Origin of the sequence: Pseudoalteromonas umbrosa, assembly GCF_030125375.1 — a bacterium.
Taxonomy (GTDB): domain Bacteria; phylum Pseudomonadota; class Gammaproteobacteria; order Enterobacterales; family Alteromonadaceae; genus Pseudoalteromonas; species Pseudoalteromonas umbrosa.
Window position 1 is genome coordinate 286,239 of sequence record NZ_JASJUU010000004.1, and the last position, 230,686, is coordinate 516,924.

General features: G+C 42.2%; 156 protein-coding genes (2 of these 156 only partly in view). 98 read left to right on the plus strand and 58 right to left on the minus strand.

All coding sequences use genetic code 11. The features are described 5' to 3' along the window. Positions 1–74, plus strand: the 3' end of a protein-coding gene (asnA, locus tag QNM16_RS16185) for an aspartate--ammonia ligase (RefSeq protein ID WP_284021473.1). The gene continues 922 nt to the left of window position 1, outside the view; 74 of the gene's 996 nt are visible here — the last part of the coding sequence; the start codon falls outside the window, past its left edge; the stop codon is at positions 72–74. A 26-nt stretch (positions 75–100) separates the two neighbouring features. On the opposite strand, the gene QNM16_RS16190 is transcribed toward asnA, so the two are convergent. The 8 genes from QNM16_RS16190 to QNM16_RS26470 all read right to left on the minus strand — a co-directional run bounded on the left by QNM16_RS16190 (position 101) and on the right by QNM16_RS26470 (position 9,662). Further along, the gene (locus tag QNM16_RS16190; protein WP_284021474.1) at positions 101–1,711 is read right to left on the minus strand and encodes a DUF342 domain-containing protein; all 1,611 of its coding nucleotides are present in this window, start codon (positions 1,709–1,711) and stop codon (positions 101–103) included. Positions 1,712–2,079: 368 nt separating this feature from the next. Continuing rightward, the gene (locus tag QNM16_RS16195) at positions 2,080–2,472 is read right to left on the minus strand and encodes a RidA family protein (protein ID WP_039611920.1); all 393 of its coding nucleotides are present in this window, start codon (positions 2,470–2,472) and stop codon (positions 2,080–2,082) included. 10 nt (positions 2,473–2,482) lie between these two features. Continuing rightward, positions 2,483–4,585, minus strand: a complete 2,103-nt coding sequence (gene spoT / locus QNM16_RS16200; protein ID WP_237136983.1) for a bifunctional GTP diphosphokinase/guanosine-3',5'-bis pyrophosphate 3'-pyrophosphohydrolase — start codon at positions 4,583–4,585, stop codon at positions 2,483–2,485. 181 nt (positions 4,586–4,766) lie between these two features. Further along, the gene (gene rpoZ, locus QNM16_RS16205; RefSeq protein ID WP_063361048.1) at positions 4,767–5,042 is read right to left on the minus strand and encodes a DNA-directed RNA polymerase subunit omega; all 276 of its coding nucleotides are present in this window, start codon (positions 5,040–5,042) and stop codon (positions 4,767–4,769) included. Positions 5,043–5,164: 122 nt separating this feature from the next. Next, complete coding sequence (gmk, locus tag QNM16_RS16210) at positions 5,165–5,788, minus strand: guanylate kinase (RefSeq protein ID WP_284021475.1); 624 nt, start codon at positions 5,786–5,788, stop codon at positions 5,165–5,167. 97 nt (positions 5,789–5,885) lie between these two features. Continuing rightward, positions 5,886–7,898 carry a methyl-accepting chemotaxis protein gene (locus tag QNM16_RS16215; RefSeq protein ID WP_284021476.1) on the minus strand — a complete coding sequence of 671 codons (2,013 nt, stop codon included), beginning with the start codon at positions 7,896–7,898 and terminating at the stop codon, positions 5,886–5,888. Positions 7,899–8,504: 606 nt separating this feature from the next. After that, positions 8,505–8,825, minus strand: coding sequence for a hypothetical protein (locus QNM16_RS16220; protein WP_284021477.1), 321 nt, complete (start codon positions 8,823–8,825; stop codon positions 8,505–8,507). Positions 8,826–9,467: 642 nt separating this feature from the next. After that, positions 9,468–9,662 (minus strand): DUF1963 domain-containing protein, encoded by a 195-nt coding sequence (locus tag QNM16_RS26470; RefSeq protein WP_369291500.1) that lies wholly within the window; start codon positions 9,660–9,662, stop codon positions 9,468–9,470. A gap of 355 nt (positions 9,663–10,017) precedes the next feature. Between QNM16_RS26470 and QNM16_RS16225 the strand changes: the two genes are divergently transcribed. Beyond that, on the plus strand, positions 10,018–12,027 hold the full coding sequence (locus QNM16_RS16225; protein ID WP_284021478.1) for a hypothetical protein: 2,010 nt from the start codon (positions 10,018–10,020) through the stop codon (positions 12,025–12,027). A gap of 542 nt (positions 12,028–12,569) precedes the next feature. Here QNM16_RS16225 and QNM16_RS16230 read toward each other — a convergent pair. Continuing rightward, on the minus strand, positions 12,570–13,430 hold the full coding sequence (locus QNM16_RS16230; protein ID WP_284021479.1) for a YicC/YloC family endoribonuclease: 861 nt from the start codon (positions 13,428–13,430) through the stop codon (positions 12,570–12,572). 153 nt (positions 13,431–13,583) lie between these two features. On the opposite strand from QNM16_RS16230, the gene rph reads away from it, so the two are divergent. The 8 genes from rph (at position 13,584) to trmB (ending at position 20,791) form a co-directional block, all read left to right on the plus strand. Beyond that, positions 13,584–14,297 (plus strand): ribonuclease PH, encoded by a 714-nt coding sequence (gene rph, locus QNM16_RS16235; protein ID WP_023399777.1) that lies wholly within the window; start codon positions 13,584–13,586, stop codon positions 14,295–14,297. Between the two features lie 14 nt (positions 14,298–14,311). Further along, entirely contained in the window at positions 14,312–14,956 is a 645-nt protein-coding gene (gene pyrE / locus QNM16_RS16240) for an orotate phosphoribosyltransferase (RefSeq protein ID WP_046354198.1), read from the plus strand. 146 nt (positions 14,957–15,102) lie between these two features. Beyond that, complete coding sequence (gene mpl, locus QNM16_RS16245) at positions 15,103–16,452, plus strand: UDP-N-acetylmuramate:L-alanyl-gamma-D-glutamyl-meso-diaminopimelate ligase (RefSeq protein ID WP_284021480.1); 1,350 nt, start codon at positions 15,103–15,105, stop codon at positions 16,450–16,452. A gap of 4 nt (positions 16,453–16,456) precedes the next feature. Continuing rightward, positions 16,457–17,074 (plus strand): flavin prenyltransferase UbiX, encoded by a 618-nt coding sequence (locus QNM16_RS16250; RefSeq protein ID WP_284021481.1) that lies wholly within the window; start codon positions 16,457–16,459, stop codon positions 17,072–17,074. 42 nt (positions 17,075–17,116) lie between these two features. After that, positions 17,117–18,037, plus strand: a complete 921-nt coding sequence (locus tag QNM16_RS16255; protein ID WP_284021482.1) for an ABC transporter ATP-binding protein — start codon at positions 17,117–17,119, stop codon at positions 18,035–18,037. 2 nt (positions 18,038–18,039) lie between these two features. Next, on the plus strand, positions 18,040–18,807 hold the full coding sequence (locus QNM16_RS16260; RefSeq protein WP_237137058.1) for an ABC transporter permease: 768 nt from the start codon (positions 18,040–18,042) through the stop codon (positions 18,805–18,807). Positions 18,808–19,108: 301 nt separating this feature from the next. Then, positions 19,109–19,909: a hypothetical protein gene (locus QNM16_RS16265; RefSeq protein WP_284021483.1), complete on the plus strand. Its 801-nt coding sequence runs from the start codon at positions 19,109–19,111 to the stop codon at positions 19,907–19,909. Positions 19,910–20,116: 207 nt separating this feature from the next. Further along, entirely contained in the window at positions 20,117–20,791 is a 675-nt protein-coding gene (gene trmB, locus QNM16_RS16270) for a tRNA (guanine(46)-N(7))-methyltransferase TrmB (RefSeq protein ID WP_284021484.1), read from the plus strand. Between the two features lie 26 nt (positions 20,792–20,817). Here the strand turns inward: trmB and QNM16_RS16275 are convergent, their stop codons facing one another. Beyond that, entirely contained in the window at positions 20,818–22,707 is a 1,890-nt protein-coding gene (locus QNM16_RS16275; protein ID WP_284021485.1) for a GGDEF domain-containing protein, read from the minus strand. Between the two features lie 295 nt (positions 22,708–23,002). On the opposite strand from QNM16_RS16275, the gene panP reads away from it, so the two are divergent. Continuing rightward, positions 23,003–24,634, plus strand: a complete 1,632-nt coding sequence (panP, locus tag QNM16_RS16280; protein ID WP_284021486.1) for a pyridoxal-dependent aspartate 1-decarboxylase PanP — start codon at positions 23,003–23,005, stop codon at positions 24,632–24,634. Between the two features lie 352 nt (positions 24,635–24,986). Beyond that, entirely contained in the window at positions 24,987–26,072 is a 1,086-nt protein-coding gene (locus QNM16_RS16285; protein WP_284021487.1) for a sensor domain-containing diguanylate cyclase, read from the plus strand. Between the two features lie 5 nt (positions 26,073–26,077). On the opposite strand, the gene QNM16_RS16290 is transcribed toward QNM16_RS16285, so the two are convergent. Next, positions 26,078–29,497: a PAS domain-containing hybrid sensor histidine kinase/response regulator gene (locus QNM16_RS16290; protein WP_284021488.1), complete on the minus strand. Its 3,420-nt coding sequence runs from the start codon at positions 29,495–29,497 to the stop codon at positions 26,078–26,080. A 400-nt stretch (positions 29,498–29,897) separates the two neighbouring features. Here QNM16_RS16290 and QNM16_RS16295 point away from each other — a divergent pair, with 400 nt between their 5' ends. From QNM16_RS16295 to QNM16_RS16340, 10 genes are all read left to right on the plus strand, one after another. Next, positions 29,898–30,161, plus strand: a complete 264-nt coding sequence (locus tag QNM16_RS16295; RefSeq protein WP_039611905.1) for a DUF4212 domain-containing protein — start codon at positions 29,898–29,900, stop codon at positions 30,159–30,161. Between the two features lie 11 nt (positions 30,162–30,172). Further along, positions 30,173–31,897: a sodium:solute symporter family protein gene (locus QNM16_RS16300; RefSeq protein WP_284021489.1), complete on the plus strand. Its 1,725-nt coding sequence runs from the start codon at positions 30,173–30,175 to the stop codon at positions 31,895–31,897. Between the two features lie 63 nt (positions 31,898–31,960). After that, a complete protein-coding gene (locus tag QNM16_RS16305) occupies positions 31,961–33,808 on the plus strand; it encodes a DUF294 nucleotidyltransferase-like domain-containing protein (protein ID WP_284021490.1) in 1,848 nt (615 codons plus the stop codon). A 4-nt stretch (positions 33,809–33,812) separates the two neighbouring features. After that, entirely contained in the window at positions 33,813–34,430 is a 618-nt protein-coding gene (locus QNM16_RS16310) for a 3'-5' exonuclease (RefSeq protein ID WP_284021491.1), read from the plus strand. A gap of 162 nt (positions 34,431–34,592) precedes the next feature. Next, positions 34,593–35,606: an erythrose-4-phosphate dehydrogenase gene (epd, locus tag QNM16_RS16315; RefSeq protein WP_284021492.1), complete on the plus strand. Its 1,014-nt coding sequence runs from the start codon at positions 34,593–34,595 to the stop codon at positions 35,604–35,606. A gap of 30 nt (positions 35,607–35,636) precedes the next feature. After that, the gene (locus QNM16_RS16320; protein WP_237137019.1) at positions 35,637–36,815 is read left to right on the plus strand and encodes a phosphoglycerate kinase; all 1,179 of its coding nucleotides are present in this window, start codon (positions 35,637–35,639) and stop codon (positions 36,813–36,815) included. A gap of 150 nt (positions 36,816–36,965) precedes the next feature. Then, the gene (gene fba, locus QNM16_RS16325; protein ID WP_063361031.1) at positions 36,966–38,030 is read left to right on the plus strand and encodes a class II fructose-bisphosphate aldolase; all 1,065 of its coding nucleotides are present in this window, start codon (positions 36,966–36,968) and stop codon (positions 38,028–38,030) included. Positions 38,031–38,646: 616 nt separating this feature from the next. Then, entirely contained in the window at positions 38,647–39,336 is a 690-nt protein-coding gene (phoB, locus tag QNM16_RS16330) for a phosphate regulon transcriptional regulator PhoB (protein ID WP_023399796.1), read from the plus strand. A gap of 61 nt (positions 39,337–39,397) precedes the next feature. Beyond that, a complete protein-coding gene (gene phoR, locus QNM16_RS16335; protein WP_284021493.1) occupies positions 39,398–40,726 on the plus strand; it encodes a phosphate regulon sensor histidine kinase PhoR in 1,329 nt (442 codons plus the stop codon). A gap of 78 nt (positions 40,727–40,804) precedes the next feature. Next, complete coding sequence (locus QNM16_RS16340) at positions 40,805–41,773, plus strand: PstS family phosphate ABC transporter substrate-binding protein (protein WP_063361029.1); 969 nt, start codon at positions 40,805–40,807, stop codon at positions 41,771–41,773. A gap of 84 nt (positions 41,774–41,857) precedes the next feature. Here the strand turns inward: QNM16_RS16340 and QNM16_RS16345 are convergent, their stop codons facing one another. The 8 genes from QNM16_RS16345 to sfsA form a co-directional block, all read right to left on the minus strand. Further along, positions 41,858–42,094, minus strand: a complete 237-nt coding sequence (locus QNM16_RS16345; RefSeq protein ID WP_284021494.1) for a hypothetical protein — start codon at positions 42,092–42,094, stop codon at positions 41,858–41,860. A 188-nt stretch (positions 42,095–42,282) separates the two neighbouring features. Beyond that, on the minus strand, positions 42,283–43,131 hold the full coding sequence (gene panC, locus QNM16_RS16350; protein ID WP_284021495.1) for a pantoate--beta-alanine ligase: 849 nt from the start codon (positions 43,129–43,131) through the stop codon (positions 42,283–42,285). Then, complete coding sequence (panB, locus tag QNM16_RS16355) at positions 43,131–43,925, minus strand: 3-methyl-2-oxobutanoate hydroxymethyltransferase (protein ID WP_284021496.1); 795 nt, start codon at positions 43,923–43,925, stop codon at positions 43,131–43,133. Before panB ends, panC begins: the two co-directional genes overlap by 1 nt. Further along, a complete protein-coding gene (folK, locus tag QNM16_RS16360; protein WP_284021497.1) occupies positions 43,926–44,432 on the minus strand; it encodes a 2-amino-4-hydroxy-6-hydroxymethyldihydropteridine diphosphokinase in 507 nt (168 codons plus the stop codon). Further along, positions 44,429–45,778 carry a polynucleotide adenylyltransferase PcnB gene (gene pcnB, locus QNM16_RS16365; protein WP_284021635.1) on the minus strand — a complete coding sequence of 450 codons (1,350 nt, stop codon included), beginning with the start codon at positions 45,776–45,778 and terminating at the stop codon, positions 44,429–44,431. The genes folK and pcnB overlap by 4 nt, the downstream gene beginning before the upstream one ends. A 359-nt stretch (positions 45,779–46,137) precedes the next feature. Next, positions 46,138–47,103, minus strand: a complete 966-nt coding sequence (gene gluQRS, locus QNM16_RS16370) for a tRNA glutamyl-Q(34) synthetase GluQRS (protein ID WP_284021498.1) — start codon at positions 47,101–47,103, stop codon at positions 46,138–46,140. A gap of 45 nt (positions 47,104–47,148) precedes the next feature. After that, positions 47,149–47,592: an RNA polymerase-binding protein DksA gene (dksA, locus tag QNM16_RS16375; protein ID WP_039611892.1), complete on the minus strand. Its 444-nt coding sequence runs from the start codon at positions 47,590–47,592 to the stop codon at positions 47,149–47,151. Between the two features lie 164 nt (positions 47,593–47,756). Next, a complete protein-coding gene (gene sfsA, locus QNM16_RS16380; RefSeq protein WP_284021499.1) occupies positions 47,757–48,464 on the minus strand; it encodes a DNA/RNA nuclease SfsA in 708 nt (235 codons plus the stop codon). Positions 48,465–48,546: 82 nt separating this feature from the next. Here sfsA and pepB point away from each other — a divergent pair, with 82 nt between their 5' ends. Next, positions 48,547–49,842 carry an aminopeptidase PepB gene (gene pepB, locus QNM16_RS16385; RefSeq protein ID WP_063361022.1) on the plus strand — a complete coding sequence of 432 codons (1,296 nt, stop codon included), beginning with the start codon at positions 48,547–48,549 and terminating at the stop codon, positions 49,840–49,842. Between the two features lie 48 nt (positions 49,843–49,890). Here the strand turns inward: pepB and QNM16_RS16390 are convergent, their stop codons facing one another. From QNM16_RS16390 to gpmM, 5 genes are all read right to left on the minus strand, one after another. Further along, a complete protein-coding gene (locus QNM16_RS16390; protein ID WP_284021500.1) occupies positions 49,891–50,310 on the minus strand; it encodes a CBS domain-containing protein in 420 nt (139 codons plus the stop codon). Positions 50,311–50,408: 98 nt separating this feature from the next. Next, positions 50,409–51,170, minus strand: coding sequence for a divergent polysaccharide deacetylase family protein (locus QNM16_RS16395; RefSeq protein WP_284021501.1), 762 nt, complete (start codon positions 51,168–51,170; stop codon positions 50,409–50,411). Between the two features lie 109 nt (positions 51,171–51,279). Further along, complete coding sequence (locus QNM16_RS16400) at positions 51,280–52,503, minus strand: S41 family peptidase (protein ID WP_284021502.1); 1,224 nt, start codon at positions 52,501–52,503, stop codon at positions 51,280–51,282. Between the two features lie 38 nt (positions 52,504–52,541). Then, the gene (locus QNM16_RS16405) at positions 52,542–53,687 is read right to left on the minus strand and encodes a murein hydrolase activator EnvC family protein (RefSeq protein WP_284021503.1); all 1,146 of its coding nucleotides are present in this window, start codon (positions 53,685–53,687) and stop codon (positions 52,542–52,544) included. A gap of 2 nt (positions 53,688–53,689) precedes the next feature. After that, complete coding sequence (gene gpmM / locus QNM16_RS16410; RefSeq protein WP_284021504.1) at positions 53,690–55,234, minus strand: 2,3-bisphosphoglycerate-independent phosphoglycerate mutase; 1,545 nt, start codon at positions 55,232–55,234, stop codon at positions 53,690–53,692. A gap of 288 nt (positions 55,235–55,522) precedes the next feature. Between gpmM and QNM16_RS16415 the strand changes: the two genes are divergently transcribed. From QNM16_RS16415 to gpsA, 4 genes are all read left to right on the plus strand, one after another. Beyond that, positions 55,523–55,954, plus strand: coding sequence for a rhodanese-like domain-containing protein (locus tag QNM16_RS16415; protein WP_237137034.1), 432 nt, complete (start codon positions 55,523–55,525; stop codon positions 55,952–55,954). A 13-nt stretch (positions 55,955–55,967) separates the two neighbouring features. Further along, the gene (gene grxC, locus QNM16_RS16420; RefSeq protein WP_284021505.1) at positions 55,968–56,225 is read left to right on the plus strand and encodes a glutaredoxin 3; all 258 of its coding nucleotides are present in this window, start codon (positions 55,968–55,970) and stop codon (positions 56,223–56,225) included. A gap of 75 nt (positions 56,226–56,300) precedes the next feature. Continuing rightward, positions 56,301–56,783 (plus strand): protein-export chaperone SecB, encoded by a 483-nt coding sequence (gene secB, locus QNM16_RS16425; RefSeq protein WP_063361015.1) that lies wholly within the window; start codon positions 56,301–56,303, stop codon positions 56,781–56,783. Between the two features lie 3 nt (positions 56,784–56,786). After that, entirely contained in the window at positions 56,787–57,794 is a 1,008-nt protein-coding gene (gpsA, locus tag QNM16_RS16430; protein WP_284021506.1) for an NAD(P)H-dependent glycerol-3-phosphate dehydrogenase, read from the plus strand. Positions 57,795–57,847: 53 nt separating this feature from the next. Here gpsA and QNM16_RS16435 read toward each other — a convergent pair whose 3' ends face one another. Next, on the minus strand, positions 57,848–59,011 hold the full coding sequence (locus tag QNM16_RS16435; RefSeq protein WP_284021507.1) for a DcaP family trimeric outer membrane transporter: 1,164 nt from the start codon (positions 59,009–59,011) through the stop codon (positions 57,848–57,850). A 367-nt stretch (positions 59,012–59,378) separates the two neighbouring features. Between QNM16_RS16435 and acs the strand changes: the two genes are divergently transcribed. Then, a complete protein-coding gene (acs, locus tag QNM16_RS16440) occupies positions 59,379–61,319 on the plus strand; it encodes an acetate--CoA ligase (RefSeq protein ID WP_284021508.1) in 1,941 nt (646 codons plus the stop codon). A 92-nt stretch (positions 61,320–61,411) separates the two neighbouring features. Next, positions 61,412–62,065, plus strand: coding sequence for a response regulator transcription factor (locus QNM16_RS16445; RefSeq protein WP_284021509.1), 654 nt, complete (start codon positions 61,412–61,414; stop codon positions 62,063–62,065). Between the two features lie 35 nt (positions 62,066–62,100). Here the strand turns inward: QNM16_RS16445 and purU are convergent, their stop codons facing one another. The 4 genes from purU to QNM16_RS16465 all read right to left on the minus strand — a co-directional run bounded on the left by purU (position 62,101) and on the right by QNM16_RS16465 (position 65,416). Then, complete coding sequence (gene purU, locus QNM16_RS16450) at positions 62,101–62,931, minus strand: formyltetrahydrofolate deformylase (protein WP_284021510.1); 831 nt, start codon at positions 62,929–62,931, stop codon at positions 62,101–62,103. A 146-nt stretch (positions 62,932–63,077) separates the two neighbouring features. Beyond that, the gene (locus QNM16_RS16455) at positions 63,078–63,671 is read right to left on the minus strand and encodes a Crp/Fnr family transcriptional regulator (RefSeq protein WP_284021511.1); all 594 of its coding nucleotides are present in this window, start codon (positions 63,669–63,671) and stop codon (positions 63,078–63,080) included. A gap of 37 nt (positions 63,672–63,708) precedes the next feature. Next, positions 63,709–64,575 (minus strand): DMT family transporter, encoded by an 867-nt coding sequence (locus QNM16_RS16460; RefSeq protein WP_284021512.1) that lies wholly within the window; start codon positions 64,573–64,575, stop codon positions 63,709–63,711. Positions 64,576–64,597: 22 nt separating this feature from the next. Next, complete coding sequence (locus tag QNM16_RS16465; protein ID WP_284021513.1) at positions 64,598–65,416, minus strand: arylamine N-acetyltransferase family protein; 819 nt, start codon at positions 65,414–65,416, stop codon at positions 64,598–64,600. A 185-nt stretch (positions 65,417–65,601) separates the two neighbouring features. Here QNM16_RS16465 and QNM16_RS16470 point away from each other — a divergent pair, with 185 nt between their 5' ends. Then, the gene (locus QNM16_RS16470) at positions 65,602–66,243 is read left to right on the plus strand and encodes an NAD(P)-dependent oxidoreductase (protein WP_284021514.1); all 642 of its coding nucleotides are present in this window, start codon (positions 65,602–65,604) and stop codon (positions 66,241–66,243) included. A gap of 171 nt (positions 66,244–66,414) precedes the next feature. After that, positions 66,415–66,900 carry a MarR family winged helix-turn-helix transcriptional regulator gene (locus tag QNM16_RS16475; RefSeq protein ID WP_284021515.1) on the plus strand — a complete coding sequence of 162 codons (486 nt, stop codon included), beginning with the start codon at positions 66,415–66,417 and terminating at the stop codon, positions 66,898–66,900. Positions 66,901–66,905: 5 nt separating this feature from the next. On the opposite strand, the gene QNM16_RS16480 is transcribed toward QNM16_RS16475, so the two are convergent. From QNM16_RS16480 to QNM16_RS16490, 3 genes are all read right to left on the minus strand, one after another. After that, positions 66,906–68,858, minus strand: coding sequence for a BCCT family transporter (locus QNM16_RS16480; protein ID WP_284021516.1), 1,953 nt, complete (start codon positions 68,856–68,858; stop codon positions 66,906–66,908). A gap of 416 nt (positions 68,859–69,274) precedes the next feature. Continuing rightward, positions 69,275–70,123: a substrate-binding periplasmic protein gene (locus QNM16_RS16485; protein ID WP_284021517.1), complete on the minus strand. Its 849-nt coding sequence runs from the start codon at positions 70,121–70,123 to the stop codon at positions 69,275–69,277. A 305-nt stretch (positions 70,124–70,428) separates the two neighbouring features. Continuing rightward, positions 70,429–70,911 (minus strand): rhodanese-like domain-containing protein, encoded by a 483-nt coding sequence (locus QNM16_RS16490; RefSeq protein ID WP_284021518.1) that lies wholly within the window; start codon positions 70,909–70,911, stop codon positions 70,429–70,431. 91 nt (positions 70,912–71,002) lie between these two features. Between QNM16_RS16490 and QNM16_RS16495 the strand changes: the two genes are divergently transcribed. Then, positions 71,003–71,860, plus strand: coding sequence for a LysR family transcriptional regulator (locus QNM16_RS16495; RefSeq protein WP_284021519.1), 858 nt, complete (start codon positions 71,003–71,005; stop codon positions 71,858–71,860). A 59-nt stretch (positions 71,861–71,919) separates the two neighbouring features. On the opposite strand, the gene gorA is transcribed toward QNM16_RS16495, so the two are convergent. Beyond that, a complete protein-coding gene (gene gorA / locus QNM16_RS16500; RefSeq protein ID WP_237138493.1) occupies positions 71,920–73,278 on the minus strand; it encodes a glutathione-disulfide reductase in 1,359 nt (452 codons plus the stop codon). A 152-nt stretch (positions 73,279–73,430) separates the two neighbouring features. Here gorA and prlC point away from each other — a divergent pair, with 152 nt between their 5' ends. The 4 genes from prlC to QNM16_RS16520 all read left to right on the plus strand — a co-directional run bounded on the left by prlC (position 73,431) and on the right by QNM16_RS16520 (position 79,702). Further along, positions 73,431–75,476, plus strand: a complete 2,046-nt coding sequence (prlC, locus tag QNM16_RS16505) for an oligopeptidase A (RefSeq protein ID WP_284021520.1) — start codon at positions 73,431–73,433, stop codon at positions 75,474–75,476. A 122-nt stretch (positions 75,477–75,598) separates the two neighbouring features. Beyond that, positions 75,599–76,753, plus strand: coding sequence for a response regulator (locus QNM16_RS16510; RefSeq protein WP_284021521.1), 1,155 nt, complete (start codon positions 75,599–75,601; stop codon positions 76,751–76,753). Between the two features lie 86 nt (positions 76,754–76,839). Then, positions 76,840–77,607, plus strand: a complete 768-nt coding sequence (locus QNM16_RS16515) for a class I SAM-dependent methyltransferase (RefSeq protein WP_284021522.1) — start codon at positions 76,840–76,842, stop codon at positions 77,605–77,607. Between the two features lie 166 nt (positions 77,608–77,773). Further along, positions 77,774–79,702, plus strand: coding sequence for a methyl-accepting chemotaxis protein (locus tag QNM16_RS16520; protein ID WP_284021523.1), 1,929 nt, complete (start codon positions 77,774–77,776; stop codon positions 79,700–79,702). Positions 79,703–79,834: 132 nt separating this feature from the next. Here QNM16_RS16520 and QNM16_RS16525 read toward each other — a convergent pair whose 3' ends face one another. Then, positions 79,835–81,970, minus strand: a complete 2,136-nt coding sequence (locus QNM16_RS16525) for a S8 family peptidase (RefSeq protein WP_284021524.1) — start codon at positions 81,968–81,970, stop codon at positions 79,835–79,837. A 366-nt stretch (positions 81,971–82,336) separates the two neighbouring features. On the opposite strand from QNM16_RS16525, the gene QNM16_RS16530 reads away from it, so the two are divergent. Further along, entirely contained in the window at positions 82,337–83,524 is a 1,188-nt protein-coding gene (locus tag QNM16_RS16530; protein ID WP_284021525.1) for a BaiN/RdsA family NAD(P)/FAD-dependent oxidoreductase, read from the plus strand. Between the two features lie 695 nt (positions 83,525–84,219). Continuing rightward, positions 84,220–85,188 carry a WD40 repeat domain-containing protein gene (locus QNM16_RS16535; protein WP_284021526.1) on the plus strand — a complete coding sequence of 323 codons (969 nt, stop codon included), beginning with the start codon at positions 84,220–84,222 and terminating at the stop codon, positions 85,186–85,188. 241 nt (positions 85,189–85,429) lie between these two features. On the opposite strand, the gene QNM16_RS16540 is transcribed toward QNM16_RS16535, so the two are convergent. The 10 genes from QNM16_RS16540 to QNM16_RS16585 all read right to left on the minus strand — a co-directional run bounded on the left by QNM16_RS16540 (position 85,430) and on the right by QNM16_RS16585 (position 95,399). Next, a complete protein-coding gene (locus QNM16_RS16540) occupies positions 85,430–87,148 on the minus strand; it encodes an alkaline phosphatase D family protein (protein WP_284021527.1) in 1,719 nt (572 codons plus the stop codon). A gap of 315 nt (positions 87,149–87,463) precedes the next feature. Beyond that, on the minus strand, positions 87,464–87,871 hold the full coding sequence (locus QNM16_RS16545; protein ID WP_284021528.1) for an ExbD/TolR family protein: 408 nt from the start codon (positions 87,869–87,871) through the stop codon (positions 87,464–87,466). Between the two features lies 1 nt (position 87,872). Further along, positions 87,873–88,559 carry a MotA/TolQ/ExbB proton channel family protein gene (locus QNM16_RS16550; RefSeq protein WP_284021529.1) on the minus strand — a complete coding sequence of 229 codons (687 nt, stop codon included), beginning with the start codon at positions 88,557–88,559 and terminating at the stop codon, positions 87,873–87,875. Continuing rightward, entirely contained in the window at positions 88,559–89,170 is a 612-nt protein-coding gene (locus QNM16_RS16555) for an energy transducer TonB (protein WP_284021530.1), read from the minus strand. Before QNM16_RS16555 ends, QNM16_RS16550 begins: the two co-directional genes overlap by 1 nt. Before the next feature lie 115 nt (positions 89,171–89,285). Continuing rightward, a complete protein-coding gene (locus QNM16_RS16560; protein WP_284021531.1) occupies positions 89,286–90,815 on the minus strand; it encodes a PepSY-associated TM helix domain-containing protein in 1,530 nt (509 codons plus the stop codon). 10 nt (positions 90,816–90,825) lie between these two features. Next, a complete protein-coding gene (locus QNM16_RS16565) occupies positions 90,826–91,077 on the minus strand; it encodes a hypothetical protein (RefSeq protein WP_284021532.1) in 252 nt (83 codons plus the stop codon). Continuing rightward, complete coding sequence (locus QNM16_RS16570) at positions 91,067–91,402, minus strand: hypothetical protein (protein ID WP_284021533.1); 336 nt, start codon at positions 91,400–91,402, stop codon at positions 91,067–91,069. The genes QNM16_RS16565 and QNM16_RS16570 overlap by 11 nt, the downstream gene beginning before the upstream one ends. A gap of 39 nt (positions 91,403–91,441) precedes the next feature. Then, positions 91,442–93,883, minus strand: coding sequence for a TonB-dependent siderophore receptor (locus QNM16_RS16575; protein WP_284021534.1), 2,442 nt, complete (start codon positions 93,881–93,883; stop codon positions 91,442–91,444). Positions 93,884–93,990: 107 nt separating this feature from the next. Beyond that, on the minus strand, positions 93,991–94,908 hold the full coding sequence (locus tag QNM16_RS16580) for a DUF4880 domain-containing protein (RefSeq protein ID WP_284021535.1): 918 nt from the start codon (positions 94,906–94,908) through the stop codon (positions 93,991–93,993). Further along, positions 94,908–95,399, minus strand: a complete 492-nt coding sequence (locus QNM16_RS16585) for a sigma-70 family RNA polymerase sigma factor (protein ID WP_284021536.1) — start codon at positions 95,397–95,399, stop codon at positions 94,908–94,910. Before QNM16_RS16585 ends, QNM16_RS16580 begins: the two co-directional genes overlap by 1 nt. A 273-nt stretch (positions 95,400–95,672) precedes the next feature. On the opposite strand from QNM16_RS16585, the gene QNM16_RS16590 reads away from it, so the two are divergent. The 3 genes from QNM16_RS16590 (at position 95,673) to QNM16_RS16600 (ending at position 98,723) form a co-directional block, all read left to right on the plus strand. Beyond that, a complete protein-coding gene (locus QNM16_RS16590; RefSeq protein WP_284021537.1) occupies positions 95,673–96,755 on the plus strand; it encodes a hypothetical protein in 1,083 nt (360 codons plus the stop codon). Between the two features lie 692 nt (positions 96,756–97,447). Next, on the plus strand, positions 97,448–97,627 hold the full coding sequence (locus tag QNM16_RS16595; RefSeq protein WP_284021538.1) for a hypothetical protein: 180 nt from the start codon (positions 97,448–97,450) through the stop codon (positions 97,625–97,627). 454 nt (positions 97,628–98,081) lie between these two features. Further along, positions 98,082–98,723 carry a YitT family protein gene (locus QNM16_RS16600; protein ID WP_284021539.1) on the plus strand — a complete coding sequence of 214 codons (642 nt, stop codon included), beginning with the start codon at positions 98,082–98,084 and terminating at the stop codon, positions 98,721–98,723. A gap of 135 nt (positions 98,724–98,858) precedes the next feature. Here the strand turns inward: QNM16_RS16600 and QNM16_RS16605 are convergent, their stop codons facing one another. Beyond that, the gene (locus tag QNM16_RS16605; protein WP_284021540.1) at positions 98,859–100,208 is read right to left on the minus strand and encodes a hypothetical protein; all 1,350 of its coding nucleotides are present in this window, start codon (positions 100,206–100,208) and stop codon (positions 98,859–98,861) included. A 751-nt stretch (positions 100,209–100,959) separates the two neighbouring features. Here QNM16_RS16605 and dpgA point away from each other — a divergent pair. The 25 genes from dpgA to QNM16_RS16730 all read left to right on the plus strand — a co-directional run bounded on the left by dpgA (position 100,960) and on the right by QNM16_RS16730 (position 181,003). Beyond that, on the plus strand, positions 100,960–102,063 hold the full coding sequence (gene dpgA / locus QNM16_RS16610) for a 3,5-dihydroxyphenylacetyl-CoA synthase DpgA (protein WP_284021541.1): 1,104 nt from the start codon (positions 100,960–100,962) through the stop codon (positions 102,061–102,063). A 17-nt stretch (positions 102,064–102,080) separates the two neighbouring features. After that, complete coding sequence (locus tag QNM16_RS16615) at positions 102,081–102,776, plus strand: enoyl-CoA hydratase-related protein (protein ID WP_284021542.1); 696 nt, start codon at positions 102,081–102,083, stop codon at positions 102,774–102,776. A gap of 18 nt (positions 102,777–102,794) precedes the next feature. Beyond that, the gene (locus QNM16_RS16620; RefSeq protein ID WP_284021543.1) at positions 102,795–104,066 is read left to right on the plus strand and encodes an enoyl-CoA hydratase/isomerase family protein; all 1,272 of its coding nucleotides are present in this window, start codon (positions 102,795–102,797) and stop codon (positions 104,064–104,066) included. An 11-nt stretch (positions 104,067–104,077) separates the two neighbouring features. Next, positions 104,078–104,884, plus strand: coding sequence for an enoyl-CoA hydratase-related protein (locus QNM16_RS16625; RefSeq protein WP_284021544.1), 807 nt, complete (start codon positions 104,078–104,080; stop codon positions 104,882–104,884). A 120-nt stretch (positions 104,885–105,004) separates the two neighbouring features. Then, positions 105,005–107,326, plus strand: a complete 2,322-nt coding sequence (locus QNM16_RS16630; RefSeq protein WP_284021545.1) for a penicillin acylase family protein — start codon at positions 105,005–105,007, stop codon at positions 107,324–107,326. Next, positions 107,326–109,068: a cyclic peptide export ABC transporter gene (locus QNM16_RS16635; RefSeq protein ID WP_284021546.1), complete on the plus strand. Its 1,743-nt coding sequence runs from the start codon at positions 107,326–107,328 to the stop codon at positions 109,066–109,068. Before QNM16_RS16630 ends, QNM16_RS16635 begins: the two co-directional genes overlap by 1 nt. Beyond that, positions 109,068–109,775, plus strand: a complete 708-nt coding sequence (locus tag QNM16_RS16640) for an ABC transporter ATP-binding protein (protein ID WP_284021547.1) — start codon at positions 109,068–109,070, stop codon at positions 109,773–109,775. The genes QNM16_RS16635 and QNM16_RS16640 overlap by 1 nt, the downstream gene beginning before the upstream one ends. Beyond that, positions 109,772–112,213, plus strand: a complete 2,442-nt coding sequence (locus QNM16_RS16645; protein ID WP_284021548.1) for an ABC transporter permease — start codon at positions 109,772–109,774, stop codon at positions 112,211–112,213. Before QNM16_RS16640 ends, QNM16_RS16645 begins: the two co-directional genes overlap by 4 nt. Before the next feature lie 50 nt (positions 112,214–112,263). Next, positions 112,264–121,728, plus strand: a complete 9,465-nt coding sequence (locus tag QNM16_RS16650) for a non-ribosomal peptide synthetase (RefSeq protein WP_284021549.1) — start codon at positions 112,264–112,266, stop codon at positions 121,726–121,728. Then, entirely contained in the window at positions 121,706–127,186 is a 5,481-nt protein-coding gene (locus QNM16_RS16655; RefSeq protein ID WP_284021550.1) for a type I polyketide synthase, read from the plus strand. The genes QNM16_RS16650 and QNM16_RS16655 overlap by 23 nt, the downstream gene beginning before the upstream one ends. A 13-nt stretch (positions 127,187–127,199) precedes the next feature. Beyond that, a complete protein-coding gene (locus tag QNM16_RS16660) occupies positions 127,200–130,484 on the plus strand; it encodes a type I polyketide synthase (protein WP_284021551.1) in 3,285 nt (1,094 codons plus the stop codon). A gap of 80 nt (positions 130,485–130,564) precedes the next feature. Continuing rightward, positions 130,565–137,176 (plus strand): non-ribosomal peptide synthetase, encoded by a 6,612-nt coding sequence (locus QNM16_RS16665; RefSeq protein ID WP_284021552.1) that lies wholly within the window; start codon positions 130,565–130,567, stop codon positions 137,174–137,176. Next, complete coding sequence (locus QNM16_RS16670; RefSeq protein WP_284021553.1) at positions 137,173–140,544, plus strand: non-ribosomal peptide synthetase; 3,372 nt, start codon at positions 137,173–137,175, stop codon at positions 140,542–140,544. Before QNM16_RS16665 ends, QNM16_RS16670 begins: the two co-directional genes overlap by 4 nt. Beyond that, a complete protein-coding gene (locus tag QNM16_RS16675) occupies positions 140,541–160,706 on the plus strand; it encodes a non-ribosomal peptide synthase/polyketide synthase (protein WP_284021554.1) in 20,166 nt (6,721 codons plus the stop codon). Before QNM16_RS16670 ends, QNM16_RS16675 begins: the two co-directional genes overlap by 4 nt. Before the next feature lie 82 nt (positions 160,707–160,788). Then, a complete protein-coding gene (locus QNM16_RS16680) occupies positions 160,789–162,144 on the plus strand; it encodes a hypothetical protein (RefSeq protein ID WP_284021555.1) in 1,356 nt (451 codons plus the stop codon). Positions 162,145–162,157: 13 nt separating this feature from the next. Beyond that, a complete protein-coding gene (locus QNM16_RS16685; RefSeq protein WP_284021556.1) occupies positions 162,158–167,938 on the plus strand; it encodes a non-ribosomal peptide synthetase in 5,781 nt (1,926 codons plus the stop codon). 31 nt (positions 167,939–167,969) lie between these two features. Continuing rightward, the gene (locus QNM16_RS16690; RefSeq protein WP_284021557.1) at positions 167,970–169,190 is read left to right on the plus strand and encodes an aminotransferase-like domain-containing protein; all 1,221 of its coding nucleotides are present in this window, start codon (positions 167,970–167,972) and stop codon (positions 169,188–169,190) included. 12 nt (positions 169,191–169,202) lie between these two features. After that, a complete protein-coding gene (locus tag QNM16_RS16695; protein ID WP_284021558.1) occupies positions 169,203–170,453 on the plus strand; it encodes an efflux RND transporter periplasmic adaptor subunit in 1,251 nt (416 codons plus the stop codon). A 44-nt stretch (positions 170,454–170,497) separates the two neighbouring features. Then, positions 170,498–171,415, plus strand: coding sequence for a TauD/TfdA family dioxygenase (locus QNM16_RS16700; protein ID WP_284021559.1), 918 nt, complete (start codon positions 170,498–170,500; stop codon positions 171,413–171,415). A gap of 317 nt (positions 171,416–171,732) precedes the next feature. Next, positions 171,733–173,538 carry a carbamoyltransferase family protein gene (locus tag QNM16_RS16705; RefSeq protein WP_284021560.1) on the plus strand — a complete coding sequence of 602 codons (1,806 nt, stop codon included), beginning with the start codon at positions 171,733–171,735 and terminating at the stop codon, positions 173,536–173,538. A gap of 11 nt (positions 173,539–173,549) precedes the next feature. Continuing rightward, entirely contained in the window at positions 173,550–175,607 is a 2,058-nt protein-coding gene (locus tag QNM16_RS16710; protein WP_284021561.1) for a hypothetical protein, read from the plus strand. 132 nt (positions 175,608–175,739) lie between these two features. After that, positions 175,740–176,663, plus strand: coding sequence for a glycosyltransferase family 8 protein (locus tag QNM16_RS16715; protein ID WP_284021562.1), 924 nt, complete (start codon positions 175,740–175,742; stop codon positions 176,661–176,663). 251 nt (positions 176,664–176,914) lie between these two features. After that, on the plus strand, positions 176,915–177,424 hold the full coding sequence (locus tag QNM16_RS16720; protein ID WP_284021563.1) for a P-loop NTPase family protein: 510 nt from the start codon (positions 176,915–176,917) through the stop codon (positions 177,422–177,424). Positions 177,425–177,623: 199 nt separating this feature from the next. Then, complete coding sequence (locus QNM16_RS16725) at positions 177,624–178,649, plus strand: cytochrome-c peroxidase (RefSeq protein WP_284021564.1); 1,026 nt, start codon at positions 177,624–177,626, stop codon at positions 178,647–178,649. Between the two features lie 20 nt (positions 178,650–178,669). Continuing rightward, positions 178,670–181,003, plus strand: a complete 2,334-nt coding sequence (locus QNM16_RS16730) for a response regulator (RefSeq protein WP_284021565.1) — start codon at positions 178,670–178,672, stop codon at positions 181,001–181,003. A 44-nt stretch (positions 181,004–181,047) separates the two neighbouring features. Here the strand turns inward: QNM16_RS16730 and QNM16_RS16735 are convergent, their stop codons facing one another. Next, on the minus strand, positions 181,048–181,923 hold the full coding sequence (locus QNM16_RS16735) for an SDR family oxidoreductase (RefSeq protein ID WP_284021566.1): 876 nt from the start codon (positions 181,921–181,923) through the stop codon (positions 181,048–181,050). Between the two features lie 291 nt (positions 181,924–182,214). Further along, positions 182,215–183,060 carry a type 1 glutamine amidotransferase domain-containing protein gene (locus tag QNM16_RS16740; RefSeq protein WP_284021567.1) on the minus strand — a complete coding sequence of 282 codons (846 nt, stop codon included), beginning with the start codon at positions 183,058–183,060 and terminating at the stop codon, positions 182,215–182,217. Positions 183,061–183,183: 123 nt separating this feature from the next. Here QNM16_RS16740 and QNM16_RS16745 point away from each other — a divergent pair, with 123 nt between their 5' ends. The 5 genes from QNM16_RS16745 (at position 183,184) to QNM16_RS16765 (ending at position 189,573) form a co-directional block, all read left to right on the plus strand. Beyond that, positions 183,184–184,089 (plus strand): LysR family transcriptional regulator, encoded by a 906-nt coding sequence (locus QNM16_RS16745; protein ID WP_284021568.1) that lies wholly within the window; start codon positions 183,184–183,186, stop codon positions 184,087–184,089. A 101-nt stretch (positions 184,090–184,190) separates the two neighbouring features. Beyond that, on the plus strand, positions 184,191–184,748 hold the full coding sequence (locus QNM16_RS16750; RefSeq protein WP_284021569.1) for a hypothetical protein: 558 nt from the start codon (positions 184,191–184,193) through the stop codon (positions 184,746–184,748). A 238-nt stretch (positions 184,749–184,986) separates the two neighbouring features. Then, complete coding sequence (locus tag QNM16_RS16755; protein WP_284021570.1) at positions 184,987–187,404, plus strand: ATP-binding protein; 2,418 nt, start codon at positions 184,987–184,989, stop codon at positions 187,402–187,404. Positions 187,405–187,511: 107 nt separating this feature from the next. Next, on the plus strand, positions 187,512–188,699 hold the full coding sequence (locus QNM16_RS16760; protein WP_284021571.1) for an RNA polymerase sigma factor: 1,188 nt from the start codon (positions 187,512–187,514) through the stop codon (positions 188,697–188,699). A gap of 259 nt (positions 188,700–188,958) precedes the next feature. Then, complete coding sequence (locus QNM16_RS16765) at positions 188,959–189,573, plus strand: flavin reductase family protein (RefSeq protein WP_284021572.1); 615 nt, start codon at positions 188,959–188,961, stop codon at positions 189,571–189,573. Positions 189,574–189,620: 47 nt separating this feature from the next. Here the strand turns inward: QNM16_RS16765 and QNM16_RS16770 are convergent, their stop codons facing one another. After that, the gene (locus QNM16_RS16770; protein WP_284021636.1) at positions 189,621–192,122 is read right to left on the minus strand and encodes a S8 family serine peptidase; all 2,502 of its coding nucleotides are present in this window, start codon (positions 192,120–192,122) and stop codon (positions 189,621–189,623) included. Positions 192,123–192,844: 722 nt separating this feature from the next. On the opposite strand from QNM16_RS16770, the gene QNM16_RS16775 reads away from it, so the two are divergent. From QNM16_RS16775 to QNM16_RS16790, 4 genes are read left to right on the plus strand one after another with little or no spacing between them, the layout of a single operon-like run. Further along, complete coding sequence (locus tag QNM16_RS16775) at positions 192,845–194,377, plus strand: curlin (RefSeq protein WP_284021573.1); 1,533 nt, start codon at positions 192,845–192,847, stop codon at positions 194,375–194,377. Between the two features lie 31 nt (positions 194,378–194,408). Then, positions 194,409–194,807 (plus strand): CsgE family curli-type amyloid fiber assembly protein, encoded by a 399-nt coding sequence (locus QNM16_RS16780; protein ID WP_284021574.1) that lies wholly within the window; start codon positions 194,409–194,411, stop codon positions 194,805–194,807. Next, a complete protein-coding gene (locus QNM16_RS16785) occupies positions 194,801–195,223 on the plus strand; it encodes a curli assembly protein CsgF (protein WP_284021575.1) in 423 nt (140 codons plus the stop codon). Before QNM16_RS16780 ends, QNM16_RS16785 begins: the two co-directional genes overlap by 7 nt. Continuing rightward, positions 195,223–196,053 carry a CsgG/HfaB family protein gene (locus QNM16_RS16790; RefSeq protein WP_284021576.1) on the plus strand — a complete coding sequence of 277 codons (831 nt, stop codon included), beginning with the start codon at positions 195,223–195,225 and terminating at the stop codon, positions 196,051–196,053. The genes QNM16_RS16785 and QNM16_RS16790 overlap by 1 nt, the downstream gene beginning before the upstream one ends. Here the strand turns inward: QNM16_RS16790 and QNM16_RS16795 are convergent. The 4 genes from QNM16_RS16795 to trhP all read right to left on the minus strand — a co-directional run bounded on the left by QNM16_RS16795 (position 196,019) and on the right by trhP (position 199,935). Continuing rightward, the gene (locus QNM16_RS16795) at positions 196,019–196,735 is read right to left on the minus strand and encodes a helix-turn-helix transcriptional regulator (protein WP_284021577.1); all 717 of its coding nucleotides are present in this window, start codon (positions 196,733–196,735) and stop codon (positions 196,019–196,021) included. The two genes, QNM16_RS16790 and QNM16_RS16795, sit on opposite strands and share 35 nt — an antisense overlap. Positions 196,736–196,960: 225 nt before the next feature. Continuing rightward, positions 196,961–198,112: a M23 family metallopeptidase gene (locus tag QNM16_RS16800; RefSeq protein ID WP_284021578.1), complete on the minus strand. Its 1,152-nt coding sequence runs from the start codon at positions 198,110–198,112 to the stop codon at positions 196,961–196,963. 204 nt (positions 198,113–198,316) lie between these two features. After that, positions 198,317–198,574, minus strand: a complete 258-nt coding sequence (locus tag QNM16_RS16805; protein ID WP_046356970.1) for a YfhL family 4Fe-4S dicluster ferredoxin — start codon at positions 198,572–198,574, stop codon at positions 198,317–198,319. Between the two features lie 2 nt (positions 198,575–198,576). Further along, positions 198,577–199,935, minus strand: a complete 1,359-nt coding sequence (gene trhP, locus QNM16_RS16810) for a prephenate-dependent tRNA uridine(34) hydroxylase TrhP (RefSeq protein WP_284021579.1) — start codon at positions 199,933–199,935, stop codon at positions 198,577–198,579. 216 nt (positions 199,936–200,151) lie between these two features. Here trhP and ndk point away from each other — a divergent pair, with 216 nt between their 5' ends. From ndk to QNM16_RS16860, 10 genes are all read left to right on the plus strand, one after another. Continuing rightward, positions 200,152–200,583, plus strand: a complete 432-nt coding sequence (gene ndk / locus QNM16_RS16815) for a nucleoside-diphosphate kinase (protein ID WP_023399882.1) — start codon at positions 200,152–200,154, stop codon at positions 200,581–200,583. Between the two features lie 190 nt (positions 200,584–200,773). Then, positions 200,774–201,904, plus strand: a complete 1,131-nt coding sequence (gene rlmN, locus QNM16_RS16820) for a dual-specificity RNA methyltransferase RlmN (protein WP_284021580.1) — start codon at positions 200,774–200,776, stop codon at positions 201,902–201,904. A gap of 67 nt (positions 201,905–201,971) precedes the next feature. Beyond that, positions 201,972–203,660 carry a type IV pilus biogenesis/stability protein PilW gene (pilW, locus tag QNM16_RS16825; RefSeq protein ID WP_284021581.1) on the plus strand — a complete coding sequence of 563 codons (1,689 nt, stop codon included), beginning with the start codon at positions 201,972–201,974 and terminating at the stop codon, positions 203,658–203,660. Beyond that, positions 203,657–204,655, plus strand: a complete 999-nt coding sequence (locus QNM16_RS16830) for a RodZ domain-containing protein (RefSeq protein ID WP_284021582.1) — start codon at positions 203,657–203,659, stop codon at positions 204,653–204,655. Before pilW ends, QNM16_RS16830 begins: the two co-directional genes overlap by 4 nt. Before the next feature lie 5 nt (positions 204,656–204,660). Then, positions 204,661–205,782 (plus strand): flavodoxin-dependent (E)-4-hydroxy-3-methylbut-2-enyl-diphosphate synthase, encoded by a 1,122-nt coding sequence (ispG, locus tag QNM16_RS16835; protein ID WP_039611838.1) that lies wholly within the window; start codon positions 204,661–204,663, stop codon positions 205,780–205,782. Positions 205,783–205,925: 143 nt separating this feature from the next. Then, a complete protein-coding gene (gene hisS, locus QNM16_RS16840; protein WP_284021583.1) occupies positions 205,926–207,203 on the plus strand; it encodes a histidine--tRNA ligase in 1,278 nt (425 codons plus the stop codon). Positions 207,204–207,212: 9 nt separating this feature from the next. Continuing rightward, complete coding sequence (locus tag QNM16_RS16845) at positions 207,213–207,827, plus strand: YfgM family protein (RefSeq protein ID WP_284021584.1); 615 nt, start codon at positions 207,213–207,215, stop codon at positions 207,825–207,827. Positions 207,828–207,836: 9 nt separating this feature from the next. Then, positions 207,837–209,012, plus strand: coding sequence for an outer membrane protein assembly factor BamB (gene bamB / locus QNM16_RS16850; protein ID WP_284021585.1), 1,176 nt, complete (start codon positions 207,837–207,839; stop codon positions 209,010–209,012). Between the two features lie 73 nt (positions 209,013–209,085). After that, positions 209,086–210,558 (plus strand): ribosome biogenesis GTPase Der, encoded by a 1,473-nt coding sequence (gene der, locus QNM16_RS16855; protein WP_284021586.1) that lies wholly within the window; start codon positions 209,086–209,088, stop codon positions 210,556–210,558. A gap of 182 nt (positions 210,559–210,740) precedes the next feature. Then, positions 210,741–211,130 (plus strand): VOC family protein, encoded by a 390-nt coding sequence (locus QNM16_RS16860; RefSeq protein ID WP_063360957.1) that lies wholly within the window; start codon positions 210,741–210,743, stop codon positions 211,128–211,130. Here the strand turns inward: QNM16_RS16860 and QNM16_RS16865 are convergent. The 4 genes from QNM16_RS16865 to QNM16_RS16880 form a co-directional block, all read right to left on the minus strand. After that, positions 211,107–211,457, minus strand: coding sequence for a DUF2750 domain-containing protein (locus tag QNM16_RS16865; protein WP_284021587.1), 351 nt, complete (start codon positions 211,455–211,457; stop codon positions 211,107–211,109). The two genes, QNM16_RS16860 and QNM16_RS16865, sit on opposite strands and share 24 nt — an antisense overlap. Before the next feature lie 19 nt (positions 211,458–211,476). Then, on the minus strand, positions 211,477–212,055 hold the full coding sequence (locus tag QNM16_RS16870; RefSeq protein ID WP_284021588.1) for a glutathione S-transferase family protein: 579 nt from the start codon (positions 212,053–212,055) through the stop codon (positions 211,477–211,479). 139 nt (positions 212,056–212,194) lie between these two features. Beyond that, the gene (locus QNM16_RS16875) at positions 212,195–212,476 is read right to left on the minus strand and encodes a peptidylprolyl isomerase (protein ID WP_063360954.1); all 282 of its coding nucleotides are present in this window, start codon (positions 212,474–212,476) and stop codon (positions 212,195–212,197) included. Between the two features lie 71 nt (positions 212,477–212,547). Further along, positions 212,548–213,081 (minus strand): glutathione peroxidase, encoded by a 534-nt coding sequence (locus QNM16_RS16880; RefSeq protein ID WP_284021589.1) that lies wholly within the window; start codon positions 213,079–213,081, stop codon positions 212,548–212,550. A 308-nt stretch (positions 213,082–213,389) separates the two neighbouring features. Between QNM16_RS16880 and QNM16_RS16885 the strand changes: the two genes are divergently transcribed. Together QNM16_RS16885 and QNM16_RS16890 are read left to right on the plus strand one after the other, a co-directional pair. After that, positions 213,390–215,342: an ATP-binding protein gene (locus QNM16_RS16885; protein ID WP_284021590.1), complete on the plus strand. Its 1,953-nt coding sequence runs from the start codon at positions 213,390–213,392 to the stop codon at positions 215,340–215,342. Between the two features lie 56 nt (positions 215,343–215,398). Beyond that, the gene (locus tag QNM16_RS16890) at positions 215,399–216,532 is read left to right on the plus strand and encodes a response regulator (protein ID WP_284021591.1); all 1,134 of its coding nucleotides are present in this window, start codon (positions 215,399–215,401) and stop codon (positions 216,530–216,532) included. A gap of 17 nt (positions 216,533–216,549) precedes the next feature. Here the strand turns inward: QNM16_RS16890 and queG are convergent, their stop codons facing one another. Further along, positions 216,550–217,686, minus strand: a complete 1,137-nt coding sequence (queG, locus tag QNM16_RS16895; protein ID WP_417710117.1) for a tRNA epoxyqueuosine(34) reductase QueG — start codon at positions 217,684–217,686, stop codon at positions 216,550–216,552. Between the two features lie 3 nt (positions 217,687–217,689). On the opposite strand from queG, the gene QNM16_RS16900 reads away from it, so the two are divergent. From QNM16_RS16900 to QNM16_RS16950, 11 genes are all read left to right on the plus strand, one after another. Continuing rightward, complete coding sequence (locus QNM16_RS16900) at positions 217,690–219,177, plus strand: NAD(P)H-hydrate dehydratase (protein WP_284021592.1); 1,488 nt, start codon at positions 217,690–217,692, stop codon at positions 219,175–219,177. Then, entirely contained in the window at positions 219,174–219,650 is a 477-nt protein-coding gene (gene tsaE / locus QNM16_RS16905) for a tRNA (adenosine(37)-N6)-threonylcarbamoyltransferase complex ATPase subunit type 1 TsaE (protein WP_284021593.1), read from the plus strand. The genes QNM16_RS16900 and tsaE overlap by 4 nt, the downstream gene beginning before the upstream one ends. Continuing rightward, positions 219,643–220,983 (plus strand): N-acetylmuramoyl-L-alanine amidase, encoded by a 1,341-nt coding sequence (locus QNM16_RS16910; protein ID WP_284021594.1) that lies wholly within the window; start codon positions 219,643–219,645, stop codon positions 220,981–220,983. The genes tsaE and QNM16_RS16910 overlap by 8 nt, the downstream gene beginning before the upstream one ends. 3 nt (positions 220,984–220,986) lie before the next feature. Next, positions 220,987–222,909, plus strand: coding sequence for a DNA mismatch repair endonuclease MutL (gene mutL, locus QNM16_RS16915; RefSeq protein WP_284021595.1), 1,923 nt, complete (start codon positions 220,987–220,989; stop codon positions 222,907–222,909). A 1-nt stretch (position 222,910) separates the two neighbouring features. Next, on the plus strand, positions 222,911–223,828 hold the full coding sequence (miaA, locus tag QNM16_RS16920) for a tRNA (adenosine(37)-N6)-dimethylallyltransferase MiaA (protein ID WP_284021596.1): 918 nt from the start codon (positions 222,911–222,913) through the stop codon (positions 223,826–223,828). Between the two features lie 77 nt (positions 223,829–223,905). Then, on the plus strand, positions 223,906–224,169 hold the full coding sequence (hfq, locus tag QNM16_RS16925; RefSeq protein WP_284021597.1) for an RNA chaperone Hfq: 264 nt from the start codon (positions 223,906–223,908) through the stop codon (positions 224,167–224,169). A 21-nt stretch (positions 224,170–224,190) separates the two neighbouring features. Next, positions 224,191–225,480, plus strand: a complete 1,290-nt coding sequence (gene hflX / locus QNM16_RS16930; protein WP_237138443.1) for a ribosome rescue GTPase HflX — start codon at positions 224,191–224,193, stop codon at positions 225,478–225,480. A 91-nt stretch (positions 225,481–225,571) separates the two neighbouring features. Then, positions 225,572–226,735, plus strand: coding sequence for an FtsH protease activity modulator HflK (gene hflK, locus QNM16_RS16935; protein ID WP_284021598.1), 1,164 nt, complete (start codon positions 225,572–225,574; stop codon positions 226,733–226,735). 3 nt (positions 226,736–226,738) lie between these two features. Then, positions 226,739–227,617: a protease modulator HflC gene (hflC, locus tag QNM16_RS16940; RefSeq protein WP_284021599.1), complete on the plus strand. Its 879-nt coding sequence runs from the start codon at positions 226,739–226,741 to the stop codon at positions 227,615–227,617. A 185-nt stretch (positions 227,618–227,802) separates the two neighbouring features. Then, the gene (locus QNM16_RS16945; RefSeq protein ID WP_046357992.1) at positions 227,803–229,119 is read left to right on the plus strand and encodes an adenylosuccinate synthase; all 1,317 of its coding nucleotides are present in this window, start codon (positions 227,803–227,805) and stop codon (positions 229,117–229,119) included. Between the two features lie 118 nt (positions 229,120–229,237). Then, positions 229,238–229,861, plus strand: a complete 624-nt coding sequence (locus tag QNM16_RS16950; protein WP_284021600.1) for a tetratricopeptide repeat protein — start codon at positions 229,238–229,240, stop codon at positions 229,859–229,861. A gap of 9 nt (positions 229,862–229,870) precedes the next feature. On the opposite strand, the gene QNM16_RS16955 is transcribed toward QNM16_RS16950, so the two are convergent. After that, on the minus strand, positions 229,871–230,686 hold the 3' end of the coding sequence (locus tag QNM16_RS16955) for a cation:proton antiporter (protein WP_063360941.1). Its footprint extends 1,041 nt past the window's final position; 816 of the gene's 1,857 nt are visible here — the last part of the coding sequence; its start codon lies beyond the right edge, outside the window — the gene reads right to left on this strand; it ends in the stop codon at positions 229,871–229,873.

A 230,686-nucleotide genomic window follows, 5' to 3' on the forward strand; every position in this document is an offset into this window, starting at 1 on the left:
AGCAGCACATTGCGCAAGTTCAGGTAGGTGTATGGCCAGAAGCGCTTAAGCAAGATATTGAAGGCGTACTTTAATTGACTTAAGAGGGGAGGGCTCCCCTCTAAATTTTAAATTCTATCTCTATTTGCCCATCTGCCAATTTTGCTGTGCAAGGTGGGTAACTCCGGTTGGTGGTATAGGTTTTGTCAAAAATATGAATTTCAACACCGGAATGTAGTGCAGACGTTGCTTGTAGCTGTGTACCTTCAAGTAATTCATGAAGCGTATGATCCAACTCACTGAGTTTATTTTCAAGTGCTTCAGCTTGCTGACAATAATGGATTTGCGTGGCACTGATTTTGGCCATGAGCATTTTCTTTTTTTCGATATCTTTGAGTTGTTCGGCTTTTTCGACTGCTTTTTGTAAATTTTCTAATTGCTCGTCTGTGTCGCCTAAGTCGCGTATACATTGGTCGGTTTTATTGGTAATTTCGACGCCTGAATTGGCAAGGTATACGGACATAGTCGCCCCAGAAGGACTACCTATTTCGCCCGCTGTGACAGATTGCGCATCAAATACGGTTCCGCCAATTAATTTACCCCGAGGATTGTCTTCTAAGCCAACGCGAATTGTTCTGAGTGCCTTGATATCACAGTGGTTTGCTTGTTTTTGAATATAGATATTACGGGCTTCTAAATAAGTGTATTGGCCGTGGACTATATTGATATTTCCTTTGGCAATGAGTTTGCAGGTTAAACTTTGATCATTATCGCTGTGATCAAGGTGACCAATGACGCCGCCGCGTACTTCTATATTTCCTTCGCTGATAATTTCACCGGACTCGACTGTGCCCATGATAGTAATGTCACCACTGGCTTTGACTTTCATGCCAGGTTCGACGTTATGGGTGACAATCACGCTGCCGCTAAATTCTATATGGCCAGATTTCACATTCACATCTGCAATGGTAAATATGTCGTCGACTCGCATACCGTTTTGAATCTCTGACGGGCAGCCTGCAATAGTTGAAATCAGCTCGAGTGGATTGGTTGGTGAGATTTCCGTGCCTTCACCCGCAACTAGTTGAAATGATTCACCAGGCACAGGGGTAATGCTATCCCCTGTTACTGTGAAACCTTCTTTGCCAGGAGTGGCGGGGCGCTGAGTAATGAGTAGTGTCCCAGGAGAGACACTTGAGAGCGCGCCAAAGTCGCGCATGTCTACAGTACCGTCCTCTCTTAATTTTGGCTGCTTTAAACGCTCTTTTAGTGTTAAAACGTGTGATATTAGCTTGGCTGGTAGGCCATTTTCAGGAGGACGACCTTGGGCAATAATACCGCTATGCTCGGTACCAGGAGGCGCGTCAAATTGCTTTGCGAGTAGCTTTTCTAAAAAAGCTTGCTTGTACCCTCTACAAACCCCAGCTTTAACAATTATTTTTTTAGCTTGCTCTAGGCTGATAAGGCTACCGCCTTGTGCCGTTGTAATGGTGGCAGAGGCTTGCATTTTGTCTTCGGAAATTGAAATTTTTAACTGCGCGTGCTTTTGCTTTGCGACTAGCAGCTGCTGCTCTGATACCTCACTTTGAAAGTAAGCAGCTATTGAATCATGATCGACTTCACAATCGGCATAGGGAGAACACTCAAGCGCCTCGACAATGAACGCCTGACTGGGGGGGGTTGCAGAAGCAACGTCCATTAAAATTTGGCCATTTTTAGTGACTTTAAACACAGACTATTCCTTATAGACCGAGCGGCTCAAAACTGAGCTCACACTTAAACTTACCCTTTGCGCTGTGATTGCAGCGCATGTGCGCTTATTAGCAATGAATTAGTTAGTATTAGTATGACAATCAAAAATTCAATAAATTCCGAGCGTCCATTTTATGTCATCATTTCTTATGATTAGGCTGACTCAAAGCATTTTATTTTTGCCGTTCGTGTTATCAGCTTGCTTAATTAATATTATGTAGTCAAGCTGTTAAGATCAAAGTTGATGGGCTATTTTTAGAAGATTTTTCAATGTATGGCGTTATGTAAGTTGTACGCAAATGAAAAAGGCCTACTAGGTTAGGCCTTTTATTGAGTGATAAGTCACCGTTAATTCATTGATGGTAACTCCATAATACCGTCAATTTCAATTTGTACATTTTTTGGCAACTCTTTCACACCAATAGCTGCACGGGCAGGGTAAGGTGTTTTGAAGTACTGGCTCATAATTTCATTCACTGTGGCAAAATTGCTTAAATCCGTCATGAAAATATTCACTTTCACCATATCTTGCAACTGTCCGCCTGCCGCTTCACATACTGCGGTTAAGTTTTTAAACACTTGATGTGTTTGCTCTGCAAAATCTTCAGAGATAACTTCCATTGTATTTGGCACCAGCGGGATCTGGCCCGATAGGTATACAGCAGTACCTACTTTGATTGCTTGGTTGTATGTACCGATCGCAGCAGGTGCTTGATCGGTTGAAATAATTGCTTTATTCATAATAACTTCCTTAGCGCTTTCTATATACACGCTGCACATCAGGCATAACGCGGATCTTGCGCATAATATTGGCGACGTGAATTCTATCTTTTACTGTCACGCCCAAATCAATAATATATAAATTACTCTCTTTTTCTTCTGTGGCTATCTCAACAATATTAGCTTGTGCACTGGCAACCACATTGGTTAATTTGGCAAGCGCACCTTGGTGGTTGATGATCTCTACTCTCAGTGCTGCAATGTATTCTTTCTCGGGATTGTCTTCCCATTTTACAACGCAGTACTTCGCACGTTCACCTTCCCAGCCTTTGATATTTCGGCATTCTTGTCTGTGCACCATCAAGCCTTTACCTTGACTGACATAGGCTGCAATTGCATCACCTGGCACAGGTCGGCAACACTTAGCGTAAGTCACCAGCATACCTTCAGTACCAATAATCGCAGCTTTGGCTTGTTTGGCAAGGCTTTCGAGTCCGTCATCAGCCTGAAGTAAACGTTTGGCAATTAATACACTCATGATATTGCCATTACCTATTTCCACAAGTAGCTCTAGTAGTGTATTGAGATTATGCTCTTCTAAAACACGTTCAATCTGCTCGGTTGGAATGTCATCGAGTTTTTGCTCACCCAGTGCTGAGTCAAGCAAGCGTCTGCCTAATTGAATAGACTCTTCTTGGTGCTGGCTCTTGAGGTAATTGCGAACGCCTAAACGCGCTTTACCGGTCACAATAAAGTTAAGCCAAGTTGCATTTGGGTGTGCCCCAGAACTGGTGATAACTTCAACGGTTTGCCCAGTATCTAATGCTTTACTTAATGGATATGGTTTACGGTTTACCCTTGCTCCGACGCAAGTGTTACCCACATCGGTATGTACAGCATAGGCAAAATCAACAGCCGTTGCGCCCATGGGTAGCTCAACAATGCGACCATCAGGAGTAAATACATAGATTTCTTCTGGGAAAAGTTCTGTTTTTACGTTTTCAACAAACTCAAAAGAAGAGCCTGCACTTTGTTGCAGTTCAAGTAAGCTCTGCATCCATTGGCGTGCACGTTGCTGCGCAGTATGACCTGCACTGTCACCTGACTTTTTATACATCCAATGTGCAGCAACCCCTTTGTCTGCCATATGGTCCATGTCATGTGTTCTAATTTGAATTTCGACAGGGATACCGTGCGGGCCGACTAGAGAGGTGTGCAATGACTGGTAACCATTGGTTTTAGGGACTGCGATGTAGTCTTTAAAGCGTGTTTCAATTGGCTTATATAGGTTATGCGCAACGCCAAGGACTCGGTAACAGGTATCGATATTATCGACATTAATGCGAAACGCATAGATATCCATGACTTCATTGAATAACAGCTCTTTATTAAGCATTTTTTTATAAATACTATATAAGTGCTTTTCACGCCCCTTAACGGAAGCGGTGATGCCGCTTTCTTCTAAGCGAGACTCTATCTCGGTTTGAATATTACTGATCACTTCTTTGCGGTTACCACGTGCTTTGGCGACTTCTGACTTAAGTGCGCGGTGACGCATTGGGTAGAGCGCTTGAAAACCCAAGTCCTCTAGCTCATTTTTGATATCATGTATACCTAAGCGATTGGCAATTGGCGCGAATATTTCAAGCGTTTCTCTTGCAATTCTGCGGCGTTTTTCAGGTCTTAAAAACCCTAACGTGCGCATATTATGTGTTCTATCCGCAAGCTTGATAAGAATGACGCGAATATCCTGTGTCATTGCCATGATCATTTTGCGATAGTTTTCAGCTTGAAATTCTTTTTTGTCTTTAAAATCGAGCTTATCTAATTTACTTACACCCGCAACAAGTTCGGCAACGGTCTCGCCAAAGATTTCAGCCAGATCCGCCTGACTAAAATCAGTATCTTCAATGACGTCATGCATTAATGCAGCCATGAGGGTCTCATGGTCTAACTTCATGCTGGCAAGTATCTGCGTCACTTCAACAGGGTGAGTGATATAAGGTTCACCACTTGAGCGCGTTTGCCCTTCGTGCGCTTCACGCGCAACAACATAGGCTTTTTGCACCAATTCCACATCTTCAGGTGCTAGGTACTCTGAGATTTTTTTCTTGAGGCCTTCAAATAGATACATTCACACTCCAATGTTCCAGTGAAGTTAATAGATAGTTATTATTGAATATACGATGAATTGGCTCGGAAGCCAACGCAAAGGCGTGATGCTTTTGCAAATAATGAAAAAAAACGCCAGCTTTGAGCTGGCGTTATATCAAACTTTACTTAGACAGGGCATTTAAAGCCGTCTAGAAGTTTATTTAGCGGTTACCACCAACAATAGCTGCAACTGCTGCAAGCTCTGCTGCTTCTTGGTTCTGCTGCTCTTCACGGTCGATTACGTCAAGAGAGTCTGTTGTTACAAGACCTTCTTCGATTTCACGTAGCGCGATAACGGTTGGCTTGTCATTTTCAGCCTCAACCATAGGGTCTTTGCCACCAACAGAAATCTGACGAGCGCGACGCGCTGCAACAAGGATTAAATCGAAACGGTTACCAATTTTATCTACTGCATCTTCTACAGTTACGCGAGCCATCGAAGCACTCCAAAAAATTATACATTTAGCAAAGGGCTAGTTTACTTCAATCAGCCGTGTTCGCCAAGCGAATGGTTAAAATTTATCGCGATTATGTCAGTCTCATCCAAGATTTAATGTGTTTAATCAGCGAGTAGATCTGCGATAAGCGCTTTGTGACGAGCTTGCTGCGCTTTGGTTTGCAGTCTCGCTGCGACAACAATGTGCTCTAATTCACAAAGCGCAGTATCAAAATTATCATTCACTATGACGTAATCAAATTCATCGTAATGGCTACTTTCTGACTTGGCTTCAGCCATTCTTGCTGCAATCACTTCTTGTGAGTCTTGACCACGGTTATTTAGGCGCTGCTCTAATTCGCTTTGCGAAGGCGGTAATATGAACACGGTTTTGACTTCAGGCATTAACGCTCGGACTTGCCTTGCTCCTTGCCAGTCTATATCTAAAAAGACATCGATGCCTTTGTTTAACTGATCTTCGATCGCTTGCTTTGACGTACCGTAGTAATTTTCAAAGACTTGCGCCCATTCAAAAAAATCGCCTTTATCGATCAGTGCTTTGAATTCATCAACGGAAACAAAGTGATAATGCTCACCATTGTTTTCACCAGGTCGTGGTGAACGTGTAGTATGTGATACTGAAACTTTAATATTGGCTTGTTTGTCCAATAAAGCTTTGATCAAGCTTGATTTACCAGCACCAGAAGGTGCAGATAAGATAAACAAGTTACCGCGAGTCATTGTCATAGTGAAACCTTTGTGTACGCAAAAGGGAGTATGTGCGCTTCTTACTCCCGTAAAAAGCGCTATTTTAAATCTTTGTGCGTCTACTTACCAGTTTTGGCTAGCCACGTAATCTAAATCGACTCACTAACACGGCCAGTTCCTCGGCTTGTTTGTTCAGCTCCTGCGCTGAATGTGCAGCGACTTGTGTATCTTGTAAAGAACTTTGGCTCGATTGTTCGATTTGTGAAATATCTCTGGCCATTTCACTGGCTACAACTGATTGCTCCTCAGTGGCGGTGGCAATTGATTGGATCATCGACGCGATTTCACTGGCACCGGTGACTATTCCTTCAAGTTGTGTACCCGCATCTTCAGCCATAGATACGCTATGATTAACTTGCGATACGCTGTTTTCCATGGATTTAACTGCATGTTCCGTTTGAGATTGAATTGACTGTACTGTACTAACAACTTCTTCGGTTGCTTTGGATGTGCGTTCAGCAAGCGTTCTTACTTCATCTGCAACCACGGCAAAACCACGCCCTTGCTCACCTGCTCGTGCAGCCTCAATTGCGGCGTTAAGCGCCAATAAGTTGGTTTGTTCAGCAATACTGCCAATCACCCCAATAACATTGCCAATCTGGCTGCTTAGTTCGCCAAGGTGTGTGACGTTTTCAGCGGTATCCTGTACCTCATTTGAAGCAGATTTAATTTTATCTACTGTAGCCGTCACTGTAGAGCCGCCCTCTGATGCAAGGCTGCGTGCGCCATCTGCGTGACTTGCGGCAACTTGGCTTTGTGATGCTACCTCTGACACTGTTGCACTCATTTGCTCTATGGCTGTGGCGACCTGTGTGGATTGGTCGGCCGACGCTTGGCTGCGAGAGGCAATTTGATTGTTTGTCTCAGCGATATCATCACTGGATGTTTTAACATCATTCACCACATTGCTGATAGCTTGTAGTAGAGAGTTGAGAGAGTTTGACATCTTATTAGTGGCTTCTGCGAGGCTGTCAATTTCATCTTTACCTTCATGAGTTAGTAACGGTCTTGAGATGTCTCCTTCACTAATGCCCTCGGCAATGGTGAGTACTTGACTTAAACGAGTCACAATCGAGCGACTGATCACAAATGCGACCGCGATAGCGATAATGGCAGCTACTAGGGTGATGAGAATAATAATCACAAGTGTGGTATTAAGCCCTTCAACTAATAAATCTAGTGCTTTAGTCGCATCATCTTTTTCCTCTTCACTAGAGACTTCAAGAATTTCGGACAGTTCTACCATTTGGTTTGCGGTAAGTTCTGCCAGCTTTTTCTGAGCCTTGGCATAGGCTGTTGAATCATAGGAGCGGAAAATTTCTTTTGCCTCACTTTGAATAGTTGCAAACATCTCTTCAATACGAGCAATATCTCGCAGTTCATTAGGTTTTTGCTCAAGTGGTTTTAACAGGTTTAAATAATGTCTGAAGCTTTGTGCATCGTCATTAAAATCCGCTTCCGCAGCTGGGGCACCTGTGGTGTGAGAAATGATAGCAGCGATCATGTCGCCACCTTCGTCGACCAATTCTAAATAATATCTAACACCAGGCAAGTCGTCGTTGAGAGATTCTTGTAAGTCGGATGATTTAAGTGCATCGTTAAATTCCTGTTCTTTCAACGAATCTAACAAGTCTTCCAGCGGTTGGCCCATTTCGGTGTCTAATTTATCAACGCGCAATTTTACTCGCTCGTACGCGCGTGGGTCATACTTGGCAAAAATTTCGTTGTTTACATCGCGGTGGAATTTCTCTGCCAGCTCCATGATACGTGCCATTTTGTCTCTGTCAGACTGCTTTGCAGATTCATAGCCGTAAAGCTCTTTTTGAGTGGATTTAAATCGCTCGAATAACTGATTAAATTGTCCAACCTTACTGACATCACCGTTAAGGTATTCAAGCGCGATATTATTGAGCTGATACTCTAAATGAAGTAGTCGGTTATATAAAATCATACCGGGTAGGTCATCACCTTTAACTTCAAAAGCTCTTGCTGTCTCAGTGGAGACTTTAAACCAAACAACGGTACTGGAAAAAACCATCAGTGCGATGAGGCAACCAAAGGATAAATAAAGCTTTTTACTCAAGTTCATATTGTTACCCAAGAAAGTTGTGTACTCCGATTCCCTGGAATATCAAATTTGCCTTTTCAAATTATTAATTAAGGATAAGAAAATTGCGAATTTATGAATTAATTTCCTGATTGTTTGTTATATCGACATAAAAAGGTTCATAAAAGCGTACTCTCGGTGAAGGATGCTATTTTTTACTTGTTTAAAAAGTAAACTTAGCTTTCTCACTTTTGATATAAAAGGTGTGATGCTTGTTATTGTGAATTAGGCTTGACGATGCGCAGCGAACTAACCTTCGCGGTTTGTCACCCTAGGGTGCCTAGAATGGAATATAACTAATGTGATACATACACAAGTCGCATAGGTGTTGATCTGTGGTAGCACTGCTGTGACAACAGCTAATATTTTGCTATATCGATATTTGTGCGCGACGAAGTAGTTTATTTCAAGGAGAACAAAATCTTGCACAAAAAAAGCTACGGATATGAGGTGTGGCTCACTATTTCTATCATATTTTGAGCCCTGTCAATTGGGGTAATGATTACTCTTCCCCCACACTCCTGTTTGTATAACTCTTAATCGGATACCGTACTCAACCGCTTTTTGTATGTACTGCTCTAGTTTATATTACGAAAAAAACTGATAAGTACCGCGAATAGAGGACCCCGCATCTGGGAGCCGGTTTCCTTCAGAGTCTATTGCACTATGTCTTGTATACGTTAAGCGCAGTTTGGACCCTGCTCTCAAAGTGGCTGCTTTCATAACTAATTGCGAGCCATCATCAAACTCAAATAGTAGCTCAATTCCTGCAAGTGGGTCATAGAATAAACCGTCAAAAATAGAAATAATTTGAGTTGACCAGTATGTTAGAGAGTCGTTTTGCTTAGCCCAATCATCGAACCTATCCCTACTGCTGCAATTTTGGGCCAACTCCCAAGCTAGGTACACGCGTTTTCTTGGCTAGGTGCATATAAGACTGAGCGCGTTTTGCCTTCTTATTAAATTGCTTTTTAAATATTGTTCAAGTAGCTAAATTTTGCAATTGGATGTGGTTGAATAAACCCATGATTTAAAAGCACTTTTATGAACTTTTTTATCTGTTGAGTAGTTTATATAATGTATAGGCTGATAGCTGTAAAGCTCTAAATATTAAGTGTTTTTTACTCGAGTATTTAAGCTTTGTCAGCTGTAAGTTTTTTCAATTTAAATATTTTATATGTGCTTTGGGTGAGAACGCATTAAACGACAGGCTATTTTGAATTTAAATTGAGCTACTAGACAGGCTGCGTGACAGGTTCATGCATGTATTTTGGTTTGTATTTGTATAAAAAAGTCCAGCAATGCTGGGTGCTTGTCAATAATTTGAATTTACCTAATTATTAATCAATGCTTTGGGGCTAACGATAGGTTTTTTTCTCTTATGTTATTGAAATTATGTGGTAATTAGCTTTGGTGCCATGGTGAGGTTAAGGCTTTATGCACTAAAACATCCGCCACTTGGAATAATAATAACCTTATATAATTTTTAAGAATATAAGCTCATGGAAGCGAAGGTTACAAACGACCAAGTTATTAAGCCGCAGCATTTAACTACAGTCCCAGTTGTACCACACTCGTGAAAACCCCAGCGCCACTCCACATGATATTAAAGTCATTATCAAATTTGGAATCCAACTGGAATAGTATTATCCATTCCTCTAGCTTAACATCGTAACGTTGATCTTGTGGAGTAAAATTAGCATATCTACCTATTTTATTGTTACTTGGATCTAAGTTATCAAACATATGATCTGCAGGGGCGGGTACTTCCTTTGAAAATTCAAAAAGCAAGGATTACTCAACCATAACGAGCAATTAAGTTAAGTGTATTGGATTATTATCGTAATCAGTTAAAGTAAGAACATTAAAATACATTGGACTTTAAAGGTTATTAATCAATGTCTGTACATTTGGTTATTCATAAAAAATGGAGAGATCTGAAATAGTCCTGGTTATTAATAGCGTGCATTAATCATTTCTTTATTTAAGGGTAAGAAAAATATACTCTGTTATGAAACATCGCACAGCATGTACAATCAAGTTGCATACCAGTGTATTTATACTGGAAAGGTTTTTAACCTGGTAATTAAAATAGTTGAAAATGAAGTTATCTTGTGAAATAGAAGGGCCTTTTAGCCACCTCATCCGAAAGTACATCCCTGCTGATGAATATTGGGAGTTATGTAAAATACAGCGGAAATTATCACTCTGTGAAGAAGAGCTGTCTGAAAAAAGTAATGATGAAATCAAAAGACGCATTAAGAATTTAGAAGAATATGAACAATTAGGATTTGTTTACATCGGTGAGAAAAAATGGCTAAAAGACTATCTTAGTAATCATTCGCAGTTTTCATACTCGACCTATTCTGACTGGGTTCTAGCTGTATTTAATAACTATGTTCTATTTAAACCATTTAAGTGGGGAATGTATGAAGATGAAAACGGCCGTACTAGTGATGAGTACCGGAATATTTGGTGCGGTAAAATCATAGAGGGAAGCGTCATTTCAATATTTAAGGAGCTAACAACCGCCAAGGCTATGGAAAAGGATTTAGGTCGATTTTTTGATTATGATATTGAAGTTTTTGGTTGTACAAAAGCACCAAATAAAAAAGCGATTACTTATGCGTATGAGTTTTTGCATGATTTTCCATATTACCTAGAACAAGCGCAAGATATATTAACTGATAAGCAATATGACATATACATAGACGGAATTTCCCTTATTGATCCTGATAACCATACTAATTGTGATTTAATGTATAGTACGGATTACGCCGACGGTATTAATATTGAATTCAGCGAAAGACAAAGGAAGAAATTTAGAAATTCGCATGGTCAAAAAGCAGATAAAATTAAAGATATTATAAAAAATACACTTGACCCATATAACTATCCGAAACTAGCTGCTTTATTGGATTCTTGCACCACTGATAATATATTTGGAAAATTATTATTTGGCTATTTACCATTGTTTTCTGATGAAGACTTTAAAACACTGGTTCAAAATATATGGCGAGAAAAAGACTGTATATATAAAGGAGCTGAACAATCTGCTTTAATGCTTGAAGTGAAATCTTTCGCCACCCTAGAGAAGGAAATCATTCAATGTAATCAATGTGATGAACGCTTTGCTACAGATATAGCCTTCGAGTGGGGTAATATTGTTAATTATCCAACCTACAAAGTGGGTGATCATATTTGTTGGGGTGACATCAATAAGGGAGAAAAATACTTTGATGAGTTATTTGTTGTGGGTCGCTCATTATCTCGTTGTAAAAACTGTAATAATTATGCTCCTGAGACACTTATTCACATTAAAGCAAACAAAATAATTGAGCTAGCAGGTGACAAGATAAGGTCATTACCTTATGGCACTATCGGAGAACCGTTTATTACAAGCGATATGATACCTGTTGAAGATTACGAAAATCGTTTGTTTAAAGACATGGTCAGTCAGGCATACTTAAGTAAGAAAAATACGGAAGCTGTTCCTACCCACAGTGTCTGGCGTACTATTCAGACAATGGTTAGAAAGTCACCCTTTAGCGATCCAAAGTGTAACCTAAGTGATATGGACAGGATCTTACAGGCACCATTCTCACGTTATTCAGAATGGGTAAACCTTAGAAGGTTATTTTTCTTGGAGCGCCATTGTTGGGATAAGAAAACCTATCAACGAATGGCTAATTATCTAAATCTTCATTATTACACTAAAAATCAATATGATGAAATTGATCATCAGACCCCTATTAAATCTTGCTGCATATTGAAGGGTGTAAATATAGACAATAAAAAAATGGATTATGTGTTTTATTGGGGAAACCTGTTGAATTTCCCTGAATATCAACTTGGTGAGAAAATTCAGTGGAGTGAGTATTCGGTTGGTGAGCAAGAGTTGACCGATGTGCATTTAATAGGCCACCCTTTGCAACCGACTTCAAATGAAACTCAAGTCATTTCAATCAGACTGGTAGATGGTACATTAGTATCCGTTGAACCCCATAAGTGGAGTAATATTTATCAAATTGAACGAGATAGTCGTATTGCTTATTTAGGTCCGGATTGGGATCCTTATCTTACATGGGATGACGTGTATTTAATGAAATAGTCATAATTTCAATGCTATTCAAAGCGAGGTACATAATTATCTCGTTTTCCAAAAATCTCCATTTTTAGAACGCCACTTATAAAATGTACTTTGACCATGCTATGTTTCCGGCACGGGCACGTCTGATTCAGCTTCTTTGCTCATGCCGACTATCTGTGTTTCGGTGAACTTACTTTTTCGCAACATAAAACTTCCTTCTTATATTGGTAGAAATTCTACTTATGAACTGTTTCAGTTTATGGGGGGTTACAGTTATATCGAAAATGAAAGCTCGCATAGCCTGATTTAATAATGAGTAGGTAAAGCCCTTCATCATCAGAAATACCGTTGATAACAGTACCCGACTGGAGCAATTTTTTATTTTAGTTTCGCTTAATATCCTTTAATCCTTTGATGTTGAAGTGAATGAGAGTTGGTTTTGGTGGTACCAATTCAGTACCAGTGGCAGTACCAATTAGGTGAAAATTTATGGGATTGTATGGGACTAACGAAGTCCCACATCCTATAAGGCTTTGTGGGACTTAGTGATACCTTATGGTTTCCTACTCAATATTCTGGATTTGTTCGCGCATTTGCTCAATCAGAACTTTAAGTTCTACTGCTGCATTAGTGATCTCAGCATTGATAGATTTTGAAGCAAGTGTATTCGACTCACGGTTAAACTCTTGCATCATAAAGTCTAAACGACGGCCGCATGCGCCACCTTTTTTCAAGATTTTATGCGTCTCTTTGACGTGAGATTTTAAGCGGTCTAGCTCTTCTGCAACATCTTGCTTTTGTGCAAGGTAAATCAGCTCTTGCTCTAAGCGTGACTCATCGATGTCTGTTTGCAGCTCCTCTAGTTTTTGTGAGAGCTTGTCACGCTGCCATTTAGTCACTTCTGGCATGTGGCCTTCAACAACAGCGACTTGTTCAAGAATACTGTCTAGACGCGTGGTGATCATGCTCTCAAGGTTTGCACCTTCAGAGGCTCTTGCCGCTTTAAAGTCTTGTACGACTTCGTCAAAACCGGCAAGTAATGCACTGTTTACTTCATCTAAATCGACTTCTTCAGCTTCCATAACGCCTGGCCAGCGTAAGATTTCAGTCGGGTTGATATCTCCACCGCTGATAGATTGCACCCATTTAGCGTTTTCTAAGATTTGTTTGGCTAGGGTTTCGTTAATAGACAGCTGACCAACGTGTGCTGGGTTTGCTGCAAATTTTAAATAGACTTCCACTTTGCCTCGCTGCAGTTGCTTGCGAAGGCGTTCACGTACTACTGGCTCTAATGCCCTGAATTGCTCCGGCGCGCGGATAAATGTTTCGAGATAACGTTGATTGACTGAGCGGATCTCCCAAACCCCAGTGCCCCAATCGCCTTTTACCTCTTTTCGAGCGTAGGCGGTCATACTATGGATCATATAAAGTTCCTATTTAATTAAGTTTGCGTGGCCATTATAGCCTAAGAAAAACGCTGCTCGATAGGTAAAGCTAAGATTTCTTTTGGTATTGCGTGGCATAGCGCAAAGGATCCCTTTATAATATTGCGAAACTTTGATGATAGGGGAACGTGGATGCGTCCAAGCGAAAGAACTGCAAATCAGATTAGACCTGTAACATTTACCCGTAACTATACAATGCATGCTGAAGGCTCAGTGCTTGTAGAGTTTGGCAATACAAAAGTGCTGTGTACAGCTACTGTGGAAGCGGGCGTACCGCGTTTTATGAAAGGACAAGGTAAAGGTTGGATCACTGCAGAGTATGGCATGCTTCCTCGCTCTACTCACACTCGTAATGGCCGCGAAGCTGCAAAAGGCAAGCAAGGTGGTCGTACGATGGAAATTCAACGTCTTATCGCACGCGCTTTACGTGCTGCGGTTGACCTATCGGCACTAGGTGAAAACACCATTACAATTGATTGCGACGTGTTGCAAGCAGACGGTGGTACACGTACAGCATCAATCAGTGGTGCATGTGTGGCATTGGTTGACGCACTGACGCACATGCGTGCTAAAGGCATGATCAATGCAAACCCACTTAAGTTCATGATTGCCGCAATTTCTGTAGGTGTATACAACGGTGAAGCAATCAGTGACCTAGAGTACCTTGAAGACTCAGAAGCCGAAACTGACATGAACGTAATTATGACAGAAACCGGTAAGCTGATTGAAGTTCAAGGCACTGCTGAAGGCGAACCTTTCTCATTCGAAGAGCTTGATGAGTTGTTGGCACTCGCTAAGCATTCAATTCGCGAGATCATCGATATTCAAAAACAAGCATTAGCGTAAACAGTAGGTGAGTTATGAAACAGTATCAAAAAGATTTTATTGAATTTGCGCTGGAAAAGCAGGTGCTAAAGTTTGGTGAGTTTACGCTTAAATCAGGTCGTACTAGCCCTTACTTCTTTAATGCTGGCTTATTTAATACGGGTCGTGACCTTGCGCGTTTAGGTCGTTTTTATGCTGCAGCACTAGAAGATGCGGGCATTGCTTATGATGTGCTATTTGGCCCAGCCTATAAAGGCATTCCAATTGCGACAACAACTGCGGTTGCACTGGCTGATCACCATGACAAAGACGTACCTTACTGCTTTAATCGTAAAGAGAAAAAGCAGCACGGTGAAGGCGGAAACCTAGTTGGTTCAGAGCTTAAAGGCCGTATTATGTTGGTTGATGATGTGATAACAGCAGGTACTGCGATCCGTGAGTCGATGGAAATTATCAAGGCGAATGAAGCAGACTTAGCTGGTGTATTGATTGCCCTTGACCGTCAGGAAAAAGGTAAAGGTGAGCTTTCTGCAATTCAAGAAGTAGAGCGCGACTTTGGCACAGAAGTGGTGTCGATTGTTAAGCTTGCTGATCTAATTACTTACCTAGAGCAACAAGGTAGCGCGTCTGAGCATCTAGCGGCAGTTAAAGCGTACCGTGACCAATACGGTGTTGCTTAAGTTGTAACTAAATTGAGTACTTACTAAAAATACCAGCCAACAGGCTGGTATTTTTTTGTCTGTGCAAAAGTGTTTTGCGTACAAAGTCAGCCTAGGCTCATTGGAGTATGTTACTCTAGGGGCAATTTTCATAACTAGCTGAACTTATGCATATTCATATTCTTGGGATCTGCGGCACCTTTATGGGGGGCATTGCCGCCATCGCACAATCTTTGGGCCATAAAGTCACGGGCTCAGACCAAAACGTTTATCCGCCAATGAGTACCCAACTTGAGTCTTTGGGTATTGAATTAACGCAAGGTTATGACCCCGCTCAGTTAGAGCCAAGGCCGGATGTGGTTGTGATAGGCAATGCAATGAGTCGCGGCAACCCCTGTGTAGAGTATGTGTTAGAGAAAGGCCTGCCGTATACATCTGGACCTGAGTGGTTAAAACAGCATGTATTGCAAGATGCTTGGGTACTCGCTGTTGCTGGCACACATGGCAAAACCACCACAGCCAGTATGCTAGCTTGGTTGCTAGAATATGCAGGTCTTAAACCTGGCTTTTTAATCGGTGGGATTGTGCAAAATTTTGGTTTATCCGCTCGGATTACCGATACGCCATTCTTTGTTATCGAAGCCGATGAATATGACACCGCATTTTTTGATAAGCGCAGCAAGTTTGTGCACTATTTACCACGTACGTTAATTCTGAATAACCTTGAGTTTGATCATGCAGACATTTTTGCTGATCTAAATGCCATCCAGACCCAATTCCACCATTTAATCAGAACCTTGCCTGGGCAGGGGAAAGCGATTTATCCAGCACAAGATAGTGCAATAAATGAGGTGTTAGAGCGTGGTTTTTGGAGTCAAAAAGAATCGCTTGATGGGGATTGGTCGTATCAATTAATCGCGCCAGACGGCAGCCGCTTTAACGTGCTGTTGCAGGGCGAAGAAGTTGGTGAGGTAAACTGGTCTGCCATTGGTGAGCACAATGTGAAAAACGCCATTATGGCGATTGCTGCCGCGCGTCATGTCGGGATCCCAGTTGAGGTAAGCATTGAAGCACTGCAAACTTTCAAGTCGCCAAAACGTCGTATGGAACTCAAAGCCGAAATTGGTGGTGTGAGTGTATATGATGATTTTGCACATCATCCAACCGCGATTGAAACGACGCTTGCTGGGCTTCGTGCAAAGGTGGGCAGTGATGAAATCATTGCTATTTTGGAGCCGCGCTCAAATACCATGAAAATGGGTGTGCACCAAGATACGTTAATGAATGCGCTTGGCGCCGCTGATGAGGCCTTAGTCTATGAGCCACAAGGTCTTTCATGGTCATTAAAAGAAGCGGCACACAAAGCGGGTCGCCAATGTTTTGCGAGTACAGATGATATTATTAAGTACGTGATTTCGCAGGCCAAACCAAATCAGCATATTTTAATTATGAGTAACGGTGGTTTTAATGGCATTCATGATGCCCTAACTGCTGAACTTAAAAAGGTAATGTCATAAACCTATGTCACAATTTAAAGATCCAATTACGTTAGCATTTAGCGGCGCATCGGGTGCGCCATATGGCCTACGTTTATTAGAAGTTTTGGTCGCACTGGATTATCAAGTCTTTGTGCTTATCTCTAGCGCCGCGCGTGTGGTACTGGATACTGAGTCCAACGTTAAACTCTCTGGCAATGAAGCCAAAGCCACTGAACAGCTCAGTGCACTATGCAACGCCAAAGAAGGTCAAATTCAAGTCTTTGGGAAAGACAATTGGTTTAGTCCTGTTGCATCTGGTTCTGCCGCACCAAAGAAAATGGTGGTGTGTCCGTGTAGCGCAGGAAGTGTCTCAGCGATTGCACTGGGTGCATCAGATAACTTACTTGAGCGTGCAGCGGATGTGGTGATCAAAGAGCGTGGACAGTTAATATTGGTGCCACGAGAGACGCCATTTAGCCCAATCCATTTGGAAAATATGCTCAAGTTGAGTCAATTGGGCGTCACTATTATGCCTGCTGCGCCGGGGTTTTATCATCAACCGCAATCAATCGAAGATTTGGTTGATTTTATGGTGGCACGGATTTTAGACCATCTAAACATTGAACATAATCTGGCAAAACGCTGGGGATATGGCGAATAAATTGTTTGAAAACACATTATGGGGATTGGGGATCCGAAATACATGACAACTGCATTAAGTATAAAAGGCTTAAAAAAAGTCTATAAAAACGGTGTTGAAGCCGTTAAAGGGATAGATTTAGAGGTGCAAGAAGGAGATTTCTTTGCACTGCTTGGTCCCAATGGGGCGGGCAAATCGACAACGATAGGGGTTATTGCTTCTTTAGTGAATAAAACCCAAGGCGAGGTTAGTGTTTTTGGCCATTCGATTGATACTGCATTAGAAGATGCGAAATCTGAGCTAGGTCTAGTCCCTCAGGAATTCAACTTTAGCCAGTTCGAAACGCTGAATCAAATTTTGGTGAATCAAGCGGGCTACTATGGCGTACCTCGCCAAGTTGCACATCAGCGCGCCGAGAAATACCTCAAGCAGCTAGGACTGTTTGATAAAAAAGACAAGCAAGCACGCACCTTATCTGGTGGTATGAAACGCCGCTTAATGATCGCTCGTGCACTGATGCATGAACCAAAGCTATTGATATTGGATGAGCCTACGGCTGGTGTAGATATAGAGCTAAGACGCTCGATGTGGGATTTCTTGCGTGAAATTAACAGCCAAGGTGTCACCATTATATTAACAACTCACTATTTAGAAGAGGCTGAGTTATTGTGTCGTAATATCGCCATTATCGATAAAGGGGTGATTGTCGAGCACACCACAATAAAAGCCTTATTAGCAAAGCTGGACAAAGAAACCTTTATTTTAGACTTACAAGCTCCCATCAAGCCTGTATCGCTGTCAGGGTACCAGTTTACCTTGATTGATGATCACACGCTTGAAGTCGAAGTGGAGAAGTCACAAGGGCTTAACGGTGTCTTTGCGCAATTGAGCGAGCAGGGCAATACAGTGTTAAGTATGCGTAATAAAGCGAATCGCTTAGAGGAGCTATTTGTGGGGTTATTAGAGCAGGGGCGTAAGCAATGAGCATATTAAAATACCGTGTTGCACTGAAAAGTATTTGGATTAAAGAGTGCATACGCTTTTTGCGTATTTGGGTGCAAACCTTAGTACCGCCAGCCATTACGATGACGCTTTACTTTATTATTTTTGGTAGTTTGATTGGGTCTCGCATTGGTGAAATGGGCGGCTTTGGCTATATGGAGTTTATTGTGCCGGGTCTTATCATGATGTCGGTGATCACCAACTCCTACTCAAATGTGGCCTCTAGCTTTTATTCAACAAAGTTTCAAAAGAGCATTGAAGAGCTATTGGTTGCGCCCGTGCCTAACTATGTAATTGTACTCGGTTACATGGGGGGCGGTATGGCTCGTGGCATGCTGGTTGGCTTAATTGTAAGCTTGGTTAGTTTGTTCTTTGTGGATATTCAAATTCATAATATCGCAGTGATTGTGGCTACGGTGGTGCTCACCTCTGCTGTGTTTGCACTTGGCGGTTTGATCAACGCCGTGTATGCAAACAGCTTTGATGATATCAGTATTATTCCGACCTTTGTGTTAACGCCGTTAACGTATCTGGGGGGGGTATTTTATTCGATTCAGTTGCTCCCTGAGTTTTGGCAAGGCGTATCGCAAATCAACCCAATCATCTATATGGTTAACGCGTTCAGGTATGGTTTCTTAGGTGTATCGGACGTCAATATCTATGTTGCATTTGGGGTGCTCATTGGTTTTATTTCTGTGCTATTTACGATTGCACTGACACTGATTAAGCGTGGTGTTGGATTAAGGCATTAATAAACCATATAAAAGATGTCACACGCTTCTGGCTTGTTGCAGCAAGCCAGAACTCTAAACAACTATGTAACAAGCCTGCCTTTTCGTATCGTAAAATTTTCTACTTGCATTGATAAAACTCTACTTACAAATTGCTTCATTTTATGGGGAAGTTGACCCTGTCCAGCCATTTTATAGTGGCTTGCGTGTAATGTTATTTTGGTTTACATTTTTGTTTCAGTTTGTGTGCGTTTTTATTTACATTTTGTGTTGTTTTTGTGTGTGGATTACATACAACATATTTATTTAAAAGGAAATTATAATGATTAGATTCTATTTTATTTTGTTGATAGTGGTTTTTTCTTTACCATCCGTTGCTGCATCTAAAGTTGGCCGCTTATTTTTCGTCTCCCAAGGGCAAGAAGTTGAAATTCGAAAAACTGGTATTAGAACCAATGTTGATTCACTCACATTTTATCGTCAATGTCTTTATAATGAAAATTGCACTTTTAGCGCTAATGATCGTGAAAAGATAGTCGAAGATTTTGTAATAGCTGTTATGTACAACCGCTTATATACATATAAGATTGAGCAGTATGATCCTTGTAAGGAATTAAACTGCACTCCTCATTCGATCGATCCTGATATTTTAAATGACGATAATAACTCTGAAGAGTATATTGATCCTGAAGGTATCAGTCGAAGAGAGTCGCCTGCGTCAACCCAAAGCAGATCTACGGACACAGTTGTTGATGCAGCATTGGCTCAAGTGGGTTCGAGTTCAGTATTGGCAGTTAGAGATCAGCTTTTAAAAAATAGCAAGCAAAAGCGACTATCAATACATACATTTTTCTTTGAAAAACAAGATTTTCAGCATAAACCTTTGATGATGTGTACACTTGAACAAGGTGGTCAATGTCAAGTTAATAGAAATGTAACGGTCACTAACTTTAATGATGGAAGCATTGGTATTGATTATCCCTATGATGGTTCTCCAGGTGCTGCTAGATTATCATTGAGTATTTCAGAAGCTATGAGTGAATGGGATTATGAGTGTACCATAGCGAGCACTGGCACATTTCCAAATATGACTATGCAACGTGTGTGCTTTTATCGACCTTAAGCTGGTTTGCTCTCTTTGTAGCGTTTCTTCTAGAAGCTACGCTGCGCTTGTGAATTTTCACAGCGTGGTTTTGGATAAAGATACGAACAGATAGCAGAGCGTAAGCTCTGCTTTTCCCTTCTTCTTGGGGATTTTATTCACCCCCCTATTTACTTTGGCCCTCAAGCTTTTAAAATTGCCCCATTCAAATGCAATATGATGAGTAACATGGCTGACGCAAACTCTCGAAGTATCACGACAAATCAGACTGGATTACATGAAAAGCTCGATGAAATTGTTCAAAAACACTTAAGCGCAGAGTTCAAAAAGCCCATTGCTGAGCACACCTTAAGGGCATTTAATGAGGTCAATGAAAAAGTACAGGCTTTTTCAGGTCCTATTATTCTAGATTCATGCTGTGGTGTGGGTGAGAGTACGGCAAACTTGGCTAAGCGTCATTCAGATGCCTTGGTTATTGGGATTGATAAATCATCGCATCGCCTTGATAAACATGATGTTGAGTACAAGCAAGATGAGCACGGTCAGTATATATTAGTGCAAGCTGATTTAAATGATTTCTGGCGCTTGGCTTACGAAGCAAATTGGCAGCCTAGCCACCATTATTTGCTGTATCCAAACCCATGGCCAAAAGCCAAGCATATTCAAAGGCGTTGGCATGGTGCCGCTGTTTTCCCTTTTATTGTCAAACTTGGCGGTGTACTGGAAGTGAGAAGTAACTGGTCTATTTACGTTGAGGAATTCGCTAGAGCACTGCAGCTTGCGGGTGTTAAAAGCGATGCTGAGGCGTATGAAAGTGAGCAGGCAATTACGCCCTTTGAGCGCAAGTACTGGGCCAGTGGTCAATCCAGTACTCGCTTAGTAGTTGATTTAAACCAAACTTAGCTATTTAATCGGTGAGGCCGCAATAGCTAGGCCTCATTGAGTTGCACTCGGGCAGTTCCTTCTTTAATGTGCGGTGCCGCTGCGCCAATGAATTCCCCCTCAAAAAGCGTAATATGTGTACCAGCTAATTGATTTAATTGCGCTTGGTTTTTTATTCCAGAAACAATTAATGAGATCTGGCTGTTTTTACATTGCTCGCCGATATGCTTCACCAGCCCTTTAACTTGAGGGTTATCTGCCAGCTGTTCAATCAGCTTTTCGTCCAGTTTTACTGCATTAATAGACATTTTAAGTATGCGACTAATAGTGAGCAGGCCACTATTGCGTGAGTTCACTAATATGTTGACACCCTTAGCACGCAATATACTGATGATTGCCGTCATATCGTTAAATTGGCTAATAAGCGCCTGTTCGTCCAATTCAAAAGTGATTAAATTAGGTTGCGGGTAGCGGTTAATTGCCTGAGTAATACATTCCATCATTTGCGGATCCCGCAAGTCTTGTGGAGTCAAAGCTAAACTCCAAGCAATATTGGTTTTTCGAAATTGTGCCACACATAACTCAAGCATTTGCTTGGTTAATTGCGAGTTAAGCCGCGAGTGCTTGATAACTTCCCCAAAGGCTTGAGACTTTAATATGACTCCTTGCTCTGTCAGTACTCTTGGCGCACAGTGGTACTGAACAATCTGCTGATCATTAATGTTAGCTCTAGGGGTAAAATAAGGAATGATCCTATGCTGGTCAAAAGCACTTTGCACCGTTTTCGCAATAGCTAAATTAGACTCTTGCAGTAACTTGGTTTTCTGTGTTTGCTGCCCATAAATATAGGTAGTTTGATGCAATTGCTGGGCTTGTCTACATGCGATGAAGGCATTTTCGAGCAACAGACCTTTATTACCACGTGCTATACCTGCTTTAAGTTGAATATATAGCATGGGATCATTGAGAATAGGTCTTGAAAATGGAAACTCAGAAATTAAATTATTTAAATAGTGCTCACCATTTGGCGTATCACAAAGTAACACCAGTTTTGAGGTGGCCAAGCGATATACCTTAAAAGGAGTGGTTAGGTTTTGGAAGTAACGCATCACATTTTGAATGACTTTATCACCGACACCTGCGCCATAAAAGCTGATGATTTCTTCAAGTTCACAAATAGAGATAATTGCGAGGCTCAGGTGCGACCTTTTCGCATTGCCTAAGTCTTGCTCAAGCGCTAAACGGTTTGCAAACCCCGTACGGGCATCGGTTGTAAGGGTGCGACGGTAAACAAGCATATACGTGCCAGCCACAAGTAAAGCAATGCAGAAGAAAAAGCTTGCTGACAGAGCTGCTTGAGTTACATTTTCTTGCAGCTGACTTTCTATATGTGAAATCGTAATGTCTGCGCCTGTGAGGTAAATCTGCCCATTGGGGGTAATATGAGGCACGAATATGGTTTTAAAATGCCCCCATTTATCAGAGGAGATCTCAAAGACTTCAGTGGTTGATAAAAAGGCCCCTTTATTACTTGTGGTGGCTTCTTCATAGATATCTTTGAATTGGGTGATATGACCTTTGGCAACATCATCGACTGTATAGCTGGAGGCTGTGAAACGCACATGGGGTGAGTCGTAAACCATTGAGTAGATGTACTCTACGCCAATAGATTGCGCAAGCTTTGTCAATTGTTCGCTGTGTGCTTTGTATTCGGAAAGTGATAAACCTGCCAAGTTGTCGTGGTAGCTTGAGCCGACAAATAAATTAGCGCTATGTGCCGCGATACGTAACTTTTCATCTATTTCGCTCATGATTGTCGCTTTACTACTTTGATAGGTGTAGTAAACGTATCCGACAAGAGAGGTGACAAAGATAATAAAGCCTATGAGTACCCAAGTTAAAGAAAGGGTACGATGAGCAAAGTTCCATTTAGTCATTGCAGTTCCAGTTGCGTGTAGCGTTAAATAATATTACAAATTTTATATCTTTGGTTTAAAGTTTACAAAGTTTTTAGCAGATTGCGCGCATTTTTTGTACCTGAAAACTTTCATTTTGTTTATTTATGGAGAAAATATCGGGCAAGTTTATTTTTTTACACCGCATTTAAAGACTTTCCGGCAACTTTAAAGTAGAGTTAGTGATTTCGTAATAAATTAGTAAGGTGGATGTGCCTGTCAGGCGTGATATCAGCGCAAGCGCACTTATCTACTCTATTTGTGATTGGGAATAACAATGGGTCCAAAGCGTTGTGCAGTCGCTTCTGAAGAAAGCTTGATGCGAATCTTTACCGTACCGGAAGCCCCTGGCTCTACACTCAGTAAAATAGAACAAGAAATCTCACATAATCTTGCAGGCTTTCTGAATGAGAATATTGCTGCAATTGAAAAGCCCCTGCATGAGATAGAGAAAGACTTTCAGTCTGCGGCTATTCCTGAAGAGCCGACTTTTGTGTCTGATTATGCTCAAGATATTATGGAGCAATTGGTTGCACACTCAGTGCATACTGCGTCACCAAGCTTTATTGGTCATATGACATCGGCCTTGCCTCACTTTTTGCTGCCTTTATCCAAGTTAATGGTCGGTTTGAACCAAAATTTGGTTAAGATTGAAACGTCTAAGGCATTCACCCCCCTTGAACGTCAAGTTTTAGGTATGATGCACCACCTAACGTATGGTCAAGATGAAGCATTTTATGAAAAGTGGATGCACAGTGCTAAGAATGCGCTTGGTGCGTTTTGCTCAGGCGGAACGATTGCCAATATTACCGCATTGTGGATTGCGCGAAATCGCTTATTGAAACCAGACGGGGAATTTAAAGGGATTTCGTCGCAAGGCATGTTTGCTGCTATGATGCACTATGGCTATAAAGGCCTTGCGGTACTCGTATCTGAGCGTGGCCATTACTCTCTTGGTAAAGCTGCTGATGTTCTAGGCATTGGCCGCGATAATTTCATTGCTATTCGCACCAACCAAAATAATAAAGTGGATATGAATGCCATGCGTGAACAAGCTCTCGAGCTTGAGGCGCAAGGGATCAAGGTGATGGCCATTGTTGGCGTTGCGGGCACAACTGAGACCGGTAGTATAGATCCATTGCATGAGATGGCCGCGTTATGTGAAGAGCTAGACTGTCATTTTCATGTAGATGCTGCGTGGGGAGGTGCAACATTACTGTCCAACACCTACAGACATTTATTGTCGGGCATTGAAAAAGCTGATTCAGTCACTATTGATGCACATAAGCAAATGTATGTGCCAATGGGAGCAGGTATCGTGCTGTTTAAAGACCCTGCGGCGACAGATGTGATTGAACACCATGCCGAATATATTTTACGTAAAGGATCGAAAGATTTAGGCAGTCATACACTTGAAGGTAGTCGACCAGGTATGGCGATGCTTGTTCATGCGTGCTTGCAGGTAATTGGTCGCAAAGGGTATGAAATGCTTATCGATCAGAGCATAGAAAAAGCCCATTATTTTGCTAACTTGATTGCTAAGCAAGATGATTTTGAGCTGATTTCTCAACCTGAACTTTGTTTACTGACATATCGTTATGTACCAAAGGAAGTTAAACAAGCATTACTTGAGGTCGATGAACAGGAAAAACTGGATATTTATGCGGCGCTGAATCGCCTTACGGCAAGTATGCAAAAACGCCAACGTGAAACTGGCCGGTCATTTGTATCTCGAACAAGATTGACACCAGAGCAGTACGGAAATCAGCCGACAGTGGTATTTCGTGTTGTCTTGGCAAATCCATTAACGTCCTATCAAATGCTCAATGAGATTTTAGAAGAGCAAAGGGAAATGGCTCAGCATGACCCTATTTTAAAAAAATATTTGAGTAAATACTTAAACAAATAAAAAGGAGCCTGCAGGCTCCTTTTTATTTGACAATGATAAATACGCCTCAATTTATATATAAAACAAATGGTTTGGGCTGGATGGTGAAAGATCAAATGCAATTTAGAAACACATTTTTTGATTCAAAATATTTTATCTTGATGTGAGTACCTTAATTAGGATAAATACAGTGCTTTTTTCTCTTATCGGCGTATTATTAGTTGAGGTAGCCAATAGTTTTCTTCCAACAGATTGTGTTTTGTTGATCTGAAAACAGTGATTTTAGGTTCAAGAGTACAGGCTACGCATTATTACATGTGACCATTATTAAGGGTTACAGAGTGTATAAACTAGATGTATTTGGGTGAAAACTTTGGCTGTAGATGTGAAAGAGTATGAAGGTGATATGTCTAACAATAGACATAATGAACTAACACATGTCACGCAGAGACTCAGAAGAGTCTTATCAAAAGAGGTTGATGTATCTGTTGGCCACCAACAATTTTTGTCGGATATTTTGCTTGAAGCGAAAGAGCTATTAAATGTTAGCCGCGTATCTGTGTGGTTATTCGATGATGCCGCTAAGCCAAGCAAGTTAATTAACTACGCCAATACAGATTGGGATGGGTTGATTACTGGGCCTTTACCTGAGCTTGCAGTGCAAGACTACCCTAATTATTTTCGCGCCATTATTAATGGCGAGACAATTTCCGCAAATGATGCGATGACAGATGCGAGAACCAGTGAATTTACGGATGGTTATTTAATACCACAGCAGATCTGCGCTTTACTGGATGCCGCGATTTTTCAAAATGGTTTGGCCATTGGGGTGGTATGCTGTGAAGGGCGTTTTGAACCCAGAAATTGGTTGCAATGGGAGGTAGTTGCGACTGAGCTTATCGCTGATTGTTGCAGTCGTAGGCTATTGGTGCATGAGTTATGGCAAATGCAGCAGCGCTTAACGGAGATGGCGTTTCAGGATGTGTTAACGGGGCTCAATAACCGTCGCTATGTAATGGATTATGCTAAGAGTGAAATGAGCCGTCATCAGCGCGCAGATAGGCCCCTAAGCTTGTTAATGATTGACCTAGATAGATTTAAGTTGATCAACGATAAGTACGGTCATGATGGTGGCGATGAAGTGTTAAAGCAATTTGCTCAGTGTTGTAATTCTTTGGTGCGCACGGAGGATTGCGTGTGCCGATTAGGTGGTGAGGAGTTTATTATTTTGCTACCTGAGACAGAAGTGGCGCAGGCAATGAGTGTGGCACAGCGGCTTAAAGAAAAAGCCGCAGCGTTAGAGGTTCAGTATGAAGGTGATATCATTCATTTTACGGTCAGTATCGGTGTCGCCAGCGTCAACCTAAATATGCCTTTTAGCCAATCTCTTAAAGCAGCAGATCAAGCTGTTTATCAAGCGAAAGCAGCCGGACGAAACCAGATAAAACTCGCACTGTAATTTGATCATTGAGAATGATTCAGCAGTGCTTTGAGTTTGGCTGGTTTTAATGGTTTAGTTAGATAATGTATTTGCTTGGCTTTAACTTGAGCCTTTAAAGTTTGATCTCGCACTGCGGTTATGAGCACTGCGGGAATATCATGTTGCCAAATTTCTCTTAGGGTCTCTATTAACGTGACCCCATCACATTTAGCACCAAGCTGATAATCCACCAGTAATACATCGGGTGCTTTGTGGCTTTGCGCATAAGCGAGTACTTCATTGACTTGTGCAAACAGAGTGTGTTGCAGTTGCCATTTATTTAATAGACTGGACATCGCAGCCAAATTATTAGGGTCATCATCAATTGCAATAACAGAGAGCTGTCTTTTGCTCTTAGACGGCCTCACTTCGCTGTCGGCTTGTACGTGTTGTTGTTCGCCCAATGGCACCTCAATACAAAAGCGACTGCCTGAAGATAATTTTGAGTGCATTGATAGAGGAATGCTCATTAAATCACAAAGGCGCTTTACAACGCCCAAACCCAGCCCGACGCCTCGGTTATCACCGGATTCAATACGATAAAAATCAGTAAATATTTTTTCTTGTTCAAGTTGCGAGATCCCAGGGCCAGTATCCCACACTTCAATACGCAAGCCATGTGCGCGTTTGCGACAGGCAATAAGCACAGTACCTGAATCCGTGTATTTAACTGCATTGGATACCAGATTTTGTATTACACGGCGCAAATAAGTAATGTCGCTATGTACAATATGCTCAGTGTTTCGCACTCTTAGCTTGAGCCCTTTGTCTTGACAGATAATGGCGTATTCATTGACCAAAGGTTTAATAATATCATTGAGGTTAAAGTGCTTCGGTGTGGGCTGCATGGCACCTTGTTCTAGCTTAGCGATATCGAGTAACGAGGACATGAGGTGGACTGTTGAGTCCAAGCTATCACCCAGTTTATTGAGGTTACTCTTTTGCGTATCAGGGATCTGCTGCTCATCAATGGCGCCAAGGTATAACCTCGCAGCATTCAGCGGTTGTAGGATGTCGTGACTGGCGAGGGCTAAAAATCGCGTTTTACTGTCATTTGCGCGTTCGGCCTCTTTTTTTGCACTAACAAGATCTTGCTCTATTTTTTCTCGAGTTGCGATTTGGGCTTTTAAATCTTGGTTTATTGCACGTATTTCAAGTGTTCTGGCTTCAATGCGATTTTCCAAGTCCATATTGATCTCTTCAAGGGCATTTTGCGTGGCCATGTGCATAGTGATATCCGAGAAACTGGTAACAAAGCCACCGCCAGGCAGTGGGTTACCGGTCATTTCAAAAACCTGCCCATTTTCTCTGTGCCGTATATAGTGATGGGGCGTGCCATTTTTGAGGTGCTGCACACGCTTTTCAACTAGCTTTTCTAATGCGCCAGGCCCACATTCACCACGCTGTGCGTTGTAGCGGATAATCTCTTCAATATCTTGACCTACTTGCAGGTAACCTTGAGGGTATTCAAACATTTCATGGTAACGCTTGTTCCAAGCAACAAGCTTTAGGTCTTTATCTACAACTGAGATGCCATGACTGAGGTTTTCCAATGACGTAAATAAAAGGTTCTGGTTAAATTGTAGCGCTTGTGTTGTTTCATCAAAAAAGGTGACAACTTCTTCAAACGCCATTTGCTTGCCAGAGGATACAGCGTGGATCAAGGCTTGGGCTGAAGACGCGCCAAGCACACCAGTTAATGCACGCTCACAAAAGCTAATGAAATCAGGCGTTGGCGACGCGTTATTTTCATCAATGTCTTCATTGAGGGCATAGTGTCCGAGTAACTGCTGACTGCGCTGAATACCCAAAAAAGTTTGCAATAAAACTTTGAAGTCATAGACGGTGGCTTTGACTTCTTTATTTAGTTTTTTAGCTAAAGCCGCTTGCTCTTTGGGTCTCACAAATGCAGTAGCTTGCAGTTTATCGATGAGACGCTCATGGGCCCCTAAAGAAAAGCTAATGTAACAGCTGATATTGGCAAGCAATGCGAGTAAGGTGCCTCGTGTGACTATGGTTTGCTGGGTCTGATAATCCAATAACTCGGGTGATGAGATAATGGGCAGTAATAAAAACAGTGCCCAGCAAATGAGTCCTGCGAGTAGTCCTGCATATACGCCATAGGCATGGCCTTTGCGCCAATACAATCCTCCGACAATGGCTGGCAGTAATTGGGTGACTAAAGAAAAGGCAACTAGTCCCATACTGGCGAGCGCTGCGCCATGCCCGAACCATTGCTGATACAAATAAGCGAGTAATAAAATTGCACCAATAATAAAGCGTCGAACAAGCAGTATTTGTGACTTGTAGTTATTGGTTAATAAGCTTTTTTTAAAGCGCCTTTTCAGCAGTAAAGGCAGCACAATATCGTTAGAAAGCATGGTACTTAGTGTCAACGTTGCGACAACAATCATGGCCGTAGCCGCTGAGAGGCCGCCAATAAATACGAACGTAGACATCACTGGGTAGTCGATGCTGAGCGGTAGGCCTAAAACAAAGCTGTCTGCGGCTATCCCTTGACCAATACCCGGGTGTATTGCGGCGCTTGCGATGGGAATAATCATCAAAGCAATTAACATTAAATATAGCGGAAACGCCCATCTTGCGGTGTTTAAATGGTTACTGTTCTGGTTATCTACAACAGTGACGTGAAACTGTCTGGGAAGGCAAATGATGGCAGCTGCTGCCATTAGCGTTTGGCCAATAAAGTTAAAGTTAGCGAAATCAAAGTCGCGCCAGTGCGCCCAAATTGAGTGAGTATCGCTTTGCGAAAAAAGTGCTTGGATTGAAATGTATGCAACGGCGATGAGGGCAAGTAGTTTAATGACAGACTCAAATGCAACCGCTAACATGAGCCCTGAGCGGTATTCTGTAACATCAACCTTTCGTGCGCCGAAAAAGATAGCAAACAGTGCCATCATTAAGGTGCCGATCAATGCCAATATCGCGCCTGAGACTTCATCATTTTGACGCAGCAGTTCGAAGCTGTTGGCCAACGCTTTGAGTTGCAGTGCAATGTAAGGAATAGTTGCAAGCAAGGCGATGAGTGTGACCATGACCGCAGTCATTTGCCTTTTGCCGTAACGGGCACTGATAAAGTCTGAAATCGTGGTGATATTTTGCTTTTTACTGACCAATATCAGTTTACGTAAAAAGCCGTGACCAAATAAAAACAGTAGCGCAGGCCCTAGCAAAATGGGGAAGAAGTGCCAGCTACTGGCAGCTGCGGTACCAACTGAACCGTAGTATGTCCATGATGTACAATAAATCCCCAGTGCAAGCGCATAGACAAAGGGGTGATGGCTTATCTTTTGTGCCAAAGGTGTGTGTTTATCACCCCAATTAGCCAGCCAAAATAGTAGGCCAATATAACCCAGGGCAACTAAAATAAGCGCAGCTGTCATCGTCGGTCCTAATTGATGTTATTGATTGTATTATTAAATTCGATGATTGGTTTGAGCCCTCATCTTATCTGGCTTACCCAGAATATGCCAGTGAGTTAGTCTATAAATATAATACGCTGATTATTATGAAGAATTGGTAATTTATTGTGCTAATTAGACTAATGTCTTATACCGTATGAAGTGTTAATAATTTGCATGGTATAACATGCAAATATTTTTTAAAGTATTGATTTTAAAGTCTATTAAATATATTCAAGTTGTTTTAATTTGCAGTTTACGTAAACGTCATCTTGTGTTTACGACTAAGGTCTCAATTCAATCTAGACAAGCCGTTGCTACAGTCAAAAGGTCAATTAATACCAACGCATATACACATTATGCGTTAAACGGGGAGTTAATCATGGCCTTTAAAAGTGAAGAACAAGCAAAAGCATATTGGTCAGAAAATCTAGCCTTGATGTTTAAGCTACTAGTAATTTGGTTTGTGGTGTCATTTGGATGTGGCATTTTATTTGTCGATGTACTGAACGAAGTACGTTTTTTTGGGTTTAAATTGGGCTTTTGGTTTTCACAACAAGGTGCAATTTATACATTTGTTGCTTTGATTTTTGTCTACGTATCAAAAATGGATGCGCTCGATAAAAAATACGGCGTAGATGAGTAAGGAGCAGCATAATGGATGTTCAATCGTTTACATTTTTAATCGTAGGGCTGAGCTTTGCGTTATATATCGGTATCGCCATTTGGGCGCGTGCTGGATCAACTAATGAGTTCTATGTTGCGGGTGGCGGTGTGCCTCCAGTGGCAAATGGGATGGCAACCGCAGCGGATTGGATGAGTGCTGCGTCGTTTATTTCTATGGCGGGTATTATTTCTTTTGCGGGATATGATGGCGGTGTTTACCTAATGGGGTGGACTGGTGGTTATGTATTGCTAGCACTGTGTCTGGCACCATATTTACGTAAGTTTGGTAAATTTACCGTACCTGATTTCATTGGGGATAGATATTACTCACAGGTCGCACGGGTTGTGGCTATTTTGTGTGCCATCTTTATTTGCTTCACCTACATTGCAGGGCAGATGCGTGGTGTTGGCGTCGTTTTCTCTCGTTTCCTAGAGGTTGATATTGAAACGGGTGTTTATATCGGTATGGTTATTGTTTTCTTCTACGCCGTGCTAGGTGGTATGAAAGGGATCACTTACACACAAGTAGCACAGTACTGTGTGTTAGTGTTTGCTTACTTAGTGCCGGCTATCTTTATTTCTATGATGATGACAGGCCATTTATTGCCTCAAACTGGGTTTGGTGCAACGCTTGCTGATGGCTCAAATACCTATTTACTCGATAAACTCGATGGGCTCAGTACCGAGCTGGGATTTGCCCAGTACACCGAGGGGTCCAAGAGTATGATTGATGTGTTTGCAATTACAGCTGCATTGATGGTGGGTACTGCGGGTTTACCCCATGTTATCGTGCGCTTCTTCACTGTACCAAAAGTAAAAGATACGCGTATTTCTGCGGCGTGGACATTGGTATTTATCGCCATTGTTTATACAACAGCGCCTGCCGTTGCTTCGTTTGCACGAGTAAACATGATAGATACGATTAATGGTAAAGATGGCAGTGGCACAGCATATGCCGAAGCGCCGCAGTGGGTGAAGAATTGGGAAAGAACAGGCCTTATCACATTTAATGATAAAAACGGTGATGGCAAAATGTTCTACTCTGCAGGCAAAATTGACGACCCTGCAAGTACAAACGAGGTTAAAATTGATAGAGATATCATGGTATTGGCAAACCCAGAAATTGCAGACTTACCTGCTTGGGTCATTGCTCTGGTTGCCGCAGGTGGTATTGCAGCTGCACTGTCGACAACCGCAGGACTATTGCTGGTTATCTCGACATCGGTGTCGCATGATTTACTCAAGCGTACGCTCAAACCGGACATCAGCGACAAGCAAGAGCTTATGGCAGCAAGGCTCGCTGCGATGGTGGCCATTGGGATCTCGGCCTACTTTGGCATAAACCCGCCGGGATTTGTGGCATCGGTAGTGGCGTTTGCCTTTGGCTTAGCAGCAGCGAGTTTCTTCCCTGCCATTATTATGGGGATTTTCTCTAAGCGCATGAACAAAGAAGGGGCTATCGCCGGTATGATCTCAGGTATTGGCTTTACCGCGGCGTACATTATTTACTTTAAATTTGTGAGCCCTGAGTTGAATGCCCCTGCAAATTGGCTATTTGGTATCTCACCTGAAGGCATAGGTATTATCGGTATGTTGGTTAACTTTGGTGTTGCCGCGGTTGTGATGAAACTCACCGCTGAAACGCCAGATGAGGTGAAGCGCATGGTGGATGGGATCCGTAATCCAAAAGGCTCTGGTGAAGCACACGCGCACTAAAACGTTGAAGATGAATAATAGCCCAGCTCTTGCTGGGCTATTATTTTTTTGAGGCTATTAAAAATGACACATACTCACTCAGCAGTCACCGATGTACTGGATTTTGTGACGCAGCAACTGCCGTTTAGCACGTTGCCTGCATCTTGTGCACACTTCTTTGTGAATCATGCAAAGGTTGTGTATATCACTTCGTTAAATCAGGCTGAATTACTGAGCTCTGAACAAAAGTATTTATATCTTGTGCGCTCAGGCGTGTTTGATTTAGTTGATAATTCAGGGGAAGTAGTCACGAGATTAGGAGAAGGCGACTACTTTGGTTACCCGTCATTACTCACTGGGGAAGATATTCAAAACCATCTAGAAGTACAAACTGGTGGGCTTATTTTTTTACTGCCGCAGGAAGACTTTGATTTTTTACGACGAGAATATCCACAGTTTGAGCAGCACTTTGTGCGTGCGCATAAAAAGCGCTTACTGTCTAGTCACTATAAAGAGCGGGGAAGAGGGTGGTCAGAGCGAAAAATATCGACGTTAATGTGCAGAACTGCTGTGACTATAGAACCAAAAGCGAGTGTTGTAGAAGCGGCTAAAACTATGCACAAAGCGGGTGTGTCTTCAGTGATCATCACTAAAAACGGGCAGTTGTCAGGGATAGTGACAGATAGAGATTTACGTAATCGTGTTTTGGCGGCTGAGCTTGATCCACGCGCGTCCGTGACAAAAGTGATGACCCGCGATCCTAAGTTTATTTTTGAGAATAATCGCGCGTTTGCTGCTTTACACTTAATGCTTAAACACAATATCCATCATTTACCTGTGCTCAATGAAGAACGCATGCCTTTAGGCATGGTGACCAGTACCGACTTGTTACGTCAACAAAAGCATGACCCGGTACAATTAATTGGGCAAATATACAAAGCGAATAGTCATCAAGAAGTTGTTCATTTGGCGAAGGAGATCCCAGCTTTACTGAGAGGATTCTCTAATACAGTTGAAGATATTTCGTTTATTGGGACACTGCTCAGTGGCTTAACTGATGCAATGACGAGTCGCTTAACTGAATTGTTTATCAAACAGCAAGGTGAGCCGCCGTGCCGTTTTTGTTGGATATGTTTTGGTTCTCAAGCTCGAGAAGAGCAAACGTTACACTCAGATCAAGATAATGGCTTGATTGTCTCAAATTCTATTTTGCCGCATCAAAGGTCATATTTTGCAAAATTGGGTGAGTTTGTTACTGGGCATCTCGTTAGCTGTGGGGTAAAAGCGTGTCCTGGCGGCATTATGGCCAGTAATGAGCCGTGTCGAGGTACTGTTAATGAGTGGCTGATACGTTTTGAGCAATGGTGTCAGACCCCGACACCTCAAGCGATGCTCAATAGTAAAATCTTTTTTGATAGGCGCTTTATTTTTGGTGAGCAATCCCTGTATGAAGCTTTAAATGCTGAGCTGAATAATATACAAAAGCAAGACATCTTTTTTGCAGCCATGGCGACTGACATCAGTACCAATAGTGTGCCGATGGGGTTATTTCAACAATTTAAGCTGCAGCGAGATAAAAGAAAACATGGTTACTTGGATCTAAAAACGCGTGGTGTAGCGATTGTGAACGACCTTGTTCGTATTTATGCGCTCAAATGCGGTTTAACAAAAGCCAATACGCAAGCGCGTTTAGAGGGACTGAAAGCATTTTCAATTTTAAGCAAAGAAGATATTTATAACTTACAAGATTGCTGGCGATTTTTGACTCAACTGCGCTTTAAAATACAGATTGAGGATTTAGATTTACCACCAAATTGTATTAACCCAGAGCACTTAAGCTCTTTAGAGCGCCATCAGTTAAAAGAAGCATTTCACCTAATCAAGCAAGCGCAGCAAGCATGCGTATTTAAATTTGCTCGAGGTAGCTTGTAAACATATGAAATGGTTGTTGCCAAGTTTCATGAGAAAAGAGCATGAACCGCTTTGGTTGGAAAGTGAGCTAGTCGTTGTCGATTTAGAACTGACCGGATTAGATCCTAATCGGCATGAGATTGTCTCTGTTGCTTGGGTGGAAATAAATCGAGGCCAGATAGCGTTGCAGAGTGCGCAATGCCGGTTAAACAAAGAGGTAAAAGACCTTGAACAAAGCCCAATTTATCACGGAATATCAGAACCTGAAATCGAAGAAAAAGGTGAGAGTCTTGAGCGAATACTCATTTCTTTAGCGCGTGTATTAAATACCAAAACATTGGTGTGCCACAATGCGTTTCTCGATTGGGGGTTTTTGCAAAAACACTTTATTCAATATGATATCTCTGTACAACCTAAGTACATCATAGATACTTTAAAGTTGGAAAAAAAACGCCTGCTCCGAGCTCAGGAGGCGTTAAGGCAAGAGCAGTTAACTCTGCCTGCGTGCCGAGCGCGATATGGCTTGCCAACTTATCAAAATCACAATGCGTTAAGCGATGCACTGGCAACTGCAGAGCTTTTGTTGGCTCAAGTCGGTCATTTAGATACTCAAAAGTCTATCAAGCTGCGAAATTTAGTATAAAGTAAGGTAGTTCACGTTCTTTTTTTGGCAATTTACCTCATATAAAGAAAAATTTTTGCATATCACTTACACATTTGTTCAAGGTCGATTACAATAGCGCCATCTTTACAAAGGAGTCTAGGTTACTTCTTTATCGCATGTAGAAAATGGGTCTTCTAATTAATGACAATCAAACTGGCAATCAATGGTTTTGGTCGCATAGGTCGCAATATTGTCCGAGCCCTCTTTGAGTCTGGGCGCCACAATGAATTTCAAATAGTTGCTATTAACGAGTTGGCAGATCCTGAAGGGATCGCGCATTTAATGAAGTACGACACCTCGCATGGTCGCTTTGCATTTCCAGTCAATCTCAACAAACCCTATTTAGAAGTTGCCGGACAACAAATTCAAATCTTTAATGAACAAGACCCAAGTCATTTACCATGGCATGCCTTAGATATTGATGTTGTTTTAGAATGTACTGGTGTTTACCACTCTAGACAGCATGCGACAGCGCATATCGCCGCAGGCGCTAAAAAAGTGCTGTTTTCTCACCCTGCTGATGCAGATGTAGACGAAACCATTGTTTACGGCATTAATGACGATAATTTAAAAGCAGCACATACCATAGTCTCAAATGGGTCGTGTACAACAAACTGTATTGTTCCTGTCATTAAAGTATTAGATGATGCTTTTGGTATCGAGTCTGGTGCAATAACAACCATTCATGCATCAATGCATGACCAGCAAGTAATAGATGCATACCATAAAGACTTAAGACGTACTCGCGCTGCAAGTCAGTCGATTATTCCGGTAGATACAAAGTTGGCGCGTGGTATTGAGCGCATATTACCTAAATTTCATGGGCGCTTTGAAGCAATCGCCGTCAGAGTTCCTACAATTAATGTGACCGCAATGGACCTAAGTGTCTCTTTGCAAAGTGATGTCACGTTAGAACAAGTTAATCAGGTATTGGAGAAGGCTGCCAGTGGCAGACTACAAGGGATTTTAGATTACACCGAAGAACCCTTAGTATCGGTGGATTTTAATCACGACTCTCACTCCAGTATTATTGATGGCACCCAAACCCGAGTGAGCCATAAACGCTTGGTGAAGGTGTTAGTTTGGTGTGATAACGAGTGGGGGTTTGCAAACCGTATGCTCGACACCGCAATGGCAATGATTAAAGCCTCTTAATTTTAGTATCGTTCTTTTAAGGAGATGTCCATGTCAGTCATCAAGATGGCGGATTTAGATTTAAACGGCAAACGCGTACTTATTCGTGAAGATTTGAACGTGCCAGTGAAAGACGCAAAAGTGACGTCTGACGCGCGTATCAAAGCATCTTTGCCTACCATTAAATTAGCCCTAGAAAAAGGCGCTAAAGTAATGGTGATGTCACACCTAGGTCGCCCAACGGAAGGGGAATACGATGCTCAGTATTCACTTCAGCCGGTTGTTGATTACCTAAATGAAGTACTTGAACAAAATGTAAGACTCGTTACTGATTATCTTGATGGTGTTGAAGTTGCTGATAACGAAGTGGTTGTTTTTGAAAATGTACGCTTTAATAAAGGTGAGAAGAAAAACGACGAGGCACTTTCTAAACAGCTTGCAGCTCTTTGTGATATTTACGTAATGGATGCGTTTGGTACTGCACACCGTGCTCAAGCATCAACACATGGCGTAGGTCAATTTGCAGATGTTGCTTGTGCAGGACCTTTATTGGCGGCTGAATTAGATGCTTTGGGTAAGGCATTAGATAACCCTGCTCGTCCATTGGTTGCGATTGTTGGTGGCTCTAAGGTATCAACTAAATTAACGGTACTGGATTCACTGTCAACGGTTGTTGATCAGTTAGTTACAGGTGGCGGTATCGCCAATACATTTATTGCGGCATCTGGTAACCCTGTAGGTAAGTCTTTGTATGAAGAAGAGTTAATTCCTGAAGCTCAAAAGCTCAGTGCTGCAGCGAAAGCAAATAATGGTGAAATCCCAGTGCCATCAGATGTGGTCGTTGGTAAAGAGTTCTCAGAAACAGCTGTTGCAGTGATTAAAGATGCTTCTGAAGTTGAAAGCGATGACATGATTTTTGACATTGGTCCTAACACGGCGAATGAATTAGCTAAAATCATCGAGCAAGCTGGTACTGTTGTTTGGAACGGCCCAGTTGGCGTTTTTGAGTTCGATCAATTTGGTAATGGCACAGAAGCCATTGCACATGCGATTGCCAAGTCTAAAGCGTTTTCAATTGCTGGTGGTGGTGACACATTAGCTGCGATTGATAAATATGGCGTTGGCGATGAGATATCGTATATCTCAACTGGTGGTGGTGCTTTCCTTGAATTTTTGGAAGGTAAAAAGTTACCAGCAGTTGATATGCTAGAGCAAAGAGCAAAAGCATAAAAATTTAAGGGGGCCTGTTTGGCCTCCAACTATTAACTTAAACACTCTCTCACTCTTTGTTTAGGTTAATAGCGGTTGTGATGCAACCAAACTAAATCTACCCCGTTCAAATAGATAGCCAAGTGCTATCAAAAATTGGAGAAAAGCAATATGGCTTTAATCAGTATGCGTCAACTTCTCGATCATGCGGCTGAGAATGGATACGGCGTTCCTGCCTTTAACGTGAATAACCAAGAGCAAATGCGTGCGATAATGGAAGCGGCTGACAGAACAAATAGCCCAGTTATCGTACAAGGCTCTGCGGGCGCTAGAAGCTATGCCGGTGCCCCATTTATTCGCCATATGATTTTAGCTGCTGTTGAAGAATGGCCACATATTCCAGTTGTTATGCACCAAGATCACGGTACATCTCCTGCGGTATGTCAGCGTTCAATTCAATTAGGTTTTTCATCAGTAATGATGGATGGCTCTTTGCTTGATGATGGTAAAACACCATCATCTTATGAGTACAACGTAGATGTTACACGTCGCACAGTTGAAATGGCGCACGCGTGTGGTGTATCAGTAGAAGGCGAGCTAGGTGTACTAGGCTCTTTGGAAACTGGTGAAGCAGGTGAAGAAGATGGCATTGGCGCGGTTGGTAAACTTACCCAAGACCAGCTACTGACTGATCCAGAAGAAGCTGCTGACTTTGTTAAGAAAACGGGTGTTGATGCCTTAGCAATTGCATGTGGTACATCGCACGGTGCATATAAATTTACACGTCCACCTACAGGTGACATTCTTGCGATTAACCGCATTAAAGAGATCCATGCGCGCATTCCTAACACGCACTTAGTTATGCATGGCTCTTCATCTGTTCCACAAGAGTGGCTTGCCGTTATTAACGAGTTTGGTGGTGAAATCCCAGAAACATACGGTGTGCCAGTTGAGCAAATCGTTGAAGGGATCAAACACGGTGTACGTAAAGTGAACATTGATACAGATTTACGTCTAGCCGCTACTGGCGCAATTCGTCGTCACCTTGCACATAACCCTGCAAACTTTGATCCTCGTAAGTACCTAGCTGAAGCGACTAAAGCAATGACAGAGATCTGTGTTGCACGTTATGAAGCCTTTGGCACAGCAGGTCAAGCATCTAATATTAAACCAATTTCTTTAGATGACATGCATGTTAAATACCTTTCAGGTGAACTTGCCCCTCAGGTTAAGTAATTCACGTAATTACACTTAAGAAAAGCCCCATTAGGGGCTTTTTTTTCGCATTGAATACATGTCTTATGGCGTGCAGTTGTGTTTGAGCTGCTTGATCAGTGAGTGGGATCGTTATTTTACTAACCCTGAAGCGATCAGATCATTAATTTACTAACGATCTACAGTTGGGATCGAATTATTACTAACTCGGACTGTCTCGGATCTAAGTTTTGCCTGTGCTTTAACAGGCTTTGTGTTGTCACTGAATAAAAGATCAATAACTTAGCATTACCTAATATCTGAACTTAGCACTTCAGTACGTATAGATCTGATCCCGAAAGGATCTGCTAGGTAAGAAAGTGATCTCAAGTTAATGGACTTAGGAAAATAATGATCCTTGTAAAATTACACGATCTTAATAATTTTTTAATCTAAATTTTTATTGCAAAAAAAACACCTTTATTCGATGCTAACTCACGCTAATTGCAGATAAAATAGGAACAAATTGTATCTAACTTATTGAAACTATGTTCCTGATAAATGCATTTACGTTATATTATCAGGTAAACTTTCATAAAACTGTCATACTTAGTCATAATAATGAAACCGACTTCGGTAACGTAAGAGATAAATGGGAATGTCACGTAGAGTACTAGTAGTTGATGACGAAGCACCAATCAGAGAAATGTTGGTGTTTGTGTTAGAACAGAATGGCTTTCAAGCAATTGAAGCGGAAGACTATGATTCAGCGATTGCAGCCATGGTAGAGCCATACCCAGATATGGTGCTCCTAGATTGGATGTTACCTGGCGGTAGCGGTATCCAAATTGCGAAAAAATTTAAGCAAAGTGAGTATACTCGTCAGATCCCTATCATCATGTTAACAGCACGTGGTGAGGAGGAAGACAAAGTTAAAGGATTAGAAGTAGGTGCAGATGACTACGTGACTAAGCCTTTTTCTCCAAAGGAGCTTATGGCGAGAATTAAGGCGGTAATGCGTCGCGTATCTCCTACATCGCTTGAAGAGGCGATAGAGGTACACGGCTTAAGGCTGGATCCAATTTCACACCGTGTTACCTCTGCTGGTAACGAATTAGAAATGGGACCAACTGAGTTTAGATTGTTACACTTCTTTATGACCCATCCAGAGCGTGTTTATAGCCGTGAACAGTTGCTCGATCACGTTTGGGGCACTAATGTGTATGTTGAAGACCGTACGGTTGATGTACATATTCGTCGCCTAAGAAAAGCAATTGCGCCTCTTGGCCATGACAGATTAGTTCAGACTGTTCGTGGTGCGGGTTATCGCTTTTCTAGTAAAGTATAAAGCATTAATTTATGCGCTGTGGTAGCGTTATCCTAGCGCTTAATCTTTAGGATCATTTTATATGTATAGAGTGATTGATAAACAGGCGTTATTAAAACGCCTGTTTTTGTATTTTCTGCCGCTTACCCTGATAGGTATTCTGCTTGGTGCGCCTTTTGTGATGTTATTTCTGGGCGCAACAGTGCTGTTGTTCTGGCATTTTAAACAGCTGTATAAGTTAAGTGATTGGTTGATCAATCAACGCAGCTTTAACCCACCTGAAGGATCTGGTGCGTGGGAGCAAATTTTCGAAGGGATCTATCACCTTCAGCATCGCAATCGTAAAAAGCGCAATGAACTTGCTGCTTTGATCCGTCGCTTTCGTGAAGGTGCTGAGGCAGTGCCTGATGCTGTGATCGTGATGCAGCAGGATCTCAGTATTATTTGGTGTAACCAGTTAGCGCTTAAGATCTTAGGGCTGCAATGGCCGACGGATCATGGCCAGCGTTTGGATAACTTGATCCGTGATCCCAAGTTTGTGAAGTATATGCAAGATCATGATTTCACCGATCCGTTGGAGTTAGAAAGCGGCCACAACGATGAGCGAGTGTTAGAATTTCGAGTTATGCCCTACGCTGAGCAGCTGATGATGGTTGTGCGTGACATTTCAAGACTTAAAAAACTTGAGCAAATGCGCAAAGACTTCGTTGCCAACGTTTCACATGAACTTCGCACACCTTTGACTGTGGTCACGGGCTATCTAGAAATGATGGAAGGTGACAATATGCCACCGCCTGCGATGTGGCAAAAAGCACATTTAACCATGATTGAGCAGTGTAAACGCATGGACAGCTTAGTGAATCAGCTCCTTTCTCTATCTCGCATTGAAGGTGATAGAGATCAGGGTAATGATAAAGCTGTTAACGTACCTGGTATGTTGCAGTTGATCCAGACTGAAGCACTGTCTCTGAATCAAGATAAACATCATGACATTGATTTTGATATAGATGAGACTTTAGACATCAAAGGGAGTATTGATGAGTTGCGAAGTGCTTTTTCAAACCTCGTATTCAATGCCATTCACTATACTAAACCGAATGGCAAAATTGTCGTTCGATGGTATTTAGAAGGGGAGTGTCCAGCATTTGCCGTGACGGATAATGGGGATGGCATTGCACCAGAACATATTAATCGTTTGACGGAGCGCTTTTACCGAGTGGATAAGGCGAGAAGTCGGAAAACTGGGGGCTCAGGTCTTGGTCTTGCGATCACAAAACATGTACTGAGCCGTCATGATTCTCATCTAGATATTACCAGTACCGTGGGAGAGGGCTCATGTTTTTCATTCTCTTTTCCAAAAGAAAAACGCATTTTTATGACAGTGTCTGAAAGTCATAAAAGTGTCATTTAAGAGTAATTTTATTGTAATTAACTGAGCGCACAATGAGCATCAGGTAATCAAATGGGACGAACAATCGGAGTGACCCCAATGAAATTTAAAAGCTTAGTTGCCGCAATGGGTGTGGCTGTGACAACATTGGTATCAACGCAAGTATCAGCGCTTGATAAAAACCTACAAGAGTACAACAAGACCAGCGGTATCTCAGGTAACTTTTCATCTGTGGGTTCAGATACGCTAGCGAATATGATGACGTTTTGGGCTGAAGAATATAAGCGTATTTACCCTAACGTAAACATTCAAATTCAAGCGGCTGGTTCTTCTACTGCACCGCCAGCTTTAACAGAAGCGACTGCAAACTTCGGCCCAATGAGCCGCAAGATGAAATCAAAAGAAGTTGAAGCTTTTGAAAAGCGCTATGGTTACAAGCCGACAGAAGTACGCGTAGCAATTGATGCGCTGGCTGTTTTTGTCCATAAAGATAACCCGATTAAAGGTCTACGTATTGACCAAGTGGATTCAATTTTCTCTTCAACACGTAAGTGTGGTGGTGATAAGCAAGTTGACCGTTGGAGCGATGTAGGTCTAAATGGTCCTTGGGCTGCAAAAGATATCCAATTATACGGTCGTAACTCAGTATCTGGTACATATGGCTATTTTAAGAAAAAAGCACTGTGTAAAGGCGACTTCAGAAATAACGTAAACGAGCAGCCAGGTTCTGCGTCAGTTGTACAGTCTATTTCTTCATCTGTAAACGCAATCGGTTATTCAGGTATCGGTTATAAAACGTCTGGTGTTCGTACTGTTCCACTTTCGAAGAAAGGCGATAACTTCGTAGATGCAACACTAGAGAACGTGGCAACTGGTAAGTACCCACTTTCACGTTTCCTATATGTTTATGTGAACAAGCACCCAAATAAACCACTTTCTCCAATCGAAGCTGAGTTCTTGAAGATGGTATTATCTAAAGAAGGTCAAAAGATTGTAGAAAAAGACGGTTATGTGCCGCTAACAAGTAAAATGGCAAACCGTGAACTTAAGAAGTTAGGTCTTCTATAAGTACCAAACATAAGTAAAAAGCCGCTCAATGAGCGGCTTTTTTTGTGGGAAAGTTTCAATATAATTTTAATCGCTAAACTGTTCTCAATAGTGTTGCGTTCGTATTTTTTTCAGCTCTTCCGCTTGCGCTTTACAGGCGTTGTATTTTTCAACACATTCACCATTACATATTTGTCTTGTCATGGTTTGCTCAGTCGAGCTCATCGAGCAATTTTGCTCACATTGAAAATTTTGTTGGGCACATTGATTGAGCTCTGGTGAGTTTTGTTGATTGCTACAAGCAACCAAACCGAGCAATAAAAGGGGCAGCGCAAATCTCATAATAGGTCCTATTATTCAACTGATAGAGAGTATGGGATGTTATTTTAATCTTTGAATACACATTAAATTTAGCATATTTTCAGAAAGTGCAGTGCGTTATATCGTTACAAAGGTATTTGAGTGGAAAGAGAGTATGTGAAATATAGAGAAAGCATAAACGCCCATTAAGGGCGTTTATAATAGACGTATTACTTACCGACTTGGATATTGTCTATCAGCCTAACGCTGCCTAAAAACGCGGCAGCTAAGATGACAAAGTCTTCGTCGCTTGATGTTGCAGGTTGTAATGTGTATCTATGTGCAATTGAGAAATAGTCAGGCTTCAGACCTGCGTCCTCAAGTGCTAAATTAGCATTGGCCTCAAGCGTTTTGAAATCTCGCTCGCCAGACTCAAGCTGCTTTGCTGATTGCAGTAATACTTGGTAGAGGATTTTGGCAACGTCTTTTTCTTGCTCTGATAGATAGCCGTTACGTGAGCTCATTGCTAATCCTGAGACTTCTCTTTGAGTCGGTACACCAATGATTTCAATTGGCATAGATAAATCATGGACCATGGTTTTGATGACTTGAAGTTGCTGGTAGTCTTTTTCACCAAAGCAGGCAAAGTCAGGTTGTACTAAGTTAAATAGCTTAGTAACAACCGTGGCAACACCACGGAAATGACCGCTGCGACTACCGCCACAATAACCTTCAGATACTCCTGGTACATCCACAAAGCTTTGTGTTGCTAGTCCATTTGGGTAAATCGTTTCCACACTTGGGGTAAAAACGATATCAGTACCCAGTTCAGCAAGCCCTTGCTTATCTTGAACCAGAGTGCGAGGGTAGCTATCTAAGTCTTCATTTTTACCAAATTGCATCGGGTTAACAAAAATGCTGACAACAACTTTGTCGGCCAGTGTTTTTGCTTTTTCAACGAGTGAAAAGTGCCCCTGATGCAAGTTGCCCATTGTGGGCACAAATGCGATGCTCAGGCCTTGCTGACGCCAAGCTTTAATCTGGCTGCGTAATGACTTTATTTCGGTAATAGATTGCATTAGTTAAACTCGTGATCTTTGCCTGGGAACGCACCTATTTTGACGTCGTCGCAAAACTTTTTAACAGCGTCTGGCATGTTACCCGTTTCGGCTAAGAAGTTTTTAGAAAATTTAGGAATATAGCCTGCAGAAATGCCGACTAAATCGTGCATAACTAAGATTTGACCATCTACTTCTTTCCCTGCACCAATGCCAATAACAGGAATGTTAACGGCCTCTGTAATACGCTTGGCAAGACTGGATGGAATACATTCGATGACCAGCATTTGTGCGCCAGCTGCTTCTAACGCTTGTGCATCTGCAATCATCTGTAATGCTTGCTCTTCCTCGCGCCCTTGTATTTTAAAGCCACCGAATACATGTACAGATTGTGGTGTGAGACCTAAATGACCACAAACAGGTATGCCCTGTTGAGTAAGTAGTTTAATTGACTCTACTAGCCACGTACCGCCTTCTAACTTGACCATATTTGCGCCGCTGCGCATTAAAGTCGCTGCATTTTCACAAGCTTGTGCCGGATTGGAGTAACTCATAAATGGCATATCAGCAATCACAAATAGTTCTTTGGCACCTGCTCTGACACTGCGCGTATGATAGGCAATATCAGCTGTTGTGACTGCTAGTGTGTCATCACCGCCTTGGAGTACCATGCCAAGTGAATCACCGACTAAAACAACATCAACGCCATTATCGTAAAAAAGCTTCGCAAAGCTGGCATCGTAAGCTGTTAACGCTGTGATTTTTTCACCTTGTTGCTTTTTCTTAGCCAAGGTTGAAACCGAAACTTTAGCCATTTAAAGGGTCTCCTTTATTTCTTTTTTAGGTAGAGTGGTTAGGCCATTTTTTGGTAAATTCTCAGCAACTTGCTTGAGTACTTGACCATTTGGGAGTACCAGTTGAGGGGCTAACTCTAACAGTGGGAATACGACAAACTCTCTATCGCACAGGCCATAATGTGGCACAGTTAGGCGCTCGGTAGAGATGGTTTCATCGTTAAACAATAAAATATCCAAGTCTAAAGTTCTTGGTCCCCATCGTTCATCTTTACGCACTCTACCCTGACGTAGTTCAATATCTTGCAATTGGTCTAGCACAGCTTCTGGTGCTAATAGAGTTTCAAATCTAGCAACTGCATTCACATAATCAGGTTGATCTTGCGGGCCCATTGGTTTTGAGCCGTAAAAGCTAGACACAACCAGCTCGTTAAAAGCTGGATGTGTATTCAAGGCATTCACTGCCTTAACGAGTTGTGCTTGGGGATCAACTAAATTCGCCCCAAGCCCGATATAAACTATATTCATGAATCTTGTTTTGGTTTTCTGCGAGGTTTATTACGGTATCTACGCTTTGGACGATCTTTTTGGCCAAGGTTTTTAACCATGTCCTTTTGCCCACTCACATCTTGTTTGAGATATTCAGTCCACCAATCTGCAAGTTGTTGCTGGTCGGATTCACCGCTTTCAACACGCAATAATAAGAAATCGTATGATGCTTTAAATTTAGGCTGTAGGCTCAATCTATACGCGCGTTGGCCACTACGTCTGTCTAAACGCTGCTGAATATGCCAAATATCTCTGGCGCCCAATGTGAAACGTTTTGGTACGGCAACTCTTTGTGCATTTTCACTTAAGACCTGACTAATCGCTTGCATAAACGCGTCATATTCAGTGACACCTTGTTGCTCTAACAATGCAGCTCGTTTACGCAGTGGGAACCAAAGCAAGGCGGCATAGATGAAAGCTGGAGTGACCTTTTTGTTATTGTTGATACGCGCGTCTGTATTGGCAAACATTTGCTGTACAAAGCGTCTTTCAAAATCACTCTCATCCTGCTCTAGGATCTCTTCAAGGGTTGGGAAAAGTTGCTTGAATAAACCTAACTCTCTTAGCATGAGAAAGTTTGCTTCAGCTTTACCACCTAAGAATAACTTAAGGGTTTCTTCAAATAGCCTTGCTGGCGGAATATTACCAAGCAAAGGTGCGAGTTCAGAGATGGGGTTAAGTGTTGCTGGTGCTATTTCCATATCAAGCTTTGTTGCAAAGCGCACTGCGCGTAGCATTCTGACTGGATCTTCACGATAGCGAGTTTCAGGATCGCCGATTAGCTCAATGCGTCTTGCTTTAATTGCTTCAATACCGCCAGCAAAATCACGTACACCAAAGTCATTAACTGAATAGTATAGGGCATTAATTGAAAAGTCTCGACGCTGCGCATCTTCTTCAATGGTGCCATAAACGTTGTCGCGCAGTAGCTGCCCCTGTTCACTTGCTTTACTGGTTGGGTCATCGCTATCACTTGATTGGTGATGACCACGCATGGTTGCGACTTCAATGACTTCGCGGCCAAATACAATGTGTGCGAGTCTAAAGCGTCTTCCAATCAGTCGACAGTTCCTGAATAGGCGTTTAACTTCCTCTGGTGTTGCATTTGTAACAACATCAAAGTCTTTTGGCTCAATGCCTAACAAAATATCCCGAATACAACCACCGACAAGGTATGCGTCATAGCCACCATCTTTTAATCGATATAACACTTTGATTGCATTGGGGCTAAATTGTTTGCGAGAGATATTATGCTCACTGCGAGGAATGATCTGAGGTGTTGCTTTGGCCTCTACAGTCCTGCTAGTTTGCTTGGTACCAACAATTTGCCTACACAATTTGAATATTTTAGAAATAATAACCACTCTCCTAACTACTTTGAGTCCCCACCCGTAGCATCATATTTACCTGATAGTTTTATCTCGCACATCGCTTTATTTTTTCTAAAGTGTAGGCGATTTAATAAGGCTCGCTATCATATACTCAAACGCCTTGAAATTGAAGTTTCAGACATGAATTAGCGATTAAATTTTCAACCAAATCGGTGAAGATGAAATATTAATTGGTTCATAGGGTTTATTTTCTTCATAGCAACAACCATTCGTGATTTATTGTGACTGATTCACATTCTAAATTATGGAAAACGTCTTTGAGTTAGGTGATAGCTATCGGCGCTATGAAAATGTTACAACGGGTTAAATTGATACTCCAATGGAGAGCGTTGCTGAACTTGGATTTCTCTGTTTGGGGGCAGGATGTTACGCTTATAAGTCGAGATTGCCCATTGGAGCATATCTGCAATATCATCGATTTGATTGAGTACTTTAAGTTCGTAACCTAAAAACGACAGTGCGGCTTTAAGGGCGGGTAGTGGCATTTTATTATCGATTGCCGGTGCATGGTTTTGTTTAGAAAGTTTAAAACCGGGCTCAGCAACCGCCAATGGTACATGTAAATAGCTAGGTGGTGTTGCGTTGAGTTGGTTGAATAAACTTAACTGCCTTGCCGTTGGCTCAAGCAAGTCGGCTCCGCGTACAACATGGCTAATTTTTTGTTCTATATCATCGACCACAACAACCAATTGATATGCGTAAAGACCATCACGGCGCTTCACAATATAGTCTTCTAGAGCGATGAGTTCAGGTATAGAAACACGACCTTGCAGCGCATCTTCAAATTGGTATACCGGAAAGTTCTGTTTTAACCGCAGTGCATTGTTCTCAAATTGGTTTTGTGAGACACGGCAATGGTTATCATAAAATCCGCCACGTTGTTTAATTTGCTTTCGGGTACAGGTACATGCATACACATCTGAAGTGGACATTAAGTCGGTTAAGATATCTTGATAAAGAGAGTGTCTTTGGCTTTGATAAACTACTTCTTCATCCCAATACAATCCGTAGGCTTCAAGTGTGGCAAGAATATCATCAGCTGCACCTCTAACAACGCGAGGTGTATCAATGTCTTCCATTCTGACTAACCATTTTCCGTGGTTCGCTTTGGCATCGATATAACTCGCTAAGGCAGCGATTAATGAACCAAAATGAAGTGCGCCGGAAGGTGAGGGGGCAAAGCGTCCTCGATAATCTGAAGACGTACCCAGAGCGAAAAGGTGATTCTGCTCTGGGTCTTTTTTCTGTGGGGTCTGCATAACTGCTGAGTTTAATCTATCTAACTTACAGATTAATTACTCGGCTTAACCTCTACCTTGCTGTTTTTCTTTTATCTCAGCAAGTGTTTTACAATCCACACATAGATCTGCAGTTGGACGAGCCTCTAAACGACGGATGCCAATCTCAATACCGCAAGAGTTACAGAAACCAAAATCATCTTCTTCAATCAGCTGTAACGTTTTTTCAATTTTCTTGATCAGCTTGCGCTCACGGTCACGTGTACGCAATTCAAGAGAAAATTCTTCTTCTTGCGCTGCACGGTCAACGGGATCAGGGAAATTTGCCGCTTCATCTTGCATGTGAGTCATGGTGCGGTCTACTTCGTTACGAAGGTCATTACGCCATGCTTCTAATATTTTTTTAAAATGAGCTAGCTGTGCCTCGCCCATGTATTCTTCGCCCGGCTTTTCTTGGTAAGGTTCTAAACCGGCCTGAGCCAATAACCCTAGTTTTTTTTGGTCTGGCATAGCATTCTCCTAAATCCTTAATAAACAACCCCAGCTAACGCCGGCGGCTATAAATAGCAAAATCTTCAACCCTTAGCAAACACTTTTTGCATTGCCTCTGTTTGTAAGCAAGCCGTTGGGGTGATGTTTTTAACGGCTGATATATGTGGGTAAAGATTTTTTTTTCAAGTATTGAGTACAGATACTTGTTTAATTACTTTAACCTCAGCTGGGGTGATTTGTGCTTTATATGCATATATTTCAACCCCTTCGCTTTTCGCTTCTGCCAATAATTGGGCATATTTTTTATCTATATGCGCCGCCGCTTGGACAGATTCGATCCCATCGTGCATAACTATAAATAATAGCACGGCACGCAGGCCTTGTTTTTTTATATGGATCAACTCTCTAAGGTGCTTTTGACCGCGAACTGTTTGTGCATCAGGGAAGTAACCTTGACCTTGTTCTAATAAAGTCACAGATTTAACTTCGACGTAGCAATCAGGTTTGCCATCGCTTGAGAGTAAAATATCGATACGGCTATTTTCATGGCCATACTTTATTTCACTTTTTATCTCGTCATAACCGGCAAGTTCTTCAATACGATTTTCTTCTATAGCTTCATAAGCTACCTTATTTGCAACCCCAGTGTTGACGCAGATAAGATGACCTAGATTATTCTCAGTTAACTCCAATGAATGAGGGTACTTACGCTTTTTGTTGTCGCTAGTAGAGTAATAGGCCTTGAAGCCGCTATCTGCACATCCTGTCATTTTACCTGTGTTTGCACAGTGCACTGTGAACTCTTCATTGTCATTGGTACGTAGGTCGACCAAAAACCGTTTATATCGCTTGATCAGCGTGGCACTTTGGAGTTGAGATGAAAATTTCATTGTTTAGTCGCATTCGTTTTGGGGCTATGGGTCTGCTAGTGTACACTGACAAGCAACAACAAGCGTAAGAGTGAAAACCTATATGTCTGATAAATTTATTGTTCGCTTAAGTGAACAAGCGCCTGCAACACATTGGGGCAATAATGCATCACTGTCATTTGACGAGCAGGGTGCAATTATTCATTTAGCTGAGCAAGAGACACTAAAGCATATTCAAAAAGCGGCTCGTAGCCTAGCACAACAGGGGATCCCTGCGGTAGCGTTAAGTGGTGAGGCATGGTGCACTGAGTCTCAGTGGGCGTTTTATCAGGGCTTTGTGAGTCCAAAACAGCTTGATCCGGTTACTTTTGCTGAAAACGCACAGTCAGATTTAAAAGAATTACAAGCACTAAAGCAAGCGGCGACTTGGATGCGCCAAATGATCAATGGTACTGCTGAAGATATTTATCCTGAGAGTCTTGCTGGCAAAGCAGCTGAATTTATTCAATCTTTGGCACCTGAGCATGTCAGCTATCAAATCATTAAAGGTGATGCGCTATTAGAGCATCAGTGGATTGGTATCCATGAAGTAGGTCGTGGTAGCGAACGCGCGCCAGTACTACTTGAATTAGATTTTAACCCTACGGGTGATGAAGATGCGCCTGTGAGCGCAGCGCTTGTGGGTAAAGGGATCACATTCGATTCAGGCGGTTACTCAATCAAGCCGAGCGAAGGCATGTTGACGATGAAGTGTGACATGGGTGGCGCAGCGACAGTGACTGCGGGCCTTGCGTTGGCAATCGAGCGTGGTATAGATAAACGTATTAAGTTGTTCTTGTGCTGTGCAGAAAACTTAATCTCAGGCCATGCATATAAGCTAGGTGACATCTTAACTTATAAAAATGGCACAACAGTTGAGATTGTGAACACAGATGCGGAAGGTCGTTTAGTACTTGCTGATGGCTTAATGGCTGCTGGTGAAACGGGTGCGCCATTGATCATTGATGCGGCAACACTCACTGGTGCGGCGCTAATGGCTGTTGGTCAAGAGTACAATGCGCTGTTTGGCCTAGACAAAGAGTTGGTTGGTGAAGTGCAGCAATTTGCTAGTGAAGAATTTGAGGCTGCATGGCCATTACCATTAGAAAAGTGGCACCAAAATAACTGCCCTTCAGCGTATGCTGATACTGCAAACAGCCGTGCACAAAAAGGCGGTGGTTACGGCGGCGCATCTAATGCTGCTGGTTTCTTATCGCGTTTTGTGCCGAATGAAGGCCAAGGTTGGGTTCACATTGACCTTGCGGCAAGCTTTCAAAACAATGCCGGTGCACAGTGGGCATCTGGCGCAACGACTATGGGTATGCGAACAGTCGCACGTACCTTGATTGCAAAAGCTTAATGCTTCGTTAAAAGCCTCTAGATAGAGGCTTTTTTACTTGGTTTGAAATTAAGAGAGCAGTGCTGCGGCAAGGCGTACAAAGTCAGAAGAGGTTAAAATCCCCAAAAGCTTTTTGTGTTCATCAACCACAGGCATACAGCCATGGCGATTTTCGACAAAATAGGTCACGACCTCATGTAGACTTTGCGAGGGCGTTACACTGACAAAATCTTCTGCCATTACTTCACTGACCTTTTCTTGTTTTTCTTTTCGTTCTAGCGCTAAGTTGCCGTAGGTCGATAAAATGTTCATGACTTTGGCAATCATGATCTTTTGCGTCAACATACCAACTAAGTGGCCGTCGTCATCAATGACTGGGATATGTCTAATATTCTTTTCTCGCATCAAATTGTGTGCATCATGCAGGGTATGCGTAGATTTTACTGCTAATGGATCTGGCGTCATTAATTGTTCAACAGTGTGCAGCATAGTTTTTTCCTATCAGTAAAGCTTACTTTTAGGTATAACTGATAATAGCGTTGTTTTCCTGCGTTTAGATCAAGAAAGTGGTCATCATATCAACGAACCTATGGCGTTAAGTTATTTGGTTTTTGCAGTGTAGCCAGTCGAATGGATTTATTTTCTACGAGCGTTGATAGGGGGACTAGCTCAAACCCTTGTACTTGCAAATCTTGTAGTGCGCGATTTAAAAACTGATGTGTTTGTGGGTAAGGATGGGCAATGCCTATTGCATACCCTTGTTCTGTTGCGATGGTTTTAAGCTGATTAAGTTGTATAGCTAATTGTGAATGATCGAGCTCATTGTCTAAAAATACGTGCCTTGCGACATTATCAACACCGTAGAGGTTAGCTGCAGTCTGCGCCTGACTATAGGGGGTCGTGCGGCTATCTAAAAAGTACAGATCACGCTTTTTCAGTACTTCCATAGTCCATTTCATGGCTTCTGCGTGTTGAGTCAGTGCCGATCCCATGTGGTTGTTAACGCCTTTTACGTGGGGGAGGCTAGATAGCGCATGCCCCAGCGTCTTTTGCAATTGCCACTTTTGCATATCCAGTGTTAAACCGCCAGGGCCTAGGGCTTTATTATCTAAAGACTGCATTGGAATGTGCAGAATAAGTTCTTTCTTTTTTAATGCGGCTTGATAGGCAAAATGTTGAGAAAATGGCGTGTGGGGGAGCAGAGCATAAGTCACTTGACCTGGCAAGTTGAGTAACTCCAAGTCTCTTTGGTGATTTCCAATATCATCAATGACAATAGCGATTTGCTTAGCATTGCAGGCAAATGCACACAGCCAAAGAGCTGTAATAGCAAGTTGTTTTAAGCGCACAAGTTAAATCACAGTTTTTGTTATGTTTTATTTTGGTCGTTTATTTAACGACGCTCTTATCACCTAAATTAGCATGATTTTTATACTGATAAAAGCGTCATTATCATCTTTAATTTACTGTAGGTTGCTGTTTTACCACTAGTTGACGTGCAGCATGCCAGTGTTTTTCAAGGCGAGTAAATAAGTCTTTATTCGCTTTGTCGTTGCTCATTATAGCTGTTTTATTGAGGCTCGATAGGGCGTTTTTACTATATTCTACATCCGGCTTTATCCCCGTCCCCTCAATAGATTGCCCTGAAGGCGTATAATAGCGAGCTGTTGTTAATTTAAGTGCGCTTGTGCCGTTGCCTATCGGGATCAAAGACTGTACAGAGCCTTTACCAAATGAGCCTTGTCCGAGGATCAGTGCGCGCTTATTATCTTGCAGTGCACCGGCTAAAATCTCAGCAGCTGAGGCCGATTGCTTGTTGATCAATACCAAAATGGGTGCACCATTTAAAATGTCGCCTTGAACTGCATAAAACTTCTGATTAGCATCAAAAAAGCGCCCTTTGGTGGTGACAATGACACCGCTTTGCAAAAATAAATCCGAAATCGCAACAGCACTATTGAGCGTCCCTCCAGGATTGTCTCTCAAGTCGATTACCAAGCCTTTTAAAGACAGCCCACTGTGTGCAAACAGCATATTGATGTGTCTAGCTACGTCATGATAGCTATGGTTATTAAACGAGGAAATAGAAATGTAGCCTATATCCCCTTTGAGCAGCTTACTAGTGACGCTTTCAAGCGTGATTTCTTGACGTCTCAATGCCAGTGTCACATGTGCTTCCTCTCGCTCAATGGTAATGTGAATAATAGATAGTTTGGCTTCTCTTAATAGTTTGGACACTTCTGAGATGCTTTTATTTGTGACGTCATGTGTATTGACCGCAACCAGCTTATCTCCACCTTCAATGCCCGCTTGCTCAGCTGGCGAGCCCGGTAACGTATCAACAATGACAATTCGATTTTCCACTTCTTCAACTTCAATGCCAATACCGGTGTAACGGCCATTGGTGGCACTGAACAAAGTTTCCAATTCGTGTTCATTTAGATATTTGGAGTAGGGGTCTAGCTGCTCAAATAATTCATTGAAATTGTGTTGCTTTATGTGAGATGTAGGCACTTCTTCAACATAATATGTTTGGATGTGATAAAGAATCTCTTCCATGTGTGCATGGCTAATTTGCTTTGCCTGCACCGAGGAAAATAAAAGGGTAAAAAATAATGCGCATAGGTAGATGTGCGCGCGTTTTAGGTTATCGGGCGGGGAAATTGAGACAATGTATTTCATATGCTGCTCCTAGTGACGGGGCAGCATAGGTTATTCATTTAACTTGATCTGCACCATTTAACTGGATTCACAGCGCTTCCTTTATGCCGTATTTCGAAGTATAGCCCAGGATTTTGCTGTCCGCCGCTTTGTCCCACTAATGCGATGGCATCCCCAGGGTTTACATGGTCGCCAACATCTTTTAAAAGGGTTTGCGCGTGTCCGTATAAGCTCATAAACCCTTTGCCATGGTCAAGGACAATGACCCAACCAAAACCGTTTAGCCAATCCGCATAAACTACATGACCTGGCGCAACGCTGTTGACTTCAGTGCCTGTTTTACCGGCAATCATAACGCCTTTCCAATTCATACCTACGTGTTTACGTTGGCCAAACCGTTTTTTGATTTTGCCTTGTAGTGGCCATGACAATTTTCCTTTTAGACGTTGCAGACCGTCTAATTTGGCAATGAATACCTCCTCTGAAGGTGCTTGTACTTCAGCGAGGGCTTCTAAGGTGGTTTTTAAGGTGGTTTCGTTTTCTTCTAAGTAAGCGATGGCTGACTGGGTTTTAAGCAGTTTATTATTCAGCTTGCCTAAATGTGTTTGACGCTGCTTTTGCGCAAGTTGTAAATCATTTTGCCTGATCTGTTGTTGCTCGAGGAGTGCAATAAGTTGTTGCTGCGACTTGACCAGCGCTTGCTGATTTTCTTCTAGCTCAACAAAGACCATTTTTAGATCTTCTAACTGATTGATCCGTGCTTTATTAAAGTAGTCGTAGTAGCTAATGGTGCGCTCGAGTGCTGCGGTTTTCTGTTGGTTGAGCAGCATTTTAGAATAGTCATGGCTGCCAGTGACGTAGGCACTTTTTAGCTGCGCAGCAAGCAGCTTTTGTAACTTATTTTTGCGGCGATTAAGCTGTGAACCTTCTTGTTCTAGAGCGTACTGCTGTTGTTTGTTTTCGCTGATCCCTTGTTGTGTCAGCGTCAACGCTTTTGCACTACGGGCAATTTCAAGTTCAAAGGATTGCAAGCGCTGTTTGAGTGCACTAAAAGACGCTTGTTGTTTTTTATAAGCTGCTTGGCTCTTTTTTAATTCTGCCTGAACCGCAGCTAAATCAGCTTTGGTTTGTGATTCATTGGCCTCGGCATGGGCCGAGAACAATGAAATCACAAAAACTAAGCTGGCGAGTTTACCTCTTACCATACTTATTTTAAGCGCATAATTGGCGAACCAGTCATTTCTGCTGGTTGCTCTAGACCCATGAGATGCAGCATGGTTGGTGCTACGTCGCTCAGTGTCTTATTGGCTTGTGGCTCAGCATCACGACCGACATATATAAATGGCACCGGTTCGCTGGTATGTGCAGTATGTGCCTGCCCTGTGCTTGGGTCTTGCATTTGCTCAGCATTACCGTGGTCAGCTGTGATAAGTGCTTCGCCACCATGCTCTTTCAGTGCTTCAACAACACGACCGATACAGTCATCGACTGCTTCACACGCTTTAACCGCAGCGTCAAATACACCAGAGTGGCCGACCATGTCGCCGTTTGGATAGTTACAGATAATGGCATCATACTCGCCGCCTTGAATGGCATCGATAAGCTTATCTGTCAGCATTTCTGAGTTCATTTCAGGCTGTAAGTCGTATGTTGCTACTTGCGGAGAAGGAATGAGTTCGCGCTTTTCGCCTTTAAATAAGTCTTCACGACCGCCACTAAAGAAAAATGTAACGTGTGCGTACTTTTCTGTTTCTGAAATACGAAGCTGTGTTTTGTTGTGTTTTGCAAGCCATTCGCCAAGTACATTGTTTAACTTCTCAGGGGCAAATGCGATAGGGGCGTTGATGTCAGCTGCGTATTCCGTCATCATGACAAAGCTGCTAAGTGCAGGGGCTTTTTTCTTCTCAAAGCCTGCAAAATCAGCATCGACAAATGCACGTGTCATTTGTCTTGCGCGGTCTGCCCTGAAGTTTAAAAATAGAATTGCATCACCGTCATTGATCTGAGCTGCTTGAAGCCCCTCAGGCGTGATACTTGTTGCTTTGACAAACTCATCATTTTCATCGCGTTGATATGCCGCATCTAATGCTTCTATACCGTCTGTAAACGTATATTCTGCTTCACCAGACACCATAAGATTGTAGGCCTGCTCAACACGCTCCCAGCGATTATCTCGGTCCATAGCGTAGTAGCGACCAACAATTGACGCTAAGCGGCCCGTGCCAAGACGAGCAAAAAGCGCTTCAATACGCTCGATAGATGCTTTTGCGCTGCGTGGTGGCGTATCACGACCATCTAAAAATGCGTGGAAATAAATGTCTTTGGCACCGCGTTGTGCGGCAAGCTCAATACTGGCGACAATGTGGTCTTCATGACTGTGAACACCACCTGGACTTAGCAGACCCATTAAGTGCACCGCTTTACCCTGTGCAACTGCATCATCAATGCTTTTAACTAAGGTTGGATTATGGGTAAACTCACCATCATCAATGGCTTTGGTGATACGAGTAAAGTCTTGATATACGATTCTTCCTGCACCCAGGTTGACATGACCTACTTCAGAGTTACCCATTTGGCCGTCAGGCAAACCGACATCTAGACCAGACCCTGAAATTAGCGTTGTTGGCTGAGATTGCCATAGCGAATCAAGAACAGGTGTATTAGCCGCGAGGATTGCATTGCTTTGTGTTTCTTCTCTATATCCCCAGCCATCTAAAATGATAAGTACCAGTGGTTTTTTCTTCGTAGTCATTTGGGCTCCTGAAAAATGCACGATAGATGGCGCATAGAATACCTTGTTTAGCTCGAAAATTCAGCCCTAAGCTGGTGATTTATGTTCAAGATTGATTAATCTAATGGTAACACCTTTCATATAAAGCTTGCTGTGAATAGAGATTGTGGATGTTTGTTATCAGAGGCTTAAAAAGAGAATTTAAAGATACCTTCCTTACAGTGTATGACAATAGGTTTGTACCAAGAGACGTAAAAACGTATACTCGCTGCACTGTAAGTTTTATCTGCTAATTAAGTGGCAAGGTTCATGGAACAATATATAACTTTTTTCACCAATCACCCTGTATTAAGCATTATCTGGGTCGTCCTAGCAATCATGTTGGTACACAGCTGGTATAAAAGCCTATTTTCATCAATTCGTCAGATCAACCCTCAGCAATTGACTATGTTGATCAACCGCGAAGATGCCCAAGTACTCGATATGCGTGGCAAAAAAGAGTTCACGGCTGGTAGGATCGCGGGTGCTGAGATGATGAATGTCGACAAAGCAAAACAAAATGACTTTGGTGGACTTGAAAAGTACAAAACAACGCCCATTATACTTGTGTGTAATACAGGTATGACTGCCAACAACATTGCTGAAAGAATGAAGCAACAGGGCTATGAAAAGCTACATGTACTTTCTGGTGGTATGAGCTCATGGCAAAGTGCAGGATTACCAACGACAACTGGCAAGTAATTGGAGTGAAAAAATGAGTAACAATGTAGTTATCTACACTAAAGATTATTGTCCGTTTTGTCATCGTGCGAAGGCGCTATTAGATAGCAAAGGCGTCACATATACAGAATATGATATTGCTGTACAGCCTGAACTTCGTGATGAGATGATCGAAAAAGCCAATGGCGGACATACCGTGCCACAAATTTTTATCAATGAGCAGCACATTGGTGGTTGTGATGATATGATGGCACTCGAAGCTCAAGGCAAGCTAAGCCAGCTATTGGCTTAGTCGAGCGAAATAAAAAAATTTCCAGCACTTAGAGATATTTTAAGTGTTGTTTAACAAAAATTTATAGGAATAATAATGACTGAACAAAATCAAAACGCGGCAGCAGAACAACAAGAAGGCCCACAATTCAATATTCAGCGTATCTACACTAAAGATGTATCTTTTGAGACGCCAAATTCTCCTGCTATTTTCCAAAAAGAGTGGACACCTGAAGTTAAGCTAGATATGGACACGCGTTCAGCTAAGTTAGACGAAGGTGTATTTGAAGTTGTTCTTGCATTAACAGTGACTGCGACGATTGGTGAAGAAACTGCATTCCTATGTGAAATTCAACAAGCGGGTATCTTCTCTGTTGGCGAACTAGAAGAGCTACAACTTGCTCACATGCTAGGTGCTTTCTGCCCTAACATCCTTTTCCCTTATGCTCGTGAAGCTGTTGCAAGCTTAGTTAACCGTGGTACTTTCCCACAGCTTAACCTTGCACCAGTTAACTTTGACGCACTTTTTGCTCAGTATATGCAACAACGTGCAGCACAAGAGCAAACAGCTGACGCATAATTTATGAATACATCACAGTCTGCTGTGACCGTATTAGGGGCGGGGTCTTATGGCACCGCCCTTGCTATTTGTTTTGCTCGAAACGGTCACCGAGTAACTTTATGGGGACGCACGCAAGCTGATATAGAACAATTGGCTGTAGAGCGTCAAAACCAACGCTACCTTCCCGATATTGAGTTTCCTGCGTCTTTGACGTTAGAGAGTGATCTGGCACGTGCAGTTCAAGCAAGCAAAATTGTTTTAGTTGTCGTTCCAAGTCATGCGTTTGCTCAAACTCTAAAGCAAATTCAACCTCATCTCCAAAATGGTGCACAGGTTGCATGGGCGACTAAGGGCTTAGAGCCAGATACAGGTAGATTATTAGAAGAAGTTGCCAAAGAAGTTCTTGGTGAAGCTGTGCCTTTGGCTGTATTGTCTGGACCAACTTTTGCGAAAGAAATGGCTGCTGGCTTGCCTACTGCGATTTCTGTTTCAGCAAGAGACGAAGGGCTTCGCACAGAGCTAGCAAGCTTATTGCATTGTAGTCGTTCGTTTAGGGTCTACAGCAATGATGACTTTATCGGTATTCAGCTCGGTGGTGCAGTCAAGAATGTGATTGCCATAGGTGCTGGCATGTCAGATGGCTTTGGCTTTGGGGCTAACACGCGGACCATGCTAATTACGCGAGGCTTGGCCGAGTTATGTCGTTTAGGATGTGCACTTGGTGCAAAGACGGAAACTTTTATGGGTATGGCAGGACTAGGCGACTTAATCCTCACGTGTACCGACAATCAGTCTAGAAATAGGCGGTTTGGTTTGGCACTAGGGCAAGGAAAAAGTGTTGATGATGCAATGAGCAGCATTGGCCAAGTCGTTGAAGGTTATCGCAATACCAAAGAAGTTTTTTTATTGGCTAAACGCAGCGGTATTGAAATGCCGATCACAGAGCAAATCTATCAAGTGCTCTATGAGCAAAAAGATGTAAAAGAAGCTGCCATGGCACTGTTAGGCCGAGAGCAAAAGTCAGAATAAGACATAAAAAAACCACCATTTGGTGGTTTTTTTGTTTTGCCTTTCAGGGAGACTTAAAAGGCGTATTTAACTGAAAATTGTAGTCTGTCTAAATCCCCTTCAGCACCGCTATGAACTTCTCTGTTGGCCATTTTGTATTCCGCGCCAAAAGTGAGCTTTTTCACTGGTGAATATAAAATGTTGGCACTGTAGCTGGTAGTCATATCAGTAGGATCGCCAGTAATATTCAGCAAACTTGCATCATTATCGGCACTAAAGTAAGAATATAAAAATGTTGAGCGCCACTGCGAATTCCAATAGTGCTGATATGCAATGAAGCCAGAGGTAGAGTCTATTGCATGCAAATCAGTGCCATCATACACAGCGCCATGTGCCACATTTAAGCCGACGTAGCGACCTAAGCCTTGGCCGTGAGTTAACATGAACTTTAGGTTGTTTTTACCAAAGTTTACTCGGCCCGACGCACTTACTCCGAATGAGCTCTCAGACTCGTCAGCAGCACCTGTTTTATAGGTTAGCTGCCTTGCTAGAGCGGCAACGGTAAAGTGCCCCCAGTCTGCTTTATAGTTGTAGCGAGCGGTAAAATCTGGCATTTGGGCATCGTCAGTGACTTCACGAACACCGCCGGTGGTGGTTACTGTACTTTCAGGGTTTTCTGCTGAGAATGACCAGTTACCGACGGTATATTTTGCCATCGCTTGACGTACGAATACAGTGCCTTCTGCAGGCCCAACAAAGTCAAGTGTTTCAGGTAATGCGCTCACGTTTTGGAAGTTTGACCAGGCTTGGCCAAACAGCCAGCCTTTGTAAGTCACAAAAGCCTGCCTGATACGCGGTGAATATGAGTTACTTACTCGCTCATTGCCACCCACAGATGCGATGAAATCCAATTCAATTTTGGTTTTGATGGTACTGCCATCGTCTAGCTTTGTTGCTGTGCCAAAGTTAAATCTAGATTGGCGTGCGTGCATATCAAATACGGCATCCTCGCCTGTGCTAGGTGTGACCGGTGTCGTACCAGGCACGTAAAAGTCCCTACCTATATGCTGAGAGCCTAGTGTACCATCTGAAAAGTCACTCCAAATGGCATCCAATTTGATGTAACCACCGTAGCTGACATCTGTATTTTCGAGGTTTGCAGCCATAGCTTGGCTACAGAGTAGGCTTGACACTGCAACCGCAGCAAGTTTCATGTTCATATTAATTTTAGTTGTCATAAGGTTGTTCCTATAATACTGCCTGTTCGTTGCAATGCAGAGAATTATTTCTCATCCACTTTTTCTGATGGCTGTTATTTACTCAATTACCCATTGGTCTATGAGACTAAGGTTGAATAGCTCACATCTTTTCAAAAAATACGTGTGGCAATAATTGATTACACTTCTTTTTATCTTGTCATAACTGTCCTTCTGGTCTTACTGAGTGAGAGACAGTATGCTGATGCTCGTTAATTTATAGTTAAATATTCCTGGTTTGGATAAACTTAAAGCAACAATTACAACTAAGGTCTAATACTTAATCGTTTGCTTGTAAGTGATCCTTGAGTGAAGCCGTTATAGGCAAGTAATTAATATGGAGATGAGTATGTCACAGAGCATTTATCCGGTACCTGAAGCGATCAAGCAGGCTGCACTTGTAGATAATGAACAATATCAAGCACTGTATCAGCAGTCTATTGACAACCCTGAAGAGTTTTGGGCTGAGCATGGTAAACGCCTAGACTGGTTCACACCTTATAATAAAGTTAAAAACACATCTTTTGAAAAAGGCCATATCAGTATTAAGTGGTTCGAAGATGGTGTGTTGAATGCCTCATATAATTGTATCGACCGCCACTTAGAAAAAAATGCCAATAAGGTCGCAATGTTCTGGGAAGGTGATAACCCAGAGCACAGTGAAAACATTACTTTTCAAACGTTACATGATGAAGTTGCTAAATTAGCGAATGGTCTGAAAAAGCTAGGTGTTGAAAAAGGCGATCGAGTCGCTATTTATATGCCAATGACACCACAAGCTATTTATGCCATGCAAGCATGCGCGCGCATAGGTGCAATTCATTCTGTGATATTTGGTGGCTTCTCCCCATCGGCAATTGCGGATCGTATTAAAGACTCAGGTGCAAAGGTTGTGATCACATCAGACGAAGGTCGTCGCGGTGGCAATGCTGTGCCATTGAAAGCCAATGTGGATGAAGCCGTATCACAAGAGTCGGTCACGACCATTGAACATGTTATTGTGCATCAGCTAACGGGTGGTGAGGTTGAGTGGAATTCACATGACGTTTGGTGGCATGAGCTGGTTGCGGATGTGCCGGCCGAGTGCGCGCCTGAGCCGATGAATGCAGAAGATCCGCTTTTCATTTTGTATACATCAGGTTCAACAGGTCAGCCAAAAGGCGTTGTACATACTACAGGCGGTTACCTTGTCTATGCATCCATGACACATGAGTATGTATTTGACCTACAAGAGGATGACGTTTTCTGGTGTACTGCTGATGTAGGTTGGATCACAGGTCACAGTTACATGGCTTATGGTCCTTTGGTTAATGGATGCACACAAGTTATTTTTGAAGGTGTACCAACTTATCCAACTTCTGGCCGTATTGGAGAAGTTGTTGATAAACACCAAGTTACAATTCTTTATACTGCACCAACCGCCATTCGTGCCCTGATGGCAAAAGGCGATGAGCCTACAGCCAGTTCTGAACGCACAAGTTTAAGAATTATGGGATCTGTGGGTGAACCAATCAACCCTGAGGCATGGGCTTGGTACTACGAGCAAATAGGTAATAGCGCGTGTCCGATTGTAGATACTTGGTGGCAAACCGAAACCGGTGGCATCATGATCACACCATTGCCTGGTGCAACAAATATGAAGCCTGGCTCTGCGACACGTCCATTTTTCGGTATTGCACCGGCATTATTTGATGCTGAAGGTAATACACTTGAAGGGGCAACAGAAGGCAATTTAGTTATATTAGATAGCTGGCCATCTCAAGCTCGCACCGTGTATGGCGACCATGAGCGTTTTGAGCAAACTTACTTTTCAGCTTACCCTGGTGTTTACTTCACAGGAGACGGCTGTCGTCGTGATGAAGATGGCTATTACTGGATCACAGGCCGGGTTGATGACGTATTGAATGTATCAGGACACAGACTAGGTACGGCTGAAATTGAAAGCGCGTTAGTTGCTCACGAAGCCGTTGCTGAGGCAGCAGTAGTGGGTTATCCGCATGATATTAAAGGTCAGGGCATTTATGTTTATGTCACACCAAATGAAGGCGTGGTTGTCACTGATGACCTAACAAAAGAAGTGAGAAGTTGGGTACGTAAAGAATTAAGCCCAATTGCATCACCTGATATGATTCAATGGTCACCAGACTTACCAAAAACGCGTTCAGGTAAAATTATGCGTCGTATTTTACGTAAAATTGCGGCAAATGAGTATCAACAGCTCGGCGATACGTCGACACTTGCAGACCCAACTGTAGTTGATGAATTAATTGAAAATCGTTTAAACCGTTAATTGAGCGTTAAAAACTTGAAATTTAGCGAATTCTAAACGTACTATATCGGCTGTCTTTATACTAAAGACAGCCGATTTTTTAGGAGCTATGCATGAATCAGTTTTTAATTGCGGATGATCACCCCCTGTTTAGAGAAGCGTTAAAGGGGGCTTTGCAAAATCAGTTTGAAGGCCTTGAAGTTATCGAATCAGAAAACTTTGAGCAAACATTACAGCGGTTGTCTCAGTATGATGACTTAGATTTACTACTTCTCGACTTACATATGCCAGGTAATGGTGATTTATATGGCCTTATTAGAATACGAGAAGACCATCCAGCCCTGCCTATTGTTGTGGTTTCAGGCAGTGAAGATTTGAATGTCATCTCTAAAGTTATGGGCTACGGCGCAATGGGCTTCATACCTAAGGCATCTTCCTCGCAAGATATTGTTAGTGCTTTACAGCAAGTCTTAGAGGGCGAGAGTTGGCTCCCCGCTGATATCAAGGAACAAATCCAAGACCTTGATGGAGAAGATAGAGAGTTGGCGCAACAAATTGCTTCACTTACTCCACAGCAATATAAAGTTTTACAGTACTTGCATGAAGGGTTACTAAACAAGCAAATCGCGTACGAGCTGAATATTTCAGAAGCCACGGTAAAAGCACATATTACCGCTATATTTCGTAAGCTCGGCGTGTATAACCGCACTCAAGCAGTATTAATCGCTTCCAAGTTACAATTAGAACCAATCGAGGCGGCAAAGTAGCACTAAGCTACTTTTTCACCTTATTAGCGATGTGGTTATTTAAAGACAACGGTTTTGTTACCATTGATAAAGAGCTTGTGCTCTGAAGCCAGCTGTAGCGCTTTACAAAAAACAGTTTTTTCAATATCTCTGCCTATTTTGGCCATTGCCTCTGCTGTATCAGCGTGGGTCACTTGGGTGACATCCTGCACGATGATGGGCCCTTCATCTAATTCATTATTGACGAAATGGGCTGTTGCCCCAATGATTTTCACGCCGCGTTCAAATGCTTGATGATAAGGCTTAGCACCGATGAATGCGGGTAAAAATGAGTGGTGAATGTTGATGATCTTGTCTTCAAATCGAGCAACAAATTCAGGGCTTAAAATGCGCATGTATTTTGCCAAGCCAACTAAGTCTGGGTTGTAACTTTCAATTAAGTCGCCTACCTGTTTATCATGCTCTGAGCGGCTTAAACCTTCATGAGACAAGCAGTGAAAAGGCACATCAAATGCGTTTGCTAGAGGCTCTAAAGTCGGGTAGTTAGCAATAACGGCTTGCACTTCAATGTTGAGCGCATTTTCAAATTGCTTGAGTAACACACCACCTAAGCAATGTGCTTCTTTGGTGGCGAGTAATACCACTTTGACTTTTGTCGGGCTGTGTAATTTTACTTGAGCATCATCAGGCAAATTAGCTTGGAGCTGCGAAATAAACTGCTCGGTCGGCGTACCGGTTAATTCGGTTCGCATAAAAAAGCGCTTACCTTCTCTGTCTACAAACTCGTTATTACGAACAATATTTAAATGATGTTCGTGGCATAGGCTGGTTATTTTAGCTATCAGCCCGATATCGTCACTACATTGTGTTGTTAATATAAAACTCATGGTCCTCATTCCATTTGTATGGTGGTTTATCAGGTTACCTCAATGGAAAGAAATTGTATTGTGCTAGATGAATTATTTATTCAATGATGAGTAAATTTCACACTAAAAATAATTACATGAGTTTTAGTTTTCTCTAATTTCAACGTTTACAATGGTAACTTCCTGCGAATACGGCTGAGCGCTATGGGGGTAATCCCAATGTGTGAAGCGACCATTTTGAGTGGTACGCGCTCACTGAGTTCAGGGTTTCGGTCAATAAAGTTTAAATATCTTTGCTCTGCACTGTGATGAACAAAAGCATATTCTCGCTCTTCTTTTTTAATAAATAGGTTTTCCAGCAGTTGCGTATAAGCCTCTAAAAATCCTGGGTGTGCTTTCATGGTGTGAAAGAAAGTATGCCACTCAAATTCAAGACAGATCACGTCATCTAAAGCTTCAATACTAAATAATGCGGGCGTATTTTGTGTCATAGCGCGAGTAGAACCTGCGATACAAGGTGCGCTTGCAAAAGCTTGAGTAAACTCTTTCCCTTCAGAAGAGACGTTAAAGTAGCGTACATCTCCTTGAGTGATAAAAAATAAGTTGGGTGCGGGGCTACCTTGGCTCATCAGTAAGGCATTTTTAGGATAGTGTTTGAGTTTGCCTTGTAAGCCATACTTTTGAAAATCTTCTGCGCAAAGTGGTCTTCCATCTGTGCTGAAAAAAGAGACGAAATCTGCGAGCTTGTGTTGTATGTTCAAACGACATTCCTTGATGATACGACTTTATAGGAACATGTTAGGGTGCACGTGTTATCAAGTAAAGTGCAAAAAATGCAACTAATACAGCGGGTATGCTAAGTATAAACTGGGACAATCCGCCTTGAAAAAAGAGCACAAACGCGGGCACTAAATAGGTCATGGCTAAAAAAGCATTTGGGCTTACCTTTTTTAATAAGTGTTGCTGCAAAAAGAAAGTGCCCAGTGTCGTAAACAAGGTTAAGTAGATGAGCCATATCCAAAATGTGTGGCTCTGCCAAACTAAATGTGCAAGGTCACCATAAAACAGCATTATGGGGAAAAGCAGCAGGCTACCAAGGAGTGCAATATAAAATGTGCTGGTCAGGGCTGATTGTTTGGTTGCCCATTTTTTTATCAAAAGTACGTGTATTGCGAGACAAAAACAGGCAGCTAAAAATATAGAGTCTCCATATTGCCAATTGCTTAGATCCTGCAGGTTATTCTGTCCATTGATGAGCATCCAGATAGCGCTGGCGGTGCCAATCAAAAAACCGAGTAATTGGCTTGTGCAGGTTTTAATACCCATAAACATAAAACTCAAAAGCACACTGATGAGTGGCAGTAAGGTATAGATGACCGCCGTTTTTTCTGCGGTAATGGTTTTTAAAGATTCAAATAAGCCGACAAAAAACAGCACTAAAAACCCACTGATCAGAGCATACTGTCCGATTTGCTTTGCGGTTAGTTTGACGTTGCAGGAGCGCCAAATAAGCGGCGCGAGGCAAAGGCTTGTCAGGATAAAGCGCAGGCAAGTCGCTGCAATCGGACTGGCGTAAGGCAGTACTTTGCCAGACACCACAAACGACGAAGAAAGTAAGCCGACCCACATAAGTAGGAGTATGGACTGAGCGAGTGTGTGATTCATAATTTCCACCTCGGTAAAGGGATCAGCTTAGGTGTGCAGGTTTTGCAAACTTGCTAAACAAATAGGCGGATATTGCTTCATCAATATTGAGCGAAAACACGCCCGTAAGTAGCTGGTGGAGCTGCTCGGTGCTATCAATTTCAGTGATGTCAGTGTGGCTGGCGGTAATATGATGATATTCACAATTTCTTAGCGAGTGTGTTTCATCAAGTGTTTTTTTACTGACAACCAAGTTGTTTACAAAAGCAGCATTGGGGTGCTTGTGAGAATAAAAGTGACTAAGTTCACAGTCTGCTTCGCTATAGCGGTTAAGATCAAAAGTGTAGAGTGTGAAATATTCCCCATTCTTTAATACATCAAAACAGTACTCTTGGGCTTTATTTTGACTGATGCGATAGGTCATGTGCCCTTGTTGCTGTGGTACATCTAACACCAGCTTAAGCGGGAATGCCGCACCTTGCGGTCCAAAGCCAACATCGAGTAAATACTGTGTACCTTGATATGTGACGAGCGTTGCTCTGTGAGTTCTTGGTACTTCTACATCTCGGTTGTATACCACTTTGGCGAGCAGCAGTTTTACCTCAAAGCCTAAATTTTTCAGGACATGAAACACCAGCTTGTTATGTTCAAAACAATAACCACCAAATTGCTTTTGGATGATTTTAGTGAACAGATGGTCTACCTCCAAAGGCAAGGGTTGTTTTAACACTGCTGATACACTGTTGAATGTATGTTTGGCAACATGGCGGCTTTGTAGCTGCGCTAAAAAATCCGCGTTAAGTGGATGCTCTGTAAGCGCTAAATCAGCCAAATAGTCGTTTACGATTTGCATGTCAATCATGGTGTTTATTCCTTGTTTTCATTGAGTGCCCAGCTTAATCGTGAACGGATAGGTTGTAATGAACCTAGGTTTATTCATTTGAAATTTTTATTTTTTGCAGAAATAAACCTAGGTTAATTCCTATGATTGAAAATGCTTTTAAAGTGGAGGTGTTTCTTAAGCATACAAATTGGAAGGAGAAGTACATGCGTATCACAGTATTTGGGGCCACAGGTAATATAGGTCAGGCGGTAGTCAGTGAGGCAATTGCACGTGGACATCAAGTGACAGCAGTAACGCGAGACCTGCGTAAAGTGTCCAAGCTACCAGCTGACGCATATGCTCAAGTGGGTGATGTGAATGACATACAAGATGTGATCCGCTTGAGTAAAGAGCAAGATTTGGTGATCAGTGCAACGAGGCCAACGGCGGGGCAGGAAAAGCAACTTGTCGATATTGCTGAGTCACTGCTGACAGGTTTACGTGAAACTCGCACTCGTTTATTACTCGTTGGCGGTGCGGCTTGCTTGACTGTTCCCAACTCGAACGGTGCCTTGGTTTTAAACGATACTTCGCTGGTCCCCCCTGCATGGAAAGACATCGCTCAAGCCTGTTTTGAGCAATATCAACATTGTGAAACACATGAGAATCAAAATTGGAGTTATGCTAGCCCTTCGGCATTGATTGGTGCAGGCGCTCGTACTGAGCAGTTTAGAGTCAGCGAAGGCGAGTTATTGGTTGATGAGACGGGTAAGTCACATATTTCATGGCAAGACTTTGCAATTGCGCTAATAAATGAAGCTGAGTCGGCAACGTATGTAGGGAAAGTCTTTACGGCGGGTTATTAACTTAGCCACCGGCCGTTATCTTTAAATGCAGGTATTCTATATTAACTTGGCTTGAATATTGTCGCGCGTTTGTTGCCTTTGGCCTATTGATACTTATTGTGATTTCTTGTGGTTCACAGTCACTGAAGCGATTATACTGGCCAAATTGGTATTGTTCGGTAGCGCTAATAAATGGAAAAGTACGAAGAACTATTAGTCTCAATTAGAAAGGTGATCCGCGCCATTGACTTGCATTCAAAGCAACTTAATAAGTCGTCGGGTTTGACTGGCCCACAGCTGTTGATAATGCAGGAAATTGCGCGCGTAAAAGGCGTCACGGCGAGCCAAATTGCGAAGCATGTTAATTTAAGTGCCGCGACGGTGACCAACATACTTGATCGTTTGGAGAGCCGTGGTTTGGTAGAGCGGGTGCGCAGCGCACAAGATAAACGTCGCGTGAGTCTGTTTTTGTCTTCACAAGGAAAGAATTTATTAATTGATGCACCGCAGCCATTGCAAGAGCACTTTATACAAAACTTTTGTGAGTTAGAGGAATGGGAGCAATCTTTGTTACTTTCGTCTATGCAGCGGATCGCCACCATGATGGATGCAAATGAACTCGATGCGGCACCGGTGCTTGAGATAGCACCGATGAACCAAACTGAATCCGGAAAGTAGCTGTGCTACTCGCGTAGCACATTTAAGAAGTGAAGGTGCTTTTGATATTGCGCTAAGACATCGCTGATGATGGCATTTTCAGACCACCCCATGATGTCATAGTTTTGACCGCCTTCACTGAGGTACACTTCGGCGCGATAATACGAGTCACTGTCTGTGACATCACTTTGCGTAAAATCTGGTTGCAGAGCTTCACTTTTATACACACCATAAATGAAGTCGTGCTCGTCACCGTGGTGAACGGTGAGAATAACAGCTGCGTTATTGATTTTGACTTCAGCCTCGACTTGGTTGCTTTCAAATTCAGCCTTGATTTTTTTCAGCGCAGGCTTCACTTCTTTTAAAATAAATTTATCAACCTTACCTTTAGCTGGCGTTGCGATTAGCAGCGCGAGGCTTTCTTGCCACGTTTGCTCATCATTGACTTGGTTGTCAAACGTCATGGGCATGGTGTGTGTACTGCGTTTGGCATCGTCAATACGCAGTGCGCGAATGAGGCCGTAACAGGCGACGAGCAGCACCACTGAGAATGGCAGAGCACTGACGATGGTCAGTGTTTGCAGTGCATCAAGTCCTCCAGCTAAGCTCAGAGCAGCTGCGACAACCCCGACTCCAATCGACCAAAATAATCTTTGCCAAAGTGGAGTATTATTGCTGCCGTTTGAGCAGAGCATGTCGATAACCATGGCACCTGAGTCACAAGAGGTGACAAAAAACACCACAATCATGATGATAGATAGGCCGATTAAAAACTCTGATAGAGGGAAGTTTTCTAGAAATACAAACAGGGCAACGGCAGAGTTTTTGCTGACCATATCTGAGATCCCCGTCATGTCTTGCTCAAATATCATTGCCAGTGCCGAGTTACCAAAAATGGTCATCCACAATAAGGTGAATGCGGTCGGAATACAGGTAACGCCAATGACAAACTCTCGAATAGTACGGCCCTTTGATATACGTGCAATAAAGAGGCCTACAAAAGGAGCCCAAGCAAGCCACCAACCCCAATAAAAAATGGTCCAGCCGCCAATCCAATCTTTTTTCTCATACGCGAATAAGTTGAACGTGGTAGACACAATATCCGATAAATAATCACCGACATTTTGTACATATGCTTGCAGCAAAAATACACTTGGGCCAATAAAGAAGATCAGGGCTAACAGTACTACAGCAAGTATCATATTGGTCTGTGATAAAATCTTGATGCCTTTATCTAACCCCGTCGCTACGGAGATTGATGCCAGTGCTGTAATGGTGATCATAATGAAGACTTGATTTTGCACCGAGACATCAAAAGAGAACAAGTAGGCTAGTCCAGAGTTGACCTGCGCTGCGCCCAAGCCTAAAGAAGTAGCGACACCAAAGACAGTGCCGACAACGGCAAAAACATCCACAGCGTGGCCCATCCAGCCATGAATTCTGTCACCAATAATCGGGTAAAGCGCTGAGCGCAATGTCAGTGGTAATTTGTGTCGATAACTAAAATAAGCCAAAATCATCGCCACAATGGCGTAAATGGCCCATGCGTGGAAACCCCAGTGAAAAAAGGTGATCCGCATGGCTTCTTTAATGGCCTCAACTGAGTCTGTGTCTGCGGACGGAGGCGAGACAAAATGCATCACGGGCTCTGCGACACCGAAAAACATCAAACCTATTCCCATACCTGCGGCAAATAACATGGCCAGCCAAGTCGAAAAACTATAATCGGGGTCCGAGTGGTCGGGTCCTAATTTAATCTCGCCAAAACGTGACATGCTTAAATACACGACTAAGCCTAATATGATGGCGACGGTTAAGACATAAAACCAGCTGCCATTTTGGGTGATGGCTGATTGAGTAACAGAAAAGAGTGATGATGCGACGGAAGGGCTGATCACGGCAAAAATCACCAACGCCAATACAATTGCTGACGCGCTGTAAAAAACGGGGAGATTAAGTGAAGTGTTGTCTTTTTTCATAGTGAAACTCTATTTATTAGACTACAAATTATTTTGCTTGGCTAAAAATGAAAAGAAATAGGTAACTCATAAGCCAGCATCTATCTGGGACTTGAGTTGTTTGTTGATAGGCAATAACAGCGATGCTTCGCAAGTATTCATATATTCCTCATTGCCTGTTTTGCTGATAGAAACTCATATTGTTAGAGTTCTAATAGTTAGTATTGTAACTTTTTGGGAGTGATAATTAAAGTCGTGTAACAAGATGCTTTGGTTAGGTTTGTAAAAGTTATTTATTTTCATTACCTTAATTTAAACTTTGAATTTTTTTATGCGTATTAAATATATATAAATATTTTTTATTTTACTTTTGGTAGTGCACTTTATTTTAGTTGTAATTAATTTAGGGCCAATTTGATGCAATTGAACCATGGGCGTTACTGGCTGTGATTATCCAGCGCACCTCGCAACATGAGTTCGAGTTCTTGTGTATAAAAAGGAACGTATTTTTGAATATAGGTAAGCCTAAGGCCTTGCGAGTCCAATTCATCGAGTGCAGATTGCCATTTGTTGACAATTGTATCTGGCGTTTGCGCAGAAAAAGCCATATACACGCCATGCGGGGATAGCTGAATAGACATGGGGGTTAAGGCATCGAGTGAGTAGCCAGAAGAAGCGAGTATTTCCCGGGTATTCATCAGTGAAATAATTGTGCAATCAAAGCGGCTTCTGGGTTGGAGAAGTAATTGAATAGCTTCAAGTTGGCTGTCCGTTTCATGATATGGGATCTGATATTTTTTGTATATCTCTGTGTCCGCGACTTTGCGTTGTGATACACAGGTTGCTTGATGACGGCGAATGTCTCCCAGTTGCTTAAATTCTCTTTTATCGCTTGAGCGTTTGTATAAAACAGAACCGTCATATAAAAAAGGCCCCACCCATTTAAAGGCGGGGAGCCGTTCAGTCGTCTTTGCGACGATAAGATGCGCTCTATGGTAAAAGGTGACTTTACCAGAAGGTGACATAACTCTTTTTGGAGGTTGCTTTAATATGTTTAACCCTCGGGCAAAGGAGCTGACTTGCACAGGTTGGTAATGAGACAGGCGACTAGCCATTTGGTTGTAGATGTCTGCGACAAAACCTGAGGTGACTTTGCCATTTTCAATATAGACAAAAGGCTCAAGTGGATGCATTGACACAATCAGCTTGTGCTCCACTGTGTTGGCATACAAGGTGTGGCTGAGGATGCCCAAGAGTAAAAAGAAGAATGACCTAGCTTGCTTCATAGCCGCTCATATAACTTTGATGACAATTTGAGTATTGTGGTCAGTTTTATATTTGTCTATTTAAAGCCAATTTTAAGTGCGGATTTAATCGCCCCAAGACATGGGTGCTCAAAAACATTGCAAAACTGAGCATGTTGAGCGTTCATTTGCTTGTGATTTGCACATGTTGAGGTGTTTTTATTCTGATGTTCGGGCAGAGGATATTTTTATTAGCTGATATAAAAACCGTGTTGCATCACAGGACTTTCAGCGGTACTTGTTTAATTTGAGAGTGATAGAGCTTGTTTGTAACAAGCTCTATGCAGTTACTGTTGTGGGTCGCTTAAGTGCCTATTAACTGGGTAGCGCTCAAAGTCTTCCCAGTAGTGAATTCCACCTATCATTTCTTTGACTTTATAGCCTAGCTTAGCCAGCTTATAACCCGCCTTGGTCGCGCCATTGCAACCGGGGCCCCAACAGTACACAACAAACAAGGTATCGGCTGCAAAGTCAGCCATGCGTTCGGCGGTAATTTCATTGTTGGGTATGTTTATTGCGGTGATTGCATGGCTCTTGGCAAAAGCGTGTGCAGAGCGAGTATCTACGAGCACAAAGTTCTGCGTCCCTTGCTTGATATCGGCATACACATCGCTGCAATCCGTTTCACAGTCTAACTTTACACTAAAGTGTGCCTGCGCCGCGCTTGGTTCTGCGGTATTGTTTATTTGAATATTTGCCATCGGTATTTGTCCTGTTTGGTTGATGTTGTAACAGCTTACAAAGGGCTTTGCACTGGGTAAATTCATCATTTCTGAACGCGATGTTCACACATTGTGAATAGGTCTTGGTGACAGCCTGTTGTATATTTGTGGTCCAGATTCAAATAAGGTGAGTGAGCGCATGGAGTTTTACCATTTAAGGTCATTTGTAGTGGTTGCTGAGACGGGCAATTTAACCAAGGCGGCAAAACAGTTGTTTACTACACCACCTGCAGTCAGTGCCCATATTCGCGCATTAGAAGATGAGCTGAAAACCACATTATTTGAGCGCACCAGCAAAGGGATGCGATTGACCCCAAAAGGCGAGCAGTTGCGCTTGCAAGCGCAAAAAACCTTAGATAGTGCCACAGACATGGTGAATCTGGCGGTAGAAAATGCAGATCAAGTTATAGGCACCTTTAAACTGGGATTAAACCGAGATGCAAGTACATTGCGTATTGCAGAGTTGGTCAAAGCGCTCGTTCACCGCTGTCCGGGTATTGAGCTTGAGTTGCATGCGCTGAACACAGGGCAAATCCTTGAAAAGGTAAGCCGTGGTGAATTGGATGGCGGATTTGTTTATGGTGATATTTCGCCTGATCTATTTCATACTGAGTTAGCTTTGCAGCCCATTACCACGATAGTGCCAACCTCATTTGATATTACCGCGATTCAGAGCATTTACGAGCTTGCTGAGCTACCTTGGATAACCGTCGGTGAGCAGTGCCCGTTCGATACGGCACTGCAAAAACGGATTACTCAGTCTATTAAATCACAGGTGAAAAGTGCGGATAACACCTCTCGTGCGAGCTTGGTTGAACAGGGTGTTGGCGCCAGCTTTGTTGAACTGGAAGTGGCACAAGCCATGGTTACAGCCAAGCAAGCACAGCGACTCACCTTGTTGGATTTTGAGATACCTCTGAGTTTGGTAGCTAAAAAATCAGGGCTAACTAACCCAGTAGTTAAAACAGTATTGAAGGAGTTGGAAGTACTTTGGTAGGTGATGGTATCTTCTGAGCTTAAAAGCCAACTGAGCGTTTCAGTTGGCTTTTAACTATATTACCTCATCGTCACAAACTCTTCTGAGCCTGTTGGGTGGATAGCGACAACAGAATCGAAGTCTGCTTTAGTTGCACCCATCTTCATTGCTACACCAAAACCTTGGATCATCTCATCAACGGCAAAGCCAATGCCGTGTAAGCCAACGATTTTCTCTTCAGGGCCTGCACATACCAGCTTCATGCGACATGGCTGACGGTGTTGCGTCACCGCAGTATACATGGCTGCAAATGTCGAATTGTATACCTTGATGTTGTCTTCACCGTATTGCGCTTTGGCTTCAGGTTCTGTTAAACCTATGGTGCCAATCGGTGGGTGACTGAATACTACAGTAGGAACTAGGTTGTAATCCATTTTCGCGTTAGGTAGCTCTGGGTTGAATAGGCGTTCAGCCAGCATACGGCCCGCTTTAACTGCAACAGGTGTCAGCTCGATACCACCTTCCATGATATCGCCAAGTGCGTAAATACCTGGTACTGAGGTATTTTGCCACTCATCAACCTTCACAAAACCTCTTTCAGTAACATCCACATCAGTTGCTGCAAGGTTGATTTTATCTGTCACAGGCTCGCGACCAATCGCCCAAATCACTTGGTCAACAGTGTGTGATTCACCATTTTCAAGGTGTAGAGTTACTGAACCATCAGCCTCTTTCACGAGCTCTTTAGGCGTTGAGTTAGTGTGTAATGTTGGGCCTTCTTTTTCCATGACTTCAGTGAGCGTTTCAACCACCATAGGGTCAAAGTTGCGCAGTGGGGCATGTTTACGCACAAATAAGTGGGTTTCTGTACCTAGGCTGTGCAGCACACCAGCAAGCTCTACAGCAATGTAACCTGCGCCAATGACGGCAACACGGCGTGGCTGCTCGTTTAATTCAAAAAAGCCATTTGAGTCTATTCCGTGCTCGGCACCTGGAATATTTGGAATGCTTGGACGACCGCCCACTGCAATACAGATATGATCTGCGGTGTACTGTTCGCCATTTACTTCGATGGTTTTATTATCGATGAACTTGGCAAAGCCGTTGATCACAGTCACGCCATTGCTGGCAAGATATTTGTTGTAACCTTGGTGAATACGGCCAATATAAGCCTCACGGCTTTCAACTAATTTGGCCCAATTGAAGTTTTTTAGCTCAACGTCAAAGCCGTAATCTGGTGCATAAAGTTTGATGGCTTCAGCAACTTGTGCGCCGTGCCACATTACTTTTTTAGGCACACAGCCAACGTTCACACAGGTGCCTCCCATGTGTTTTGCTTCGACAAGGGCGACTTTTGCGCCACGCATTGCCGCTCGGTTTGCTGATGCGATACCACCGCTACCACCGCCAATGGCAATGTAGTCAAAATGTTGAGCCATAATGTTTCCTCTTCTGAATTCGCTGAACTAGTCTTAGTATGACAGCTTTTATACGCCATAACTTTCAACTAGATTAGTAAGTTTTACTTGTATTTGCGCTATTAGCCCTTATTTCAAGTTTATTCAGGAAATAAAAAATTAAGAGAGACACTATGAGCAACCCATTAATTGGCCTTGAAGGATTACCGCCATTTTCAAAAATAAAGCCTGAGCATGTTGTTCCTGCGTTAAAAGCAGCTATTGAGCACAGTCGTAAAACCATAGATACAGTACTAGAGCAGACGCAATTTACTTGGCAAAATTTTGTTGAACCTCTTGAGGAAGCCGATGATAAGTTGTCTAAAATGTGGTCGCCAGTGTCTCATATGCACTCAGTGGTTAATAATGAAGAGTTAAGAAAAGCGTATGATGAGTGCTTGCCATTAATTTCAGAGTACTCTACATATGCAGGTCAGCATCAAGGGTTGTACCAAGCGTACCTTTCAATTGAGCAAAGTGACGACTTTGAAAACTTAAGTACAGCACAACAAAAAACCATTAAAAATGCGTTAAGAGACTTTAAGTTATCAGGTATTGCATTAAATGAAGATGGGCAAAAACGTTATGGAGAGATAAGCGCAAGGCTTTCGGAGTTGGCTGCCAAATTTGGTAATAATGTGATGGATGCCACCCAAGCATGGCATTTACATGTTACTAATGAGGCTGATTTAGGTGGATTACCAGAGTCGGCATTGGCGCTTGCAGCACATACTGCACAAGCAAAAGAACTTGAAGGCTGGGTATTTACGTTAGACATTCCTTCTTACTTACCGATTATGACGTATGCAGACAATCGTGATTTGCGAGAGCAAATGTACAGAGCTTATGTTACGCGTGCATCAGATCAAGGCCCAAATGGTGGAGAGTTTGATAACTCAGAGCTGATGAGCGAAGAGTTAGCACTACGTCACGAATTGGCCGTGTTGTTAGGTTTTGATAGCTATGCGGATAAATCGCTGGCAACCAAAATGGCTGAAACACCTACACAAGTTTTTGACTTTTTGAATGATTTGGCGAAAAAGTCAAAGCCTCAAGCGCAGCAAGAAGTAGATGAATTGAGAGCATTCGCTAAAGATGAGCATCAAGTCGAGCAGTTAGAAGCGTGGGATTATGGCTATTACGGTGAAAAACTAAAGCAAGCTAAATATGCTATTTCAGATGAATTATTGCGTCCATATTTCCCTGCGGATCGCGTGTTAAGTGGTTTATTTGAAACAGTGAACCGCCTGTTTGGAATTAAAGTTACTGAAGTCACTGAGTTTGACAGTTATCACGAAGATGTACGCTTTTTCGCTATTCATGACCGCAGTGGCGTGCTGCGTGGTCACTTTTATTTAGATTTATATGCGCGTGAACATAAACGTGGTGGCGCTTGGATGGACGATTGCATGGGCCGCCGAACATTGTCAGATGGTACATTGCAAACACCAGTTGCTTACCTTGTATGTAACTTTAATAAAGCAGTGGGAGATAAGCCTGCACTGTTTACTCACAACGAAGTAACCACCTTATTCCATGAGTTTGGTCATGGTATTCACCACATGCTGACGCAAATCGATGCGCCTGCTGTTGCGGGTATTAATGGTGTTGCATGGGATGCGGTTGAGCTACCTAGTCAATTTTTAGAAAATTGGTGTTATGAAGAAGAGGCGCTGAGCTTCATATCTGGGCACTACGAAAGTGGTGAGCCATTACCAAAAGAGTTATTAGATAAATTATTGGCTGCTAAAAATTATCAGTCGGCAATGCAAATGCTCAGGCAGATTGAGTTTTCACTGTTTGATTTCCACATTCATGCGGATTATCAGCAAGGTGAAGCGTGCCAGATCCAAGCAAGATTAGATAAAGTCAGAGAGCAGGTGGCAATTATTAAAGCGCCAGACTTTAATCGTTTCCAGCATGGCTTTAGTCATATCTTTGCGGGTGGTTATTGCGCAGGTTACTACTCGTATAAATGGGCAGAGGTACTTTCAGCAGATGCCTATTCTCGCTTCGAAGAAGAAGGGATTTTCAATGCGCAAACAGGTAAAGACTTTATGGAAAACATCCTAGAAATGGGCGGTTCAGAAGAGCCTATGGTGTTATTCCAACGCTTTAGAGGTCGTACGCCACAAGTTGATGCATTGTTGCGTCACAGTGGTATTGGCAAAGCCGCATAAGCGTATATTGCAATCTCCACATGAACAAAGCGTCCGAAAGGGCGCTTTGTTGTTTTTGCACTCGCAAAATAAACAGTTCCGTCTATGCTTTGGTAAAGACCTGATCTTGTAGGGAAAGCCATATGACAAATTTAGTGCTTGCCATTGACGATGACAAGCTCATTCACCATGTTATCGAGCAGTCATTATCGCAAAGCTGTAAATTGATCCACGCTAAAAATGGCGAGCAAGGCTTAAGGTTAGCAATTAAATATCAACCCGATATTATTTTGCTCGACGTTGAAATGCCGGGCATGTCCGGTTTTGAAGTGTGTGAGCGCTTAAAAGCGGGAGACCACACTGCTGATATTCCAGTGATGTTCTTATCTTCCAAATCCGATATTAGCGAACGTATGCGCGGGTATAATGCGGGTGCGGCTGATTACATTGTAAAGCCATTTGAAGGGTCTGAATTATTGGCGCGGATCAAAGTCTTGGATGATTACCGCCGTCAATCAGTGGCGCTTAAGCAAGACATGCAAAGGGCACAAATTACCGCAGAAATTGCCATGACAGATTCTGGAGATATGGGTCGCATAATGCGCTATGTCGGCCAGTCTTACCATGCCCATGATTTAACCACTTTGTCTGAGTACTTTTTAGAGTTTTTTACGCCGCTCAATTTAGAGGTTGCGCTGGCTTTTTGGTACCACAATCAGGCGGTGTTCTTTTCCCAAGAGGGTGCAATACAGCCGATAGAGCAAGAACTGTTAGAAACCAACAAAGAGGGCAGCCGGTTTGTTGATTTTGGTCGGCGCACTATTATCAATTATCCCAAAGTATCCTTATTAATTAAAAACATGCCTACCGATGATCCTGCGCTGTATGGTCGCTTTAAGGATTTGCTGCCCCATATTCTCGAGGCTACCAATGCCAAAATAAAAGATATGGAAGTGAGCGAAGTTGCATTAAATAAGGTTGAGGAAATTGGCTTGGCATTTGCGCAATTGAGTGAACAGCTAGGTGGCATTGGAGAGGTTTATGGCGCGAAGGTCGCTGAATTTGATCAGTTTGTTAAAAATGAAGCAGTTATGGCTGGACTGGATGAATCACACAAGGTGTCTCTTGAGCGTTTGAGTGAGCACTTTCTCTTTGTAAATGATGAGTTCTCAATTATTCGTTACAAGCTGGGTGAAATCACCCAAGTACGCCAAGAGCTTATCCAAAGCCTAAACCAAATGGCCAAGCCTTGGGGTGAAGATGAAGTGCCCGCACAGACGGACATTGAATTGTTTTAGTCGATGCGACACAACCGCGTCGATTGGATTCTTTTTTTATCAATTAAACGATATAATCTGCAGGCTTAGACGACAGGAGCTTGCAGTTGTATATTCACACGCCATTTGAAGAAAACCGTTCTTATTTAGATGAGATCACAAAACGCTTTGAGTTAGATAAACATAAAGCGCTCGACGAGGACTTTCGTTTGATCTATGACGAAGCGGGGCTGGCGCTATTTAAAAAAGATGAGCCAAAACTTGGTGCTATTCGTGTTGATTTTGTTACCGGTGCCAGCGCCCATAGACGCAAGTTTGGTGGTGGGAAAGGGCAAGCTATTGCTAAAGCGGTTGGACTAAATAAAGGGGTTACACCTGTGGTATTGGATGCCACCGCTGGTCTTGGGCGTGATGCATTTGTATTGGCGTCTTTAGGCTGTAAAGTATTAATGCATGAGAGGCACCCTGTGGTCGCAGCGCTTTTATATGACGGTTTGCAGCGCGCTTATCAAGATGCCGAAATTGGCCGCTGGATGCAAGATAATATGCACATCGTATTTGGCTCAAGCCACGCACTACTTGAACAGGCGGTGCATGATGAGTCGAGCCGCCCTGATGTGGTGTATTTAGATCCCATGTTTCCGCACCGTGAAAAGTCCGCACAAGTGAAAAAAGAAATGCGCGTGTTTCAATCCTTGGTCGGTGCAGATAATGACGCTGACGCCTTACTGCCTTTTGCGACTCAATTGGCGACCAAGCGAGTTGTGGTAAAACGCCCAGATTACGCACCTTTTTTAAATTCACAAACACCCAGCATGCAAATTACCACTAAGAAGAACCGCTTTGATGTCTATGTCAACGCGGCAATGAAGTAAACATCTGCACGCAGACTTTTACCTTGTCGCGAGTTTGTACACAAAAAGCATACTAAAAAAGTATGCTTTTATCTGAGATTGCTCATTTGGCAAACAACTTACATCAAAATGTCATAAAAGGTTAATACTCTGAGCCCGAAATTCACTTTTTGGGATTGTAGTACATATGCGTGTTTCATCTTTCACTCGGCTGCTGGCGGTGTTGTTAGCCATTGCCAGTATCATTCTTGCGGCGACCTTATTGTGGGCAAGTCAGGTCTTTAGTAAGTTAGATCAGCAAGATAGCGCATATACTCAGCTTAAAAATACGGTTTTAATTGATTTAGCAGGTACGGTTGAAGATTACCTCAGCTCAGGTGATAGTCTGTATCTAAATCAGGCTAGTGAGCAGATCAATATCATCAAAAATAAGCATTTAGCAACCATGTCTAGTGATGTCATGCAGGATATGGAAAAGCAACTTGATGCATTAAATGGCGATATTCAGGGCAAGTACCGTGCGCTTGGTAAGCTATCGGGCAATGAATTGGCACTACTTGATAATGCTCTTCGGCAAATGGCGGGGTCTGCCTCCTCATTGATGAATTATGTTGCGCAGGCGCAAGGCCATGTCTTGAGTGAACGTTATTATACATTGGCGTCCGATTACTATTTTGAAACCACCAATTTAAGTATTTATACCTACCAACTGGTGTTGCACTATGACCAAGCAACACAGCAAAGTTTGCACAAATCATTGAGTAGACTACAAACCCTTTCATCGCAAATTGATAGGCTAGATGACTTAGGTGTGATGACTGAAGTGGATGAGGATGAGCTTTTTTTAGGGGAAGAGCCTGAAGATTTAGCGCAAGAGATTAAGTCCGAATTGAGTAGCTGGCCAAATCGCTTTAGCCGTGACTTAGAAAATACATTACGTCAGGCGCAGCAACGCCAAGCTGGAATTACGGCACTGCGTGGCGATATTAAGCAATTATCATCACTGATGTTAGATGCAGGCGCGCAATTAAAACGCCGTCAGATAGAGTTAAAGTCTCAAGTATTTACTATCTTTGGCGCTGCCATTGGCTTGCTTGTGTTGTTAGCTGGCGGCGTGTATTGGGTCCAATTTAGTCAAGTGCTGACACCGCTGCGTAACTTACGAGATGGCTTTGCCTTTTTAATTGAGAGCAATGAGCTGAAACAGATTAAGTGCAAGCGAGCCAATACTGAAGTCGGTGAAATTGCGCAGTACTTTAACCAATTGATTGAAAGGCAGCGGGTAGAAGCACAAGAGCGCGAACAAATGCTGCAAGTGATCAATGACTTTATGCAGGATATGAATCAAAACTTAGCCAGCATTAGTCAGCAGTCAGAGCATACTTATGAACAGGTCGCGCATAATCAGCATCAGCTAGATGAGATTAAGTCTATTGGCTTTGAAGCCAGTAATATCAATCAGCAAGTGGCTGATAACGCGAGTGATACATTTAATGCGATGACACAAAGTGTCGGCTTTGCTGAGTCGATGCTCAAGGCCAGCTCAAGTACTCAAAGCCGTGTTGACCAAGGGTTGGTGAGTCTTAATGAATTACTGGTTGGAGTCGAAGATGTGGGTAAGGTGATAGAGATGATCCACACCATTGCTGAGCAGACTAACTTATTAGCACTGAACGCGGCCATTGAGTCTGCGCGTGCTGGTGAGCACGGTCGAGGCTTTGCGGTAGTGGCTGATGAAGTGAGAAAGCTTGCTCGTCAAACTCAGGACTCGCTCACAGACATCAATGCACAACTTAACATCTTAAGTGATAATTCTAGCAAGGTATCAAACCAGATCAGTGCGTTAGCCCAAGAGGCGCAGCAGCAAACTGAACATGCACAAGAGTTAAAGCGTAACTCAGAAGGCGTTGCAGAGCGTGCACAAGGTGCCAGCCAAGTAGCTGCAGATGCGATGGCTCTGAGCAATCAACAAACTGATTTGGTAGATAGTTTTAGCAGTTCTATGGCCACCATGAAAGCGCAAGTGAGTGGGTCAAACCAACAGATCAGCGATATTCAACAGCGCTTAGAGCAGCAAATGGCACAGATTAGAGCAAGCTTAGGCTTGCAGTCATGAGTATTGATTAACGTGAGAGTAAGCAAAAAGCCAAACGTATGTTTGGCTTTTTTATTATCTGAATATATCTGACGCGGGATAGAAAAAGCCGGAGTGACTCCGGCTTTATATTTTTACATTGTGTGCTTTAAATTATTTGTACTGTGCGTCTAGTGTCACGCCAGAGAAAGTACGGTATGCACGTAGACCAATGTGCCAAACACCAGCTGCTGGGTTAGTGATGGTACATGTTTCTGCGTTACCACCTTCATATGGACGACACTGGTAAGTAGACGTCGAAGGTGCGCTACCTGGATTTACATAAAGGTCAGCATCACCTGAACCACCTGAGATTTTAACCGTTAGGCTCGACATGCCAGCAGGGACAGTCACTTGGTGACGGCTCCAGTTGCCTGTTGATGCAGATAGGTTTGTCTCAGTGATACCACCAGGTTGTGTACCTGTGCTTTCTGCGTTTGCAACAAGGCTCACACCGCTATACGCAGAATAACCGCGCATCATCACGTGATATGTGCCAGAAGCGTTATCGATAGTACAAACTTCGTTGTTACCGCCTTCATATGGGCGACAGTCATAAGTCGTAGTAGTTGGCTTAGCACCTGCTCTTACGTACAGGTCAGCGTCACCCGTACCACCACTCATTGTGAAGGTTACTTTGCTCGCGCCAGCAGGCGTTTCAAATGTGAAGAAGGCTTCAGCATCTTTTGCACCACTTAGGCCAGTTTTTGCTTCACCATCAACTAATACATTGTCACCTGGGTTTGTATTGTCGTTGCCAAGTGCCATATCAACTGCCGCGTTTGCGTCAACGATACCTGTACCACAGTTAGTACATGTTGCAGGGAAGCTACGTGTTGTATTTTTAAGAATTGTTTCGATTTCGTCAGGCGTTGCAGTAGGTTTTGCTTGCTTGATAAGCGCTGCAATACCCGCAACATGTGGCGCTGCCATCGACGTACCTTGTGAGTAGCTATAGCTATCGTTCACAGGTGTGTTGCTACCTGAGTTGTAAGTAGAAAGAATGCCTTCAGGATCGTTGGCGAAGCTTTGTGCGCCACCAGGTGCAGCAACGTCAATTGAAGAACCATAGTTTGAGTAGTATGCACGGCCACCGTCACGACCAACAGACGCAACGTTAACGATACCAGCACAGTTACCTGGGTTGTAGTTGTTTGCATTGTCGTTGTCGTTACCCGCAGCGATAACAATCACAGAGCCGTTTGCACGTGCTTGGTTAATCGCATTTTGTGTGGTAGAGCTACATGCACCGCTGCCACCTAAACTCATGTTGATAACATCAGCTGGGTTTGCATTTGCAGGTACGCCTGCGACTGAGCCACCTGATGCCCAGATGATACCGTCAGCGATATCAGATGTTAAACCACCACATTTACCAAGTACACGTACTGGTACAACTTTAGAATCATAAGCAACACCGGCAACACCTTCACCATTGTTAGTTACCGCAGCAACAGTACCTGCAACGTGTGTACCGTGCCAGCTTGAATTACGTGCGCTGTGAGTATAACCACACTCGTTGGCTGTAACTGCATCACCTGGATCGCGTGCATCGCTGTCGCGACCACCGCCATCGTTGGCAACTGATAGGTTAGAGATCATGTCGTAACCTGGTAGGATATTTGCGTTTAAGTCAGCGTGCGGACGGTAACCTGTATCTAGTACCGCAACTACCACACCACTACCTGTTGCTTTGTCCCAAGCGGCTGGTGCATTAATACCACCTGCTGCTTCAAAGTAATGCCACTGTGAGCTGTAGCTTGGATCGTTTGGTGCAGCAAATGGCTGTAGCATTTGGTCAACTTCGATGTGTTCAACGTTGCCTGATGCAATCATGTCTTGCATGAATTTTTGAGTTTCAGCAGCGTTAAGCTTCTTGTCTGCACGCATTACGTGGTGGTTTGAAAGCGCCATCGGACGAACGTACTGCGCTTTAGCTGCTGCACGTTTGCTGTTGAAGCCTTTTACAAAACTGCGAGCACGTGTATTCATCATGGCAGGAGACATATCGGCACTTGAAAGTGACATGATGTCATTGCTGTTGTTGTTTTTATATTTAATGATGAATTGTGTACCGAAACCGCTTTGTGATTCTAATTTTTGCGCGATTTGGGCTTGGCTTGGCAGTGTTGGTGCCAATAACTCTACTTGCGTGTTAACACCTTCTGGCATTGCCATTACTGCGTTTGCTGAAAGTAATCCTGTCACAGCCATTGATATTGCTGCTAATTTAAAATTTCCTGTTGTCATTTTTTTACCCTTGTTTTACTTGTTGTTTTTCTTGGCAACCTCTCTGCGCCAAGAGGTTAACAAACGTAAATTCATTGTGCTTTTTGTGAAAGTATTGTTTTGTTATTTACACTATTCATTTAGTTATAAGGGGATGGATAAAAGGCTTTATTATTTCATTATCATTATGTTTTTATTAAACTTTATCAAAATATTCCTGGTTAAAGAATAAACTATTTTTCAATGTAAAAAAATGTAAATGATTTATCTCATATTCTAAAAAGTGATAGAAATATGCTTTTTTGGTTGTGTTTTGAACTATAAACTCCCCCTCAAGCTTAAAAAAAGTTATAATTGCGGCATAAGTTTTTCGTTTCAGAGTATACAATGTTGCAATTTGACGTGGTGATCATCGGCGCAGGTGCCGCTGGATTAATGTGTGCGGCGCAATCTGGTTACAGAGGCCGAAAGGTCGCTATTGTTGATATGGGTAAAAAAGTGGGAAGAAAAATTCTCATTAGTGGCGGTGGTCGTTGCAATTTTACCAATGAAAATGCCAGCCCAGAAAACTATCTATGTGCCAATCCTCACTTTGTAAAATCCAGTTTAAGCCGTTATAGCCAGCATGATTTTATTGAGCTGGTGGACCGTCATGGTTTAAATTATCACCACAAAACACTTGGGCAACTATTCTGTGATAACAGCGCGCAGGACATCGTTGATATTTTGATGACTGAATGTGAGTGGGCCGGCGTTGAAGTCTTTTTACGTAATGAAGTGCTCAATGTGGAACGTGACGAGCAAGGCTTATATATAGTTACTACTTCAGAGCATACATTTAGTTGTACTTCTTTAGTTGTTGCGTCAGGCGGTCTAACCATGCCAAAGCTGGGGGCAACACCAATCGGTTACAAAATTGCAGAGCAGTTTGGTTTAAATTTACTGCCAACAACCGCAGCACTAGTACCTTTTACCTTGCACGACCACGATAAAGCGCGCTTTGAAGGCTTGTCTGGGATCAGTGTCGATAGCTTAGTGACCAGTGATGATGGCACGCAGTTTAGAGAAAATATCTTGTTTACTCACCGCGGTCTATCGGGCCCTGCAATTTTACAGATATCCTCGTTTTGGCGAGCTGGGCAGGCGGTCAGTATCAACTTATTACCAGATACAAACGTTGCTGAGCTACTGCACGATTGGCGTCAAAACCAAGGCCAAAAGTCTGTTAAAAACCTGCTTGGACAACTGCTACCAAAACGCTTTGTTGATGCGTTAATTAACGATAACAGCGTACCGGATAAACCTGCTAACCAACTAACCCATGGTGAGATTGATACCATCGCCGCGACATTAACTGCTTGGCAAATAAAGCCCAATGGCACTGAAGGCTACCGCACCGCAGAGGTGACCTTAGGTGGTGTCGATAGTGACGAACTAAGCTCTAAAACTTTTGAAGCGAAAAAAGCCAAAGGCCTTTACTTTATCGGTGAAGTTACCGAAGTTACCGGCTGGCTCGGCGGCTATAATTTCCAATACGCATGGTCTAGCGGCTGGGCATGTGGGCAGGTGTGCTAGTTTTGTGTTGAGACAATAAAGTTTGTAACAAAGGGGTGATCGCTTCACCCCTTTATTGTATCTGCACATAGGTGCAAAATATACGTTGCGAAGCAAGGTTACTTTTGCGCAAGGTGAAATAAGCAACTTACACACATATTAAAAAGTTCTGATTAGCTCATTCATGTGCCTGCATGCCTTGGCCCGCATCAATGCCAGTACATGACTCATCAATTGCTTATTTTCAGGCGTCATAGAAAGGGAAGTAATGTTGTCTGAAAAGCTTTCATATCAAAGAGCCTGCTCTCGTTATTCTGACTAAGGTCAGGTCCCATTATGCAGAGGTGCTAGGTTTGTTTGCAATCTGCCCCTCGTCATTCTGACGAAAGTCAGAAACCATTTTGCAGCGCTGTCAGTTTGAGCAATGACTTTTGTACAAGGTGAAATGAGCAACTCAAACACATATTAAAAAGCATTGAGAACATACCTCTCGTTGAAAAACGCAATATCACCATGCAAAATGCGGGACCTGACTCCATTTGTTTCTAATTTGGAATCTTGGGTTGGCGAATTTATGGGCGTGGACGACGATTCAAAGCAAATTATCCAATCAGATAATTTGTTGGATTATGCCAAGAGTAATATCTGCAGTTGTGAACGTTTATTCGGAAACAAGATTATTGGCCTTAGCGCCTAATATTGAAAGGAATATAAAAATGAAAAAAATATCCGCTATTGCCTGCTCGTTACTATTAACGGGCTGTTTTTGGGGCTCTCACTTTGAAGCGCCAGCAAGCTCTCAAAAGCAACATGGCTCAGGGTTAGTGCAATCATCTGATCTCTCTCATGACGGTGCTTTGTCTATTATTGCAAGGCAAAATGAAGTTTGCCTATGGAGTAACCTCTCAGATAAAAAAGTATTTCCCTGTATCGCTGAGGGCAATATTGAGTTGTCAGGAATAGCCGAAAACGCCAGTGTGTTTTATATATCCAACAGGCTGTCTGTCAGCCTATTTTCGACAAACTCTGGCAAGCCGTTAGGCGCATGGTCAAGTGGTGAAAATATTATTAGAGATATTGCGATATCTAATGACGGTGAAACTTTACTGTTAGGGTATAGAAGCGGAAAAACGGAAGTGATAAATGTCAGAACTAATAGCCGAGCGCTATACAAGTTACACGACTTAGATGTAAACACCGTGGCGCTTTCTGCTGATGGGCGCACAGCAATGACAGGCTCCAGTGACAAATTCGCTAAACTGTGGGATGTACAAACAGGCAAAGAATTACAGTCTTATAAATTCTCTACCAGAGTCAACCATGTTTCTCTAAACGCTGACGCAACTAAGGCGTTTGTACTGGACTCTGTGGATGCTCGTCAGTTTATTGATTTAAAAGCACATGAGTTAAGCTCGTCCTTATCTACATTTGGCAACTTCATAGAATTTAATCAGTCGGTATTTATTAACAATGATCAGTGGTTACTCACCGCTTCTCCAAACCAAAAAGTGCAGATCTGGCGTGTTGCAGATGGGGATTTAATTGCAAAGTTTATGGCGAATAAAGTCGATGGTCGAAATCGAGCTTCAGTATTAAGCATCGCGGTGAATGAGTCTAAGCAAGTTATCATCAGTGAAACCAATGATGGCGTTGTGGAAACTTGGCCAATAAACACGCTGCTTTAAGTTCAAATACGGCAGTTACAACAGCATCGCATTGTAACTGCTTCGATTTATTAGAGTTCTGTTCATACAAAACTATGCGCTAACACAGCCTTCGTTATACTGAATTTTTTGGCTCAAAGTATCCCTTATTGCACATGGCATTATCTGGCTACTTGAGCTTCGTATAGGTTATGAGAGTGCAGTTTAATACAGGCACTTTCGACAATGCGATTGCTCAGCAAGACATGCTGAAAAGCCACCATCACATAATCCTTATCTCTTCCCTCTGCAACTCATCATCATTGGGCTTGCCATAATAGACGTTGGCGATAATCGACAAGGCATTGCTTTGCTCTTTTATATCGACCACTAAAAAGTTATTTTTACCTGCCATTTCAAATATGTTTTCTATCTCGATATGGGTTGAGCGATACATCTTTTTACTGCTATCGATGGCAACAGCTGCCATTTTTGGTGGTGGCTTGCGAGAGATGGCACTGGAGGTGATGTTCATCACTTTGGCTTTGGGGAAGGTCGAAGATGAGATCTTGAAGGCTGATGCGCAGTGCACATCACCGCTTAAAAAGGTGATGGGGACTTGATGGGCATGGGATAGCTCAAACACATGATCTAACATGATATTGCGCTCTTTGATGTTGGTGTCATTGCCCCATTCATCAATGGCATCGTCCATAGCACCAAAAATCTTTAACAGTAGGTCCATGTTATTCATCACCGCGTCATTCCAATGCACGACGGGGACGGCAGTGACAATAAAGATGGCTTTCACACCGCTGGCTGCCGTGTCGCTAAGCCACTGTGTAAAGCGTATTATTTGCTCAGGGCCCAATAAACGCGCGCCGTCTGCTTGATTTTCCACATCATGATGCGAGCGTGTATCAAGCACATAAACACCGATAGGACCTTTTATAAATCCGTAGTCCCATTGCTGCTGGTTATCTTCGATATCATAATGTCTGGTCGACACATTTGTATCTGGATTATGCAAATGCTGATAATCCAAATAAGCTCTCTTGGCGGCTTGGTACGCCAAGCGCGCGATGGTCGCGTTTATATGGTCATCATCGTATCCCCAAAAGAGACTGAGTTTATCTATTCGCTGTGCTTTTGTGAGGGAGCCCCAGCCGTCCATGATTTCATGGTCGTCCCACATCATGTATTGAGGGTAAGTGCGATATACCGATTGCTGCGAGCCGAAGTTCCAATAAATTCGATAATAGATGCGATAAAGCTTAGTTAAATAGTCTATAACGCCTTCTTTGTTGAGTGTGCCTTGTTCCGTATAGACGTCATATAACGCGTTTTTGTGGCGACTTAGCCAATCCCATAAATCTTCAATGTCAGTTTGAGCCGGTTTGCACTTTGATTGCGCTCTTTTGCCATGGGTATCACAGTAGACTTGATCGCCGCCGCCGATTACAAAGCGGGTGTTCCTTTCTGTAAGTGCTTCGCATAGATCTGGCCATAAGCCATCTGTAATCGACTTCTGTCCAAAGGGGTCGTGACAGCTATAAAACCCAAAACTAAAGTCACGCCAATTAGACCCTTGCTGATCCGTGTAGAAGGTGTGCTCGATACGGTAGCCCTTTTCAATTTTTCTCGGCAGTGTCTGGTGTGTATCGCCATAGGCAAATAAAAAGTAATGATAGCAGGTGTCTGGACTTAGCTGTTCTAGTGTGACACAGGCACAATTGTCATATTTTTCTTCTGTATCAACTGGGTACTTTATGATGCCTGCAGCACTGAAGCAGGCATCATCAGGGTGAGAGCTAAATTCGTTAAGGCGGGTTTTGATTGTGTCTATGTGGGCTGCTTCAACGAGTACGATACACCATTGTCCTGGCGTGAAGGTGCGTAGCCAAATTTTGGCTGTGGAGTCTGTGGTATGCCCAACAATACACATAGAGTTGAGCTTGGGTAGAGAGGACTCATATTGATTGGGGTCGGGTAATCTTGTCATGTCTACTCCTTGGGCGGCTGGATGAATTAAACATTATCCATGTGGACGGTATGGTTTAACGTCTGTGATAGTCAAAAGTATAGTGCGGTTTTCAACAGGTATTGGGGTTTCGCTAGTTAAGTAGTGCAGATTGGCTGCGCTTGGCACAGCGCATATACGAGCGCATAACTTGGCAGTAATAGGTAGTAATATCTTTTTGGTCAGGCTCAAGGATATAGTGGATGCATACCGATGTGATGGCATTGAGATGTGACTTAGAATAGGTGTACAGCTTTCTTAAGAAGCCAATAGGTAAGCAGTGTGGTTGCTGCCTGCCTATTTTTTTTGTTCCTCTTGCTTTGCAAAACTGACTTTATCTATATTTAACTCGTTTAGCAGTGACATTAAACCATGCACATCCTGATATTGGGTTTTACTGCCAACATTTAAATGCACACTTAAATCGCTCTGTTCGGCTTGTTCGGTTAAATAATGTCTCACTTGAGCTTGGTTACGCACTTGGCCATCTAGTAGCCATATACCCTTGTCATTAATTGAAAGGGTGAGCTGTGCAGATTGCATGGCTTGAGTTTGACCATTGCTGACATTGACATTAAGTGCTTTGGTGAGCAGAGGGGAGGTGATTAGAACAATAACCAATAATACCAACATGACATCAATCAAAGGCAGCATATTGGGCTCTTTAATGCTGGGAGCATGTGCATCTTGCTGATTAAAATCCATATTAAGATCCCGATAAATGTGCAGGCGAGTGGCCAGTTAATAGGTAATTATGCCACTGTTGGGCAAAATAATTGAGGTCAGTTTGTAGTTGCTCATATTGCTTGGCGAAAAAGTTATAAAACAACACAGCTGGAATGGCAACAGCGATGCCCACACCAGTAATAATTAGTGCCTCAGCAATGGCTGGTGCAAGGGCTGTCAGTGTTGCCATTGTTTGCTCGCCAATGACGTTCAGAGATAAGTGAATGCCCCAAACTGTGCCTAGTAAACCGATAAAGGGCGCGCAGGCGGCGGTGGTAGCAAGTAAGTTCAAGCCATGTTTAGGTAAGGCGCGCTTACTGTATAACGTTAATTGACTGGCGAGAAAGTCAGGCAGCGGTAGTTGTTCACTTGGGGCGTCTAGATATTGCTGCTTTGCTAAGTTGCCTACTTTTGCAATGTGGTAATACAGACCAAAGCGTTTGAAAAGTTTAGGGCTTTGCGATACATGGGCTTGTCGAAAAGCGGCTAATGTTTCTTGCTTATGCCACAGTTGCTTTGCATGACTTTGCTGACGCTTGATACATAGTAAAGACCAAAACAAATGAAGTGCTCGGCTCCAAGTCAGACATGACATGACTAAAAGCAGTAAAAAAATGGCAAGAATGATTGGGTCAAACTGGCTGAGATATATAAGTATGTTTGTCATTACGGGTTGGACTCGATGGTTTTATTGTTATGTATATGGGCTTTTTCAATTTCAAAAATAATACGTTGCTGATACCAGTGTGAAATCGCTTCTTCATTGAGTAATGTGGGATAAAAAGACCAATCTACAATGGCGTTTTTCGCAGCCAAATCTAGGGTGTCAAAACCACTACTTTTAACTATGCGTGGAGATTCCACACCACCAAGGGCATTGACCAAAAACTTTACGGTAACGACACCTTGTTGACCTGCGGCTTTTGCATCTTCTGGGTACACTGGCTGTGGGACGTTAATTGGCCTAGCAAGTTGCTTGTGCTGTGCAGGTGTTGACTTTGCATTGATATCTTTTTGTTTAGCTGCTTCTTTGTTGTGAGTGCTTACTATTGATTCTGTGTCTGTATCTTCAACCTGTGTGGCGTGCTGTTGTGTATTTTTGTGTGCAAAGTCACTTTGCTGTGGTGTGTTTACAGCTGGTGGCGGTAATTCTGCCAGCGTCATTGTTAGGTGATTAGGTGTTATAGAAGTTGCTTCTTCTTTATCATCAGTTAAAAACCCGAGTACAAGTGCATGCAAGGCCACAACCAATATCAACAAAACAAAAAATCGCATCATCTAATCATAGTTATTTGGTTTAAATCATGCTTATGGTATTGAATTGTTTAATACTAATCAATAATTAGCCCGCCGAGCAACATGGTACATTGACGGCGAGCTAGGCATTAAGATGTTACTTTGTGGTGCCTTTGTTGTAGTGCCTTGCTATTAATAGGCATAGTATTGCCATCGCAGTTAGCGTGCTATTGACCCACCATATCGCTTTGTCGGCCAGTAATAGTGGTTGTATGGCCAACATGCCGTTGAATAGATCATAGGCGGGTGCAAATAAAAAGAGTAAAGAGGCCATTATTAACTGCTGGACCATGACTTTCCTCGGCGCGTTTTTAACAAACGCATGGAGCATGGTAAAAAGCCAACTGAGGTGAAACACCGGCACAAGTATGTTTTGCATCGCAAAGTGCTCAGACAAAAATCGCGTTACAACAAAGCACATGGCGACTGAGATGAGTATGCCGCTAGAGAGGGCTATGGTCATTGCACTGACAAAGCGCAAACCTACTTTACTTTGTTGGCGGTTTTTTGCCCGCTTTTCTAACCAGATCAGGTTGCCTGTTAAAATCAAATAACAGCACGCGAGGCCCATTAAAAACATTAAAAAGCGCATGAGATCTCCACCAAACGTCCCGTAATGTAGCGCTTCAAATGTTGCCGCACTGGCCAGCGCTGGATTATGCTTGATGATGTCGCCACTCAGTTGTGTAAAGTCATCTAACGCAAAGCGCAGTCTGTGGTACTCATGTAATGAACCGGGTTGGCGCAAAATCACTTCAACGTGAGCGGCTTTATCTGCCATACCATATGAAAATAGATAGGTGAGCTGATGCGTTGGGTAGCGCTTTTTAATGTGTGATAACAAGGCATCATATTGTTGCATAGGCAGTGTTAGGCCACTGGGTGTATGTTGTATTTCATCCGGTTTGCCAAGTGCTTTATCCAGTTCGATAAAGTTGCCATTAAATGCTGCAAACCCAAAGCCGGCTTGAAATATTAAGGCAAGATTGAAATAGACGCCGGTTAGTGCATACATAAAGGTATAAGGAAATGCGGTAACTCCAATCAAGATATGACCATCGAGGTATTTATCTTTGGCTTTGTGAATCCGATATTGATAGTAATGACTGATGATTTTTTTTAGGTGGATGAGCAACCCTGTCAGTAATACCACAAAAAAGATCAGAGTAATTATCCCGACCAGTTCAAAGCCAATTTTTGGAATATATAAGTGGTAGTGCATGCGATAAAGCATGTCGGCAAGAAAAAACTGATTGCGATCGAGGTCGAGTAAACGTCCATCATCGGCGGCAAAGCTATAGTTTACATATTGTCGTTTACCGTCTTGTGTAGCGAGAAAAAATACCGTGTAAAACGGTTTATTTTCGCTGGGTAAATCAATGCTGACTCGGTCATTGAAGCGAATGTCATAGCCAAGTCCTTGCAACTTATCAATGACGTGACTGACGGGGATTTGCTCTGTGGGCAAGGCTTTATGAAAGTTATGAAATCGGTCCCATTGATGAATTTCAGCGCGATAAAAGGATAGGCTGCCACAGACAAATATAATCATGAGGGCACCTGAGATGATCAAGCCAAGCCAAGTGTGCGCATGGGTGAGGTTTTTTAAAGTATCTTTAGAAAACATGAAGAAACCATTAAGTGAAAAAGGCTGTTAGATAAATGAGCATTGCGGGCGCAATGCAATACAAGCCGCGAAGCCATGCAGCTTTGGAGCTGCTTGCGCCATAGCAATATGTCATGATGCATGCCCAGCCAGTTAACCCAACAGTCATGAAAAAAGCAGCAGAAATGGCGCTTAAGTCACTATAAAAGTGGACCAAGCTACTAGGGAGTAAAGTGATGGTTATTAAACCGCAGATGAAGCCCGCAAATGTTTTATGCCACATATAAGCCTCCAAAAACAAAGTGCAATGCGATGGCAATCATCACTACAACAACCAGACTTGGCCAAACAGCGTGATTAAAGTGGTGAATTAAAAAAACCGGTGCCGCGAGGGCAAACATACTTAATAGTAGGGTATAAGTAAGTGCGGCACCGATTGTCATACCTATTTGCACAAAGCCCCACACAGCAAGCTGGCAAAGGATCAGTGCAAATAGGTGTAGCAATAGGCGTCCAGATAAGGGGCGTGATAGCCATCGTTGTCGTGTGCTTGTTGCGTAGTAAAGTACGCCACACAGCCATAAACTGGGCAGTAAATAATACATCATGATAGTCACGTATTGGCGGCTTTCGCCGCCTTATTGTTATTAGAATTTATAGTTGGCGTTGATGACCCAAGTACGTGGGGAGCCCGCTTTTTTAGGCACAAACCCGTATGTATCGTAGTAATACTCATCTAGTAGGTTGCGTACATGTACCTTCACATCAAGTTGTTCGGTAACTTGATAACCAAGGTGAGCTGAAATAAGGGTTTCGCCTTGCTTAGTATCAGCCAGTGAACCACGTCGAGTCCCAGCGGGTAGTCCAAGGTCAACACCACGAGGTGCTAATACGTTGACTGTGGTGTCATCGTTCCACTGTAGGCCAAGGCCTGCTCGCCAATCATGGTATTGATAGATTGTGTTTAACTTCAGTAACTTACGTGGAGCTTCTTTGTTGACGTCTTCACCCTGTTGATCTTCTAGAGAAAACTCACTGTAACTGGCGTTAAGTTGCCAGTTTTCGGTGATGTTTCCTGCTATTTCAAGTTCAAAGCCTGCAGAGTTCGCTCCGTCTACTTGACGGTATCTGATGGGGGTAGAGTTTGCGTATTCAGGAATGGCTTCAGCGACGTTTTTCAGTAAAGTATCAAATGCGGCAAAGTTGATATTAAATTTATCGTCAAAGAGTGCCAGCTTTAATCCAAGCTCAATATTTTGACCTGTTATGGCTTCAATTGGATCTAGGTTACCATCAACCAAGCCAGGTTGTGGCTTGTATGTATCAGTGTAACTTGCATAGATGTTTAAAATGTCGAGTGGGCTGTATACCAGACCTAAATATTTACTATCACCCTCATCAGAAGACGAAGAGGCCGAGTGACCTTGCCAAGAAGTATAGTTTTGATTGTTTTGTTTGAATTTATAAAACTTAATACCAGCAATCACATTGATCTGATCATGCACATTAATGTTAGTACTCAGGGCTAATGTTTCTTCATCGACGGCTTCTAGTCTGTCTATGATTTTTTGATTGATGTTTGGCGCTTTTATTCCTTGAGCAGGATTTGAGTCGAACAGGCTTGCCATTGGATAAAAAGCACGACGACCTTCTGGTGTTTCCTCCTCGTACGTTAAATTTGTATATTCTGTTTCGTTATTTAAGTAAGTAATGTTGATCTGGTGCTCGCGGTCAAACAATTCAACTCGGCCAATTGCACTGGCTGTTATGGTCGTTACTTCACCCTCGTCAGCAAACAGTGAGTCAATTCCAAATAGGCCAAGTCCTGTTTTAGGATCTGCTGATGATGCGAAATAGGTGAAAATGGACTCTAAATCATTGGTACCGTGATAAATTGCACCATTGAGCTGCCAATCAAGGTTGAGTTGGTGGGAGATTTTAAAAGTGTACCCTGTATGCTCTCTATTTTGAAACGCATTTGGCGAGGCGAGGTTGGTTGACGCAGGCAACTCTATACGGCTGCCATCATTATAAAAAATAGGCACTCCCCAATGCACGCCATGGTGATCAAGCTTTTGGTGATGAAGTGTCAGAGCAGCTTCAGTTTGCTCTTGTGCGCCAAAGTAGCCGTGAAACTGAGTGTAGAAAACCTGCTTTTGAGTGTTTTCTCGATCTACATAGGTATCACCATCTTCAAATACTAAGACAACGCGTGCTGCATATTTACCATCTTCGGTTAATGCACTGCTGGCATCAAGCTCTGCGCGTTTGTGGTTGAAGCTACCAAGCTCGGCGGAGACATTAAGTAAACGTTCGCGTGTTGGTTTTTTAGAGATAAGGTTTACGGTTGCTGATGGCTCACCTGCACCCGCCATTAAGCCAGCCGCACCACGAAGTACTTCGACTGAGTCATAAACGGCACTGTCCAAGCGAAACTCTTGGCCTCGAGAAAAACCAGCAGGCATACCGTCTTTTACATATTCATTGACGTAAAAGCCACGAGAAGAGAAAAGCGTATTGTCAGAAGCACCATATTTATAACGATAAACGCCTGCACTATTATTGAGTACATCTTCAATATTATCTAACCCATAATATTCGATAAAATTAGCATCTAAGACTGAGATTGACTGAGGGGTTTCTCTAACCGACAAATCTAGTCCTGTTGGAGAGGAGCTACGCTCAATTGGCTGACCCAATATCTCTATAGTCTCGATGGCTTTCACATGCATATCTGGTAATTGTGCAACAGACTCTCCAGCATTGGCATCATAGATGACATAGCCAGTCTCTGTTTTTGCAAAGCTAAGCCCAGTGCCAGTCAATAGTTTAGTGATAGCTTGCTGCACGCTTAAGCTGCCTGATACTTGACTACTTCTAAGGTCTTTACTCAGCGTACCGTTGACTGAAATTGAGGTACCAGTTTGTTCACCTAAGTCTGATATGGCTTGATCAAGAGAGCTAATCGGTAAATCTAACGTGTATACTTGGTTATTTGCCATGGAATACATTGGAGAGGCGAGTAGTGCGCCTGAGAGGCTAGCAGCTAGTAAGCTAAATTTGAACGACTTTATGGGCTGAGCAAGCATGATTTTCCTTAGTTTAAAATAATGTGTCACTCTCTATGCCCCTTGAGCAGCCTAAATCTGCCAATTTTTTTCAAATTATTTTTAATTTTTTCTCATGACTTTGATTTTTATGATTTTTTATTAATTACTTGCCAAATGTTCGGGACGCCATTGAGTGTCAGTTCAGGGAAAGTACTCAGTATTTGCGACAGGATTTGTTTGGGGTCTGTCAGCGAAAAAGTGCCGCTAATAGGTAATTGGGCAGCAGCTGGGGCAACTCTGATGTTGCCGTGTAAGTAACGAGAAAGTTCGGCAATGAATTGCTTAAGCGGCATTTGAGACACACTGAGCATCCCTTTGGTCCAACTTGTCATGTGCCTTGGTGTTTCAATAATTTGTACACCGCTTTGGTCGGCAATGAGGGTATGATTTTTATTTACGGTGTAATGTTTTCCATTGGCAACAATATCAAAATGCTGATTCAGAGCGCTAAAACGCATTTGCTTGGCTTCATCAAATAGAACGAACTCATCACCAGAGTTAGCATTAAAGTAGCAGTGGGGGCTAGAGACGATCATAGCCATTTGGCACACAATATGCGCTTCACCATATTTGAGCCAAAGCCTGTTCGCATCTAAATTTACGGCGCTGTGCGTATTTAGGGTTACTCTGGCTTGCGCTAAGTGCGTTAACTGTAGTTGTTCACCAACTTGAGCGTGATGGTCTGCTAAATGTGCGCTGATCCCTAGCTCTTTTTGATAACGCCAAGCTAGCCAACTGGATATAGAGAATGCAGCGATAGACTTCAACATATCACGGCGGCTTTTATTTGCTTTGGTAATCGTAGACAGTGATTGCTGAGACGAAAGTGGTAAGTTTGCAAAGATTTGCTGCGAATGTGTGACTTGTTGCCAAGCTTGTTGATGGCAATCATGTTCGTGCAACCATTGCTCAAAGTCTTGTTTTTGCACAACAGATAAAGGTGCTGTCTCTTGCTTTACATACCACTCAATGGCCTGCTCAAGGGCGTTGTGATCTTGCTGCATTATTGGTTTTGTACCTCAATACAGGCAAGTACCGCTTTACACATTGCTTTTTGTACCATATTGACCGTGATCTGTAATTGCACTGCTATGTCTTTATACGCCAAGCCATCAATTCGGGCCATAATAAATACTTGTTGTTCACGCTTGGGGAGTTTTTCTAAAACTTGTGCTAATTGCTCTAATATATCCACGATTTGTTGCTGCGTTTCAGGGCTAGGTGCCGTATGTTGTGGCTGTGCGGCAAGCGTCTCTATATAGGCTTGCTCAATAGAAAGTCTGCGCCAATGATTGTTTACCAATCCAGTTGCTAAAGTGGTTAGGTATGCTTTGGGTGAGTGTATTTGCTCAAGTGCATTGCGCTTTTGCTTATTTAAAATCCTGAGAAAGGTATCTTGGGCAATATCTGCAGCTTGAGCTTGGCAGTTTAACTTCCTATATAAAAACTGCTTTAACCATAAATGATGATCTTGATATAAAGATGCTACTTGCAAAATAACTCCCTCGCCACTCTCAATGGGAATAAAAATTGTTCGCAATTATAAGGTTTAATGCAATATAAGCAAGGGGCTGTGATTCTAAACGTTAACACATGCTAATAACGCTTTAATGTCTGAAATCTATAATTTATAGGGCTGGTTAATATGATTGTGCAATGATATAGCATGATGACAGCGATATAAGTTACATATGTTACGGTACCATATAGAGTAATTGAGTTTACAAAGTGGCATCCTATTTGACTTGTGTTATGATTCACGAACGCAATGCAACATAGTTCGATTAATATGGTTAATAATAGAGAAGATTTAATTTTAGCGACTTTGAGCAGTAGTCAAAAACTTCATAGTGAAAATTTTGAATACAAATCTCTATTTTTAAATTCGATCGCACCAGATGAAACTAATGCGCGCTTTCTACCGAGTGTGTTTATTGAAAATGAACATGCTAGGCAGTTTACCGAGCGAAAGTTATCAAAGAAGCAGCTAGTTGATCTATACGATGCAGAAGGCCAAGTAATAATAGGCAAAGACTGCATCGTTAACTGTTTAAAATATGCCTCTAGTGATTGGAAAAAAGCAAATCAAACAATCGAATCTATCATTGAGCTTGGTGAAAACATCTCTGTTTCTGAGGTTATTCAAGCGCCAACGGTATATCCTTTAGATGGAAATAAGTATCAAATTCTAACAGGGCATAGAAGGTTTTTTGCTCTGATTTTTACTTATGGTCTTGATCATGCAGCTCAATTCAAAGTGTATGACTCTAAACCGTTGCTTTATAAAGTAAAGCAGTTTCAAGAAAATGCGAGTCGTGAAGATTTACCGCAGTATGGAAAACTTCAAGCCTTTTTATCAGCAATGCATGAGATTGACGGTATTGACCAAGCAAGGCTTAAAATCGGCGAAAAGAAAATGACAGTTCGAGACAAGGCAAAAAACCTTGGTGTCTCAATGGGCGCATTTGATAACTATAATGTACTAACTCGTTACTCTGAAGTTATTCAAGCTTATGAGAAGGGGTTAAGTGCATCGTTTGTTAAGGTTAAAAAGGTCATCTTAGAGTGCGAGCAAAACTATAGAGAACTGCATGATAAGAAAGTACTTAGTCTCGGTGACAAGAGGCAGATCGGTGAGCAGATTGTTGCTCGGTTGTCAGGTAAAAATACTGCGAGCAAAACAAGTAAAACTTATCACTTGAAGAAAATATCTCAAGTCGATGTGTTGAAAAAGCTGCTATTTATGGATGTTTCAACATTAGAAACTGATATTGATTGGACCTCATTAAACTGGGAAGATCATGATCAAGTAAATAAAGCGCTTGAAAGCTTATTAGAAAAACTAACTTAGTTTCACCTATTTGTTAGATTGAAAATACTTTAAAACCCGATGTTTTCAGAATATCGGGTTTTTTATACGCACCTCTAAAATACTGAGTAAACGTAACAGATTTAGTCTAAATTAATTTTTCAACTTTGCTTATTTATTCCATGCGCTTATTAGCAAAGCACTGGCTTTGGGTACCTCTTAGATACTGTGCTCTGAGAGTGTAAACCTTCTGTTTCTCATGCTTGTTATTTTATTTGTAGTTTATTGCGTTATTTGAAATTTTTTGGTGGTATGGCTAGCAGCTTAATATAAATTTCAAGAGACAGAATTCATCGAAAAGAGAAATGTAAAAGAAACCTCAATACTTTTCCATAAAATGAAATAACGCGCAATTTAAATGAGTGAGACTAGAGTAAAACTATTATGTAAGTTAAGTTTTCATTTATTGTTAACATGTTATTTCTGAATTTTTGTTTAATTTTTTCTATTTAATTCAGTTTGTTGAGTTTTTTTATTTATTTATTATTTGTGAATTTTCAGTTTTTGTAATTTAAAATTCAAGAATGAGCTAAGTCTTTTAAAAGTGGATTTTTATTGTCAATTATTACCTGTAAATTATTACGTGATTCATGTTTTTCGTGGAATGTTTGCTTCTATCCCAAAATCAATTGTGTTACTTTGTTGACCAGATTAGAGCAATGGGTAATAGTCATATGAAGAGTAACAATGCATATTTTGAAGACGAAAACTCTTTTTCTCAAAGAGAGTGTGAGTTAATTAGGCGCGCCTATTATCAAGGCTATTTGCGTGGTAAAGAGGATGGTGTAAATGGTGTTCATATGAGCAGTCGAATTATTGAAAATAATGCGCTTGCTGAATCATTTGGAGGCTAAAACACAGTTAGAAACAGAATGAGAGACAAGGTAATCTTTGACTGATTTACATGTGCCATTTATTAATTGGATGTTTATCAGGAGAGTAGTATGAGTGGCAAAGAGTCAATTCAATTACCCAAAAAAATTAAAATACAGAAAGTGGTTTTTGGATATATATTACGTTGACCAATGTCGATAATTTAATCGGCATTGGCTATATAAAGATAAGATAGGCTTGAGTAAATTTTTCCGGTTATACCTTAGTATATTGGCATCTCTTCATTTTTATCGACACAAATAATATCTCCTCCTTATTTTTATCAATCTTGCCAATATAAAATAGCAGCTATAAAAATAAGGTATCGTTCATTCTTGCAAAGAGGCTTTTGTGAAGGGCTATCATTTATAGCTAACTTCTGATAGCTTTATTACTCAATCGCTTTCTTGTAACTTTTTAGATCAATAAGTGACTATGCTAAAAGCCGTAAAGCCTTTATTTACTCATAAAATGCCATTATTCGAGTATATGCTTTTAAGTTTTGGTTCTTTATGCATTGCTATGAGTGTGATCATATTTTTTAAACATGGACATATTGCTGTCGGTGGCCCTATTGGTTTATCTATTCTGCTAAAAGAAGCATATGGCATCAATTTGTCTTTGAGCTATTTGCTCATTAATATTTGTTTCTTTATTATTGGTTATAAAAAGTATGGCGCTGCTTTCTTTATTAAAAGCATGTACGCTACTGTGTTTGTTTCATTGAGTATTCACCTTTTTTCTTACGTTTTTGATTTCAAGCATTTAGATTTACATATCTTTTTGGCAGCTATTTATAGTGGTGTATTGTTTGGGGCTGGAGTAGGCATTGTTATTGTCGCAGGAGGCTCTCCCGGGGCATGGACTACGATGGCGAAATTGATATCCTCATTACTTGGGACAAATATAGGCATAGTGGTCTTTACTCTAGACATTACAATTATCTTATTACTCAGTTTTGTTGGCTTAAGTTGGTATGCTATTTTTTTAGGTATGGGCAGTCTGCTGGTTAGTGTTGTGGTCATTGAAGTATGTATTTATGGTCTGGCTAAACTAGCCACGCGCTCTTCGTGTTAATGTTGTTTAGTATCTTATATATGAACTTTAGGTATGAGCTGATTGCACAAGAGTATCGCTTTAAAGTACATTAAAATATGGTTCGAAAAAGGAGCTGCCTCTCAGCAAGCTCCTACGAAGGGTAACCGTTTTAGATTATTGCTCTTCATAAACTAGAGCAACAATACCTGTACTGCCATTGACGATACCGTCATGTTTATCTAGTTCAGCCATTTTTAACATGCTTCCACCATAACCTTCGCCAAATGAAAATGATCCCCATACAGGCGTGAAAGCACAGTATTCATTATCTTTAGTAAAGCTATAACACTCTATCGACTTGCAGACTTCCTGTACGACGAAGTTGCCAGATTGCAGTGCTTCTCCCAATGATGTTTGCCAATCGCCTTGACTGGCATATTTGCCAAGAACGGCATCTTTACCCTGAAAGCCAACTCTGGGTTTGATCACAAAAGAGTCTTTGTGTTGTTCTACTAATTCGAGTAAATCATAGTCTTTACCACGATATGTGACTTCACCTGCGATGAGATTTTTTGTCCAAGGAATGCACTCAAGCACTAACTTATTGTCAGCTTCAGAAAAGCAGTTCCTTTCAGCCAGCTCTCTTAACAAACCTAAGTTCCCTTTATCCGAAAGAATTTTAAGTCCAGCATGATCAGGCGTGAAGATTTTGCCATCAGCTAAGGCTTTACACACTTCTGGCGTAAGTTTCTCGTTTGCTTCTAGAAGTAAAACAGAGTCAACACGTTGCTCTTTATAGATTAACTCATTATCAACATAGTGCAGAGTATCAATAGTATCAGTATATACTTTTACGTCTTCGATCCCTGTTGCATGGAATAGAAGAGAGCTAAAGAAATCGATAGAGATTTGTCTTATGTCGTCAGGTATGGGGTGAGTCGAGACAAGAAATACAGATAATTCTTTATATTCTGGTTTAGTCTTTTGGAGATTATCGATGAAGTACTGAATAAACTCGTTTTGAAAATTAGAGGTGTAAAAATTGTGTTCACTGAAGAATTTTGAGTGCTGGGCTTGTAAAGCCAGATCGAAATATTGGCATTCTGTGCCGCCAATTGCTGAGCCAAAATTTACTTCTAATACTCGAAAACCTTGCTCAGTTAGAATTAGGTCAAGGCGTGTTGTGTTTTTGTATTTTTGCGTATTGTTTAAACTCAACCTTGCTTCATCAATGCTGGTGTCACAATAATATTCACTGAGTTTTTCTTCATCATTGTTGAAATATAGGCTTGGGATCAATGTGAGCAGGTGAGAAATTCTGTCGCTAAGCTGGCTTAGTTGCTCTGAATGGCGCTTTGAAATTAATATCGGCCATGAGCTCACCTCTGCAGACCAGCCTTGAATTGCCTCAGGAATACGAGGGTCGGTTTTATCTATGATGGGTGCTATGTCATTGGCACTTGCATGGAGTTCTTTATATTTATTATGTAAAAAGAGATTTTTCTCATTGAACTTAAAGCTCATGTGGTTTTCCTCAATCAGATATTTTTATATTTATAATACAAGCGCTAAATCATCAGAGCGTGTGAAGGTTATGATCTTCAATAGGCATTTCGAAACGAAGAAAAGTTCTAACAGCTCCTTTAAGCTGATGCCGCCTAGTCATTGTGTGGCCATAGTGTGACACTTTTCGCAGTGATAGAGAGTTGCGTGCACAATGCGCTTATTTTCAATAATAGCGAGCAGAATTTATCTGACCTTTGAGGTGATAACAAGTGTAAGATATTACAGATATCTCATGAGGAGATTATGGCTCGAATAATATAAATCATTTGTTTTTTAGTTTAAAAGTATGGTTTTTTTTATTGATTTTTGTTTTTTCTGGTTCTTTAAGGTTGGTTTTTTATCGTGTTTTTGAGTGTCTCACGCGTGAGATTGGCAAGTTATCAGCTTGATATAATCTGTCATATTATTTTGGTAGTGTCTTCACGAATAACTGAAAAGTTCACCTTTTTTATAAGTTAAAATTAGCATTGGTAAGCTTGTTTATGTCATTGCAAAATAAGGAAAAAAACGGTTTTTATTGAGCTGTTTTCAATTTTGTTTAGGATGTTTTTTTTATCTTTTTTTTGAGGATATACGGGCATTTAAATGTTTTTTGGACTTTATTTTATGGAGCTTGACAGTGTTGTATTAGTAAGGTTACTTTAATTTTAGTAATCCATCGTCTGATGGGTTTAGTTCACAAAATACTAAGCAAACAGGATATAATCCCATGAAGGAAAATGCTGCTAAGCATTACTCTGTTCCTTGGCCTGTTTCTGATGATTTTAGCGATTATCCAACAATACTCGGGGTTGGAACCGCTACAGCTAGCCAAAAATATACTCAGCATGAAGTTGTTGAGTTGTTTGGTATTGAAGATCAACGGAAACGTGCAATATTTACGAATAGTGCAATCAATGAACGAGGTTTAACTTTACCCGAGCAAGCAGAACATGTAGAAACTCAAGCGGAACTGATAGCAAAACACAAACGACAAGCTGTCACAATGGGCGCAGAGGCGTTAAAGAATTGTTTGGATAAAATTGGTGCAACAATTGATGACATAGAGTTTCTCTGTTGCGTTACTTCCACGGGTTTTTTAGCACCGGGTGTGAGCGCGTTAATTTGTCAACATTTATCAATTCCGATCAACTGTCAACGTCTTGATGTAGTTGGTATGGGTTGTCATGCCGGTCTAAACGGTCTGAATGCGGTAAGTCGTTGGAGTAAGGATAATCCCGAGAAATTGGCTATTTTGCTCTGCGTAGAGGTTTGCTCCGCAGCTTATGTAATGGATGAAACCATTCAAAGTACGGTGGTAAATAGTCTCTTTGGAGATGGTTCCAGTGCCGCAGCATTAATGAGATCTAAAGACAGTGAGTTAGTGTATGCAAAACCTAAAATAAAGAAGTTTTCGAGCTTTTTATTACCCAATAGTTTGGACGTGATGAAGTATAGCTGGGATGACGAGCACGGAAAGTTTAGCTTTTACCTTTCCAAAGATGTCCCCTATTTAATCGGCCGTCAAATAGAAACTATTGTCGGAAAGCTACTTGATGAGTTACCGGTGAAACAGAGTGAAATTGATCACTGGATAATTCATTCTGGCGGTAAAAAAGTGATTGATTCAATCAAGATCAACTTGGGTCTTTCCCCTTATGATGTCCGCCATACATCGAGTGTATTAGGGGATTATGGCAATGTATCGAGTGGGTCATTTTTATTTTCACTAGAGCGACTGTTAGCAGAAGGCGTAATCAAAAGTGGGGATAAGGGTGTAATGATCACTATGGGACCTGGCGTCACAATTGAAAGTGCATATATCGAATTTTAACAGTGTGGTGAAAAAAAATGGAAAGTAAGTTAGTAAATAATATCATAAAGCAAACTCTTGTTTTGCAGCCTGATACAAACTCAATCGGTGAATGTTTAAATCAACTTAATCGCTTTTTTGATGACATTGAGTCAAGTGAGCATAGTATTATCATGCATATTGATGTGGTCACAGAGAATGAACAGTGGCTGCCTGCTCAAATTGAAGAAATGAGTACACTATACCCTAAGTGGGAGAAGTGTATCGGACGTCTTGAAAAGCTTAAAAATGTTAAGATTGTCTCATGCCCAAATAAAGTTTCTCAATTTGCACTAGAGCTATTGTTTGTTGCAGATTATAGAGTTGCAAGCAATCAGGCAGGATTAAACTTAGCAGCTGCTCAGTTTGATATTATCCCAACAACATTTATTTATCGTGCAGCGCATCTATTAGGTGATCAGCAAGCTAAAAAGTTGTTTTTGTTTGGTCAAAGCATTACAGCGAATGAAGGCGTTAATATCGGGTTATATGATGAGTTATCTGACTCAGCAGCAGAAGTAGTGGAACGAGTAGTTAACACGCTGACACCTACATTGCTGAATCAGTTTTCTATCCGTAGAAGGTTAATTGCTGACAGTCATAACCAAAGCATTGGTGAAGCGTTAGGCTCTCATCTAGCAGCTTGTGACCGTTTATTTGCTCTTGGTGAAAATGACTTTAATAAAGCTAGTTAACAACCATACAGGAAGCATATGGAAAAGCAAACAGAAGCAACAGAAGCTTTGATGGTTGACGCAGATTTAGATGTATTGTTTGAGCATTTAAACCACACTAAGCGTACCTTGCAACAAGAAGCATCTAACTCAATAGAATGCGATATTGTTGCAGATGAAAGAGCGAAGCTAGTTGCACATTATTATAAAATTCAAGGTGAACATCTGTTTAGGAAACTCTGTCAAGCTGATACTAAGCCATCAAGTCTGTCAGGGTGGATTAGTGCTGCAAAACAGCTCACTCCAGCACTTTTCTTCGAAAGTACTCAAACAGAGCAGGCAAATTCACAGCAACAAATGTGGGCAGACAAAGATGCAGCAATGTTTGTGCATCATATTTTGGCATCTTCTTTTAAAGAGGTATTCACATTAAGCTTGTTGCAACCTTCACTAAAAGCGCGTGAGTTATTAGATGAATTTGAGCGCAATAAAGGCGTGCAGTTATCTAAAATACACGTCACGGTTGAAAATGAAGTTGCGACAGTCTCATTCCTCAATAGTGACTGCCTTAACGCTGAAGATGATATTTTAGTGTCAGATCTAGCAGTTGCGGTAGATCTCGTTTTGTTGTCAAATAGCGTCAGAGTCGGGGTGTTAAGAGGTGGTGTAGTACAGCACCCTAAATACTCTGGCAAAAGAATTTTTAGTGCAGGCATAAATTTAAAGTACCTAGCGACAAAAAATATTTCTTACGTTGATTTTCTGCTACAGAGAGAGTTTGGTTATATTCACAAACTAGTTCGAGGGTTGAGAATTGCCAACGGAGCACATTTTGATGTTGTAGAAAAGCCTTGGTTGGGCGTGGTTGAGTCATTTGCAATTGGCGGTGGAATGCAGCTGTTACTTGCGTGTGATAAGGTCATTGCAGAGCAAGATAGCTATGTTTGTCTGCCAGCCGCAAAAGAAGGGATTGTCCCTGGTGTGGCTAATTTAAGACTGGCTAATTTGATTTCGCCAAAGTTGGCTCAGCAAGTGATTTTACATGGTAAAAAAGTAACGACCAATGACGTTCATGCGCCATTGCTATTTGATGAAGTTCATAGCACCCAAAATATGGACTCGGCAACTGTTGAGGCTGCAGCTACATTAAATAGTGAAGCAGTTTTGGCTAATAGAAAAATGTTACGAGTTGCTTTTGAACCTTTAGAGCAGTTTATGTCTTATATGTCCGAGTTTGCACTAGTGCAAGTGGAAAGAATGTATAGCCAAGATGTACTAAAGAAATCAAGCAAATTTGCAAACAGTAACTAAAGGTATAAATAATGAGGCTGTCATCAGGAAAAATACTATTTTCCAATGAAGGAGGTGTTGCTCAGATCACACTCAATCGCCCTGAAGTATTGAATGCTATGGACAGTGAAATGCACTTAATGATGTCTGATATATGGAATTACATTCGAACAGACTCGAAAGTGAGAGTGGTGGTGATAGAGGGCACTGGGGGTCGCGCTTTTAGTGTTGGCCAAGATCTCAAAGAAAGTAGTAGTTTGGCCCAGCAAGATCAAGCATCGACTTATGGAAGTAAAGGTAGACCCGGTCATCCTAGGTTTACACAAAGGTTTGATATTAATAAACCGGTTATTGCAAAAGTTGATGGTTATGCATTAGGTGGAGGGTTTGAGTTAGCTTTGGCTAGCGATATTATTATTGCATCAAGCTCGTCTACTTTTGGGCTACCTGAAGTAAAGAGAGGCCTTGTACCTGGAGCTGGTGGCGTATTTAGAATGATGCGCCAATTTCCCTGCAAACTGGCCATGGGGTACTTGTTGACAGGGAAGCACTTGTCAGCTCAAGTTGCGCAGGAGTTTGGTCTTGTTAATGACGTTGTTGACTGTAAAGAACTCGATGTAACAGTTCGAAAGTGGATAAATGCTTTGCTAGAAGCATCACCTTTGGCTATTGCCTCCGTTAAAGAAGCAGCATACAAATCAATGGATTTATCTTTGCCTGAGTCATTTGTAGAGAGCTTCAGTGAAGAATCAAACAGAATGAAGGGACAAGATCATATTGAGGGACCCAGAGCATTTATTGAAAAAAGGCTACCTAGCTGGTGTCAATCAACGGAGTAAAAAAACAGAATGAAAGAAACATCCCTATTTCCAGTAAGGTATAAAAAAAGTTTTTCTATAACAAATTTTCCATTATTACTAAGAGTGTTTGTTTTTATATTTATTCCCGCACTAATAATATTGTCGCTGACATATTCATATATTGAAAAAGGTGCACCATTATATCATGGAGAGAAAATATTAAATGGACTGAGCTCACAGGTGGTGGTGAGTTTTGATGATGAAGGCGTTCCTAGCGTAGTCGCAGAGACTGAATCAGATGCATTTTTTGCCCAAGGGTATATTCACGCCAACGATCGTTTGTGGCAAATGAATTTAAGCCGACAAAGAGCTAGGGGCACACTAAGTGAAATATTTGGTAAGTCGCAATTGAGCAGTGATGTTTGGTTTCGCACTTTAAACTTAACACGAGCAGCTGAGCAGGCATTTGAGAGCCTAGACCCGGCTGCGCAGCAGGCATTAATTGCTTACTCTGAAGGGGTAAATGCTTATATCGAACACATGATGCAGTTGCCTCCAGAATATTTAATGCTAGATATTAAAGAGGTTGAGCAATGGTCTCCAATTGACTCATTGCTAATCCATAAATTAATGGCATTGACACTCAGTGGTAATATGTTCGATGAGCTCCAGAGAATGAGAACTGCTGGAGTGGTACCAAAAGATGATATGCACTTTTTCTACCCATTTGACTCTGCACCCGAAACCTTACTCACAAGTGAATTAAGTACATTATCACTTGTTCAAGGTGGAGAAGAAGCTAAGGTAAAGCATGATCGTCAAAGGTTTGTTGGCAGTAATGCGTGGGCTGTCTCTGGAAAACTTACGGCTTCAGGCGATGCGCTTTTAGCGAATGATCCGCATTTATCTATCGCTGCGCCTGCAATTTGGTATCAGATGGATATGCAAGGTGGTCAGTTAAATGTATCTGGCTTCTCTTTGGTTGGTTTACCAGGCATTACATCTGGCGCAAATCAACACATTGGCTGGGGGTTTACAAGTCTGATTGCAGATCAACAAGATTTGTATATCTATGACTCATCTAGTGCGTTTGATGAGACTGTAGAGACTATTCGAGTCAGAAGGCCATTTTTTGAATCATTACAAAGTGAATATGAAGAAGTTCAGCTTAGAGTGAAAAACACCGATTACGGCCCCATTGTAAGCGATATAAATCCTGGTACAGGTGTGAATTTAGCTTTTCGCTGGGTTGGACTAGAGCAAGAGGATAAAAGTTTTGAGGCTATCTATAAACTGCAATTCGCGAAGGACTGGACGTCATTTAGAGATGCGTTAAGAGTGTTTAAATCACCGGGCTTAGATTTCTTATACGCAGATAAAAATGGCAATATTGGTCTTCAAGCTGCAGGTCACTTCCCTGTGAGGGTTGGTGCTACAGGCATATTACCTCAACATGCAGCTGAAGAGTCAGCTCTTTGGTTTGGTGTGCACAACTTTGAGGATTTACCATCACAATATAACCCTGAACTTGGCTATATTGTTTCGGCCAATGAACATAAGGTATTACCTGATGGTTCAGCCATTTCCTATGAGTCGGCACCAGGTTATCGCTTTAATCGCATTTCACAGTTACTCAATGATGCAATACGAGCGGGTGACTTATTTACGATAGAGAGCATGGCGAGTATGCAGTTAGACACAGTGGACCTAAGCGTTCAGCCTTTGCATCAACTTATGACTCAAGAAAAGGTTTATCATGCAATAGAGCAATCAAGCACTGTGATTGACCAGACGCAATTGAAGCACCTTCTAAAGACGTTTTCAGAATGGGATTACGCATATGCAAAAGAAAGTGTTGCGGCCACATTATATCATTATTGGTTAGATGCGATTAAAGGAGCTTTGGTTGGCCAGTCAACTTTGCCTAATGAAATTGATACTAGCAGAGCACACTTATTTAATGTGCTCTTAACTAGATTGAGTGGTTCACAGCTTGCAGAGTATATCGATGAGAAGTTTCCTTCTTGTTCGGAGTCTACAGGCGAAGACAATAAGTGTGTCAATTTGCTGTCCAGTACTTTTAACGCTGCCCTTAGCAAAATAATTAGGGAAACACAGAGCAGTAACTATGCTGATTGGCAGTGGCAAAACCTGCACTTTGTTGAGTTCAGTAACATGGTGTTTAGTGAAAACCCTGTAACGGACAGTTTGTGGAATGAGCGCAGAGTTGCACAAGGGTCTGAATATTCAGTCAATGCAGCAAATGCAGTGGCTAATAATGAAGGGGGCTATCAACAAACCTATGGTGTCTCTTTTCGAATGATTCAGGAGTTTGGTGAGGAAGTGGTACAGCATATGACATTGCCCACTGGGCAGTCAGGTCATATTTTTAGCCCTTACTTTGAGCGAGACAAGGTGTCTGCTGATAAACAAGTTGTAGAGCGTTCTCAGCTTATTTTGAAACCTATGGAATTAAATTAATGCAAGCTTTAAATTTATTTACTCGATTTGCACCCAACAAAACCTTTGTTGCACTGATTTTAGGGCTTGTATCTGGTTTGCTGTACAGCATGTTGATCCCAATTGTTATGCTGGCTATTTCGACGCAAACTAACTCAGATGCCATGACTTCTAGAATTGTAGATGTACTGGGATTTGAGGTATCCAATTGGACGTTAGCAGTGGTTTTTTTCACTGTGTGTAGCTCGATTATTTTACTCAGTACATTATCTGAGATTATTTTGACCAGAATGGCATTGGATATTCGCTCAAGATTGAGAAGAGATATCTATCAGAAGGTACAAGATGCATCTATTGGTGATGTAGACAAAGTAGGTAGGTCAAGTCTATTACAGGCGCTTGCAACAGATGTGCCAACCATCATTGGTGGTGCACAAGCACTTCCAGGGTTAGTTAGCAACTGTGTCATCGTATTTGCAATGCTTGGTTATTTGTCATTCTTAGATTTAGATATATTTTATTTTGTATCAAAAACAGTGCTATGCGGTTCAGTTATTTTCCTTGTAATCACTTATTTTGGTAATCACTATTATAAAATTGCCAGATTGGCACAAGATAGACTTCAAGCTGCGTTTTTAGCTGCTGTCAGCGGCGTCAAAGAGCTTAAACTCTCTCGTAAGAAATATACTTTTTTTGAGCAAAAAATCTTACTTAAAGAAGAACTAGAAGTGAGAGATTTGCAGAAAAAAGGCAGGACATTTCATATTTTAGCGAATAACTTTGGTGATGCGATGTTTTTCGTGACGATAGGTTTTATCAGCTTCATCCTAGTCAACTATTATCACTTTTCGAACAGTGAACTTGTGGCAATCGTTATGGTTCTACTGTATTTGTCTGGGCCTATTAGCATGATCTTAAGCTTATTGCCGACGCTCAGTATTGCTAACATTTCAGTAGATAAACTCAATACCCTGTTTGAAAGCTTACCGTCTGAAAGTTATGACGAGGCGAGCGATAAAAAATTGGAGTGGAAGTCCCTTCAGCTTCGTAATGTTGAATATAAATATAACGCCCAAGGTGGCGATAACAACACTTCTGATTCATTTGGGATTGGTCCGATTGACCTCAGTATCAATGCGGCAGAAGTGACGTTCATCATAGGCGGTAATGGTTCCGGCAAATCGACATTGGCCAAAGTAATCGCACAGCTCTATAAGCCCTGCAGTGGCGAAGTGTATTTTGATAATGAGCTGGTAACAGAAAAAAATATCAATACATATCGCCAAGGGATAGTGACGATTTTTTCAGACTACCACTTGTTTCCACAAGTGCTGATGGATCACAAAGAATATGACAAGGAAAAACATAAGCTAGAGAAGCACCTTAAATATTTTGGTTTGGAAGATAAGGTATCGGTTGATGACTATGAGTTTTCGACTCTCGATTTATCTGATGGTCAGCGCCGAAGATTAGCTTTAGTTATCGCGATGATAGATGTGCCTCAGTTATATATATTTGATGAATGGGCGGCAGATCAAGACCCTGAATTTAAGAGGGTTTTCTATCAAGATATCTTGCCTTATCTGCGCTCGCGTGGCTCAGCGGTACTCGTTATTTCACATGATGACCGTTACTTCTCACATGCCGACAAGCTCGTGTATGTGGAGGATGGAAAAATAGCCTCTGTAGAGTATCCGGAAAAACCAGAACAATTAGAAAAAGTTAACACAAAGAAAAACGTAGATATTGAGGGAATTGCTTGATGAATCAGCCAATTATAGAAATGAAAGGTGTTTCAAAGGTATTTGAAATTGATGATATCCAAACACATGCTTTGCAGAGCATTGATTTAGTAGTGCAGGAAGGACAGTATTTATCGATTACTGGTCCATCTGGTTGTGGCAAGTCTAGTTTGCTGTCAATTATGGGGTTACTGGATGCACCAACATCAGGTGAATATAAAATTGATGGTCAGAGTGTATCTAGTTTAAGTTACGATGCAGCATCTAAATTACGCAATAAAAAAATTGGGTTTATTTTCCAGTCGTTTAACCTGATTGATGAAATATCAGTATTTGACAATGTGGCTCTACCGTTACGCTATAGTGATGAGTCAGTGAGCAGTGAAGCTATGGCACAGCGTGTCACGGAGTGTCTAGAGCTAGTAGGACTTGGGCATCGCTTAAATCACAAACCAAACCAATTGTCTGGTGGTCAGCAGCAGCGCGTTGCGATCGCTCGCGCACTGGTTGCAAACCCATCAGTCTTACTCGTTGATGAGCCGACAGGTAACTTAGACTCAAAGAGTGGCGATCAGATCATGGATATTTTAGATGACCTCAATGCACAGGGTCGAACTATCTGTATGGTTACACACGATGCGCGATATGCCACGAGAGCTAAAACACAACTAAACCTACTTGATGGTCAGCTATCTTACTCTGAAGTTGAGAGATTGGAGGCCGTATGAATATGTTCCGCTACTTACTTCGCGTAGCTTGGCAAGGCTTATCCAATCGCTTGGGATATGCATTTAGTGTTATCTCAACAATGAGTTTTACATTGGGTGTGCTGTTTTGTACCACGAGCTTATTCTATTTTTTAGTTGTTCAACCATTACCTTATGATGAACCGGAAAGACTCTATAAAGTAGAAAAAGTACAAATTGACAAAACAGGCCAGCCAAATGTAAAAGCCTATGGTTATGCGAGCTTGATTCACTTTTATGAAAATCAAGACTCGTTCTCAACAACGGGTATTGCGCATTATGATGACGATGTGATTGTTTCACACCCATCTCAGCCATTGGTTGGTATGACTTATATTACGCCTGACTTTTTTACCACATTAGGAACTGAAGCGCATTTAGGCCGTCTGTTTGATGAAACAGAAAAGTTAAATGCCTATTCTCCAAATGCGATGTTGAGCTATGACACTTGGACAAACCTATTCAACAGTGATGCTGATATTGTGGGTAAAACGGTCCTGATCTCAGGAAAAAGCTATACAATCGTTGGTGTTGTATCAGACTCATTCGTCGAGCCAGAGCTATACGAAGTTGGCAGGAAAACAGGTGTATGGTTACCGTGGGACTTTAATCCGACGCCAGAGAATCGTCGCACAAGGTGGGGAGATAGAGATAACCCTCGCGTATTCATAGGTAAGCTAAAAACTTCTGTGACACCTGAGCAAGCCACGCAAGCGGTGACTGCATTAGTAGGTCGTACTTTTCAAGAAAAAGTGGCTGCTATTCCATTCTACAATGGTTGGAGTGTTGAAATGGAGCTTAATTCATTTCGTGATGTGATCTTAGGTGACAGCCAACTGACGGCATACTTACTGATGGCATGTGCACTTTCAATGTTACTTATTGCCACTGCGAATATTTCTAACTTGTTTCTTTCTCGTGCCTTTGAAAGCAAGAAAGAGTTTGCTATTGCGGCAGCTGTTGGCGCTAATATGAAGCAAATTCGAAGTGGTATATTTGCCGAAATTTTACTGCTGTTATCAGTCGCGACTGCTCTTGGCCTGCTCTTTGGTTATGTCGGTTCCGAGTTAATCAAAACTTATTTACACGATGTTTTACCAATAAATAATCTAGGTGGGTTGAATTGGATAGCGGTTGTCATCGCATTGCCTGTTCTACTCGGCTTATCATGGGTATTGGCGTTAATATCTGCAAATGTCATTGATTACGGTCAGTTACAAGCGTCGCTGCTATCTAGTGGTAAAGGCACAAAAGCCCAAGTGCCTAAGAGTGTGCGTAATACATTAATAGCGGTTCAAACCTTATTTGTATCTATGTTGGTCTTTGTTAATACGTCCTTTTCACTTAGTGCTGTAAATGCAATTAATGACAGTGAAGTGATTAATACTGACAACATGATTGGGTTGAGCCTGACGTTGGATAGGCAAAAGCCAATTACCCGAGAGGAAGCGCGCGCTTGGTTTACGCAAGTTGAAGCTGAATTGAAAGCCATGCCTCAGGTAGAGCGAGTGAGTCGTTCAATGTCACCAGTCTCTAGTACTTTTGGCACATGGTCTTTGGTTGATGAAGCGTCTTTGCAAACAGTATTGCCTGAAGCAAAAATTGTTGATGAAGAGTACTTTAATCTATTTGGTCAAGCGCTTTTGCAGGGCAGCATGTTCACGCGAGCTCAGGCTACAGATTATGAACGCCTATTGATAATAAACGATGTACTTGCTGAGCGCTTGTACCCTAATGGGGATGCTGTGGGCAATCGTTTGTCTTTTGACCTTAATCGCGAAGCATCGACATTTACCATTGCTGGCGTTGTAAAGGGAGTGAAAATGCCAGGAGCAATCTCCATTCCGCCGCGTGTTTATCGAGTTTCTAAAGGTGGCTATGACTTTGTTATTAAGTTTAAAGAAGGTCACTCGGTATCAAGAAGCACGATCAAGGGAATGCTAAATAACATCAGTAGTCGTCTCGTTATTTATGAGCTTGAAGATCTAGAAGAGCAAAAATTCAATAAGTTGAAAAATCAATATATCACCGGTGTGATGTCTATCTCACTGACCCTGATTTCTATAGCGTTAGCTGCGTTGGGGCTATATGGCATCATAAGCTATGGCATTCAACTTCGTCGCTCTGAAATTGGTGTCAGAGTGTCTATAGGTGCTTCGCGAAAAGCGATTGTTATCCAGATGATGCGCGACTCACTTGTTGCGGCAGTGGTTGGTGTGATGGTTGGGTTTGTGCTTATCTTTGTTTTTAAAAATGAATTTAACGAGCACGTTCAAGGCGTCATTCACAATTATTGGTATTTGCTAGGGGCTGTGACGGCATTGTGTATTTTTATCATTGCACTGTTATCAATCCTTAAACCGCTGAGAGGCTTTTTCAAACAGCAGCCAATCGCGCTTTTAAGGCAGTCTGATAATTAATAGGTAAATGAATTTCTTTTCTAGCCATCAATAAAGTAAGTGTTTCTACAATGACAGAAAAAAGTAGTTTTGGATTGAGCTTGGCTCAACGAGAGGTCTATCTAGACCAAATTATGCTCCCAGGTTCCCCAGCTTATAATGTTGGTGGCTATATAGACTTTGATGCTGTGAATACGAATCGCTTGATTAAAGCGCATGCAGCATTAGTTGAAAAGGAAGAAATGTTTGGGCTGAGAGTGACAGCGACGGGTGCACTTGTAGAACAGTATTTTGTCCCAAGTAGTCAGCGGGATGCGACAATTGAGACGATTGATTTTTCAGTATCGAGTGAAGCGCAGATACAAAAGTGGGTTGAAGCACAATTTTCAATCCCTTTTGAAGTCCATGACTCGCAGTTATTTAAGGCATTTATACTGTTATTACCTAACCAAAAGGTACAATATTTGGTTATTGCACACCACCTTATGATGGATGGTTGGGGGTTTGCTAACTGGGCAGCTAGAATTAACGACTACTATGATGATGATAGCTATCAGCCGCAATATAACGGTAAGTGGTGCGATGTCGTTAGCACTGATGAAAATTATACTAATAGTAAGCGTTTTGAGAAAGATAAGGCGTACTGGCAAGCGCATGATGCGTTAAACAATGCGTCTTTCTTAGAAGCTTTTTATCCAAAGCCGCTCAATGGCATTGATAAAAGCATCAGAATTTCAAAAACTCTGCCTGTAGATATCACGGAACAAGTTAATGCGTTTTGTGCAGCGCAGTCACTGTCTGCAGGTCAGTTTTATTTAGCAGCATTATCTGCCTATTTTTGCCAAGCATACGAGATGCAGCAACTAAATATTGGCTTACCGTTGCATAACCGTAGAACATTTGAGCAGAAAAATATGCTGGGCATGTTCACTACGATTACACCATTGGCCGTCAGTGTTGAGCCTCAATGGCAATTAACCGATCTAATCGATGCAATTAATAAAAGTCAAAAACGTGATTGGCGCCACCAACGTTTACCAATTAGCCAGTTGGCATCTTATGCAGCGCAAAGTCGACTGTATGATGTGGCATTCAGTTATCTAAAGCTAGATAGCCGTCTGAAATTTGAAGGTACTGATGCTTCAATTAATTACGTGGCACATAACCATGAAAAAACCCCGTTAATGGTGACTGTTTGGGACTATGGTAATGATGGGCGTGTAACGTTTCATGCAGACATTAATCTGGCATTTTTCTCTGAGCTCGAAGGCCATGCGATACTAGAGAGATATAGTCAATATATCGCAGGTCTTATCAGTCAGCCTAGTAGTACATTACAACAGCACTCGGTTTTAAGCTCTGAGGAATTAAAGGCGCTACAAGACTCTTTTGCTCCAGCGCTTATCAAATCGCATACGGGTGTTCTGGATTATTTCAATGAGCAAGTTTTACTTAATCCGAATGCGGTGGCAGTCAACCACGGAATTAGTCAGTGGACCTATGCAGAACTTGATGAACGAGCTAATGAGATTGCGGGCTTTTTAGCTCAGTCGAGCGTGATGCCTCAGCAATGTATTGGTGTTTACATGGATAGAACACCTGAGATGGTCGCAAGTCTTTTGGCTATTTGGAAAGTAGGTGCTGTTTATGTGCCTTTAGATACAGCATACCCTCAAGAGCGTTTAGACTTAATTATTGAAGATTGTGATCTGGCCTTGGTACTTGTCGATACACAGGCATCAACCGTCAATTTTGATTTCAAAAATTACGCATATGTTAGAGATATTTGTACGCAACAGTCATTCTCGATTCATGCGGCAAAATCTACCGATGTATCTCACCTTATTTATACTTCAGGGTCCACCGGTAAACCTAAAGGGGTGCAAATAGCGCAAGCTAATATCGTATCTTTGGTTGAGTGGGCCAAAGAGTATTTTATGCCTGAGCAGTTGCACAATACGCTTGCATCGACATCAATCAACTTTGATTTATCTGTCTTTGAGCTGTTTGTACCACTGAGCTTGGGCCATCAAATCACGTTAGTTGACAATGCCTTAGAACTACTTGAAACGTCTCAGTTTAATCGTGATATTACGCTCGTTAACACGGTGCCATCTGCTATTCAGGCATTGATCAGAAATAAAGCAATACCGAATTCAGTAGTCACTTTTAATATTGCTGGCGAACCTTTGGCGTCAAAACTCGTTAATGACATTTTTTCTCAGTTTCCTAATTGCACAGTCAATAATCTTTATGGCCCGTCGGAGGATACGACTTATTCAACAGCCAAACAATTTACAGGACCAATAACGCAAAAGCCAAGCATTGGTAAAGCAATAAATGGCACGCAAAGTTATGTTGTATCTGAAGCGGGGAACTTAGTGCCAAATGGCGTATCTGGTGAATTGTATTTAAGCGGGGAAGGTTTGTCTAAGGGCTATTTAAATCGCCCAGAGTTGAACAAAGAAAAATTTATTACACCTGAGTTTTTGGGTGGAAAGAAAGCTTATCGCACTGGTGATATTGTGCGTGTAAAAGATAATGGAGAGCTTGATTACCTAGGCCGAAAAGATGAGCAGGTCAAAGTGTCAGGCTTTCGTATTGAACTCGGTGAAATTAACAGTCAATTGGCCGCACTTGAGCTAGTTGATGAAGCTATTACGGTTGCACAGACAGAAGGGGAGCACGCAGTGCTGGTGGCCTATGTTGTTTTGGCTACTAATGAGGAGTGTAGTGCTAATGAGATTTTGCAGGCCTTAGGCAATACACTGCCATCTCACATGATTCCATCAGAGCTATATGTCGTAGAGGCCATGCCACTATTGCCTAATGGTAAGGTGAATAAAAAGGCGCTGGAAGCTTTTCGCAGTATTACACCTTTGGCATCAGAGACAGCCTGCCAAGGCGAGACCGAGTTAAAACTGGCAGGTTTATGGCAAGCTCTATTAAGTTGCCCTATTGAAAGTATCGGTGCATCTTCGTCCTTCTTTGAGTTAGGCGGACGTTCTATCTTATATGCTTCATTGCTTGCAGAAATCAATGACCTTTTCTCGATTGAGCTTAGCTTTTCAGAGCTGTTTTCATGTACAAACTTAAGAGCTCTAGCTGTTTTAATTGATGCCGCTGAGCGACATGAAAAGCGCGATATCACACCAGTACCCGCGGCACAGAGAGTTTCTTTATCAGTTGCTCAACAGCAAATTTGGTTACAGCAGCAAGTTCATGGTGATGTGAGACAGTACCACATGCCAGTTGCATTGCAGCTTAAAGGAAAGGTAGATGAACATGCGGTACAGGCTGCACTGAATGTTTTGTTAGAACAGCACCAGGTTTTACGTACGGTATATGTGGAAGAGTTAGGTGAAGTAAGTCAGATAGTAAAACAATATGAGCCTTTGCAAGTACAGAGTCAGATCTTAACAACATATGCAGACTCCAAAGCCGAATTTGAACGCCGTGCTGTGCAAGATATTGAGCAACCATTTATCTTGTCGGAAGACTGTATGGTGCGAGCGACTCTTTATAGATTATCTGACGAAGACACGATTTTGCTATTGGTTTTTCATCATATTGCAATCGATGGTACTGCGATACAGCTGTTATTGAATGAGTTTACAGATCACTATCAAAAAATTACGATGGGTGCTGAGCTCACAGCTACAGATCAGGGTGTTCAATTTAGAGACTTTTGTAATTGGAAAAGCAAACAAAATAATGCAGCGCGCACCGAGGCTGGCATTGCATTTTTTCAACAAGTATTGAATGCAGCACCACAACATCATAGTTTACCTAGCACGCAAAATGGTGAGATGGCTAAGCAAAGTGGACGTTGTATCAGCCACATTGAATCAACTGACATTGAGACGATTCGCACGCTTTCAACGCAATTAAAAACGTCTGAGTTCGATATTATCCATGCAATTCTGGCTATTTTGTTCACTAAAGTCAGTCAAGTTGATGATGTTGTTATCGGCTGCCCTGTGGCCAATCGTTTGGAGATTGAAAGTCAAAAAATGATAGGTTGCTTTGTCAACATGCTACCGCTAAGAGCCAAAGTTGATAAAGATGCCCGTTTTGATAATTTTGTGCAAAAGCTATCAAAGCAAAACCAAGCGGCACTTAGTTATCAAGATGTACCTTTTGCCTCTTTGGTTAAAGCGCTTGCACCTGAAAGTAACACCGGTATCTCACCTATTTTCCAACTAATGTTGTCTGTGGAAGAAAATAATACAGGCTTAACCAAATCAGCTACGCAAGATGAACGCTGGACGTTGATTGATCTTAACTGGGGCAAGGCGTTATTTGATATAGAGCTTCGTGTCCGTCAAAGCGCAGCTCAGTGGGAATTGGAGTGGGTATTTGCTGCAGATAAATTCAATAGCGTATTTATCGAGAAACTAACTACTCAGTTTAAATATTTGATTGCGCAGCTGGCCGACAAGCAAACACAGCCGATTGCAGCGCTGGCGCTGAGCAATATGCAGCAGTTGGATGAAGCCAAGGGGGCTTTACAAAATAAAACTGCAATACAGCAGCCGGCTAGTTCAATACTATCTTTGCTTGATACGTCGCGCTACACAGACTCATGTGCACTGCAAGTTGCCGGCACTGAATTAAGTTATGCTGACTTACAGCGTATGGCAGATAAAGTGACGAGTGCCCTTTTATCAGCTGGTGTATGTATCGGTGATAGGGTTGGTCTGTTACTTGAGCGCGATGCGTGGTTAGTGCCAACGATTGTGGGCGTAATGAAAGCCGGTGCGACATTCGTACCTTTGGACCCACAATATCCAGAGCATCGCTTAGCACATATGATGGCTGACAGTGATATGGCATATGTGATTACACACCAAGCGGGTCAAGTGTGTATACCTGAATCATGTCAAGTGATACTGACTTCCGAGATATCTGGTATTCAACCGGTTGAAGTAAGCACGCAGGTCTCTCCCCAGATGCCAGCATATATTATGTATACGTCAGGCTCTACGGGTACACCAAAAGGGGTTGTAGTCTCACATCAGGCTTTAGCTGCGCATATGGAAAGTGTTATTTCAACGCTTGCGCTCAGTGTTGAAGATGTGGTGCTTCAGATTGCATCATTTAGTTTCGATACCTTTTTGGAGCAAACGTTAGCAAGTTTGTGCTCTGGTTCAAAGTTATACATGACGGACAGCTCGCGCTTGAGTTCAGTGCAATTCTTTACATTGTTAAGCGAGCAAAAAATTTCAGTTGTAGATATGCCCGTTGCTTATTTGTCGCTGTGGCTAGATGCACAGCATGCCCCTCAATGGCAAGCCAGTTCACTGCGAAAAGTGTATGTGGGCGGTGAAGCTTTGCCACTAGAGGCGGTACGTAACTGGTTTAGCTATGGTCCAGCAGCACATTGCGAACTATATAATGCATATGGGCCTACTGAGGCCGTGATCACATCAACTCTTCATTGTGTGCAACCGAATGATACTCATGGTGTACCAATTGGTAAGGTGTTTGGTGAGCGTATGCTTGCGGTACTTGACGATGCTCAGAGCTGGTGTGAGCCAGGTGTTGTCGGTGAATTATATATTGGGGGTGTTGCTATTGCTGATGGGTATTGGAAAAAGCCAACCCAAACAGCGGATAGCTTCGTTCAACTAGATACTAAACTTGGCCCGTGTACGTTTTACAAAAGCGGTGACAGAGTCTGGTACGATGATTCAGGCACATTGTATTATGTTGGGAGACAAGATCAGCAACTGCAGCTCAATGGTATTCGTATTGAGTTAGCTGAAGTGGAATATGGTCTATCTCAATTAGAGCATGTGCAAAGTCTCAAAGTTTGTTTAAAAGGTAATACATCACCGCGACTAGTGGCGTATGTTATTCCAACGAGTACAGCATTTGATCCTCAGCACTTTTTAAGCGCCGCAGCAAATGTATTGCCAAGCTATAGCGTCCCAAGCCAGTGTGTAGTGATAGATACATGGCCATTAACTGCGAACGGGAAAATTTGCTTAGATTCCCTTCCTGAGCCTGAAGTAAGCTTATCTGAGAATGCAGCTTTACCAAGCACTGAGGTAGAGAGAAGTCTTCAGCAACACTTTGGCGAGTTGCTAGAGCGCAGCGCGACAACCATAGGTATTGATGATAGCTTTTTCTCTTTAGGTGGTAACTCACTGACATTGTTAAAACTCAGTGCCATTGTGCATGCCCAGTGGGGTGTTCAACTGACTCTGTCAGAGATCTTTTCTAAACCAACCATTCGAGCGCTTGCCAGTGAAATAGAAGCTTCATCAGTACAGCAAGCAAAGATCATTGAAATCCCTAAAATATCAGCTGATCTGGCCCCAGCATCATCACAGCAACGCAGAATTTGGCTACAGCATCAGTTGGCAGGCACGAAAGCATATTCATTTAATATGTATAAAGCGATGAGTGTACAAGGTAATGTTTCTGAAAGCATGCTAAAAGCTGCGTTAAACGCTCTTTGGCACAGACATACCGTGTTAAAAAGCCGTTTTGTCAGTGAGCACAACATGTTGCGTGTCGCAGAACATGCAGACGCCAATATGCCTATAACATTGCTAGATTTCTCTATGAGCTCTGATATGGCCGAGCATGCTTTGCAACAGCAAATAGATTTAAACGCCAACAAAGTATTTGATCTCAATAATGAACCACCAATCCACTGCTCGTTAATTAAGATGCGTGATGACAAGTGGGTGATCCTTGTCAATATGCACCATATTGTGTCTGATGGTTGGTCAGTACAAATATTTGAACGAGAGTTTATTGAACTTTGCCGTGCATATTTACAACCAGCGTCTCAGCGCTCAGAGCTTCAGCCGTTACCTATAGAGTATCGAGATTTTGCAGCATTTCAGTCACAACATGCTGAGACAGACAAAGACAAAATAGACTTTTGGGTTACTCAGTTGAATGATGCACCCGTTAGTCACGATTTGCCCCTTGAGTTTGAGCGACCGGCTACACCAAAAGGTGAAGGTCGATTGCTTAAGCATTCATTTGCGCCACAGACCAGCACCCAGATTGAAGCGTTCTGTAAGACGCAAGGCATTACTCCGTTTGTATTTTTGCAAACTGCTTTTGCCCTTTATGTCGCCAAAGAGAGCAATGCACAGGATGTGGTGATAGGTACGCCTGTTGCAAACAGAGAGCTCACACAGGTGGAACCATTGGTAGGCTGTTTTATGAATATGGTTGCGCTGAGAAGTCAGTTTGATTTCAATGATAGTTTCAACACTTTGGTCGATAAAAACAAACAACGCATTTTTGATGTATTTAGCCACCAAAATGTGCCATTTGAAGAGGTTGTCGATGCGCTTAATCCACCAAGGTTGACGCAAATAACACCTATATTCCAATTGGCATTTATTTATCATGAGCGTCATGCTGAACTGCCTAAAATACCAGGGGTAATACTCGATACACTGGAGCTGGAACAGTGTGGTGCAAAGTATGACATTACTTTAAATGTAGAAGCAATCAGCGATGGTCTGCAATGTGTTTGGGAATATGACACTGGGTTATTCTCTAGTACGCGGATCAAACAAATGGCTGAAAACTTTGAATCAGTCATTGCCAATGTACTGGACAACCCCGCGGCTCCAGTCAGCTCAATTAGCACATTAAGTGCATCACGCCAGCAAGTTGTTTTACAAGCTGGTATTGGTGAAGCATTGTCGCTACCTGAAGTTAACGGCGTATATGAATTAATTGACTCTGTAGCAAATAGCCACCCTGATCGTGTTGCAATTGAAGATACAGATAAAAGCATAACCTATAACGCATTAATGCGTCGCTCTAATCAGCTGGCCCATGCGCTGCGCGCTAAAGGTATCACTGCTGGTGACACCGTTGGGGTACGTTTAGCTCCGAGTATTGAACTGGTAATTAGCCTCCTAGCAATTATGAAGCTCAATGCAACCTATGTACCGCTTGATGTTGAAATTGCGAGCGGTCGCCTTGCAAAAATAACGGCAGACTCAGAGTTTAAATTGATCCTTGCTAATCACAACGAATCAGACAGTTTACTAACATGTTCCCTGTCTACTTTAGAGTTATCAGAATTTGCTGATACGACTCCCCAGTTGACTCAAAGATCACTGTCTGACTGTGCTTATACCCTATACACCTCAGGGTCAACGGGCACACCTAAAGGGGTTCAAATCAGCCATGGCGCGCTGCTTAATTTTATTTGTTCAATGTCTGCTAAGCCGGGGATCAATGCATCCGACCGCGTCCTAGCTATGACAGCGCCAACTTTTGATATCTCTGGCTTGGAGTTGTTTCTACCACTTTGCTATGGCGCACAATTATTGTTTGATGATCTCGCATATAAACTTGATGGGGAGCAGCTTGGTAATTTACTAGCACAGCGCCAAGCTACTGTATTCCAAAGTACACCTGTTGTTTGGCGATTACTGCTAGAGAGCGGTTGGCAAGGAAATAATAAACTGAAAGCTCTCTGCGGAGGAGAAGCGCTGGCAGAAGATTTAGCCACGAAACTGGCGCCGAAAGTAAATCAACTATGGAATATGTACGGTCCTACAGAGACCACTATTTGGTCGACATGTGCTCAGATAATGTCACATGAAAATGCACTTGGTGCTTGTGTAAATATCGGTAAGCCAATTCACAATACGCAAGTATTTATTTTAGATAGTGACCTAAATCCAGTGCCTTTTGGTAGCAAAGGACAAATTTACATCGGCGGTGATGGACTGGCTTTAGGTTACCTTAATTTGCCAGAAGTAAATGCTAAAGCGTTTATCTGTGAGCAAAATCTGCCATCGCATATTCATCAGTTGGGAGTTAATCGGTTATATGCAACAGGCGATTTAGGGTTTGTCACAGATGAAGGTGTTCTGCACCACCTTGGTCGCATTGATAATCAAATAAAGTTACGTGGTTTTAGAATTGAGCCCGGTGAAATTGAGAGTGCGATAAACCAATACAAAGGTGTAAACGACAGTTTGGTTTTAGTGGATAACGACAAACTTGTTGCGTTCTGTGCGATAGGACACAACGAGGTAACAGAAAAAGAGATTAAAACGAGCTTGCAAAATGAGCTCCCTCATTACATGCAGCCGCAAGTGATTGTGATGCTGCCTGAATTTCCACTTACAAGCAGTGGAAAGAAAGATAGAAAGCAATTACCTAACCCGTTTGCTATGGCGCAAACCGTGCCCCAGACAAGCTATCACTTAGAAAGTGATAGCGAGAAGCTGATAGCAGAGATCCTTAGAGACATCTTATCCATCGCGAATCTAGACCCAGAAGTCAGCTTTTTTGATCTAGGCGCGAATTCAATGGACTTGGTGACTTTGACGCAAAAATTGAGTGAACGAATAAACCAAAAGCTATCACCTGTTGATGCTTTTCAGTTCCCAAGTATTCGTTCGTTTGCACAGTTTTTGGATAGTAAAGGTGAACGAGTTAAAGAAACAGATAGAAAGGAGCAGCTTTCAGCTGCAAAGAACAGATTAAAAAGAAGAAAAAACAGGAAGTCGAAACATGACAAAGCAAGCATATCCTGATAATGGCCTAGAAGTCGCAGTGATCGGTATGTCCGTGCGTGTGCCCGGTGCTGATACATTAGAAGCGTTTTGGAATAATTTACGTAATGGCGTTGAGTCAACGACATTTTTTACACAGGAAGAGTTAATTGAAGCGGGCCTGAATGAGGCTGTGATAACAGATCCACACTATGTACCTGCGAAAGGGGTTATTAGTGATGCCATGGCCTTCGAGCCAAGCTTGTTTGGCTTTAGCCACCGTGAAGCTGAGTTAATGGACCCGCAACTAAGGGTTTACTTAGAGTGTGTTTACAATGGTTTGATAAACGCGGGTTATCAAGCGCATGACTCAGAGGTACAAATTGGCATCTATGGTGGTGCAGGAAGCAACCCTTATTGGTCAAGTCAGTTTATGATGACGCAAAATGATTCGTTGGCTGTTAGCTATGAAGCATCAAATTTAAATGGCCAAGAGTTTTTTAATACACGCGTTGCCAATATTATGGATTTGAAAGGACCTGCAGTGACTGTTCAAACAGCTTGCTCAAGTTCTTTGGTTGCAGTGCATATGGCTATGCAGGCGCTGATCGCAGGTGACTGTGAGATGGCAATTGCGGGTGGTGTTGAAATGAGCACTAACCCATTTCAAAGCCAGCCTGACAAAACCGGCTATAAGTACCAAGAGGGAATGATATATTCAAAAGATGGCAAGTGTAGCCCTTTTGATGCTGCTGCTGGTGGGACAGTGCCTGCTGATGGTGCCGGTGTGGTGGTACTCAAAAGGCTTGAGGATGCGATTGCCGATGGCGACACCGTTTATGCTGTTATCAAAGGTAGCGCGATTAATAATGATGGCTCTGATAAAGTTGGTTTTACAGCGCCAAGTGTTGAAGGTCAAAGACGTGTCATTGAAACAGCCTTGGAAATGGCTGAGATTGAACCAGAGACCGTTTCCTATATTGAAGCGCATGGCACAGGGACTAAGCTGGGAGATCCAATTGAATTCAGAGCGCTTAACGAATGCTATAACGCACATAGTAGAAGTGCATGTGGGATAGGCTCACTGAAGAGTAATTTTGGCCATTTAGGTTCTGCGGCTGGTGTTGCTGGCTTGATTAAAACTGTGCTGTCTATTTATCACAATGAGTTAGCGCCAAGTCTTAATTACAAAACACCTAACCCAGCCTTGAATATTGATGAAACGCCGTTTTTTGTTGTCCCACAGGCATCAGCTTGGCCTCAATCAGACTTACCTTTGCGAGCCGGTGTTAGTTCATTTGGGATTGGTGGCACTAATGCTCACGTATTGGTTGAAGAGTACACGCCATCACAACCGAAAACAGACTCATCTGATACAGGAAATATGGTGGCTTTTTCTGCAGCGAGTTCTGGCTCATTGAAAGGCAACCTTCGTGCTATGTCAGCGCATTTAAAGCGTGAGCCGAATTTATCACTCAATGATATTGCATTCACTCTGCAGCAAGGTCGCTCACACCTAGGGCATAGAAAAGCTTTTTATTGTGAGAGTACCGCAGAGCTGACTAATGCAATTGAGGCATATCTTAACCAAGAAGTAGAAACATCGGCTTTTAAAAAGCGGTTACCGATCTTTTTGTTCCCAGGCCAAGGTGCGCAATATACTGATATGGGTAAGGCTCTGTATCAATCGCATAGTGATTTTGCCAAGCATGTAGATGAGTTGTTTGACTATCTACCTGCTGAAACGTCGAGTATGTTGCACCAAGCATGGGTAGATGAAGAGCTTATAAATCAAACGCAGTACGCGCAACCACTTTTATTTATTGTTTCTTATGCGTTGGCGCAAGTGCTTCGCAAAGTGGGTGTTGAACCTGCGGGAATGATAGGTCACAGCTTAGGTGAGTTTGTTGCAGCAACGCTTGCTGAAGTGTTCACACCACAAGATGCACTGAATTTGATTTGTCTCAGAGGCAAGCTAATGGCACAGACGGCACCTGGCGCTATGATTGCCGTTGGCCTGACAGAGCAAGAGTTAGCCTCACGCTTACCGACTGAGCTGAGTATTGCAGCAATCAATAGTAAGTCTTCTTCAGTTATATCGGGTCCACTTGCACAGATTGAACAATTTGAAGCAGATTGTGCGGCAGAAGAAATCTTTGTGAAGCGCTTAAGTGTGAGTCACGCATTTCATTCACAAACAATGGCTCCAATTTTGGCGGAATTTGAAGTTGCAGTAAATGCAGCAGCTCCACAGGCGCCAAAGATGCGTTTTGTTTCAAACGTGACGGGCAAATGGATCACAGATGAACAGGCGGTTGATGCGAAATATTGGGTAGCGCATTTACGTAGTACAGTGAGGTTTTCTGACGGCGTAGAGTTAATTGGAAAGTCAGAGGAAGCGACTTTTATTGAGGTGGGACCTGCACAGGTACTTACGCGCTTAGTTCAACAGCATAAACGTGATATTCAACCATTTGGTACGATTACTTTGCTGAAGGCTGAAGATGCGGCCAGTCATAGCAGTTTCTACAATGGTCTCTGTGAGGTATATAAGGCAGGCCATACGCTTAATTGGCAGGCTCTAACAGATGTTCAAGGTAGTAGAATTCCATTGCCCGATTATGTATTTAATCGAGCTGAGTTTACGCCCAAACCGAAAGGCGCCATGGCGATTTCTTCACTTGAGCAACTAGACGATGAAAGCGTTAAATTTTATACGCCAAATTGGATAAAAACAGGGTGGAGACAGCCGGTATCTGCACAGTTTTCAAAATGGTTTAACGAACGCAAGACATGGTTGGTTTTTGATAATACCAGTGAAGAGTCGACTCAATTGATCTCTCGCCTCCAGGCACATGGTCAAGATGTAATTAGAATCACAGTGGGCGAGGCTTATAGTCGCGTAGACAGCGGACATTATCAGGTATCTTCAGGACGCTTTGATGATTACAAAGTGTTATTTAAAGAGTTGGTGCAGTTACAGCAAGAGCCCGACTACATCCTTCACTTATGGGGATTAGATGATCAAATTACTGATTTAAGCAACGAGCTAAATAATTTAAACAGTACATTTTACAGTTTATCTTTCATAGCCCAAGCGATGGGACACTTGAGCATTAAAAAGGCAATGCGTCTTATCGTCTCGGCTCGTGGTTGTAGCGATGTCACAGGCATGGATGTTACCCACCCTCACAAAGCCACGATGGCTGGTGCAGTGCGAGTGATCCATCACGAATACCCGCATATTGAAACACAACTAATTGATTTCCCTGTCTCAGAGACGCCTTTATCTGTACTAGATGGACAAATTTTTAGCGAAGTATTTAATCTGGACTTTCAGCAGTGGGTAGCTTTTCGTGGAAATGCTAAGTGGATACGTAGCTTTAAACGATTAGATGAGGGGAGTAGTCAAGCGGACTTCTTTGCGCATCAATTTGAAAATACGCCTCACTGGCTCATCACAGGTGGCTTGGGAGCGATTGGTCTGGAGTTGGCAGAGCAGCTAGCAAAGCAAGGTGATGTTAAAATTACTTTGATTGGTCGCAGAGAGTTTGTACCACAAGCTCAGTGGGTAGATACCTTAACGGCAGGCCAGTTAGATGCCACGACAAAAGCCAAACTTGAAAAGTTAGTGCAACTACAAGCGTTAGGAGCGCAAATCAATATAGAGCGTGCGACAGTTGATTCTGTGGAAGAAATGAAAGCCGCTATCAATAATGCTGTTGACAAGTTAGGACCTATTGAAGCGGTGCTGCATTGCGCTGGTGTACCTGGTGCAGGTGCGCTTCATACCAAAACAAAAGCGCAGCTGGCTGATGTCATGGCGCCGAAAGTACAAGGCACTATAGTCCTGTCAGAGTTACTTGCTACGCAGCCTTTGAAATTTGTTGGCCTCATGTCTTCAGTGACGTCTTACCTAGGTGGGTTTGGCCAGTTGGAATATTGCGCGGCAAATGCCTTTTTGGATGCATGTAGTTCATCGACGCTATTTAGTAATGCGCATCAAGTCCTAACTATGAACTGGGATCCTTGGAGTGAAGTGGGTATGGCCTATGATGCGGTTGTGCCTTCATACAAGGGGAATGGAGCAGGCTTGATTGGTACTTTGACATCTAAAACTGACCATAAATATGAGTTTAAAGCGCACTTATCAGCAACACAGACATGGGCTTTAGCCGAGCATAAAGTGGCGGGTTACCCAACTTTACCAGGCGCTGCATATCTTGAAATTGCCAGAGAAGGCTTTAGTCAAATTAGTAACAAGACAGTGCGTTTTGAAGATGTTTATTTTCTAAAACCACTCAGTCTAGGTCATGAGCATTGGTGTGAGTTGCATACCGAAATGCAGGTGCAAACAGATGGAAAATGGAAGTTTGAAATCTCTAGCAGGCTCAATGGTATTGGTAATAAGGTTGTGCATGCCACTGGCTATATCAGTAGTATCAATACATTATCTGAGCCCACAGCAAATATACAAATAAAGCCACTGGTACAGCGCTGTAATGAAAGGGTCTTAGCTGATGTAACAGCGCTCCAGACAACCCATAAATCACTGTCGGCCATCGAAACTGGGCCGCATTGGGATGTTTTTGAAACGCTTCATTTCGGCCGTGAAGAAGGCTTGGCTCTATTGGCATTAAATGAAGAGTTTTCCTGCGAATTAGATGAAATGGGCATCCACCCCGCAGTTTTAGATTGTGCGACCGCGTTTATGTCGACAGTTATTAATGATGCCGTGTACATCCCAATTTTCTATCAAGCACTTGAACAGTATAGGCCTTTTACAACTCGGTGTTATAGCCATGTTCGTCTTGCATCTAAGTCAGTCAATTCTGACACCTTAAGATTTGACGTCACAATCTTCGATGAAGACGGCGCTTTGATTTTGAAGATTACTGGCTTTGAAATGAGACGTCTAGATGACACCGGTTCAGAGCCTACTGCGCCGACAGTAGAAGAGGTAGACATTGAAATCACAGGGCTACTGAGCCAAGAAGGACAAGAGAGTTTTATACGCAGTTTGGGCTTTGCCGAGTCCAATATTGTTATTTCGAAAATGCAATTTAATGAAGAAGTTGCACGTTACCAAGACATGGCAAATCTGCTGGATGATTCGGCTGGTTTGACACTACAGGATAGACCGGAGTTAAGCAGTGCATATGCTGCTGCGAAGTCATCCACTGAGAAGAAAATCGTCAAAATATGGAGCGCTATTTTATGCATGAATAAGGTGGGCGTAAATGATGACTTTTTTGAACTTGGTGGTGACTCCTTAATGCTTATGCAGGTGCATAGCCAATTAAATGAAATGCTGCCCGAACAGGATTTACCCATCGCGGAACTATACAACCATACCACGATAAGAGCATTGGCTGAGTCAATTGATAATGGCCAGCAAAATGAATCTATTGAGAAAGAACAGGTAGATCAGCGGGTAGCGAAAATGAAAAAAGCCAGAAGAACAAGGCTTAAGAATCAAAATAATTTAAGAAAAGATTAATTAGGAAATGACTATGTTTGACCAAGTACAAGATAACGAAGAACAACAAGAAATGAACGAAGACATAGCAATTATTGGCATGGTAGGGCGCTTCCCTGATGCAGATGATGTAAATGAGTTTTGGGAAAACTTAAGCCAAGGTGTTGAGTCAGTAAAAATAGTGACTGGTGATATGCTACGAGAGCGAGGATTTGGCGAGTTTGTTGATAAAAACCCAAACTATGTGAGCTCTGAAGCCTCTTTGTCAGATGATATTGTGAGAAAATTTGATGCCAGCTTTTTTAATATTTCGCCAAGAGAAGCTGAGATTATGGACCCTCAGCATCGATTATTCTTGGAGTCTTGCTGGGACCTATTTGAGCAATCTGGCTACAGTATGGAGCAGTACGATGGCCGTGTTGGGGTGTTCGGTTCAACTGGGTTTAGTGGCTACTTAGAAAGTAATTTATTACCAAATAGAGATTTGTTGCAGCAAGTTGGTAGTTTCCAAACCCAATTAGGTAATGATAAAGACTTCATCGCAACGCGCGTGTCATACAAAATGGGCTTTACTGGTTCGAGTATGAGTGTCAGTACGCTGTGCTCATCAGCTGCGGTAGCGATCCATATGGCCAGAGAAAGCCTTCTTAACTATCAAAACGATATCGTGTTAGCTGGTGGTGTGAATATTTCCGTATCAACGTCAGACTCTTTGTATTATCAGGAAGGAGGGATCGGCGCAAATGATGGTAGTTGTAGAGCCTATGATGAGCGTGCATCAGGTACGGTCGCTGGCAGTGGGTTAGGGATTATTGCTCTAAAACGACTTGAAGATGCCCTAGATGATGGTGACAACATCTTAGCGGTAATTAAGGGGTCTGCGATTAATAACGATGGTTCGGATAAAGCGAGCTATACAGCGCCATCGCCAGAAGGTCAGGCACAAGTTATTGCTGAAGCGCTTGCCGTCTCAGATGTTAACCCAGAGACCATCACCTTTATTGATGGCCATGGAACTGCGACGAATATTGGGGATCCAATTGAAATTTCAGCATTGACTAAGGCATATCGTCAATACACAGATAAAAAGCAGTATTGTGGCATTGGTTCTGTGAAAACGAATATAGGTCACCTTGTAACTGCGGGTGGCGTTGCAAGTTTGATCAAAATGGTACTGTCATTACAGCATAAAAAAATGCCCGCCAGTCTTAATTTTGAAAAACCAAACCCTAAAATTGACTTCGCGAACAGCCCATTCTACGTCAATGATAAAATGCAAAATTGGGAAGTCGATGGCATCCCTAGACGCGGTGCTATTAGTTCGTTTGGTATTGGCGGTACAAATGTTCATATTATTTTAGAAGAGGCTCCACAGGTTGAGCACAGTGATGAACCTCAGGCTCCACAAGCCATTTTATTGTCGGCCAAAACTGAATCAGCACTGATCAAACAAAAGCGCAATTTGCTGCATTATTTGTCAGTCAATCCAGGCGTGTCGCTGGCAGATTTGGCGTATACACTAAAGGTTGGTCGATGTGCGTTTGAGCATAAGTTCTTTACAGTGTGTAACTCTGTTACAGAACTAAAGCAGCAGTTAGAATCGGTTGATTCTGCGCTCACAGCTGTGCGCAAGCAAAAGCCGACTGACAGAAGTGTGTGTTTTATGTTTCCGGGTCAAGGCACTCAATATCCCAAAATGGCTGCTAATTTATATTCGACTCAGGTGGTATTTAAGGAAGCATTTGATAAGTGCCGTACTCTAGTCTCAAAATATGCACAAATTGATTTACATGATGTGCTATTTAATGATGCAGAGGGGCAAAGTGAAGCCTTACAAAATACCCAATTAGCACAGGTTGTGTTGTTCAGTGTTGAATACGCGCTTGCTCAGTTATGGCGCGACCAAGGCATTGAACCTGATGCGATGATTGGACATAGCTTAGGGGAGCTATCAGCTGCGTGTATTGCTGAGGTATTTTCACTTGAAGATGGTATCAAAATCGTTTGTGAACGCGGTCGTTTGATGGCACAGCAAGCCCCTGGTGTGATGCTATCAGTGGCGCTGTCACGAGAGGCACTTGATCCATATTTATCAGACTCGGTTGAACTGGCGGCTGAAAATGGGCCGACTGCTTGTGTGTTATGTGGTCCGCAAAACGAGATAACATCAGTTGAAACACAATTAACAGCTGCGGGTATTGGTAGTCGCAGGTTAAAAACGTCGCATGCATTCCACTCAGCTTCAATGGTGCCTGCGCAAAAGGCATTAGAAGCATTTATTGAACAAGTAGATTTAAAAGCACCTCAAATTCCATTTGTATCTAATGTCACGGGTGATTGGATCACGAATGAGCAGGCACAAAGTGCCGCTTATTGGGGGAAACAGTTACGTAATACGGTTGAATTTGCGCGCTGTGTGAACTTGGTTGCTCAAGATCCTGATTGTATTTTCCTAGAAGTTGGTCCAGGTAAAGCATTGAGTACGTTTGCTATCATGTCTGGTCACAATAAAGAGTTAGTGATTGATACTTTACCTACGCATGCTGAACCGCAACTAGACCGTGAGTTGATGGTGATGGCTGAGGCTAAACTGTGGGGCACGGGGGTTAAAGTAGATTGGCAGGCGCGCTATCAAGGACAAAGTAGAAAGCGCATGCCATTACCAACATATCCATATGATAGAAAAACATATTGGGTAGACGCAATTCCTTATGGACAAACTTCTGCCACGAAGGAGTTAGCGTTTTTAGATAAGACCGCATTAGATAATTATTGTGGCACTCACCAAGACTCTGCAAATGTATCAATGTCATTTAAGTTAGATGGCACTGTGCCGTCGAGTGAGGTGAACACTGATAAATTATTTGCTCTGCGTGAAGAATTACAGGCTCTGCTAGACAAGCACCAGCTAGATTTCGACATCTCTCCAGTTATGGTTGCTCAAGCAACAAAAATGAGTGCAGCAGGTAATATTGAGCAGGTAGAAGAGCTGGATTCAGGTGGAACTCTTGGTACTTCTAGCCGAGCACCATCTAGTGAACTAGAAAAAGCGTTAATTAAAGATTGGGAATTAGCATTAGGGACTTCTCCAATAGGTTTAGATGATAACTTCTTTGACTTAAATGGGCACTCGTTGATCGCAGCGACGCTGGTCAACAAAATTAAGCAAAGTTACGGTGTTGAGGTTGGATTACGAGATTTTCTTGATGAGCCGACAGTTGCAGGCGTTGCAGGTGTTATTCAGACAAAGCAGTGGCTTGAAGAGCAAGAGCACCAGACAGAATCTGACGCACAAGACGAAGACACACTCATTCTTTAATCATTTAATACCTATCAAAAGCGTCGTGCCATAAACCTAATTAGGTACGACGCTTAACAGCTTTTACGGACTACTTTTCGATGCAATTACTTACTTTAATTACGCGCCTGAGAGAGAGCGGCGTATCACTATCTTTGTCTAATTCACAACTGGTTTGTAAATTTCCCAAAGGCTGGGATCAACCTGAATTAAAAAAAGCTCTGATTGAGCAAAAAGAAGAAATAAAAGATGTACTGAGAAACGCAAACTCTGGCACTAAGAATGCGCAATCCCTCGATGACTTTTTACATTTAGAAGTCAAAAACAACGCAAAGAGCAATGACAGGCAAGCACCGCGTGCACTTTCCAGTGAAGAGTTAAGGCTTTGGTACTTAGACGAGGTTGAGCAAGTTGGTGCGGCAAATAATATGCCTTTACAGATTTTTAAATTTACTGGGAAGTTAGATATTGCTCAACTAGCAAAAGCACTTCACCTTATTGTAATGAGGCATGAGTCCTTAAGAACAGTGTATCGCAGCGAAAAGGGTCAACCGCAGGCTGTTGTACAAGAAGCCAACGCTCATAAGCTAATCACATTACAAAGTTCGCCAGAGGTGTTTAATTTAGTTGAGTTAGTAGAGTCAGAAAATGCAAGACGTTTTAACCTGTCTACGGGTCCATTGTTTCAGTGTACTTTGGTTGATCTAAACTGCGAAGAATATGTTTTAGTGATCGCAAAACATCATATTATTTCAGATGGGTGGTCGGTAAATATTTTAGTCTCTGAATTAGCTGAGCTTTACACTCAATTAGTGGATGGCTCTGCACTCGATATTGAGCCGTTAAAAGCCCAGTATCGAGAGTATGAAGGGGCACAATCAAAGTGGTTATTGAGTTCAGATGGAAAAGAAAAGCTGAAATTTTGGCAACAAACTTTAGAGGATATGCCGGAAAATTTAGACTTGCCAACAGATCATATTTCCTCACTTGAAGCTGGTAATGGCTCGGGCAGTATTGATGCGAAGCTTTCAGCTGAAAAGTTGGAAAAACTAAAAGCTTATTGTAAAAATCAAAAAATCACTTCATTTGTTTTTTTACTTGGCACTTTCAACATACTCTTGAGCAAGTTATCAGACAGGCAAGATTTCATTGTCGGGTGTGCCAATGGGAGTCGCCATGCAGCTTATTTAGATCACATGATTGGATGCTTTATTAATCACTTATTGATTAGGCAGCCTATTGACTGTGAGGCGACGGTAGCGGATTACTACCAAGCTCTGAAAATGCTGACCTACAGCGCATTTGAAAATCAGCAAATTCCTTATGAATGCCTTCAAGATATTGCTATTAAACAGGGTAGTAGTCAGAGCAAACTGTTCAATATCTATTTCAACTATTTAAATTACCCGACCGCAGCACCGACTTTATCTGGTTTGGAGATTGAGCAGCTAAATTTAGAGCAGCAAGCATCCAAGTTTGATATCACCCTCTATATTGAGGAGAGTGATAACGGGCTTGAGATCTCCTTCAACTTTAACAGTAATAAATTTAAAGCTGAACGTATTGCGTGCATGATGGAGCAGTATTTGCATTTGTTATCGCACATCAGTGAATCTAGTAACCAAGCAATCAACACGTTATGTTTACCCAGTGAAGAAGCCCCGTATCAGCCTTTAGAAGTGCCACATCAAGACAGCGTAATTGTGACACAATTGATGCAACGTTTTGAGCAACATAGTCAAAAAACAGCATTGAGCGATGATGACAGACAGTTGAGTTATCAATCTCTGGGTCATTGTGTTGATAATTTTGCTAATGATCTAATGGCACAGCAAGTTGGTAAGGGAGATGTCGTTGCTATTGTCACAGATCGTCAACTTGAATTGGTCCCAGCCATACTTGGCATTTTGAAAGCGGGCGCTGCATTTTGCTTGCTCCCCAATTCCCTGCCTTCAGGTATGATGTCTGATTGCTTGCAAGTAGCTAAAGCCAGTCATATAACGTCTTTAATTAGTGATGTTGATGTATCTGGATTGATTGCCAATGCAGACGTGCAGCAGATTGAATTTATGCTTAATGATACAGAACTTAGTGAGGCACCACAGTGGCCTCATGTCGATATTAATGATGTCGCTTATATTGCGTTTACATCCGGTACGACTGGTGCGAGTAAAGCGATCATGGGGGGGCATGCTTCACTTGCGACTATGTTTGAAGGCCAGATTGAGAAGTTTGGTATTACCAGCGATGATAACGCTGCCTTGTTGTCGGGGCTTGGGCATGATCCTATGCATAGAGATATTTTCCTCCCCTTACTAGCGGGTGCTCAATTGTTTATACCACCATGTGCGGCTTACGATATCGATACGCTACGTCCTTGGCTGAATCGCTGTGGTATTTCTATGTTGAATTTGACACCAACTTTAGCAAATGCGCTAGCAGGTGACGCACCTGAGTCATTGGCCTCATTAAATGCGATGATGTTGGCTGGAGAGCCTCTCTCAGCGCAAACAGTGTCACAGCTAAGGCATTATGTGCCTAATGCAAAGCTATTCAACCTCTATGGTGCAACGGAAACTCAGCAAGCTTTAGCTGTCTATGAAATCCCACTTGAATACTCACAGGGGGGCGATGTAGTGCCACTGGCACAGCAATTACAAGGTGTATCTATCAAGGTATTAAACAGCGAAGGTTTACCTTGCGGTGTTGGTGAAATAGGGAATATATGGATTGAAAGTCCATTCATTGCCCATGGCTATCTCGATGGGCAAAGCTCAGGGGGATTTGAGTTAAGTAATGATGGTAAAAAGCGTTATAAAACAGGTGATATCGGTCGCTATAACTTAGACGGTACGATTCAATATTGTGGCAGGCATGATAGACAGTTGAAGATTCGAGGTTACCGCATTGAACCATCGGCAATAGAAAATGAAGTAATGATGTTTTCGCAGGTCAGTGCCTGTCATGTGTTAGTGCATAAGGAAGCTCAAGACAACCTAGTTGCTTTTATTAAATATGCAAAATGCAGTGACGTCACGGAAAACTTGATAAGCGATATTATGGCACACCTTAAAGCGCAGTTATCAAGTGTGTGTGTACCGAGCGAAGTTGTAGTGGTGGAACAGTGGCCGTTGACTAAAAATGGCAAATTGGACCAAGAAAAGTTGTGGCAACAGTATGGCCAAAATGCAAAGCCATTAGACATGACACCTGCAGAGGGCGAAGTTGAGTTATCGCTTCAACGTATTTGGGGTGAGTTACTTAATTCAAATAGTGATATAGGCGCTGAGCAAGACTTTTTTGAAATCGGAGGTCACTCATTACTCGCTGTTAAGTTGGTCGCAAAGATTGGTGCTCAATTTGATGTACAGCTAAGTGTAGCGGATATATTTCACTATCCGACAATTCGTGCATTGGCAGGTAAAATAGAGACTGCTAGTGAGGCTACTGTACTACCACCAATACAGCGCATTGCTGAAGATGTGGCTGTGCCTTTAGCACATACGCAAGAGCGAATATGGTTTATTGACGAATTAAAAGGTGGTGCTGCTGAATATAATATTGCTTTTTCATTTAAAGTAACTGGAGAGTTCGATATCTCTTTGGCTGAAATGGCACTAAAAAAGATCATCGAGCGTCATGATATTTTAAAAACCATTTACTATGTTGATGAAGGTATCCCATATCAAAAAGTTAGATCTGCGCAGAGCTTTAAAATAACTACAAGTGAGCTGGATATTAAGGATGGGAGCGTAGAGAATTTGCTTTATGACAAAGTGGCAGAGTTTAAGGCAAAGCCCTTTGATTTGAGTCGCGATTTGTTAATAAAAGCTGATTTGATAATGCTTAATCAACAGCCAGTTCAAATGCAGAGTATTTTCACTATTGTTGTGCATCATATTGCCACAGATGGTTGGTCAATGGCGTTATTGTGGTCTGAATTTAAAGAAATATATGGCCAATTAAGCCGTCAAGAAGCGCTTTACCTTCCTGAGGTGAGTCATCAATTTAGTGATTACGCACATTGGCAAAGAGGGTTAGACAAAACGTTATTGGATAAAGAGCTAACATACTGGAAAAAGCAGCTGACTCAGGCTCCTGCATTACATAGCATACCGCTAGATTTTGAGCGAACAGCTGAGAAATCAAATGTCGCTGCTAAACTTGAGTTTAAGCTGGACCAAGAAGTCAGTTCACGTCTTGTGCAATTTGCCCGAACTAAAAAGATCACACCATTTGTTTTAGTCCATTCTATTTTATCACTGGTTGTATCTCGTAATAGTAACCAACAAGACATTGTGATCGGAACGCCTGTGGCAAATAGGCACCACACTTGTTTAGACAATACCATTGGCTTTTTTGCCAATACATTGGCGTTGAAGGTGAATACCAATATAGAGACAGTTGATGAATATATTGCACATGTAAAGCAAGTAAACATTGAAGCGCAAAGTAACCAAAATGTGCCTTTTGATATGCTAGTGGATGCTCTAGAAGTCGCTAGAAGTGCTGCTTACAACCCAGTATTTCAGATTGTTTTAGCGATGAATAATATTGAGCTGGAGAACCTGTCGTTAGACGGTTTAAATATTGAGGAACTACCTGAAAATTATAAGACAGCGTTATTTGACTTAGACTTTAATTGCTGGTTTGAAGACGATTGCTGGGCATTTAGTCTTGTGTATGACAGTGGTTTATTTACATCAGATAAAGCATCTTCGATTTTGGAACAATTAAAAACGGGCTTAACTAGCATTGTGACCGAGAATGCGACTAGGCTGCGTGACGTTAATATCTTATCTGAAGCTCAGCTAACAGAGTTAATTGTTCAGCCAACAGAATCACGTGTGACAGTAGAACACTCAATCACACCAATTGAACAATTTACACAACAGGCTGGATTGTTCCCAAATAAAGTTGCTTTGATACATGCAAATCAAACATTGAGCTATGCCCAAGTGAATGAGCATGCAACGCAATTGGCTTGTCATCTTAAATCTCTTGGGATTGAAGCAAAAGAAAAAATAGGCATAGTCGTAAACAGAAATGCGAGGAGTGTGATTGCCATACTTGCGGCGTTGAAGTTGGGGGTTACTTTCATCCCATTAGATCCTAAAGCGCCTGTGGAACGACTAAAATATCAAGCAAATGACGCACAGTTAGCTCGAATTATTGTGTGTGACGATAATGTATCTGAAGATACTTTGGATTTTGGTGAGGATTATTTACTTTATGATGAAGCGTTAATGAGGCATTTAGAAGCGAATCATTACGACACCAAAGTTTTAAATTATCAACCAATGCCAGAAGATGATGCTTATATTATTTATACGTCAGGCTCAACAGGTGCGCCAAAAGGCATACCACAAAGCAACTATAATTTACTGCGCTTATTTGAAGTGACTGAGGCGGATTTCAGTTTTAATGATCAAGATGTTTGGTTGTTATTTCATTCATTGGCGTTTGATTTTAGTGTATGGGAAATGTGGGGGGCATTATTGTTTGGTGGAACATTGGTGATCCCAGAGCACGAAAACTTATTAGATCCGGCAGTATTGAGTGAGTTATGTATCACAAATAAAGTAAGCGTACTTAATCAAACACCCAGTGCATTTAGTAACTTTGCACACTATGCGGTTGAAAATCAGCTTAGTTTCCCTCAATTGAGATACATTATTTTTGGTGGTGAAGCTTTAAAGTCTGACAGCATTGTAAATTGGGTAAGTTTTTTCGGAGATAATAAACCACAACTTGTAAATATGTACGGGATTACAGAAATAACTGTGCATGGTACGATTAAGAAGTTGAAGCGTCATGAATTAGATAATGGCTCAATTGGCCATAGTCTAAAAGATCAGACTTTTTATTTGCTTGATGAACAGCTCGCACCAGTACCTAAAGGGGCTGTGGGAGAAATTTGCATAGCTGGAGCTGGATTGGCAAAAGGCTATTTAGGTTTACCCGAGGTGACACAAAGACAGTTTGTTGATAACCCATACGGTCAGGTAAAAGAAAAAATATACCGTAGTGGCGACTTGGCCCGTTACTTAGATAACGGAGAGTTACAATATATGGGCCGCAAAGATAGTCAGGTTAAACTGCGAGGGTTCCGTATTGAGCTGCTTGAAATTGAGAGAAAAATACTTGCAGTAGAGGGGGTTGTTGACGCCTTTGTAAGGGTGGTTGAGTCGGCAAATAAGATTGAAAATATAGCAGCATACGTTGTATGCTCAGCTGAAATTGATCATGAAACATGGACTGCGAAGCTAAGAGAAGCCTTGTCAGATTCTCTACCAAGCTACATGGTTCCTACGTTTTTCGCGATACTCGACAATTTGCCAAAAAACATTAATGGCAAAATTGATACAGCAAAATTACCGGCCATTGAAAGCACAGAAATGGCTAAAGGTTTTCGAGTGCCCGTTACACAAGAAGAAAAATGGGTTGCGCAAGCGACTGCAAAGGTATTGGGTGTCGAGACAAGTGCAATAAATTTAAATGTTGGCTTTTTTGAGCTCGGTGGAAATTCATTGTTAGCAATTAGAATGTTAGCTGAACTGTCTGCATTGAGCGGAATACAAGTGACGATTACAGAATTTTTAAATATAACCGAATTGGGCGATGTTGCTAAATTTGTGGAAGCGGAAATAGAACTGCTTGATCTTCAAACACAACTGGCCCAAGGAGAAATAAAAGGAGAAGGGGTCTTATGATGTTAGCTCAGTTAGTGGTTGAAGCTAGCCGTCAGGGAGTACTACTTTATGAACAAGATGGTCAGCTAAAATATAAACTTAAAGTCGACCATTTCCCTGAGCAAATAAAATCTGAAATTCAGCAGAATAAAACTGAATTGATTAGCTTCCTAAGAAAAAGAAAGTTAAACCAACGCAAGGCGACAATCCCGGTTTTTGAAAATAAAGATCTAAACCGGGTCCCCTTGACCCCATCACAGCAAGGTATTTGGTTGGCTCAACAGTTATCACCGGATAGCAATAAGTATGTGATGTCTTTTGAGTTAGCCGTTGAAGGTGAGTTTGATGCAAATATTGCTGAACGTGCCTTTAATGAAATTATTTCACGACATGAAGTCTTAAGAGCAAACTTTTATGTTGATAATGGCGTGCCATTTCAGAGAATTCACTCTGATGTGGCATTCGCATTGGAGCGAGAACAGGTTGGTGAGGCACAGGGTTTGGATGATCCTGTACTGCATCAACATGCCAGCGCTTTTAGAGGGCTCCCCTTTGACTTAACTCATGATATTCTCATCAGAGCTAAACACCTAGAAATCGGCCCTAACAAAGGGCTGCTTTTATTTGGTGTCCACCACTTAATTGCTGATGGATGGTCGATTTCAGTCATCATGAAAGAGTTCATTGCACATTATAAATCTATTGCACTGAGTCGCCATTGTGATTTACCTGAGTTGAGTGTTCAATTCAGTGATGTGTGTTTATGGCAGCAGCAAAAAGCGGAGTCATCTGAATATCAGGATGGGCTTGATTATTGGCAGCAGCGTTTGGACGGAATACCGCCTGTGAGCTCTTTACCGCTTGATAATGCGCGTCAAGGAAAAAGGGTTGGCGGACAGCTAACACAGCAATTAGCACCTGATTTAGTGCAACGCATGAAACAGTATTGCGCCAAGCATGACACAACCTTATTCATTTTGCTTAAAACCCTTTTTGCGTTGCATTTAGGGCGTGTTACGCGAGAAACCGATGTGGTAATCGGGGCGCCTGATTCAGGTCGAAGCCACGAACAAGCACAGTCCATGATAGGTTTGTTCTTGCAAACTAGGGTGATGAGAACCCAATTTGATGATAACCCATCATTTAGTGAGCTTTTACAGCGCTCCAAAGAGTACTTTATTGCTGACTCGAAGTATTTAGATATTCCTTTCGAAACCTTAGTGGCGCAAGTAAATCCAACAAGAGAGCGCTTTATCTCCCCTGTTTTTCAGGTTTTAATTAATTTTGATGCTATGTTGCCGTTTAATGACGGGTTAGATAATGTCACTTTCCAAAGTGTTGAAGGCCATGAGTTGGAGAATAAGTTTGATTTAACCTTGTATTTCAGCGAGTCTGAGCAAGGTGCATTGGACGTTTGCTGGGTCTACGATGCAGCCATATTCGATGCAGAGTCAATTCGTACTAACCAGAGTGAGTTTATACACTTAATAACAAACTGCATTGAACATGAAACGCGACCTGTCTTATCACACCCTTGGTCCTCTCCATATGTAGTGACTCCTAAAAAGTCTTTGCAGCAGCCCCCATCGGTTGTTGAGTTGTTTTTGCAGCAAGTCGCAAAAGTACCGAATCATGTTGCACTAAGGAGTGATGAAGCGTGCTACACCTATACACAGTTAAATACGCTTGTTAATAAGGCATGTTCAGTATTAGAGCAGTCATATAATATTTCGCGTGGTCACCGGGTTGCAATTGCAACCAGTCGAGATGAATACAGGATTGTATACATGTTGGCTATATTAAAGTTGTCATGCACGTATATCCCCATCAGTGAAGAGTTACCACGCAATCGTGTTGAGTTCATTCTTAAAGATGCAGAAGCAGATCTCGTTATTGTTGATGACCAAATTTGGTCGCAGTTTGAGCTAACTTGTTACAACGTGAAACAGAGTAAATTTTTGGCTGAACTGACGCTGGCTGAAGATAAAGAGCCTGCCATCGAACATAGAGAGGGAGATGATATTGCCCATATCATCTACACCTCAGGCTCAACTGGTCAGCCAAAAGGCGTATTAGGTACATTTCAGGCTACTGCAAATAGAATTCAGTGGATGATATCTAAGTGGCCATTTTCAGCAGACGAAGTCACGGCGCATATTACATCTTGTGCGTTTATTCGTGGGATATGGGAAGTATTGACGCCATTGTGCGCAGGTAGCACATTGACGTTGTTTAAGCGCAGCGTGGTGAAAGATGTCAACGCGTTTGCCGAGCAACTGTCAGCGCGCAATGTGAGCCGTATCGTGACGGCTCCCAGTTTAGTAAATGGCATCTTACATTTATCTGACACAGTGCGATCACAGATAAATGATACATTGAAATACTGGTTTGTAAGTGGTGAACCGTTCCCTGTACAGCTGGCATCTAAAGCACTTAATCAGATGCCAGCGGTCGAGTTTTATAATTTATATGGCTCTACAGAAGTGATGTCAGATGTAATGTGGAGCAAAGTGGCCGTGTCAGCATCACAAAGTCGTTTACCAATTGGCGAAGTGATAGAGCATGTGGGGGCGTATATTGCGGATACCAATGCAAATCCAGTTGCGCCTGGAGCCATCGGGGAAATTGTTATCACTGGTGCTGCGTTAGCCAGAGGGTATACCCAGAATGCCACCGGTGGATTTTCTTCTTCTCTGCAGGGGCCAGTCTACCATACGGGAGATTTAGGTCGTGTTGACCTGCAAGGTCGGTTTGAATGTTTTGGCAGGCAAGATGATCAAATTAAAATTCGCGGTTACAGAGTAGAGCTTGGGGAAATATTAAGCCATTTACTAAAAGTGTCAGAGGTCAAATCCGCTGCTGTGATCCCTTTGATAAATGACGACAGTGATGCCTCCAGAATTATTGCTTATGTCGTATCGCCAACTTTTGACGAGCAAAGAATTAAGCAGGCTTTGTTAAAAGAGCTACCGCATTATTTCGTGCCTAGCACTATCGTGTCTGTTGACGCTATTCCAACGAAAGAAAATGGAAAAGTAGATAAACAGGCGTTATTGGCACTTGGGGTGGTTTCAAATGTGACAGAGATTGTACCCCCTGAAACTGACAGTGAAACGAAATTAAATGAGATTTGGGCTGCGTTACTTCAGGTCGACGCGAGTTCTATTAGTGTCACATCAAGCTTTTTTGAAGCAGGTGGTAATTCCTTACTTGCTTCTAGGTTAGTTGCCGTAATCAATGATGAATTCAATGTTAATTTGTCCTTAAAACAACTCTTTGAGTTTCCTACCATCAGAGAGGGCGCAGGCCTGCTCGAAGATTTGGAAGCTTTGCAAACAGAACAGAACAATCAATTAGAATCAACAGAATATGAGGAGTTTTCGCTATGACGATGAGGGAAGTGTATTTAAAACTAAAAGAGCATGGCGTGGTCTTCGATAGAAAAGCAGATTCAACAATTAGCCTTAAGGTACCCAAGGATTTAAATTCAGATATAAAAGCGTTACTTATAAACAATAAAGATGAATTAAAGGGTTACATTGAAGCGCTATATAAGCTAAGTACACAAGCTACGACGATCCCGAAAAGAGCACAACAGCAAGCTAAGGCACTTCCATCTTTTGCACAGCAGAGACTTTGGTTTATTGATTCAATTAATAAGGGGTCAACTGAATATAACATGCAGTTGATCTTCCATGTTCAAGGAAACTTCAGCCCGAGCAATGCACAGCAAGCTTTTGCCCGAATCATCGAACGACATGAGGTTTTACGAACTGTTTATCATGAAGATGATGGGGTGCTCTTTCAGCATATTCTGAATGCCGATGAAAATGAGTTTGAACTAGAGCTACATGATTTAAGCCATATTGGCAGCGAAAGTGATAGACAGACGGCGAGTGATGAATTAGTTGAACGAGATAAACGCAAGGCCTTTAACCTAGCAAGCGATTTAATGCTACGAGCAAGCTACATCAAATTCGACGATGAGCATGGTTTGATGGTGGTATCAATGCACCACATTGCAAGTGATGGTTGGTCGTTTCAAGTACTGCGTCGTGACTTTTACGAATTATACTCTGCCTTGTGCTCAACGCGTGAAGCCGCATTGCCAGAATTAGAATTACAATATGCTGATTATGCAGCTTGGCAAAGAGAGCATGTCGGTACGAAAGAGCTGGAATCTCAGCTTAATTATTGGGACGGTCACTTACAAGACATCCCTTCTGTGCATAGGCTCCCCTTAAAAGAAGAGAGACCAGCAGTTAAACAGAATCAAGGGGAGACGTTTACTAAGCATTATGGTTCAAATATCGCAACAACATTACTAAACTTTGCGAAAAAACATAATATTACGCCTTTTATGTTACTTCATGGAGCGCTTGCTCTCCTATTCGCAAGGCATGGAAACACCAATGATGTCGTGATTGGCACACCGATTGCCAATCGAAGCCAAGCTGAGTTGAACGCGTTAATAGGGTTTTTTGTCAACACAATGGTACTGCGGGTGGGGACTGACGCTCCAGATTTGAAAAGCTACTTATCTCATGTCAGACAAGTTCACAGTGATCTTCAGGCAAACCAAGATGTGCCATTCGACAGAGTACTTGAGCGGATCAAAGTTGAACGAAGTCAATCCTTCTCCCCGCTATTTCAAATTCTACTAACGATAAACAATGACTTTCAGTTTGAGGAAAATGAAGCTGAGATTGAAGCTTCTGATATAGAGTTTACAACTGTTAAGAATACCAAGGCGTTTGTTAAATTTGACTTAGAAGTGGATTTAAATATTAACGCAGATGGCCTGAGCATTACGTGGAATTATGACACGAGTCTATTCTCAGATAGTTATATGCAGACATTGAGTGATGGATATCAGTTATTACTAAGTGCATTAGTTCGCTTGGAACAAGGTGATCCTATTTCGGATCTACCATTTCAGCCAGAACCAGAGCGGCAGTACTTGATTAAAGATCTGAATAACAGTGTATTACCATATGATAAAAGAGAATTACTTCACCAACTTATAGAGCAACAGGCACAACAAAACCCAGAAAAAGTTGCGATAGAATTTGGCGATACACAACTTACCTTCAAGGAATTTAATCATCACGCAAATGCAATGGCGAAAGAGCTGCTTCAAGGCGGTTTAAAAAGAGGGGATATTGTTGGCTTGTGTGGTCAGCGCTCTCTCGAGCTTATAGTTAGCTTAGTGGGTATTTTAAAAGCGGGTGGAGCATTTGTTTCTCTAGACCCTAAGTACCCTGCAGACCGTATCGAGTTTATGATCGAAGATACCAAACTTGAACATCTGATTGTGACGCAAGGACATGGTCTCCAATCGACGACGCTTGAAAAGGTCCATGTTATAGAAGCTCGTCTCACGCATGAGACAAATGAAATCGTTCTTCCTACATTGCCTAGAAGTGAAGAGCCAGAGCTGGCTTATATTTTCTATACATCGGGCTCAACAGGCCTACCAAAAGGTGTTATGGTGAGCCATCAAAATGCCTTGAGTTTGCTTCGATGGACAGAGCAAGCATATTCACCTGAAGAATTAGACCGTATCTTGGCTTCGACCTCTCTCAACTTTGATTTATCAATATTCGAGATATTTACCCCACTGTGTTTTGGCTATCAATGTATTTTAGTCGAAAATGCCATGTCATTATTAACCGAGTCTGTCGATGTCTCTTTAGTCAATACCGTACCATCAGCTGCAAGAGCGTTAGTTGAAAATGACGCGATCCCTTCAGGGACCAAAATTGTTAACTTGTGTGGAGAGCCATTAAAAGCTGATTTAGTTAATGGCATTTTAGGTACCGGCTGCCCACTTGTTTGTAATTTATATGGACCTTCTGAAGACACGACTTATTCGACCTTTATGCGATTTGACTCTGAATTAAACAGAGTTCCCGAAATAGGTAAAGTGATTTCAAATAGCCAAGTTTATGTGCTTGATGAAGCACAGCGGTTACTGCCATTTGGTACTGTGGGTGAGTTATACCTTGGTGGTGATGGTGTCGCTATGGGCTATCTAAATCGTCAAGAGCTAACTGCAGAGCGCTTTATCGATAACCCTTTTGGTAGTGGCAAAATATATAAGACAGGTGATTTAGTACGCTATAAAAGTGATGGTAATTTAGAATTCTTAGGGCGAGAAGATGAGCAAGTAAAAATTCGTGGTTTCCGTATCGAATTAGGAGAGATTGAACATGCTCTGATCCAATCAGCTAGTGTTGTAAGTAGTGTTGTGATTGCTCAAGATTATGAGCATGGCAAGCGCTTAGTCGGTTATATTGAAGCGTCATCTGAACATAATCTAGAGGTTGAGCAGCTGCGTGATCAGCTCCGTCAGCGTTTACCCGAACATATGATCCCAAGTTTATTAATAGAAATTGATAAATGGCCGCTTACGCCCAATGGAAAGATAGATAAAAAAGCATTACCGGCACCTACTTCAGGTGTATTGAGCTCTCATGAACATACCGAAGCCGAAAGTGAGGTAGAGCAAAAGCTACAAGCATTATGGGCGACATTGTTACAATTACCAGAATCGGAAGTGAGTGTAACAGCAAACTTTTTTGAACTGGGTGGGGATTCTATTCTATCGATTCAGCTGGTTTCACGTGCAGCTAAGCAAGGTCTTCACTTTAGTGTTAAAACACTGTTTGATGCACCAACCATTAGATTATTGGCTCAGCAGGTACGCGCTGAACAGCTTTATGACGCCGCTCCTGAAAAAGTGGAAGGAGAGATTGTATTACTCCCAATTCAACAAGCGTTACTTGCGGATAAAACGGATTGGCACCATGTCAATCAGGCTGTGATGTTGAAAATGTCTCCTAACTTCGATGAGCAGTGTTTGCCCATGCTTATTAAAGCGCTTTATCAAAAACATGACGCTTTGCGTTTGCAGTTTTCAGAATCATCAGGGGCGTGGACGGGCACGTATAAAGCTTTAGATGACGCACTGATTAACGCAGCAATCGACATCAGAGAAAAGCCTCAAGGTGGCTGGGAGACCTTGGCTGCCGAGGCGAGCGAAATTCAGGCTAGCTTAAAACCTGATGAAGGTGAGCTGACGAGAGTTGTTTATTGGTCTGGCAATGAAGATGAATCAGGGCGATTGTTGATAGTAGTACATCACCTTGCTGTAGATGGTGTTTCTTGGCGTATTCTGTTGGATGACTTGAGTTTACTTTATACCCAATGGCAAGCTGGCAATGATTTAGATTTATCTGGCAAAACATCTTCTTACCAACAGTGGGGAGCATTTTTACAAGAGTATGCGCAAAGCGAAGAGCTGGCAAAAGAGCAGGCGTATTGGCATGACGTGGTGAATAAGCCAAGTGTAGATTTGGTAGGAGTACAGCGCAAATTAGAGCTAGGTGATTTATCGGATCAAGGCTTATCTATCGGAACGCACTTTAAATTGGATAGGGCTGCGACACAATATTTATTGTCCACTTGCCAAAATAGTTATCGAACTCATATCAATGAAACGCTTTTAGCAAGTTTACTTTTAGGTGTTGCTCGCTGGAGTGGAGCTTCATCCCTGCGTGTCGACTTAGAAGGTCACGGGCGAGAAGTGTTGACTGATAGCATAGATCTCAGCCAGACAGTTGGTTGGTTTACAAGTATCTATCCATTACACCTGTCGATGGAGTCCGAGTCTAATATTGGTCAAATAATCAATCGTGTTAAAACTGCATATCGTACATTACCCAATAATGGTATTGGCTATGGTCTATTGCAGTCCTTGGCTCAAGATCCTGTGCTCGCAGATGCCGGAACGGCACCTATCCTATTCAATTATCTTGGTCAGTTTGATCAAGTGCTTAATGAAAACCCAATATTTAGTATTGCCGATGAAGGTGCTGGGCGGTCTGTGAGCGCTAACCGTAAGCGCAGTCATGGGTTGACTCTGAATGGATTGGTGAATGACGGATGCTTAGAATTTGAGTTGACCGCAGATGCTCAGCGCTATCATGCGCAAGCTATTAATGGTTTTATGGCTTCATTCCAAGCCGCTTTGGAGGAAGTGATTGCTCACTGTGTTGAGGTTGAGAATGGTACTTATGCGGCGATAGATTTTCCTCTTTGTGATGTGAGTGACGAGCAAGTTGTGGACTGGTGTCAAGATCATAAAGTGGCAGACTTATACCCGGCTACTGGTACACAGCAAGGTTTGTTGTTCCACAGTATGCTGGATAAGGGGAGTTATATAACTCAGACATTAGTGGAGTTTAGAGACTTAGATGTTGAGCGCTTTAAACAAGCTTGGACTATGGTGATTGAGCGCCATGATACGTTACGAGCTGGGTTTGTAGGGTTTGACTCTGGTCGCATTCATCAAATGGTCATGCAGTCTACACAAGCCCCATGGCAAGAGTTTGACTGGCAAAATGAGAGTGCTCAAGCCAAAGAGTCGCTATTGGCTGAATTTTTGAAAGAAGACAAGGCGAATGGCTTTGAAATTGACCGAGCACCGCTAATGAGATTTAGCCTATTTAATTGCGGTGAGGCCGGGTATAAATGGGTTTGGTCACACCATCATGCGCTAATGGACGGCTGGTGTTTACCTATTATTTTTACAGAAGTGACAGAGTGTTATCGAGCGTTAGGGGCTGCGCAAAAGCCTTCTTTGGCTGCAGTATCTAATTATGGAGATTATGTTGCTTGGCTGGCTAAGCAAGACAAAGAGCAAAGCTTGAATTACTGGCGCGATGTGTTGTCACAAGTGAATTCCTCAACGCCTTTACCTTTGGTTACGGGTAATAAAAAATCAAGCAAGGCTGGAGATTCGTTACGTCATGTATTTAGATTGAGTGAAAGTGAAACTGCAGATTTGGTGCAACTTGCAAAAGAAACCCAAACTACAGTCAGTGTTATTTTGCAAGGTGCTTGGTCTTTACTGCTTTCTCGTTACAGCGGTGAATCTCGGGTTGTCTTTGGTGCGACAACATCTGGCCGACCTGCGGAGTTAGTGGGTGTAGAACAAATGGTTGGCTTATTTATCAATAGTATACCGGTTGTTGTCGATACCCAAACCGACCTCAGTGTTAGCCAATGGTTGAAGTCATTGCACAGTGCTCAAGCTCATAGAGAGCAGCATAGCTATATTCCATTGACTGAGATCCAAGGGCAATCTCACCAGAATCTATTTGATAGCTTAGTCGTATTTGAAAACTATCCTGTTAACGAAGCGATAGGCGAGCGCTTAAATGAAGCATCGCTCCCTGTTGAGTTAGTGAGAACCATTGAAGAAACAAGCTATGGTGTGACGTTAACAGCCAGCCATCAGGATGTATTAACCTTACAATTACAGTCTTTGATTGAGGGCTATAGTGAGCACACACTTCTTACTTTGGCGGAAGATTTAAAGACGTTATTAAAGAACATGGTATTGGCACAAGATAAACCTCTTGAGAGTGTTGAAATTGTGTCGACAACAGCACAACAGCACCTAGTCGAGCAGCTGAATCTAAACTCTTTAGAATATGACGACACCATGCTGATGCATCACTTGATAGAGCGTCAAGCTGAAGAAAATCCAGATAAAATAGCAATCGAATTTAACAAGACTCAGTTAACGTTTAAAGAGTTTAATCATCATGCCAATGTACTTGCAAAGGCCCTCATTGACGGTGGTTTAAGACGGGGAGATATAGTTGGTTTATGTGGTCAGCGCTCACTGGAGTTAATTGTAGGCTTAGTGGGAATTTTGAAAGCTGGTGGAGCATTTGTATCTCTGGACCCGAAATACCCAACTGAACGCATTGAGTTTATGATCCAAGATACTGGGCTCAAGCACCTAGTCGTAACGTCAGGGCATGGCCTATCGGATAGTACATTGACCACAGTTCGTGTACACGAAGCTTCATTGAGTACAATGACAGATACTGTCACGTTACCAGAGCAAGCTGAACGGGTTGCAACTGAATTGGCCTATGTTATTTATACCTCAGGTTCAACAGGGCAACCAAAAGGCGTTATGATAAGTCATAAAAACGCGTTAAGTATGCTCAATTGGGCTGCACAGACATATTCTCCTGAAGAGCTTGAGCGTGTTTTAGCATCTACATCATTGAACTTTGATCTATCAATTTTCGAAATATTTACACCGCTGTGTTTTGGTTACCAGTGTGTACTTGTTGAAAATGCAGTATCACTGTTAGAGCGTCCAGTGGCAGTGTCATTGATCAATACTGTGCCATCTGCTGCACGTGCATTGGTCGAGAGTGATGGGATCCCACAGAGTGTCAAAGTCGTTAACTTAGCGGGAGAGCCTTTAAAATCAGAATTAGTAAATCGTATATTGGCTTCAGGGTGTCCTGCGGTTTGTAACTTATATGGACCATCTGAAGATACGACTTATTCAACCTATGCGCGATTTGAATCTGAAATAACAAGGGTGCCAGAAATTGGCAAAGTATTGGCAAACAGCCAAGCCTATATCCTAGATAGTGCACAGAGGTTATTGCCATTTGGCGCTGTAGGTGAACTATATTTAGGTGGTGATGGTGTTACACAAGGCTATCTCAATAGAGCCGAGTTGACCGCAGAGCGTTACCTTAACAACCCATTTGGTATAGGTCGCCTCTATCGTACTGGGGATTTAGTGCGCTATCGTCAGGATGGAAATTTAGAGTTTTTAGGGCGTCAAGACGAACAGATAAAAGTACGTGGCTTCCGTATCGAACTCGGTGAAATTGAGCATGCAATTTCACAATGTTCGGGTGTTGCGAGCAATGTTGTGATTGCTCAAGAACATGAACAAGGCAAGCGTTTGATTGGCTATGTTGAAGCAGCTACAGATCAGAGTTTAGATGTCGAAGTACTGCGTGAGACATTAAGAAAACGTTTACCGGAGCATATGTTGCCAAGCTTATTCGTAGAAGTACAAGCGTGGCCATTAACTCCAAATGGTAAAATAGATAAAAAAGCCTTACCAGCTCCTGACTCAGGTGTGTTGAGTGGTGTGTATGTTGCGCCAGAGAATGATGTTGAAAAGCAGTTACAATTGTTGTGGTCAGATCTACTTCAGCTGTCCACCTCTCAAATTAGTACTACCGCGAATTTCTTTGAGCTTGGTGGCGATTCTATTCTGTCCATTCAATTGGTTTCACGCGCCGCTAAGCAAGGACTTCACTTTAGTGTTAAAGCATTGTTTGATGCGCCATCTATTCGTTTACTTGCTAAAGAGGTTAAATCTGGGCGCTTAATTGAAGCTCCTCAAGGCAATGTTGATGGTGAAATTGTGCTGCTACCAATTCAACAAGAACTACTGGCAGATAAAACAGGTTGGCATCATGTTAATCAGGCGGTGATGTTAGAAACACCTGTCGCGTTTGATAGCCAGTGTCTTGAGGAAATGGTTACAGCGCTTTATCGCAGACACGATGCACTGCGCTTGCAATTTACAGAGCAAGCAGGGACTTGGGTCGGTAAGCACAAAAGCATTAACCAAGCGCTGATCCAAGAAGCATTTGAGATTAGACAAAAGCCAGAGGGTGGGTGGTCTGAGCTAAGTGCCCAAGCCAGTGAAATTCAAGCAAGCTTAAACCCACAATTAGCGCAGTTAGTGAAGGTGGTTCACTGGTCAGCAGGAGAGGCAGAAAAAGGGCGTTTACTACTGGTTATACATCATTTGGCGGTTGATGGTGTGTCTTGGCGAGTGCTGTTAGACGATTTAAGCCAATTGTATGCCCAATGGCAGCGCGGTGATGCTTTGAATTTAGCTGAGAAAACCTCGTCTTATCAGCAGTGGGGAGCATTTCTGAAAAGTTATGCGCAAAGTGAAAGTATCGCCAGTGAACAGGCTTACTGGCATCAGGTTGTGAGTTTACCAAGTGGTGATCCTGCCAAAGCTCAACAAGCATTGGGTTGGGTTAATCCACCACAGCAAGATAAACCGGTTGGCACGCACTTTAGACTTGATAAAGCGCTAACTCAGCAACTCTTATCAAGCTGCCAAAATAGTTATAGAACACAGATTAATGAAACTTTACTTGCAGCGTTATTACTGGCTGTAGAGCGCTGGAGTGGGGGGGCTGAACTTCGAATAGACTTAGAAGGGCACGGTCGTGAGGCGTTGACAGATACGCTTGATTTGAGTCAGACAGTAGGGTGGTTCACTAGTCTATATCCATTGCACTTATCTATGCCATCTGAGGCAGGTATTGGTGCGGTTATTAACCGTGTTAAAACAGCCTATCGCAGTTTGCCAAATAAAGGGATCGGATATGGTGTACTTAAACATCTTACTAAGGACCCGATACTGGTTGAAGCGGATGCAGCCCCTATTCTGTTTAATTATCTTGGTCAATTTGACCAGGTCTTAAATGACAATTCTACATTTGGTATTGCCTCAGAGGGGGCTGGTCGCTCAGTGAGTGCTGAGCGAAAGCGAAGTCATGGTTTAACGCTGAACGGCTTGGTGACTGAAGGGTGTTTAGAGTTTGAATTCACAGGTGATGGTCACCTGTATCATTTAGATGCGTTGAAAGAGTTAACCGCGAGTTATAAAGCTGCGTTAGAGGATGTCATCGCGCATTGTATGGTAGTTGAACGCGGAGCCTATGCTGCGATAGATTTTCCACTGTGTACCGCCAGCGATGAAGCCGTATCAAATTGGTGTGAAACATCTCATGTCACAGATTTATATCCTGCAACTGGCACGCAGCAGGGCATGTTATTCCATAGCATGTTGGATAAAGGCAGCTATGTGACTCAGGCAATGGTAGAGTTTAAGGCACTTGATGTGGCACGTTTTAAACAAGCTTGGTCGATGGTGATTGCACGCCATGATATTTTGCGAACTGGGTTTGTTGGCTTGGATACTGGGCATATGCATCAATTGGTTGTTGAATCTGCAGACGCTCAGTGGCAAGAATTTGATTGGAGAAACAGTAGTCAAGCGCAAATAGATACACAGCTATCAGCGTTTTTAATTACAGATAAATCACAAGGCTTTGACGTGAGTAATGCGCCGCTCATGCGATTTAGTTTATTTGACTGTGGTGATGCTGGATATCGGTGGGTTTGGTCGCATCATCATGCCTTGATGGATGGCTGGTGTTTACCTTTGATATTTTCAGAGGTGACAGAATGCTATCGAGCGCTTGGTGTTGCTCAAGAGCCACAGTTAGCGCCTGTGTCACGTTATGCTGGATATGTGCAGTGGCTAGCCAAGCAAGATAAAGCACAGAGTATAAAATACTGGCAGGAGACGTTATCTACAGTGACAGGTGCTACACCTTTACCGTTAATATCCAGCAATGTGCAAACGCGCAAATTGGATAGGTCACTACGTCATGTCTTTAGGTTAAATGAACAAGAGACGGAGCAACTTACACAGCTGGCTAAAGAGTCTCAGACTACGGTAAATGTGATACTTCAGGGCGCTTGGTCTTTACTATTATCGCGCTACAGTGGAGAGTCACAAGTGGTGTTTGGTGCGACGACATCAGGCCGCCCTGCAGAGTTGAGCGGTGTTGAACAAATGGTAGGCTTGTTTATAAACAGCGTGCCAGTGGTTGTTGAAACACATACGCACAGTTGTGTAAGTGATTGGCTGAAAGAGTTACACACAGCGCAAGCTCAGAGAGATCAGCATAGTTATATTCCGCTGGCAGAAATTCAAGGCCAGTCCCATCAAAATTTGTTTGATAGTTTAGTTATTTTTGAAAACTACCCTGTTAATGAGGCGATAGGCGACCATTTGAATGAAGCGGGTGTTGAGGTTGAAAACATTTCATTCAATGAGGGGTCAAATTACAGCTTAAATGTTGTTGCGCAGTTGCATGGTGTTCTCAGTGTGGTTATCGAATCGAATAACAGCCAGTTCAATGATACACAAATCGCATTGTTATCAGATACTTTGAAGGACATAATCTTAGGGCTGGCAACTAATCACAAAGCAAAATTAACAGATATAAATTACCTGAATGAGAAAAAGCAGCAGGAATTGCTTACTGTATCAGCTGGAGTGTCTACAAGTCATAGCGAGATAGAATCGATTGTGGATGCATTCGTTGCTCGTGCGCAGGCTGTACCAAACGCAGTAGCGTTGGAGTATAAAGATGTGCAAATGAGTTACGCTCAGTTGGATAAGCTTTCCGATAGACTGGCGTTAAACTTAATTGACAGTGGGGTGCAAGCAAATACATTGGTTGCCATTGCTGCGCATCGCTCAATTGAATTAATCGTATCCATGTTAGCAACATTAAAAGTAGGTGCAGGGTATGTGCCGTTGGACCCTGAATATCCTCAAGAGCGCATCCAGTTTATGTTGAAGGACACTGAGGCAGAGCATATTCTTGTGGACAGTAGCGGTGCATCTGTTAATGAGCTGGCTATGGGCCTGCAAGTGCATGATGTAGATGTTGAGAAGCTGCAAGCGCAGTGCCAAACACAAGGTGGTGCTTCGCGGGCGCTTTCAATTCCTAAGGATGATATCGCTTATGTGATGTATACATCTGGTTCTACAGGTAAGCCTAAGGGCGTAATGGTGAGCCACGCTAATGTATTGCGGTCGACAATCACAGATCCGTTAATAGAAATTGATGAGCAAAGCTGTGTGGCCTATTGTGCTAACCCTTCGTTTGACGCCTCAACATGGGAGATCTGGAGTACGCTGCTTAATGGGGGAAGGTTGTTACTGGTGGCTCATGAAGAGCTACTCGATGCGCAGTTATTTGGTAAGCGTCTACAAGACAGCGGAGCGAGTATTGTACAGCTCACTGCCGGTTTATTTAAACAATATGCGCCTATGTTAGGTGACACATTTTCTAGGCTAAATTATCTTCTAATTGGGGGAGATAAAGTTGATGTTGCAGTCGCAAAACAGGTTGTCGAGACATGTAAGCCAAAGCACTTTATACATACCTATGGCCCAACTGAAACGGTTGCATTTATCACTCAGTACGAAATTAATGAAACCACTATTGCCAATGGAGTGATCCCGATTGGTAGACCGATGGCTAATAGCCAAGCATATGTCTTAGATGAAGCTCAGCGACTGCTGCCTATGGGCGCAGTAGGTGAATTGTATCTAGGTGGTGATGGTGTTGCACTGGGTTATCTAAATAGAGAAGATTTAACCGCACAGCGTTTCATAGAAAACCCATTTGGAGCAGGTCGACTTTACCGTACAGGGGACTTAGCTCGCTATTTATGCGATGGGAATATTGAATTCTTGGGCCGTCAAGATGAACAAGTTAAAATCCGAGGTTTTCGTATTGAGCTGGGTGAAATTGAGCATGCTTTATCACAGTCAGAAAGTGTGGCTAGCTGTGTTGTCATTGCACAAAACTATGAGCAAGGCAAACGCTTAGTTGGCTATATTGAAGGGGCTCAAGAGCAAGACTTAGACCCAGAACAACTGCGTGAGGAATTGCGAAAGACTCTGCCAGAGCATATGCTGCCAAGCTTATTAATTGAAGTACAGAGCTGGCCATTAACGCCTAATGGCAAAGTGGACAGAAAAGCACTACCAAAACCCGAAGATGGTGTGTTGAGTGGTGCTTATGCTGCGCCGCAAGGTAGTGTTGAAATACAACTACAAGCTTTGTGGTCTGAGCTGCTTCAATTACCTGACTCTCAAGTGAGCGTGACAGCCAATTTCTTTGAACTTGGTGGTGATTCAATTTTGTCAATTCAGATGGTCTCTCGGGCTGCAAAGCAGGGGCTACATTTTAGTGTTAAAGCTTTATTTGATGCTCCGACAATTAGAATGCTGGCAAAAGAAGTTAAAACGAATCGTTTAATTGATGCACCTCAAGGGCCTATTGAAGGAGAGATTATTCTTTTACCTGTACAGCACGAGTTGCTTGCAGATAAGACGGATTGGCACCATGTAAATCAAGCTGTTATGTTAGAAACGCCAGCTACTTTTGATAGTACAGGTTTATCAAAAATGGTTGAAGCTCTGTATAAAAGGCACGATGCACTGCGTTTACAGTTTAATGAGCATGCAGGAAAATGGCGAGGCAAGCATAGATCATTAGAGCCTGCACTCGTAAGTTCAGCCATTGATATTCGAGAAAAGCCAGAACTTGGATGGTCTGCACTGAGCAAAGAAGCTAGTGAGATTCAGGCGAGTTTACAGCCGCAAGCTGGTGAATTGGTCAAGGTTGTTTACTGGGCAGGCGACGCGTCTGAAACAGGCCGCTTACTGATAGTTGTCCATCACCTTGCTATTGACGGTGTCTCTTGGCGTATCTTGCTCGATGATCTCAGTGAGCTGTATGCACAGTGGCAGTCAGGAGCAACTCTGAGCTTGCCTGAAAAGACATCATCCTATCAACAATGGGGTGAATATTTGCAAGAGTATGCACATAGTGATGCCTTATCGGAAGAACTTAGATACTGGCAAACAGTGGTTGAAACGCCAAGTGTAAATTTAGTTGAGGTTCAAGCGAAACAAGGCGTGCATGTTGTGCCTGAACTTGATAAGCCAGTTAGTGCGCAGTTCAAACTTGATGAGAAGCTAACTCAGCAGCTACTCTCGAGTTGTCAAAATAGTTATAGAACACAAATAAATGAGACACTCCTTGCGAGTTTATTGTTGGCTGTATCTCGTTGGAGTGGTGAAACATCTTTACGCATTGATCTTGAAAGCCATGGTCGGGAAGCTTTGACTGATACACTGGACTTAAGTCAAACAGTTGGTTGGTTTACCAGTACTTTCCCATTGCATTTGTCTATGGCTAAGGACTCTGATCTCGGAAAATTGATCAATGGTGTGAAAACCGCATATCGTCAACTGCCAAATAAAGGGATTGGATACGGCCTACTAAAAGAGATCGTACATGACCCTGTCTTAGAAAAAGCACAGGCAGCTCCTATTTTGTTCAATTATCTTGGTCAGTTTGATCAGGTTATTAACGAAAGCTCAACCTTTGGTATCGCGAGTGAGGGAGTTGGCCGCTCAGTGAGTATTCACCGACAACCTAGTCACGGTTTAACCGTAAATGGACTTGTTGCACAAGGGTGCCTTGAGTTTGAATTGACAGGGGATAGTACAAGCTATCATCCTGATACATTGAGAGATTTGTCTACTGCTTTTAAAGATGCATTAGAAGATATCATTATGCATTGCTTGGCAATTGAAAATGGTGAATATGCTGCCGTAGATTTTCCTCTTAGTCAGCTGACAGACGAAGAGGTAACTAACTGGTGTCAAGGGCTTCAAGTGGCAGATATGTATCCTGCAACAGGTTCACAGCAAGGCTTATTATTTCACAGCATGCTGGATCGAGGAAGTTATGTCACTCAGACTCTTGTGGCATTTAAAGAATTAGATGTGGAAAGGTTTAAGCAAGCTTGGGCTCTTGTGATTGCACGCCACGATACTTTTAAAACAGGGTTCGTTGGTATCGATTCAGGACGAATGCATCAGCGTGTTTTAACATCAGTAGAACCGCTGTGGCAAGAGTTTAACTGGCGAGAAGACAGTGTGGTACAACGAGAAGCTGCATTGTCTGCATTTTTGAAAGAAGATAAAGCGCGTGGCTTTGATATGAGCACCGCGCCACTTATCCGATTTAGTTTGTTTGATTGTGGTGATGATGGGTACCAATGGCTGTGGTCACACCATCATGCATTGATGGATGGTTGGTGTTTGCCACTTGTTTTCTCAGAAGTAACAGAGTGTTACAGAGCGTTAGGCGCATCACAAACGCCTCAGTTAGCACCCGTGGCACGTTATGCCGGATATATTGAATGGCTGGCTAAGCAGGATAAAGCGCAGAGCTTAGCGTATTGGCATACAGTTTTATCTGACGTCAGAGGTGCAACATCCTTGCCTTTAGTGACAGGGAGTAAGCAGCCAATTAAAGCAGGTGAATCGATTTTACAAGTTTTCAAACTTTCTGAAGCGCAAACTGCAGGCTTGGTGAAGTTAGCAAAAGAAACACAAACAACGGTGAATGTGATATTACAAGGGGCTTGGTCTTTGCTGCTGTCTCGTTATAGTGGTGAATCTCAGGTGGTATTTGGGGCAACGACTTCAGGACGACCTGCTGAACTAGACGGAGTTGAGCAAATGCTTGGTCTGTTTATTAACAGTGTACCTGTTGTTGTCGATACACAGTTGCACAATCAGGTGGGTGATTGGCTAAAAGCATTACACATAGCGCAAGCAGAGCGTGAGCAACATAGTTATATTCCGCTGGCAGAGATTCAAAGTCAGTCGCAGCAAAATCTATTCGATAGCATAGTGGTATTCGAAAATTACCCTGTTAATGAAGCGATTGGAGAGCATTTAAATGAAGCTGGGTTGGATTTGCTCAATGTCTCTACATTTGAAGATTCTAATTTTGCGATAAATATTGTCGCGCATCTCACGCGTGAGTTGAGTGTAGAGTTTTTGATTCAAGATCTCAGGTATACAGAGCAGTTATCAGCGCAGTTTGTAAAGGGGCTTGAGTTGTTATTGCAGGATCTTTCGAATTGTAACCAAGATACTTTGCTCAGCGAGTTATCCTGCTTAGATAAGACGACTGAAGCAGAACTCATCGCCGTTGGTGCGGGAGAGACAAATCTTATGGAGCCATCTGACAACTTTATCGATAGGCTCTATGAACAAGCTGCCCTTGCCGCGGATCAAAATGCAGTGTCTTTCAACCAGCAACAGCTAAGTTATGCACAGCTCAATGCGCTAACTAATCGCTTTGCAAACTGCTTAGAAGACTTAGGGGTAGAAAAAGGCACTAAAGTGGGCGTTTATTTAGAACGCTCGTTAGAAATGATGGTGTCTATTATCAGTATTGCTAAGTTAGGTGCTGTATTTGTTGCGCTTGATGTGAATCAGCCTCAACAGCGGTTGGAAGCAATAGTCAATGATTCTGATATGGAATTTATCATCTTAATGGGAGAGCATATTGAGAATGTGCCGCTGTCAGGCGTAGATATCATCGTTGCTGACGACCTATTGTCATCACAAGTCGATGACGGCTATTGCGGCGAGATGCTATTTGACTATGAAGAAGAAGACCTGGAAACTGAGTTTATTCCTAGTGATATTGCGTACATTCTTTATACCTCAGGCTCTACAGGCACACCTAAAGGAGTACAAATCACACAGCTCGGTTTAGTCAACTATTTAGAGCATGCAGCAGCGCACTATATACACTCAGGTGTAACAGGGTCTGTCGTGAGCACATCAATTTGCTTTGATGCAACCATTACCTCACTATTTACACCGCTAATATGTGGTTTGAATGTTGAACTGTTGGTTGAGGGCGAGGCAATGTACCCAGTGCTTGCTGAGCGCTTGATGGAAAACAGTAGTGCCTTATTGTTTAAAGTGACACCTGCGCATTTAAAAGTGTTAGAGAGTTATGTTGAGCAAAAGGAGAGTGAACTACAGCACCAGATAGTGATTGGTGGAGAGCAATTGTATGTGCAGTCTCTTTATAATTGGGTTGATAAACTCTTGCCAAAAGCGACGTTTATTAACGAATATGGTCCGACAGAAACTGTAGTTGGTTGTTCAACCTTCTCAGTGACGGGTGTTGATGCATTGAACCAATGTCCCGCAGGTGTTGTGCCCATTGGTTTACCAATTCAAAATACCAAGTTGTTAGGGTTAGATAAAAACCAAAGACTAGCGCCAAAAGGTGCTATTTCAGAGCTTTATATTGGGGGCAGTGGTGTTGCTCTTGGTTATTTAAACCGGGATGAACTCAATGAAGAGAAGTTTGTGACCTTACAAACGGTAGCTGGCACAGAGCGCTTCTATAGAACAGGTGACCTAGTTAAATGGGACTGTAATGGCGATTTAGAGTATGTGTCTCGTATCGATGATCAAACGAAGGTGAATGGCTATCGCATTGAATTAGGGGAAATACAACAAGCTGTGGAAGCCCACGCTGAGGTAGAGAGCTCATTTATAACCACGCAACTCAATGAAGCTGGTAATACTCATATTGTTGCGTATGTAAAGACCACAGAAAAAAGTGTGATTGAAAGTCTCAACTTGCGGGAGTATTTGGCAAGTCGAGTACCAGAGTATATGCTGCCAAGTCATTATATTGCAGTACAGAAGTGGCCTTTAACAGCAAATGGAAAGCTAGATCATAAGCGTCTACCTACGGTGGAAGGGCAGCTGAATGACTCTTCATTTATAGCGCCACAGAGTCAGGTTGAAATTAAAATCAGCGACATTTGGCAAGAAGTATTGGAGCGTCCAGAAATTAGCGTGAATGATCACTTCTTTAACATTGGAGGTGATTCTATCCGCGCGCTTGGGGTTGTTGGCAAGTCTCGTAAAGAAAAGCTTGATATATCGCTTAAAGATTTATACGACAATCCAACGATTAGACAGTTAGCTAATTGGTTAGAAGAAAATAACTTGCTAGACGCGCAGGAGTTTGAGGTGGCCCCATTCGCTCTACTGAATGATGCGGAAAAGGAGAACCTTGATTTAGACTTGCTTGACGATGCTTTCCCGCAAACTCGACTTCAGCAGGGGATGTTGTTCCACTCTATGCAAGGGCAAATCGATGGCATGTACCACGATATATCGAGTATTAATGTTGAGCTGATGTGGCATCAAAGCTGTTTTGAAGCTGCACTAAGTGAGTTGACTGCACGTCATGAAAACCTGCGAGGCGTATTCAATTTTGCGGGTGATAGACCTTTAGTAGAGATTAGGAAGCGTATTGATTTACCACTAATAATTAATACGGTTACTGTTGACGAAGAACAACAAAAAGACGCAATGAAGGCTTGGATAAAACAAGAAAAAGTAAAATCTTTTGACTTGTCCTTACCTCTTTGGAAAGTGAGTATTCAAGTATTTTCTGAGCAGGCATTTTGTGTGCACTTAAGCTTCCATCACGCGCTGCTTGATGGTTGGAGTCGAGCTTCATTGGAGACCGAATTATTTGAGCTTTATACCGCAAAGCTTGCTGATAAAGCGGTCGTAGAGGCTGCGCAAAGTTTACCTTATCGTTACTATGTAGACCTAGAACAAAAAGCGCTGCAGTCAAATGAAGCAAAAGAGTTTTGGCAAACAGCATTAGATGGTTATCAGCTTCCATGGTGGGGAGCTAAAGCCGGAGGTGGTGCTTTGTACACAGTACCTGTTGAACTGAGCGGTAGGCAAAGTAATACATTATTGCAGCTGTCTAATAAGCTTCAGGTACAGCAAAAGTCAGTACTTTTGGCATTACATACCGTAATATTAGGTTTGCTAGACGACAGTACTAAGGTGTTAACATCACATGTATTTAACGGTCGTCCAGAGCTACTTGGCAGTGACAAAACATTGGGCTTGTTTTTAAATGCATTGCCACTGGCTGTTGATTTTTCTGGGTTAACTTGGGAGGAGTTGATCGTAAAGATTGATGACATTTCTAAACAGTCATCAGAGCATCGTTATTTTCCAGTTACTGAAATACAAAGGCTTACAGGCTTGAATTTGTCTGGTTCTTTGTTTAATTATGTCGACTTTCATGTATATGACAAAGTTGATGCACAGGGCCAGAAAATTGAAAGAGATGGCTTTGAGCGCAATAACTATCTGCTACAAACGGCCTTTGAGAAATCTGAAGGCGGGCAAATATCAATGTCTGTGTTACTTGATTCGGCTGTATTCGAACAAAGCGTGTATGGTGGTTTATCTGATAAGTTATCCAATATAATGAAACAGTTGGTAGAACAGCCACAATCACATATCTCCGATATATTGTTGGCACTATCTCCAGAGCCTGTGCACACTCACTTTGGTAAATCTGAAAGTGATCTGTTAGAGTTAGTTTATAAAGTGGCGGATGAACGCGGATCAGCCATTGCTGTTCAAGATGCTAAGCAGCATATCAGCTACAACGAGTTAGTTAAGAGAGTTGATCTACTCAGTACTCATTTAGTGGATAATCATGTGTCACTTGGTGAACACGTTATTATATCGACAGAACGTAACATTGATATGGTTGTCTCTGTACTTGCTGTGATGAGAGTAGGGGCGACTTTTGTGCCTATTGATAGCAGTTTGCCTGATGTTAGATGCCAACATATTGTTGCAGCCACTAATGCCAAAGTTGCGCTGGTTAGCTCAGCTAATGTTGAGCGGGTTGAGCAAGAGTGGCAGATGCAGTCTATTAATTTGGACAGTGTGAATTGGGCTGATTCGGTTGGTACCTGTCATAATCTACATTTTGACAGCCATGATATTGCCTATATCATGTTTACTTCTGGGTCAACAGGTGTGCCTAAAGGTGTTGAGATCAGCCGAGGAGCATTAACTGAGCACGTATTATCAGCTGGCTATAGACTTGCAGACCTTGACCAAAACACCAAATGGTTAGCGGTCACGACTCTATCGTTTGATATTGCGATGTTAGAGTTATTTGCCCCATTACTAGCCGGTGGTCAAATTGTTGTGGCTGATGAGTTTGCAAAACGTGACCCTCTGAACTTAATACGCATTATAGAGTCACATAAGATAAATATAATGCAGGCAACTCCAGCGACATGGAGAGCGCTCCTTGATATGGGTTGGCAAGCAAAAGAGCCATTTACTGCACTATGTGGTGGTGAAGCGCTCAGTGTTCAATTAGGTAAAGCGCTGGTGGACAGCGTGACTCAAGTATGGAACTGCTTTGGCCCAACTGAAGCAACCATATGGTCAATGCTTGGTGCTGTGACACAAGATGCACTAACGGGAACCAAGTTGGCCTTAAGTGGAACCTTGAATGGGTATCAGCATGCTGTATTGGGAGCTCATGGCGGCTTACTACCCGAAGGTGTACCGGGAGAGCTACTGATATCTGGTAATAGTCTAGCGACAGGGTATTTAAAAAATGAAGCCTTGTCTGCAGAGCGCTTCATATATATTGAGCAAACCGGTGGCATTCAAACTCGTTGGTACAGAACGGGTGATAAAGTGCGTCAAACAGGGCGTGATGAATATGAGTTCTTGGGCCGATTAGATCATCAGGTGAAAGTGAATGGTCATCGAATTGAATTAAAAGAAATTGAGTATTATGCCAACAATATTATTGGTGTGAGCGATGCAGTTGCAAATGTGATACAGGGTGATGATGGCATAGCTCGGATTTTCTTGTACGTTATTTCCAGCGATGAGTCAGTAGACTTTGCAGAACAGGTGAAGTGGGAATTGTCTAAATCAGTTCCACAATATATGCAGCCTGCGGCTGTGGTGTTATCTGATGCATTTCCACTCAATGCAAATGGCAAAGTCGACCTTAAGCAGCTGATTGTGCCTGATGTTAAAGTACAGAGCACTTTGGTGAAAGCTGAGAATGAGATTGAAAAGGATGTGTTACGTATTTGGGCCACAGTCCTTAGCCTTGAAGAAGATGCATTTGGTGTTCTTGATAACTTCTTTGAGTTGGGCGGCCACTCGTTAAATGTGGTTCAAGTGATAACAAAAATAAAAGCAAAATTTGATGTAGAGTTAGATTATAGGAAGTTCATGGAAGCCAGTAATGTAAGAGGGATCGCGCAAGTCATTCAGTTGAATAGGACGCTATCAAACATTACAGCAGATGAACAAAAGCAAGATACGCTTTCGCTGTGATCTACATAGGAGTTTATATAAAGTGATGAGTAGTTCTATTATCAAAAACTCTAGAGTGACTTCTGAGTTACAAGGGAAGCTAATGACCTTTCTTGAAAGGTCAGAGAGGGCAAGAAATGAAAAAATTGACACTGACTCTGAAAATGTCAGTGCAATTATGCGGGGTTATAAATACCCCATTGCTCCTTGGCCTATTATCATTTCAAAAGGCGCTGTAAAAGAGTACACGGAAGTTGTACAGAAGCTGCCTGAGATTTTTTATGCGGCCCTAGATAATTACTTCGGTGATAATACTCATACAGCCGCAGAGTATTTTGGGATAAGTGAGTATAGCTATGAGTTATTTAGAAACTTAAATATACCAGCTGATGGTTTTATGATCCGTCATGATTTTGTGTATCACAACGATGTCATTAAACTGATAGAGACTAACGTAGGCTCAACTATTGGCGGTTGGCAGCACGATTGGTTTATTGACTCAGTATTGAAGCAGTTTGATAAGTATGAGCAAATTAGTTCATTAAACTTAACGCGACCTAATACATTCAGAGCTTTTTTTGAGGCCCTTGTTTATCAAGTACTAAAGACCAAACCAGATAGAAGTGAAATAACAATTGTGATCCCATGCCTTGCTGGGTTGGGACGTGAGGAAACCATTGAAGCTGTGTCCGAGTTTTGTGCATTCGATAAAGAGCCTGCTTTTAAAAACTTTCATGTCAACTTTGATGTGATCCATGAGACTAATGAAATCCAATTTAATAGAGACAACTATGTATTTGTAAATGGAAAAGAGGTGGATGCCTTATTGTTCACTATTAGCTCAGGGTTCTCTAGTCAGCTGTCGACTCAAATATATAACGCGACAGCAGATAACAAGTTGGTATTTATGGATGGTTTATGCCGCAGTGTATTTGGTAATAAAGCCATGTACGCTTTATTGCATGAACCAATAGTTTTAAATGCCCTCAGTGAGTATGAGCGAGATTTTATTAAGAAGTATGTGCCTTGGACCTTTAGGCTTACACATGACGACATTACACATAAGTCGCAAGTATGGGCACGCACTGAAATACTAAAACAAAATAAAAATAAGTTTTTAATTAAAAATGTTCATTCTAGCCAAGGTGAAGATATTTTTATTGGAGAACAAGTTGATCAAGCGCAATGGGACGCGGCGGTAGACAGTGCTGCGGAAGAAGCTTCTTGGATTGCGCAGCAGTATTGTACCCCAGACACAATTGAGTCTTGCAATACCCAAGGAGAGTTGAAGCGATTTGATATGGTATGGGGGATCTTTGATTTAGCTGGATCTTATCAAGGCGCATTTGTGAGGGGGAGTGAAGTGGCCGATAGTTTAGGTGTAATTAACTCTTCAAAAGGTGCTCTGGAGTTCTTCGTGTTTGAAGAAGAAGAAAAATTAGAAAGAATTAGTTTATAAAGAGAGATTGATTTTGAATACTGACCTAATATTTGCTCAGTGTGAGGCTGAGGGGATCAGCTTAAAGGTAAACGGTGATCTACTCGATGTGAGTTTTGACTTACCACCTTCACAACAGCTTATCTCAATGCTGAAAGAGCACAAACAACAAATAATAAATGTACTAAAGCAGTATGAGAGCAGCGGGCAAACACAGCAACAGATAACCAAGATAGATCGAACAGAAGATTTATACCCTGTTCATAATGCCCAGAAACGCATGTGGTTAATAGATAAAATAGAGAATGGCTCTGCTAATTACAACATGCCAATTGCGATAGAAATTAATGGCAAATTTGATGTCGTAGCAGCTTCTAATGCGTTAAATGATATTGTCGCAAGACATGAAATATTGAGAAGTAATTTTATTGAAAAAGATGAAGATGTTTTTCTATCAATTACGGACGCACGTCACGTCAACATTGAACTTTATGAGCGCTTTGGACAAGATAAAAACACCATAGATAGCTTAGTTAGTGCGTTATTTTCCGTGCAATTTGATTTGGCTAAGGATATGTTGCTCAAAGCCAGTTATATTTTGACAGGCGAAGATAATCAAGAACAAGGCATTTTGGTGTTTGTTATGCACCATATCATCTCAGATGCTTGGTCGATGAATGTGCTTACGCAAGAATTCACGACTCTCTATCAACATTATGCTTCTGGTGAGCAGGATCAAGCGGCCCCGTTACCTAGCGTTGATATTCAGTATTTGGATTACATCAACTGGTATCGTCAGAGTATGGATGGTGATAAAGCTAAAAAGCAGCTGCAATATTGGTTAGCACAGCTTGCTAATGCACCAACAACACATTCCCTACCGCTTGATTATGTTCGAAATAATCAAAGGCAAGTTATTGGCAAAGAGAGTGTATTCCAACTTGATGGCAGTATCGCTCATGGCTTAAAACAGCTATCACAAGACAAAAACATGACCGTTTTTATGTTAGTTCATGCGGCGCTGGCTTTAGTTGTCTCTAAATTCTCTGGTCACTCAGATATCGTTATTGGTGCGCCAATTGCGAATCGCTTAAATGATAATACTGAGCAATTAATTGGTTTATTTGTTAATACACTAGCACTTAGAACTAATACAGAGTTTGCACAGATAGATAGCTACCTTGAACATGTTAAATCGGTCAATATTGATGGTATGTCTAATCAGGATGTGCAATTCGATCAAGTGCTAGACTATTGCAAAGTTAAGAGAAATGAGGCGACATCTCCGTTATTCCAGATTGTTTTGTCAGTTAATACCCTAACGCAGCAAGGCTTAGAGTTACCGGACATAGAGTTAGCGCCTTGGTCATCAGATGTGAAAGTGGCTAAATTCGATTTAGATCTTACTGTCGATGTCAGTGATAAAGGTGTAAATGTCAATTGGCTGTATAATGCTGCTATTTTCTCACAATCGACTATTGCGTTGTTCCAAGATGCGTTAGCAACCGTTTTACAGCAAATGTCGAACTATCGTAATGATGCTCCGCTTTCAGAGCTTTATACATCGAATACTAATGCACTGATTGAAAAGCAACAAAGTAAGCAAGTAACCTCGCTGGAAGGCAAAAGCATTGTCAGTACTTTCCAACAGCAAGTGCTTAAAAACCCTAATGCCACTGCTTTAGAATTTGGAGCTGAGTTTTATTCGTACCAAGAGCTGGATCAATTGTCAGATAGGCTGGCACTAAATCTACAAGAAAGTGGCGTAACAGAAGGTACTTTAGTGGCAATTGCAGCCGTGCGCTCTTGCGAGTTAATTGTTGCAATGCTGGCTACTCTCAAAGTAGGAGCAGGTTATGTGCCATTGGACCCTGAGTATCCTCAAGAGCGACTTGAGTTTATGCTAAAGGATGCTAATGCACAGCATATTTTAGTGGATGATGTTAACGCTTTACCAAAAGTGCTAACAGCAGATACCACGCTGCATGAAATAGAGCTTTGGCAACTGGAAGAACAGATTCAATCGCAAGGGTTAGCAGCGCTGCAAAGTACCGTTACGCCAGGAGAGGTTGCTTATGTAATGTATACCTCGGGATCAACCGGTATGCCCAAAGGTGTCATGGTGAGCCATGGTAATGTGCTGCGCAGTACAGTAACAGATCCTTTAATTAATATCACAGATCAAAGTTGTGTTGCGTATTGCGCGAACCCTTCATTCGATGCTTCAACTTGGGAAATTTGGGCAACTTTGCTCAATGGTGCGAGGTTATTAATTGTCGCACAAGATGAATTGCTGGATGCACAACAATTTAAAGCTAGGCTGCAATTTAGTGGTGCCAGCATTGTTCAATTAACAGCAGGTTTGTTTAAGCAATATGCTTCAGTACTCACAGAGACTTTTGCTGGCCTAGACTACTTACTCGTTGGTGGTGATAAAATTGATGTTGCGGTTGCAGAGCAGGTTGTCGAAACGTGTAAGCCAAAGCATTTTATTCATACGTATGGCCCAACAGAAACTGTGGCGTTTATTACTCAGCATGAAATTACCAAAGAAAGTATTGCCAAGGGAAACATTCCAATTGGTAAGCCTATGGCAAATAGCCAAGCCTACATCCTAGATAAGGAACAGAATGTATTGCCTTTTGGGGCTGTAGGAGAGTTATACCTAGGTGGTGATGGTGTCGCATTAGGTTATTTAAATAGAGAGGAGCTGACCGCACAGCAGTTTATTGATAATCCATTCGGCGCGGGTCGTCTTTATCGAACAGGTGACTTAGCACGCTATCATGCTGATGGGAATATTGAATTTTTAGGACGATACGATGAGCAGGTCAAGATCCGAGGTTTCCGTATTGAGTTAGGTGAAATTGAGCATGCCTTATCGAAGTCCGTAAGTGTGGCAAGCAGTGTTGCGGTCGTTCAAGAGCATGATCAGGGCAAACGATTAATTGGTTATGTTGAGGCCGCTGTTGGCCATAAAATAGATGTTGAGCAGCTGCGAGGAGAGCTAAGAGAGCATTTGCCAGAGCATATGCAACCTAGTCTATTAGTTGAAGTGCAGAGCTGGCCATTAACACCAAATGGTAAAGTTGATAGAAAGTCACTTCCGATACCAGAGTCAGGTGTGCTCAGTGGTGCCTATGTAGAACCTGAAAGTGAGGTAGAAACTCAGCTGCAATTACTTTGGTCAGATTTGTTACAGCTACCCGTTTCCCAGGTCAGTGTGACTGCAAGCTTTTTTGAACTGGGTGGCGATTCTATTTTATCGATTCAGCTGGTTTCTCGTGCTGCGAAGCAAGGTATTCATTTTAGTGTTAAAAATCTATTTGATGCTCCAACGATCAGGCTTTTGTCAAAAGAAGTAAAAACAGGGCGTTTGCTTGATGCACCTCAAGGGAGTATTGATGGAGATATTGTGCTGTTGCCAGTGCAGCAGGGGCTACTATCAGATAAAACAGATTGGCATCATGTCAACCAAGCTGTGATGCTTGAAACACCGGCGTCTTTTGATAGTGCTTGCTTAATTGAGATGATAACGGCGTTGTATAAACGACACGATGCTTTGCGCTTACAATTTTCAGATAAAACGGGCAGCTGGATTGGGACGCATAGAGCTTTAGACCAAGCGCTAATTGAGTCTGCTGTTGACGTCAGAACTAAACCTGCAGGTGGCTGGGAAGCGCTAACAGAAGAAGCGAATTTAATCCAAACTAGTTTGAAACCCGAAGATGGTGAAATCGTAAAGGCCACTTATTGGTCTGGTGATGAGTCTGAACGAGGCCGTTTATTGATGGTAATACATCACCTAGCGGTTGATGGTGTTTCATGGCGTATATTATTAGACGATTTGAGCGTGCTGTATGAACAATGGCTGACGGGTAAACCTCTTAGCTTGTCAGAAAAAACATCTTCATATCAGCAGTGGGGTAGATTTTTAAAAGCGTATGCATCGAGTGATGACTTGGCTAAAGAACATCAATATTGGCTGGAGCAAGCGGATAATAATGTTGATACATTAAGGTTACAAGAGCACAATGCTTCATTGCATCAAGCAGTGCCTGCGCAATCCATTGAATACATATTCAAGTTAAGCAAAGAAATGACAAGCGCCTTGCTGACAACTTGTCAAAAGGCATTTGATGCACAAATGAATGAGTTATTATTGGCTGCGCTGGCAGGAGGTATGCGCAAAAGCGGTGTGCAGCAGTTTAGGGTTGATATGGAAGGCCATGGTAGGGAGCCTATTGCAGAAGGGTTGGATATAAGCCAAACGGTTGGTTGGTTCTCTAGTTCTTATCCTATGTTACTTAATTTATGTGGCGCGCAAGATAGTTTCACTATGATTGAGCAAGTGAAAAAAGATTATCGCCGTATACCTAACAAAGGGATTGGTTTCTCTGTATTGAAACAATATGCCGACATGCCAGCTATTTCTGCAGTTGAAGCATCTGAAATTTGCTTTAACTATCTAGGTCAGTTTGATGCCGCACAGTCAGATTCTTCCTTATTTACCTTTGCGTCAGAGTCTTCGGGCGTTAATCAGAGCACCAATAGAAAGCGTTTATATCCTCTGAGTTTTAAAGCACTTATTCATCATGGCGAGTTAGAGTGCTCTTTGAGCTATTGTGAGTCAGAGTACAGTAAAGAACTTATTGCTGAGATGATGCGAGAGGTGTCGGAGTACTTAAACGCATTCGCTGAAATCGCCTTAAGTCAGCATTTGGGTCAAGATGAAAAGCGCAGGCCGAGCACGAAAGTAGAAAATATGGTTATCGCATTGCTGGCTGATATAACAGGTCTTCAAGACAGTACGTTTGAACTGGATCAGCCAATCCTTAATATGCTTGGAGATGAGTCATTAATGTTCACATTACTGAATCGACTGAGTAGACAAGGCTATAGTGGGGTTGGGCTTGATACATTTAAAACCCACTTTAGTATCGAGCTACTCGCACAGCACTTAGGGGCGATTGGAAAAACAGAAACTGGCAGTGCGCGTTCGCTAGTGAATCTTAATAAATGGTCTAATGCAACGCCTTTATATATGCTGCATCCGTTCTCTGGCCGAGTTAACTGTTACCATCAACTGGCGACTGAGGTCAGCGAAGTTGCACAGGTTATAGGTATCCAAGCGCCCTACATTTACGACCATGAACTGAGGTTCGAGAATATTGGTGAACTTGCCAGTTATTACGTTGAAGCAATTAAAGCGCATCAGCCTACAGGTCCTTACCGGTTAGGTGGCTGGTCTGCAGGTGCTCAGGTTGCTTATTATGTTGCATATGAACTGCTCAAAGGTGGTGATGAGGTTGAATATTTAGTTATGCTTGATCCAATGCTGCCTCAAAGTGAGCCTCTCACTAGCGTGTCTGAGTTCATGAAGTATTTAGCAGCTTTTGCGGGTGTGACACTGCAAAATATAGATGCGGGTATCGATGATAATGCGCTGCAAGGTGCATCAAAAGAGCAAGTTATTGCATCTGTTGCTGACGTTATACTGAGTGCAAATGTGCCAGGACTAGACAGCATTGATAGAATCAAAACTATGTTATATGCAGGACTTGACTATCGAGAGGCATATCGCCCGCAGGTATCGCTCGGAAGTGACATCAAAACACAACTGGTTGTTGCCAGCACAAGGGATGATATCGAGCAGTACCAGCAGCAGTGGCAAACTATTTTAGAGCACAACCTTGAGACAGTTGTTATACAAGGGGAGCATGAAGAGTTACTCACAAATACCACTAGCTTTGATGCGTTTAAATCTTTGTTAAGCGAAGATTTAAAATCGCTTGATAAGCAAAATGCATGTTAATCACTGTCATTCATAATCAAGAGTTGAATAAATGAATCAAACAAATGTGATGCAGTTTTTAAACGAGGTCTCAGCTAAGTACCCGCAAGCAATTTCATTTGCTGCGGGTCAGCCTAGTCCTGAGTTTTATCAGAATGAGTCTTGGGCTAACTTTATAAAAGTGTATGAGGATGCGTCGCCATTATCTTCGTCACTGTTGTATCGTTATGCTTCTAGCTCAGGCTTGATAAATCATGAAATCGCGCAGTTTTTGCGAAATGACGAAGGCTTTAGTGTTGCAGAGCAAAATATCACTTTGACCAATGGCAGCCAAGAAGCAATTAACTTAGTTGTAATGAAAGAGGTGCGTAATGACAACGAGTGCGTCGTTGCCATAGAGCCTTTTTATATCGGTGTAAAAGAGGTGTTGGAAGGCCAGCAAAAGCGCTTAGTTACTTTGGACTTTGCTAAGTTGTGCCAAGGGGGGGATCTATCATGTGAGGCATTTGAACAAGCTCTGCAAGAGATTCAATCTCAAGGGATATCGATTAAGTTAGTATATATTAATCCTGACTTCAATAACCCGTTAGGTTTTTGCATGTCAGAGTCAACACGTCAGTCTTTGATCAAATTGGCTGTAAAGTATCATTTTAAAATATTAGAAGATAACCCATATAGCCACTTTTGTTATCAGGGAAAGCGGCTGCCGAGTATTTATGCTCTAGATAACCAAGGCGTTACTTATCACTTGGGGTCATTTTCCAAGATTTTTTGTCCAGGTCTACGTGTTGGGTATTTAGTTGAGCCAGCAACAAAAGACCACGGTGAGAGGCGAATAAGTGATTATAAAAGCGCAACGTCCATCAATACATGTGCGTTAGCTCAGGCTGTTATTGGTGGGTTTTTGATCCAAAATGATTACAGTTTTAAAGCACGTATGGCTGAAATTAATCAGCACTATGGCGCTAGAAAAGTGGCGCTAGTAGAAGCTGTTAAACAGTCTTTATCACCACTTGGCGTAAAACTATATGAAGAAGTCTCAGGCGGTTTTTTCCAAACGCTAGAGCTACCTTTTGAAGCCGACTTTGAGTGGGTGGAAAAGTCAGCAGCGCAATATGGTGTCATTGTTATGCCCGTTTCTTTTTTCTGTGTAAACAGCACGAAGTGGAAGCGTTTCGTTAGATTATCTTTTAGTTATGCAGATGAAACAACGATTAAAGAGGGCATTTCTAGGTTGGCTAAATCGATAGAGTCTCAGTGTTCAATTGTGTAAAAGGACAATTTGATGGATATAAAAGTAGAAAAAAAACCGCGTCCGATATTTAAAAATAAAGCGTTAGTATCGGTCGTTGTTTTGCTTGTTTTACTACTAATTTACAGGTTCGGATTTGTACAAGAAGGGGAGAGCTTAAGTAAGGACAGTCTAATTATTGCACCAATCGCTAAAGGTGACTTGGAAATTTCAGTTGATGGTTATGGGCAGTTGCGATCTAAGACACAGAGATTGATCACTTCGTTGACGACTGCAACAGTTAGTGAAGTCATTCTAAAGCCTGGCGCTATAGTAAAGCCTGACAGCGTCATTGCTGTATTGTCTAACCCTGAATTAGAACTTGAGGTAAGAAATGCGCGCTATCAATTAGTCCGATTGGAAACAAACTTCAAGCAAAAGCAACTTGAACAAGAAAAAGAGCTATTGAATGAACATGTCGCTTTGGATAACTTGATTGCAGAGCACGAGTCGGTTAGCAAAGTATTAGCGGCCCAATTTGAGCTGAACGCAAAAGGCATTATTTCTTCATTATCTTATGAAGAAACGAAGTTACGAGTCGATAAACTGGCTAGAGAAATTGATTCCAAGAAATCACAAATCGGTCAATTGGAACGTATTTTTAAAATTACGGATGAAGTAAATCAACAGGAAATCTCCCAGCAAAATGAGCTCTTAGAACTGACAGAGCAGCGCTTTCAAAGCCTGAAGGTAAAGGCTGGTTTTGATGGCGTACTGCAACGGCTTTCAATTGAGATTGGACAAAACTTATCAATTGGTCAAGAAATTGCGTTAGTGGGGAGTGATAAAGATTTAATTGCGTTAATTCAAGTACCTCAAGGAAAAGTACAGCAAGTGAAGTTAGGAATGGAGGCCATTATTGATACCCGAATGGATGAAATTAAAGGTGAAGTTGCTCGGATAGATCCGATAGTGGAGGACAATACTGTTGAGGTTGAAATTCGCTTGTCCGGTGATATGCCGCAAAGCGCGAGACCTGAATTAAGTGTGGATGGAACGATCATCGTTGGCAAGCTGAAAGACGTTTACTACGTGAGAAGACCTGCAAATGCTGTTACAGGTCAAACTAAAGCAATATATAGGTTAAATGCGAATTCAGATCAGGCCACTTTGGTTGATATTGAGTTCGGTATGACTTCAGGCGAGTTTATAGAAGTACGAGGTGGCGTGAATCATAATCAGTCGATCATCATTTCTGATTTACCTTCGTATGTTGAAAACAAAGCAGTGCTCAATATTCACTGATGTAAAGAGTGTCGTTCAGTGAATGAATGGAAGATGAAAAGCATATGATAAAAATAATAGAAGTAAAAAAAGAAGGTGACATAGTTAGTAGCATGTTGGCCCAGCGCGATGATATTGAGCGCGCAATTTCGGAGCATGGGGCTGTGATATTGAGAGGTTTGAATGTTAGAAGTAGTAAGCAATTTGGCAATTTAATGGAAGGCTACTTTGACAGCCCGTTATTGAGTTACCATTATCGCTCCACGCCGCGAACTGAGCTAAAAGCAAATGTGTATACTTCAACAGAGTATCCGCCAGATCAGCATATTCCTCAGCATAATGAAAATGCATATACCAATGAATGGCCTTTATTTTTAGGGTTCTTCTGCCTTGTAGAACCTAAAGAGGGGGGAGCAACACCTGTGTGCAATAGCCATAGTGTTTATAATGCATTATCTGAGGAGCTGATAAACAAATTTGAGAGTAAACAACTTAAATATGTGCGTAACTATTCGGACATAGACCTAAGTTGGCAAGTTTCCTTTCAAACAGAAGATAAGCAAGAGGTTGAGGCGATTTGCAAGCAAAGAAACATTGATTTTGAATGGATAACAGACAGCCACTTGAGAACATCACAGACATTACCTGCAACACAAGTTCACCCTGTATCAGGGAAAAAAGTCTGGTTTAATCAAGCGCACTTGTTTCACTTTAGTAGTTTACCTACAGACGTACAAGAAGCACTGGCTGCGCAAATGTCGTCAGATATGTACCCTAGAAATGTATTTTTTGCTGATGGTAGCGAAATACCTACAGAGGATTTGCGCTTTATTCGCGAGGTATATGAACAACATACTGTTTTTGAACCTTGGCAAAAAGGAGACGTTATGTTGGTAGATAATATGCTGTGCACACATGGCAGGCAGCCATATTCAGGAGCTCGAAAAGTGCTAGTAGGAATGACTCGTCCTCACTCAAACTAAAGACAAAATCCCCCTTTTAAGCACCATAAAGATGCCTTACTTCTGTGAAGGGGTGAGGCATTATCCATTTTAATCACGCTAATTCAACCATTCCAAGTTGAATTCGAGCATTGTTATATATGGGTTTTATGCAATACCTGTCATATTTTTCGGGCAGTCATCTAAGTATGGTTATGAGAGTATAGTAAATATACAGCAGACCCCTAGCTCGCCTTTTCAGATAGGTGAATCATTCACCGGGCCGACTAATTCGTTAATGGCGCTTAGATAAGCGACATTTAAAATCAATATAAAAAATCAATATAAAAAGAAGCATTATGGATAACAAAAATCAATTTAAGCCCAGTAATGTGATAGTGGGAATATCCTTTGGGTATCACGACTCTTCATGTTGCATTATGAAAGATGGAGAGCTCGTTGCCGCAGTTCAAGAGGAGCGCTTCAGTCGAGTAAAAAATGATAAGTCATTTCCTCAGCAAAGTTTGAGATATTGTTTGGAAGTTGCTCAGGTCACGTTAGATCAAGTTGACTGCATCGCATATTATGAATGCCCCGAAAAAAAATTATCAAGACAAATTTGGATGGGTATCCAAAAAGGTGCTAGTGCACATTACAAAGCGAAAGTAGCTGCGCAATTAACTCAACCGTCACCTATGGATATCATCAGGCAAAAGACAGGGTACAGCGGCGACATTGAAATTGTTGAGCATCACTTATCTCATGCTGCAAGTACATTTTACTTCTCTGGATTTGACGAGGCTGCTGTACTTACTGTCGATGGTGTTGGTGAGTGGTCAACAACTTCTTATGGTAAGGGAGCGCATAGTAAGCTTGAATTATTTGAAGAGGTGAGTTTCCCAGACTCTATCGGCCTGTTATACAGTACTGTGACTAGTTACCTTGGCTTTAAGGTGAATAGTGGTGAGTACAAGGTGATGGGGTTAGCACCTTATGGTAAGCCCAGATATGCCAAGCAGATAAGGCAATTGATTGAGCTTAAGGATAAAGGGCAGTTCGCGCTAAATATGAAATACTTTGCATTTTTACAGCAAGAATGCATGTATTCAGAAGAGTTGATTAAGTTATTTAATACACCGGCTCGTGAACCTGAAAGTGCCATATTGCAATTCCACAAAGACATTGCAAAGAGCCTCCAAGTTGTACTAGAAGAAATCTTGTTGGAAAAAGTGCGGTATTTACATGAACAAGTGCCCAGCAAAAACTTGTGTATGGCAGGTGGTGTAGCTCTAAACTGTGTCGCAAATGGACGTATAAAAAGAGAGGGGCCGTTTGAAAACCTCTTTGTACAGCCTGCGTCAGGAGACGCTGGTACTAGCTTGGGTGCTGCTGCAGTGGTATATCAGAGGAGAACATCAAAGCGTCCAAGCAGTGAGAAGCTAAAGAGCGTGCTACTTGGTCCAGAATACGACTCGACATATATCAAGAATTTATTAGTCAGCTCTAATGCGACATTTGAAGACTTTAGTGGTAATGAAGAAGGGTTACTCAATTATGTAGCGACTCAGCTGGCTGATGGGAAAGTAATCGGTTGGTTCCAAGGGCGTATGGAGTTTGGTCCTCGCTCACTGGGCGCGCGCTCAATTCTTGCTGACCCTAGAGGTGAGGAGATGCGCGATAAGATAAATGCTTTAGTGAAGAAAAGGGAATCGTTTAGACCATTTGCGCCAGCGATTATGGAAGATAAAGTTGCTCCTCATTTTGATCTTGATACAGACTCGCCATTTATGTTGGAGACATGTCAGGTAAAGTCCTCTTTATATTTACCAGCAATCACTCATGTTGATAATTCTGCTCGTGTACAGACTGTAAATCCTAATTATGAAAATAGATTTTATAAGTTATTAAGCCATTTTAACCGCATTACAGATTGTCCAATTCTATTGAATACCTCGTTTAATGTTAGAGGAGAGCCTATTGTATGTAGTCCGCTGGATGCGATTATGTGCTTTGTACGTGCCGAAATCGACTTTTTAGTCTTGGAGGACTTTGTATTGTCGCAAGAGATGGTACCTGAACTCTGGAAAGTGGGTGTTTTGAACACTCCTATTAGCAAACAGTCTGATGAGAAATCAATTGGGCATGCAGTTTATTCATTCATGTAAAGGGCAGTACGATGACTATGATTAACCAATATCGAAAATTAGCTGATGAATTAGCACGTGATGTTTCTTCACAAAATGGCAGCGGCTTAGTTAAACAATTGATTCAAACTGGCTTGCTACAGGTACCGACACAAGCTGTGAATAATCTCAATCGAATACAAACTGAAGACAGAGTCGGGATCTGGAAAATAAATGCTGAGAATGAAGAGTATGTTCGAGACCAAAGTACTTCCAAAGATTGGCCTTTTTGGTCTGCGCTAGCGGGTTTTAAGAAGCAAAAAACGGGTAAACGGTTTTTATTTTTAGGGGAATCAGTTGCTCGAGGTATGTTTTATGATCCGATTTACACACCAGCTAAGGTTCTAGAGTCTTTGTTAAATACGCAGCTAGATGAAGATGTGGAAGTATTGGATTTTGCAAAAACAAATGCTTCTTTTGAAACACTTGTTGAAGTTGCTCAAGGGGCCAAATGTTTAGATGCTGACGGAGTTATTATTTTTGCAGGTAATAACTGGTTAAAAGGCGAGGGTTACCTTAAGTCTTTCGAGGATGCTCTAGCATTATCGAGTGAGTATAAAGAGCAAGGGCCTGCAGCGATTAAAGACGCAATTGAGAGAGGTATTGCGAAAAATATTGAAAGCTTAGTGGATACGCTAGAGGAAACATTCACTTCACAGGGAGTACCACTGTACTGGGTATTACCTGAATTTAATTTAACCGGTTGGAAAGAAATCACGCAATATCCACCGTCAAGCATAGCGAGTACTGACCAGCCTTTATGGCATGAGCTGCGTGATGAGGCCATGCAACTTATAGAGCAAGGACAGTTTGAAGCAAGCTTAGATGTTATTAAAAAAATGGAACAGGGTGATGGTGGTCTCGCTGCGCAAACTCAATACATAGCGGCGCAAGCCTATAAACAGATTGGCGATGATAAAGCATATAAAGAAGCACTAGAGCGTGCACGAGATGCGGTTTTACTTAATACACAAATGCGCTTAGTGCCCCGAATTACCAATCATATTAAGCAGACATTAACCACAGAGTTATCCAGAGTTGAGGCTCATATTATTGATTTGGCTAAAGTGTTTAATGATTCACTTGACTTACCAGTAGCTGGGAACGAAGTTTTCTTAGACTATTGCCACTTGAGTAGTACAGGGATAAGAGTCTCGATGGCCGCACTGGCGCAACGGATCAGCCATCAAGTACAAGGTGATGATGTCCATATAGCGTTTGAATCCGCTTTAGCCCCTTGTGCAGATACTGAGTCATCAGCGCATTTACTTGCGGCTATACATAATGCCCATTGGGGTCAAGATATTGACTGTGTCGAGTACTATTGTAAAAAAGCAGTTCAATATAATGCTTCAATCGTCGACACAATGACAATGTTAATGGAAGTACAAAATGTGAACGTACCAACGTGGATGAATAAGCCCACGAGTGAGCTTTTGGAAAAGGCGTGTACACAGATCCAGCGTTATATTACATCCATGGAATTTAAATGTTTGGATACAACGTTATGCGATGGTTTTGTAAAGGCGGCCCAAGAAGTTGGACAAGACATTTCTGCACAGCTGCTGGAACTTCAGATCCAGCAACATGCTGTTGAAGTAAAAGGTCAGCATGATTTACTTGATCCGTATTATCATGTGGATGCATTTTGTAACACTCAAATGGTAGAGGGAGTATCAAAATTTGATTATTACAATGCCCTGTCCCCAGTGAGCGAATTTGACTTTGTGTCAAAAGGAGAGCGCCACCTTTCATTAAATATAACTTGTAGCTCTAAGTTGGCGAATAAAGGTGTAACTGCAGCTGTTCAAGTCAAGGTGAATGGAGAGTCAGTTGGCAAGATAGAGGTTGGCCAGACTTGGAGCACTGCACAGTTAGACATCGATGCAATGTATATAAGGTCTGGTGTTAACCGCTTAACATTGGAATGGCCAGAAGAACATCGTATCAATACAGGTGTGATTGAAGATAATTGCGCCATGCTCCAAGCTAGGCAGTTGCCTATACTATCGCCAGTTTTTGGAGAGATATATAGTATGACTTTAGCTTGATAGCTCTTTAGAACTAATACGGCTTAACTGAAACAGGGATGTTACTCTAGGTTGAGTTTATGAACTTATTTAGAAATCAAAATAATAAAAAATCAATAAATAATGTCTATAAATTAAATGGAGGAATCAACTATGCCTTGTGATGGTATAGAAAAAAATGTTGTATTTTGTATTACTGAATTGTTTGTTAAACCTGCTGCAATATCAATTTACTCACTGGTTTCCAATAACCCAGGTTATACAGTTAATTTATTTAAAGTAGGAAGCTTTTGCACAGAAAATTTGAAACTGTTATGTGAAAAATACGGCTGTCAATTTCGAGAGTTTGAAATCGAAATTGAAAACGATTTAAAAGGCTCGGCAAGGTGGCCTGTCGTTGTGTATGCAAGGCTATTTATTCCTAGATATATCAAGTCCGGTAGAGCACTTTATATGGACTCAGATACCATTATTGATGGTAGTTTAGATGAATTGTTTGAACTTGATATGGGTGAATATGAGTTAGGTGCTGTAGGAACTGTTGATACACATAAATACTCCAAGGTGCTAAAAAAACGCTTTGAATTAAGTAATTATTTTAACGCAGGCGTGCTTCTTATGGACTGTGATAAGTTGTCTGTTTCTAAAAAGCTCGATAAAGCACTGGAATTAGCAAAGTTAAACAATAAAGGGGAGTTGTTGTATCAAGATCAGGATGCTTTAAATCTTGCATTTGGCAATGAATGGCTAAATTTAGATGAAAAATATAATCATCTTGGACTAAGTAATAAACCGGCAGTTGTCTACCACTTCGCTTTCGCGAAGCCTTGGAAAGTAAGGCAAACGAAAATGGGCCTACTTTATCAAGAGTATTTAAGATCTTACCCTTTTAAGCTACCGCAGTTTTACGGTGATGTCCCAATGAATGAAAACTCTTTGTATCCGTTGCTTGCTGAACTATTCTGGCGATTACCAATTATCAAGCAATTTGATAGGTTGCTGTGGTCTAGGATTTTAAAACTGAGAGCGGATAGGCAGCAATGTAGTTTCGTTTGGAAAATTAAAACACCAAATTGAGTTTCGTTCTCAGTAATAAGTGTAATATTTATATAAACCAAGGTTGAGCTTGGTTAAGAGAGTCTATAGAGCTACTAGTCAAAATTGGTAGCTCTTTTTTTTGCCTATTTTTTGTTTGATGTGTTGTTTTTTTGAACTTTTCTCGTTATTTAAAATGAGATATTTAATTTTTTTGACGATTTCATTAATTTTTAATTTCAGTATCTCAATTCGATTAATCAAGGAATTTTTCATAACAGGAAAGTTATAACATGTGCAAAATTACTATCATTGGAAATAGCGGTTCAGGTAAGTCGACCTTAGCATTGAAACTCGGAAGGATACATGATTTACCGGTTCACCATCTAGATTTGTTGGTGAGTAAAGGTGAGTGGAGTTTAGTGCCTGAGGCAGAGTTTAATATGACACATCAAGCACTGTTAAAAGAACCTAAATGGATCATTGAGGGGATGGGTTATGAATCTACTTTTGATAATAGGTTTAGCCAGTCTGACTTAATTATTTTTATTGACTTTAATATATTAGTTCATATTTGGTGGGTGATAAAAAGAAGTATGTTAGCGCTATTTCAAGCCCAAGCTGGTTGGAGAGGAAGACGATTGCTAATCACGAAATTACCCAAAATGTTGATATTTGTGTTGCGAACACACAACAATACCAGAGCGATGATACAGCATAGGTTGAGCAACTATGTGAGCCAAAAAGTTATTCGTTTAGCAAACCCCAAAGCCCTAAATGATTTTAGTTTAGATAAAATTTAGGGAGGAAACTGATTTAGACACATTATCATTCACCATATCAAAAGCGAGATTAGCTGATTGCACTAGTGTAAGGCGAAGTAAGTCGTGGCTGAGCGCATCACAATAGGCGTGGACGAACTAATTTAAAAGTCATTTTATAAAGTGCTGTCTATACTGTAGTGAGTCATTTTCGAACTAAGGTGCTTTCAAGGATGCGTTTATGAGTAGTAGATATGTGGTGTTTGTGACTATGTGTTTGCTCGCTATAGGTGTTGTGCTTATCGCACAATTTAAAGCTTCACAACAGTATCAATGGCAGCAAGATGAGGCGAATCACTCGACTGAAATTGTTTATCAATCGCGCAAAGTCGATGCCCCTATTCAGCCCTTACCAGTGGTAAAAGAGTATGATGTCGCATGGGCGCAATTAGGAAAAGCCTTATTCAAAAGTCCCTTGCTCTCATCCGATAACACAGTCTCTTGTGCATCATGTCATGACCTTTACAATGGCGGGGATGACGGCTTTCCTGTCTCGGTCGGTATTAAACAGCAACTCGGCACACGTAATTCTCCTACTGTGATCAACTCTGTACTCAACTTTAGGCAATTTTGGGATGGACGCAGCCCAAATTTAGAGTCTCAAACCCCAGAACCTATCCATAATCCGATGGAAATGGGTACTAACTGGCAAGAGGTGATAAAAAAACTCAGTGACCAACCGGGATTTGTAAAAAGTTTCAATGCGGTTTCAAGCGATGGGATCACAGTAGACAATATTATTAAAGCCTTAGTCGCGTTCGAGGCGTCTCTTATTTCTCAAAATAGCCCAATTGATGACTTTTTGCTTGGCAACCGCAGTGCTTTGACGCTTCAGCAACAGCGGGGGTATGACAAGTTTGTATCATACGGCTGCGTTACTTGCCATCAAGGGCGAAATATAGGTGGGAACTTATATCAAAAAGTGGGGCGTCTAGATAAAGTGCCGACCCAGTTGCTCGATGACCTCGGGCGCTATGAGTTGACACAAAACCCGCAAGATAAGTACGTATTTAAAGTGCCCAGTTTACGCAATGTCGCGTTGACTGCACCCTATTTTCATAATGGCTCGGTTGACAGTTTGTCTGATGCGATCCGCATTATGGCAAGGGGTCAATTGGGTTTGGATTTAAGTGATGGGGATGTTGCGGATATTGAAGCGTTGCTGCAATCATTTTCAGGTGAGTTGCCGAGGTCTTTAGCCGAGTGAAATATTTAATAGAAGGATGTTTGCTAGTACTTATTTGGATGTTTGGCGATCAAGCTATTGATGCTTATTTTATGAGTGCGCACCATCAGCAAGAGCTTAAGTTGAAAAGGCAGCTTCAAGGTATTGCGACTGAGCTGTCTTTGGAGACTTTTTCTGCAATGGATCGCAATGTCTATCACTTTGATAGACATGCACAAAAGCAGTTAGAGTTTGAACGCGTGATCAACGAGCTCACGCTTAATTCAAGATTAAATAACGAGCTTAAATCATCACTCGATGAATTTAAAAATACCATAGATACTTATATGCAATTGGCATCTATGTTGAAAACATCATATCGATATATTGCCCAACTTGAACTAGCAAAAGATGAGTTTGATGCAGATACACAAGCGTTAATCAGCAGCAGTGTTGCTCTGGTCTCTAATCTACATGTCACCAACTCTGTGTCTGTGGTCGAGCGCGTTAATCATCAGCTATTGATGTTGGTATCTCAGCTCAAGCAAATAGAGTCTCAAGCGCCTAAATTGAGAGTGCTGCGGCTACATATTGAGTTTGTGTTGGAAAATGCACTGAAAGCATCAAATTTACTTGTGCCCATTCAGCAAAGCGATATTGCGATGGTTATCTCGCGTGATATCAATGGTGTCTCTCAGTCAATTGATGCTGTTAAGTGGCAAATGATGCGTGCCATTTTATTACTTATTTGTGTGATTTTTTTATTGATTATTCTTGCACTCGCTCGCTTGTTAGTTGACTTAAAACAAGCGAATTTAATGGCGAATCAGGCTGCAGAAACGAAATCTCTATTTGTGTCTAACATGTCCCATGAAATTCGTACGCCAATGAATGGCATTTTGGGCCTAACAGATATTTTACTCTCAACAGAGCTGACGGGCGTGCAGCGCAACTACCTTGAGAAGGTACGCTTCTCAGCCAATGCGCTGACCACCATCATTAATGACATTTTGGACTTTTCTAAAATAGAGTCTAAAAAGCTGCATATTGAACATGTGCCGTTTCAATTTGAGGACTTGCTGGATAATTTACGTTCTTTAATTACCCCACTAGCCAATACTAAAGGTGTGAAACTGGTTTTTGATTTAGACCCAACACTCAGCAAACAGTATATTGGTGATCCGGTTAGGATTAATCAAATTATGCTGAACTTTGCGTCGAATGCTGTCAAATTCACTGAAGAGGGAACCATTACACTCAGGGTAAAGCAACAGCAGCAAGAAGGGGGTAAGGTCTGGGTATTGGTCACCATTGAAGATACTGGTATTGGTATTGAGGCAGATAAAGTGGAGCAGTTATTTGAGCGTTTTACACAAGCTGAGTCGTCGACCACACGCAAATATGGTGGCACTGGGCTTGGATTGACCATTTGCAAGCTGCTTACAGAGTTAATGGGAGGGGAAATTCTAGTACACAGTGAGTTGGGTAAAGGGTCTCAATTCTCGGTGAACCTGCCTCTTGAGCTTATGACCGGTCCTCAAGCAGAGATTGAGCATCAGATGTTATCTGGCTCAATTTTAATTGTTGAAGATGACCCTATCTATTTAGAGATAAGTCAAAATATTGCACACTCGATAGGGCTGAAAGTGACTGGTGTGACGACCGGACAAGATGCGCAATCCATATTAACAGAGCAGACATTTGATACTTTGTTAGTCGATTGGGTTTTACCTGATTGTGAAGCCAATGAACTGCTAAATAAGCTCAGTGAGCAAAACAACTTGCCTAAAAAAGTCGTGATTTATACAGCCCATACCAGAGAGAGTATTGAAACTGAGTCGGGCTTTCCGATCTTATACAAGCCGCTATTAAAAAGAGATTTGATTGAGGCGCTGACAACGGAAACGACTACATCACAGCCTAAAAAGCAGCCAAAACAAGTAAACCCTGAAGTCACAGATAAGCAGAAAGGTAAAAAGTCCCAAGATGTGAGCTCGGATGTGCTGCAAGGTAACAGCATGCGAGTACTGCTGGTTGAAGACAATGAAATCAACAGGATCGTTGCGCTTAAGCTATTGGGACGTATTACAGGTGTTGAGGTTGAAGTCGCAAAAGATGGTCAAGCGGCGGTGAATACAATCACAAAGCAGCAAGGGCGTTTTGATATTGTATTCATGGACATTCAGATGCCAGTCATGGACGGGGTTGAAGCGACCAAACGCATACGTGAAAAATATACTGCGGAGCAACTAAAAATTGTCGCGCTTACGGCAAATGTTATGCAATCTGAAGTGGACAAATACCTAGCAATTGGCATGAATGGTCATTTGGGTAAGCCATTTAAAATGGATGAGCTAGAAGCGGTGTTTAAACATCATATGACAGAGTTAAATTAATAACTAGACCTCGTAGCCAGGGGGGCTACGAGGATGGTTGGGATTTAGTTTTGCTTTAATGTTAGCAGGTGGTCCATATCATATAGTTTATAAATATGTTGCATCGCCGCTTCTCTTGCTTGATTGGTTGCTTCAATGACCGGGTTAAGTCCTGAGCCATCCACTGTGGTTCTAAACGGACGCTCCGCTGCTGGTGTCTTCAATAATTCAAGTACTGCGTCGGCAACCATTTGTGGATTAGGAGCAGTATCCGCATCGTGTCCGGCTTCAGTACCTGCCCACATTTGCTCAGGAGCATCGGCAAACTCACCATAGCTTTGTGTGACTGCTTTATCACTTGAGCGCAATAGATTTGCGCCAAAGTCAGTACCAAAACCACCTGGCTGTACAATAAGAGATTGGATACCGAATTGAGAAAGCTCTACTCTGTAGTTCTCAGCTAATCCTTCCACGGCGTGTTTGGTGGCATTGTAAGAGCCCAAAAATGGCAATACAAACTGACCCAGAATACTTGATACTTGAATAAGTGTACCGCTACCACGCTGTTTCATGTGCCCTAATATCGCACGTGTCATGCGCTGGACGCCAAATACATTGATGTCGAATACTTTTTTGAAGTCATCAATATCAAAGCTTTCTTGCCAGCCTAATGTGCCCACGCCGGCGTTATTAATCACAACATCAATATGTCCGGCTTGTTCGATGGCTAAAGCGACGCCGTCAGTCACGCTTTTATCATCGGTGACGTCAATGTCGATAACCATGATGCCGTTGGCTTTAAGCTCGTTGGCAATCGATGCATTACGCCCTTGAGGGTCACGCATTGTTCCGACCACTTTAAAACCTTGGCGAACAAGGGTGTTTGCGATCAGGTATCCAAAACCACTGTTAGAACCGGTAACTAAAACAGACTGTGTCATATCTTTACTCCAAAATTAGCTCTCTGTTGAATTGCGTTTAGATTATCGGTGTTAGGGTTATTAATAAAATTAATTGCTTTTATTTAGGTATTAGTAATATTAATTCACAGTGGGTAAGCCAAGTGTGTCGGGTATGCATATGGGGTTTAATTTAATCAAAATTGCAAAGTGATTGATTGCAGTTGATGTAAGAGAGCTACATGCCATCGAGTACATAGGTTTTGGAAGTGGTGGCGTGTACAGTAGAAACAAAAAAAGCGTGCCGAGGCACGCTTTATCTTAAAAGAGCGGTTATTGCTCAAGTTGTTTTAGTAAGGCTTTTGCGACACCGACAGAAGACTTGTTGTTTTGACCTGTAATGAGCTCGCGGTCAACAACAATATGTGGATGCCAATCTTGTTCACCGCGAGAGTATTTACCGCCCGCTTTAGTTAAGGCATCCTGCGGCCAATAGTGTAGTTCATCGCCACCTAGGTAATATTTCGTTGCGACAGTCTCTTCTGAGTTACTAAACGTGGTCATTTGATAGTCTGCATACACCCAGCCCTGTGCAGGCTTAGCATCTTTGTTTTGCTTCATCTGTGTTTCAAACTCTGCTGCATTAGGCAATGCGGAGAGCAGCGCTACTGGGCCATGGCAAACTAACCCTGTCGGTTTTTTCTCTGAGTTAAAATGTTTTAAGAATTCACCTAACTGTGGATTGGCAACCAGATCTCCCAGCGGCGCATGCCCACCCGGTACAAATACGGCATCAAATTGCTCGATACCAATTTGCTCAATACGAGAGAAGCTCACCACAGGGCTGTGTGACTTATCATCGATCATCAGTTGATTGAATAACGCTTTATGCGCAGTGTAGTTTGCTTTGCTGGTATCTAAAAAGTGATCGGCGGTATCAGACACTGGGTCTAGTCTAGGGGCCATGCCTTTTGGCGAGGCAAAGGTTAAAGTATGGCCTGCTTCTAAAAATAGTTTAACAGGCTCCATTAGCTCATTGAGGTACACACCCGTTTTGTATTCGGTGCCATTTTTGAGGGTCATTTGTGCGGTATCTGACATCACAACTAAGATGTCATCAGCCAGCGCGATTGGGCTTAAAGTCAAAGTGCCAAGTGCCAGTAGTGTTTTTAATTTCATGATGCTTCCTATTTTTGAAACTGTGTATTCATTTGATGTCACACAGCTTATGAATTTACTCTTCATTAATGAAATTAATTGACATAATATAGTCATGAGTATGATTAATAGTTGAGTGGTGGTATGGCTAATATTTCAGATATCGAATTGAATCAACTCAGATTGTTACAGATTATATTCGAGACAAAAAACTTAACTCGAGCAGGCGAAAGAGCGGGGCTGACACAGTCAGCGGTGAGTCATACACTCAAAAAGCTGCGCCATAGTTTTAATGATTCGCTGGTGATCCGCCAAGGTAATCAGTTAGTCATGACGCCTCGTGCAGAGACATTAAAGCCGCAACTTAATCGTTGGTTGAATGATTTTGAAAAGAATATTCTCTTTCAAGAGCAGTTTGAACCGACAACATCGACACGAACATTTTATATCGCGACGAGCGACCTTGTAGAGCAAGCCTTGTCAGCGTTATTGATCACCCACTTAGCTAAGGTTGCACCTCAAGTGCGGGTTGTGTTCACCAAATTGGATAAACGCGGGTTGGCCAGTCAAATTGAAAGTGGTGAAGTAGACTTTTCAATTAGCGTAGTTGAGTCCAGCCATCCGAGCTTGATGGTGACAACCTTATATCGCGATGATTTTGTCTCAGTGGTAAAAAATGACCATCCAATATTGGCAAACCCGCAGGATATTAAGCAGTTTTGCCATTACCCTCATTTGCTCGCAGGCACTGGCAAAGACATTCGAGGCATGGTGGATGATGCGTTAAATGAGCATGGTCTCTCACGAACTGTACAGTACAAGGTCGCTAATTTCTCAAGTGCGCCATATATCGTTGAGCAAAGTGATGCCATTTTTACTGCGCCAAGGCGTTTTCTAGATGCGATAAGCAAGCAATTTAAAATATCTCAATTCGAAACACCGGTACCTATTAAAAGTTATGCTATGAAAGTGTACTGGCATATTAAAAATAAAGATGAACAGGCGATTAAGTGGTTTCGCGAACAGCTAGTGGCAGTGGCCAGAACATAGTGATTAATTTGATTGGTCGGGTTTGTGCTGTGGCTAGACGCAATTAGCTGTATATACACTGTGGTTGATTTATTATCGGTGTGAAAATAAACAAGGAGAGCATGATGCGCGCACTGTCTTTTTTGAGTGGTTTGTTACTGGTAGGTTGCTCCGGTATGCAAGCTGCCCCTTCTTTTGATGCTAACAATTGGCGCTATGCGACCGACCCCCATGGCAGCCAAGTGATTTTGGATGAGCCTCTTGTACAGGATGACCGAGTTAAAATTGGCTTTGATCGTGTCCCAAGAGTTGATAAGCAAAATAACTCCTGGGTAGAACTTATTTACGATATTCCCAAGGGCAACTTGACTGATTTAACAACCATTGAGGTCACTTATCAAAGCGATAAGCCGTTAGTGATTAAGTTGTCGCAAAGTGAATATGGCGGCGATGGCGATAAAAGCTATGCTCATTATCAGGTGGTTTTGCCAAAGGCCCTTGATCCGAAAACACAGCTGGTCACCCTTGAGCAGTTTGCTCGACCAGATTGGACACCTAATTGGTCACAAGACAAAGGGATTATCACGGCTTCTGTCTCTGCATTGTATTTTGTGCCTGATTTAACGGATAAGGCGGGCGGCCGCGCTATGATGACGATCCATGGGCTAACTTTAAAATAGTGAAGGTGCCTCAACGGCATCTATTCTATACCCTAACAATGGGACTGGAAGCACTATGACTAAATGGCCACTTTTTACTTGCTCGGTGATAATGATTTAGCCAAAGAGTTACAGGATTAATTTGAAAATTGGCTAAATTTGACAATGATTAAATAAATGCACATGTGGTTAGATGGTTTATGAGTCGTTGTCGATTAAGTTTATTAGCCGCTTTGGCTTGTAAATAGATAGGGCGGTTATGGGTGTAAAATACCGCTCGACGCCATGGTTTGTGCCTGCAATATCAGCAGTCTTGGTATTATCTATATTGCTTTATTACAGCATGTTAGAGCAATCTAAGTTAATTGATAAAGAGCTCTATGAAATTAAAGAGCAGCGGGCATGGCAGGCGGCGTTTATTGCTGAGCAAATCGAGCAACGGTTGCAGTACGCCGCAGATTCATCGAGCAGGCTGGCAAGCGCCCTTCAGTCTCATTTTGAAAGTTCAGACGTTAATCCCAATCAAAAGTTCACAGATCTTATTCAACCTTATCCAGATGGCTCTATTCGTTCACGTATGGAGGGTTTTAATGGGAAAGAGCAAGCAGGAGTTTATTTACCTGTGGGCACCGACTTGTCTGCGCTGCAAACAATACGGCTGCAGGTTGCTAAACAGACGGTAGAGACGTTTGGTCAAGGGGCGCTGTCGAATCAATTCTCTGATACTTGGTTTATGAATGAAGCGGGTGGTATCGTTATTTTTTGGCCAGATGAGCCTGATTTCGTGTTTAAAGCAAAAGCGGGCTTCAGTTACAAAGGGACCCCGTGGCTTACCTCTGATGCGCCTCCAGGCACATACTGGACGCCATTAATTGAAGATCCCATCCCTGAACTTCTGATGCTATCAGCTGTCACGCCTGTTTATGTCGACGGTATTTGGTACGGCAATGTCGGTCATGACATCACACTACAAAGCTTATTAGATAATGCCAAGCTGCTAAAAGGCGCTCAGCAAAGCAGCTTTATCTTACTTAATGAAAAAAGTGACATTGTCGCGTCAGATATCACTCGTTTGGTACAAACAGAGCAAAGAGAGAGCTTTGAAGCCGTTGAGCAAGGAATTTGGTATGAGGCGTATCAAAAGCTATGGTCTCATGAGACTGCATATTTGGCTCACAAGTCACGGCTATTTACGATGTCAATTATTGAGTCAAAAGGTTGGGTATTGTTAACGTCCATGCCCTTGCAACCCGCGATTGATAAAATTGAGCAAGCCTTTATTGCAGTGCAAACAATGGCATTTATTAGTATTGCAGCAGAGGTCATTATTCTGACTTTGTTGTTTGCTTTTTTTCACCGCCGCAACAAAGCCTATGTCAAACATCTGCAAGGTATGTCGCAGACGTTATCTGATGAGAAACTGCGCTATGAAACCTTGGTTGATAAAATCCCTTCAATTGTCTATCGCTGTAAAAATGATAAGTACTGGACCATGATGTACTTGAATGGCGCGATAGAGTCTGCAACTGGGTATCTTGCCGAGGATTTTATTCAAAATAAAGCGCTTGCGTTTGCTGATATTATTTATCCAGATGATCAAGGCATGGTGTGGCAGGTGATCCAAGATGAGCTGGCAAACAGTGGTCGATTTAAAGTGATTTACCGGGTGATTCACCGTGATGGCGGTATTCGCTGGATGATAGAGCGCGGTGGTTACAGCGATAATCAGCAAAGCATTGAAGGAGTGATCACAGATATTACGGAGCTCAAGGAAGCTGAGCAGAAGTTAAAAGTCGCGAATATGACGCTAGATGAAAAAGTCGCATTGAAGACCGCAGAATTACAAGCAACCAATCAAGATTTAACGGATAAGACGGGAGCACTAGAGGCGTCATTACAGGCACTGCAGCAGACACAAAAAGAGTTAGTTGAAGCGGAAAAAATGGCATCAATGACCAGTATGGTGGTAGGTATGGCCCATGAGATCAATACGCCTCTTGGCAATATCGCTACAGCAGAATCAGTGATGCAATCGCAGCTAGCGGGACTGCTCAAGACGATTGACAATGAACAACTAAAAAAGTCGGAATTATTAAGAGTATTGGATGTCATTGAACTGAGTTTAAAATCTAATCATGCCAGCTTGGCACATCTACTTAAACTGAGTGAAAAATTTCAAGGTTTAGGCTATCGACACGAAACGGATCCAGCGACATCGCGTATATTTTCTTTGTCTGAGTTAGTCACTAGCATCATTGAAAAATATGCCGCCAAATTTGCTGATAGGCAAGTGGCATGTAGTTTGGAACTAGATCCAGGTATTATGCTGTCGGGGCCCGCTGAGGCCATGGATGAAGTGCTCAGCAAGCTGATTGAAAACTCACTTAAACATGGCTTTGTTGACATGCCTTCAGGGAATATTCGGATCAACGCACAGTTTACACAAAACAAGCGCATGATCATGCTGACGTACAGTGATAACGGCTGTGGTATTGAGCAGGCTATGGCGAGCAATATTTTTGTGCCATTTGCTGGACAAGCGCTTGGCAAGGGAAGTAGTGGGCTTGGTCTGAGCCGCGTATACAATATCATTCATCGAGAGTTTGGTGGCAAAATTGAGCTGCAAATAATGGCGCAATCAGGTACACATTTTGTTATTCAGTGTCCGGTAAAGTGAGCTTCTTACCTTTCATATTTTACTTTAAAAAATAAATCCCCAGATTTTTGTCACAGCTTTGTTCTTGGCCGTGACTTTATTTATAACGACAGTTGGAAGGAAAAGTTATGATAGAGTCAAAGGCGTACTTAACAATTTCGATGCAAGGAGAAAATGCGATGGACGTTGAAAGTCAGCTTATTAAATTGGTGGAGAGTGCAAAAGCTGGCGATAAAAAAGCGTTTTCTACTTTGGTAGAGCGGCTATCTGGTGTGGTGAGCAGCATTGCATTGGCAATCACCAAAGATGTTGCACACAGTGAAGATGTAAGTCAAAAGGTGTTTATTAAGGCATGGCATAAGCTGGGAGAGCTAAAAAGTAACGCCAGTATTTTACCTTGGATAAGACAGTTAACACGCTATACAGCCATTAACCACCTTCGCGATCAGGGGGCGGTATCACATAAGCAGGTAAGCTCGTCACAGGCCGAACTGGTTCTGCAACAGTTAGTGGATAGTGCAAGCGAGTTAGATAATCTGCTGATCAAGAAACAGCAATCAGAACTCCTGTATCACTTTTTGGAGAACTTACCTGATGACAGCAAAGAGGCCGTTTTACTCTATTATCGAGAAGGTCAAAGTACTGAGCACGTCAGTGCCTTACTGGGAGTAAGTGAAAGCACTCTAAGAAAGCGTTTGGAGCGCGCGCGTACTCAGCTTAAAAGCCAAATGATGGCGAACTATGGCAAGCTGATTTTAGCGACCGCACCAGTAGGACTGTCATCGTTAGTCTTATCCCTTGCCGTCACCTCTTCTCCTGTGGCTGCAGCGACGCTCGGTGCGGCGACACAATCTCAAGCTTCATGGTTATGGAAGCTAATGAGTATTTTCGGCGGTGCGGTGGCTGGTGGGACGATGGCTCTGCTTGCCAACGATATTAGTGCCAAAAGAGCGCTTAAACATTTTGATGACCCTGAAGTGGTGGCCAAATTGCATCGCGCTCGTAGGCTAACAAATGCATGGATTGTTGTCAGTGCGCTGCTGATGGTTTTGGCTTATCAATTTAGTGTAGGTTGGCTGTTCCCTACCTTGAGCTATTTATTTTTATTGGTTGGTGTAACTCGGTTTACTGTGATCATGGCTGTGGCAAATAAACAGAGGATCATTCAACAGGCACAAGGTGATGAGCTCGCATATAAACAACTCTCAAAGCAAAATAAATTTGGCATGTTAGGTTGGGGATTTGGCGTCATCGGTGGCACCGCCGGATTACTCTGGGGATTCGAATTGAGTGGTCGCTTTGCGCAGTGGATCTGAAGCTTTGAGTTAGCCAAATTAAATACTGCATATAAAAGCCGTTTTATTAATAAAGCGGCTTTTATTTTTTGAGTATGTTTATAATTGCTTGATACTAAATTTATTCTTGTTGAGATGTTCATTAACTCTGAGGGTATTGAGCTGGTAGCTTTAAATAAATGTTGGGTATTATGTTTATACATTTTCAATGAGCTCGATTTATTTTCATGTACAATTCGTATTCATGCACATCTGCTACTTACTATAAAAGGCAATCATAATGATTTTAGATTTTAAGGAATTATCTCCAAATCATGTTTACCATACATTGACTCAAACTGTGGTGCCTAGACCAATCGCATGGGTATTATCAAAAACAGCAAAGGGCACGCTGAATTTAGCGCCTTTCTCATATTTTACAGCGATTAGTTCTGATCCTGCCATTTTGATGTATGCAGTAGGGCAAAAGCCAACTGGTGAGTATAAAGATTCAGTGGTCAATGTAGAGGCAACACAGGAGCTGGTGATCCATATCGCGGACAGTACGTTGGCACATGAAGTGACACAATCGGCGGCCTCTTTACCCAATGACGAGTCAGAACTTGATTTACTCGATTTGGCGGTGTGTGAGTTTCCTGGTTCCTCATTACCTCGTATTGAAAAAGCTAAGGTTGCCTTTGCGTGTAAGTTGCACAAAGTGGTTGAAATGGGTGAATTACCGATGAAGCTCGTTTTCGTTGAAGTTACTCATGCTTATATCGATGATGAAATTGTGCAACTGGATGATAAAGGGCGCAATAAAGTCGATGCATTAAAGTTAGATCCATTAGCGCGGCTAGGCGGCGCTGAGTTTGCTAGCTTAGGTGAGGTGTTTAAATCTGCACGGCCAAAGTAGCCGTGCAGAGCTAACAGTAATAGGCCCTTGTGGGCGCTATTTATAGATTATTGAAAGTTAACTGTTACTTCAGGTGAGCAAATGTCGCCTGCTTGACACAGTTTGTACGTATAGCTTGTCGCATCTGCATCACGCGTGAAATCACGGAATTTACCAGTATTATTTACAGTGTTAACTAGCTGGCCATCACGGTAAATGGAGACTTGCTCGGCACTAGAGCCGCTCCAGCGTAATTCAACACGAATTGAGCCTAGACGTGTTTTATTTGCTCTTACGACTTCAAGCAGAGGCTTGTCAGCACTGACAGAGACAGTTTGCGTGCTAGCATGTGTGTGCCCCTGGCTATCAGTGACTGTGAGTGTGACCTCATAATCGCCTGAAGCAGAAAAAGTGTGCAGTGGGTTTTGCTGTTCACTGGTATTGCCATCACCAAAGTCCCACGTTCTGCTAACGATGTCATCGTTTACATCTGTACTGGTGTCAGTGAATGCAACATCTAAGCCGTCACGTACAAAGTTGAAACCTGCAATAGGCGGTTGCTCAGAAATTTCACCAATACCTGATAAAGTGATAGACCAGTTGTTGAGTGTGCCAGTATCAACCGCTGCGTTATCGACGACTTTTAATGTCCAATCACCCGCTGCAACTTCACCATTAAAGGCGCCTGATGCAAAGCTACCTACGATATTGTCAGCACTGCCACCAGCACGATTGTGCAAAGTAGCGACTGTACCAGTAGGTGAAGTTAGCGTGACAAGTAAATCGCCAATATAAGTATGACTAATATTCAAGGCGGTACTAGAGCCAAAAATAGTGATTGGATCAACAATTGTGATCGTAGATTCTACACCTTCCACGGCGTTGTCAGGGATATCTACGCTGGTTGTATTATCATATGTGAAGTCACGTATGCCTTGCGGAAGTACTGATAGTGCCACTTGCTTTTGTTGGCTAAGCTGGCCTGATGTTGCATTGACAGTAAAGTTGTATGCACCCCATTGCGTCTCTGCAGTGGTAGGCACACTGAGCACAGCTGTTTCGCCAGGTGTAACCGTTGTGGTTGATAGGGTAACACCGTTTAAATCCCCGGTTGCTGTTAACGCAATTTCACCTTGCCAATCTGCAACTGAAGTGAAAGTCAATTGGTACTGAGCTGTTTCACCTGCAATGATTTCTTGTGCAACTGGTGCTGCTATCACTCTAAAGCCTGGCTCTGGATCTGCATCAATAAGCGCTTGATGCACATCAAGGCGTTTACCTGATACCGTTTTTCCTTCAAGTGCAGGGATTGGCTTACCTGAATTCATAAGTAGGTTTTTAAGCTCGATAGTTGTCAAGCTAGGGTTAACTGCAAGTGCTAAGGCCGCAGCGCCCGCAACGTGTGGCGTTGCCATTGATGTGCCTGAGAAAGACGAGTAGCCGCCACCTGGAACTGTTGATAATACATCACTGCCTGGCGCACCTAAATCGACAGATGCTAGGCCCCACTGTGAAAACGAAGACATGCTGTCTGTGTGTGTTGTCGACGCAACAGCTAAAACGCTATCATGATCATAGCTTGATGGGTAGCCCGGTGATACATCATTGTCTCTGGCGCTGTTACCTGCTGCAGCAACGAATAAGATACCAGCTTGCTCACTTGCTGTAATTGAGTCATATAATGCTTGGCTAAAGCCACCACCGCCCCAGCTATTGTTCAGTACATTGACGTTGTGACCTGCATTTTTTAAACCGACCATGTAGTCGATACATTTGATAGCATCTGCAGTTGAGCCACTGCCTGATGAGTTTAGGAATTTACAACCGACAATGGAAACCTCATGGTTAACACCGACCACCCCAGTTGCATTGTTGCCTGATGCGCCAATAGTGCCTGATACGTGAGTACCATGTCCTTGGTCATCCATTGGGTCGCCACTATCAGTAATAGCATTGATGCCATAAACATCGTCAACATATCCGTTGCCATCATTATCTACGCCATCCCCTGCAATTTCACCAGGGTTTATCCACATGTTTGCGTTTAGATCTGGGTGAGTGTAATCCACACCTGTATCAATCACCCCAACAATGACATCACGAGAACCGATACTAATATCCCAAGCTTCTGGCGCATTAATATCAGCGTCGTTAGTACCGCCAGTTTGACCTGTGTTATTTAAACCCCAAAGTTGATCGAACAAGCTATCATCAGGAATAGCCATGGCTTTGACCATGTAATTTGGCTCGACGTAAGCTACTGCAGGGTGATCTTCAAGTAATTTGATGGCTTCTTTAGATGAAATCGCGCTGAGGTCAAACTTTGCTAGACGACCTTTTAAGATATTTTTGTAATTATCATCTTTGCCATCGGCGTTGCTATCTGAGATACGTGCTTTAACCAGTTGGCGGGCTTGAGCACGCATTGCAACACTTGCATTATCTTTAAATACAACAAGGACACTATCATCAATAGCTTGAGATGTTGATTGAATTTGCACTGCGGCATGAGATGTAAAAGCAAGCAATGGCGTGAGTGCCAGCGTTAAAGCTGTAAGTTTAGTTTTCATCATTCTTCCAATTTTAGTTGTTCTAAGTTGTAAGAAGTGGTGCGTATTAGCACGACTACTTTTTATTAGGACTTCTATCTATAAGAACTGATGACGGCATCGTTTTGGGCAACGACAATCAACTTAATATAGAGATTGTCAGCACATCAAATTGAAATTAGTTCAACGGTCAAATTTCATGTTTTTTTGTGGTTTTTGAGAGCGGTTTTGCATTGTGACTCATACCTTTTTGGTATTTTTAGAGGTGAAGAGCTTAAACTTTTTGTGTCTTTTTTACTCATACTTTTTTGGTATTTCAGTATGGTTAATCACATTATATGTAATTTGATGTTGGTAAGTTTATGATAATTATAAATTAAATTATTCAATAAAATTTCTCATTTATCTTCCAGACATACCAATTTAGAGTGAATACGTGACTCACTTTAAAGTCTATCTAGTTGGATAAAAACACATACTGAAATAGATCAATAAAGTGACAAACTAATAACTAAAGAACTTCAAAATAAGAACAGGACGCATCGTGATTTATTCTCAATATTTTTATTTGAAAGAATAAATCAATTTTATTTAGCAGTGCCGTTGTTGTGGTTTAACTTTAATTAAATTTGAACATTTTTTGTCTTGGCAACGACAAAACTTGGCGTGGTTTATTTGAATTAAAGTGGCGCAATACAGGTACTAACCCAAATTAAAATACTAAAAACACTAAGGAGAAAAGTGTGAAGTTTTCTAAATCATTAATTAGTTGTGCGCTTGCTTTGGCATTTACCCAATCGGTTGCTGCGCAAACGATAGAAGAGACGAATAAAACACAAGCCACTTCTACTTTAAGCCAACTTGAAAGAGGTGCTACAACAGGCAACTCGCTAACAGTGACGCAAAATGCGTCTGTTGGTGGTAACACACTGGTGAGCTTTCAAGAGGGCACTAGTAACTTAGCAAATGTCACAACAACTGGCAGTTTCAATGAGACGACTACGAATCAAACTGGTACCAGCCATGCGATTTTGGTGACCACGACGGGTGACAGTAACATTCAAAGTTATGCGCAAGAAGGCGACTCGCATGGTGCAGAAACAGTGATCACTGGTAATAATAACCAGCTTGCAGTAGCACAAAGCGGGCAAGGCTACTTAGGTATTAATAATGAAGTCGAAAATGTTATAAACGGCGATGAAAATGATGTGCGTGTGTCGCAGAGCACAGGCGGCCACTGGATGTACAACAAAAACATGCAGGGTAACCAAAATACGGTTACTAGCACGCAATCAGGTGAGTGGCATGAAGTTCACTTAAATAATGTCACAGGCGATCAGAATGCCTTTACGATTGACCAAAGTGGCACGTTTAGTAAAGTCGAAGTAGAAGCCGTAGTGGGTGATGATAATGACATCGAAGTCACGCAAGTAGGCGATGATCATCGCGTTTCTATTTCACAAATCAATGGCGATGATAATGATATTGAGCTGGAACTCAGTGAAGGTGATGAGAATACTGTTAATATCGCAGGCATTATCGGTAGCGATAATGACGTAAAAGTGGACCAAGAAGGCAGCAAAATTGATTTTGCAAGTGGCTTGTTTCAAGGCAATGACAATGATGTCACCGTGACACAAAAAGGCGATGGCTCTTTTGCTGGGGTGGATATTCAAGGTAATGACAATACAGTAATAAGTACACAACAAGCTACGACGCAAGAGCTGGCTTTAAATAACCTGTATGTTGGCCTTACTGGTGACAATAACGAAGTATCAACGACACAGGTAGGTGATATAAACGATGCGCACATTGCCTTGTTTAACGGCGATAACAACGATATAGATCTCGTACAAAACGGTAGTCAAAATGAGTTTGTATTACAGTCGTCAGAGCCAGATCCAAGTATAGAGACTAACAACAACGACATTACGGTAGTGCAGTCTGATTTGGGTAATAGTGCAGCTGTTACCATGGGTTATGTGGTGGCAAGTTCAGATAATCAGCTTGATATTGCGCAAGCGGGTGAGCTGAATGTCATTGACCTATTACTTGAAGGTAGCAACAACTCTATTGACTTAGCGCAAGATGGTAACAATAACTTTGTTGCGGGCATTGAGTCAGGTGGTTTTGTGGTCGCGGGCAATGACAATATCGTGTCTATTAGTCAAACAGGTAATGGTAACCTAGTTGAAGGTGGTGTTGCAGGGAATGCGCAAACTTTGCGTATCACGCAAATTGGAGACAATAACGTCGCCACTATCACGCAGCAGTAATTAAAGGGGGGGGCTTTGCCCCCTTACTCTTATGAAGTACGTATTTTGTATTTTGATATTTTTGGGGCAAAGCTACACCTCTTTTGCCAAGCCCTCTAAACACCATGAAGAAGTCGAGTTAGGTGGTCTAGTTATGGATCAAAGCATTAGTCGCTTTGGTTATCAATTTTATTATGACTTCTCTCAATTATGGCGAGAAGTACCTAATACTTCAGGTGTCAATATAACCATAAAAGAAACAGTCCTACCTCGAGCTGGTACGCGATTAGATGTGCGAATGAATCGTCATTTAGTTTACAGCACTGCGATGGGACGACGAGGTGGCTCTTTAGATGATCGTGTAGAAGCGGCTTTATTTGCGGTCATGGATGCAATGGCCAGTGCGCAACATCAGCAAAGGTCGCCAGATTTAGCTGAAAGTGGATGGTAGAAATGAAAACAATAATATTAGCCTATTTATCTTTTTTCACGTTGAGCGTGTCAGCAACTGAAATAGTTTATAAACCAATTAACCCGTCTTTTGGGGGTAACCCGCTCAATGCAAGTATGTTGCTTAACAAAGCTAATTCTCAAAATAAGCATCGCGCGCCAATTATTGAAAAGTCGTATGGTGAGCGCTTTCAAGAGTCATTAGAGCGCACCTACCTTAACCGTATGGTTAGAGAGATCTCTGATATGGCGTTTGGTGATGATGTAGAAGATAGCATTTTTAATGAAGATTCGATATTTACTAGTGGGGATTACGAAATACAGGTCATTACTAGCACTCCTGACTCGATTACCGTGCAGATCAAACATATTGATAACGGAGATATCACAATCATTGAAGTACCGAGGTTTGGTTAATGTATAAAGTAGTGACAATGTGTTGTTTGGTTTTTCTCAGCGGCTGCAGTAGTTTAGGGGCTGTGTTACCCCCTGCGCAAAGCTTGCCTGAGCCATTGGTAAAAAGCCATGATTTTGCATCGCTTAAAGCTCTGCCTGCGCCGATTGGTAAAATTCCCGTCGCAGTGTATTCGTTTCGTGATCAAACTGGTCAGTACAAACCAAAAGACAATGTGAGCTCATTCTCCACTGCAGTGACGCAGGGAGCAAACTCAATTCTGATGCAGGCGCTACATGAAACACAGTGGTTTATACCTGTGGAGCGTGAAGGGTTACAAAATCTATTGACTGAGCGCAAGATAACGCGAGCAGCGATGACAGAAGAACAGAAAAAAGCGGCTAGTTTACCTCCTCTTACCATGGCGAAAATTATTTTTGAAGGCGGGATCATCAGCTACGACTCCAATGTAAAAACGGGTGGTTTAGGCATGGAGTATTTTGGCATTGGCGCGTCAGAGCTTTACCGTGAAGATGTTATTTCCATTTATATGCGCGCGGTTGATGTGCGTACAGGGCAAGTACTGTTATCTGTGGCAACCACTAAAACTGTGCTGTCGATGGAAGTGCGTGCTGGATTTTTCCGATATGTCAGTTACAAACGCCTAGCCGAAGCCGAAGCAGGATTTAGTGAAAATGAGCCAATGCACATTTGTGTTACCCAAGCAATTGAAAAAGCGCTGACAATGATAGTTGAGCAGGGTATTGAGCGCGGTGTGTGGGCTGCAAAAGAAAAAGTTGCAACCCAAGCAGTCAACCTTAATGACGCTGCGTCGATGCGGGTACGGAGTTAAGCGGAATATGTTTCTGAGCCCAATTGGCTAACTCAATACGGTTTCTTGAGTTAGTCTTTTTAAAGGCACTGTAAATATGTGTTTTTACTGTATGACTGCTGATGTTCAGGGAATCTGCAATATCATCGTTTTTTGCGCCGCTCGCTAATAACTTGATTACAGACTTTTCTCTGGCGGTAAGAAGGTCTAACTCAGAATCTTGAACGTCGAGCGAGGTAGGGCGGGGTATATTTGGGAGCTGTTGGATAAGTTCGTTAAATGCTTGTGAGATCGAGGTACGACAAAACCACAGTTCACCATTTAGCACTCTTTGGATCCCTTTAAAAATATTTTCAGCAGAGGTACTTTGGTAAATGACGCCTTTGATACGTGCCAGTAGTGCCGTTTGCTCATTAACCAAATTGGCTTGTGCGTTAAATAGTAAAACATTTTGTTGTGATGCCAGTGCACTCACTTCGGCACTGAGCAAGTCTTGACATTCGCGATGGCTGATATCAACTAAATATAAGTTAAATTGATCACGTAATGCAGGGTCGGGTAAACGTGTATCTATTTTTATTTGGCTACTAGTGGCTTCGAGTATTTTTACAAACCGTATGAATTCAAAATCTTGTGTGTCGGTTTTGTTGTGAGTTAAAACAAATAGACTAACTTCCTTGTTGCTAGTTTCAATCGCTTTCATATTTTGAGACGACCTCTTGTTGTTCCCATTACTTTTAAATATACATATTTTTCACAATAAGTTTAGTTTTAATTTTCAATTTATTTTAATAGTATCACAAATTAATTATAAAGTATGGTTATATAAAAGTATGAGTTAAAGTCATGTTTTTGAGGGGAGAGCGAGTATAAAGTGGTAAAAAGGTCGTTTAAAAACGACCTAGTGCGCTATGTTTTATTGTAAGATTTAGTGGTATAACCTAGACCAAGCACAGGTTTTGTAGCCATTTTTTTCAAAGTAAAAGCGATAGCAATTACTATCATAATTATAATTACCAACATCAATGCGGTAACCACTGATATAAGCATTATGTAATGACACAAAGCGGCCGTTGTACAGCAAAGAAAAATGTACATGTGGGCCGCTAGATTGACCGCCTTGGCAAAGCGCCATATTTCGGTTGTTGGCATAGCGTCCAAGCCAAGCACCTGCAGAGACATAATCACCTGAACTGAATTGTAAATTATCCATGTGGTAATACTGAGTCGCGTATCCACTTGGGTGCGTTATGCGGATATTACAAGCGGAATAGCGAGTGACTCTGCCTTCATGGGAAGCTTGTACCCAAGGGGTATTGGAACCCCACCCACCAGAACCATTGTTAAAGTCTAACGATGAATAGGGGTAACCAGAGCCTGTATTTGAGTGCGCTCCTCCACTAGTCCAAGAATAACCTGAAGGCCAGGGTAAATTCATTGAAAAGCCATTGTTAGGTATATTGTTTGTTGATACGAAGCTTGTCTCTTTGGGTGAGAATAAATCATTGGACATTAATAATTTGTATTGAGATGCAAATAGGGCTAATGCTTGAGCGTTGCCCAGTAAGCTTGAAAGCGCGACCGTGGCTGCGTTACTTTTGATTGTACTGTGATTAGATGTGTGTTCCTCGAAGGCATAGAATCGTTGATTCAGTTGTAATGCTACATCTTCGAGTTGTTGTGAAAACCCTGTCTTTTCAGACCAATTTGCAAATGGCTTCAATAAAGATTTTTCACTTGGTGTACTAATGAGCTGACTTGCATGCTCCATGAGAGCGAGAAGTAGCTTGGGATTGATACTGGTGTATCCAGCCCAGTGTAGAAGTGCCTCTTGGTATTCAATTAGGTGAGGGGCTTCGCTGTATAGAAAAGCGCTCCAGTCTTCATTTAATAGTTCATTAGTAAAAATAAATTGTGTTTCATCGACTTGAATAAGTGGGTTAATGGCCAGTTTTTGTAATGTTTGCTGGTTAAAATAGAAGGGGGTGATATCAAGGTGTTGTCCCTCTGCATGTGCTGTTATTGAGGCGAATAATAGTACAGGTAGTGCTGCGGCCACTTTATTAATTGGTGATTTCATGTTGTATCCTCTTGATTGTTTTTTGTACTGCTTTTATGTGTATATCGAGAAGTAACAAAATTGTAAAATAAGAGCTTAAGCACTAAATAGGGGCATTTGTATAATAAAAAGTACAAATAGAGAGGATAATCAAGGATGCTGCAATAATGGCTTGGCGCAGTGGACAAACACCATCTGGGGTAATGGTGTTTGCCGACAGATAGGTTACTGGTCTAATTGACCGGTTAGACGAAGGTACTTGTCTGCCAAGGTATCAAGGCTTTCCAAGTGATTTGGGTCTGGCTTAATGCAATCTATTGGACATACGCTGACACATGTGGGTTGATCATAATGACCTACACATTCAGTACACTTATCAGGGTCAATTTCATATACTTTACTGCCCATGTAAATCGCTTGGTTTGGACATTCAGGGTCGCACATATCGCAGTTGATGCATTTGCTGGTAATGAGCAGCGCCATATTTATGCCTTTTTAAATGGGTTGCGCGTGTCTTCGTCGGTGCCCAAATTACGCATTAAAATAGCATGCTCTAAGTTGATGTCTTCTGGCAATGGAATTTGCACTATATGTCCAGAGCCTTTGGCATCTGTGATGGTTTCACCTTTTTTGTTTTCCATATGCTCTAAGTTAAACGCAATGTTCCCTTGTGGGGTCATGAGCTCTAAGCTGTGTCCGGTACAGAATTTATTTTTTACATCAATGTTGACCAAGCCATTATTATTTCGACCTAAGATCTCGCCGACAAATTGCTGCTTGTCAGAAATCGAGTGACCGTATTCATAGTTTTGATAATCCTGATGTGCATGACGTTTTAAGAAACCTTCGGTGTAACCGCGGTGAGCAAGGTTTTCTAACGTTCGCATAAGGCTGGGATCAAACGGTTTTCCTGCAACGGCATCATCAATGGCTTTGCGATATACTTGGGCGGTTCTAGCAACGTAATAAAATGATTTGGTTCTGCCTTCAATCTTTAAACTGTGTACGCCCATCTTGGTCAGTTGATCCACGTATTGTACTGCACGTAAATCTTTTGAATTCATGATGTAAGTGCCATGCTCATCTTCAAATGCAGGCATATATTCACCTGGACGACCTTGTTCTTCTAACATGAATACCTGCTCAGTCGGCTGACCTTCACCAAGCGTTGGGATCACTGCTTTTGGGTCAACTTTATGGACGACATCGCCTAATTCAGTTTCTTGCCCTTGTTTGACATCATAGCTCCAGCGACAGGCGTTGGTGCAAGTCCCTTGGTTTGGATCGCGTTTATTAATATAACCAGATAGCAAGCAGCGGCCAGAATACGCCATGCATAGCGCACCATGAACAAAAACCTCTAATTCTGTTTGTGGACACAAGGCACGAATTTCAGCGATTTCTTCAAGTGAGAGTTCTCGAGATAAGATAACACGTTCAATCCCTTGATTTGCCCAAAACTGTACAGAGGCATAGTTTACAGCATTGGCTTGTACTGAGAGGTGAATGGGCATATCAGGCCATTTTTCACGAACCAACATAATTAAACCAGGATCTGACATGATCAGCGCATCAGGTTTCATGGCGATGACGGGTTCAATATCCCTTAAATAGGTTTTTACCTTGCTATTATGCGGCGCAATATTTGAAACCACGTAGAGCTTTTTGTTTTGCTGGTGGGCTTCGTTAATGCCTATTTCAAGGTTCGCTAAATCAAATTCATTGTTGCGCACGCGCAAACTGTATCTTGGCTGTCCGGCGTAAACTGCATCTGCGCCATACGCAAAAGCGTAACGCATATTCTTTAAACTGCCTGCCGGTGAAAGTAGCTCTGGTACAAACATTTCTAGACCTCATACATTGAACTGGGTACAAGCCAGCTGCTGGGGAAATTAAAAAGCGGCGCAGTATAAGTGAGATTGGAAAGGGGGATTTTGACGTAGATCAGGTTTAATTCAGAGCAATACACAGTGTATTTTAACAAGGGTGTGGGCTTTTACGTCTAAAGCGCGTATAATTCGCGCCCGTAAATATCAACAATTATTATTGGAGCTAAAAAGATGGCTTTAGAGCGTACTTTTTCAATCGTTAAGCCTGATGCGGTAGCTAAAAACCACATCGGTGCAATCTACAACCGTTTCGAGTCTGCTGGTCTTAAGATCGTTGCTTCTAAAATGGTTCACCTTTCTCAAGAGAAAGCTGAAGGTTTCTACGCAGAGCACAAAGAGCGTCCTTTCTTCGGTGCACTAGTTGAATTCATGACATCTGGTCCAGTAATGGTTCAGGTTCTTGAAGGTGAAGACGCAGTTCGTAAGAACCGTGAAATCATGGGTGCTACTAACCCTGCAGAAGCACTAGCTGGTACTTTACGTGCTGACTACGCTGACAGCATCGACGAAAACGCAGTACACGGTTCAGACGCGACTGAATCAGCTGCTCGCGAAATCGCTTACTTCTTCAGCGATGAAGAAATCTGCCCACGTACTCGTTAATTTCGAGTTGAGCAGATGAAAAAGGGCTCTCGGGCCCTTTTTTAATCCCTTTAATACGTATTGATCGTTTTGAAAAGCAATTGGGGTGTTTTTGAAAGCGATTACATCATTGCGATGTTTGATTGATTTTTGTACAATTGCGCGCTTTTATTTATGTTGTTCAATCCGTCACCTGAACTGAGGTTGTTTCATGGCCACGACTGAGAAAAAAATTAACCTATTAGATTTAAACCGCGAGGGGATGCGCGAGTTATTTGCTTCATTTGGCGAAAAGCCATTCCGCGCCGATCAGGTGATGAAGTGGATGTATCACTTTGGGATCGATAACTTTGATGATATGAGCAATATCAATAAAAAGTTGCGTGCTAAATTGCAGAGCCAGTGCGAAATCAAAGCACCTGAGATTTCAGTAAAGCAAGTCGCAAGTGATGGTACGATTAAGTACGCAATGATCCTTGAAGGTGGCCAAGAGGTTGAAACTGTTTGGATCCCAGAAAAAGACCGTGCAACTTTATGTGTATCATCTCAGGTTGGGTGTGCACTTGAATGTACTTTCTGCTCTACAGCGCAGCAAGGCTTTAACCGTAATTTAAAAGTCTCTGAAATAATAGGTCAGGTATGGCGTGTTGCAACAGACATTGGGTTGCATAATGGCGATAGCACCAAGCGACCCATTACCAATGTTGTAATGATGGGCATGGGTGAGCCATTGCTAAACATCAATAACGTTGTACCTGCGATGGAATTGATGATGGATGACTGGGCGTTTGGCTTGTCTAAGCGTCGAGTAACACTCAGTACATCTGGTGTAGTACCAGCACTCGATATTTTAAAAGAGAAAATTGATGTTGCTTTAGCGATTTCTCTTCATGCGCCGAATAATCCACTGCGCGACGAGTTGGTTCCAATCAACAAGAAATACCCAATTGAAGAATTTTTGGCGGCATGTCGTCGCTATATCGATGGTTCAAAAGCAAACAAAGATGTCACTATTGAGTACGTGATGCTGCAAGGTGTGAATGACAGCACAGATCACGCACACGAGCTGGTGCAAGTCTTGAAGGGCACACCGTCGAAAATTAACTTGATCCCATTCAACCCCTTCCCAGGGAATGAATACGGTCGTTCGAGTAATAGTCGAATCGATCGCTTTTCTAAAGTGTTACAAGCTGCGGGCCTAACTTGTATTGTTCGACGCACACGCGGTGATGATATTGATGCTGCTTGTGGTCAATTAGTGGGTGATGTTGTTGATAGAACCAAACGTGTGGTGAGAAAGCAGCAAAACCAAGATAATTCGATAGCAGTAAAAGTAGGCTAAAAAATAGATGAAACACAGTGGCTTTTAGGTAAGATAGAGTCACTGTGTCTTAGCAAAAAGGTGGTCAATGCCTGCTTTAAAGGATGGTTTACTCACTCAGTTCGCGTTTTGTACACCTCGGCGTTTGCTGAGCGGTATTTGTGGTCTCGCGATATTAGCGAGTTTAACGGGTTGTGTAACGGAAACGCGTTATGCAAATAACAACAAACCAGTAGTGCAAAAAAAGACCAACAACCAAGATGCGGCTAAAACTCGTATCGCCCTCGCCTTACAATATCTTAACGCGGGTAATAACACCCAAGCGAAATATAACCTTGATAGGGCCTTAAACTTAGCGCCTAAACTACCTGAAAGCCATTATGCACTTGCTTATTACTTTGAGCAGGTAGGTGAAAATGAAAAAGCCCAAAGCGCGTACATTAGCGCCCTAAAATATGGCCCGAATGATCCCAACACGCGTAACAACTATGGCGCTTTTTTATGTCGGATAGGGGATTACGATGCGGCGACTGAACAGTTTTTTAAAGCCATCGATATTCCCAGTTATTTGCGTGTTGCAGAGAGCTACGAAAATCTCGCTTTGTGCGCATTGCGTCAAGACAACTTTGACCTCGCGCTAGATTATTTGAAACGTGCTTTAGACCATAACTCGCAGCGCCAATCAGTACTGATTTTGATGGCCAGCGTGTTTTATGCAAAAAGTGAATTACACCGAGCTGAAGATGTATTAAAGGTCTATGCCAATAAAGGGTTTGTATCAGCACGAGGAATGCTGCTTGAGCATCTATTGTCGGCCAGAATGGGTCGATTGCAATATGCTCAGGAATTAGAGACTTTGCTATTACAAACTTATCCGAGTTCTGTTGAAGCGCGTTTAGTACTGAATAACACATTACAACTAAGTGAATTTGAGCAATTAAAAGAGCAATATAGAACCGCTCAGCTCAATAAAATCACTCAACTTGATAACAATCGAGTGGTGGCTAATCCGCAAATTAAGATAAAACGAAAGATACCAACTCCCGTTGCTGATAAAACGCAAAAACAGCCCAGTGAAAGGCCCACAGCCACGACTGTACCTGCTCGTTCTCTACTGACAAAGACACGGGATGATGTGCCACAAAAAACTGAAATACAGCATCGCACTACAACAATGACTGAGTTAGTTTCATCTGAGTCTCAAGTGTTCACGAGTGGTTCACGCTCAGTGAGTACAGTACCTTCCCGTGAAGTGACTAAGTTGGATGAGAGCGTTATCAGTAAAGCAATGGAAGAGCCGAAGGTACGTTTCTCAACAACGACTAAAAAAGTAGCCGACTCCGAGCAAGTTGTGTTTCATCGTGTTGACCCGAGTAAAATAACGTTTTCGCAGCAACCACAAGCACGTCATGTAGAGCCAGATAGCTCTGGACGATTACTAAATGAAGAAGTGCTACTTCCCGAGGTGCCAACGCATCGTATCGAAATGGGAGAAAACTTATTCAGTGTGTCTGTAAAATATAATATTAAGCTCGAAAAGTTGCTAAAATGGAATGCGTTGAAAAAGTCAGACAGGGTGTCCGTTGATCAAGTTATTTATTTAAATGACCCCAACACGACACATGCAATTGTCAAAGGGGAGTCATTGTTTGATATCGCAATGAAGCACAAGTTACTCATCGATGATTTGATGCGCTGGAACAGATTAACACCTGATGTTGCCCTAACGCCTGGGCGACGCATTTTAATAGTAGATCCCAATAACTATATTTTATGAATTTAGAAGAGAATGAAACGACGACCGAGTCAATGTCCCTCGGTCAGACCCTAGCAAAAGCCAGAGCTGAGCAAAGCCTTAGTTTTGATGATATTGCTGCCCGTTTAAAATTAAACCATACGCAAATTACCAAGCTTGAAAATGATGAATATCAAAGTTTAGGGCCGGAAACATTTGTACGTGGATATATAAAAAGTTACAGCGCATTGTTGGGCCTAGAAAGTGAGCAAGTGCTCGCTCTTTATGACTCTTCAGATGTACCCGAGCAAAAGCGAAATATGAAGAGTTTTTCAAGGCGTACTGAAAAAGAAGCCAACGATAATCGACTGATGATTGTAAGCTATTTAATGTTGGTGATATTTGTTGGTTTATCGGCATTTTGGTGGTGGCAGACAGCAAGTAATGGTGATAATTCAGATGAGATTAGTGGACTAACTGACCCCTTGGCTGCTTCAAATGTGGCAGCTACGGCAGGCACTTTAGAGCGCTCTTCTGAATTAAATACTCCAGCAAGAAATACACCGGTGCAAAACACCGAAACAATTGCCTTGAATGCGCCAGCGGTAGAGCAACAGCCCGTCACTGATAACCCATTGGGTGAGGCCGCTTTAGAAAAGGAGGTAGCTCCTAGCATTATGCCTGAGCGTACAGCTGAAGTTGCATCTGCAGTTGTTGAAGATAATCTTCAGGAGGAGCAGAGTGAGCCTATTACTGCCGCAGCTGCCACACCAAGTACAGCTGGGGCTGAGCAAAGTACGGTTGTGATGTTTTTTGAAGAAGATAGTTGGGTAGAAATTTTTGATGCAACCCAAGAGCGTGTTGCATTTGGTGTAAAAAAGGCTGGGTATACAATGACAGTGACAGGCCAGGCACCTTTTTCCGTCGTGTTAGGTAAACACCAAGTGGTTAGTATCGAGTTGGATGGTCAACCAATCGATATTTCAGGGTTACCAAGAAACCGTTTAGCAAAGTTTAAATTACCGTTAGCAGAGTAGTCGTCATGTTTTCAGAATCTCCCATTAAACGAAGAAAATCCACACGAATCAACGTGGGTAATGTCCCCATTGGAGATGGCGCTCCAATTGCTGTGCAATCAATGACAAATACGGACACATTAGATGTAGATGCAACTGTAGCCCAGATCCGTGCTATCCAAGATGCAGGTGCAGACATTGTTCGCGTATCAGTGCCAACCATGGATGCTGCTGAAGCTTTCAAAAGCATCAAGGAGCAAGTTGATATTCCTCTGGTTGCAGACATTCATTTTGATTACCGCATTGCCCTAAAAGTGGCACAGTACGGTGTTGATTGCTTGCGTATTAACCCAGGAAATATAGGTAGTGAAGACAGAATTAGAGCCGTTGTAGATGCAGCGCAAGAGCGTAATATTCCTATTCGCATAGGGGTAAATGGCGGCTCACTTGAACGCGACTTGCAAGAGAAGTATGGCGAGCCAACACCAGAGGCGTTGCTTGAGTCTGCAATGCGCCATGTAGAAATTCTTCAGAGACTCAACTTCGATCAATTCAAGGTGTCAGTTAAAGCGTCGGATGTGTTTTTAGCTGTCGGCGCGTACCGCTTGCTTGCCAAAGAAATTGATCAGCCTCTTCATCTTGGTATTACCGAAGCTGGCGGTTTTAGAGCAGGCTCAGTGAAATCAGCCGTTGGATTAGGCATGCTACTGGCAGAGGGCATTGGTGACACGTTACGTGTATCGCTTGCTGCAGACCCAGTACAAGAGATCAAGGTAGGCTTTGATATTCTGAAGTCGTTACGGATCCGTTCTCGCGGTATCAATTTTATCGCTTGTCCGAGCTGTTCAAGACAAGAGTTTGATGTCGTAAATACGATGAATCAGCTAGAAGAAAGACTAGAAGATATCATCTCGCCAATTACTGTATCGGTGATCGGTTGTGTGGTAAATGGTCCTGGTGAAGCGCTTGTAAGCGATTTGGGCTTAGCAGGTGCTAATCGTCGTTCTGGGCTTTATATTAATGGTGAGCGTCAGAAAACACGAATTGACAATGACAATATTGTTGAGCAACTCGAAGAGCAGGTGCGAGACTATGTTGCTAAAAAAGAAGCGCAACCAAGCATAGACGTAAAAATCATTGAAGAATAAGCCTTTTGTAGGTTGAATATATTTCGTTTACGTTTTAATCGAGCAGGGTATAATAGAGGCATTTACTCGTACCGCATTCAGGGTTTTATTGTATCCTGCGCTTGTAATTTTGAGAAAAGAATAGTTAAAAATTAGGAATTTCAGTGGCAAAGCAAATTAAGGCAATTCGTGGCATGAAAGATTGCCTGCCAGGCACGACTCAGATCTGGCAAAAAATTGAAGCGACATTAAGAGATACAATGGGCGCTTTTGGCTATCAGGAAATTCGTTTTCCGGTGGTTGAATCTACAGATTTGTTTAAACGTTCTATCGGTGAAGTAACTGATATCGTTGAAAAAGAAATGTATACATTTGAAGACCGCAACGGCGATACTCTGACTTTACGTCCTGAGGGCACTGCGGTGTGTGTACGCGCAGGTGTTGAAGGTGGCTTGCTGTATAACCAAGAGCAAAGGCTTTGGTATATGGGCCCTATGTTTCGTCGTGAACGTCCGCAAAAAGGCCGCTATCGTCAGTTCCATCAGTTTGGTGTAGAGACTTTCGGTGTTGCCACTGCAGATATTGATGCTGAAGTTATTATCCTAACTGCGCGCTTATGGAAAGTGTTTGGTATCTCTGAGCATGTACGTTTAGAGCTAAACTCATTAGGCTCCAATGAAGCACGTGCGGCATACAAAGAAGTGTTAGTTGCGTATTTAGAACAGCATAAAGATAGACTAGATGAAGATTCACTTCGTCGCATGTACACTAACCCGTTACGTGTTTTAGATAGCAAAAACCCAGAAGTACAAGCGGTTGTTGCCGATGCACCAAAGCTTTCTGAGCACTTGGATGAAGAGTCAGTACAACATTTTGCAAATTTATGTGAACGTTTAGACGCCGCTGGCGTCGAATATCAGGTTAATGAAAACTTGGTACGTGGTTTAGATTATTATAACCGTACTGTATTTGAGTGGGTTACCGACAGCCTAGGCGCACAAGGTACAGTTTGTGCCGGTGGTCGTTATGATGGCTTGGTGGAGCAACTCGGTGGCAAAGGCACACCAGCGGTTGGTTTTGCCATGGGTATGGAGCGTCTGGTTCTATTACTAGAAGAGCTTAACAGTGTTGGTGAAATCCGTCGCAATGTCGATGTGTATGTCGCTGCGATGGGAGATGCTGCAAGTATTCAAGCGCCTGCAATTGCTGAACAATTACGTGATGCAGTACCGGGGCTGAGAGTACAAGTGCATGCCGGTGGTGGTAACTTTAAAAAACAACTAAAGCGTGCTGATAACAGCGGTGCAGTTGTTGCGCTTATTTTTGGTGAAGACGAAATAGCGAACGGTACAGTCACAATTAAGTATTTACGCGAACAAAAAGAACAATTGATCTTGCCAATGGTTGAAGCACACGCCGTGCTCGCCGAATTGGTAGGGTAAGAGGTTAGAATGGAAATTTATTCAACAGAAGAACAACAAGCTGAAGCGATAAAGAATTTTTTTAGAGAAAACGGGACTTCGTTAGTAATTGGTGCTGTTTTAGGTCTAGGTGGATTATATGGTTGGAAAGCATACAACCAGAATCAAATCTCTTCAGCTGAAGCAAGCTCAGAAGCATATAACTCTTTAATTGAGAGCGGTGAAGTGCTTTCGAAAAGCGATGCGTTTTTAGCAGAAAATGCGGACTCTAACTATTCTGTTTTGGCTGCATTTGTCGCAGCCAAAGAAGCTGTCGATAAAGGTGAATTAACGCAAGCAGCTGAAAAGCTACAATTCATCGTTGATACTGTAAAAAGTCCTGAGTTAAAAGCAACGGCTGTGCTTCGCCTAGCACGTGTGCAAATCGCTCAAGGTAATGCTGAACATGCCTTAACAACTTTGTCTCAACCTGTTCCTGCTGGCTTTAACGCTCAAATAGCTGAGATTAAAGGCGATATTTATGTATCTCAAGGTGATAAAGATAAAGCGCGAGAGCATTATCAAACAGCAATTGATGCAGGTGGCGCAGAGAACAATGCGTTACTGCAAATAAAATTGGATGACTTAGCAATCGCATCTAACTAAGGAGTAGCCATGAAGAAGTTGACAATGGCCTCACTGGCATTGTGTATGGCATCGTTAATGGGTTGTTCATCGAGTGATGATGAAGAAGAGCTGGTGCTCCCTGAAATTGTCAATCAATTTGAACCTCAGACAGTTTGGCAAGAATCACTGGGTGATGGCGTTGAGCATTATTTTTCGCGTTTGACGCCAACCGCGCATGGCGACCGTATTTTTGCTGCAGAGCGAAAAGGGCGAGTCGCAGCATATAACTCAGAAAATGGTGATCAGTTGTGGGAAATTGATACACGACAAGACTCCTCAATTTGGCCTTGGGCTGACGATGACTCCGCGAAGTTATCAGGTGGTATTTTGCAAGCGTATGGCAAAATATACATTGGCTCAGAGCATGGTGAGGTAATTGCCCTTGACCGCGAAACTGGCGAATTAGTCTGGCGTAAGTCGGTACCAGGTGAAGCGTTATCTTCGCCAAGTGCCGGTGATGGCTTAGTTTATGTCAACTTGGGCTCGGGTAAGTTACTTGCTTTGCACCCAGATACAGGTGAAGAGCGTTGGAGCTATGAGCAAGAAGTGCCAGCTTTAACACTTCGTGGTTTGAGTTCACCTACTTCTGCTAATGGCGGTGTGCTGATTGGTGAAGAAAGCGGTAAGCTGAGCGTACTGATCGCTGAGAGCGGATTCACAGCCTGGAGCACAGATGTTGCACTGGCGGAAGGTGCGTCTGAGTTCGAACGCTTGGTTGATGTTGATACAAAACCTGTTGTATCCGGTGCGTATGTTTACACGATAGCGTATAATAGCAAGCTTGCAGCCATTGATGTGCGTAATGGCAATGTAGTTTGGGATCGTGAGTACAGTAGCTATCGTGATTTAGCGATTGAATTAAATACTATTTACTTGGTAGATAGTGATGGTGTGCTCTATGCTCTAGATAAAGACTCAGGTACCGAACGTTGGAGTCAAGCTGGCTTAAGAGGCTGGTATCTAACTGCACCAGCGGTTGCTGGTAATTATGTTGTAGTGGGTGATCAGGAAGGCAACTTGCACTGGCTTGATAAGCAAACAGGTGATTTGGTTTCTAGACAAGAGTTTGATAGCTCTGGCTTTTTTGTTGAGCCGATTATCGTTGATGATAAGTTGATCGTATACACCAGAGATGGTGAGATCAGTGCGATAAAAATCCCTTAATCATCCCTGACGTAAAGGTTTTAGTAAGGCTTCGCACTGCGAAGCCTTTTGTTGTTTAAAGAAGAGGTAGTCTATGCTTCCTGTGATCGCTCTGGTAGGGCGACCAAATGTGGGTAAGTCCACATTATTTAATCGTTTAACGCGTACTCGTGACGCACTTGTTGCCGACTTTCCAGGTCTAACACGCGATCGTAAATACGGTCAGGCTGATTACGATGGTTACGAATTCATTGTTGTTGATACTGGTGGTATTGATGGCAGTGAAGAAGGCATTGAAACGGAGATGGCTGAGCAGTCGCTTTTGGCGATTGAAGAAGCTGATGTTGTTCTGTTTTTAGTTGATGCTCGTGCTGGTATGACAGCTGCTGATCAAGCCATTGCACAGCATTTAAGGAAGCAAGAAAAGAAAAGTTTCATTGTTGCTAACAAAACAGATGGCATAGACGCTGATTCTAGTTGTGCTGAGTTTTATCAACTTGCTTTGGGTGATATTCATCAAATTGCAGCTGCGCATGGGCGTGGAGTTACACAATTACTGGATGCGACACTTGGTCCAACGATTGCAGAACTTGCACAGCAAGAGGATGACATTGAACAAGATGATGAAAGTGTTGCTGAGCTTTACCTTGAAGGCGAAGAAGCGCCAGAAGAGGGCAAAACAGGCTTTGAAGATAAGCCGGTAAAACTGGCGATTATTGGACGTCCGAATGTAGGTAAGTCAACTCTAACAAACCGTATTCTAGGTGAGGAGCGTGTTATTGTATATGACATGCCAGGTACAACGCGAGATTCTATTTATATCCCGATGACGCGCAACGACCGAGAGTACGTGTTAATCGATACAGCAGGTGTTCGTAAGCGTAAAAAAGTCAGTGATGTGGTTGAGAAGTTTTCAGTGATCAAAACACTGAAAGCAATTGAAGACGCGAATGTGATCCTGTTGGTGGTTGATGCAAGAGAAGGTATTTCTGATCAAGACTTAAGCCTACTAGGCTTCGCGCTAAATTCTGGTCGTTCACTGGTCATTGCTGTGAACAAATGGGATGGCTTGGACAACTATGTCAAAGAGCGTATTAAGTCAGAATTGGACCGTCGTTTAGGTTTTATTGACTTTGCTAGATTACACTTTATCTCTGCGTTACATGGCACGGGTGTTGGCCATTTATTTGAGTCAGTTGATGAGGCTTACGAGTCAGCTACCAAGCGTGTTAGCACCGCGATGCTTAGACGTATTATGGATATGGCTCAAGCAGATCACCAACCACCTCTAGTTCGTGGTCGTCGTGTTAAGCTTAAATATGCTCACGCCGGTGGTTATAATCCACCTAGGATTGTTATCCATGGTAACCAGGTGCATGATTTGCCGGATAGCTATAAACGTTATTTGATGAACTATTATCGAAAAGCGTTGAATATTATGGGTACACCAATAAAAATCGAGTTTAGAGAAGGGGATAACCCGTACTCAGGTCGAACTAATAAAATGACCTTATCGCAAAAACGTAAACTGCGAGCGTTTACGAAAGAGCAGAGAAACAAAACATAATTAATGGCGCGTAATGCGCCATTTTCACTTCTACCATACCTCGCTTTTAATGCGTATGTGTATCAACAGCTTATTTTACTTCTGCTGAGCTAGCAAATTAGTATCATTGAATTGAACGTAGGCTTTACGCTGCTCATTAATTATGCTTTATTAATGATATATTTGTTTAACATATTGTTGTGATGCATTTTCTTAAAACAGTCATTTATGTAGATGATGTCGAAGAGGTTTTAGATTTTTACTTTCAAGCATTTGGACTCAGTGCGCACTCTGTAACAGAGAATGGTGACTATGGAGAGTTGGATACAGGTAATGTCTTACTTGCGTTTGCGACGCATCCTGTTGCACAGTCTCAGTTTAAGCAAACGTATATTCGCTCTCAACCAAAGCAACCAGCTCTCGGGTTTGAGTTGACGCTCGGATGTGAAAATGTATCGAGCTGTTATGATAAGGCAGTTGCAGCTGGCGCTGAGCCTTTATCTGCACCGTGTCAAAAGGGCGTACATATACAAGCATACGTACGCGCAATAGAAGGGACGCTTATTGCTTTAGTCAGCGAGTGCGCGAGCTAGACTAACAGGTTCAATTTCAACGCATACATTGTCATCATTCCAATTAATACCAACCAGTGCGCTGTCATCTCTTAAATCCTCAACCCATTCGTCAAGGAATGGATCTAGGTCGATAGCAATGGGTTTAAACTCTTCCCATTCATCTTTACATTGTGCTTGTGCAGCGGCTTCGTCACCCCACAATAGCAAAACATCAGATTCCTCAAATTGATTTGATTCAACAATGACAAAACCGCCATCTTCAGCACCCAGTGCCCATAATTGCTCACTTTGTTTAACGGCAGTGACAAAGCTGACCACTTCAGATTCTAATTCAAGATCATTCATATTAGTTACCAGTAAAAAATTAACTGCGGGGATCCGTTTCTTGGGCGAATTTATTTTGCTGCCATGTTTCTAGATGCGAGATTAACCCATGTAAATGGCTAATATCAGCTAGGTCTCTGAATCGGATCCAGTCTAGCAAGCAGTATAAACTGATCTGCAAATACTCGCAGTTCAAAAATACGTCTGTTGCACATTGCTTATCTAAATAAGCCAATGTTTCAGTTATACGCTCTCGTTGTAAATTAAAAAATAAAACGTCTGCTTGGGTGTCAAACCCTGAGCGTTGACCCAAAAGTATCTCGACTAGTGAGTCATTACAGGCGTTGATGGTAGTGAGTAAATTTTCTTGCTGCCAATTTAAATGCGGTAGAGAAAATTTATCTTGTAGATATCTGACAATCACATTTGAATCACATATCGGCTGATCAGCGCTGATTAAAAATGGGATTTTACGCGCTGGATTATGCTTGATGAGTATTTCTCTGTCTTGTGTATTGAAGATATCAATGGCCTTATAATCGACAGTGAGATTGTGAATACCACAATAGATTCTTAATCTTCTGACATATGGAGATGTATCGGAGCCGTATAAAATCACAGTGTGTTCCCTCATAAATTATTTGCATATGAGTGTAGCACGACATGGTTTTGAGTTAGAGGGAAGTTGATATTATATATTTTTGACTGTGATGAACTTTTTAGAGGTAAGGGTAGTTTATTCACTACCCTTTCACTGTTTAATCCTGACGAGAAGTCACCTCGAGCAGGTGATACCCAAACTGTGTTTGTACAGGTCCCTGCACTTCATTTAACGGGGCAGAAAATACGACCTTGTCAAATTCCGGTACCATCATTCCTGGACCAAACTCACCAAGTGCGCCACCATCTTGCCCTGATGGACAATTAGAAAACTCTTTTGCTAAGTCTGCAAAGTCTTCACCGCCTGCGATCCGCTGCTTTAATTCTAAACATTGTGCTTCGCTATCTACTAAAATATGTCTTGCACTTGCTAATGTCATCTTCTCTCCATGCCTTGCCTGATTTTTATTCATACCTTATTCTAATGCAAAAGTGGTAAAAACGCATGCTTTTACCTGATTTGCTTTTCAATTGCATTGGTTAGCTCATCAGACAGTGGTTTAGTACGGCTACCAAAGCGTTGAATTTCTTTTCTATCTGCAGAGACGAGATACTTATAAAAATTCCATTTTGGTGAACCTACTTGTTCTCCCAGATGCTTAAAAATAGGATTGGCATCATCCCCGCGCACTGGGCTCGTTGCCATCATCGTAAATGTCACGCCATAATTGATGAAACACACTTTTGCGGTATCTGCTTCATCATTTTCTTCTTGGAAGAAATCATCTGAAGGGAACCCGACAACCACTAGACCTTTGTCTTTATATTTTTGGTGAAGTGCCTCAAGATCTTTAAATTGACCTGTGAACCCACAGTTGCTTGCCGTATTAACCAGAAGTAAAGGCTTGCCTTTAAACTGGCACAGGTTTACCGTTTCTTGAGATCGCAACTTTCTAACATCAACATCAGTAAAGTCGTTACAATTTGCAAAAGTGAAAGGGCTGGTCAGCGCAAAAGCAAGGCTGATAATCGTTCTTTTTAGCATGATAAGTTCCGTTGTTTATTTTTATTTACGAGTGACAAAAGAAATAGTTCATTTTGCTGGAAAATTAGGGCCCGCTTTTATGCGTCGTGCGATAAATTGCTCATTATATCCGAGTCCATATAAATCATAATTAGATTATCACAAAAGATGATAAAGAGTTATTACTCTATATTGGTAAGGGTATTCAAGTCAGGAGTGGCTTTAAAGTGGTATATGTAAGCGCCTTTACAGTGATGTATGTTTGATTAGTCCTTTGTATTTGCTAATTTGGGCTACACTAATCGATACCACGGAAAAAGGGTGTCGCCATGTCAAATAAGGTATTGATCATAGACAGTAATAGTGTGCTAGCTATGCGCATTAAGGTGTTGTTTGAACTGTTGGGCAGTGAAGTTGAGCACATTCATTATGAAACGCTAGACAGTCAAACTTGTTTTTCACATTTTGACGTTATTGCGATAGCACACGGGATCCCGCCAGAGTATTTTGAGATTTTAGATGAGCTGAGTCAGCATGAAAAAATCATTCTACTAGCGCCCAAGCCTGAAAACTCCGAGCACCTCACTGCATTTAGCCAACTCAATAGAGTGCTTTCCAACGCGATAGTTATTTACCCATTTTTTGGTAATAAAGAAATCACAGGATTGTTAGAGCGGGTTCTAGAAATTGGCGAACAAGCACAATTATTGCTACCTAAAGTATTACTGGTTGATCATATGTCAACACGACTCAAGCAACTGTCTATCAGCTTGCGTGGGGCACAGCTCGATGTTAAAACGGCAACTAATTCAAAAGAGGCGGGGCTGTTAGCAAAGAGTCATCATTTTGATTTATTAATTTGTGATTTCAATTTAGTTGATGAAACTGGGTTGGATGTTTTTGAGCAAGTGCGCTTGTATCACATCAACTGTCGCTGCTTATTAATGACCTCTCGAGAAAGTCAGGTAGATACGTTAAAAGCCATACGTCAGGGGGTTGAAGATGTATTAACAAAACCCGTTGATGAAAATGCGCTCTTGCAATCGCTACACAAGCTTTGGCAAACGGAGCTGCTACGTCGACATAACCAAGAATTAGTAGAGCGTTTGCAAGATACCGTAGATGCATTAATTGAGCGCGATAGTTTGCTACGCGTTATTTATAAACATACCCCAGACCCTATTATGTTGTTCAATCTCAAAGGATTTGTGATTGAAGCAAATGATGCGTGTTTAAACTTATTTGGACTCAATGCACAAGAACTCGAGTCACATTCTATTTTTAATTTATTTGAGCGTCAGTCTGTGGAAGCGCTGAAAAGTCGAATTGAAACAGGTCTAATCGCAAGGCATTTCGATTGTGACTTAGTGCTGCCGAGACAAGATAGCTTGTCGATTCCGTTGATGGGAACCTTCATCGAAATTGATCATCATGGTGAGATTGCGCTAGCTGCTATTTTTAAAAATGTTGCCCATTTAAAGCGCAAGCAACAGTTGTTAGAGGAAGCCAAAGAAGTATTAGAAGCAGAAGTACAAGCAAGAACATCGCAGTTGCAATCAGCTAAAGAGGCTGCTGAGCGCGCTAACATTAGTAAGTCTGAGTTTTTAGCTAATATGTCTCATGAATTGCGCACGCCAATGCACTCTATTTTAAGTTTTGCCCGTTTTGGACTAGATAAATTAGCGGTAAATGAAGCGCCGATAGAAAAGTTAACCAAATATCTATCGCGTATTGAAACCAGTGGCGAAAGGTTGTTGTTGTTATTAAATAACTTACTCGATTTATCTAAGTTGGATGCTGGACGCTTTCCATTTAATCCGGCAAAACATAACTTTGTATCTATTCTTGCTGAAGGAGTAGAAGATGTGTCTGGGCTGGCAATGGAAAAGTGTATTTCTATCAATTTGCATGCGCCAGAGTCTGGGGTAAACATCGAGTGTGATAGAGACCAAATGGTCCAAGTAGTCAGGAACTTACTTGGCAATGCACTAAAATTTAGCCCAAAGCAGAGCCATGTTGAAGTCTATTTATCGAAAAGAGAAGAGCAAATTTGTTTAACGATTTGCGACCAAGGGGTTGGGATCCCAAGTGATGAACTGGAGCATATTTTTGATAAATTCGCACAAAGCAGCAAGACCAATAGTGGGGCTGGCGGGACTGGGCTAGGCTTAGCGATCTGTAAAGAGTTTGTGCTGTTACACAAAGGCTGTATTTATGCACGAAATAGCGAAAGTGGCGGTGCTGAATTTGTTGTTGAGCTACCCAATTTGAAGGGTGACTAGCGACAAGCTAAATCAGTGACTATAACTATAGGAAAGGAGCACAAGGAACTTAAATTATGGCATTACAAAGAATTTTAGCAGTGGACGATGAGCCATTTAACCTCGAAATTATTGAAGAAATCTTAGAAGATTTAGACTTTGAAGTGCAAACTGCCACCAGTGGACAAGAATGTCTTGAGATTGTTGAGTCTTATGACCCACAAGTCATATTACTGGATGTGAGTATGCCGCAAATGAGCGGCTATGAAGTATGTAAAGCGATCAAAGCCAATCCAAGCTTGAGTCATATTATTGTGATGTTTGTCTCTGCCAGAGGCTCGGTTGAAGAGCGCATGGAAGGATATTCCGTTGGCGCAGAAGATTATATTGTCAAACCATTTGGTCATAGTGAGCTCAAGGCAAAATTACTGCATTTAGGGCAAATGCTGTTAGAAAAAGATATTCTGGAGCAGCAAATAGAAGATGCGACCACAACCGCTTTCAGTGCGATGGCAACAAGCAGCGAAATGGGGCAAATTGTAAATTTTGTCGAGCAGGTTGGTACTATCCAAGATGTTTCTGAGTTGGCAAATGCATTGATTAACTGTCTCGCAAATTTCGGCTTGAGTTGCAATATCGAGATGCGAGTTGATACTGATAAACTGCATTTTGCTACCGCCGGGCTATGCTCACCAATTGTGGTAGAGTTATTTGAGATTTTACACTCTAAAGGGCGGCTACATGAATTCACCAATCGAATTTTGGTGAATTATGAGCTGTTAAGTGTACTCATACTCAATATGCCGTCAGATGATCCTGATAAACATGGACGTATACGTGATCACATTTGCTTTATTGTCAGTGTTACTGAACAGCAATTGTTATCTATATTGACTAAAAATACATTGATAAACCAACAGCGAGAACTCAATAGTGCGATAAAAACGATCCATAGTAAGTTTACCGGTCTATTGTCGATGTTGAATAATAACCGCTCTCAAAATGAAGCTATTTTTAAACGGCTGCAAGAGTTATTTGAGTCTCGGATCCCTTCCATGGGACTAGATGAAGACCAAGAGGTGTTTATTTTTACCCACATTGATGAAGCAATTCAAAGCTCAGTTGCAAGAGAAGAAGCCATTGCCCAAGTCAAAGATGCATTTGCAGAGATTGAGCATGATCTATGCAATTTGACAACGGATGAGCAATGATAACTGTTGTGCTTTGCTTAGGCGTCCCGAGGCAAGCCTTTTTCAACGATGCGAATGAGGCGTGCTTTTTTACGTTCATCATGTAGTTTGAGCCTTTGCTGTTCAAGTGCCCAGTATATATGCTCTTGAACCAGCTCACTCACATGTGGCAGTTTTTCAGTGAGTGCGGCGATTATTTGCTCGTCATAATTTGCATTGCCAAGTCCAACAGCTAAATTACGTTGCCATCTTTCATGGCCTATCCGTCTTATTGGGCTGCCCTCGGTATTTTTTAAGAAGGTACTCTCATCCCATGCAAACAATTCTAATAGCTCTCGGTCTTTAAGCGTCTTCCTTGGGTGAAAGTCTTCTTCGTCGGTCAATTGTCCAAAACGATTCCAAGGGCAGACGAGCTGGCAGTCGTCGCATCCATAAATTCGGTTGCCTAATAAGGGGCGAAATTCTTCAGGAATAGCGCCTTGTAGCTCAATCGTAAGATAAGAAATGCAGCGTCTGGCATCGACAACATAAGGCTCTACAATCGCCCCTGTAGGACATAAGCTAATGCAGGCGTTGCACTTTCCGCACCCTTCTTCTACCTGTTTTTGGTCAGGTGGAAGCGGTAAATCGACAAATAACTCGCCAAGAAAAAACCATGAACCGGCTTGTTTATGAATAAGTAAACTATTTTTACCGCGCCAGCCAAGACCAGCTTTTTCGGCGATCTGCCTTTCAAGCACGGGCGCTGAGTCGACGAATGGACGAAAACCGTATTGGCCAACTTCTTGCTCAATACGTTGGCCCAATTTTTTTAGTCGGTTGCGCAAAACTTTGTGATAATCGCGCCCGAGTGCATAGCGGCTGATATAAGCGGTTGTGCTATTTTTTAAGGCGCGAGCAAAACTGGCATCAGGTGGGAGGTAGTTCATTTTTACTGAGACGATGCTTTTTGTACCAGGCACTAACTCTGCTGGGCGAGCACGTTTCATACCATGTGCTGCCATATACTCCATCTCCCCGTGATACCCTAAATCCAGCCAGCGTTGGAGCTGCTTTTCATGCTCACTGAGGTTAATATCGGTGATCCCAACTTCAGCAAAGCCTAATTCTTTGCCCCAGCACTTAATTTTTTCGGCAAGTTCAGTATAGTTAATAGTAGATATGGCTTTATTCACGGAATGTCTATTTTGCAAGGTCAATACACTCATAATTTACCACAAATTGCTTATTGCGCCCAAGAGGTAAAGCTGCATGAGGAACAGGCAGCACTCAACTCAGGTACGACATTAAGCGAATTAATGCAGCGAGCGGGTCACGCGTTATTTGAATTAGCACGCAATAGAGCTGTCAAAAATATTTTAATTTTTACAGGCAAAGGAAATAATGCAGGCGACGGATTTATGCTTGCAAAGAGATGTCTACATGCGCAAATTCATGTCACTGTGTGTGCGCTGTTTGAACCGTCTTTACTCAAAGGTGATGCAGCAGAAGCTTATCAGCTGTTTTGTCGTAGTGGCGGTCGCGTGGTGTCGCTGCGCTCGTGCATTGACCATAGCTATGATGCCATTGTTGATGCGGTATTTGGCACAGGGTTTCGAGGAGATTTACCTGAGCAGGTTAAAGAAGCATTCAACCATTTTAAATCTAGTAAGGCGTGGAAGTTAGCGGTTGATATTCCAAGCGGGGTGAATGGCACAACGGCAGAAGTATCTCCTGATAGCTTTCAAGCAGATACCACGTTGACATTTATCGCGCTGAAGCAAGGCATGTTGACTGGCAATGCACCGAACCTGTGTGGTGAGTTATTGCTGGCTGACTTAGGGGTTGCGGATGCATTTGCTGAACTATCACATACCAATTGTTGTTACCCCGGAGGCAAATACTTACGCTCTTTACGCCCAGTGCGAGCGGCAGACAGTTATAAAAACCAATGTGGCCATGTGTTACTTGTGGGTGGTGGAAAAGGCATGGCAGGGGCTATTAGGCTAGCCGCAGAGGCTTGCTTAAGGACGGGGGCAGGGCTGGTAAGTGTGGCGACACACCCTGAAAATCAATCTGCTGTTTTACATGGCCGCTATGAATTAATGGTGCATGGTGTTGCGATTGCTGCGGAATTGGAAGCCCTACTCAATAAAGCAGATGTCGTAGTGATTGGCCCAGGGCTTGGTCAAGATGCATGGGCGAAAAAAATGTATGCTGCGGTAAAAAAATACCAAGGATTAGTTGTTTGTGATGCGGATGGGCTCAACTTACTTGCTCAATCTCATCTGCCATGGCATCGTGCGATATTAACCCCCCATTTTGGCGAAGCAAAGCGCCTATTGGGGAATTCAACGTTTAACACTTCCAAGCGGTTCGAGATGGCCGAGCAACTTAGTGCAGAGTATGCGGCTTGTATTGTTTTAAAAGGGCCCGGAAGCTTAATCGTTGATGGGAAAAGAATAAATATTAACCGCTCAGGATGTTCTGCTATGGCTAGTGCTGGGATGGGTGATGTATTATCTGGTATAATCGCAGGTTTATTAGCACAGGGCCTAAGCCGATTTGAAGCGGCGACGCTTGGTGTGTATATTCATGGCCTTGCTGCTGAGCAGGCAGCTCGAGATGGGCAGCTTGGCACGTTAGCAAGTGATTTATTTGTCCATATTAGAGGTATTATGGGATGAGCCAAAACAGTACTTTAACGCTTTCTTTGGCCAATGAAGAAGCGACCGTTGAGTTAGGTAAAAAGCTTGCATCTGCAATTGTGGAAGGTGCGGTGTTTTATATGCACGGTGATTTAGGTGCTGGTAAAACGACCACGACTCGCGGAATCGTGCAGGGGCTTGGGCATACGGGCAATGTAAAAAGTCCAACCTATACACTCGTAGAACCCTACGAATTACCTGAAAAGTCAGTTTACCATTTTGATTTGTATCGTTTAGGCGACCCTGAGGAACTTGAGTTCATGGGGATCCGTGATTACTTTGCTGCTGATGCGGTATGTATCGTTGAGTGGCCAGAAAAGGGTCAAGGTTTTATTCCTGAACCAGATATTGATATCTATCTTGCTTATGATGGTGATGCGAGAAAGGTGACTTTAAAAGCGCATAATGAACGTGGGTTGCAGGTATTACTGACTATTGGTAGTTATGCGTAGTGTTATCATTAAATTTAGCTATTTAGTTACAATGCTTGTGCTGCTTATGTTTGCAGCACAGGCATTTGCAAAAAATACCATAAAAAATGTGCGAATTAGCCCATCGGCTGAAAGTACGCGAGTGGTGTTTGATTTATCGAAAAAACCTGAATTCAGCTATTTTGTATTGCAAAAGCCACTGCGTCTTGTGGTTGACTTTGAGAATACAAAACGACTCCCCAAATTACCTGCAATCCCTAAGCAACATCGTGTCATTAAAAAGATGCGTTATAGCTCACCAAAAAAGCGCAGTAGTACACGAGTTGTATTTGAATTAAGTCGTCCAACAAAGCCTGTTATTTTTGCTTTGGCACCAACAGGCAAGAGCTCCGATAGATTGGTTGTCGATTTATACGGACAAAAAAAGCCGCCAGTAACTAAAACAGCGAGTACAAAACGAAATAATAAACGTGATAGAGATATCATTATTGCCATTGATGCTGGCCACGGTGGGCAAGATCCGGGCTCCATAGGTCCAACAGGCACGTACGAAAAGCATATTACGCTACAAATAGCCAAGCGACTTGAGAGGTTAATCAATAAGCAGCCAGGTATGAAGGCTCAATTGACCCGCTCAGGGGATTACTTTTTAAAACTCAATACACGCACAGCTAAAGCGAGAAAGAAACGTGCAGATTTCTTTGTTTCAATTCATGCGGATGCATTTTCTAGTCCCCGACCAAGGGGGGCTTCAGTGTGGACCTTATCACTGCGTCGTGCCAATTCAGAAATTGGTAAGTGGCTGGAGAATAGGGAAAAGCAATCTCAATTACTGGGTGGTGCTGCTGGAGTGATTAAAGATACTGCAAACGAAAAGTATCTAGCTAAAACTCTACTCGATATGTCTATGGATCACTCTATGACAACGGGATTTCAGGTTGCTGAAAAAGTGGTGGACGAGTTACAGAAAGTCGCCAAGTTACATAAAAAGCGGCCGCAAGCTGCAAACTTTGGGGTGTTAAAGTCACCTGATATACCCTCAATTTTGGTGGAAACAGGTTTTATTTCGAACCCTCAAGAAGAAAAGCAATTAAAAACTGCTTATCATCAACAACGGTTGGCGAATGCCGTATTTACGGCCATTAAACGCTACTATCAAAAGAATCCGCCCGATGACTCTTTATTTGCTCGCTTAAAAGAGAAAAAGCCTTTAAAGCATAAGGTGAAAAGAGGAGAGTCTTTAAGTGTTGTAGCGGCGAGATATGGCACCACAGTATCGGCGCTAAAGCGTGTTAATCGGTTAAAGAATAACGTATTACATATCGGTCAAGTGTTGACTATCCCCAGGGCGTAAAACATGGCTATTGAGATTTTACCAGCGAGGCTGGCTAACCAAATTGCAGCAGGTGAAGTAGTTGAGCGTCCTGCGTCAGTGGTTAAAGAGTTAGTAGAAAATAGCATTGATGCAGGTGCTACCCGTATCCAAGTTGAAATAGAGCGAGGCGGTCATAAGCTCATTCGGATTCGAGATAATGGCTCTGGAATTTACAAAGACGAATTGGCGCTGGCATTATCTCGACACGCAACCAGTAAGCTCAAAAATTTAGACGATCTTGAAGCGATTGCTTCTTTGGGCTTTAGAGGTGAGGCACTTGCGTCGATTAGCTCCGTATCAAGGCTTACTTTGAGCTCTAAGCCTGAATCTCAAGATACAGCATGGCAAGCGTGTGCGGAAGGGCGGGATATGGCTGTGCAAGTTCAACCGACAGCGCACCCAAACGGGACCACAATTGAAGTCAAAGATTTGTTTTTTAATACACCGGCTCGTCGGAAGTTTCTGCGTACGGAAAAAACAGAATTTAGCCATATTGATGAATTGGTTAAAAGAATCGCGCTGAGCCGCTTTGATGTGGCGATCACCTTGACACATAATCAAAAGGTGGTGCGTCAATATCGGGCGCAACAAGATCCTCGCAGTATCGAAAGGGTTGCGCAAGTTGCTGGGAGAGTATTTCAGCGCGAAGCGAGCTTTATTGAATCCGGTTATGAAGGGTTAGAGCTATATGGGTGGGTATTGCCCCTTGGTAGTAATACGCAGCCACAATACACGTATGTGAATGGTCGCATGATGCGAGATAAGCTGATTCTGCACGCGATCAGACAAGCTTTTGAAGAGGCGACGGGCAGTCCCGAGACACCTGGTTTTGTCATTTATCTTGAATTAGACCCAAGACAGGTTGACGTGAATGTTCATCCAGCCAAACATGAGGTGAGATTCCACCAAGCTCGGTTAGTACATGATTTTATTGTTCAAGCTGTAAAGCAAGTTGTAGAACCTAGATCTTCAGCTTTGCCTTATACCCATATCGATGACGAGGTAGCACCTGAGCCTAGCCTTGCGCTCAATGAGCCAAACATTACGACGCATCAAGAAGAGCAGCATCAATCCTACCGGACACCGCTGCAACGAGAAGCATCAGCAACACTTACTCCTAATATTTCAATGCCAAGCTCAAGTGTTGCTAATTTTGAGAACGGAAGGCGGCAAACGAGCGGCACTAGTCGTTCAAGTTATCAGGCGTCAAATAATGAATTAGGTTCATCTTCTAGTCAGACGAAGCAAGTTAATGTTAATCAGCTTTATCAAGCTTTCACAACTGAAGCTGACAATCGTCCTGTAAAGAACGTCGAGTCGACATACAGTACTCAGGTCTTAAAAGGCGACACTGAAGAGTGTATTACACAGACACACTGGATGGCCTTACCGGAAGGTGCAGTGTTACTACAAGATGAAAACACGCTATTGGTTGGTCATACTCGTGAGGGTCTTTTGCCGCTGTGGCTGGAGCAAATCGAAACGGATGGAACGCTATTAGGTAAAGCTTTGCTGTTGCCTGTGAGAGTAAACCAAAACAAGCAAGAAGCGCATAGTTTAGAAAAAGTGAACTCTTGGTTGACGTTATTGGGCTTTGAACTGAGCTTTCAAGACTCGCATGTTATGGTGAAGAAGTTACCTGTGAGCCTCTATAGCTTGGATGTCGGCCAATGTATTTCCTTGCTTGTTGAGACATGTGTTGAGTATCAGAGTACGTTGGATAATTTAGACTTTTGGGTTGAATGGTTGTTTAAAAATACACCACAAGGTTATTTTGCGTCGCAGCATTTTCTAAAAGTGCGCGAAAAAATGCTAAAAAAACCAAAAAGCAGAGCGGCAATTATGGCAAAAGCCGTTAAAATAGAGCCAAAATATATTTTAGATTTATTACCAAAAGGGTATTAGTTTGCAGAATAAACCCGTTATTACGCTGATGGGGCCAACCGCAGCAGGAAAAACTGCACTGGCTATTGAGCTATGTAAGCATTTAGATACAGAGATTATCAGTGTTGACTCTGCGCTAGTATACAAAGGGATGGATGTTGGTACCGCGAAGCCTGATGCAGATGAGCTCGCTCAAGCCCCCCATCACTTGATAGATTTGATCGATCCAGCAGAGAGTTATTCAGTTGCGGATTTCCGACGTGATGCGATTGTTCTGATAGATAAGCTTCATTCACAAGGCAAGGTGCCCGTTTTGGTTGGTGGCACTATGATGTATTTCAAAGGGCTCATAGAAGGACTATCTCCTTTACCTGAGGCATCAGAAGTTGTTCGAGCCAAACTTGAGCAAGAAGCGTCAGAAAAGGGTTGGCCAGCTTTGCACGAGGAGCTTGCGCAAATAGACCCAGAAGCAGCTGCGAAAATATCTGAAAATGATTCGCAGCGAATTAATCGCGCGCTTGAGGTGTATCGTATAACTGGTAAACCCATGTCGTTATTGCAAAAGCAAAAACAACCTGAGTTGCCTTACACTTTTTATCAGTTTGCCATTGCGCCAAATGATCGTAAAATATTGCATGAGCGAATTGAGGAAAGATTTAAAATAATGCTTGATCAAGGGTTTAAAAACGAAGTTTTGACCCTATATAATCGAGATGATTTGCATCCAGATTTGCCTTCTATCCGTTGTGTAGGATATCGGCAAATGTGGGAACATTTAAGCGGTGAATGCGATTACGATGAAATGGTATTCAGAGGTATTGCCGCTACCAGACAACTTGCAAAGCGACAGTTGACCTGGCTTCGCAGTTGGCCAAATGTAACTTGGCTAGAGACCGGAGAGCAAGAAAACTTGCAACGAATTTTAAGTTCGCTAAGCTAATAGTAGTTGAACCAATAATTTGTTTTAATTTATTCAACTAACTCAACATAATAACACCTAGAACGAAGGATAAGAAAATGGCAAAAGGCCAATCGTTACAAGACCCGTTTTTGAATGTCTTGCGTCGTGAGCGCATTCCAGTTTCAATTTTTTTAGTTAACGGCATCAAATTACAAGGCAAAATCCAGTCTTTTGACCAATTTGTAATTTTACTTGAAAATACCGTAAACCAGATGGTTTACAAACATGCTATCTCAACTGTTGTTCCTGCTAGAGCTGTTAATTTCCAGAATACACAAGGAAATGAAAGTGCAGAACAAAACGAAGATGGAAATTTTTAATAGATATTAGGAGCATATTGCTTGTTTGACCGTTATGAAGCCGGCGAACAGGCAGTCTTAGTGCACATAGAGTTTCCTAACGAAGGAGATCGAGAAGATCTGCAAGAATTGGAAATGCTAGTATCTTCTGCTGGTGTTAGTAGCGTGGCGGTTGTGCAAGGCAGCCGTCAAGCACCGCATCCCAAGCTATTTGTTGGCACGGGTAAAGCAGAAGAAATTGCCGAGATTGTCAGAACTTATAAAGCAGACGTCATTATATTTAATCACCAACTCAGTCCTTCTCAAGAGCGAAATTTAGAGCATGTTTGTCGCTGTCGAGTGCTTGATAGAACGACCCTTATTTTAGATATTTTCGCACAGCGTGCGCGAACACACGAGGGTAAGTTGCAGGTTGAGTTAGCTCAGCTAAGGCATATTTCGACACGCCTTATTAGAGGTTGGACGCATTTAGAGAGGCAAAAGGGTGGTATTGGCTTACGAGGCCCTGGTGAAACACAGTTAGAAACGGACCGTCGACTACTCAGAGAACGTATTAAGAGTATTCGAAAAAGGCTTGACAAAGTAGCTGTGGTTCGAGAACAGGGGCGCAGAGCAAGAAGCCGAAATGAAATTCCGACCGTATCACTGGTTGGCTATACGAATGCAGGCAAGTCCACGCTGTTTAATCGAATTACTAACTCTGATGTATACGCTGCTGATCAGCTGTTTGCGACACTCGACCCTACGCTGCGTAAGCTAGACATAGATGATGTCGGGCCAGTAATTTTAGCAGATACTGTTGGTTTTATTAGACATCTACCTCACGATCTCGTTGCAGCGTTTAAAGCAACATTAACAGAGACGCGTGAAGCAGATTTACAACTGCATGTTGTTGATGTTGCTGACCAAAGAAGAAAAGAGAACATTGAACAGGTACAATCGGTTTTAGAAGAAATTGAAGCTGATGAGATCCCTCAGCTTTTGGTTTATAACAAAATAGATTTGGTGGAAGAGATCCAGCCAAAGATCGATCGAGATGAAAATGGCGTACCAATTAGAGTGTGGCTATCAGCACAGGCTAATACAGGTATTGAGTTACTGTCACAGGCAATCTCTGAATTGCTTGCAAAAAAGATGTTTTGCAATCAGCTTGTTGTTCCTCCTGCTTTTGGAAAATTACGCGGAGCGCTATTCAATCTGAATGCGGTTTGTGATGAGAGTTATGACGAGTTAGGTAACTGGCTGCTTAATGTGAGACTGCCTCAAGCCGATTGGGAGCGGTTGAAAAAAGAGCAAGGGCCGGAAATAGAGCAGTTTATTGCTCAAAGTTGAAAAAATTACTAATTCAGCCTAATTCGCTATAAGAATGCGGCAAATTTTGTTAGATTTAATTTAATTCATTTTATAACAATGGAGTATAGCTATGGCCTGGAACGAACCGGGTAATAATGGCAATGATAACGACCCGTGGAAAAATCGCGGCGGGCGAGATCAAGGGCCACCAGATCTGGACGAGGTATTCCGCAAGTTTAACAACAAATTCGGCGGAATATTTGGCGGCAAGCCAGGAAATAACAAAAACGGCATTGGTGGTGCAGGGATCACCTTCATTTTCATCATTGCTTTAATTGTATGGGCACTGAGCGGTATCTACACGGTAAAAGAAGCCGAACGAGGCATCGTACTGCAGTTCGGTCAATTTGACCGCATCGCTGAGCCGGGTTTACGTTGGAAAATGACTTTCATTGAACGTGTTATTCCAATTGACATCGAGGCTGTACGTTCATTGTCAGCATCAGGCTTTATGCTAACTGAAGATGAAAACGTGGTGAGTGTTGAGTTTGAAGTTCAGTACCGTGTAGTCGACCCGACTTTGTATCGTTTCAGTGTTACTGATGCTGATCACAGTTTACAACAAGCGCTAGATAGCGCACTGCGTTATGTTGTTGGTCACTCTCGTATGGACCAAGTACTGACAACAGGTCGTGAACTTGTTCGTCAACGTACATGGGACGAGTTAAACGAAATTATTGAGCCATATAATCTTGGTTTAATCGTCACAGACGTTAACTTTAAAGACTCTCGTCCACCTGCAGAAGTTAAAGACGCATTTGATGATGCAATTGCTGCACAAGAAGATGAGCAACGTTTCATCCGTGAAGCTGAGGCCTATGCAAGAGAGATTGAGCCAAGAGCTCGTGGTCGAGTGACGCGTATGACTCAAGAGGCTGAAGGCTATAAAGAGCGTATTATACTGGAAGCACAAGGTGAGGTAGCTCGTTTTGAAAAGCTATTACCTGAATACGCAACAGCAAAGCAAGTAACTCGTGAGCGTTTGTATATCGAAACGATGGAAGAAATCTTAGGCCGTAGTTCTAAGGTTATCGTTGATGTGAAAGGCGGCAATAACATGATGTACTTGCCACTTGATAAGATCATGCAGCAATCTCAATCGTCTTCGCCTGTTACCCTGCCAAGTCGAAATGACATTAACCAGTTACGTCAATCGCTGGGTCAGTCTCAAAATAGCAGTGTGAATAGTAGCAGTGATAGATTTTCACAAGATCGTTTTAACAGCGGGAGATAATTGATGAGAAATTTTGGTTTTATCTTTTTTATACTTCTCGCCTTATTAGGGTTCTCTTCAGTCTTTGTCGTGACTGAAGGACAAAGAGCGATTGTATTATTATTCAGCAAGGTTCAAAAAGACAGCTCAGACAACGCGGTTGTGTACGAACCAGGTTTACACCTTAAAGTGCCTTTCTTCAGTCAAGTACGTCACTTAGATGCGCGTATTCAAACACTTGATGGCGCGCCTGACCGCTTTGTAACAAGTGAGAAAAAAGACCTTATCGTTGACTCTTATGTAAAATGGCGCGTAAGTGACTTCTCAAACTATTACTTGCGTGCGCGTGGTGATAAGCAATATGCAGAAACACTACTTAAGCAAAAAGTGAACAACGGTCTAAGAACAAACTTTGGTTCTCGTACTATTAAAGAGATTGTATCTGGTGAGCGTAGTGAGCTGATGGCAGAAGCACTTGTACAGGCATCTGAAAGTGCACAAGAGCTAGGTATTGAAGTACTGGATGTACGTGTGAAGCAGATTAACTTACCAAATGAAGTAAGTAATTCTATCTTCCAGCGTATGCGTGCTGAGCGTACTGCTGTTGCAAAAGAGCACCGCTCTGAAGGTCAAGAGAAAGCGGAAACAATTCGTGCAGAGGTTGATAGACGCGTGACGGTTATGTTGGCAGATGCTGAACGTAATGCGCGTACTGTACGAGGTGAAGGTGATGCTGAAGCTGCAAACATCTATGCGCAAGCTTACAACCAAGATCCTGAGTTCTTCGGTTTTATCCGCTCCTTAGAGGCATATAAGAAAACATTCACAAGCAAGAGCGATGTGATGGTACTTTCGCCTGATAGTGAGTTCTTTGACTATATGAAGCAAAAGGACAGTAAATAGCCTTTTAGTTTGTAACGTCATTTAATTGAAATAAAAAGCCCGCATTGTGTCGGGCTTTTTTGTATTTATTTCAAACAGTTTTATCTAATATCAAACTGACTGAAGAAAAATCATCCGAAACAGGGTGATTTCTACCTCCCTTTTCTGGTAAAATCTGCGCCTAATTTTTTCTAAGTGATATTGCAATGGGTAAAAACGTCGTTGTATTAGGCACCCAATGGGGTGACGAAGGTAAAGGTAAGGTTGTAGACCTACTAACAGATAAGGCTTCTTTAGTTGTACGCTATCAAGGTGGACACAACGCAGGCCATACTTTGGTAATTAATGGTGAGAAAACTGTATTACACCTAATTCCATCAGGTATTTTACGTGACAACGTAAAGTGTGTGATTGGTAACGGCGTAGTACTAGCACCTGATGCGTTAATGAGAGAAGTTAAAATGCTTGAAGAGCGCGGCGTACCAGTACGTGACCGCCTTCTTATCAGTGAAGCATGTCCTCTAATTCTTCCTTACCATGTTGCGCTAGACCAAGCGCGTGAACTTGCACGTGGCAACAAAGCAATCGGTACAACAGGTCGTGGTATCGGCCCAGCTTACGAAGATAAAGTTGCACGTCGTGGCCTTCGTGTTGGCGACCTATTTAACCCTGAGCAATTCGCTGCAAAGCTTAAAGAAGTTATTGAGTACCACAACTTCTCACTAGAGCATTATTACAAAGTTGAGCCAGTTGATTTCCAGAAGACATATGATGATGCTATGGAAATTGCAGAAATCCTTAAGTCAATGGTTGTTGATGTTACTGAGCTGCTTGACCAGACTCGCGAAAAAGGTGACAACATCTTATTCGAAGGTGCACAAGGTACATTGCTTGATATCGACCATGGTACATACCCATATGTTACATCTTCGAACACAACGGCAGGTGGTGTAGCAACAGGTGCTGGTTTTGGTCCTCTAAACCTAGACTATGTACTTGGTATTGTTAAAGCTTACACAACACGTGTAGGTTCAGGTCCTTTCCCTACAGAGCTTTACGATGGTCTAGACAAACAAGATCCAGTTGGTAAGCACTTAGGTGAAAAAGGCCATGAGTTTGGTGCAACGACAGGTCGTTTGCGTCGTACTGGTTGGTTCGATGCCGTTGCAATGCGTCGTGCAGTTCAAATCAACAGTATCACTGGCTTCTGTCTAACAAAGCTAGATGTGCTTGATGGCATAGAGACGATTAAGATCTGTACTGGTTACCAGCTTGAAGATGGTACGGTTACAAATGTAACGCCATTAGCTGCTGAAGGTTACGAGAAGGTAACACCAGTATACGAAGAGATGCCAGGTTGGAGCGAAAATACGTTCGGTGCAACTTCTGTTGAACAGCTTCCTGAAGCTGCAATCAATTACATCAAGCGCTTAGAAGAAATTACGGGTGTACCAATTGATATTATTTCAACAGGTCCAGACCGTGTAGAGACTATGATTGTTCGCAACCCATTCGGTGAATAATTAAAGTTTAAAAAAAGCTGCTACGGCAGCTTTTTTTATGCCTGAAATAAGCTTCCAATGATAATTTGGTACGCTTTTTGTATTCATATTTTTAGACTCATATTAAATGCTAAAAGTTATGATTAAAACACTTCGACTCCCTTTATTACTGTTCGGTTTCAGTTTCGCTGGACAAGCTTTGGCCAATGAACAAATTGAAGCTGTTCCTTTATATACGCAAGATGAATTGATCACTTTAATCAACAATAACCAACATCTACAGCGAGTAAAAGCAGATGATTGCCAATTGGTACAGGATATTGAAGCCCGAGCAGAAATAATGGGGCTGCCTTCGTATCAATTTTTGTATGGTGATATGTTAGCGTATGCTGTGTGTGTTGAACGTGATGTGGAACTCGGGCTGTATTACATGCGCCAAGCTGCTCAACAAGGCTTAGCGGCAGCACTGGAGCAATTAGGGCGTTATTATGATGTCGGTCAACTTGTACAAGCAGATAAAGCCATGGCCATAGTGTATTTACGTGAAGCGGCTGCACTTGGTAACTTAAAGGCACAGCTACGTTTGGTTGGATTATTTAATCAAGGGTTTGGCAGCCCGAGAGATTATGAAGATGCTTACCGTTGGCTATTTCACGCGGTTGTTGCTGATAAAGCAATACATAAGCAAATAGAAATGGCACTGGCAAAATTGGCAAAAAAAATGCCCGAGAGTGTGATTAAACGGGCAAGAATGCTGAATTAGTTTATCGGTTTAACTATTGAGCTTTTCTCCAATAGAAGCTTCTTTATTTACTGAGTCTTTTAAAATTGACATTTTTGGCGGTTGCAAAGCCAAAATTCTGTCACCTTGCTCTGGTTGCTTTTTATCTTCAGACGTAAAAGGTCTAATTGACAGTGGATCATCTTCTTTTTTCTGCTCAGAAATAATAAATAGTGGGATTGCCTCTTTATTCACTTCTAAATATTGCTCCCAGCTAAACTCCTCAGACAATCGAGTTGCACTTACCTTGCCGCCTTTTGCCATTAGGCTACTAAGCTTGGCGTAGTTGCCTGTATCACCAAATAATATTTGACGAGATAAAAATGTCGCGCTGTCTTTATTGGCTTTTGCATGGTTAGTCGAAGACTTTAATGAGTAAACGCTTTGCTCATCTAGCAGATGCGAAAAGTATTGTACGCCGAGTGCGTTATGGTGCCTATTAGGCGACAGTGCTAATACAGAGTGAAGGCTGGTAAGCGGCAGGTAGCGCTCTGCATGCTCTGATTGCGGGTTACCATAGTAGCAAGGTAATCCGTCCATTCTTGCCATCTTGCAGTTTTCCCAGGCGGGATCTGATAAGTAGACATCAATACTTTGCTCTTTTAGCCCGCATGCTATGGCTCTAGCTACGTGATTAGCGCCTATGATGAGTAAAGTATTCGGACTGGGTTGCCTAACACCGAGTAAACGAGCTAATGGTGTGGCAGTGAGACTCTGTAAGATCACCGTGACTATGATGACAGTAAAAATCAAAGGTACTATTTTTGCCGCATCAGGATGACCAGATTGTGCCATGCTCAGAGCAAA

Excerpts from the sequence above, each read along its gene's own strand:
- QNM16_RS16575 (WP_284021534.1), bottom strand. The coding sequence starts at position 93,883 with ATGCTTGCTCAGCCCATAAAGTCGTTCAAATTTAGCTTACTAGCTGCT.
- QNM16_RS16690 (WP_284021557.1), top strand. The coding sequence starts at position 167,970 with ATGAATCAAACAAATGTGATGCAGTTTTTAAACGAGGTCTCAGCTAAG.
- QNM16_RS16860 (WP_063360957.1), top strand. The coding sequence starts at position 210,741 with ATGCATTTTCTTAAAACAGTCATTTATGTAGATGATGTCGAAGAGGTT.
- QNM16_RS16665 (WP_284021552.1), top strand. The coding sequence starts at position 130,565 with ATGCAATTACTTACTTTAATTACGCGCCTGAGAGAGAGCGGCGTATCA.
- gpsA (WP_284021506.1), top strand. The coding sequence starts at position 56,787 with ATGAATACATCACAGTCTGCTGTGACCGTATTAGGGGCGGGGTCTTAT.
- QNM16_RS16310 (WP_284021491.1), top strand. The coding sequence starts at position 33,813 with ATGAAATGGTTGTTGCCAAGTTTCATGAGAAAAGAGCATGAACCGCTT.
- QNM16_RS16535 (WP_284021526.1), top strand. The coding sequence starts at position 84,220 with ATGAAAAAAATATCCGCTATTGCCTGCTCGTTACTATTAACGGGCTGT.
- QNM16_RS16480 (WP_284021516.1), bottom strand. The coding sequence starts at position 68,858 with ATGAAAAAAGACAACACTTCACTTAATCTCCCCGTTTTTTACAGCGCG.
- acs (WP_284021508.1), top strand. The coding sequence starts at position 59,379 with ATGTCACAGAGCATTTATCCGGTACCTGAAGCGATCAAGCAGGCTGCA.
- QNM16_RS16720 (WP_284021563.1), top strand. The coding sequence starts at position 176,915 with ATGTGCAAAATTACTATCATTGGAAATAGCGGTTCAGGTAAGTCGACC.
- QNM16_RS16195 (WP_039611920.1), bottom strand. The coding sequence starts at position 2,472 with ATGAATAAAGCAATTATTTCAACCGATCAAGCACCTGCTGCGATCGGT.
- gluQRS (WP_284021498.1), bottom strand. The coding sequence starts at position 47,103 with ATGCAGACCCCACAGAAAAAAGACCCAGAGCAGAATCACCTTTTCGCT.
- mutL (WP_284021595.1), top strand. The coding sequence starts at position 220,987 with ATGGCTATTGAGATTTTACCAGCGAGGCTGGCTAACCAAATTGCAGCA.
- QNM16_RS16390 (WP_284021500.1), bottom strand. The coding sequence starts at position 50,310 with ATGCTGCACACTGTTGAACAATTAATGACGCCAGATCCATTAGCAGTA.
- QNM16_RS16865 (WP_284021587.1), bottom strand. The coding sequence starts at position 211,457 with ATGAATGATCTTGAATTAGAATCTGAAGTGGTCAGCTTTGTCACTGCC.
- tsaE (WP_284021593.1), top strand. The coding sequence starts at position 219,174 with ATGAGCCAAAACAGTACTTTAACGCTTTCTTTGGCCAATGAAGAAGCG.
- QNM16_RS16305 (WP_284021490.1), top strand. The coding sequence starts at position 31,961 with ATGACACATACTCACTCAGCAGTCACCGATGTACTGGATTTTGTGACG.
- QNM16_RS16725 (WP_284021564.1), top strand. The coding sequence starts at position 177,624 with ATGAGTAGTAGATATGTGGTGTTTGTGACTATGTGTTTGCTCGCTATA.
- QNM16_RS16910 (WP_284021594.1), top strand. The coding sequence starts at position 219,643 with ATGCGTAGTGTTATCATTAAATTTAGCTATTTAGTTACAATGCTTGTG.
- QNM16_RS16345 (WP_284021494.1), bottom strand. The coding sequence starts at position 42,094 with ATGAGATTTGCGCTGCCCCTTTTATTGCTCGGTTTGGTTGCTTGTAGC.
- QNM16_RS16755 (WP_284021570.1), top strand. The coding sequence starts at position 184,987 with ATGGGTGTAAAATACCGCTCGACGCCATGGTTTGTGCCTGCAATATCA.
- QNM16_RS16250 (WP_284021481.1), top strand. The coding sequence starts at position 16,457 with ATGTCACAATTTAAAGATCCAATTACGTTAGCATTTAGCGGCGCATCG.
- QNM16_RS16475 (WP_284021515.1), top strand. The coding sequence starts at position 66,415 with ATGGAAAAGTACGAAGAACTATTAGTCTCAATTAGAAAGGTGATCCGC.
- QNM16_RS16880 (WP_284021589.1), bottom strand. The coding sequence starts at position 213,081 with ATGCTAAAAAGAACGATTATCAGCCTTGCTTTTGCGCTGACCAGCCCT.
- purU (WP_284021510.1), bottom strand. The coding sequence starts at position 62,931 with ATGAGTTTTATATTAACAACACAATGTAGTGACGATATCGGGCTGATA.
- rph (WP_023399777.1), top strand. The coding sequence starts at position 13,584 with ATGCGTCCAAGCGAAAGAACTGCAAATCAGATTAGACCTGTAACATTT.
- QNM16_RS16700 (WP_284021559.1), top strand. The coding sequence starts at position 170,498 with ATGATAAAAATAATAGAAGTAAAAAAAGAAGGTGACATAGTTAGTAGC.
- hflK (WP_284021598.1), top strand. The coding sequence starts at position 225,572 with ATGGCCTGGAACGAACCGGGTAATAATGGCAATGATAACGACCCGTGG.
- QNM16_RS16640 (WP_284021547.1), top strand. The coding sequence starts at position 109,068 with ATGAATCAGCCAATTATAGAAATGAAAGGTGTTTCAAAGGTATTTGAA.
- panC (WP_284021495.1), bottom strand. The coding sequence starts at position 43,131 with ATGCAATCTATTACCGAAATAAAGTCATTACGCAGCCAGATTAAAGCT.
- QNM16_RS16290 (WP_284021488.1), bottom strand. The coding sequence starts at position 29,497 with ATGACAGCTGCGCTTATTTTAGTTGCCCTGGGTTATATTGGCCTACTA.
- QNM16_RS16340 (WP_063361029.1), top strand. The coding sequence starts at position 40,805 with ATGAAATTTAAAAGCTTAGTTGCCGCAATGGGTGTGGCTGTGACAACA.
- QNM16_RS16485 (WP_284021517.1), bottom strand. The coding sequence starts at position 70,123 with ATGAAGCAAGCTAGGTCATTCTTCTTTTTACTCTTGGGCATCCTCAGC.
- ndk (WP_023399882.1), top strand. The coding sequence starts at position 200,152 with ATGGCTTTAGAGCGTACTTTTTCAATCGTTAAGCCTGATGCGGTAGCT.
- QNM16_RS16525 (WP_284021524.1), bottom strand. The coding sequence starts at position 81,970 with ATGACAACAGGAAATTTTAAATTAGCAGCAATATCAATGGCTGTGACA.
- trhP (WP_284021579.1), bottom strand. The coding sequence starts at position 199,935 with ATGTTTGTACCAGAGCTACTTTCACCGGCAGGCAGTTTAAAGAATATG.
- QNM16_RS16520 (WP_284021523.1), top strand. The coding sequence starts at position 77,774 with ATGCGTGTTTCATCTTTCACTCGGCTGCTGGCGGTGTTGTTAGCCATT.
- QNM16_RS16595 (WP_284021538.1), top strand. The coding sequence starts at position 97,448 with ATGAAGAGTAACAATGCATATTTTGAAGACGAAAACTCTTTTTCTCAA.
- sfsA (WP_284021499.1), bottom strand. The coding sequence starts at position 48,464 with ATGAAATTTTCATCTCAACTCCAAAGTGCCACGCTGATCAAGCGATAT.
- QNM16_RS16795 (WP_284021577.1), bottom strand. The coding sequence starts at position 196,735 with ATGAAAGCGATTGAAACTAGCAACAAGGAAGTTAGTCTATTTGTTTTA.
- QNM16_RS16400 (WP_284021502.1), bottom strand. The coding sequence starts at position 52,503 with ATGAAATACATTGTCTCAATTTCCCCGCCCGATAACCTAAAACGCGCG.
- epd (WP_284021492.1), top strand. The coding sequence starts at position 34,593 with ATGACAATCAAACTGGCAATCAATGGTTTTGGTCGCATAGGTCGCAAT.
- QNM16_RS16275 (WP_284021485.1), bottom strand. The coding sequence starts at position 22,707 with ATGACTAAATGGAACTTTGCTCATCGTACCCTTTCTTTAACTTGGGTA.
- spoT (WP_237136983.1), bottom strand. The coding sequence starts at position 4,585 with ATGTATCTATTTGAAGGCCTCAAGAAAAAAATCTCAGAGTACCTAGCA.
- QNM16_RS16255 (WP_284021482.1), top strand. The coding sequence starts at position 17,117 with ATGACAACTGCATTAAGTATAAAAGGCTTAAAAAAAGTCTATAAAAAC.
- QNM16_RS16635 (WP_284021546.1), top strand. The coding sequence starts at position 107,326 with ATGCAAGCTTTAAATTTATTTACTCGATTTGCACCCAACAAAACCTTT.
- panB (WP_284021496.1), bottom strand. The coding sequence starts at position 43,925 with ATGGCTAAAGTTTCGGTTTCAACCTTGGCTAAGAAAAAGCAACAAGGT.
- grxC (WP_284021505.1), top strand. The coding sequence starts at position 55,968 with ATGAGTAACAATGTAGTTATCTACACTAAAGATTATTGTCCGTTTTGT.
- bamB (WP_284021585.1), top strand. The coding sequence starts at position 207,837 with ATGAAGAAGTTGACAATGGCCTCACTGGCATTGTGTATGGCATCGTTA.
- QNM16_RS16845 (WP_284021584.1), top strand. The coding sequence starts at position 207,213 with ATGGAAATTTATTCAACAGAAGAACAACAAGCTGAAGCGATAAAGAAT.
- hflC (WP_284021599.1), top strand. The coding sequence starts at position 226,739 with ATGAGAAATTTTGGTTTTATCTTTTTTATACTTCTCGCCTTATTAGGG.
- QNM16_RS16620 (WP_284021543.1), top strand. The coding sequence starts at position 102,795 with ATGGAAAAGCAAACAGAAGCAACAGAAGCTTTGATGGTTGACGCAGAT.
- QNM16_RS16900 (WP_284021592.1), top strand. The coding sequence starts at position 217,690 with ATGTCTATTTTGCAAGGTCAATACACTCATAATTTACCACAAATTGCT.
- gpmM (WP_284021504.1), bottom strand. The coding sequence starts at position 55,234 with ATGACTACGAAGAAAAAACCACTGGTACTTATCATTTTAGATGGCTGG.
- QNM16_RS16580 (WP_284021535.1), bottom strand. The coding sequence starts at position 94,908 with ATGCAGCAAGATCACAACGCCCTTGAGCAGGCCATTGAGTGGTATGTA.
- QNM16_RS16800 (WP_284021578.1), bottom strand. The coding sequence starts at position 198,112 with ATGAAATCACCAATTAATAAAGTGGCCGCAGCACTACCTGTACTATTA.
- fba (WP_063361031.1), top strand. The coding sequence starts at position 36,966 with ATGGCTTTAATCAGTATGCGTCAACTTCTCGATCATGCGGCTGAGAAT.
- QNM16_RS16530 (WP_284021525.1), top strand. The coding sequence starts at position 82,337 with ATGTTGCAATTTGACGTGGTGATCATCGGCGCAGGTGCCGCTGGATTA.
- QNM16_RS16695 (WP_284021558.1), top strand. The coding sequence starts at position 169,203 with ATGGATATAAAAGTAGAAAAAAAACCGCGTCCGATATTTAAAAATAAA.
- dpgA (WP_284021541.1), top strand. The coding sequence starts at position 100,960 with ATGAAGGAAAATGCTGCTAAGCATTACTCTGTTCCTTGGCCTGTTTCT.
- QNM16_RS16510 (WP_284021521.1), top strand. The coding sequence starts at position 75,599 with ATGACAAATTTAGTGCTTGCCATTGACGATGACAAGCTCATTCACCAT.
- rpoZ (WP_063361048.1), bottom strand. The coding sequence starts at position 5,042 with ATGGCTCGCGTAACTGTAGAAGATGCAGTAGATAAAATTGGTAACCGT.
- rlmN (WP_284021580.1), top strand. The coding sequence starts at position 200,774 with ATGGCCACGACTGAGAAAAAAATTAACCTATTAGATTTAAACCGCGAG.
- folK (WP_284021497.1), bottom strand. The coding sequence starts at position 44,432 with ATGAATATAGTTTATATCGGGCTTGGGGCGAATTTAGTTGATCCCCAA.
- QNM16_RS16570 (WP_284021533.1), bottom strand. The coding sequence starts at position 91,402 with ATGATGTATTATTTACTGCCCAGTTTATGGCTGTGTGGCGTACTTTAC.
- QNM16_RS16780 (WP_284021574.1), top strand. The coding sequence starts at position 194,409 with ATGAAGTACGTATTTTGTATTTTGATATTTTTGGGGCAAAGCTACACC.
- panP (WP_284021486.1), top strand. The coding sequence starts at position 23,003 with ATGGGTCCAAAGCGTTGTGCAGTCGCTTCTGAAGAAAGCTTGATGCGA.
- QNM16_RS16545 (WP_284021528.1), bottom strand. The coding sequence starts at position 87,871 with ATGGATTTTAATCAGCAAGATGCACATGCTCCCAGCATTAAAGAGCCC.
- QNM16_RS16615 (WP_284021542.1), top strand. The coding sequence starts at position 102,081 with ATGGAAAGTAAGTTAGTAAATAATATCATAAAGCAAACTCTTGTTTTG.
- QNM16_RS16705 (WP_284021560.1), top strand. The coding sequence starts at position 171,733 with ATGGATAACAAAAATCAATTTAAGCCCAGTAATGTGATAGTGGGAATA.
- phoB (WP_023399796.1), top strand. The coding sequence starts at position 38,647 with ATGTCACGTAGAGTACTAGTAGTTGATGACGAAGCACCAATCAGAGAA.
- pilW (WP_284021581.1), top strand. The coding sequence starts at position 201,972 with ATGCCTGCTTTAAAGGATGGTTTACTCACTCAGTTCGCGTTTTGTACA.
- QNM16_RS16830 (WP_284021582.1), top strand. The coding sequence starts at position 203,657 with ATGAATTTAGAAGAGAATGAAACGACGACCGAGTCAATGTCCCTCGGT.
- trmB (WP_284021484.1), top strand. The coding sequence starts at position 20,117 with ATGGCTGACGCAAACTCTCGAAGTATCACGACAAATCAGACTGGATTA.
- QNM16_RS16875 (WP_063360954.1), bottom strand. The coding sequence starts at position 212,476 with ATGACATTAGCAAGTGCAAGACATATTTTAGTAGATAGCGAAGCACAA.
- prlC (WP_284021520.1), top strand. The coding sequence starts at position 73,431 with ATGAGCAACCCATTAATTGGCCTTGAAGGATTACCGCCATTTTCAAAA.
- QNM16_RS16735 (WP_284021566.1), bottom strand. The coding sequence starts at position 181,923 with ATGACACAGTCTGTTTTAGTTACCGGTTCTAACAGTGGTTTTGGATAC.
- QNM16_RS16650 (WP_284021549.1), top strand. The coding sequence starts at position 112,264 with ATGACAGAAAAAAGTAGTTTTGGATTGAGCTTGGCTCAACGAGAGGTC.
- QNM16_RS16490 (WP_284021518.1), bottom strand. The coding sequence starts at position 70,911 with ATGATGAATTTACCCAGTGCAAAGCCCTTTGTAAGCTGTTACAACATC.
- pepB (WP_063361022.1), top strand. The coding sequence starts at position 48,547 with ATGTCTGATAAATTTATTGTTCGCTTAAGTGAACAAGCGCCTGCAACA.
- gmk (WP_284021475.1), bottom strand. The coding sequence starts at position 5,788 with ATGACAATGACTCGCGGTAACTTGTTTATCTTATCTGCACCTTCTGGT.
- QNM16_RS16645 (WP_284021548.1), top strand. The coding sequence starts at position 109,772 with ATGAATATGTTCCGCTACTTACTTCGCGTAGCTTGGCAAGGCTTATCC.
- QNM16_RS16710 (WP_284021561.1), top strand. The coding sequence starts at position 173,550 with ATGACTATGATTAACCAATATCGAAAATTAGCTGATGAATTAGCACGT.
- QNM16_RS16760 (WP_284021571.1), top strand. The coding sequence starts at position 187,512 with ATGATAGAGTCAAAGGCGTACTTAACAATTTCGATGCAAGGAGAAAAT.
- QNM16_RS16560 (WP_284021531.1), bottom strand. The coding sequence starts at position 90,815 with ATGTTTTCTAAAGATACTTTAAAAAACCTCACCCATGCGCACACTTGG.
- QNM16_RS16415 (WP_237137034.1), top strand. The coding sequence starts at position 55,523 with ATGGAACAATATATAACTTTTTTCACCAATCACCCTGTATTAAGCATT.
- QNM16_RS16790 (WP_284021576.1), top strand. The coding sequence starts at position 195,223 with ATGTATAAAGTAGTGACAATGTGTTGTTTGGTTTTTCTCAGCGGCTGC.
- QNM16_RS16435 (WP_284021507.1), bottom strand. The coding sequence starts at position 59,011 with ATGACAACTAAAATTAATATGAACATGAAACTTGCTGCGGTTGCAGTG.
- hfq (WP_284021597.1), top strand. The coding sequence starts at position 223,906 with ATGGCAAAAGGCCAATCGTTACAAGACCCGTTTTTGAATGTCTTGCGT.
- mpl (WP_284021480.1), top strand. The coding sequence starts at position 15,103 with ATGCATATTCATATTCTTGGGATCTGCGGCACCTTTATGGGGGGCATT.
- QNM16_RS16320 (WP_237137019.1), top strand. The coding sequence starts at position 35,637 with ATGTCAGTCATCAAGATGGCGGATTTAGATTTAAACGGCAAACGCGTA.
- QNM16_RS16465 (WP_284021513.1), bottom strand. The coding sequence starts at position 65,416 with ATGATTGACATGCAAATCGTAAACGACTATTTGGCTGATTTAGCGCTT.
- QNM16_RS16540 (WP_284021527.1), bottom strand. The coding sequence starts at position 87,148 with ATGACAAGATTACCCGACCCCAATCAATATGAGTCCTCTCTACCCAAG.
- QNM16_RS16555 (WP_284021530.1), bottom strand. The coding sequence starts at position 89,170 with ATGATGCGATTTTTTGTTTTGTTGATATTGGTTGTGGCCTTGCATGCA.
- QNM16_RS16950 (WP_284021600.1), top strand. The coding sequence starts at position 229,238 with ATGATTAAAACACTTCGACTCCCTTTATTACTGTTCGGTTTCAGTTTC.
- der (WP_284021586.1), top strand. The coding sequence starts at position 209,086 with ATGCTTCCTGTGATCGCTCTGGTAGGGCGACCAAATGTGGGTAAGTCC.
- QNM16_RS16785 (WP_284021575.1), top strand. The coding sequence starts at position 194,801 with ATGGTAGAAATGAAAACAATAATATTAGCCTATTTATCTTTTTTCACG.
- QNM16_RS16445 (WP_284021509.1), top strand. The coding sequence starts at position 61,412 with ATGAATCAGTTTTTAATTGCGGATGATCACCCCCTGTTTAGAGAAGCG.
- QNM16_RS16265 (WP_284021483.1), top strand. The coding sequence starts at position 19,109 with ATGATTAGATTCTATTTTATTTTGTTGATAGTGGTTTTTTCTTTACCA.
- QNM16_RS16605 (WP_284021540.1), bottom strand. The coding sequence starts at position 100,208 with ATGAGCTTTAAGTTCAATGAGAAAAATCTCTTTTTACATAATAAATAT.
- pyrE (WP_046354198.1), top strand. The coding sequence starts at position 14,312 with ATGAAACAGTATCAAAAAGATTTTATTGAATTTGCGCTGGAAAAGCAG.
- QNM16_RS16230 (WP_284021479.1), bottom strand. The coding sequence starts at position 13,430 with ATGATCCATAGTATGACCGCCTACGCTCGAAAAGAGGTAAAAGGCGAT.
- QNM16_RS16225 (WP_284021478.1), top strand. The coding sequence starts at position 10,018 with ATGAAGTTATCTTGTGAAATAGAAGGGCCTTTTAGCCACCTCATCCGA.
- QNM16_RS16625 (WP_284021544.1), top strand. The coding sequence starts at position 104,078 with ATGAGGCTGTCATCAGGAAAAATACTATTTTCCAATGAAGGAGGTGTT.
- QNM16_RS16890 (WP_284021591.1), top strand. The coding sequence starts at position 215,399 with ATGGCATTACAAAGAATTTTAGCAGTGGACGATGAGCCATTTAACCTC.
- QNM16_RS16495 (WP_284021519.1), top strand. The coding sequence starts at position 71,003 with ATGGAGTTTTACCATTTAAGGTCATTTGTAGTGGTTGCTGAGACGGGC.
- QNM16_RS16565 (WP_284021532.1), bottom strand. The coding sequence starts at position 91,077 with ATGTGGCATAAAACATTTGCGGGCTTCATCTGCGGTTTAATAACCATC.
- QNM16_RS16300 (WP_284021489.1), top strand. The coding sequence starts at position 30,173 with ATGGATGTTCAATCGTTTACATTTTTAATCGTAGGGCTGAGCTTTGCG.
- QNM16_RS16660 (WP_284021551.1), top strand. The coding sequence starts at position 127,200 with ATGTTTGACCAAGTACAAGATAACGAAGAACAACAAGAAATGAACGAA.
- QNM16_RS16405 (WP_284021503.1), bottom strand. The coding sequence starts at position 53,687 with ATGGTAAGAGGTAAACTCGCCAGCTTAGTTTTTGTGATTTCATTGTTC.
- QNM16_RS16670 (WP_284021553.1), top strand. The coding sequence starts at position 137,173 with ATGATGTTAGCTCAGTTAGTGGTTGAAGCTAGCCGTCAGGGAGTACTA.
- QNM16_RS16765 (WP_284021572.1), top strand. The coding sequence starts at position 188,959 with ATGATTTTAGATTTTAAGGAATTATCTCCAAATCATGTTTACCATACA.
- QNM16_RS16750 (WP_284021569.1), top strand. The coding sequence starts at position 184,191 with ATGATGCGCGCACTGTCTTTTTTGAGTGGTTTGTTACTGGTAGGTTGC.
- QNM16_RS16680 (WP_284021555.1), top strand. The coding sequence starts at position 160,789 with ATGACCTTTCTTGAAAGGTCAGAGAGGGCAAGAAATGAAAAAATTGAC.
- QNM16_RS16295 (WP_039611905.1), top strand. The coding sequence starts at position 29,898 with ATGGCCTTTAAAAGTGAAGAACAAGCAAAAGCATATTGGTCAGAAAAT.
- QNM16_RS16590 (WP_284021537.1), top strand. The coding sequence starts at position 95,673 with ATGCAACATAGTTCGATTAATATGGTTAATAATAGAGAAGATTTAATT.
- secB (WP_063361015.1), top strand. The coding sequence starts at position 56,301 with ATGACTGAACAAAATCAAAACGCGGCAGCAGAACAACAAGAAGGCCCA.
- QNM16_RS16740 (WP_284021567.1), bottom strand. The coding sequence starts at position 183,060 with ATGAAATTAAAAACACTACTGGCACTTGGCACTTTGACTTTAAGCCCA.
- QNM16_RS16885 (WP_284021590.1), top strand. The coding sequence starts at position 213,390 with ATGTCAAATAAGGTATTGATCATAGACAGTAATAGTGTGCTAGCTATG.
- QNM16_RS16770 (WP_284021636.1), bottom strand. The coding sequence starts at position 192,122 with ATGAAAACTAAACTTACAGCTTTAACGCTGGCACTCACGCCATTGCTT.
- phoR (WP_284021493.1), top strand. The coding sequence starts at position 39,398 with ATGTATAGAGTGATTGATAAACAGGCGTTATTAAAACGCCTGTTTTTG.
- ispG (WP_039611838.1), top strand. The coding sequence starts at position 204,661 with ATGTTTTCAGAATCTCCCATTAAACGAAGAAAATCCACACGAATCAAC.
- QNM16_RS16675 (WP_284021554.1), top strand. The coding sequence starts at position 140,541 with ATGACGATGAGGGAAGTGTATTTAAAACTAAAAGAGCATGGCGTGGTC.
- QNM16_RS26470 (WP_369291500.1), bottom strand. The coding sequence starts at position 9,662 with ATGTTTGATAACTTAGATCCAAGTAACAATAAAATAGGTAGATATGCT.
- gorA (WP_237138493.1), bottom strand. The coding sequence starts at position 73,278 with ATGGCTCAACATTTTGACTACATTGCCATTGGCGGTGGTAGCGGTGGT.
- QNM16_RS16945 (WP_046357992.1), top strand. The coding sequence starts at position 227,803 with ATGGGTAAAAACGTCGTTGTATTAGGCACCCAATGGGGTGACGAAGGT.
- QNM16_RS16715 (WP_284021562.1), top strand. The coding sequence starts at position 175,740 with ATGCCTTGTGATGGTATAGAAAAAAATGTTGTATTTTGTATTACTGAA.
- QNM16_RS16550 (WP_284021529.1), bottom strand. The coding sequence starts at position 88,559 with ATGACAAACATACTTATATATCTCAGCCAGTTTGACCCAATCATTCTT.
- QNM16_RS16460 (WP_284021512.1), bottom strand. The coding sequence starts at position 64,575 with ATGAATCACACACTCGCTCAGTCCATACTCCTACTTATGTGGGTCGGC.
- QNM16_RS16470 (WP_284021514.1), top strand. The coding sequence starts at position 65,602 with ATGCGTATCACAGTATTTGGGGCCACAGGTAATATAGGTCAGGCGGTA.
- QNM16_RS16655 (WP_284021550.1), top strand. The coding sequence starts at position 121,706 with ATGACAAAGCAAGCATATCCTGATAATGGCCTAGAAGTCGCAGTGATC.
- QNM16_RS16745 (WP_284021568.1), top strand. The coding sequence starts at position 183,184 with ATGGCTAATATTTCAGATATCGAATTGAATCAACTCAGATTGTTACAG.
- QNM16_RS16600 (WP_284021539.1), top strand. The coding sequence starts at position 98,082 with ATGCTAAAAGCCGTAAAGCCTTTATTTACTCATAAAATGCCATTATTC.
- QNM16_RS16805 (WP_046356970.1), bottom strand. The coding sequence starts at position 198,574 with ATGGCGCTGCTCATTACCAGCAAATGCATCAACTGCGATATGTGCGAC.
- QNM16_RS16215 (WP_284021476.1), bottom strand. The coding sequence starts at position 7,898 with ATGAACTTGAGTAAAAAGCTTTATTTATCCTTTGGTTGCCTCATCGCA.
- dksA (WP_039611892.1), bottom strand. The coding sequence starts at position 47,592 with ATGCCAGACCAAAAAAAACTAGGGTTATTGGCTCAGGCCGGTTTAGAA.